This is a genomic window from Amycolatopsis sp. TRM77291 (assembly GCF_054166285.1).
The window spans coordinates 7,170,789-7,338,522 of sequence record NZ_JBSZHF010000001.1; the positions used below are offsets into that span (position 1 = coordinate 7,170,789).

The following is a 167,734-nucleotide window of genomic DNA, read 5'->3' on the forward strand; positions in this document are numbered from 1 at the left end:
AGTGGAACTGTTGCGGCGGGTCGAGCAACAGCCCATCCGCCGAGGACTACCACGGACCGTCGGCCTTCTCCGAGCCCGAGACCAAGGCGGTCGCGGACTTCGTCGACTCCCGCGTGGTCGGCGGCGCGCAGCAGATCAAAACGCACATCGACTTCCACACCTTCTCGGAACTGGTGCTCTGGCCGTACGGCTACACGAAGGCCGACACCGACACGGGCCTGAACGAAGAGGAAGCGAAGCGTTTCGCCGACGTCGGCAAGCAGATGGCCGCCACCAACGGCTACACGCCGGAGCAGTCCAGCGATCTGTACGTCACCGACGGCGACGTCAACGACTGGGCGTGGGGCAAGCACAAGATCCTCAGTTACACCTTCGAGATGTACCCGAAGGACGGCGGGATCGACGGCTTCTACCCGCCCGCTTCGGTGATCCCGGAGCAGACCGCCCGCAACGACAAGGCGGTCGACATCCTGATCAACGAGGCGAAAGCCTGAGATCGGCCACTCGCGACGCCCGGCTCTTCGGCGAATCCAAGCTGAAGCTTCGGGCGTCGCCCAGCTGGTCACGGACGAATTCCTCGGTTCGCGCGATCGTCTCGCGCAGTGCGGCGTCCTCGTCGCCGAAGAACCGGTGGACGATCTTGCCCGTCTCGGTGTCGAACTCCCAAAGGCCGGCGATGCGGCCCCGGTCGACGATGACGTGACTCGGCGGATCCGCCTGCCCACCCAGCGTCTCCCCCGCCCGGCCTCCGGGTACCGGCCGTTCGACGTCGGCGTCGGCGAGCAGCCGCGACATCTCACGGTGCAGCAGGTGGATGCCGTCGATCCCGGCGAACAGCGCGTACGACGGCTCGGACGGCACGGTGAACGCGGCGAACTCGTCGGCGATCTCCTTGGGCAGCAAGAGATCGGTGCCGTCGAGCGACACTAGTTCCAGCTGTTCCGCGATCTTCTTCGCACTGGCCGCGGTGAAACCGGAGAACCAGCGGAAATGCTTCAGCGACGCCGGGGCGGCCCACGAGAAGTACCGCCGGGCGAGTTCGGTCCGCGCGGTGTCCATATCGGACAGTCCGCCGCGCGGGGATGGCGTCCACCGGACGTAGCCGTAGCGCTGCTGGTCCAGCCGTCCGTTGACGGGGACCCGGCGGATTTCACCGCGGGCTTGGAGCAGGCCGAGCGCGAGCGGCAACGTCGTGGTGGTGCCGCGTTTGCGGCCCGCTTCCCCGAGGTTGCGCACCGCGGCTCCGGCGGCGTCCTTGATCGCGGCCGGGGCGAGCGGTTCGCCGGAGCCGTCGAGCAGATCGGCGACGACGACGCACAGCTGCTCGATCTCGGCCTGCGTGACGCCGAGGTACTTCTCCGCGGCCGCGAGCTCACCGGCGGGCGCCGCGGCCCCGACGGTCAGGCCGAGTTCGAAATCCGCCGACGGCAGGACGTACGTGCAGCCGCGCGCCGAAGGCAGTTCATGGATGGCGAGCCGCGCGACGTCCGCGTCGACCGTCTCGCGATCGAGACCGGCTCTGGCGAACAGCCCGAGATAGGGCGCCGATCCGCCGACCGAGCGCATCCAGCCGGTCCGCTCCAGCACCTCGGCCGCCGACGACCCGTGCAGCGTTCCGTCGAGCCCCTGCCGATGTGCCCACCACGCGCGCAGCTTGTCGGTCGCCATGACTCCACGGTAGGCGGCACCCCGCGGCCTGGCAGGATGACCGGATGCTGGTCGAACTGGCCATCGGCGACGCGTACGGAGGCTCCTTCGAGCACGCGTACCCGGGCTTCGTGGCCGAGCACAACACGCTGACCGGTTACGTGCCGCATCACGGGCAGCCCGGCGCCCCGGCCGGTCGCTACACCGACGACACGCAGATGACGATCGCGATCGCCGAAGTGCTCGTGTCGGGACGGCGTTGGACGCCGCTGCTGCTCGCCGAGCAGTTCGTGCGGGCCTACCACCGCGATCCGCACGACGGCTACGCGCCGCGTTTCCATCAGCTGCTCAGCGAGGTCCGCGACGGCGAAGAGCTGCTACGGCGGCTCCAGCCGCAGAGCGACAAGAGCGGGGCGGCCATGCGCGCCGGGCCGATCGGGCTCCTGCCGACCGTCGACGACGTCCTCTACCACGCGAAACTGCAGGCCAGGATCACCCACGACACCCCCGCCGGGATCGCCGCGGCGCAGGCGGCCGCGCTGGCCGTGCACTACTGCCACCATCGGGTGGGCCCGCTCGCCGAGGTCGCGAGGTGGATCGACGGGATCCTTCCGGAGGACGTCGGGCACGGCGGCTGGGCGCTGCCGTGGTCGGGCAAGGTCGGGCCGCAGGGCTGGATGAGCGTGCGCGCCGCGCTGACCACCCTCGTGACCGGCCGGAGCCTGAGCGGGATGCTCCACTCCGCCGTCGCGCTCACCGGTGACGTCGACACCGTCGCGACGATCGCGCTGGCCGCCGCGTCGCGCTCGCCCGAGGTGGCCCAGGATCTGCCGCCGGCACTGTGGCGCGACCTGGAGAACGGCGAATTCGGCCGCGACTATCTGGCCGCGCTCGACGAGCGGCTGCTGCACATCTGACGTAGGCGGACTCCACGCGACGCGGACGCGCGCGCCGTCCGGTTTCGGCAGACTGAGCGGGTGAAGTGGCTGATCAGGAGCGGGGCCGTCGCCGCTTGGCTCGCGGTGAGCGCGCTGCTCGTCGTCGGCACGGCGAACCTGGAGCCCGGCCCCGGGGAACGCCCGGTCGACGCGTTCGGCTTCGCCGTCGTCGCGCTCGCTTGTCTCGCGCTCGCCGCCGCGTGGCGGCTCCCGGCGGCCACGGCCGGGACGGAGGCGTTTGCGCTGCTGCTCTACCTGGGGTTCGGCTATCCCGACGGTCCGGTGTTGTTCGCCGGTCTCGTGCCGCTGTTCGCGCTCGGAACCCTTCGCCCGCGGCGGCTCGCGTACGCCGTCGCGGGCGGTATGGCGGTAATAGTCGTCGGCGCGAACTTGACCACCGGCGGGGCGGGCGTCCTCGATCTGGTCTTCGTCGGCTGGGCAGGCTTCGCGGTCTTCGCGGCCGACGCGCTCCGAGCGCGGCGTGAGCGGGCCGCGGCCGCCGAACGGGCGGAACGCGATCGCGTCCTCGGCGAGCGGCTGCGCATCGCCCAGGATCTGCACGACAGCGTCGGCCACGCGATGGCGGTCATCAACGTCCAGTCGGGAATGGCCGAGCACGTGATCGACGATCACCCGGAAGTGGCGAAGGAAGCGCTTGGTGTCGTCCGCACGGTCAGCGGCACGATTCTTGACGAACTGAACGCGATGGTGCGGCTGCTGCGTGAAGACTCGGCCCCGCTCCGGCCGGCGCCGGGCGTGGCGGACATTCCCGCGCTGGTCGCGTCGGCGAACCAGGCGGGCCTGGCCGTCACGCTGGACCTCGACGCTCCAGGTATCGGGCAGCCGGTCGGCGGCGCGGTGTACCGGATCCTCCAGGAATCCCTCACGAACGCCGCGAAACACGGCGCGCCGTCCGCCGAGGTGACGGTGCGAGCCGACGAGAGCGGCGTGCGGCTCGACGTGTTCAACGAGGTCCGCGCGCCTGGCCCGGATGTTCCCGGTGCCGGAATCAGCGGAATGGGTGAACGCGCCAGGGCGACCGGCGGCACACTGAGCGCGGGCCGCGAGAGCGGGAGGTTCCGGGTGAGCGCGCGATGGCCGTGATCAGGGTGGTGCTCGCCGACGACCAGCTGCTCGTGCGGTCCGGGTTCGCGGCGCTGCTCCGGGCGGAAGCCGGGATCACCGTGGTGGGGGAAGCGGACGACAGCGAGACGGCGGTCGCCGTCGTCGCGGAAACCGTGCCCGACGTCGTGCTGATGGACATCCGGATGCCGGGGACGGACGGGCTGGAGGCCACCCGCCGGATCATGGCGGACGAACGGCTGTCCGGTGTCCGCGTCCTCATGCTGACGACGTTCGACCTCGACGAATACGTCTTCGACGCGCTGCGCGCCGGAGCGAGCGGCTTCCTGCTCAAGCACACCAGGCCCGTCGATCTGATCCAGGCGGTCCGCGTCGTGGCGGTGGGGGACGCACTCCTCTCTCCGAGCGTGACCAGGCGCCTGATCGCGGAATTCGCCACCCGGCCGTCACCGGCGCGTCCCCGTGCCGACGGCTCGGCGTTCACCGAACGAGAGCACGAAGTCGTCCTTCGCGTCGCGCAAGGGATGTCGAACGAGGAGATCGCGCGGGAGTTCGTGATCAGCGCGGCGACCGTGCGGACCCACGTCAGCCGGGCGATGACCAAGGTCCACGCCCGCGACCGGGCCCAGCTGGTGGTTTTCGCCTACCAGAGCGGGATGGTGCGCGCCTGACGTAGCCGCCGATCCCCACACCGGCACGACGACGCGACCCCCGCCCGGGAGTGACGCTTTCGCCATGAAATTCATCGCGAAAGCCGCTCTGCTCACCACGCTCCTTTCCCTGACCGGGATCACGACGGCGACCGCCGCGGAAAGGCCGGCCCGCTGCGCCGAACAACGCTTCGCGGTCCAGGTGAACGGCGAACGCCAGACGATCGCCGGCGAATTCTGTGTCCGGGGGGAACTCACCCCGCGCACGCCGGTGCAGGTCCTGTTGCACGGCGGGACCTACGACCGCGACTACTGGGACTGGCCCTACCAGCCGCGTCGCTATTCCTATGTGGACAGTGCGACCCGCGCGGGCTACGCGACGCTCAACCTCGACAGGCTCGGATACGGCCGCAGCAGCCGCCCGGATCCGGCAACCCTCGACTTCGAAGCCGGCGGCGAGGCCGTCCACCAGGTCGTCCGGCAGCTGCGCCCGCGGTTCCGCACGATCGTCCTCAATGGACACTCCATGGGCGGGCTCGTCGCCGAACGGGCCGCCGGGCGGGGCGGTGTCGACGCCGTGATCGTCAGCGGCATCCCCCGCGACCGGCCGGGCGCACGGGCCGAGGCCGCGTCGCCGTTCCACCCGGCCGAACTGGACCCGAAATTCGCCGGAAAGCCTTGGGCCCGCGGCTATCTCACGACAGTCCCCGGCACTCGCGCGCGGACCTTCCACCACCCCGGCACGTACGATCCGGCGATCATTCCCGTCGAAGAAGCCCTCAAGGACACGCTGGCGTCGGCGGAACTCCGCTCGGTGGGACCCGGCGCGGCGAACCGGTCGGCGCCGAAGGTCCCGACGGCGTACGTACTCGGCGAGCACGACACCCTGGTCTGCGGAAGCGGCGACTGCGGCGCCGACGAGATCGTGCGGGGCAGCGGTCACTCGATCAACACCAGCCTTACCGCGCAGGCCTTCTACCGGTGGACCTTCACCTGGCTGGCTCGAAACACACGGTGAACGCGCACGATGTCGTCACCGGCCCGGGGGGGGGGGGTGGGCGCCNCGGTCACTCGATCAACACCAGCCTTACCGCGCAGGCCTTCTACCGGTGGACCTTCACCTGGCTGGCTCGAAACACACGGTGAACGCGCACGATGTCGTCACCGGCCCGGCGGCGGATGATCTCCGCCGCCGGGCCGGCCTGCACGCCGTACTACCAGGAAGGCCGGTATCGCAGGCCTTGCTCGTAGTACTGATCGTCGGATTCGGCCGGTTCGGGCCCCTCGTCCTCGGCGGGCCCCGCGGGTTCTTCCGAACGGTCCTTGAGCACCACGTTGTCGGCGCCCGCCGCCGGACGGCGAGACACCGGCGCCGACGGCGTGGCGCTTTCCCCTTCCTGCTGGAGCGAAGGGGTGAAGCCGAGCCGCCAGCGGAGCCTGTCGGTGATGTAGCCGGCGTTGCCGATCGGCGCCATCAGTTCCGCACTGCGTTTCGCGGATCCCTGTTGTGCTTCCTGATAGGTCCGCATGACGGTGTCCGCGATCTCGGCGGGCGACATCCGCGACACGGCTTCACTCACCCTGAGCCGCGTCATCACGCCGTCGGTGTTGACCGAAACGGAAACGGCACCGTCCGGCGAGGACGCGTCGACCGAGAGGGCGGCCAGCGCCTCGAGCATCGCTTGCCGGTCGGCTGGTGGCTTCTTGGCCGCCGGTTTGTCAGCCACGATCCTCCGTCAATCGGTCGGCAGCGGGGAAAGTTCCATCGGCGGTTCCTGGAACTTGCCGTCGTTCGAGATGTCGACGTTCTTGTCCCGGACCCGCTTTTCCGTTCCCTTGTCGGTGTTCTCCGTTTCGAAGTTGCCGGGGTCGAACGTCTCACCCGGGCTGACGTCCGGCGGCTCCGGAATGATCGGCAGGTTGTTGATCTCGGTGTGGATCTTCGAGATCAGGGATTCCGACGCGCGGAACATGGCTTCACGGATGTTGACCACACCGTCGTGGAAGCTGTTGTAGATCATTTCGGGGCTGTCCCCGACGATGTCGGCCTGCACGGTGGCCGCCGTGGCGAGCCCGGCCCCGGCCGCGGCGCCGGCGACCTGCACCCCGTTCGCGGTGGTGAAGAACGCCGCCGCGGTGAGACCGCCCGCCGGTGGCACGGCCGCCACGAGCAGTGCGGTGACAGCGGCGGCGAAGGTCGCGGCCAGCGCCTTCTGGAAGGCGGATTCGTCCTGCCGTTCCTTGTCGTCCCGGTACTTTTCCGCCGCGGTCAGGAACGAAGCGGCGAGAGTGCTCAGGTCGGCCCGTGCGGTCGCGATGGCGTCCCGCGCGGCCACGATGTCGGCTTCCAGCACGGTGAGTTTGGTGCCGACCCGGGCGTAGGTGTTCACGAGACCCTGGATGTAGCTCTTGGCGGTCTCGGCGCCTTCACCACGCCACTTGAGCAACAGGACCAAAGACCGGTCGAGCGGCGCTTTCGTGTCCTGGAAAGCGTTCCAGAGACCTTCGTAGGCCTCGATCATGGTCTGCAGGCTGTTCTCGCCGACGAGCTCGGCCTCGGAGAATTCGAGGAAGAAATCGCGGACCTGTTCCTTCCGGCCGCCGGTCATGTCGATGTCGCTGCCGAACGTCCAGTCCAGGAAAAGGAGGTCTAGCGCCGCGAAGGCCTTTTCGGCGCCCGCTTGGAGGTCGTGGGAGATCCCCTCGAGAAGCGCGGCGTTCTTGTCGTCACCCTCGGCGGTGGTTTCCGCGTCCAGCGCGTTGAAATACCCGTCCACGCCGCTACCCCTGGTTCCCGTATGCCGCGCGGTTCACTCGCTGCTTGTTGTCCTCGTCCACGGATTCGTAAAGTTCGGCGACCCGTTCCAACGCCCGGGAAGCGTCCTGCGTGCTGCGGTGCAGCTTCGCGAGCATCTTCTCGACGGCCTGGCGGTGTTCCTCGTATGCCGCCGAAACCCCGCGCATGCCCAGGGATTTCCCGAACGCGGTGTCCGGCGCGAAAAAGCCGGGGAGAAGGCCTCCCGTGACCGGGTCGGGAGCGGGCACGTCCTGCCCTCGCACTCCGGTATGGGCGGTCGTGACTATGTCCGCGGCCTTCTGCAGTTCCTTGCTCGACAACCTGAGATCGTCGAGGTCGGTTTCGAAACTGACCATGTTCACCTCGCTGTCCGGATTCCACCCCCATGTAAGCAGCGTTGACTTGGCTCGGCGCGAGACTTTGTCATCCGCGTACGGTGACGAACGTCACCACTCAGACGCAGACCCAGCAGTAGAGGCGATCACCCCTGGTCCGCGCGTTGCGAGCGAGTTCCGCGAGGCCGGTCAGCATGGTGGCCAGGTCGGCGGGGTCGGCCTGGCCACCGAACTCCTCCGTTCGGGACCAAGGCTCGGCCACCTCGTTCAGGCGCGCCTCGTCGGCGTCGGCCAGCGCGGCGGACAGCTCTGCGGTCAGCGCGACGACGAGACGCGTGCCTTCGCCTGCCATGGTGACGGGGGCGATTTCACGTTCGATGACGACTTCGTAGTCGACACCGGTGAGCAGGGACTCCAGCGTGCCCAATTGCACGAACGGGTCCACGCCTTTGAGCGCGACGGTCGGGAAGGACGCCTCGTCCGGGCCGCCGACGAGGTCGATCGTGGTGGCCGCGGCGTCGTCGTCCGGCGCGGCGAAGTAGTCGAAGAGAACACCCATGCGCGCATTCTGGCAGGAAGCCACGGCGCGGAAACGAAAAAGGCCACCCGCGGTGCGGATGGCCTTCGAGGAGTGGAGCTGAGGGGAATCGAACCCCTGACCCCTGCCTTGCAAAGGCAGTGCTCTACCAATTGAGCTACAGCCCCGGGTCGCAGGCGATCATGATAACCGCCCGCGCCGAAATCAGTTGTTGCGGGACGCGTCCGCGGCCTTGGCCGGAGCGCTTCCGTTCGTGGAAGCGGATCCCAGGGGGCGCTCGGTGGGAGCGGTGGCCTCACGCCAGAGGTCGGCCTCGGCCTTGGCTGCCTTGTTGCGCTTGATCACGAACAGCACGCCGCCCGCGATGACCGCGAGTGCCAACAGCTTCTTCATCAGAAGCCCCCTCTTTCCGCCGAGTTGCTCCGCTTACCCACCGATGCTACTGCACGCCGTTCTCCGGACGCCCGCTGCCCGACGTTCCACGTGGAACCGAAGACCCTGCCGGGAAGAGAAGGCCGGCAGGGTCCACCAGTCTCAACACGGGCACGCCACGGAACACTCCCGCGGCACGCATGACCTCGGCCACCTCGCGCTACCGGAAGGCTGGACCGGCTGGGACATCACACCCGCGCAGAGGTACGCGTCTCCGAACTGCTCTTCGAGTTCCTGGCCGAACGAGAAGCAGCCGGATAACAGAAAAGCCGACCCGCGAGAATCGCGAACCGGCTTTCGGAGTGGGCCCACCAGGACTTGAACCTGGGACCTCTTCGTTATCAGCGAAGCGCTCTAACCGCCTGAGCTATGGGCCCGAACGAGGAGAAGATTACAGGACGCCTTCCGGCGCCCTGCAACCGGGTCACTCTCGTTCGGAAAGGGTCACTTCCAGGCCTCCGGCGAGGTCGGCGGAGACGTTGTAGATGAAGGCGCTGACGGTGGCCAGCGCCGAGATCAGCACGATGTTGATGGCGCCGAGGATGGCCGCGATCCCGAAGACGCGGCCGGCGCTGATCAACGGGTCGGCCGGCGCGTCGGCCCCTTCGCCGCCGACGAGCGACGAGTAGGTCCCGTTGAGTTTGTCCCAGACGCCCATGCCGTCGAGGACGGTGTAGAGGACGCCGACGGCGACGAGCCACACGAAGAACAGCGCGACGCCGAGGACGAGGGACAGCTTCAGCACCGACCAGGGGTCGAAGCGTTTGATCTGCAGGCTGGCGCGACGCGGTCCGCGGCCGGGGCGGCGGAGTGCGGTCGGCGCGGCACGGGTGCGGGAAGCCGACGGGATGGCGGAGGGGGCGGGCTCGCCCTCTCCGCTGTCGCCGAAAAGCCTCTTCGCGGCTGTGCCGCTGACCCCGTGATAGTCGGTCACGGTCGTCGCGTCCCGCTTCGGGTCCGAGTGGGCCACGTCTTCGGTGGCGACCGAAGACACCGAGACCGTCTGCTCGCTGGAGCCTTCGGGTTCCCCGGCGCCGCTGTCACGCTGCCAGGGCGGGCTCGACGAACCCGCCTGTGCGCCGCCTGCTTCGGGCTTCTCGGATGGTGTCACGAGGTGTCAGTCCTTACCCAGTACGTGGGGCGTCGTCTACTCCTGCTCCGACGCCGGGGTTTCTTCTCCTTCAGTACTACCTGCAGTGGCGACGTCCGAGGGCTCGTCCGCGTTGCGTGCGACCGCGAGAAGAGTTGTTCCTTCGTCGAGATTCATCAGCCGCACTCCCTTCGTCTGCCTGCCTGCCTTGCGCACCTGTCCGGCCGAAGTCCGGATCACCCCGCCGCTGGAGGTGATCGCGTACAGCTCGTCTTCGGCGTCGACGATGACCGCGCCCACCAGCCTGCCACGTTTCTGGTCGTACTGAATGGTGAGCACACCCTTGCCGCCGCGGCCCTGCACCGGGTAGTCCTCGGTCGGGGTGCGCTTGGCGTAGCCGCCGGCGGTGGCGACGAGGAGGAACCGGTCCGGCTGGACGACGTTGATGCCGAGCAGTTCGTCGCCGTCGTTGAACCGCATGCCCAGCACACCGGACGTCGCGCGGCCCATGGGACGCAGGGCTTCGTCGGTGGCGTGGAAGCGGATCGACTGGCCTTCCGCGGAGACGAGGAGCAGGTCGTCCTCGGCGGCCGCGAGGACCGCGCCGACCAGTTCGTCGCCTTCGCGCAGGTTGACGGCGATGAGGCCGCCGGCGCGGTTGGAGTCGAAGTCGGTGAGCTTGGTCTTCTTCACCAGGCCGCGGCGGGTCGCGAGCACGAGATACGGGGCGACCTCGTAGTTCGGGATCTCGATGACCTGGGCGATCTGCTCGTCGGGCTGGAAGGCGAGCAGGTTCGCGACGTGCTGGCCGCGCGCGTTGCGGTTGGCCTCGGGCAGGTCGTAGGCCTTGGCCCGGTACACACGGCCCTTGTTCGTGAAGAACAGGATCCAGTCGTGGGTCGAGCAGACGAAGAAGTGCTGGACGATGTCGTCCTGTTTGAGGGTCGCGCCCTGGACACCCTTGCCGCCGCGTTTCTGCGAGCGGTACAGATCGGTTTTCGTCCGCTTGGCGTAACCCGTGCGGGTGATGGTGACGACGACGTCCTCGACCGCGATGAGGTCTTCGACCGACACGTCCCCGTCGAACGGGATGATCTTGGTGCGCCGGTCGTCGCCGTACTTGTCGACGATCTCCTGCAGTTCCTCGGCGATGATCGAGCGCTGCCGCTCGGGCTTCTCGAGGATGTCCTTGAGGTCGGCGATCTCGAGTTCGATCTCGGCGAGGGTGTCGATGATCCGCTGCCGCTCCAGTGCCGCGAGGCGGCGGAGCTGCATGTCGAGGATCGCGGTCGCCTGGATCTCGTCGACGTCGAGCAGGCTCATCAGGGCGGGCCGGGCCTCTTCGGCCGAAGGCGACCGCCGGATGAGGGCGATGACCTCGTCGAGCATGTCCAGCGCCTTGACCAGACCGCGCAGGATGTGGGCGCGTTCCTCGGCCTTGCGCAGCCGGAAGCGGGTCCGGCGGACGATGACGTCGATCTGGTGCTTCACGTAGTGCCGGATCATCTGGTCCAGCCGCAGCGTGCGGGGCACGCCGTCGACAAGGGCCAGCATGTTGACACCGAAGTTCTGCTGCAGCTGGGTGTGCTTGTACAGGTTGTTCAGCACGACCTTCGCGACCGCGTCACGTTTGATCGTGACGACGATCCGCATCCCGCTGCGGCTGTTGGACTCGTCGGCGATGTCGGAGATGCCGGTGAGCTTGCCGTCGCGGACCAGGTTCGCGATGTTCTCGACCAGGTTGTCCGGGTTGACCTGGTACGGCAGCTCGGACACGACCAGGATCGTGCGGCCCTTGGCGTCCTCTTCGACCTCGACGACCGCGCGCATGCGCACGGAGCCGCGGCCGGTGCGGTACGCGTCCTCGATCCCGGAGTTGCCGAGGATCATCGCCCTGGTCGGGAAGTCCGGGCCCTTGATCCGGACCAGCAGCGCGGCGAGCAGCTCGTCGTCGCTGGCCTCGAAGTTCTCCAGCGCCCATTTGACGCCGTCGGCGACCTCGCGCAGGTTGTGCGGCGGAATGTTGGTCGCCATCCCGACCGCGATCCCGGAACCACCGTTGACCAGCAGGTTCGGGAACCGCGACGGCAGGACGTCGGGCTCCTGGGTGCGGCCGTCGTAGTTGTCGGAGAAGTCGACGGTCTCTTCTTCGATGTCCTGCAGCATGTGCATCGCGAGATGCGCCAGCCGGGACTCGGTGTACCGCATGGCGGCGGCGGGGTCGTTGCCCGACGAACCGAAGTTGCCCTGGCCGTCGATCAGCGGGTACCGCAGCGACCACGGCTGCGCGAGCCGCACGAGCGCGTCGTAGATCGCGGAGTCACCGTGCGGGTGGTAGTTGCCCATCACGTCGCCGACGACGCGGGAGCACTTGTTGTACCCGCGATCGGGGCGGAAGCCGGAGTCGAACATCGAGTACAGCACTCGGCGGTGCACCGGCTTGAGGCCGTCCCGCACGTCCGGCAGCGCCCGCGACACGATGACGCTCATCGCGTAGTCGATGTAGGAGCGCTGCATCTCCTGCTGGATGTCGACCGGCTCGATCCGGTCGTGGTCCGGAGCCGGCGGCAAGGTTTCCGTCATGAGGTCCTTCTCGTGGGAGCAGTCCTAGGGGACAAAAGAGCGGGACGTCGCTAGACGTCGAGGAAACGCACGTCCTTGGCGTTACGCGTGATGAAGGAACGGCGCGCTTCGACGTCCTCGCCCATCAGGACGGAGAACAGGTCGTCGGCCTGCGCGGCGTCGTCCAGGGTGACCTGGCCGAGCAGCCGGTTCGCCGGGTCCATCGTGGTCTCCCACAGCTCTTCGGCGTTCATCTCACCGAGACCCTTGTAGCGCTGGATCGCGTCGTCCTTCGGCAGCTTCCGGCCTGCCTCGACACCCGCCTGGATGACGGCGTCGCGTTCCCGGTCGGAGTAGGCGTACTCCGGGTCCTGCCGCGGCCACTTGATCTTGTACAGCGGCGGGCGCGAGAGGAACACGTGTCCGTGCTCGATCAGCGGGGGCATGAACCGGAACAGGAAGGTGAGCAGCAGCGTGGTGATGTGCTGGCCGTCCACGTCGGCGTCGGCCATCAGCACGATCTTGTGGTAGCGCAGCTTCTCGATGTCGAACTCTTCGTGGATACCGGTGCCGAGCGCGGTGATCAGCGACTGGACCTCGGTGTTCTTGAGGACGCGGTCGATACGGGCCTTCTCGACGTTGATGATCTTGCCCCGGATCGGCAGGATCGCCTGGTACATCGAGTCGCGGCCTTCCTTGGCCGAACCGCCCGCCGAGTCACCCTCGACGATGTAGAGCTCGCATTCCGACGGGTTGGTCGAGCGGCAGTCCTTGAGCTTGCCGGGCAGCCCGCCGATCTCCAGCGCGCCCTTGCGGCGGACCAGGTCGCGCGCCTTGCGGGCGGCCATCCGCGCCTGCGCCGAGGAGATCGACTTGTTGATGATCGTCTTCGCCTCGGTGGGGTTGCGCTCGAACCAGTCGGCCAGCCATTCGTTCGAGGTCTGCTGCACGAACGTCTTGGCCTCGCTGTTGCCCAGCTTGGTCTTGGTCTGGCCCTCGAACTGCGGCTCGGAGAGCTTGATCGAGACGATCGCGGCGAGGCCCTCGCGCACGTCGTCACCGGAGAGGTTGGCGTCCTTCTCCTTGAGCAGCTTCTTCTCGCGCGCGTACGCGTTGACGACGCGGGTGAGCGCGGCGCGGAAGCCCTCTTCGTGCGTGCCGCCCTCGTGCGTGTTGATCGTGTTGGCGAAGGTGTACACCGACGGCGTGAAGCCGTTGTTCCACTGCATGGCGACCTCGACCTCGAGGCCGGTGCCCTTGGCCTCGAAGGAGATCACGGACGCGTGGATCGGGTCCTTGCTGCCGTTGATGTGCTTGACGAAGTCTTCGAGACCGCCCGGGTAGCAGTAGGTCTTCTCTTTGACCCGCGCCGCCTGGCCGGAAGCGTCGGCTTCGGTCTCTTCGTCGGCGACGCGCTCGTCGCGCAGCGAAAGGGTCAGGCCCTTGTTGAGGAAGGCCATCTCCTGGAGACGCCGGGAGATCGTCTCGAAGTTGTACGTCGTGGTCTCGAAGATGTCGCCGTCGGCCCAGAAGGTGATCGTGGTGCCGGTGTCCTCGGCGGGGCCGAGGTCCTCCAGCTCACCGGGGATCTGGTCGGTGTACACCTGCCGCCAGCTGTGCCCGCCGCGTTTGACTTCGGCGATCAGCTTGGTCGAGAGCGCGTTCACCACGGAGACGCCGACACCGTGCAGACCACCGGAGACCGCGTAGGAGTCGCTGTCGAACTTGCCGCCCGCGTGGAGCACGGTGAGCACGACCTCGAGGGTCGGCTTCTGCTCCTTGGGGTGCATGTCGACCGGGATGCCGCGGCCGTCGTCCACGACGCGCACCCCGCCGTCGGCCAGCAGGGTAACCTCGACCTTGGTCGCGTAGCCGGCCATCGCCTCGTCGACGGAGTTGTCGACCACCTCCTGGACGAGGTGGTGGAGGCCGCGTTCACCGGTGGAACCGATGTACATACCGGGACGCTTGCGGACGGCTTCGAGGCCTTCGAGCACCGTGATCGACGACGCGTTGTACTCGCTCTTGTTCTCGGTCACAGGCGTTGATTCTCCTCGTCTCGCCCGAGCGGACGCTCGCTCATCCCCAGTGTACTTGGCCGCGTTCGCAGACATGCGGCAAGGACACCCCTGATTTGCTCACAGGCGCGCTAATTCGTCCGAAGAAGAGTCTTGACGTTCGCGAAGCACTCTGGGCGCCTTCTCGGGGCTTTGATGGCACAGTCTTCGAAGGCAAGTCACGCCGAAGCGCAACTCGGATCAGCCGTACGTGTCACGCGGGCCGCGTCCCGGCACATGCCGCGGTCCTTTCCGCCAACTCGGAGCCGTCGGCCCCTGGATCCGCATCTTCTTCACCACGCCGTGCCCGACGCCCTTCGCGATCTTCGCCAGCAGCTGTCCCTGGAGCAGGCGAAGCTGCGTCGCCCACGCCGTCGAGCTCGCGCGGACGGTCAGCTCGCCGTCCTTCAGGGCCACGGGCTGGGCGTGTTCGGCGACCTCTTCACCCACAAGCCGCGTCCAGCTTCCGAAGACCTGACCGTTGGCCAGCCGTGTGTTCCAGCCGCGGTCGACCGCGATCCGGGAGGCGAGCCTGCCGAGCGGCTGCGGGTCGCGGGCGTCGGCACCCGGGCCTGACCAGCGACGACGTCGTGGGCTTTGCCCAGCCGAACCGGCTCCCCCTCCGGTGATACGGCCGCGGCGGACGCCCGGTTCAACTCCACGGGCCTTGGCTTTCGCCTTCGCGGCGTCCAGCGCGGCACGCGCGAGGTCACGCCCCGTGGCCGGTTCCTTGCTTTCGGTATCGGTTGCACCGTTCGATACCGTAGTGAGTTCACGCTGCGTATCGAACAACGCTCCCTCACCCGGGTTACCGCCCGGATGGGGGGTGTCAAGCCGCTTATCAGGCCCCTTGGTCACGCGGGGCGATAACGCTTTCCTGGTGTTATCCACACTGTCCACAGGTTTGTCCCCAGATCGGTGGGCAACTGCTGTGGCGCCGATCACCCCTGGTGTCCGCTGCCCCGCCGATCACCCTCGGTTGATCTCACCATCAGCCACGAGGAACCGGTGTCCGGCCAGTTCGGCGGGCACGTCCTCGTCCACGGCGGCGGTCACCAGCACCTGCTCGGCGCCTGCCGCCACCTCCGCCAGCCGGGCCCGGCGACGCCGGTCCAGCTCGGCGAACACATCATCCAGCAGAAGTACCGGTTCCCCGGCTTCGCCACGCAGGAGCTCGTAGCTTCCCAGACGCAACGCGAGGGCGAACGACCAGGACTCCCCATGGCTCGCGTAGCCCTTGGCCGGCGCTTCGCCGAGGATGAGATCCAGCTCGTCCCGGTGCGGGCCGACCATGCTCACCCCGCGCTCCAGCTCCAGGTTCCGCGCCCGTTTCAGCGCCTCGACCAGCACATCCTTGAGCACCGCCTGGTCGGCGCGAGGGCCGTCCGGATCCCCATAGCCCTCCGGCATCGCTTCGCCGAGGCTCGACTTGTACGCGATCTTCGCCGGGCGGGAGTCGGGCGCGACCCCCATGTACGCGGCGGCCGCGTACGGCGCGAGGTCCGCGATCAGGTTGAGCCGGGCGGCCAGCAGCGCGGCGCCCGCCACCGACAGATGGTCGTCCCAGACGTCGAGCGTCGACAACGCGTACGGGTCTTCGCGTCCCGTACGCCGCTTGCCCGCCGTCTTGAGCAGGGCGTTCCGCTGCTTCAGCACCTTCTCGTAGTCGGCGCGGACCCCGGCGTACCGGGGAGCGCGCAGCACGAGGAGCTCGTCCATGAAACGGCGGCGCTCCCCGGGATCCCCGCGCACCAGCGCCAGGTCCTCCGGGGAGAACAGCACCGTGCGCAGGATCCCGAGCACGTCGCGGGGCTTGCCGACCGCGCCGCGGTTGACCCGCGCACGGTTCGCCTTGCCGGGCGTGATCTCCAGCTCGACCGTCAGCTCGCGGTCCTCGTTGACCACCGCGACCCTGATCAGCGCGCGTTCGCACCCGTGCCGCACCAACGGCGCGTCGGTCGCGACGCGGTGCGAGCCGAGGGTCGCGATGTAGCCGATCGCCTCCAGGAGGTTCGTCTTGCCGCGGCCGTTCTGTCCGACGAGGACGGTCGGGCCGGGTTCGAGCGCGAGATCGGCTTGTGGCCAGGACCGGAAGTCGGTGACCTGGAGGTGTCTGAGGTACAACCGTCCTGCCTAGTCGCCGGCCTTCTTGACCGAGTGCCCGCCGAACTGGTTGCGCAGCGCGGCGACGGCCCGCATGGCCGCGGAGTCCTCCTGGCGCGAGGCGAACCGCGCGAACAGCGCGGCCGAGATGACCGGCGCCGGGACCGCGTTGTTGATCGCCTCTTCGAGGGTCCACCGGCCTTCGCCGGAATCCTCGACGTAGCCCTCGAGGTCGTCCAGCTCCGGGTCCTCGTCGAGCGCGCGCACGAGCAGGTCGAGCAGCCACGAGCGGACGACGGTCCCCCGCTGCCAGCCCTTGATCACCGCGGGCACGTTCTCGACGACCTTCGCGGCTTCGAGCAGCTCGAAACCTTCGGCGAAGGCCTGCATCATGCCGTACTCGATGCCGTTGTGGATCATCTTCGCGTAGTGACCGGAGCCGACGGCGCCGGCGTGCGAGAAGCCTTCGTCACGCGGGCCTTCGGGGCGAAGCGCGTCGAAGATCGGCATGGCCTTCTCGACGTCCGAAGCCGCGCCGCCGACCATCAGGCCGTAGCCGTTGTCCTTGCCCCACACGCCACCGGAAACCCCGCAGTCGAGGTAGCCGATCTTCTTCGTCGCGAGCAGGTCCGCGTTGATCCGGTCGTCGGTGTACTTCGAGTTGCCGCCGTCGATCACGAGGTCGCCCTCGGACAGCAGGTTGCCGAGCTCCGCGACGGTCTGCCGGGTGGGTTCGCCGGCGGGCACCATGATCCAGACGATCCGCGGACCGTCCAGTTTGGACACCATGTCCTCGAGTGAGGTGGAGTCGGTGACGTCGGGGTTGCGGTCGTAACCGACCACCTCGTGACCGGCCGCGCGCAGCCGCTCACGCATGTTGAACCCCATCTTGCCGAGGCCGATGAGTCCAAGCTGAGCCATGAAGATCCCCTTTGGTGCGAACAGAAATGGCGGCCGGTCAGCCCGGGAGGCGAACCGGCATCAGGAGGTACAGGTAGCCGGGGACGACGTTGCCCTCCTCGTCGGCGGGCTTGATCAGCGCCGGCCGGTTCGGGGTGGTGAACGTCAGTTCCGCCCGGTTCGCGTTCAGCGCGCCGAGCCCGTCGACGAGGTAACCCGGGTTGAACGCGATGGTCACCGGCTCACCCTCGTAGTCGACCTGAAGCTCTTCTTCGGCCGAACCCTCGTCGTCGCCGCCGGCGGACAGGCGCAGCGAACCGTCGTTGAACTCCAGCCGCACCTGGGTGCCACGCTCGGCGACCAGCGAAACACGCTTGATGGACTCGGCGAGCGCGGAGACCTCGATGACCGCGCGCGACGTGTGCTGCGCGGGCAGCAGCTGCCGGTACGGCGGGAACTCCGCGTCAAGGAGGCGGGTCGTGGTGTAGCGGCCGGAACCGGAGAGACCGAGAAGGCCTTCGCCGCTGGCGAGCGCGAGCCGGATCTTGGCTCCGCTGGCACCGAGCGTCTTCGCGGCCTCGGCGAGCGTGCGCGCCGGGACGAGCACCGCGGCGTCGGACAGGCCCTCGGCCGGCTCCCAGGTGAACTCGCGCATCGCGAGACGGAAGCGGTCGGTGGCGACCAGGGTCAGCGAGGACCCGGAGATCTCCAGCCGCATCCCGGTCAGCATCGGGAGGGTGTCATCCTTGCCCGCGGCGACGACGACCTGGGTGACGGCCTGGCCGAACGCGTCACCGGTGAGTTCACCGGCGAAGGCGGGCTGGGACGGGAGCTGCGGGTAATCCTCGACCGGCATGGTCGGCAGGGAGAAGCGCGCGGAGCCGCAGGTGATGGTGGCGCGGGCGCCGTCGACGGAGATCTCGACCGGCTGCGCGGGCAGCGACTTGGTGATGTCGGCCAGCAGGCGGCCGGAGACCAGGAGACGGCCGCCGTCGGCGATGGTGGCCGGGACGCCGACCGTGGCGGAGACCTCGTAGTCGAATCCGGAGACGGTGAGGGCGTCACTCGTCCCGTCGGATCCCGCATCGAGCAGGACACCGCCCAGCACCGGGACCGGAGGCCGCGACGGGAGGCTTCTCGCCACCCACGCGACGGCGTCGGCCAGCCCGTCACGCTCGACGCGGATCTTCATGCGCGCTTCCTTTCGACAGCCGAGCCCCTGACGGCTCGAAAGCTCAACGGGTCACCTCGGCCGGAGAGCGCGATGGCCAGGTGCCTCGCAGGTGTTGTTCGGCCCGAGCGAGGACGCGGACGCACGTCGACACGCAGACCAGGTGCAGGGACCCACGTTAGGCCGTCCCCGGGGTCCGCGTCACCTCGGCCTCCCCTTGCTTTTGTCGACAAGACGACACGGCTCTCCGGCTGTCCCCAGATTCGTCCTTCGCCTGTTTTTGTTTTGTTCTCTTCTAGAGAAGAAGAAAAGACAGCAGTAGTAATAGGCGTTGTGGATTGTGTGGACAACGCTCGTTCGCGCAGGTCCGGGCGCCTCTGGGGCTGTGGACTCGGGGTGTGTACGGACGGTGGACAGCTCGGGCCGTCCGTGGATGGATTCGGGCGGCGCTCGATCTGTCCACAGTCATCCACAGTTGTCCCCACGGTTATCCCCAGTTGTGCGCCGGTTCGTCCCCAGGGTTGTGGGCGGCGTTCGTGACCGGAATCGCTCGGGAGAGTGATCCGTGCAGCCTGCGTCACCCTTGTGCACAAGATGTGGGCAACCTGGGGACAGGGTGTGGATCTTGGTGTGGAAATGCTGTGGATTCCCTGTGAGTGCGATGTGGACGGAAACCCGGTCGCCGCAGCTCCTAACCCCACCGAACTTGTGCACAGTCTGCCCACACCCTGTGGATTCCCTTTGTGCACAAGGAAAATCGCGAAGGCAGCGTAGGCGCCTTCGCCCCCTTCGCCGCTTCTCCGCCTACGCGTGCTTCGGGCCTATGTGGACACGAAGAAGGGCTCCCACCTACCGGCGAGAGCCCCGAAACCCTTGTCGGCCAAGGGATTGATACTCAAGCGACCCAACGGTCTCCCCGAAGCGCGCCAGCGCGACGGGAGACTTCACCGTCGAGCGCCCTCCCTTGGGCCGAAGGCCCACGAAAACGCGATGAAGGGGCGCCTTCCCGCTCACCTTGAGGTGGAAGCGGAACGACGCCCCTTCGGCGCGCTTTTCGTCAGCGCTCGACAGATAACTACTGCCTAGCGCGCTGCTTGATCCTCGATGTCAGTTCCTGCACCTGGTCGTAGATGCGGCGCCGTTCGGCCATCTCCTTGCGGATCTTCTTGTCCGCGTGCATGACGGTCGTGTGGTCGCGGCCGCCGAAGGTCTGGCCGATCTTCGGCAGCGACATGTCGGTCAATTCGCGGCACAGGTACATCGCGATCTGGCGCGCGGTCGCGAGCGCCTTCGTCTTGCCGGGGCCGCAGAGGTCGTCGAGGGTCACGTCGAAGAACTCGGACGTGACGCCCATGATGGTCGGCGCGGTGATCTCCGGGGCGTGCGAATCCGGGATGAGGTCGCGGAGGACGATCTCGGCGAGTGCCACGTCGACGGGCTGCTGGTTCAGCGACGCGAAGGCGGTGACGCGGATGAGCGCGCCTTCGAGTTCCCGGATGTTCGCCTCGACGCGCGAAGCGATGAACTCCAGGACCTCGCCGGGAACCGCGAGCCGGTCCTGTGCGGCCTTCTTGCGAAGGATCGCGATCCGGGTTTCGAGTTCCGGCGGCTGGATGTCGGTGATGAGGCCCCACTCGAACCGCGTGCGCAGCCGGTCTTCCAGCGTTTCGAGGCGCTTCGGCGGGCGGTCGGAGGAGACGACGATCTGCTTGTTCGCGTTGTGGAGGGTGTTGAAGGTGTGGAAGAACTCTTCCTGCGTACCTTCTTTGCCTTCCAGGAACTGGATGTCGTCGACGAGCAGGATGTCGATGTCGCGGTAGCGGCGCTGGAACGCGACCTTGCGGTCGTCGCGCAGCGAGTTGATGAAGTCGTTGGTGAACTCTTCGGTCGACACGTACCGCACGCGCATGCCGGGGAACAGCCGCTGGGCGTAGTGCCCGACGGCGTGCAGCAGGTGGGTCTTCCCGAGTCCGGACTCTCCCCAGATGAACAACGGGTTGTACGCGCGCGCCGGTGCTTCGGCGACGGCGACCGCGGCCGCGTGCGCGAAGCGGTTCGACGCGCCGATGACGAACGTGTCGAACGTGTACTTCTCGTTCAGCTTCGTCTTCGACGTCTGCGGCTGCGCCGGCGCGGTGTACGGCTGGCCCGCGATCGGCTGGCCGGAGAAGGTCGGCCAGATCTCGGTCACGGCGGCGAGGGCCTCGCCCTCTTCGTCGACTTCTTCATCGCTGTCATCGCCATCGTTGAGGCTGTTGTCCACCGGCTGCTGCCTCGGCGGCCTCGGCTTCGGAGGCTCGGGCCGGGGCCTGGTCGGGGACAGCATGCCGTCGCCGTCGGGCAGCGGAGGAGTACCCGGCACCGGACCGGAACCGTTTTCCACCCGGCTGGGTGACGTCGGTTCGTAGCGGGGGCCGGGCGAGGGCGGCGGCGGAGGCATCGAGGGCTCGGTGCTGTCGACCTTCACCGCGAGCGAGACCGCGCGGCCGAGCCGGCGCGAAAGGGCTTCGGTGATGGCGCCGCGGAGGGCGCGCTCGATCGCTTCCTTGGCGAAGTCGCTGGGGGCGGCGAGCAACGCGGTGCCGTCGAGCAGGCCGATCGGCCGGGTCACCCGCATCCAGGCGCGCTGCTGCGGGGAGAGGGTGCCATCCGACAGCTCGCGCACGACCTGTTCCCAGATGACGCCAAGATTGTGCTGGTGATCGGACACCTGCCTGACTCCCCTCCCCTCATCGGTGCGCTGCGGCGAGATCACTCAGCGGCCCGAAACGCCGGGTCGAGCGTCATCCTGGCCCGATCGACTCATGCGCACAGCAAATATCCACATAGTTGTCCACAGCTGTGCACTAATGTACGGCGGCCCGCGGTGACGCCACCTGCGGGCTCGACGTATGCCGACGGGACGCCTCCACATCCCCAAGGACACCCGGGCGCCTGCACCGTTCCACCTCGGCGAAAACCCGGGAGGGGCACGCTAACAAGCCCCGCTCGTTGCCACAAGGCGTCCTCGCGCGCAAGCGTTTCACGGTGTACGGCGTGTTGCCATTCGATGCCCTCGCGTCGTCGGTGATCACTCTCCACGTACCGTCGCGGTGCGTGGTCGAGGGGGTGCCTGCCGGGCTCGGGCGGTGGGTGCGTACCCTCGTAAGGTCTCCCGTATACAGCGGGGGCGTTTCGCGTGCCCACGTTGTCGTCGCTCGACGTGACGAGGCCACACGTTGGTAGGAGACACCAGAGACTGCCGTGCGTCAGCACGACACGCCAGGAGCGGGTCGAACCGCTCCCGGCGGCCGAGAAACAGGAGAAGTTAGTCGTGAGCAAGGGTAAGCGCACCTTCCAGCCGAACAACCGCCGACGCGCCCGGGTCCACGGATTCCGGCTGCGGATGCGGACCCGCGCCGGCCGGGCCATCCTGGCGGCTCGCCGTCGCAAGGGCCGCGGCGCGCTGTCCGCCTGATCCGGCCGCCGTCGAGGGACGTCGTGCTGCCGGCCGCCGCGAGGTTGCGGCGCAGTGAGGATTTCCGTGCCGTGATGCGGCGTGGGGCCAAGGCAGGCAGGCGCCGCCTCGTCGTCCATGCGTTGACCACGGACCCGCCCGATGCCGCCGAAGCGGCGCGGGCGGGTTTTGTGGTGAGCAAGGCCGTGGGGAACTCGGTGGTCCGCCACCGCGTCACCCGCCGGTTGAGGCATCTTGTTTCCGCCAGGCTCGGAACACTGCCGCCGGGCAGCTCGTTGGTGATACGGGCACTACCTCCGGCCGCGGACGCGTCCAGCGCGGAACTCGGTTCGGACCTCGACGCGTCGTTGCGGCGCCTCGGGCTGTCCGGGAAGTCCCGCCAGACGCGACCACCCGACAACGGATCAGCGGTGTAACGGCATGCGAGCCACCGAGAACGAGACCACCGAAGACGCCAGGCCCGGACCGGTGGCATGGGTGCTGCTCCTGCCCATCAAGCTGTACCGCAAGGCGATCTCCCCCTTCCTTCCTCCGGCGTGCCGGTTCTACCCGAGCTGTAGCGCGTACGCCGTCGAGGCACTGACCCGGCACGGCGCCGGCCGCGGCACTTATCTCGCGGTCCGGCGCCTGCTGCGCTGTGGCCCGTGGACCATGCCCGGGCGCGACCCGGTACCCGAGACGTTCTCGTGGCGCCACCGCCGACCTGAAACACCGATCGAGGAGTAGCTCAGTGCTCGACTTCATCTACTACCCTGTGTCCTTCATCTTGTGGTGTTGGCACAAGGTCTTCGGGTTCGTGTTCGGCGAGGCGAACGCGTTCTCCTGGGTCCTCGCGATCATCTTCCTCACGTTCACGGTCCGCGGCATCATGTTCAAGCCGTTCGTGAACCAGGTCCGGTCGATGAAGAAGATGCAGGACTTCGCGCCGGAAATGAAGAAGATCCAGAAGAAGTACGCGAACGATCGCCAGCGCCAGGCGATGGAGATGCAGAAGCTTCAGAAGGAGCACGGCGTCAACCCGCTCGGCAGCTGCCTGCCGATGCTGCTTCAGATCCCGGTCTTCATCGGTCTGAACCACGTCCTGCGGATGTTCACGATCAACCCGTACGGCGGCCCGAAGACCGAGAACTACTTCTTCGATCAGGCCGGCGTCGAGTCGTACGTCAACGCGAAGCTGTTCGGCACCAACCTCGGTGAGGCCATCTACACCGGTGTCGACATGGTCAGCGGTGGCAACACGGCCGCCGGTTTCCACTGGCACGTCGCCCCCGTCGCGATCCCGCTGATGATCGTGGCCAGCATCGCCACGCACCTCACCGCGCGTCACTCGGTCCAGCGTCAGAACCCCGAGTCGGCCACGCCGCAGACCGCGATGATGAACAAGCTGACGATGTACATCTTCCCGCTCGGTGTCCTCATCTTCGGTGCGCTCTTCCCGATCGGTCTGCTCTTCTACTGGCTCGCCAACAACGGCTGGACCCTGATGCAGCAGCGCCTCGTCTACACGAAGATCGACAAGGAAGAAGAGGCCCGCAAGGCGGCCGAGAAGGAGAAGCGCTCGAACCTCGGCCCGAAGCCCGGCCAGAAGCCGACCGCGCCGCGCCCCGGTCAGAAGCCGGTCCAGCAGAGGAGGAACAAGCAGTCCTCCGGCGGTCAGGTCAAGAAGGCGGGCTCGCCGCACGGCTTCGCCCAGACCGACTCCTCCCCCGCGGAGAAGAAGGACGCCAAAGACGGAACGGCCGAGCCGGCCACGAACGGCTCGAAGGAGAACGGTGCGGACGTGCCCGGTCTCATCTCGGACTCGACTAAGAAATCGGGCCGGAAGCGTCGCTGACGCCGATCCGGGCCGGAGAGGAGACCAGTAATGGCGGAGACGATCGACACGATCGACGCCGAGGAGAACAGCGCGGCCGAGGTTGAGGGCGCCGCTGAAGAGACCGCTCGCAAGGGAGGTGTCGACGACGACGTCCTCGTGAAGGAGGGCGACATCGCCGGTGACTACCTCGAGCGGTTGCTCGACCTTTTGGACTACGACGGCGACATCGATCTCGATGTCGAAGCGGGCCGCGCGATCGTCAGCATCGACGGCGGCGAAGACCTGGAGAAGCTCGTCGGCGCCCGCGGCACCGTCCTCGAGGCGCTGCAGGAGCTGACGCGCCTGGCGGTGCAGCAGGAGACCGGTTCGCGTAGCCGGCTGATGCTGGACATCGCGGGCTGGCGTGCGGACCGTCGCGAGGAGCTCCGCGAGCTCGGCCGCTCGACCGCCGAGACGGTGCTCTCCTCCGGTGAGCGTGTCCGGCTGCAGCCGATGAGCCCGTTCGAGCGGAAGGTCGTGCACGACGCGGTCGCCGCCGTCGACGGGGTCAAGAGCGAGAGCGAAGGAGAGGACCCGAAGCGCCGGGTCGTCATCTTCCCCGCCTGACGGTTTACTCGAACGAAGCGGCCCGCCGGTCATCCGGCGGGCCGCTTCGTCGTTTCCGGGGTGAATTACACGTATGGCGTTTCACGTGAAACGCGGCGATCGCCGCGACCCGTCTTGAGCGTCACCGGTCGCCAACCTGAAGAAGCCGATCGGTCAGCAGCACNCCGCCGGTCATCCGGCGGGCCGCTTCGTCGTTTCCGGGGTGAATTACACGTATGGCGTTTCACGTGAAACGCGGCGATCGCCGCGACCCGTCTTGAGCGTCACCGGTCGCCAACCTGAAGAAGCCGATCGGTCAGCAGCACGCCATCGTTGGCCGCGAGGCTGTTCAACCCGCTCGTACCCGCCGTCACCGCCCGGAAGGCGAGTGGAGTTGTCCACAACTTCGGTCTGTCTCCCCGCATTGCGGTCGGCGTCATGGACAATCAGTGGAGCGCGTTTCACGTGAAACGGCGTCGAGGTTGAGGAGCGAGAGTGGGCTTGGACGGGGTCGCCGCATCGGTACGGAGTGCGGCGTCGGAAGTATTCGGAGACCGCGTCGAGCAAGCCGTCGGCTACGTCGAACTCCTGGAGCGGCACGGCGTCGAGCGCGGCCTCATCGGCCCCCGGGAGGTCGACCGGCTGTGGGAACGCCACGTCCTCAACTCCGCTGTGATCGGTGAGCGGATCCCCGACGGCGCCCGCGTGGTCGACGTCGGCTCGGGTGCGGGGCTTCCGGGTGTACCGCTCGCGATCAGCCGGTCGGACCTCGATATCGTTCTGCTCGAACCGATGGCTCGCCGGGTCGACTGGCTGGCCGAGGTTGCCGAGAAGCTGGAACTCCCCATCACTGTTGTCCGCGGGCGCGCGGAGGAGCGGCAGATACGTGAGGAGCTCGGTGGCGCGGATGTCGTCACCGCCCGGGCGGTCGCTCCGCTGGCCCGGCTCGCGAACTGGTGCCTCCCGCTCGTGCGTCCCGAAGGTGCTCTGGTCGCCCTCAAAGGAGCGAGCGCTGGAGAGGAAATCGAACGCGATCGCGTCGCCGTCAGGAAGGCCGGCGGTGGCGAAGCGGAGGTCTTCGAGTGCGGCACCAAGGTGCTCGAGGTTCCGAGCACGGTCGTCGTGATCCATCGTCTGCCCCCGAAACCGTCTCGATCGCGCAGGCGTAGCTAGACCGGTTCCACGTGAAACAACGCAGAACGACTCCCACGTCTAATACAGAGGAGGCTCGAGACCGGTGACTCCCCCGCCGTCCGACCCTGCGAGCGCCGACCAGGAACTCGGCTGGACGCCCATCGCCGAAGAAGCCGTCCGCGCCGCCAGCGTGCTGCACCCCAAGGAGGGTGCGCTCCCCCGGCCGAACCGCCGGCGAGTGCTGACGGTCGCCAACCAGAAGGGCGGCGTCGGCAAGACGACGAGCACGGTGAACCTCGCCGCCGCCCTGGCCGTCCACGGGCTCAAGACGCTCGTGATCGACCTCGACCCCCAGGGCAACGCGAGCACCGCGCTCGACATCGACCACCGCTCCGGCACGCCGTCGATCTACGAGGTGCTGATCGGCGAGGTGTCGCTCGCCGAGGCCGCGGCCCAGAGTGAGCAGTCGCCCAACCTCTACTGCGTGCCCGCCACCATCGACCTCGCCGGTGCCGAGATCGAACTCGTCTCCATGGCGTCCCGCGAGATGCGGCTCAAGGAGGCGCTGTCGTCCGAGATCCTCGACGAGATCGGCGTCGACTACGTCTTCATCGACTGCCCGCCGTCGCTCGGCCTGCTGACCGTCAACGCGATGGTCGCCGCGCAGGAGGTGCTGATCCCGATCCAGTGCGAGTACTACGCGCTCGAAGGTCTGGGGCAGCTGCTGAGCAACATTGAGCTCGTCCAGGCGCACCTGAACCGTGAGCTGAGCGTCTCCACGATCCTGCTCACCATGTACGACGGCCGGACGAAGCTGGCCGATCAGGTGACGAACGAGGTCAGGAACCACTTCGGGGACACTGTTCTCAAGACGGTGATCCCGCGCAGCGTGAAGGTCTCCGAGGCCCCCGGATACGGGCAGACGGTCCTCGCGTACGACCCGGGTTCCCGGGGTGCGATGAGCTACGTGGACGCGGCCAAGGAGATCGCGCAACGCGGGGTGGAGATGAAGGAAAGGAGCGGTACGGCATGAGCGAGCGCAGAGGGGGGCTCGGGCGCGGGCTCGCCGCCCTGATCCCCACGGGCCCGCCGCCGGGCTCGGCGGCACCCGTCGAGAACGGCTCGCCCGTCCCGTCCGCGCCCGCGAGTAAGCCTGCGGGCCCGGACGACAAGGGCTGGTTCGCGGCCAACGGCGCGGCCGGATCGCACGGCGGAACGGTCGCCGGCGCGGTCTACCGCGAGGTGCCGGTCAGCCAGATCAAGCCGAACCCGAAGCAGCCGCGGCAGGTCTTCGACGAGGACGCGCTCAACGAGCTGGAGCACTCGATCCGCGAGTTCGGGCTCATGCAGCCCATCGTGGTCCGGGAGCTCGGCACCGACGAGTACGAGCTCGTCATGGGCGAGCGGCGCCTGCGTGCCTCCCAGCTGGCGGAGCTGGAGGCGATCCCGGCGATCGTTCGCCAGACCGCCGACGAGGCGATGCTGCGTGACGCGCTGCTCGAGAACATCCACCGCGTTCAGCTCAACCCGCTCGAAGAGGCCGCCGCGTATCAGCAGCTGCTCGACGAATTCGCGGTGACGCACGAGGAGCTGGCGGGCCGGATCGGGCGCAGCCGGCCGGTCATCACGAACACGATCCGCTTGCTCAAACTCCCCCTCGCGGTCCAGCGCCGGGTCGCGGCCGGGGTGCTTTCGGCGGGCCACGCGCGGGCGCTGCTCTCCCTTGAGGACGCCGACAGTCAGGAAGAGCTGGCCGCCCGGATCGTCGCGGAAGGCATGTCGGTTCGCGCGACCGAGGAAGCCGTCACGCTCAAGAAGAGCGAGAAGCCGGCCAAGCCGAAGCCCGCTCCCCGCAAACCGATCCAGGCTCCCGGTCTCCAGGAACTGGCGAACCGGCTTTCGGACCGGTTCGACACTCGCGTGAAGGTCGACTTGGGTCGCCGCAAGGGGCGGATCACGCTCGAATTCGGGTCGGTTGACGATCTTGAACGCATCGTCGCGCTGATGGATCAAAATCAGGCAAATCAGACACGCGAATCCGATTAGGGATGACCCCGGGTCGTTTTGTCACGGTGACGATTGCTGGGTGTCGACAGAGAAGTGACACTGAGTACTTGGACTGGGGGCAAGTATGAATGCGCTCTTCGACGGTCGAAATCCGCGCGCGGTGATCTTCGACTGCGACGGATTGCTCATGGACACCGAGCCGTGTTGGTCGGTGGCCGAGACCGAGCTGTTCGCTCGGCGAGGTCTGCCCTTCGGGCCGGACGAGAAGGCGTTGGTGATCGGCAAGTCGCTCCCGGCCGCCGCCGGCGCGATGGCGGAGGCGTTCGGCGAACCCGAGGGCGGCGCGGGGATCGCGGCCGAGTTGCTGAGGTTGGTGACCGAAGTCGTCACCGCGAAAGCGGAGGCGATGCCGGGCGCGCGTGAGTTGGTCGAACTGACTGCCGCCGCCGTCCCGGTCGCCGTCGCGAGCAACTCACCCCGGACACTGCTGGATGCCGCGCTCGTCCGCGGCGGTCTGGCGGAAATGTTTCCCGTGAAACTGGCCGCCGATGAGGTGGCCGCGCCGAAGCCCGATCCGGAGATGTACCTGACCGCTTGCGCTCTGCTTGACGTCGATCCCGCCGACGCGTTGGCGTTCGAGGACTCGATGACCGGTCTCCGGTCCGCGCGAGCGGCTGGGGTGACCGTCATCGGGGTGCCCACGTTGAAGCAGCAGGACTTCCCCGCCGATATCGTGATCGGCTCCCTGCGCGATGAAGAACTGCTCGCCTGGATCGGCGGATGGCCACGGCGGTGACCGGTCTCCCCTACGTCCGCTTCCAGAGGCCGACTTCACTGGCGTCTTCGGTCTCGTGAACGGGCTCGCCCGAGCCGGGCGCCTGACCGCCGAGGAGGAGACCTTCCGCCGGTCGATCCCCGGGCCGCGGCATGTTCCAGACACCGCTCGTGTCTTCATCGAGCGGGTCGACGGCTACCTGGCGATTCTCGAGATGCACGAGATCCCGTGCGTGACCGTCCGATCGGCGGATCCGGGACGGATCGTCTACGAAGACGAATACCAGGTAGTCGTCGTCCAGAACTGAAACAGACTCAGCTCTTGCGGGAAATCGCCCGCCCCACGAGGCCGGCGAAGACCGATCCGAGAGTGGCCCCGGACGCCTCGATCGCCACCGGGACGATCGACGTCTCGGTCAGGCCCGGCGACAGGTTCACCGCGAGGAAGTAGACCGTGCCGTCTTCGCCGACCACGGCGTCGGTGCGGGAGATGTCGCGAAGCCCGAGTTGCCGGTGTACGGCGACGGCCAGCTCGCTGACCGCCTTGGCGGCGTCGTCGGGGATCCGCGCGGGGGTGAAGAAGTCGGTCAGCCCGGCGGTGTAGCGGGCGGTGTAGTCGTACACGCCGCTCTCCGGCACGATCTCGACCGCGGGCAGGGCTTCGGGGCCTTCTTCGCCTTCGATGACCGTCACGGCCACCTCGACGCCGGAAACGAACTTCTCCGCGAGAACGGTGTCGCCGTAAGCGAAGCAGCCGACCATCGCTCCGGGCATTTCGGCGGCTTCCTTGACGACCTGGGCGCCGAGCGCCGAACCGCCCTGGTCCGGCTTGAGGATCATGGGCAGGCCCAGCGTGTCGACCATCGAGTCGAGCACGGCCTGCGCGCCGAGTTCGCGGAAGGTGCTGTGCGGCAGTACGACCCAGTCCGGGGTGGTGAAACCCGCGTCGGCGACGAGCGCCTTGGCCGTCGGCTTGTCCCACGCGCGGCGGCAGCCCTGCGAACTGGTGCCGACGTAAGGCACGTCGAGCATCTCCAGCACCGTCTGCACCGCGCCGTTCTCCCCTTCACCACCGTGAAGGGCGACGATGGCCGCGTCCGGCCGCTGGGTGCGAAGGCGTTCGAGCAGGCCAGCGTCGGTGTCCCACTCCTCGACGATGAGACCTTCCGCCCGCAATGCGACCGACAGCCGGCGCCCGGAGCGGAGTGAGACATCGCGTTCGTGGGAAAGTCCGCCTGCGAGTACGGCAACGGTGCGGTCGACCACCGAGGACTCCTTTTTGTGCTTGGGGACGTCCGGCCGATCAGACCGTGTCCGGAGAGGGGTTCTGCGGCCCCGAGATCGAGCGTGGGCTCACGTTACCGAAGGTACGCGCCAAGTCCATTTCGGACTCGAGTACCGCGGCGAGCCGCCGGACGCCTTCGCGGATCCGCTCGGGCGTCGGGTAACAGTAGGAAAGCCGAAGCTGTCTGCTGCCGAAACCGTCGGCGTAGAAACCGGTTCCGGAGGCGTATGCGACGCGGGCCGTGACGGCCCTTGGCAGCATCGCCTTCGTGTCCACGCCTTCGGGGACGGTCATCCAGACGTAGAAACCGCCATCGGGTTTGGTCCAGCTGCAGCCGGCGGGCATGTGCTGATCGAGTGCGGACAGGATCGCGTCCCGGCGCTCCCGGTAGTTTTCGCGGAAGGTCTTGATCTGACCCATCCAGTCATGGGTCGCGAGGTATCGCGACACGATCAACTGGTTAAGCGTCGGCGGACAAAGCGTCGCGGACTCGGCCGCGAGCACGAGTTTCTCCCGGACGGCGTGCGGCGCGAGAACCCAGCCGACCCGCAGGCCGGAAGCGAAGGTCTTCGAGAAGGAGCCCAGGTAAACGACGTTGTCGGGGTCGATCGAGCGGAGCGCGGGATACGTCTGCCCGCTGAAACCGAGCAGCCCGTAGGGATTGTCCTCGACGATGAGGATGTCGTTCTCGCGGCAGATCTCCACGATCTCCGCGCGCCGCTCGACGGCCAGCGTGACGCCGCCGGGATTGTGGAAGTTCGGGATCGTGTAGAGGAACTTGACCCGGCGGCCCGCTTTCCGCGTCTCCGCGAGCGCGGCACGAAGCCCTTCGGGGACCAGGCCGTGGTCGTCCATCGCGACGTGGACGACGTCCGCCTGGTACGCGGCGAAGGAGCCGAGCGCGCCGACGTACGACGGGCCCTCGGCGATGATGACGTCACCCGGATCGCAGAACAGCCGGGTGACCATGTCGAGCCCCATCTGGGAGCCGACCGTCACGACGACGTCGTCCGGGTGGGCCTTGATGCCTTCGAGCGCCATGATTTCGCAGATCTGCTCGCGCAGCGCCGGGACGCCGTGCGCGGAACCGTACTGGAGCGCGACCAGGCCCTCTTTCGTGATGAGCTCGCCGACCTGCGCGGACAGCGTGTCCAACGGGAGCGCGGCGAGGTTCGGCATCCCGCCGGCGAGCGACACCACCTCGGGCCGACTGGCCACCGCGAACAAGGCCCTGATCTCGGAAGCAGTCATCCCGGCCGTACGCGCGGCGTAGCGGTCGAGATGAGGGTCGAGGTTGTGTCGGCCGGGTTCCGGCCGGACAGGGCGGTTCTCGGTCATCAGGCGCTTCACCCGGCTTCGAAGTGGACATAGTCGCTACCGACTGGTAGTTCCATCGAGTGTAACCACCCTCCCTTGAGGGGCCCTGGCCTTTCGGTGTTCATCACATCGGCCTATCCTCGGACCGGACCCCTTCGGTGAGCCCTGCTCGGGACAAGGCCGCGTCGGGTGATCTTCATTCAGGGAGGTTTGTCTGTGTCGCGTCGCGTCGTGGGCGTAACCCTGGACAACCTCGAGCACCTGCCCAAGAGCTGCCGCCGCTGCGTGTACTGGGAGCTGGCGCCGCATATGAAGGCGCAGGCCGAGGAGTACGGCGCGACAGAGGTCGAGAAGGAAGCCTGGGTCTCCAGCGTGCTGCTGGAGTGGGGTTCCTGCGGCCGGATCGTCTACAGCGACACCCTGCCCGTCGGTTTCGTGCTCTACGCGCCGCCGAACGCCGTGCCGCGCTCGCTGGCCTTCCCGACTTCGCCCCCTGGTCCCGACGCGGTCTTGCTGACCGCCTTCCAGGTGCTTCCCGAATTCCAGGGCGGCGGCCTCGGCCGGATGCTGGTGCAGGCCGTCGCGAAGGACCTCACCAAACGCGGGGTCCGCGCGATCGAAGCCTTCGGTGACGCCAAGCCCGATGAGACCGATCCGGACGGTGGGCACAGTTGCGTCCTGCCCGCCGCGTTCCTGCAGAGCGTCGGGTTCAAGACCGTGCGGCCGCATCCGCGGTGGCCGCGGCTGCGGCTGGAACTGCGATCGGCGATCTCGTGGAAGGAAGACGTGGAGGCGGCCCTCGAGCGGCTGCTCGGCCAGGTCTCCATCACGACGGCCGAGCCGAGCATGGGTCGCGCCTGACCTTCTTCACCCTTCACCGCCCGCCCTCTAGCAGAGTTCCAGAGCGCGCGCAGCACCCATCCCCCGGCCTGGGGACAGCTGTGGGTAACCCGCCGAGTTATCCACAGATCGCTGATAGGAGCGGTGGAAAATCTGTGGATGGGTAGGCTGGACCTGGGGACGCCCCCCGGGAAGGGTGGGGGCTGCGCGCCGGGTGGAGCTAGGGGTGGCGTGCCCGGGCGAGGGGGCACACAACCGGTTGTGCCGAGGGTGTCGGCAGTGGGATGTGCGCCCGCGTACGGCTGTGGAGGACTGGCTACTCCGCTTTGGCGAGCTCGTGGGCCAGGACGTCCGCGAAGGTGAACGTGCCGGTCGGCTGGTCCCCTTCGCCAAGGAGGTACAGGCGCTTCACGGCGACCAGGATGCCTTCGGCGACGACGTCGCGGAAAGCCGGGTCCGCCAGTTTGCGGCTGTCTTCCGGGTTGGTCAGGTAGCCGATCTCGATCCGCACCGCCGGGCAGCGGGTGCGGGTGAAGATCTCCCAGGTCTTGTAGTGCGTGCGGCAGTCGAGCATGCCGGTGCGGGCGGCCAGCTCGCGCTGGATGAAACCCGCCAGCAGCTCACCGACGGTCGACGTGGTGCCGTTGCCGGTGCCGAAGTGGAAGCTCGCGACGCCCTGCGCCTTGGGCGAGGGGTTCTTGTCGTTGTGCAGCGAGAGGAACAGGTCGGCGCCCGCTTCGTTCGCGAACTTCGCCCGGTCGCCCTCGCTCGGGCTCTGATTCGGGCCGCGCGAGATCAGCGCCTCCATACCCGTGGCCTGCATCCGGCCTTCGAGCCGCCGCGCCAGATCCCAGGCGATGTCCGCCTCACGCAGGCCACCGGCGACGACCCCGAGGTCCTCGCCGCCGTGGCCCGGGTCGATCACGATGCGCTTGCCGCGCAGCCGGGGGCCCGCCTGCCGCACCTGCTCCTGCTCGCGCAGGAAGACGGGGCGGCCGCCGCGGGCGCGCGGCGAAGAGAGCCGGTGCAGCTCGCGGATGGTGGCCGGGCCGCACATACCGTCGGCGACCAGGCGCATGTCGCGCTGGAAGGTCTTGAGCGCGCGCTCGGTCTGGGGGCCGAAGTGCCCGTCCGGGCGGCCGGCGTCGAAGCCGAGCTCGGTCAGCCGCTCCTGGAGCGCGAAAACATCGTCACCCTGCATGGGCGCGGAGAACATGTAGGTCAGCGGCCGGCTGCCGAGATGGAAGCCGGCGCCGCGAAGCGCCTGATAGGTGGCCGGACCCACCAGACCGTCGGTGATGAGCCCACGGCGCTGCTGGAACGCCCGCACGGCATGTTCCATCGCCGTGTCGAAGACTTCGTACTCCCCGGATTCGGTCACCGGCGGGAGCAGCTCCATCGCCGCCAGCGTGGACCTGATCTCGGCGACGTCCGGTCCGGCGTCACCGCGGCGGAGTACCCGCATGCACTCCTCGCTCTTCCCTTTGGGCACCGATCGAGCTCGATGCACGACTATGAAAATCCTGCGGGGCGAACCCCGGTGCTCTATTGTGCCCTGTGAACTCTCGGTGAGCGCGGAGGCCCGGTCGGTGCGTCAAGTGCCCGTTCGTGGAACTCGTCCAGGCGTTCCCGTAACGGAGAGATCTACCCATTCCCCGTGACGACGAAACCCGGAGCCTGGGCAGGCCCCGGGTTTCGGCAGGTGAAACGCGAGATCAGAGGACGTCGGCGAGGTCCGACAGCAGCGCGGCCTTCGGCTTGGCGCCGACGATCTGCTTCACGGGCTTGCCGCCCTGGAACAGGATCAGCGTCGGGATCGACATCACCTGGTAGTCACGCGCAGTGTTCGGGTTGGCGTCGATGTCGAGCTTCGCGACGGTCAGCTTTTCGCCGTTCTCCGCCGCGATCTCCTCGAGCACCGGGGCGACCATCTTGCACGGACCGCACCAGGTCGCCCAGAAGTCGACCAGGACGGGCTTCTCGCTCGTCAGCACGTCGTCGACGAACGTCTTGTCGGTCACCGTCACGGTGTTGGCCATGGTGTCTCCTTCTGGGTGGTGAAACTCCGGTGATGGGAAAGTCAGTTGGTGGTGGCGCCGTAGCCGCCACCGACCAGCTCAGGGGTCTCCTGGGCGGCCTCGACACCGGCGTGCTCCGCCAGCCATCGTTCCGCGTCGATCGCCGCGGCGCAGCCCGAACCCGCGGCGGTGATCGCCTGCCGGTACGTGCGGTCGACCAGGTCGCCCGCGGCGAAAACGCCGGGAAGGTTCGTGTACGAGGTGCGGCCCTTGGTGAGCACGTAACCGTCCTCGTCGAGGTCCACCTGGCCGCGCACCAGCTCGCTGCGCGGGTCGTGACCGATCGCGACGAAGAACCCGGTCACGTCCAGCTTGGACTCCTCGCCGGTGACCGTGTCCTTGAGCTTCAGGCCCTCGACCTTGCCCTCACCCTCGACTTCGGTGATCTGCTTGTTGAGCGCCCACTTGATCTTCTCGTTCTCGCGGGCGCGCTCCAGCATGATCTTGGAGGCGCGGAACTCCTCGCGGCGGTGGACGATCGTGACGGACTTGGCGAACTTCGTCAGGAAGGTCGCCTCCTCCATCGCCGAGTCGCCGCCGCCGGCGACCACGATGTCGTGGTCGCGGAAGAAGAAACCGTCGCAGGTGGCACAGGCCGAAACACCGCGGCCGAGCAGCTCCTGCTCGCCGGGCACGTTCAGATAGCGGGCCGCGGCGCCCATTGAGAGCACGACGGCGCGGGCCGCGTAGCGCTTGCCGTTCGCGACGACGTACTTGACGTCACCGGTCAGCTCGACGGACTCGACGTCCTCCTGGCGCAGGTCGGCGCCGAACCGCTTGGCCTGCTCGCGCATCTCCTCCATGAGGTCGGGACCCTGGATGCCTTCGCGGAAGCCGGGGAAGTTCTCGACCTCCGTCGTCGTCATCAGCGCACCGCCGAACTGAGTGCCCTCGAACACCAGCGGTTCGAGCTGCGCTCGTGCCGCGTAGACAGCGGCGGTGTAACCCGCAGGACCCGATCCCACAATGATCAGGTTCCTGATCTCCTCGGCAGCCACCCGTGACCTCCGCTCGTAGTGACCTGTTCACCAGGCTCAACACGATCGTAAGGGCCGGTGTTCCCGTGGTGACCGGCGCTACTTTCTCCCGCGCTGCGCCCCGGCGGAGATCCGACCTCTAGCACCGCTAGGAAAGCTAGCGCGGTAGCAAAGGTCCCTCGCTCCCCCCGAAATGGGGCTGGTGGGGAGCGAGGGGCCAGTGAGGTTTCGGCCGACTACTTCTGTCCGATGATTTTGTCGAAGAGGACCGCCGGGTTGCCCGGGCCGCAGTCGGCACCGAAGGCGACGATGCGGAACTGGGCGAGTTTGCCTGTGGTGTAGATCACCATCACGCCGTCCTTGCCCGCGACGTTCACCGGCCGGATGCCTTCCGGTCGCACGTCGGCGTCCATTCCGGCCGCGGCGACGCACGCGTCGAGACGCTCTTCGGTCTTCAGCGAGCCGAAGTCGCGGACGCCGATCGCCTTGCCGACGAGGGCTTCGGCGCCACCGCCGTCTCCGCCGACCGAAGGCCCGGAAGGAGCCGACGGCGCGGGCTGCGCGATACCGCCCGAATCCGGCTCCCGCGTGGTCGGGACGACGATCGCCACGGCGGCGATGGCCGCCGCCGCCACGGTCGCTATCCCGGCGCCCCAGCCGATCCGTTTGTTCCGCCGCCGCCGTGCGGCCGCGAGGTCCACCACCGGGGCGACCTGCTCCTGCGGCCGTTCAGATGCGCCTTGAAACGCAGGCGTCATCCGCATTTCGGCGGCCAGCGCGGCGTCGATCCGTGCCGCGTACTCCGCCGGCATCGGCGCGACCGGCTCGTTCGCGAGTTCCGCGAGGTCGGCCGTGGTCGCTTCGAGTGCTTCGATGATCGCCAGTGCTTCGGGGTCGGCGTTCACCAGCGGCCACAGCTCGGCCGCTTCCCGCTCGTCCAGCACACCTGCGTGCAGGTCGGCGAGCACATCGACAGACCACGGCGGACCGACGGTCCCACCGATCCCCCTGCTCTCGTCTGTCATCGTCCCTCCCCGTCACCCGGCGTGCCCTGAGGACGCCTGGCACCCCGTTGCGGGGTAGCGCGCTCTCGTTTGCTTTCGTGAGTTGGGACGTTCGCAATCGCATCGGGGTTCCGTAGATGTCCGAGAACCTTCGCGAGCTTTCCGCGACCTCGGGCACACCGGCTCTTGACCGTGCCCTCGGCGATACCGAGCATCTTCGCCGTCTCGGCGACGGAGTATCCCTCTACGTCGACCAACACGATCGGGGCACGCTGATCTTCGGGGAGCTGGTCGAGGGCTTCCTTGACGACCAGGCTCGTCTCGCGTTCCGACATCGAGTCACGTGGCGAGGCGGGCTCGTTGAACTGCCCGGTCTCGGGCAGCGGAACGGTCGGTCTTGCCTTGCCCCGCCGGATGCGGTCGAGGCACGCGTTCACGACGATACGGTGCAACCACGTCGTGACCTGCGATTCCGCTCTGAAGTTGCCCGCTGCTCGGAACGCGGAGATGAAGGCGTCCTGCAGGGCGTCCGCGGCTTCTTCCGGATCCCGCAAGGTGCGCAGGGCTACCGCCCACATGCGGTCTCGATGTCGCTGGACCAGTTCACTGAACGCGTGCGGGTCTCCGGCGGCATGCGCCGCTATGAGATCCGCGTCCGTGGGAGCTGCAGCTGTCACCCGGGAGAGCCTACTGACCCGGTGTCCGTCGTCACCCCGCAGGCAGGAAGGTCAGCTCTTTGAGTTCGGTGACGAACTTGCCGCCCTCGTCTTCACCCAGCTGAGTGATCCAGATGATGAAGTACTGACCCTGCTGCGGCTGCTGCAACGCGATGGTCGACTCACCTGCCGCGAGTTCCCCGGCACCGACGACCTTCGTCTCGTCGAGCTTCGGGTTCTTCTTGTCGGCGGAGCGGATTTCGACCTTCGAGCCTGGGCTCGCCGCGTCGAGCTTGACCTGAGTGAGATTGATCGGGTCCTTGAAGGTCACGACCAGCCCGACGCCGTCCTTGAGCACCGGGAACTGCTTGTCGTACTGGTCGGTCTTCCACGAGGTGACCGTGTCGCCGTCGGTGGCGTTCCTGGCCTTGCCGGGGCTGTCGCCCTTGCTGCCCGGGTTGAAGACGGCCACGGCCGACGGCTTCACCGCGGCACCCACGGCGGGGGACGGCTTCTGCTGGGCGGGCGGCGGCTGCTCGCCGGAGGGCGGCGCGACCTGCGAGGACGACGCGGCGACGTTGATCTTCGGGCCGCTGGACTTCGACTCGCCCTGGAACAGGTTGATCAGCATCATCCCGCCCCAGGCGAGGATGACCACGGTCGCGACGACCAGCACGGTCACGCCGAACGCCAGCTTCTTGCGCCGCGCGACGTCCTTGACCGGCTTCTTCGTCGTCCAGACCGTGCCGTCCGATTCGGCGACGGCCTCTTCCTCGCCGACGGCCTTGATCAGCTGGGTGCGCTCTTCGGCTTCGGCGACCTGGTCCAGCACGCGCAGGATGGCCGCGCTGGTGCGGATACCGCCGTGACCGCCGTCCTCGATGGTGCGGACGGCGAGGGAGGACAGCTCGACCGGCACCGTCGGGACCAGCGAACGCGGCGGGATGACGCGGCCGGTCGGCGCGTGCGGCGCCGCCGGGATCGCGGCCGGGCCGCCGGGGAGGGCCCAGCGGCCGGTGAGCAGCAGGTACAGGACGGCGCCGAGTGCCTTGACGTCGTCGCGAAGGGTCGCTTCGGGCAAGGGGCCCGGGAAGGCGAGCTTCAGCGCGCCGTCCGGGGTGAGCCGGAGACGCTGCGGATGATCGAGGCCGAGGACCAGACCGTTCTGATGGGCGTGGTCGACGGCTTCCGCCAGCGCCTGCACCATCCTGGCCGCCGCGGCGGGCGCCACCGGACGCTGCGCCACCAGGTCGACCAGGTCGCTGCCCTTGGTCCATTCCGCGACGACGACACCGAGCAGACCTTCGCTCGAGGTGACGCCGCTGCCGAGACTGAGCACGTCGAGGACGCGCGCGACCCCGCCGTGGCCGAACTTCGAGGCGTGCGCGGCACGCTCCAGCGTCCGGCGCGCCAGCCGGGCGGCTTCCGCGTCCGCGGGGTCGCCGACCAGCAGCGTCAGCGCCACGTCCCGCTTCAGCTGCCCGTCGCGGGCACGCCAAAGATGCGCGGCGGCCCGCTCGTCCACCCCGAACTGTGCGAGCAGGCGATACCGGCCGTCACCGACGACCCGGCCAGGGGCCAGCGACCCGCCTTGGGCCCGGATGCCCATCTGGCTGGCCTCCCCTGCCTGTTCGCTCCGTCTCGTATCCACCGCACTCTCCCGCGTAGCTCCCGCCCCGAGGGTACCCAGAATACGACCCGTGAACGCGCGCCATCCGTACGTGAATCGTTATCCGCGCTTGATCAACCGGGTGATCCTCGCCGTGGCGGGCTTCAATTCCTCGACCTTCAAGGCCATGAGCACGCCGAACGAGACCACGATCCCGACCGCCGTCTGCAGCAGAAGTTTCACCCAGGCATGGAAAGTAGGCCCGAACGAGTCGGGAACGATCTGCCCGGCGAGCCATGCCGCGCCGACCCCGAGCACACTCGCGACGACCGTGAAGAGGATCACCCCGAGAACCCGCTTGCTGCGGAGATTTCCGAGGGTCACCCACAGCCAGACCTGACCGAGGATCGCGCCGACGACGAACGTGAGGCCGTTGACCATCATCACGCCGAGCACGATGTTGTCCGGTGAGAGCAGCGCGGGGCACAGGTACAGCAGCGGCACCTTCACCACGGTCATCACGATCATGATCAGCACCGGCGTCCGCGCGTCCTTCATCGCGTAGAACACCCGCATCTGCAGCATGACCAGCGCGTACGGCAGCAGTGCGAAGGCGGAGATGGCCAGCGCCTCACCCATCCGCGACGCGTCCTCGACGGTGCCCTTGCCCAAGGTGAACAGGGCGATACCGACCGAACCGCCCACCACGGTCATCACGGCGGAAATCGGTACGAGCATCACCGTCGAGATCCGGGACGCATAGGACAGGTCGCCGATCAGCTTCTTGTGGTCGCCGTCCGCGGCCGCGCGGCTCATCCTTGGCATGATCGCGGTCAGCAGCGACACCCCGATGACGCCGTACGGCAGCTGGAACAGCAGCCACGCGTTGCTGTACGCGGTCACACCACCCTGCGAACCGCTGGTCAGCACCCGGGTCGTGATCGTGTAACCGACCTGGCTGACCGCGACGTAACCGACGGTCCACAGCGCCAGCCCGCCGAACTCCTTCATGCGCTTGTCGATGCCCCAGCGCCATTTGAACTTGAACCCGGACCGCAGCAGCGGCGGGATCAGCAGCACCGACTGCGCCACGATGCCCGAGGTCACGCCGATGCCGAGCGTCAGCAGCTTCGGGTCGGTGATCGACACCGGATCGGTGGAGATGTTCCCCGGCATGATCCACACCACGAGGATCGTGAAGATGACGACGAGGTTGTTGATCACCGGTGCCCACGCCGTCGGGCCGAAGATGTTCTTCGCGTTCAGCACCGCGGAGAGCAGCGCGAACACGCCGTAGAAGAAGATCTGCGGCAGCAGCAGGTACGCGAACGCGGTGACCAGCTCGGGATTCGCCTGGCCCTTGTCGTCGACGTAGAGCTTGGTGATCAACGGCGCCGCGAAGACGGCGATCGTCGTCCCGACCACGAGCAGCGTGCCCGCCACCGTGACGAGCCGCTGCGTGTACGCCTCGCCGCCGTCCTTGTCGTCCTGCGACCGCACGAGCAGCGGGACCACGAGGCTCGACAGCACACCGCCCATCAGCAGTTCGAAGATGATGTTCGGCATCGTGTTGGCGACGTTGAACGAGTCGTTCTCCACCTGGGCGCCGATGGCCGCGACCAGCAGCAGCTTCCACGCGAAACCGGTGATGCGGCTGATCAGCGAGGCGATCGCCATCCGGCCGCTGGACTTCGCGATCGACGGCGCCTTCGCCGGAGCGGCGACATCCTGCTCGCCGGTGTCCCCCGGCCGCGGTTTGACCAGCGGCGCGTCCTTGATCGCCGGCATGACCTGCGTGGCGAGCTGGTCGTACGGGCGGAGGACGTCGGGGTCGGCGACCGGCCACCGCGATCCCATCGGGACACCGGGGGTGCGCGGGATGAACCGCGTCGCGTCGGGTTCGTCGCGCCGGTCGACCTGCCACGGGCGGACCGGTGGCGGCTGACGGCGCCCGCGATGCGGCGGCGGCGGTGTCTGGTGAAGCGCCTGAGGCGGCTGGGCCGGAGGTGCCGCCGGACGCCGCGGCGGCGGGTTCTGGGACGGCTGCGGCAGCGGCGGGCCCTGAGGCGGCGGTACCGGCTGACGGCGGGTCGGCGGCGGAGGCGTCCCCTGCACAGGGGGCGTCTTCCGCGGCGGTGCCTGGTTCGGCGGAGGGGTCTGCGGTGGCCTCAGCCGCCGTGTCTCGTCGTCGGGACGGCCTGCCACCCGCTGGCGGCGGCCGTCGACCGGCGGTGGGGGCGGCGGCGTGGCCCGCCGCGGCCGCTCACCGCGTTCGGGCGGGGGCTGCTGCGGGGGCGGCTGACGACGCTCCGGACGGCGTGCTGGTCCATCGGTGCGGCGGGGCGGTGGCGGAGTACCTTCGCGCCGGGGACGGCCTGCACGCTCGGGCGGTACACCCGGCTCTCTTTCCAACGCGTGCCCAATCCTCGGTGCTCGGCTACGTGATGCCCGGCGGCATCGTTCGACCCAGGGTAATCGGCAACGGCCGGAAACACTTAAACCTGTGCGTCCTCGGTCACACGCGGGGCGGTTTCGTTCGCCCGATCGGCTCGCGAGTCCTTGATCCTCCGGTAGATCCGCCGGGACGACAGGAGCAGCAGCGCACCGGCCGCGGTGATGGTGATGATGATGGTGATCGCGCCGTACTCCGTGGACGTCAGCTCGAAGCGCGCGGCCGAACCGAGCGGGGTCCCGTCGGGCGTGGTCAGCGAGACGTCGACGCTGAACCGGCCCGCTCGCAGCGCCTCGACCGGGAGCAGCCGGTTACGGGCGCTGTTGGCCGGGACCATCTGCGCCTGCAACAGGGTGTCGTCGGTCGGGCGAAGGCCGACGTTGTTCTTCAGTGCGACCTGGACGGCGACGCCGACCGGCAGGTTGTTGGTGATGAACACCGGCAGCGGCGCCGCGCCGGATGCCAGCGCGATGGTCTGCTTCGGCCGCTCGACGGTGACCTGGCTGCGGATCGCCTCCAGATCGCCGCGGGCGTTGCCGGTGACGGTCGCGGCGTCCGCGCCACGCCACGACGTCGACGCGGCCCGGATGAGGGCGAGCCGCACCGGGGCGATCACGTCGGCCGGCTTCACCCGTTTGGTGGCGTCCATCGTCATCGCGGCCGACAGGCCCAGGGTCTCGTTGTCCAGCTGGGACATCTTCGCGGTGACGTCGCCGCTGGTCGCGGCCGTCAGATCCCGCGGGTCGTAGTTGACCGACGCCGTCCCGGACGGGCTTTCGCCGAGCAGCTCGGGCAGCGGCGCCGACTTGAGGAGGCCGGCGGCGTAGAAGTCGCCCATCCGCTCCAGGAACGTGGTGAGTTCGGTGCCGGTCGCGGCCCAGTGCCGCGGCGGCGCGATCAGCAGTCGGGAGCGCCCTGGCCCCTCGTTCTGCCCGCCGAGCCCGGCACGGAAGGCGATGGCGCCGAGCCCGTTCTGGGTCGACTCCGAACCGTTCAGCGCGGACGAGATCAGCGCGTCGATCGGCTGGGCGCGCAGGTCCGTCCCCTCGATCGACACCCCGCTCGAAAGCGGCGTACGGGACTGGAGCTTGCCCGAATCGGTCAGCACGGTCTTGACGCCGGCCTTGCCGATCGCTTCGAGGGTCTGCGAGTCGAGGGCGCCGCCGGGCCACAGGACGCCGTCCTGCGGCTGGATGCCGAGCAGGTTCCCGATCGTTCCCGCGCCGCCGAGCGCGGTGGTCATGAGCGCGGTGTCGGTGGCGTCACCGGCGCGGACCTTCGTCAGCGCGGTGAGGTCGGCGTCGGCGAACGGGAGGGTGACCACGCACCGGCCCGCGACCAGCGCCTTCAGCCTGCCGAGCCAGTTCTTCGCGGTCTCGACGCCCTTGCCGGGGGCGCCGCCGGCGATCTGGTAGCCGCGGGTCATCCCGTCGACGGTCGCGACCAGGTCGGGGTCGATGGCCAGGCACAACGACGACGAGACCTTCGTGTCGGCCTCGGCCGCGCGCGCCGCCTCGACCAGCGAATCCAGCCGTCCGCCGACTGCCAGTTCGTCGGCCAGCCGCTCGTCCGCCAGGGTCAGGGGGCCGCCGAGCGGGGCGGAGACGACGTGCACGGCGCTGTTCGCGATGGGCCAGAGCAGGCTGGTGGACGGCGCCGACGGCGGACGCGACCCGGGGGCCTTGCCGGGGACACCGAGCACCGGCATCAGCAGGGTGACCGCCGCCAGCCGTTCCGGACCGCCGAAATCCGGGGTGCCGTTGACGTTGACCAGCAGCGGGTACACGCCGGTCTTCGGGAACTGGAGCTTGGCGGACGGGCCGAGCGGGACCGACAGGTTCAGCGCCGCGCTCTGGCCGGGCTCCAATTCGTCCGGTTCGAGGTCGACGAACTCGGTCGCGGCGAGATCCTTGAACTTGTCGCCGGCGAGGACGTCACCGATCTGCTGCTCGGTCTGGAGCCGGGTGCCCAGTTGCAGCCGGACGCCCAGTTTGCTGATCCGCCGGTCGCCGATGTTGGTGACCCGGCCGGTGACGGCGAGCGAAGCCGAGGTCGAGGTGATCACGCGGGGGTTCGGCTGGTCGAGGTCCACGCGCAGCCGGGGCTGCTCCTGGGCCTGCGCGCCCGCGGCGGGCAACACGGTGAAGACCAGGAACAGGATCGACAGGACAGTGGCGGCAAGCCGCTTCACTCAGGTGCTCCCTCGGCGGTGTGCTGTTGCTGCGCGAAGAGTTCTTTGGCCTTCCGGACCAGCTTGCGCTCGTCGGAGTAGGCGAGTTTGGTCTCCAGGTCGGCGAGCGGGACCCAGGCGACCTCGGTCACCTCGACATCCTCGTCCGAAAGTTCGCCGCCGGTGGATTCCAGGATGAAATGGTGCACCGTCTTGTGCACGCGCCGTCGCTCGGCCACGAACCAGTAGTCGATGGTGCCGAGGGGCCGCAGGACCTGCGCGGAGATGCCGGTCTCCTCCTTCACCTCGCGCACAGCCGTCTGCTCCACCGTTTCACCGTCCTCGATGTGGCCTTTCGGCAGCGACCACAGCAGTCTGCCGTGCCGGTCGAGCCGCCCGATCAGCGCGGCGTTCGCCCGTTCGGCGTCGACGACGAGTCCGCCGGCCGAGGTTTCGTCGACCGTGGTCAGCCGCCTTCCCCGCCTGCGCCTCCGCCGGCGGCCCGGCTTCGAAGCGCCGGAGCGCCCGGCTGATCCAGACATGCTGCGATGCTAGAGCAAACGGCGGTACAGGTACGCTGGCTCTCCGTGCCCATGGTGGGCCGGGTCGTAGTAAGTGTCTCAGTAAGTACATCCAAATCGTGGTGGGATTGTCGTGAACAAGGTGGTCGCCGGGCAGGCGATTGCGGGGAAGAGCACTGCGATGCAGAACGCCGTGACCGAGCTGATGCGCATCTCCCCGCTGGCGGACGAGCTCGCGAAGCTGTTCGCGAAGGCGGGGCACAGCCTGTACCTGGTCGGCGGCAGCGTCCGGGACATGATGCTCCGAAGGCTGTCGAGCGACCTCGACTTCACCACCGACGCCCGTCCGGACCAGGTGCTCAAGATCGTCAGCGCCTGGGGCGACGCGGTGTGGGACGTCGGTATCGCGTTCGGCACCGTCGGCGTGACCAAACAGGGCATGACCCTGGAGATCACCACGTTCCGCGCCGACAGCTACGACCGCGTCGGCCGCAACCCCGAGGTCACCTTCGGCGACAGCATCGAGGGAGACCTGCTCCGCCGCGACTTCACCGTCAACGCGATGGCGATCGACCTCGCGAACAAGACCTTCGTCGACCCGCACGACGGGCTCCAGGCACTGCAGGACAAGGTGCTCGACACGCCCGCGACCCCGCAGGAGTCCTTCGCCGACGACCCGCTGCGCATGCTGCGGGCCGCGCGGTTCTCCGCGCAGCTCGGGTTCACCGCGGCGCCGCGCGTGGTCGACGCGATGTCGTCGATGGCCGAGGAGATCGACCGGATCACCGCCGAGCGCGTGCAGGCCGAGCTGTCGAAGCTGCTGCTGGCGGACGACCCCAGGCCCGGGATCGAGCTGCTCGTGGACACCCGCCTCGCCGACCGAGTACTGCCCGAGGTGCCCGGGATGCGGCTGGCGATCGACGAGCACCACCAGCACAAGGACGTCTACCAGCACTCCCTGACCGTGCTCGCGCAGGCGATCGACCTGGAGAAGACGCACGAACCGACTTCGGAGCCGGATCTGATCCTGCGGCTCGCGGCGCTCCTGCACGACATCGGCAAGCCCGCGACGCGCGAGTTCCAGCCCGGAGGCGGTGTGAGCTTCCACCACCACGAGGTCGTCGGCGCGAAAATGGCACGCAAGCGTTTGCGCGCGCTGAAGTTCTCGAAGGAGATCGTCCAGGACGTCAGCCAGCTCGTGTTCCTTCACCTGCGGTTCCACGGCTACGGCAAGGGCGAGTGGACGGATTCGGCGGTGCGGCGCTACGTCACCGACGCCGGAGACCTGCTGCCCCGGCTGCACAAGCTGGTGCGCGCCGACTGCACCACGCGTAACCGCAAGAAGGCGGCCGCGCTGCAGGCGACCTACGACGACCTCGAGCGGAGGATCGAAGCCATCCAGGCGCAGGAGGACCTCGATCGGGTCCGCCCGGATCTCAACGGCGAGGAGATCATGCGGATCCTCGGCCTCAAGCCCGGTCCGGACGTCGGCAAGGCCTGGAAGCACCTGAAGGAGCTGCGGCTCGACCGCGGTCCGCTGGAGCACGACGAGGCGGTGGCCGAACTGCGGAAATGGGCCGCCGAGAACGGCATAGGCTGAGATAAACCCCGTTGGTCTCTGGATCCACGTGGCGTAACCCGAGATACTCCTGCCGGTGCTCCGGGCAGGGGGAAGATCCATGGCGAAGCGGCCGCCCAGTTTTCTGGTGACGTTGCTGCGTCGGGGCGCGCCCGCGCTGGCGACGGCGACGAGCGAGCTGTCGGACGAGGTCGGCGACCCGACTCCGATGCGCGCGCTCCGGCGGATCCAGCACATGTCGGGTCCCATCGACACGGCCCATCGCGACAACCTGCTGCTCAGAGCCGCCCGCTACGTCGCCCTCGTCCCGCTGGTGTACCGGCTCTTCGCGGTGCCCGGCGCGTTCGGCGTGTACGTCTCCACCCACGGCATGATCGGGATCGGGCCGGTCGGGCTGGTGGCCCTCGGCTCGGCGGCGCTCTCGCTGTACGGCATCCGGTGGATGCTGCGTTCGGCGCCGTTCCGCCCTCAGCACGCCGTCCGGCTGCTGGCCATCGACCTCGTGTTCACGCTGCTCGCGCCGCTCGCGGTCGGGGCGCTGGTGCCGGCTTCGGTGTTCACCGAGGCGATGGCGATACCTGGAAAGCACCTGCTCGGCGAGGTCGCCCTGCTGGCGCTCGCGCTGGGCATGCCCGCCGCGGCGGCGCTCGCCGTCGGCAGCTTCCCGGTGCGGATGCTCGCGTCCCTGCTCGGCACCGGCCAAGCCGCGCCCGGCGACGCCATGGCCACCTTCCCGTCGATCCTCGGTGTCCTCTTCACCGCCAGCGGCGCCCTCGTGCTGATCGGGCTCGGCACGCGGCTCGCCCTCGCGTACGGCATCCGCAACGGCCGCATCGCCGAACGCGCTCGGCAGCACCGGATGCTCCACGACTCCGTGCTGCAGACCCTCGAAGCGATCGCGCTGGCCAACAAGGGCGACCCGGCCACGCGCCTCGACGAGGTACAGCGGCTGGCGCGGGCGCAGTCCCTGGAGCTGCGGCGGACGATCGAGACCGAGGCTTCGGAACGGTCGGAGGCCGGTTCACGGCCGCTGGGCGAGAAGCTCGCGTCGCTGGCGGCGGAGATGGCGAGGGACGGGTTGCGCGCCCAGCTGGTGATCGCCGAACTCGACGACGACACGCTTTCGGAGGTCCGGCAGATCGCCATCCGCGACGCCGTCCGCGAGTCACTGCGCAACACCCTCAAACACGCCGGGACGGACAAGGTCGTCGTCCGGGTCGAGGAGCAGGAAGGCGGCGTCGCGGTGATCACCCGCGATCACGGCGCCGGGTTCAGTCCCGATTCCCGGCCCGCCGGTTTCGGGATCAGCGAGTCCATCACCGCCCGGCTGAACGAAGTCGGCGGGACCGCGCGGGTGGAGTCGGCTCCGGGCAATGGCACCAGAGTCACCCTTTGGGTGCCGTTCTGACGGTAAACAGGAGAACATGAAGAAATCGGACCTCCTGGCCGAAGCGCTCACCGCGTACCGAGACGGTGACCGGGCCACGGCAGCGGACTTCGCCGGGCGTGCGGGATCCACGCTCGGCATCGAACTGCACCGGTACCTGACCGAAGGCGGTGGCGGAGATGTGTACGACCAGCCCGCCGCGTTCACCGCGTTCATCCGCGGCGGCGGGAACGTCAAGCTCTACCGGCAGCTCAGCGCCATGCTCGCCCGGCGCTACGGCGGTGTCGGTTCGCTGCTCGACCTCGGCTGCGGCGACGGGCTCGCCGTCGTCCCCGCCCTCGAACAGGCGGACCGGCAGCCGGGCCGGATCGACCTGGTCGAGCCGTCGAGCGCGCTGCTCGCGGAAACGCGGAAGCATCTCGACGGCACCCACGGCCTGCACACCTGGGACGCCACCGCGCAGGAGTTCCTCGCCCGCGACGACGACCGGCAGTGGCAGCTGACGCAGTCGACCTTCGCGCTCCAGTCGATCCCGACCGCCGAGCGCACCGAGGTCCTGCGGGCGCTCCGGCCGCGCACTTCGTGTCTGGTGCTCGCCGAATTCGATGTGCCCGAGTTCGACGAAGGATCCCGCGAGTACCTGCTTTCCCTGGTCACCCGCTACGAACGCGGGATCGCGGAGTACGGCAAGGAGGCGTCACTGGTGGCGCAGGGGTTCCTGCTGCCGATCCTGCTCGGCCTGGTCAAACCGGGGGCGGACCGCACGAACTGGGAGCAGCCCGCCACCGATTGGGCTTCGCAGCTGAAGGAAGCGGGCTTCACCGGCATCCGGATCGAGCCGCTCGCGGACTACTGGTGGTCGCCCGCGGTGCTGATCACCGCTTCCTGAGCCGGGACACGCCGGATCTCGCGAGTTACGCCTTCAATCACGAGTTCCGGCTTCAGGAATGTGTGTCTCAGGTGCGTGGAACCCCGCCACTACACGTGATCGAAGGCGACACTCGCGTGATTGAAGGCGTAACTCGCGTGATCAGAGCCGGATCACCTTCAAGCACGCGAGTTACGCCTCCGGACACGCGAGTTCCGCCTCGGCGCGGCTACTGGACGCGGGAAAGCGCACCGGTTTCGAGGTGCTGGGCGAGCGGCCGGGGCAGCACGTAGGCCACGGCCCCGCCCGGCGTCCCGTTCCACGGCGCGGTGATGCCGGTGACCACGCGCAGCGGCCGCACGACGCGGTAGAGCCGGCGCTCGCGTTCGCGGTCCGCGGCCAGCGACGTCTCGATGAACCGCGCCGATTCGGCGTGCACGAGGTTGCCGGTCTCGTTGCCGAACCGCTGCACCGTGGTGCCCGACGGCAGGACGACGATCCGCTTGCGGCGGAAGAAGTTCAGCGGCGGCTCGCCGCGCAGCGGCAGGATCGGCCAGTCGGCGGGGTTGTCGGACTCCTCGTTCGCGCCCACCGCGCCCCGCGCCGGGTACAGCAGCAGGGTGCCGAGGAAGAACCGCGCCGCCTCTTCGAGTTTCGCGAACACCACCGGCTCGTCCGTCGGCGGACGCGAGACCTCCCAGCCGCTCTCGGTGCGGCGCAGGGTCCAGAGCCCCGGCTCCGGCACCGCGTTCGCGCCGATCCGGTACGACGTCGGCGCCACCCCGTGCTCGGCCAGCCGCTGGTACAGGACGTCCAGCACCTCGACGGCCCGGATGTCGCGCGTGGGCTCCCCGTCGCGTTCGACGCGGGTGCGGGCACTTTCGTCCGGCAGGTCCGCGGCGGTCTGCGGCGGCCGCGGCTTGCCGACGATCTCCGCCTCCGCGGTCGCCCGCACCAGCTCGCCGATCAGCGGCGGCCGGAATCCGGCGGCCCGGATGTGCTCGATCAGTTCCGGCTCCGGCGGCACCCCGTACTTGCGCAGGTAGTGCGGGACCGCCGCGGGCCAGATCCAGACGCCGTCGGTGTGGAAGGCGTTCGGCACGTCCGGCGGGCCGTTCGGGGTGAAGATGTCGGGCTGCGGACCCGGCCGGGTCAGCGCCACCGGCGAGCGGAAGAGGTAGTCGAGGACGCCGCGCATCAGGTCCGGCGGCACGGGCGGCCGGTTGACGACCGGGCGTTCGCCCTCGTTGTGCGCGTCGACGACCTTCGCGTGCCGGAACACGACGTCCAGCGGCAGTCCCGCCTTGGCCGAAAGCCAGGCCGGGACGTGTTTGGTGTCGCGCGGGAAGATCGCGAGCTCGGTCGCGTACGCGCGCGGCGACGGCTTCCCGCCCTCGTTCGGCGCGAGCCGCCAGGTCGGTTCCTGCTCGGCGTCGAAGTCGAAGTCGAAATGCGATTCCGAGTCGAGCGTGAAGGTGCCCTGGAACCAGGTGCCGGTCTCGGGCTGATGCATCGCCGCACGCAGCCGCGCGAACAGCGAACCGAGCTCCGGCGGGGCCGCGATCGACACCGACACCGGGCCGTTGCCCTCGTCGCCGACCGAGCGGACCTCGAGTTCGGAGTAGTCGCCGACCTGCCGGAACTGGGCGCCGACACGCTGCCAGCCCGGCGGCAGCACCCGCAGCAGGGTCCGGCCGATGGCCCGCAGCAGCGCGCCCTGGTCACCCGTGCCGATCGGCGGCCGGGCGTCCGGTGTCTCGACGAAGTCGTGCCTGGTCTGCCACAACGCTGTCAGCCGCGACGGCGAGACGGTGGTCGAGAAATCCGTCAGGCCCAGTTCGGCCGCGCGGGCCGCGTCCTCGCCTGCCCAGCGCAAGGTCAGGTCACCGCTGCCGGTGTTCGGCGCGATCTGGAAGTGCTCGTCGTCGAACCGGCCGTAAGACTGGAGGCTGAAGGTCAGGCCCACCTCGCCGTTCAGCACGACCCTGGCCGGACGGCCGTTCCAGTCGCGATCGAAGCCCTCGGGCGCCGCTTCCCCCGGCGGCGCGATGAGCAGCAGCGTGCCGTCTTCGGTCGACCGCTGGGCCGCGAAGACGGTGTCCCCCCAGACGGCGTACAGGCCATCCGGCCGCTCCGCCGCTTGAACCCGGTAACGCACTATGTGTCCCCTCCCCAAGTACCCCAAACCGGAGGTAAATCTAGTGGGCCGGATAGCGGGCGTACCACCGGTCGTCACCCGGTGCGCTCCCGCCGAACTCCGCGAGCGCGTCGTCCGCCAGCCGTCCGATCACCTCGGCCATTTCCAGCTTCTCGAGCCAGTCCGTCCGCAAGGCCTGTTCGCCGTACATCGCGCCGACGAGGTTCCCGCAGACCGACCCCGTCGAGTCGCTGTCGCCGCTGTGGTTCACCGACGCGAGCAGGGCGGTGTTCGCGTCCGTGGTGGTCAGGGCGACGTAAACCGACATGGAGAGCGCGGTTTCGCCGACGTTCCCCTGCCCGAGCGATTCGAGCTTCTCCGGCGTCGGGGCGCCTTGTCCGGCCAGCGCGAGCGCCTGGTCCAGCGCGACGCTCTGCTCTTCATGCCCCTGGTACTTCTCCAGCTCGGCGCGAGCGGTCGCGACGGCGTCGAGCAGCGGCTTCCCGGCCAGCAGTTCGCGCACGATCACCGCGAAGGCACCCGACGAGAGATACCCGCTCGGGTGACCGTGCGTCAGGGCCGCGCTCTCGGCACCGAGGCGGAACACCTCGGCCACGTCGTCCGACCACAACGCGACCGGCGCGGCGCGCATGATCCCGCCGCAGCCCTTCGAGTTGTTGACCGGCTTGGCCATGCCGGCGCGTACTCCGGTCTTTCCGTACGCCTCCAGCTCGCTGAAACAGGTGAGGCCGGGCGCGCGACGGCTGAACAGCTCACGGTTCGTGATCAGCCAGCCGTCCGGCTCCGCGCTCGTGTCCTTCGGACCGCGGGCGCGCTCCCACGAGACGCCCTGGGTGTGCAGCCAGCGCTGGTAGGCCAGCTGCAAGGACTGCTCGACGGGCTCGGTTCCGTGGTGGGCCCTGATCAGGCCTTCCAGGGTGAACAGCGTCATCTGGGTGTCGTCGGTGATCCGGCCGACGCCGCCGTACGCGGGGATGAGGTCGGTGATCCCGGCTGGTCCGGCGATCTCCCGGATACGGTCGATCGAGTCGAACTCGGTCTTCGCGCCGAGCGCGTCGCCGATCGCGCCGGCGAACAGGCTGCCGCGCAGCCGCGACCTGGTCGCCGGATCTTGAAGCCACTCGCGCATTTCTCTACTGATCTCCTCGTGGATACCGGTTCGCGTCCCAGCGCCGCCGCTCTTCGGGCTCGCGGGGCAGGCCGAAGCGGTTGAAGTAGTAATACGCGTCGCCCGCCATGGCGTCGACGACGCCGAGGTCGGCGAACGCGGCGAGCCAGGACTCCGGCAGTCCGGGCACGGTGAGCCTGGCGCCCACCATCGCCCCGGTCAGCGCCGCGGTCACCGTGCCGCCGCGTGCGGCCAGCGCCAGCGCGGCTTCGGCGTCGTAACCCCGTTTCGCGGCGGCGAACAGCGCCCGGCCGAGCACCGAAAGCGGCGTCCGGCCGTCGCCGATGCTGTCGAACTGCTCGACGTCAGCGGCGCTGTCCCCGTCGATGGCGTTCCGGAGGTCGAGCACGGTCTTGACCAGCTCACCGACCTCGCCGCTGTACTCGTCGAAGCCTTCGAGGAAGTTCGCGACCGCCGGTTCACCGTTCTGGGCGGCGAGCTGGGCGCGGAAGACGTTCACCAGCAGTTCCGCGCCGTGGACGACCTCGTGACCCGCGGCGGATCCGACCAGCTCGCGGACGACCTTCATCGCGTAGAACGTGCTGTCGGCGGGACCCTGCACGCCGCCGGTCACCGTCGCGGCGAGCGCGGTCGCCAGCATGGCCGAGAACTCCGCGGGGGCCGGTCCGGCGGCCGCGGTGGCCTTGGCGACCCAGCCGTCCGGCCGTCCGCCCGCGGGCAGCGACGCCGGGATCTCGGGCTTGTCCGGGGTCGGGTCCAGGCCGCGGATCACCGATTCGGTGTGGAACAGCAGCTGCCGGGTCAGCCCGCCGAGCGGCAGGCCTTCGGCGGGATCGGCGCCCGAGCCCAGGGCGTCTCCGAGCGCGAAGCCGACGTACGCGCCGAGAAGCCGCGGGTACGCGAAGCTGCCGACGGGGAGCGTCGGGTCGTAGAACTTCCCGAAGGTCCAGGCGCTCGGGCGCGGTTCGCCGTTGTCGTAGAAGTGCGTGACGAGGCCGTTCGCGAACAGGTCCTCGGGCAGTTCCGGCAGGGGGCGGCCGTCGTACTTCGCCCGGGAGCGCTCGAACGACAGCGTCGAGGCGCGGACGAAGCGGGTGAGCTCGTCGCTGCTCAGCGGGTAGCCGTTGTCCCTGGCCTGGTCGACGAGGCTCCGCAGGTTCGCGACGGCGGGCCCGTCGTACTCACCGCTGAAGTACGCGGGACGCTCGACGGACTCGGGGCGTTCGGTGCCCGACGGAAGGCCGAGATCGGCGACCTGCCGCAGCGTCTCCGGATAGACGTTGAAGGTCTCCGGACGCCCGGGGTTGACCAGCAGGCCGACCCCGGGATTGTCCTTGGCCCGGCGCAGGAGCACGCGGGGCTGCACCCGCTGCCACGCCGTGTACTCCGACGGCACCTGCGCTTCGGAGGTGTAGACGACGAACCGCGCGCCCGCGTCACCGAAGTCGCGGGCCTGCAGGTGGCCGTCCTTGATCGGGGCGAGGACGTCGAGGTCGAGCATCCAGTGGACGAACTCCTCCGGCGTGATCCACTCGACGCGCAGGTAGCCGAGCAGCGTCTCGACCGGGCTTTCCGGTGCCGGCCGGCCGGAGAACCGCGGCCCCGGCCGGTGGTCGGGGTTCGCGCGGACCGCGCCGGTCGGCTCGCCGTACAGCGTGTGCTGCTCCCAGCGCAGGATCGCCGCCTTCGGCACGGGCAGGCCGGGTACCGCGTCCGGGTCGAACTCGGGATCGACGATCTCCGCCCACCGGGTGAAGGCGTCGGTGTCTTCGCCCGCCGCCGAAATGGCCATCAGCTCCAGGTCGAGGCGGATCTCACCGCCGTCGTCCGGGACGAAGGCGACCGGGCTGGGGAACAGGCCGGCGCCGGGGTCGGTCCCGTCGAGCCAGCCGACCGTGTTGTACGTGACGTTCCAGCCGTCGGTCGCGCGCACGACGTAGTCGCGGCGCACCCGCAGCGCGCCGGTGCCCTCCCCGCCTCGGCCCGCCAGCCACTCCTCGACGCGGCTGACGGCTTCCTCTTCGTTCATCGTCCCCATTCCGTTCACCAGCGCGGATACCGCTGGGCCCAGCCGTCGACCTCGTGCAGCGCCGAGTGGCGGTCGAAATGCCAGAACGCGTCCGTGGCGATGTTCTCCACCAGGTAGCGGAGTTCCAGCTGCTCGACCCACTTCTGCGGCAGCCCCGGGATACCGGTGCGGGCGCCGAGCAGGGCGCCGGCGATGGCACCGGTGATCGCGCTGCGGCCGGAGTGGTTGACCGCCCGCAGCAGCGCCTGCTCCGGGTAGTTCTCGAAACCGGACAGCGCCGCGAACGCGCGGCCCAGCACCGAAAGCGTGCCCTTGCCGTCGCCGATCAGCTCCGGGACCCGCAGATCGGGCAGGCCGTGCTTGCCGAAGAACGGCACCGATTCCGCGACCATCGCCTTGAGATCCGCCCAGACCGGCCCCCGCTGGTGCGGGTTCTGGTCGCTGAAGATCTCCCGGGAGGTGTTCCAGACCGGGTAGCTGAACGCCTCCGCGGTCAGCGCGGGTTCGAACAGCCACGTCAGGTAGGTGGCCGCTTCGACGTCGACCTCACCCGGATGGGTCACCGCGACGAGGTCGCGCACCGCCTGGCGGACGCCGCCGCTCATCGCGGTCCCCGGCCCGGCCGCGGTCATCGCCGCGGGCAGCGCGGCGACCAGCGCGTCCGGCCCGCTCATCGGCATCGCCGTCGGCGAGATGGTCGCCAGCGCGTGATAGGCGTTCAGTTCGGCGTCGTCGGGAGTGCGGCGGACGCGGAGCTCCGGCACCTTCACGAGCCAGCCGTCGGCGTTGTCCAGCGGCGCGCCCTGGGTGTGCAGCCAGCGCATCAGCGAGTTGCGCGCGACCGTCCCAAGCGCCTTTTCGGCGTCGCGGTTCTCCGGCTGCTCGCGATGCGGGCTGCGGATCACGGCCTCGGTGTAGAACAGCAGCCGCTGGGTGAGCGGCCCGATCCGGCCGGGCAGGTCGAACGCGACCGGCAGATCGGTGACGCCGTCCGGGCCGTAGGTGCTGTGGATCTCGTCGAGCCGCATCCGGTCGACGGCCGCGCCGAGCGCCTCGCCGAGCGCGAAGCCGACGTACGCGCCCGTGACGCGCTGCCAGCCGTAACGCGAGCTGGAGCGGTCTCGCTCGAAGTACTTGCCGAAGGTGTCCAGACGCGGCTGGATCTGGCCTTCGTTGTCGTAGCCCGGCGCCAGCCCGTTGGCCCGCAGGTCGTTCGGACGGCTACGGGGTGGTTCCGGCTGCCGGAGCCGCGCCAGCCACGACTGACCGAGGACAGTCTTCTGGCATTCCTCCGCGCTCAGCTCGAACCCGCGGCGGCGGGCCCGTTCGGCGGCGGCAAGCGGCGGCTTGACCGGCTCGGACAGACCCATCTTCGCGGCGGTGTCGACGGCGAGCGCCTCCAGCTCCGGGTCGGCCTCCGGGCAGCGCTCGTTGACGTCGACGCCGGGGCCCCGGCGCGGGAACCGGAGCGCGGTCTCGGCGAGTTCGGCGCCGCTGACGTCCTCGAACGTCGCGGGACCGCCGTTGATCACCAGGTTCGGCGGGCTCTCGTAACCCGCGAGGGTGGCGATGTCGACCTTCCAGTACCCGTGCTCACGGGACGGGAGGTTCCTGGTCGAGCTGAACACCCTCAGCTCGGCGCGTTCCTCGTTGAAGTAGAAGCGTTCCGTCTTGCCCGACGCCAGGTCGAGCGGGACGTAGACCTCGCAGCGCAGCAGCCCGATGAGCAGCTGTTCCCTGGTCAGCCAGCCGACGCTGGCGAACGACAGCAGCGTTTCGAGCTTGTTCTCCGGCTTCGGGTAACCACGGCGGACCGGACCGGCCTTGTACTCCGGGTTCTCCCGTTCCTCTCCGGTCTGCACGCCTTCCGCGTTGACCTTGACCCAGCCCGCGACGACCGGCGGCGGGACACCGAGGTCACCGAGCCCGGCCTTGGCGTACTCCGGGTCGACGACCTCGCGCCAGGCCTCCTGTCCGGGGAACGCGACCGGGACGCTGAGCCCGCCGGGCTGCGGATGCGCCTGGCGCAGCTCGCCGTCCGGTTCGCGGACGATCACCGACGGCGGCGGGAAGATCTCCTTCTCGGCATGACCCTCGTCGAGGAAGGCGATCGTGTTGTAGGGGACCGACCAGCCCTCGGGGATGCGCAGGACCTTGTCGTGGTCGACGCGCAGGCCGGCGCCGCCCGGTTCGGACACGTCCGGACCGTGGACCGCGCGCAGCCACTCTTCGACCTTGGCTACCGCTTCCGCCGATTCCACCTACTCGATCCTCTCCAGGCTGCCGTCGGACACGTGCTCGGCGATGGTCCTCGGGAGCACGTAGGCCACCGCCCCGCCGGGCATGTTCGCCCAGGGGACGGTGACACCGATGATCACGTGGAGCGGGCGGCGCAGCCGGTAGGTCCCACCGACGCGCTCCCGTTCCAGCGGCAGGGACGTCGTGGCGAACCGTACCCCTCCGTGGTGAACCAGATTGCCGGTCTCCTCGCCGAACCGCAGTACGACCGTACCGGCGACCATCCGGCTCACGCGCTTGTTGCGGAGCAAGGTGAGGGGAGGCTCACCCGGCGCCGCCTGCACCGGCCAGTCGGCGAGTTCCTTCGCCGTCTCCAGTGGTGTCTCGTGTCCGGCGGTCATCCTCGCCGGATGCAGGAGGACCGCGCCGAGAAGCTGATGCGACGCGTCTTCGAGCTTGTCGAAGTACTTCGGCGACACCGGGGCGCCGTCCGAATAGGCGGCGACCTCCCAGCCCTTCTCGGTGAAATTGAGGCACCAGGCGCCGTCCGCGCGGTCACCGATGCGGTAGGCCTCCGGCCAGACGGCGTGCTCGCCGAGCCTGCTCACCAGCACGACCAGAAGTTCTTCGTCGGTCAGCACCGGATTCGGCGACGTCTCCAGCTCCGCGGCGATGTCGCCCTCGGTCTTCTTGACGTCGGAGCGGCCCGGCTTCGGCCGCGGTTTGCCGAGCAGATCCGCTTCCGCGGTCCGCCGCACGAGGTGCTCGACGTACGGCGGCTGGAACCGCTGGCCGCGGATGTGCGCGACCAGGTCCGGCTCCGGCGGGATCCCGTATTTCCGCAGGTAATGCGGCACGGACGCGTGCCAGATCCAGGTGCCGTCGGTGTGGTAGCTCTCCGGGACGTCCCCGTCGGCCTCGGGGTCGAAGATGTCCTTCCCGAGCCCGCTGCCGGAGAGGATCGCCGGCTCGCGCTCCAGGTACTGCGCGATCAGCGGAGCTTCGGACTCGTCGAGCTCCGGTCTCTCCACCACAGGCGGCTCGCCCTCGGTGTACGCGTCGACGATCCGCGCGTGCCGGAACTCGACGCGCAACGGCAGCTGCGCGCGCAGGCGCCACCAGTCGGGGACGTGCTCGTCGTCGCGCGGGAACGCGGCCAGCTCGTCCGGGTACGCCGAAGCCCCCGGAGGCCGGGTCCACGCCGGTTCGTCGTCGAGGGTGAAGTCGAAGTCGAAGGTGCCGTCGGGTTTCAGCGTGAACCGCGACTGGAGCCAGGTCCCCCGGCCGATCGCGTACATGCCGGTGCGCAGCCTGCCGAAGAGTTCGGTCAGCTCGGGCGCGGGCGTGCAGTTGTGGCCCTTGAGTTCGGTGTGGTCCCCGGCCTGCCGGAAATCGGCGACGGCCGGACGCGCCGCGTCGGCGGCACCCGAGCGGATGAGCTTGCCGATCTCGACCAGCAGCCCGCGTTGCTGTTCCGGAGTTAGTTGTTCCACGTGAATCATCGCGCCCGGTTCGGGAAACGTGGTTCCGCCCGGAAGGTCGGCGGCTCCCCGGCGGCGCGGCGGGCCAGCTCGTCCTCCCACATCTTGAAGGTGCGTTTGCGCAGCGACCGGATCAGCGCCGATTCCTGCGGTTCCACGCGGCGGTTCTCCCGCTTCGCCTGCGCGTACAAGCCGTCGATGGTCTCGTAGAGCGCGAAGATAGGCCCGCCGCCCTTGAGCTCGTACGCACGTGCGCGCTCGGTCTCCTGGACGAACTTCTCTTCGGACACCTTGCTGATATCCGAACTCGCCATCGCCCACATGACCTCACGCACGTGCTCCGGCTTTTCGTCGAACTCGCCGGTGCTCAGGTTGAGGAGGAAACCGGTCAGGCCCCCGTCGGGGGTCGGCTCGACGCGGTAGGTCTTCCCGAAGTACGTGTAGAAGGACGGCGTCTGGCTCACGTGTTCTCCTCAGGAGGCAGGCCCTTGCGGAGACCGGCCATGAACTTCTCCCGGACCCGGTCCATCAACGCGGCTTCCAGCAGGGCCTGTTCCGGGGACAACCTCTTCTTGTTGTTCTCGTCCAGTGTCCGGTTGTACGTCGGGAAGTCGCGGCGGACCTCGTACAAGGCGTGCTCGTAGGCCGACACGGTGTCGATGTGCTTCAGGTGGAGCCGCAGTTCGGCGACGTGCCCGTTCGGCAGCCGGACGTTCATCTGCAGATCGCGGTACCCGCTGTCCTGCGGATTCGCGAACCGGTCGTCGAAGCTGACGATCTCCAGGTCCGGATCGTCCATCACCGCGTTCAGCGCGTTGTAGACGTCGGCCAGCGTGTCGAACTGGATCTTCACGCCGACCAGGTCGGTCAGTTTCGACGCGTCACCGTCGTAGCCCGCGATCTTCGCCTTGGCGCGGTCGTCGTCCTTCGGACCGGGCCTGCCCGACGCGTCGCCGTTGTTCTCCTCCGCGATCCGTTCGGCGATCCGGTTCAGGTCGCCCTGGTTCTGGGGCCACGCCTGCCGCTCGGCGTCCAGGAACTCCTGGATCTTCGCGTCATCGCCCTTGTCCGCGCGATCGAAGCCGGCGTGGTACTGATCGCCGGGCTCCACGTCGGCGGCGATGTCCGCCGCCGCGTTCGCGAGGTCCCGCTGCTCCTGCGTCAGCGGAGTGTCGCCGGGACCGTCCTCACGGACGTCGTCGATCATCTGGTAGCCGCGTTCCTCGACGTCGCGCAGGGCGTCTTCGAGGATCGGGATGGCTTCCGGGTGCAGCAGCAGGCTGCCGATGGTCATCGGGTTGTTCAGCAGCGAAGCCCGCAGGTACGCGTTGTCCGGGTGCTCCATCAGCCGGACGAGTTCCGGATGCGCGGGCAGATGTTCGCGGATGAAGTCCCGCATCGGCCCGACGTCGTGCTTGACCCCGTTCTCGTCCTCGTGGACGGCCCGCTTCTTGTCCGGGTCCAGCCCGTCCACCGCGGCCGCGACCTCGGGATCGTTCAGGAACCGCTCGCCGTCGGCCCGGTCGCCCTGGGGTGACTCGTCGTTGGCCATGCCGTAGCCCGCGTCCACGATAGGACGGCCGTCCGGTCCGATCCGCGACGGTGGCACGTCGGGGGTGTCGTCCCTGGCGAACGCGATCCGCGGGTCGACGTGCTGCGCGGTCGGGCCTTCCGGGACGCCGACGTGCATCAGCTTCACGCCCAGCGGCGGATGCGGCAGGTTCATCAGCGCGCCGGACTGCGGGTCGATGAACGCGACGCCGTCACGCGTGTTCGCCACCATCGCGACGTGCCCGCGCTCGACGCCGTTCTCGTCGAGGTACTTCACCGCCACGACCGCGTGGTGATCGGTCGGCATGCCCCGCATCTCGCGGATGACGGTGTCGTAGTCGGCGCGGTCGGAGAACTGCCCGCCGAACCGCCCCTCGACGTGCTCCAGCGTGCCGCGGCTGTCCATCTCGTGCACGAGCAGCGGGCCGGCGGTCGAGTCGATGCCGTTCAGCCGGTCCATGTACGCGCCCGGCGTGCGGGTGCAGTTGGAGCGGTAGCCGTTCGCCAGCGCGTCGGGGTCGTTGAAATGCGGGTTGACCTCGCCGAGCCGCGGATGCCGGTCGGCGATGTACGCGGCCTGCTGCGCGGGGCTCGCCGAACCGGCGTGGATCGCCGGTTCGCTCGGCGGGTTCGTCGCGACCGCCATCGACGAGTAGTCCCGCTCGGGCGTGGGCAGCTCGATCGTGTCGTCGGTGACGGGCTGCTCGCCGTACTCGGGTCCCTTGTCGGCGTCCGCGACGCTGTGCTGCGCCGGGTTCTCCGTGGTGACGTGCGGGGTCTGCGGCTCGTCGAAGCCGCCGAGGCGCGCCATCGACTGCGCCTGGGCGAGACGCGCGAGTTCCGGCGCCTCCGCGGCGTGCCGGGCCCGCCGCTCGTCCATCTTCTGCTTGGCGGTCTCGGGGTCGAGGTAGCGCGGGTCGCCGGGAGTGACCTCTTCGGCGTGGATGACCCACTTCGGCCGGTCGACCAGCGGCGGGGTCTTGAACTCCTTGCTGTGCACGTAAAGCTGGGTGGCCGGCTTGTTGATGGCCTCGTTCTCGCGCGGGTTCTCGGCGAGCGACGAGACGTCCTTGCCCGTCTTCGAGACGATGTGGATCTCGACGTCTTCGCCGAATTTCGACTTCGTGTCCGGCGAGGTCTTGATGGTCGAGCTGGTCATCGTCGGCTCGGGGACGGTCTGGCCGGGTTCGTAGTGCGCCGCCATGATCGCCGCGGCCCGCATGTCACCCTTGGTGTCGATGCCGCGGATGGCCTCGCCGTGGAAGTCCGGCAGCTCGTTGAGCGCGCCGACGATCGCCCGGGTACTGCGCTGGGCGTTTTCGAAGTCGGGGTGCGCCTCACCCTTGCGGTTGGCTTCGTTGATCGCGTACGCGTGTTCGCGCGAGTACGAGTAGATCGCTTCGGCGGCCTCGGGCGAGACGCGGTCCTTCAGCGGGCTGGCTTCGAGCCGCTTGAGCGCCTTCTCGCGAGCCTGCTCGGCGAGTTCGGCGCTGTCGTAGCGGTCCCGGAGGCTCTTGTGATCCTCGGGCGTGCCACGGAATCCGTCGTCGGAGAGGTAGCTCTCGTCGATTCGCGCGGGGGTTTCCTCCGGGCCCTTGAGCCGGTCGGCGATGTCGAGTTCGGTCTTGGGCGCCTGCTCCTGGACCGGGGTTTCGGGTTCGCTGGTCCTGTCGGTGTGCGGCGCTTCCGGCGTGTGCGGAGCGTCGCCGCCGCCCATCGGCATCGCCTTGATCGACGTCGGATCGTCGGGCAGCGTCGCGAGCCGCCCGGTCATCGGGTCGGCGAAGACCACGCCGTGCGGCGTGTTCACCGCGGCGACGATCCGGGTCTCGATCCGGTCCTTTGACCGCGGCGAGCCTTCCGGCGCGTTCGGATCGGCGGCGGCGTGGTGCTCGAACGCCACCGCGGTCCGCGCGCCGACCGGACGTTCGCCCAGCTCACGGGCGATGTCGGCGAAACCGTTGCGATCCGCCCACTGCCCGCCGAGCCGGTCGCTGACGTGCTGCAGCGGTGAACCGCCCGTCGACGGCGCGGCCACCGAGTCTCCGCCGTTCATCCGGTCCTCGAAGGCGACCAGCGCCTCGGCCGAGTTCGTCTGGTAGCCGTCCTTCCACGATTCGGGCGCGTAGTAGTTGCGGGTGTTGGCCTCGCCGATCGCGGGGACCTCGTCCATGAGCAGCCGGACCTGCTGGTGCGGCGTCTCGGTCGAACCGGCGTGGATGACCGGCGTCCCGCCCTCTTCGAGCGGCTTCGCCAGCTCGGACCAGCCACCGTCGGGAACGTGTTCCCTCGGCGGCTTGGGAAGCTCCCGGACCGGGGCGTCGGTGACGTCGACCCAGCCGCCCTTGCCGTCGGCGACCTTGGTTTCGAGCCCCGCGAGACCCTTGTTCTGGAACAGCTCCGGGTGATCGCGGCGCAGCTGGGCTTCCTGGTCGGCGGCTTCCTGCGCCAACCGCTCCTGCACGGCGTTGTTGTAGTCACGCCGTTCCGCGACCTTCTGCTGCACCTGCTCCGCGGTCAGGTGGCCGTCGTCGCCCTTGACGACCTCCTCGCATTCGACGATCCACTTCGGCAGGTCGTTGGGCGATCCGTCGTCGAGGCGCTTCTTGTATTCCGGATGCTCGGGATGCCCCGGGCCCATCTTGACGTCGGTGACGCGCAGCTGCGTCGCCGATTTCATCAAGACCTCGCGTTCTTCCTTCTTCGAAGCGAGGTCTTCGATGTGGCGTCCGGTCTTCGACTGGATGCGCATCTCGACTTCACCCGGGAAGGTGCTGCGCGGATGTTCGGCGGTGACCCGCGACGTGCTCAGCATCTGCGGGTCGACGATGACCTTGCCCTCGGCGTGCGCTTCGAGGAAGGCCCGGATCGCGCTCTCGTTGCCGTTGAAGTTCACCCGCCGCGAGACGAGGCCTTCGTAGGCGGGCATCTCGTTGAGGCCGGAGGTGATCGCCTCGATGTGCGGGCGCAGCGCCTCCAGCTCCGCGCCACCGTGACGCTGGGCGTGCGTGATCCGCTCGGCCATGTCGGTGCGCGTGTAGCTGTGCACCGCGTAGGCCCCCTGATCCGACATTTCCTTGACGCGCGGATCTTCGTGGGCGTCACGTTTGGCGAGACCTTCGCGGCGGACCTGTTCGCTCCGCGCTTCCCCGGTGTCCTTGTCGAAACCGCGCTTGTCGATCTGCGTTTCGGCGAGTGCGCGGTAGGCGGCGGGATCGTCCGTGTGGAAGTCCGGATCCGTCAGGTACGGCTCGTCGACCGTGGTCCGGTCGTCGGGCGTGACGTCCTGGGGCGCCTCGGTGTCCTTCGGGACGTCCGTGTCCTTCGGAGCCTCGGTGTCCTTGGGAGCTTCGGCGTCCTTGGGGCCGTCGGTGTCCTTCGGTGTGTCGGCGTCCTTCGGAGTCTCGGTGTTCTTGGGGGTCTCGACGTCCTTGGGAGCCGCGACGTCCTTGGGAGTCTCGGTGTCCTTCGGGGCCTCGACGTCCTTCGGGAGCTCGGTGTCCTTGGGCAGGTTGCTCTGGCCACGGTCCTGAGGTGCCTGCTGCGGCGCGTGCTCCACCGGCCGCACCGGCGGCTGCTGCTGCGGCGGACGCTGCGGTTGCTGAGGGCCCGCGTTCGGGTCGTGGCCAGGACGCGGCGCCGGGACCTGCGGCGGACGCTGCGGGCCACCGAACCGCGGCGGCTCGGCACCGGGCGGCATCGGCCTGCCGGGCTGTCCCGGATGCCCCGGCTGACCGGGGTGGTGACCGGGCGGCGGCGGCATGGGGCCGCGGTTGCCCGGGAACGGACCGTTGCCCGGGTGCTGGGGCCGCGGCGGATAACCCGCCGGACCGCGGTTGCCCGGAGGCGGACCGGGCGGCGGTGTCTGCGGACGCGGCGGGACCCCGCCGTTCGGACCCGGACCAGGTCCAGGCCTGCCCTGATAGCCCTGAGGCGGCCTCGGCGGACCCTGCGGTCCGGGCGGCTGCGGCGGTTGCTGAGGACGCTGACGCGGCCCGCGGTCCTGCGGATATCCACCCTGACCGGGGTGCTGCTGCGGCGGGCGGGGGCCCATCGGCCCGGGCTGACCCTGCGGTCCTCGCGGTGGCATGGGGCCACCACCACCGGGAGGCGGTGGCGGAGGTGGCGCGAAACCACCCGGAGGCGGCGGCTGCATCGGCTGCTGGCCCTGGAAGGGCATCGGGGCCGGCGGCTGGTCGAACCGCGGCTGCTGGGGCCCGCCGTTGCCCGCGAAACCCGCGGCCTGGACGCTGTCGTTCGGCCGGACCGGCCTGGACGGATCGTGCCCGGGAGGCGGGAAACCACCGCCGGGGGCGGGCCCGTTGCCGCCGGGCGCCATGCCGTAGCCACCCGACGGAGCGGGCGAGCTCGAACCCGGGTTCGACGCCATGCCGTACCCGCCCGAACTCGACGGCGCACCCGTGGAAGCGGCGGGCGGCATCGCGCTGGACTGCGAAGGACTCGGCGAAGGACTGTGCGACGGGCTCGGTGCCGGAGTGGACGCCGGCCCCTGGGACGGGCTCGGCGCGGGGCTCGAAGCGGGCGTCGCCGCGGGAGTCTGCGCCGGACCGCCCGCCGGTGTCTGGGCAGGGCTGGCCGCCGGACTCGCTGCCGGCGTCTGCGACTGCGCGCCGGGTGCCTGCTGCTGATTACCCGCCGCGGCTTGCTGCTGCTGACCGGAACCGTTGTCGGCGGCGGCCGCCGGAGCGTTCTGGTGGGTCTGCGCCGCACGCTGACCGTCCCCGGTGTTCGCCGGGGCATCGGCCGGACGTTCCGGCGCCTGCGTCGACGACTGGTCGACCCGGTCGCTGTCCGCCGTCCGCTGCGGGCCGCTCTCGGAACGCGGCTGCGGATCAGCGGACCCGGACGAACTCCGCGGCGACGAATCACCGTCCGAAGTGGACCGTGGCGCCGGATCCGACGAAGAGTCCGACCGTGCGGAGGAACCGGAACCCGAAGCAGAGCCCGAGTCCGACGAAGAGCCAGAGTCCGAGGACGACCGCGAGTCCGAGGACGACCGCGAGTCCGAAGAAGAGCGCGAGTCCGAAGAAGAGCCGGAATCCGAAGACCCCGGAGTACGCGAAGGCGTCCCCGCATCCCCGGTATCCACATCCGGCGTCGACGGACCGTCTCCCGCCGAGGCACCAGGCGTGTTCGCGGCCTTGATGTCGCCGATCTGGTTCTTCGCCCCGTCGACACCGCCGCCGACGGCCCCGCCGGACGCGCCCATCAGCACGTCCTTGGCCGAAAGCTTGTCCAGATCACCGGTGACGGCGGCCTGCCCGACCGTGCTGGCGACCCCTTCCGCCGCGCCGCGCACGGCACCCCGCGCGGCGCTGTCGACGATCTGGCCGCCGACGCTGTCGGAAAGCCCCTTGGTGGCGCCCTTGCCGATACTGCTGCTGCCCGCGCCGACCACGCCGTCGACGGCGCCGCTGATCGCGGAATCCTTGGTCTTGCTGAAATCCCAGCTCTCGCGGTCGCCCTTGGCCATCTGGAGACCCTGGATACCCGCGTCCATGGCGAGGTTCATCGCCGTGTTCTGCAGGACCTCCTTGCCGATCTTCTTCAGGCCCTCCTTGAGAAGTTTCTCCAGGAGTTCCTTCGCGACCTTCTTGAACCCTTCCTGCGCGAGCTTCTGCATCAGCTGCCGGAAGATCATCTGGACGGTCATCCGGGTGGCGATCTGCGCCGGCGCGATCCCGGCCGTCGACCCGCCGAACGTCACCGCCGCGGCCGCGATCATCGCGACGATCTGCGCGGCAAGGATCACCAGCGAGATGATGATCATGTACTTCGTGTACTCGACGTCCAGCGCGGTCGCGTTGCACGAGTCGCCGAGTGCCTTCGAGGAATCGGCCAGCGACTTGAAGTACGCCTCGTCGCCCTCGACGAACTTCTTCCATGCCTCGGCGAACTTCTCCGCGCCCTGGCCGCTCCAGCCGCCGAGGACCTCGGTGGCGCCCTTGGTCGCGGTGTCGGCGATCGGCTGGATCGCCTTCGAAGCGTTGTGCCAGGCGTCGCGCAGTTCGCGGAGCTTGTCCTCGTCGCCTTCGGGCCAGCTCTCCCCGACGACGATCGGCAAGAGCCACTTGACCGCGTCGGGCATCTCCATACCCACGGCGCTAGACCTTCTTGTCCAGCGTCGACTTGATCTCTTCCTCGGCGTTCGTGAACGCGGTCATCGACCGCTCGACGTTGTGCTGCATGCCCCGCAGCGCCTCGACGACGTTCGCGAACCCTTCGGACGAGCCCTGCGCGCCGGGCTCGTAGTCCTTCGCGAACTCCTTGCCCGCGTCGTCGTTGCCCCAGCACTGGCCGAGCGAGTTCATCGCGGCCAGCAGTTCCTTGCCCGCTTCGTCCAGCTGGTCGGCCGCGATCCCCAGTTTGGCCGCGGCCGTCTTCACCGCTTCCGGGTCCGCGGTGAACCCGGCGCCACCCCCACCGTTCGGCATCAGACTCCCCTGGTCAGCCAGCTCGAGGGCGGCTCTTCCTCATCGTCGTCCTGCTGACGCACCCGTTTCGGTACCGGTTTCGGTGACGGCGGCGCGGGAGGTGCGGGCGGCGGCGGGGCGTCGTCCTTGATCATCAGCGGGGCGTCGAAGTCTTCGTCGGACTTCGCGGGCGCGGCCGTCTCCTCCTGTTCCGCGAGGAAGTCCGGGATCGCCGGCATCAGCCCTTGCAGTGAAGGCGCGCCTTCGATGAGGTCCGACAGGTCCGGCAGCCCTTCGGTGATCGGGGCCATCAGCTCGGCGACCTGCTGCTTGACCTGCAGCGATCCCTGGCGGACCAGCGTCAGCACGGTGTTGGCCAGCTGCGCGGGGTTGGTGCGCTCGAAGGCGTTCGGCTGGATTTCGAGCTTGGCGAGGGTGCCGGTCGCGTCGATGGTGGCGCGGACGAGGCCGTCCTGCGAGACCACTGTCGCCGACGTCTGCGAAGCGGCTTCCTGCGCGTCCCGGAGCTGGGCCGTCTGCCGCTCGAACTGTTCGAGCAGCGTGTCGACCTGGTCCTTCATGGCGGCATTGCGCGCTTCGAGGCGTGCGCTGTCGTCGCCGGCCGTCGTCACTTGAGCCCCCGCGAGTGCTTGATCCCGGGCATACGCCACCCGGTGTCGGTAAGCGTCACCCTAATGCCAACGCCCGCGTCATATCACCGGATCTGGAGTTTTCGCACGGCGAGCAGATGACCGGCCGCTCCCGCCAGGTAGAGGACGGTCGCGGTGACGAGCAGCCCAGGCGAGCGGCCGTCGGGCGGGATCACCGTCGCGGCCAGCGAGACCGCGACGACCTGGGTGACGTTGAAAAGCGTGTCGTAGAGCGCGAAGACCCGTCCCCTCGCTTCGTCGGCGACATCGAGCTGCACCGAGGAATCGACGCAGAGTTTGAGCACCTGCCCGGCCCCGGTCACCAGGAACGCCGCGAGCAACGCGGTGGGGATCGCCATCGGCAGGCCGAGCGCGGACTGCGCGACCGCCGCCAGCACCAGCGCCCCCACCACGACGCGGACCCGGCCGAACAGCTTGATCAGCCGGGCGGTCAGCAGTCCGGCGACGAGGATCCCGGCACCGGCGAACGCGGCCATCTGGCCCAGGCCCGTCATCCCCGCGGCGAAGTGGTTGCGCATCAGCAGCACGGTCACCAGCAGCGAGATGCCGTACGACGCGCGATGGGCGAAGAGCGCCACGAACCCGGCCGTCACGCTGGGCGTCCGCCAGGCCGCCTTCGCGCCGTCCGCCAGGCCTCGGGCGACGGCGAGTGCCGGGTTCGACGGCTCGTCGACCGTCGACGGCCCGAGCAGCCCGCGTGCGAACCCCGAGGCCAGGACGGCGGCGCCGATCCCGCCCAGCGCGGCCACGGCGGTGACCCACGCGGAACCGGCGTCGTCGGCGCCGGTCAGCGCCCGGAGGCCGATCGCGCAGCCGCCGCCGACGACGGCGAGCACCGAACCCCAGGTGGCGGCGAAGGCGTTCGCGGCGACGACGGACTTCTCCTCGACGACGTGCGGAAGCGACGCGGACAGCCCCGAGCCGATGAACCGTGAGATGCCTTCGGACGCCAGAGCCAGGGAGAACAGCCCGATCCCGGCCGCTCCCGTGCCGACGGCGACGGCCGTCGCGAGGATGGTGAAGGACCGCAGAAGGCTCGCGAAGATCAGGACCTTCCGGCGGTCCCAGCGGTCGAGCAGCGCGCCCGCGAACGGGCCGACGATCGAATACGGCAGCAGCAACGCCGCGAACCCGCCGGCCATGGCGAGCGCGTCGGCGGCGCGTTCGGGGTTGAAGAGGACGGCTCCGGCCAGCCCGGCCTGGTACATGCCGTTGCCCCAGTGCGCGGAGAACCGCGTGAACAGCAGTCGGCGGAAGTCACGGTCGCGGACGAACGCCCTGGTGGGCGCCGTGGCGGTGGTCGTCACGGCAGCAGCCTATAAAGGTGGCCGATGCGCTTTGAGGTCGCCTCTCGGCGGCTATGCGCAGTGTGGCTCCAGCCGGACGGTATTCCACAAAGGCGGTTCTTCAGTGAGCCCGGGGGACACGGAAAGCGCACCGACCGTTGTGTCCAACGGTGCTCGTGATGCTGTTGTTCCCAGAGCCGGACGATTTGTCTCCGCTCGAAGTGGGATCATGGCGGACGTGCCAGCGGACGCCGAGGTCGAACCGGGAACGCTCCTGGTCGCCGCCCCCACGATGTTCGATCCCAACTTCAGGCGGACCGTCGTGTTCGTCATCGATCACCGGGACGAGGGAACGCTCGGCGTCGTGCTCAACCGGCCGAGTGACGTCCCGGTGTACGACGTGCTCCCCAACTGGGGCGGGCACGTCGCCGAACCGCAGTCGGTGTTCGTCGGCGGTCCGGTCGAGAAGAAGACCGCGTTGTGCCTGGCCGCGCTGCGGACCGGCGAGACGGCGTCGAGCGTGCCCGGCGTGATCGCCGTCCGCGGCCCGGTCGCGCTGGTCGACCTCGACACCGATCCCGAGATCCTGGTGCCGAAGGTCCGCGGCGTGCGGGTCTTCGCCGGCTACGCGGGCTGGGACTCCGGCCAGCTGGCGAACGAGATCGAACGCGACGACTGGGTGATCGTCCCGGCGCTGCCCAGCGACGTCCTCGCTTCGCCGCACCATGACCTCTGGGGTCAGGTGCTGCGTCGTCAGGGCATCCCGCTGGCGCTGCTGGCCACCCATCCGGGAGACCTCCAGCGCAATTAGGCGGTGGCGGTGTCGGCCTTCTTGAAGACGCCGCAGGTGCCGCAAGCGCAGCCACTGCAGCCGGCGGGCCGCTCCGGCTCGGGCTCCGGCACCGTCGCGGCGGCGCGGTTGCCGAGCACTCCCCCGGCCGCGACCAGCGCGATCATCCCGATCACGCCCACGAACGAGGCCAGCAGCAGCCCGAACGTCGTCGGCATGACCAGCGCGGCGATCCCCGCGAGCACGGCGATCACGCCGCCCGCCAGCGTCGGGACCCCGGCGACCTTGTTGCCGAGCCGGAAGGCGTCCTCACTGCGCATCGTGGCGGCGGTGCGCACGCCGGCGCCGCGGTCACGCGGCAGCTTCTCGCGCAGGCCGAGGAACCCACCCCAGCCGACGAGGACACCCAGCACGATCGGGACCAGCGCTATGACGAACACTCCACGAGGATAAGCGTGACGTCCCGGCAACCTGCCGGATACCCTGATCGACTGTGCTACAGGCCATGTCACGCCGAGTTCTAGCCACTGCCCTGATCGGGGCCGTCCCTCTCACCCTGATGGCCGCACCGGCCGCCGAAGCGGGTCACCGTCCGCTTCGCTTGATCGGGGAACAGATCGTCCCGAACGCCCTGCCCTACGAGGGCACGGTCGTCGGCGGCCTGTCCAGCATCGATTTCGACCCCCGCACCGGCGAATACGCGCTGATTTGCGACGACCGGTCCGCCCTCAACCCGGCGCGGTTCTACACAGCGAAGTTCTCCCTCGACGCCAAGGGACTCGGCCCGGTCACCTTCACCGGCACCAAGCCGCTCCTGCGTCCCGATGGCACGCCGTACCCGCCGCTCGCGAAGAACGACCCCGCGCAGCCGCCGAACATGCAGACCATCGACCCCGAAGAGCTGCGTGTCGACCCGTGGACCGGTCAGTACCTCTGGTCGCAGGAGGGCGAGCGGTCGGCCGCGGCCCGGATCGATCCGTCGATCCGCGAGGCGAAGCGCGACGGCGCCTACGTCCGTGACCTGCCGATTCCCGCCAACGAGAAGATGACCGAGACGACCGGGCCGAGGCAGAACCTCGCCCTCGAAGGCCTCACCTTCGCGGGCTTCGGGTCGCTGGTCGCCAGCTCGGCCGAGGGGCCGCTGCTGCAGGACGGCCCGGAGGCGAACACCGCGTCGGGCGCCCTTTCCCGGATCACCCTCCAGTCGCGGTTCGGGCCGGTCCTCGCGCAGTACGCGTACCCGCAGGAGAAGGTCTTCGCGTCGCCGAACCCGCCCGGCGGGTTCGCGACCACGGGCATCTCGTCGCTGCTGGCCGTCGACCAGGCCGATCCGACGCGCTACCTGGTGATGGAGCGTTCGTTCGTCACCGGCGTCGGCAACAAGGTCCGTATCTACGAGATCGACACCAAGGGCGCCACGACCATCCTGAAAACGCCCTCGCTGGCCGACGCGAAGAAGGTCAAGCCGGTCAAGAAGCGCCTGCTCGCGGACCTCGCGGACTTCAAATTGTCCACTGTGGACAACGTCGAGGGGATGACCTGGGGGCCGCGCCTCCCGAACGGCGAGCGCAGCCTGGTGCTGGTCAGCGACAACAACTTCTCCGCGACGCAGGTGACCCAGTTCATCGCTCTGGCGGTCCCCTCGGAACGCCTTTGACCAGCGGGTTAGACTGGACCCATGAACACGGCTCGGCTGCTCCTTAGCCTGCCGCGCTGAACTCGGCCCCACGGCCGGGACCAGCGCGGCGACCCCTCATGCCCTCCGGGCTGAGGGGTCGAGTTGTTTCTGGAGTGGCTTGACGTGGATGAGCACGGAGGATTTCGGCGATGAACCAGGCGAGCGAAGGCGCCGACTCGGCCCCTCAGCACCGCTACACCGCGGAGCTGGCGGGCCAGATCGAGCAGCGCTGGCAGGACTACTGGTCCGACCACGGCACCTACCACGCACCGAACCCGGTGGGCCCGCTCGCGGACGAGAGCGGAGAGGTCCCGTCGGACAAGCTGTTCGTCCAGGACATGTTCCCGTACCCGTCGGGCGCCGGCCTGCACGTCGGGCACCCGCTGGGCTTCATCGCGACCGACGTCTTCGCGCGGTATCACCGCATGATCGGCCGCAACGTGCTGCACACGATGGGCTTCGACGCCTTCGGTCTGCCGGCGGAGCAGTACGCGGTGCAGACGGGGCAGCACCCGCGCAAGACGACCGAAGAGAACATGGAGACCTATCTGCGCCAGATCCGGCGCCTGGGCCTGGGTCACGACGAGCGTCGCCGGATTTCGACGATCGATCCGGACTACTACAAGTGGACCCAGTGGATCTTCCTGCAGATCTACAACTCCTGGTACGACGAGAAGGCGGGCAAGGCCCGGCCGATCGTCGAGCTGGAGACCGAGTACGCGCAGGACAAGCGTCGCACTCCCGACGGCCGCAACTGGTGCGAGCTGACCCGCGCCGAGCAGCTGAAGATCATCGACTCGCATCGCCTGGTCTACCTGTCCGAGGCGCCGGTGAACTGGTGCCCCGGCCTGGGCACGGTGCTGTCGAACGAAGAGGTCACCTCCGAGGGCCGTAGTGAGCGCGGCAACTTCCCGGTCTTCCGCCGCAATCTGCGGCAGTGGATGATGCGGATCACCGCGTACGCCGACCGGCTGGTCGACGACCTGGACCTGCTGGACTGGCCCGAGAAGGTCAAGTCCATGCAGCGCAACTGGATCGGCCGCTCGCACGGTGCGCGTGTGTCGTTCGAGGCCGGCGAGCAGCGCATCGAGGTCTTCACCACCCGCCCCGACACCCTGTTCGGCGCCACGTACCTGGTGGTCGCGCCCGAGCACCCGCTGGTCGACGAGCTGACCGCCGCCACCTGGCCGGAAGGCGTCGACGCCCGCTGGACCGGTGACGCGGCGACGCCCGCCGAAGCGATCGCCGCCTACCGTGCGGCGGCGGCGCGGAAGTCCGAATTGGACCGTCAGGAGAGCAAGGAGAAGACCGGCGTCTTCACCGGCTCCTACGCGGTGAATCCGGCCGACGGCAAGGAGATCCCGGTCTTCGTCGCCGACTACGTCCTGATGGGCTACGGCACCGGCGCGATCATGGCGGTCCCCGGCCAGGACACCCGTGACTGGGAGTTCGCCGAGAAGTTCGGCCTGGAGATCATCCGTACCGTCCAGCCGTCGGACGGCTTCGACGGCAAGGCGTTCACCGGCGACGGGCCCGCGATCAATTCGGGGTTCCTGGACGGCATGGGCGTCGACGAGGCCAAGAAGACGATGATCGGCTGGCTGGAGGAGCACGGCCACGGCCGCGGCACCGTCCAGTACAAGCTGCGCGATTGGCTGTTCTCGCGCCAGCGCTACTGGGGCGAGCCGTTCCCCGTCGTCTACGACGAGGACGGCCAGGTCCACCCGCTGCCGGACAGCATGCTGCCGGTCGAACTGCCCGACGTCGCCGACTACTCGCCGGTGACGTTCGATCCGGAGGACAAGGACAGCACGCCGTCCTCGCCGCTGGCGCGCGCGACCGACTGGGTCGAGGTCGAACTGGACCTGGGGCAGGGCAAGAAGACCTACCGCCGCGACATCAACACGATGCCGAACTGGGCGGGTTCCTGCTGGTACCAGCTGCGGTACCTGGACCCGACCAACCCGGACGTGTTCGTCGCGCCGGAGAACGAGTCCTATTGGGTCGGCCCGCGTCCCGCCGAACACGGCGTCGACGACCCCGGCGGCACGGACCTGTACGTCGGTGGTGTCGAGCACGCGGTGCTGCACCTGCTGTACTCGCGGTTCTGGCACAAGGTGCTGTTCGACCTGGGCCACGTGTCGTCCCAGGAGCCGTACCGGAAGCTGTTCAACCAGGGCTATGTCCAGGCCTACGCCTACACGGACGCGCGCGGTGTCTATGTCCAGGCCGACCAGGTCGAGGAGCGGGACGGCAAGTTCTTCTTCGGCGGCGAAGAGGTCAAGCAGGAATACGGCAAGATGGGCAAGAGCCTGAAGAATGTCGTGACGCCTGACCAGATGGCCGCCGACTACGGTGCCGACACCTTCCGCTTCTACGAGATGTCGATGGGCCCCCTGGACGTCTCGCGGCCGTGGGCGACCAAGGACGTCGTGGGCGCGCAGCGGTTCCTGCAGCGGCTGTGGCGCCTGGTCGTCGACGAGGAGACCGGTGAGCTGCGAGTGTCCAATGTGGACGTCACGGACGAGGATCGCAAGCAGCTGCACAAGACGGTCGCCGGGGTCCGCGAGGACTACGCGGAGATGCGGTTCAACACCGCCGGCGCGAAGCTGATCGAGCTGAACAACTACGTCACCAAGACCTACGGTTCGGCCGAGGCCACGCCGCGCGAACTGGTGGAGCCGCTGGTGCTGATGCTGGCGCCGCTGGCCCCGCACCTGGCCGAGGAGCTGTGGAAGCGGCTGGGCCACGCGGATTCCCTGGTGCACGGGCCGTTCCCGGTCGTCGACGAGAAGTACCTGGTCGAGGACTCCGTGGAGTATCCGATCCAGGTCAACGGCAAGGTGCGCTCGCGGGTCACCGTGCCCGCCGACGCGGGCAAGGACGCCGTGCAGGCGGCCGCGCTGGCCGACGAGAAGGTCGCCGCGCTGGTCGGCGACGGCACGCCGCGCAAGGTGATCGTCGTGCCCGGACGGTTGGTCAACATCGTGCTGTAACGCCGTGGCCGATAGCCGCCAGCGTCGAGGGTCATGAGGCGATTCGATGGAGTTGTTCAAGGACAACGAAATCGAACGGAGAACACTTTCATGACCCTCGACGGCAAGGTGGCTTTGGTGACCGGCGGCAGCCGCGGGATCGGTGCCGCCACGGCGATCCGGCTCGCCGAGGACGGCGCCGACGTCGCACTCACCTACCAGAACAACGCCGAACTCGCGGCAGGTGTCGTGGACAAGATCAAGGCGCTCGGCCGTCGCGCGCTGGCGATCCAGGCCGACAGCGCCGACGCCGCGGCCGTGGTTTCCGCGGTCGACACGGCGGTCGCCGAGTTCGGCAGGCTCGACGTGCTGGTCAACAACGGGGGTGTCGGCTTCGTCGGCCCGCTGGACCAGACGAGCCTGGAGGACATCGACCGCGTGCTCGCGATCAACGTCCGCGGTGTCTACGTGGCCACGCAGGCCGCGGCCCGGCACCTCGGCGACGGCGGGCGCGTGATCAGCATCGGCAGCTGCGTCTCGGACCGGGTGCCCGGCCCCGGGATGTCGCTGTACGCGGTGAGCAAGACCGCGCTGCTGGGCATGACCAAGGGCCTCGCCAGGGAACTGGGGCCGCGCGGCATCACCGTGAACATCGTCCACCCCGGTCCGACCGACACCGACATGAACCCGGCCGACGGCCCGTACGCCGCCGACCAGCGGAGCCTGACGGCGTTCGACCGCTACGGCTCCCCGTCGGAGGTCGCCGCGACCGTGTCGTTCCTGGCGCGGCCGGAAAGCAAGTACGTGACCGGTTCGACCGTCTCGGTCGATGGCGGGCACGCGGCGTAGCTAGTCGGTGGACAGGCCGATCTCGCGCGCGAGGTCGGCCAGCATCGCCTCGAAGAGGACGTCCGGTTTCGAGAACGGGATCGGATAGTTGCCGAAGACCTCGAGCGTGACGTGCCCGTAGAGCCGGGCCCAGAACTGGATCATCAGGTACGTCACGCCGAGGTCGAGCTTTTCGAGCGGGAACGTCGCCCCGGACTCCTTCAGCACGGCGAGCAGTTCCTCTTGGAAGGACGTGAGATCGTCTCGCAGCTCGGCCGGGACCACGTCGTTCGACGGCGTCACCAGATCGTGTGTCGCGAGCACCTGCCCCGCCGCCGCCAGGAAGATCCGCCCGAACGGCTCGTCCAGCCTGCTCAACGTGTCGTCGCCCGCGGGCGACGCGAAGACCAGCGTGAACTCTTTGGTGTGCGCGAGCGCCCAGCGCCGGAATCCCTTGCAGATGGCGAAAAGCCGCAGCGCGCCCTCGTCCGGCAACTGCGCGATGTCCTCGGCGAGCCCGGCCGCCAGATCCGCGACGACGTCCGCGCGCAGATGCTCGACCAGGTCGTCACGGGAACCGTAGTAGCGGTACAGCGCCGGCGCCGTGATGCCGAGCTCGCGCGCGATCGCCCGCAGGGTCACGGCCTCCGGGCCCTGCTCGACCAGGAGCGCCCGCGCCGTCCGGCGGATGTCCTGATCGGTCGCCGCCCGCTCGCGGCCCCTGCGGCTGGGGTTGGTCATCCGGGCATTCTAGGTGGTCAGTACGGGGATTACGCCAAAAGGCGAGCCTGAAGCCTCGTGAGCGGCCGGAGCGCGAGGAAGATCGGAACGGCCATCCCGGCGGCGATGAGGAAGTGCACGATCCACGCTCCCGCCAGCGTCGGCCCGCCCCAAGTGCCCTCGGGGTCGCTCCCCGTCCAGAAGAGCCCGTAGGTCGCGATGCGCCCGACGAGGTAGAACAGCAGCAACGCGAGCAGGAACGCGACCGCGCTCGGACCGAAGGCCGCCACGAACCGCGGCCGCGCCCCGCCCTCCTGTCCGAGCCAGCGCCGCGCGAGCCCGCGCTGGACCTTCGCGCCACCGAGATACCCCGGCAGCACGAGAAGCGCGTAGATCGCGCGTTTCCAGTCCGAAATCGTCATATCCGACACGCTAGGGTGCCCTGACCTGCGGAAACATGGGGTAAGCCGTCGAATCGGGTAGGGAAAACCGGAGGTCGCTGTGGTGATCCACACGACCGGGCCGTGGATATGCGCCAAACGTTCCCCGATGTCAGACGGGTATGCCACACTCGGTCGCCGAACGGCTACGACGTGAACAGGGGAGGTTCGCGTGTCGAACCCTGAGCAGCTCTTCGCTGATTTCGAGGCCAAGCTGGCCGACGCCCAGCGAAAGGCGAATCAGATGCGCACCGAGATCGAAAGCGTCTCGGTGTCCGAACGCAGCAAGGACGGCCAGATCTCGGTCAAGGTCAACCACGCGGGGAACCTCGTCGGCCTGGAGATCGGCCCGTCCGTACGGGACAACCCCGCGCTCGCGCAGGAGATCCTCCGCGTCGTCCAGAGCGCGCAGAGCAAACTCGCCGGCGCGATGCAGACCGGCGTGCCGTCCATCGCGGGCACCGAGACCATGAACGAGCTGGTCAACCAGCTGCACAACGAATACCCGGAACCCGAACCGACGGGCTACGTCGAGGGCGGCCACCAGGAGGCGGACGAGGACGACCGCTTCGTCGCCGAAGACGAGCTCGACGCGCCTCCTCCCCCTCCCGCTCCGAAGCCGCCCGCCCCTCCAGCTCCACCCACGCCACCGCGCGCCGCGCGCCGGCAGCAGACGGACCACGAGGACGACTACTTCACCGGCGGCGACTTCCTGCGCTGAGCGGGTTCTTGAGGGAGGNCCCTCCCGCTCCGAAGCCGCCCGCCCCTCCAGCTCCACCCACGCCACCGCGCGCCGCGCGCCGGCAGCAGACGGACCACGAGGACGACTACTTCACCGGCGGCGACTTCCTGCGCTGAGCGGGTTCTTGAGGGAGGGAAACCACGATGACCGGTTCGACCGGACCAGGATTCGACGTCGATCCGTCCGCACTCGAGACGCATCGAGGGAAACTCGACGCGCTCACGGGGCGGATCAACACAGCCTTGGACGCCGCCGAGCAGACGATGCATCCCGAGGCGTTCGGAATCATCGGTATGTCGCTCGCCATCTCGTTCTCCATGGCGCAATCCGTCGCGGAAGACGCCGTCAGGACGGCCGCGACGAGCGCTGACGACCACGCCGACCGGGTCAAGGTGTGGCAGCAGCGTAAGGAAATAACCGAGGACGAGTACAAGAAACTTTTCAAGGTATAGGGCCGCCCGATGACTGAAAACCCTGTTGCAGCGAACCCCGCCCCGAAGGCGCCGAATCGGCTGGTCGCCACGGACGGCGCGGCGAAGGAAAGCCCGCTCGAAGGCGCGGGCTTGGTGCAAGACTTCGGCGACGCCTTTCTCAAGGCGAAGGCCGGGAATTGGGGTGAGGGACTGGCCAATCTGGCGATTGGTGGCGTGTCTCTCGCTTCCGATTATTCCGACCCCCTCGGCGCCTTGGCCAAAGCGGGTATCGGCTGGGTGATCGAGCACGTCAGTTTCCTGCGAGAGCCGCTGGACTGGCTGACAGGTGACCAAGTCACGCTGGAAAACCTCGGCGGTACCTGGGGCAACATCGGCGACGAGCTGTCGAAAGTCGCTGATGAACTGCGCCAGGATGTCGCCAGGGACTCTGCGACCTGGACCGGGACCGCCGCTGACGCCTACCGGGCGTTCGCGAACGATCGCGCCGATCTCTACGAATCGGTCGCCACCGGGGCGCAGGGGATCTCGGTCATGATCGCGATGTGCAAGTCGATTCTCGCGGTGGTGCGTAGCCTCGTGCGAGATCTGATCTCCGAATGTGTTTGGAAGCTCATCTGGATCGTCTGTCGGTACCCGGGTCCCGCGATGCCTGCCGGTCTGGCCGCCGAAGGCGTTCCCATGGCGATCCGTTGGGCGACCAAGATCATGGACAAGGTCAAGCAATTGACCAAGGCTTTCGGAAACGCGTCAGGTCTCGTCAAGAAGCTCGGCGAGATGTTCGGAGAGGCGAAGCGGCTTCTTCAGGGTGTGAACGTCAAGGACGTCGCGAAGAATTTCGGAAACGATGTCTCAGGACTCGCTAAGACCTTGGGTGATGACATCGCCAATCTCGCCGCGTACGGCAAGACCGGCGCGAAGGACATCGCCAAGGACGTCGGCGACGCGGTGAAGGAAGAGGTCAAGAAGGTTCCCGGTGCTGTCACCAAGGAAGTGGTGAAGGAGTCAAGTAAGAAAGCCGGTGAAGCCGGCGACAAACTTGTTTCAGGCGATGATGACAAGAAGGACGGCGCAGTCGGTACCCGGCCTGCCGGATCGACCGTACAACCGGTCTTCGACCAGCCCGCCGGACAACGGATTTCAGGATCGTTGGAGGGCTGATCCCGGAGGTCGGCCGACAGAAGGAAAATCATGACGACGGTCGCGAAATCAGTGGCCACTGCTGTCGCCGCGTGGGCCTTGCTGGCTCTATTCGTCATCGGCATGATGACGTTGTTCCGGATCGCCAGCCTTCCGGCCACCGTTTCCGGCTCCGATCTTACGGGGGCAGACGGCACCGCAACTGTGGTCGAGTGTGCGGAGTTCGGCCCGATCTCGGCTCGGGGAGCGGGTTATTACTGGAAGTGTGCCGCCGATGTACAGGCTGGCCCTGACAGACCGTCGAAGAGAGTTCAGTTCGGCCCTGACGAGCTGACCCCAGCCGATCTGGGGCAGCCGGTGTTCGTCGACTACGCCAGCCGTGACTGGCAGCGGAATGTTTCCCATCCCTACGACTTCCTTGCTGTGGCAGGTGTGGTCGCCGCGGGTGGGCTGGGCTTCATCGGGTACGCCAGCGGCCCGGAGAATCTCCTGAGGTTGCTGGTCCCGTCATTGCGTCGCGGCAAGAGCGCGAGCCGGACCCCGGCCGAGCCGGACTCGCTGGACTTGCCGGTCGACCTGAAGCTGCCGGTACCTGACGGAGGAGATCGGACCGGATCCTTCGCGGCATTCGCCTTCTTTGCCGCGACAGGGATCGGATTCCTAGTGGCGGCGGCAACCATGATCGTGGCGACAGCGCGGCTGAGGCCCGATGACATAGCTACCTACCTGGTCGCGCTTCCGTTCGTGGTGCCGGGTGTCGGGTTGCTTGTGGTGATCCCCTCGGCGCGGCGTCGGCTTCGTGTCGCGTCAGGAGCGCCGCTGATTCCGGCACGGTTGACTCAGCGAGGGTTCGAACAGACCGCACGTGACGGGACACCGCGTCGAATCCACTGGTCGAAGATCAAGCGCTTCATCTTCGTGGAACGTCCTGGAGACCTGGTCGAGGTTCATCTCGTCCTCACGGACGAAAAGGCGGAAGAAGGCCTGGCCGAGTCTTCCCGTGCTCGGTCCGACCACGGGTACCTCCTCACGCCCTTGCTGTCGCTTCGGGAAGCCGAGCGTCTGTCAGCCGTGGTCGAGAACTTCAAACCGGGTTTGACTCGTTGGCCGACGAGAGAGGTGAGCCGGGGCGGGCTCGGCCTGCTCAGGCCGAGCAAGAGCACGGTCGTCAGGCTGAAGAACGCCACTTCGGGAGTTTCGGCGGAGCGGCGAATCTCGGCGAGCCGCCCCTCGTTCATCCGGCTGATGGCGTTGCTGCTGGGGACGACGCTGCTGATCTGGTCGATGGTGGTCGCCGCGTCGGGCCGGGTAGCGATGGATCTGTTCGTGATCACGGCCGTCGTGCTCGTCTATCTCGCTGCTTCCTTGTATCGCGGTGACCGCGGGACTTTCGTGCTTCGGAAAGACTCCTTGAGTTGGCAGCAAAGAGATCTACCCGAAGTAAAAGTCGTATACGCGGACATCGACAACATCGTGGTGAAGCCTGTTCCCCGGGGCAACGGCCGCTGGTATTACAGCGTTCACGTCGTGCCGAGCGAAGGCGACGAGTATTTGCTCGCGGAGCGGGTGGGAGCGGCTGCGGCGAAACGCCTCGTGAATCTGGTCCAGCCACGACCGGTGGAGACGGCGGCGTCGGGGAACCGTTCGTGAGTGGACTCGAGGCCGAAGAGAACTCACGCCGGACGATCGGAATGACCGGGTATGAAGCAGCTCCCCCAGTCACCCGCAAATCCCCTTGGAAGGTGGCGGGTGTCGCGGTCGGCGTGTTCCGCTATGCGCTGGTCTGCTGGACTCTGCTCGCCCGCGGGATGGTGTCCCACGGCGAGGAGGGAACGAGCAAGTTCGTCGACATGGCGACGGCGAAGTCCTGCGAGGCGACAGGGCCACTGAGCATCGCCGGGATCGGCTCCTGAGGCGTTCAGCGAGGCCGCGTTCGCCGAGATCCGGGCCGCGATGACGATGATCCGGCCGGACAGGCTGAGCGAGTATCGGGGAATTCCGCGGAACACAGCCGCGGGGCTGAACAAGGGCGCCCGTCGAAGCCGGGGCGCCGCCGGCGCCGATCACTCGGGGGGCTACGTGATCGACGCCGGCGACCCGATGCCCTCTTCCCGGCACCGGCCGGGATCGGGGCAACGTCACCGCTTGGAAGCGGCAACGCATCTCAAGAGCGGGCGTGATCGCCGAAGTGACGCCCGGGGGAAGGTTATCCCCCGAAAGAGTGACGGCGTTCCGCTGCTCGCCTGATTGTCGCACTACCTGCCGAGAAAGTTACAAAGTTCTTCACATCTTCGCCCGGAGAAGGGCCATGACCGGACAACTGCTGGTCATGGCATCGTTTCCTCCATGACTTCTCAGGTGCTGGTCATCGGGTCCGCCAATGCCGATCTCGTCGTCCCGGTCGACCGGCGGCCGGGTGGTGGCGAAACCGTACTGGGCGGCGACACGGCCTTGTCACCGGGTGGCAAAGGCGCCAACACCGCGGTCGCCGCGGCCAGGCTCGGCGCCGACGTCGCGCTGCTCGGGGCGGTCGGCGACGATCCGTACGGCGAGCTGCTCAAGCGGTCGCTGGCCGAGTCCGGGGTGAACACGGACTCACTGCGCACGAGCGAGCGTCCGACGGGGATCGCGTACATCACGGTCACACCCGACGGAGAGAACTCGATCCTCGTCTCGCCCGGCGCGAATTCCAGCCTGCGGCCCGAGGACGTCGACCTTGACGGCGCCGAGGTCGTCGTGTTGTCGCTGGAGATCCCGCTCGAAACCGTCGAGCACGCCGTCGCGAAGGCCGTCGAAAGCGGCGTGAAGACCTTGCTGAACCTGTCGCCGGCGGCCGAGCTTTCCGCGAAGACGCTCCACGGGCTCGACGTGCTGCTGGTCAACGAGCACGAGGCGGCCTTCCTTCTCGGTGGCGAGGCGGACTTCCCGAAGCTGCTCGACCTCGGTCCGAAAGCCGCCGTGGTGACGCTCGGCGCGAAGGGGGCGGCGGTGGTGACCGCGGACGGGGTGACGGAGCTGCCGTCGCCGAAGGTCGAGGCCGTCGACACGACGGGTGCCGGTGACGCCTTCGCCGGGGCGCTCGCCACCTCGCTCGCGAAGGGCGACGAGCTGGCCGACGCGGCGCGCAAGGCGGTGAAGGTGGCGGCGATCACCGTGACCCGCCAGGGCGCTCAGCCCTCGTATCCGACGGCGTCCGAACTGGAATGATGTCCCCTTCTGTGTTCTGCTGGTGGCTATGAGCCAGGTCACGCCGCCTATGAGATATGGTCTAGACCATGCCGTCTGAGTCACTGTCCGGGGTCGCCGTCAGTCCCGGCCGCGCGAGCGGTCCTGTCGTCCGGGTCGCCGAGCCGCTCGGCGAACCCGCGAGCACGCCGGCACCGGCCGACCCCGCCGCCGAGGCCGCCCGGATCGCCCCGGCCGCGCAGATCGTGGCCGGCAGGCTCGAGAAGCTCGCCGAGACGGCTACCGGTGAGGCCGCGACGATCCTCATCACCACCGCGGCGATGGCGGCCGACCCGGCGCTCGTCTCCTCGGCGGAGCAACTCGTCAAGGACCAGAACCTGCCCGCGCCGCGTGCGGTGTACCAGGCGGCGGGCAAGTTCGCCGACGCGCTCGCGGCCGCGGGCGGCTACATGGCCGAGCGGGCCCGCGACGTCCTCGACGTGCGAGACCGGCTCATCGCCGAACTGCTCGGCATCGCGCCTCCCGGCGTTCCGGACCTGGACTCGCCGAGCGTGCTCGTCGCCCGCGACCTCGCGCCCGCCGACACCGCGGGCCTCGACCCGGACAAGGTGCTCGCGCTCGTCACCGAAGAGGGCGGCCCCACCAGCCACACCGCGATCCTCGCCCGCGCGCTCGGCATTCCCGCCGTCGTCGCGGTCCGCGGCCTCCTCGCGCTCGACGCGCAAGCGCTTGCGGTGGACGGTGACACCGGGGTTGTCGAGGTCGCGGACCCGGCCGCCGAGATCATCACGGCCACCAAGACCGGCGCGATCGAATGGGACGGCACCGGCGCGACCTCAGACGGCCACCGGGTGAAGGTGCTCGGCAACGTCGGTTCCGCCACCGACGCCCAGGCCGCCGCCGAGGCGGGCGCGGAAGGCGTCGGTCTCTTCCGCACCGAGTTCTGCTATCTCGACGCCTCCGCCGAGCCTAGCGTCGAAGAGCAGCGCAAGGCCTACACCGCCGTGCTCACGCCGTTCCGAGGCAAGCCGGTCGTCGTCCGCACTCTCGACGCGGGCGCCGACAAGCCGCTCGCGTTCCTGGAGCCCGAGGACGAGCCCAACCCGACACTCGGTGTACGCGGGCTTCGCGTCGCTTTCGACCGGCCGGAGATCCTCGACCGCCAGCTCGAGGCCATCGCGGGTGCCGCGCAGGACTCCGGAGCCGAGGTTTCGGTGATGGCCCCGATGGTCGCCACCGCCGACGAGGCCGCCTGGTTCGCCGAGCGCGCCCGCGCCGCCGGAATCGCCCGCGTGGGCGTGATGATCGAGATCCCGGCCGCCGCGCTGACCGCCCGCGAGATCCTCGACGCGGTCGACTTCGTCTCCGTCGGCACCAACGACCTCGCGCAGTACACCTTCGCCGCGGATCGCCAGCTCGGCGCGGTCGCCAAACTCAACGACCCCTGGCAGCCCGGGCTGCTGCGCCTGCTGAAGGTCATCGGCCAGGCCGCGAAGGACACCGGCAAGCCCGCCGGTGTCTGCGGTGAGGCCGCCGCCGACCCGAGGCTCGCGCTGGTGCTGGCCGGGCTCGGCCTCACCAGCCTGTCGATGAACGCGCCGGCCGTGCGCGCTGTCGGCGCGAGCTTGGCGGCGACGACGCTGGCCGAATGCGAGGCATTGGCCGAGGCCGTCTTGGCCACCGCGGACCCGGTCGCCGCGAGGCAGGCCGCCGCCAAGCGGTAGCAAAGGTCCCCCGCTCCCCGAACCGGGATCGGGGGGCATGTCGAAATCCGGTCCACCGCTTCGACGCCTAGGTGAAGACACCGAAGCGACGAAAGGACCGGACCATGACGACCACCATGACCCCGACGCGGGCTGGACGCCGGGAATGGGTCGGGCTGGCCGTGCTGGCCCTCCCCACCTTCCTGGTCTCCCTCGACGTCTTCGTGTTGATCCTCGCGTTGCCGAAGCTCAGCCAGAGTCTCGGCGCCGACAGCACTCAGCAGCTGTGGATCATGGACGTCTACGGCTTCATGATCGCCGGGTTCATGGTCACCATGGGCACCCTCGGCGACCGCATCGGACGCCGGAAACTGCTGCTCATCGGTGCCACGGCGTTCGGAGCGGCCTCGGTGCTCGCCGCGTTCTCGACGAGCGCGCTGATGCTCATCGCCGCCCGCGCGCTGCTCGGGATCGCCGGTGCGACGCTGGCGCCGTCGACGCTCGCCCTGATCAGCAACCTGTTCACCGACAGCCGCCAGCGTTCCCTCGCGATCGGCATCTGGGCGGGCTGCTTCACCGTGGGCGCGATCGTCGGGCCGATGGTCGGCGGCGTGATGCTGGAGCACTTCTGGTGGGGTTCGGTGTTCCTGCTCGGCGTCCCGGCGATGGTCCTGCTGCTCGTGGTCGGCCCGAAGCTGCTGCCCGAGTACCGCAACGAGAACGCGGGCCGCCTCGACCTCGCGAGCGTCGCGCTTTCGCTGGTCACGATCCTGCCCGCGGTCTACGGCATCAAGGAACTCGCCCGCGAGGGTGTGCACGTGGTCCCGGTGGCCGCGCTCCTGATCGGGCTCGGCTTCGGCGTGGTGTTCGTGCGGCGCCAGCGAATCCTCCAGGACCCGCTGATCGACCTGACGCTGTTCCGCGGCCGTGCGTTCTCCACGGCGTTGGGCGGGATGTGCGCGTTCTCCATGCTCGGCGGCACGACCATGCTCTTCGTCGCGCAGTTCTTCCAGATCGTGCTGGAGCTTTCGCCGGTCGGTGCCGCGCTGGCGTTGCTGCCGGGCATGCTCGCCTCGACCGTCAGCTTCCTCGGCGCGCCGATCCTGGCCCGCCGAATCCGTCCCGCGACGCTGATCGCCACCGGCCTGGCCGGCGCGATCGCCGGATTCCTGCTGCTGACGCAGGTCGAGGCGGGCGCCGGTCCGGTGATCCCGTCGATCGCCTTCGCCATCACCTGCCTGTGCGGCGGCCCGCTGATCACCCTGGGCACGGATCTGGTCGTCGGGTCCGTGCCGCCGGAGAAGGCCGGTTCGGCGGCCTCGCTTTCGCAGACCGGCAACGAGTTCGGCTACGCGCTGGGCATCGCGACCGTCGGGACGCTGGGCAACGCGGTCACGCAGTCACGCCTCGCCGACGCGGTCCCCGCGCACGACGCGTTCGCCAGCGGGATGCACGCGGTGTCCGGGCTGGCCGCGGTGGTGCTGGCCGCGGTCGCGTACTTCGTGCTCCGGCACCTGCGCCAGATCTAGCCGAAGAAACCCCGCCGCGGGTACTTGATGATCAGCGACCCCCCGTGCACGCGCCCGGTGATGACGAACCGGGGCGTGCCGGGGCGGCCGTTCGATCGCGTCCGGTCATCGAGGTTGCCGAACTTGATGTCGGTGATCGAGTTGGTGTCGACGGCGCCGTTCTCGGGGATGGTGATCTCCACCGGACCCCATTTGGCCTGAAGTTCGATGTGCACCACCGGGTGCCGGATCTCGGCCTGGGAGAAGTCCAGTTTCGTGGCGCCGTACTTGTTCCGGATCACCATCGACTCGGGGACCAGCCAGTTCCCGTTGCGCTGCAACGCCGAGTACTTGCCGTTGAGCTCCATGACCTGCCCGGACGCCTGCGCGTACGCGTGCTGAGCGGGCGGCGCCCACGGGTTCTGCTGCTGCCGCGGCACCATCCCCGCCTCGGGGTGCACCAGGCCGGGCAGATCCGTGAGCACCGCGTTCAGCTCACCGCGGGTCTTCGAGGCGAGGGCGCGGTCGGTCCGCTCGGTGAACTCGTCGAGGTTCAGCATCCCGAGGCCGATCGCCTTCTGGAGCACCTCGACGACGTGTTCGCGCTCCGCGTCGGAGACCCGGATGTCCCGCCCGGTCAACGGCTTGGTCTCGGTCGTCGACTGCTCTTCCTCGCCCATGCCAGGAATGGTAGAACCGATTCTCACGCGCGAGATCGGGGAAATACCCTGAACAGACCCGCATTTCTTCCCTGTGCCGCCCTGATGGCGGCCGTCCTCCTGCTGGCCGGATGCACCCTGGAGGAAAGACCTCCGACCTTCCCGCCACCACCGACGACCCCGCCACCGTCGAAACTCGACGGCGTTCCGGTGGACTACAGCGGTTTCCGGCTCGTCATGACGACGTCGCCGCCGTCGGTGCTCGATCCCGCCACCGGCGCCACCACCCCGCTTCCCGGCGCTCCGGGCGGAGACCGGGTCAACGACGTCCTCCGCGTCGGCAAGTTCCCGGTCGTGCTGTCGGCCGCTCGTTGCGGCCCGTCGTGCCTGGAGCCGTCCGAAGTGCTCGTCTACGGCGACCCCAAGAACCAGCCGTGGAAGCTGGGCAAGGCCCGAAGCGTGGCCCCGTCGGCCGACGAGAGCGGGGTCTGGCTGATCCGCGACGAAGGCAACGACCTCTGCCGTCTCCAGTACGTCTCCCTGCTCGGCGCGGAACGCGATCGCGGCCGTCCGGCGAGCTGCACGACAGCCGTGCGCCAGGAGGTGCCGAAGGGGCTGCTGATCACGGTGAACAGCGGGACCGCGAGCGCCGAGGACGTGCTGATCGATCCCGCCACCGGCCGCGCCGTGCACCAGTTCCCCCGGGTGCTGGCGATCACCAAGGAGCGGATGCTGCTGGCCGAGCTGACCGAGTTCTCCGTGCTCGACCTGCGGAACGATCAGCGCACGCCGGTCCGGTGGCCGGTGGCCAACGGCAAACCGGGCCAGGTGGTGCCGAGTCGCGACGGCTACAAGGTCGCCGTGCTGTTCGGCGACCCCGCCTGGGCGGGCACGGCGACGCAGACGGCCGACGTCTGGGTGCTCGCCCTCGACACGCTGACCTGGACGCACGCGCCCGCGATGCCGATCGCGACCGAACTCAAGCGGGTCGCGATCGAGTGGACCGAGAGCGACGACCTGGTGATCGCGGCCGACGTCGTCGCGAACTGGCGCCTCGACCGGCCACAGTGGACGATCGTCAAGACCCCGCTGCCCGCCGAGCGGAACCAGCGGGTGGTGGCGATCGCCCAGGGGTGAGCTACTCCTCGTCCAGCCCGTGCTCGATGGCGTACCTGGCGAGCTCGACGCGGTTGTGCAGCTGGAGTTTCCGCAGCGTCGACTGGACGTGGTTCTCCACCGTCCGATGCGACAGCACGAGCTTCTCGGCGATCTGCCGCGCCGTCATCCCCTTCGCGACCAGGCGCAGGACGTCGGTCTCGCGTTCGGTCAGCCGCGGCGGCGCGGGCCCGTCGTCCGGCGCGTCGGCCATGCGGCGGTACTCGCCGAGCACGAGCCCGGCGAGTCCGGCGGTGAACACCGGGTCACCCGCGGCGGTCCGCTTGACCGCGTCCACCAGTTCGCTCGCCGAAGCCGATTTCACCAGGTACCCGGACGCCCCGGCCTTGACCGCCTCGAGGACGTCGCTGTGCTCGCCGCTCGCGGACAGCACCAGCACCTTGGTCGACGGCAGTTCCGAGGTGATCTCTCGGGTGGCGTCGACACCCGAGGTCTCGCCGAGGTTGAGGTCCATCAGGACGACGTCCGGCCGGACCGTACGCGCGATCCGCACCGCGGCGGGCGCGTCCGGCGCGGTGGCCCGCACGTCGAATCCGTGCTCGGCCAGGTCGCGCGCGACCCCGTCCCGCCACATCGGATGATCGTCGACCACCATCACCGAGACCCGAGCCTCACCGGTCATCGCTTTCCCCTCGCCGCGACTGGAACCTTGACTTCCCATTCCGTGCCCTGGCCGGGCGCGGTGTCCAGGGCGGTACTTCCGCCCAGATCCCGCACGCGTCCCTTGATGGACTCCGCGATACCTAGATGTCCCTCGGCCGCCGCTCGTTCCAAGACGCCGGGCGCGATTCCCGGGCCGTCGTCGCGGACGCTGACGACGACCTCGGTGCCGAGGTCCTCCAGCAGCACCCAGGCGTGCGCGTCTTCGCCCGCGTGCTTCTCGACGTTCGACAGCGCCTCGCGCGCCACGGCAACCAGCTCCGAGGTCACGTGCTCGGGCAGCTGGACCTCGCCCGCGGGCGTCGAGACCTGCACCGACGGCGTCGCGAGCAGCTGCAGCGCGGCACGGAGGTCGGTGGTCCCGTTCTCGCTCGGATGCGTCGGCTCGGTGGTGACCAGCGCGCGCAGCGCGATCTCCTGCTCACCGGCGAGTTTCGCCAGCTCGGCGGCCTCCCCGCCGAATTCGGCGCCGCGTTTGCGCACCCGCGCGAGCACCTGGAGGACGCTGTCGTGGATCGAGCGGGCGAGCCGCTCCCGTTCGGCCGTCGCGGCTTCCATGCGCAACGCCCTGGTCAGCGCGTCGGCCGACCGGCGGGCCATGGTCGCGGCGAGGCCGATCACGAACCCGCTCGCGGTCAGCAGGAAGCCGTCCCGCGCGACGTCGACGTCGAACCGCCAGCGCACCAGCCCGGTGACCACCGAGACCACCAGCCCGGCGAGCACCCCGCCGACCGCGCCGAACCGGGTGCCGGCGGCCGCGGGCGGGACCGCCGCCCACACCGTCGTGATGAGCGGGACGTTGGCGTCGAACTGCGCGGTGGTCAGGATCCACGCCGACGTGAACATGAGGGCGACGGTGAGCACGAGATCGACACCAACCAGCCACGGCCAGCGGCTCGACGGCCGCGCGTAGAACACGCTGCTGACGATCGTCCACACCGTCATCAGGCCGAACGACGTCCACGCCAGCCACTTGTTCGCGTAGCCGTCGTAATGGACGACGAACGAGCCGAGCGCGAAGAGCAGCGTCGTCACGCGGAGCACGATCACGCCGCGCCACAGCGGAGTGGCCGGGTCCCGCGTGCCGAGCGCCGAGACCGCGCGCCAGAGCGGGGTCTCGGTCATGACTTGGCTTCGGACTCTTCCCCGGAATCGTTCGGTTGCGCCGCCTGATCCCGCAGGACGTCGATCTCGGCCGGATCGGGATCGTGTTCGTGCAGCAGCGAGCGGATCCCCGCGTTGAGCACCGCGAGCAGCGGCACCGAGAGCAACGCGCCGGCGATCCCGGCGGCGACGAGACCGGCGGTGATCGCGAGCACCACGGCGAGCGGGTGCAGCTTCACCGCGCGGCCGAGCAGGATCGGCTGCAGCACGTGGCTTTCCAGCTGCATGACGCCGATGACGATGGCCAGCACGATCAGCGCGCCGACGATGCCCTTCGTCACCAGCGCGATCAGCACCGCGACCGCGCCCGCGATCACGGCGCCGATGATCGGGATGAAGGCGCCGAGGAACACCAGCGTCGCCAGCGGGATCACCAGCGGCACGCCGACGATCGCCAGCCCGATGCCGATGCCGACCGCGTCGACCACGGCCACCGCGGCCGTCGCGCGCACGTAGCTGACCAGCGACGCGAAGCCGCGCCGCCCGGCGACGTCGACCCGGTTCCGCACGCGGCCCGGCACGCCGCGGACCAGGAACTTCCAGATCTGGTCGCCGCCGGAGAGGAAGAAGATGAGGATGAACAGCGTCAGGATGAAACCGGTGACGATCTCGCCGACCGTGCCCGCGGTGGTGAGCGCGGTCGTGGTGATCGAGGCCTGGTTGTTCTGCAGGAAGCTGATCGCCTGGTTGATGAACTCCTGGATCTGCTCCTGGCGCAGGTGCAGCGGCCCGTCGATGAGCCAGACCTTGATCTGGTTGAGGCTCTCCGTCAGCTGCTTCTGCAGTTCGGGCAGGCCGGAGGAGAACTGCGCGACGACGAACGTCAGCAGCCCGCCGAGGACCGCGAGCCCGGCGATCAGCACTATCCCGGCCGCGAGCCCGCGCGGGAATCTCAGCATCATCAGCTTGGAGACCGCCGGCGCGAGCAGCGCGGCGAGCAGCAGCGCGATCGACAACGGGATCACGACCACCGACAGATAGCCGATGAGGAACACGATGACGTAGAGCGCGGCGATCACCACGATGAAGCGCCACGACAACGCCGCGCCGATCCGCAGGCCGCGGGGCACGAGGTTGGTGACGTCTTCGGTGGATTCGGAGAGGAACGGGTTCGCCGGGTCGAATTCCGGCTGTTTGCGCTGGGGCTCGCTCACGCGCTCACCGTATCGGTCCGGGGCGACGTTTCCCGAACATTCCGGGCGACGCGCACGGGTCGGATCGCCCGATGCGACGCTTGACACACCGCGGGCCGATGGACTCCGGAGTAACCGGGCTCCGCCAGGCTCGATCACTCATCGTGATTTCGGGCTACACCGTGTGTTCTTCACACGATCGTGCCATCAAGGTGGTTCAAAGTCGCGCGGGCCTTCCGCACTTTGCTTACCTCGGTCCCGCAACCACGAACCGATGCGACAGGAGACCGAGTGACGAACGCGGCGAAGAACGAGGGGCGGGGCGCGGCGCGCTTCGGCCGTCTCGCTTCGCGTGCGCTGTTCGTGCTCGGCGGCGCCGTCGCCGGTTCCGCCGCCGCGTGGGCCGTTTCCGGCGCTTCCGCTTCCGCGGACATCGCCCCGGTGGTCTCCGCTCCCGAAACCAGCGTCACCCCGGTCACCGACGCGACCGCGGCCGGACTGACCGACGTTTCCCACGGCGCTTCGAAGTTCGCGGGTGACGTCGCCGGTGCGATGTGCGGCGACAGCCACCAGGACGCCACCACGTGGTCGATGCCCGGCGAGAACGGGGCCGGTGCCAAGAAGCACCACTGCGGCGACCTCCGTGCCGACCGGCACGAGGTCTCGACGCGCGTCAGCGACGCGGTCACCGACTTCGCGGACGACTCGGTGGTCACCCCGGTCAAGCGCACCCTCGGCGCCGTCGAGCACATCGTGCGCAAGCCGCAGGACACCCGCCAGGTGCTGGACGAGACCATCGCCCCGTCGCCCGACTTCGGCCGCAAGGTCTGGGATCTCCTCGACCCGCGCGGACACGGCGACCTCGTCCCGGAGCTCCCGGTCGGCGGAACCCCGGTCGACCCCGAGTCACCGCTGGACACCGTCGGCGCCGGTGAGCAGGTCACCGACTTCGCGCAGCTGGCGACAACCCAGTTCCCCGCTTCCTTCGAGACCGTCCTCCCGATGCCGGCCCTCGTGCAGCAGCACGGCGCCTTCGATCAGGTCGAGGACGCTCCGGCGCGTGACGGTCACCGTGGTGACCTCCCGCGTCCGATCACCCCGGCGCCGCTTCCCGCCGCGCCTTCCTTCCCGACTGTCCCCGGCGGCTCCGCCCCCGGTGGTCACCTCGACGGCCTGACCCACGGCGTTCCCGCCTGGGTCGCCGCCGCCGTCGAGCGTTCCCTGACCGGCTACGCGCTGGCAGGCACGCGGTACATGCCGCTCACCCCGGGCTCGCAGCCCGGCGTCACTCCCGACTGAACACCTCCCTCCGCGGGGTAGCCGACGCGCCTCACGCCTCCCGATCCCGGGCTTGGCTTCGCGTCCGCTCCTGATCCCCCGCGAAACGGCGGTGCGCTTTTGTGCGCCCGCATTCGCTCCACCCCCTCTGGTGCCGCTTCGAAGGCACCTCCTCGAACCCGAAAGGGAACCCGAAATGAAGGAGAAAAACCCCATGCAATCCTGGGCAAAGCGCGGACTCCAGACCGCGTTGGTCACGGGTGGGTTGTTGATGCTGGGCACCGGCATCGCCTCGGCTGACGAACAGGTCAACCCCGACACCCCGGCCTCCCCGCTCGACGCGAACGTCACCGTTCCCATCGAGATCGACAACAACGCCGTTGGCACGCCCCTCGGCCAGGCCGACCTCCCCGGCTACAAGGGCGAGGTCAGCACCAAGGCCGTCACCAAGCCCGTCTCGGACGCGCTGGACTCGGCTTCCTCGCCGGGCAGCAGCACCGACGGCATCGGCGGAGGCCTCCCGTCCCTCCCGACCACCGGCGCCGTCCCCGCGCCGCTGGCCGCCAAGGACTCGGCCCGTCAGGTCAGCGGTGGGCTGACCCAGGGTGGCTTCACCACCACGGACGACATCCTCAAGGGCAACAAGGTCGTCGGTGACGTCGTCGTCCCGATCCAGATCGTCGACAACGCCATCGGCGTGATCGGCGACGCCGAGGTCGAGGGTGGTACCCACGACCAGACCTGGGCGCACAACCAGGACATCGAGACCACCGGTGAGGACTCCAGCCTCGCCGGGAACGTCGTGTCCCTCGACTGGGCGCTGCCCGTGCAGATCGCCGGCAACGGCGGCGGGCTCGCCGGCGGCACCGGCCGCGTGGTCGGCGGTTCCGCCAGCCAGAGCACCACCGAGACCGGCAACATCACCACCGACGGCGAGGGCTCCGCCCTGTCCGGCAACGTGGTGGCCGGCCAGTTCGCCACCCCGGTCCAGGTCACCGGCAACGCCGCCTCCTGGATCATCGGCAACGCCAACAGCTCCGGTTACGAGGCCGAGACCGAGGCCACCTCCGGCGGCTGGGTCGAGACCGACGGTGACGACTCCGCCCTCGGCGGCAACGTCGGCGCGGTGCCGATCGCCCTCCCGGTGAAGGTCAACGACAACGCGGCCGCCGCGTGGGGTTCGCTCGCGAACTCCAACAGCAGCTCGTCGGCGGACGCCACCGCCGGTGACACCACCCCGGGCTGGGCCGACGTCCCCAGCTACGTGCAGACCTCCGGCGAGGACTCGGCCGTCGCGGGTAACGCGATCGTGCCGCAGACCGCGGACGTCGCGAACGTCGGCGGCGTGGCCGCCAGCTGGATCGGTCTCGCGAACACCGGCACCGAAGGCGGCACCAGCCAGTCGAGCACCGTCGACGCCGGTGGCTTCGTCAGCACCGAGGGCGAAGGCTCCGCCGGTGGCGGCAACATCGTCGACCCGGCCGTGGCCGCTCCCGTCGAGGTGACCTGCATCGCGGGCACGTACATCGGCAGCGCGAACGTCGCGTCGTGCGAGAACACCGTCGACGCGAACGCCGGCAACGGCAGCCACACCACGGGTGACGACTCCACCCTGGCCGGCAACATCGTCAACACCCAGGCCGCGCTGGCCCCCGAGGTGTTCGGCGTCGCCGGCTCGCACATCGGACAGGCGACCGCCGAGGCGTCCGAGACGAAGACCGTGACCGCCGGCGCGTACGACGGCACCACGGGCAACGACTCGTCCGGCTCGGGCAACATCGTCCAGGTCCCGGCCGCGGTTCCGGCCGAGGTCTTCGGCGTGGGCGGCTCGTTCATCGGCCAGAGCACCGCCTCGGCCGAGGAGACCAAGGTCGTCTCCGGCGGCGGCGGTGGCAACACCAACGACGACAACGGCTTCCTCAGCTCCAACCTGGGCACCGTGCCGGTTTCGCTGCCGGTGCAGGCGTTCGGGATCGGTGGCGCGTTCATCGGCCAGGGCCACGGTGCCGCCGACGGTGACACCACCTCCAACGCGGGCGGCGACGTCAACGCGACCGGTGACGGTGGCGCGGGCTCGGGCAACCTGGTCTACGGCCCGGTCTCCCTGCCGGTCCAGGCGCACAACTTCGCCGCCGTGCTCGGCGGCATCGCGTCGGGCGAGGGCACGAACCTCACCGACTCGAACGCGGGCGGCGACGCCACCGCCACCGGTGAAGAAGGCGCCCTGGCGGGCAACATCGTCCAGACGCCGATCGGCGGCGCGGTTCCGCTGACCGGGCACGGCATCGCCGGTGCGGGTATCGCCGAGGGCGACAGCGTCAGCGACGTCCTGTCGGAGGCCGGCGGCGACGCCACCACCAACGGTGACGAAGGCGCGGTCTCGGGCAACATCGTCGGCGTGCAGGCGCTGCCGATCGTGCCGATCACGCACGACGCGGTCGCGGTCGCGGGTCTCGCCGACGCCGAAGGCTCCAACACCGTCGACGCCCTGTCGGGTGGCGACGTGGAGACCTCGGGTCTCGACGGATCGCTCTCGGGCAACATCCTCGACATCCCGGCCGCGGTCGACCCCGAGGTGTTCGGCAACGCCATCGCGGCGGTCGGCGGCGTGTCCGAGACCGAAGCGACCAGCATGATCACCGGCCAGGCCGGTGGCGACAGCATCACCGACGGCAGCGGATCGGCCCTCTCGGGCTTCAACTTCCACCACCCGTTCGTCTTCGTGGTGCCGCTGAACGAGTTCGAGATCCCGATCCTGGCGATCGCGGACGAGAACTCGGAGGACTTCACCGAGATCAACGGTGAAGAGTTCACCCGCGCCTTCACCGACTCGGTCGGTTCGGAGATGCCGATCGACGCGCTGCCCGCGCTGCCGTTCGGTGCCCCCTCGCTCGACGGTGCCGGCGCCCTGCCCACCACCCCGGCGATCGGTGGCGCCCGCGCCGACGGTCCCCAGGTGGCGACCCTGCCCGTGCAGGTGGCCGGCCTGACCGCGCTGAAGCAGCTGCAGAACATCCCGGCGCAGCTGCCGAAGTCGGACCTGCCCGAGCTGCCCGGCACCCCGGCCCTGCCCGGTCTCCCGGCCCTGCCGAAGACCCCGGGTCTGCCCGGTGACGCCGCTCGTGCGGACGCGCCGAAGCTCGCGCAGCTGCCGACCCTCCCGGCGCTGACCAAGGGTCTGCCCACCACGGGCAAGCTGCCGGTGCAGCTCCCGGCCGCGGGCAACCTGCCCACCGCCGGCAACCTGCCGGTGCAGCTGCCCACCACCGGCAACCTGCCCACCGCGGGTGCGCTGCCGGCCGCGGGCGAACTGCCGGTGCAGCTGCCCACCGCGGGCACCCTGCCCGTCGTGAACAGCACCCCGGCGATGCCGACCGCGCAGGTCCCGGCTCTGGCGAACGTCGACTCGTCGCCGCTGAGCATGTTCCAGCGCTTCATCGGCACCCTGACCGGCAAGAAGTTCCACACCATGTGAACCTGCCAGTCGGCTAGCGCCACTGAATGAACCGAAGCGGGCCCGGAGTCACCGACTCCGGGCCCGCTTTGCGCGTGTTCAGCCCCCAGGGGTGAAAAGCGCGTCCTGGGCGGCGCCCATCGCGGTGAGCACCGCGCCCTCCAGTACCGCGCTCCCGCCGACGGTGCCCGCCCGGACCTCGGTCCGCAGCGGTGAGATCTCCGAGAGCCGCCGGCTCACCCTCGCCGCCAGCGCGTCACCGCCGGCGCGGCCGACCTCGCCGCCCAGCACGAGGAAGCCCGGGTCCAGGACCGCGGTGACCGCGGCGGCACCGATCGCGATCCGCTCCGCGACGATCTCCAGAAATTCCTCGGCCTTCGAGTCGATCGCGTACCCGACAGCCGCCTCGGCCGCTTCGGCGTTGTCGGCCGGCGAAGCCGGGATGCCGTGCGCGCGGGCGAGTTCGCAGATCGCGGCGCTTCCCGCGAGGGTGTGGAACCCGCCGTCGCAGTCGGTCGCCGTCGGCAGCCGTCCGGGGCCCAGCATCGGCAGGAACCCGATCTCCCCCGCGCCGCCCGACGCGCCCCGCCGCAGCGAACCGTCGAGGACGACCGCCGCGCCGACGCCGAAACCCAGCCACAGCAGGACGAACGTGTCCCGGTCGCGGGCGGCGCCGAGCCGCTGTTCGGCGGCGGCCGCGAGGTTGACCTCGTTCTCCAGTAGCACCGGGACACCCGGCCGTCGCCTGAGTTCGTCGACGAGTTTCCCGTGCCACGCGGGCAATCCCCCGGCGTTGCGCAGGCCGCCGGTCGCCGGGTCGACGAGACCGGGAGCGCCGACGGCGATCGTGTGCAGCTCGGTCGCACCCGCCTCGGCGGTGGTGGCCTCCAGCAGGGCGATCGCCCGCTCGACGGCGACGTCCGTGTCGACGTCGAGGTCGAACGGCAGTGAGGCCTCCGCCCGGGTCCGGCCCAGGAGGTCCGCGACCGAGACGGCCAGGCCGTGGGTGCGGACGTCGAGGCCGGCGAGGTACGCGCGGTCGGCGACGATCCCGTACAGCTTCGCGTTCGGGCCGCGGCGTTCCGCGCCCGCCTCGCCGACGATCTCGATCAGCCCGGCGTCCCGCAGGCGTTCGACGAGGTCCGCCACCGTCGGCCGGGAAAGCCCGGTCAACGTCTTGAGCTGGGCGGCCGTCAGCGCGCCTTCGCGGTGGAGCAGGTCGAGGGCGAGGCGATCGTTGATGGCACGCGCCGTGCTCGGGGAGGCGGACGGCATCCGGATGACACTCACCGGCAGATCCTCCCAGAATTAATTATCAGGTTCCCTTCCTGATAGTTTACGCTGACGTCCGTCGAGCCGTCTCATGGACCTTGGGGGCCCAGTGACCAAAACAGTGGAAACCGTCGGCGGGCCGCCGCGGCGGGTGCGGCAGGCGCGGATCGCCGTCGCCGGCGTCTTCGCCGTGCACGGCGCGGTGACCGGCAGTTTCGCCACCCGGATCCCGTGGATCCAGGAACACGCGGGGATCAGCGCGGGCCAGCTCGGCCTCGCGCTCGCCTTCCCCGCCATCGGTGCCTCACTCACCATGCCGCTCGCCGCGCGGATCGGGCACCGGCTCGGCGGCAGGCTGGGGCTCCGGCTGCTGCTCGCGTACTGGACGCTGGCGCTGATCCTCCCCGCCCTGGCGGGAAACCTCGTCACCCTGTGCCTCGCGCTGTTCGTCATGGGCACCGCGGCGGGTACTTCCGACGTACTGATGAACGCCCTCGGCGTCGACGTCGAGGAGCGGATGGGCAAGTCGGTCATGTCGGGGCTGCACGGCATGTGGACCACGGGCGCGCTCGTCGGCTCCGCCGCGGGCACGCTCGCCGCGCATGCCGGGATGGACGCCCGGCTCCACTTCGCGATCGCGTCGGCCGTGCTCACCGTCGCCGGCGCGCTCGTCTGCCAGGGGGTCTTCGACGTCCGCAGCGCACCGGACGAGAACCCGCCGCCGAGGTTCGCGCTGCCGCCGAAGTCGGCCGTGATCATCGGTGCCGTCGCGTTCTGCGCCGTCTTCGCCGAAGGGGCGAGCCTCGACTGGTCCGCCGTCTACCTGCGTGACGTCCTCGGCACCTCGCCGGGGATCGCGGCCGCGTCGACCACCGCGTTCACCTGCACGATGGCGATCGCCCGCCTCTCGGGCGACGCGCTGGTGCGGCGCTTCGGCTCCGTCAACACCGTCCGCGCGGGTGGCGCCTTCGCGACGTTGGGCGGGCTGCTGGTGGTCTTCGCCGTTCATCCGGTGATGGCGATGGCCGGTTTCGCGCTGATCGGGCTCGGCGTCTCCGTCGTCGTGCCGCTCGCCTTCGCGGCGGCCGGACGCAGTGGGCCGACGCCGAGCCAGTCGATCGCGGGCGTCGCGACCATCACCTATTCGTCGGGTCTCGTGGCGCCGTCGCTGATCGGCGGGATCGCCGACCTGACGTCGCTGACCGTGTCGTTCGCGGTGGTCACGCTGCTGGCGCTCGGCCTGGTGGCGGGCGCCGGTGTCCTTCGATCCCGTTAGCCGAACTGGAGGGAACGTTTGGCGAGGCCGTACCAGTAGCCGTCGATGACGGTCTCGCCCTTCCCTTCCGAGGAGCTTGCGCCGAGTGACACGAACAGCGGCGCGAAGTGTTCGATCCGGGGATGCGCGATGGCCGCGGCCGGTGCCTTGTGCTGGAAGTCCAGCAACGCGTCGAGGTCGCCCTGGCGCAGGGTTTCCGCACCCCAGTGGTCGAATTCGCTCGACCACGACGGCGGCACCCCGTCGGTTCCGTCGGTCTGGCGCATCGCGCTCAGGTTGTGGGTGAAGAAGCCGCTGCCGATGATCAGCACGCCTTCGTCGCGCAGCGGCGCGAGCTTCCGGCCAAGGTCGAACAGCTCCCGCGGGTCCAGCGACGGCATGGACACCTGCAGCACCGGGATGTCGGCGTCCGGGTACATCTCCACGAGCGGGACGTACGCGCCGTGGTCGAGGCCGCGGTCGGGCGCGTCGTGCACCGGCGTCTGGGACGAGCGCAGGAGTTTCCGCACCTTGTCCGCGAGTTCGGGAGCGCCGGGCGCGGCGTATTCCACCTGGTAGTAGCGATCCGGGAAACCCCAGAAGTCGTAGACCAGCGGCACCGTGGTGGTGGCGCCGAGGGTCAGCGGTGCCTCTTCCCAGTGCGCCGAGACGACGAGGATCGCCTTCGGCTTCTCGAGGTCCGCCGACCAGCCGGCGAGCTGGCGGGTCCAGGTGGCGTCGTCGGCGAGCGGCGGCGCGCCGTGGCTGAGATAGAGCACCGGCGTCATGTCAGCTCCAGGTGTTTGAACTTTCAACTAACAGGATAGATGACGCCGCCCGTTTCCGCGTTATTCCCGGGCGAGGTTCGCCGCCATGCGTTCCAGTACGCCGACCGTCGTCCGGTACTCGTCGTCGCTGATGCCTTCGGTCGCGCGCGAACGGAACGCGTCGACCTCGGCTTTCAGCCGGAGATGCGCCGCCCGGCCGGCTTCGGTCAGGCCGCCCTCGTCGATCCAGCCACGAACGCGCAGGTCGGAGATGGTTTTCTGGAGGTCCCCAAACGGCTTCAGTGCTTCGCTGTCGGCACTGTCGGCGGTATTCAGGACCTGCCAGTGGCGACGGGTCAGTCCTTCGTCGTCGAGGATCCGCTCAAAGGAGGATTCGAGCGCCTGGTGAAGGTGGGCGAACCAGAATCCGATGGGCTTCATGGATACTCCTCAGGTAGACGACAACTACATGTAAAAATACATGCAATTGGTGAGGACGGGTAATGACGGACGCCGTGGCCGACGTGGAGCGCGCGATGATCGCCATCCGGCGTAGCCAGGCGCGGCGATCACTGTCGAAACTCGCCCGCGACCGCGCCGAAACGATGCCGGACCAGGCGATCCAGGGGCTTCTCGACGCCGTCGAGGCGGCCGAGGAGAGCGGCGAACCGGGGACCGTCACCAGCCTCGCGGTGGCGCTGACCATCGACCAGCCGCGCGCGAGCCGTCTCGTCGCCCGCGCGGTCGAGGACGGTTTCCTCCGGCGTGAAGCCGATCAGCGCGACGGCCGCCGCGCCGTCCTCGTGCTCACCGAGGCGGGCCGCGCCGAAGTGACGCGTATGCACGAATTCCGCCGCTCGGTGTTCGCCGAGGCGATGGCGGACTGGACGGACGACGACCGCCGCGAGTTCGCGCGGCTGCTGACCGCGTTCGTCCGGAACTACGGGGCACTCGGCGTGAAGTAGTTGACCAGGTTGCCGTCGGGGTCGCGGAACAGCAGCGACCGGTTCCCCCACGGCATCGTGGTCGGCTCCTGCACGATCTCGGCCAGGCCGGCCAGCCGCTCGTGCTCCCGGTCGACGTCCTCCACGCGGAACTCGAGGATCGCGGTGCGGTTCGACTCGGGCACCGCGGCTCCCGCGCCGAACAGCCGCATCGTCTCGGCGCTGCCGATCGCCAAGGTGCACGACGGGCCGACGAGTTCGGCGAACTGCTCGGAACGCCATCGCGCGGCGAGGCCGGTCGCCTTTTCGTAGAAGCCGGCGAGGCGGGCGACGTCATGGGTGATCACGCGGACGGAAACGAACTGCATGGCTGGTCCTTTCGGTGCCGGAAAGCGGGACACCGGCCACGCTAGGAGCAATACCGGGCGGGATCCGCCCGGTATTCTTTTCGCTGTGACCAGGCCCATCGCCCGTGTGCTCGCGCTGCTGGAGATCCTGCAGAGCGGCGGGACGCGCACCGTCGCGGAGCTCGCGGGGCGGCTCGACGTGGACGAACGCACCGTCCGCCGCTATGCCGAACACCTCGTCGACCTGGACATCCCGGTCCGCTCGGTGCGCGGCCGGTACGGCGGCTACCGGCTGGCCCCCGGCTACCGGATGCCGCCGCTTATGTTCAGCAACGAAGAGGCGCTGGCCGTTCTGCTCGGCCTGGTCGCGGGGCGGCGTGCCGGGCTGATCACCACGTCGGTCGCGGCAGTCGAGAGCGCTGTCGCGAAGGTCCGCCGGGTACTTCCCGAACCCCTGGGCCGGCGGCTCGACGCGCTGCTGGAGACCGCCGATTTCACCGCACCGGCCAGGAAAGCCCTGTCGGCCGAGGCCGAAGTGCTGCTCACCCTCGCGGAGGCGGCCCGTGACCGGCATCCGGTCGGGATCGCGTACCTCGCCGGACACGGCGGCGCCAGCGAACGCGTCGTCCATCCGTATGGCGTCGTGGCGCATTCCGGCCGCTGGTACCTGACCGGATTCGACTCGGCCGGCGGCGAGGTGCGCACCTTTCGCGTCGACCGGATCAAGTCGGCGGAGCCGCGGCACGGGACCTTCGAGGCCCCCGGCGACTTCGACCCGGCCGAGCGATTGCTGACCGCGCTGGCCGAGACGCCGTACCGGCACGACGTCTCCGTGCGGATCCAGGCGTCGCCCGAGGAGATCCGTGCCGTCTTCCCGCCGTCCGTGGCGATCCTCGAACCGGACGGCGACCAGGTCCGCGCCCGGATCCGGGCCGAACGGCTCGACTGGATCCCGGCGCGGCTCGCCGCACTCGACCGGCCGTTCGTGATCGAACGGCCGGCCGAACTCCGCGGCTTGGTCAGCGCGCTGGCGGCCCGGCTGGCCGAGCGGGCGCGCTGACCGGTCTCGTTCACTTGCCGCAGAACACCGTCCGGACGAGCTTGTCCAGCACCGCCGGGAACGACGGCAGCGGGTCCTTCGCGGAGTCGCCCGAGGTGATCGACGCGGTCAGCGTCTTGCTGCCGTCGGGCGAGCTGTACATCAGTGATCCGTAGCCGTTGATGCCGCCGTTGTGGTTGAGCACGGTGCCGCAGCCCGGACCCAGGTCCTGCGTGAACTGCCCGAGACCGTAGAAGCCGTAAAGGCTTTCGCTGCCGGGGTGCGTCTCGCGCATCTCGGCCATCAGCCGGGCCGGGAGCAGCTTTCCGCTCTGCAGCGCGGAAAAGTACGTCTGGAGATCCTTGGTCGTCGAGATCATGTCGCCGGCGCTGGAGATCCAGGTCGGGTTCTGGTGGGTGACGTCGATCGTCTTCCACTGCCCGGCGTCCTCATAGCGGTAGTAGGCGTGGGCGTACGGCTTGGGCATCCCCGCCCACGCGCCCGGCGACAAGGTGTCACGCAGCTTGAGCGGCCGCAGGATCCGGCGGTCCAGCTCGTCGGCGAAGGGACGGCCGGTGAGCTTCTCGACCAGCAGCCTGGCCACCACGGTGTTGGTGTTGGAGTAGCTCCAGCCCGCGCCCGGTTCGAAGACCGGGGGCTTGGACACCGCCAGCCGGACCAGTTCCGCGGGCTGATAGGTGTGGAACCGCTTGTCCACCCATTCCTTGCCCGCCCACGGGATTCCCGGCGTGACCGTCCCGTCCGGGTGGTACTGGCCGGTGTGGTTGAACAGCCCGCTGGTGTGCTGCAGCAGCATCCGCACGGTGATCCGCGAGTCCAGCCCGAACTCGGGAAGGAAACCGGCGACCGGGGTGTCGAGCCCGATCCGGCCCTCGGCCACGAGCTGCAGCACCAGGGTCGTGGTGAAGTTCTTCGACGTGCTGCCGACGCGGAAGTGGCCGTTGGTCGGCGGCTTCGCGGTGCCGCCCAGCTCGCGCGACCCGGCGCTGCCGGTCCATTCGCCTCGCTCGTCGCGGACGCGCAACTGCATCCCGCCGAACCCGGCGTCGACGAATTCCTGGGCGACCTGACGCAATTCCGGGCGGTCCTGCCCGGCGGAGGCCGTCGGCACGGCGACGCCCGTCAGCAGTGCGGCGGCCAGTGCGGTGAGGCCGATGCGGCGGAAGGTCTTCAGTGTCTTGGTCATGGCGATCACGTTCGCGGACCGCGCTGACACGGGACGGTCACGGCGCTGACACGCGGGCTCCGATGCCGTCGAGGAGGAAGTCGAGGCCGACGCGGAAGGTCTCGTCGGCGTCCAGGTGGACCGCGTCGCGCACCACCGTGGCCAGCGCGGGGAGCTTGCCGGTGGCGAAGGTCCGGGTCAGATAGGGGCCGAGCGTGGCCTGCCACGTCTTCTCGTCCATGCCGGTGGCCCGTTCCGCCCGGCGCTCGGCGATCTCCCGGCGCACCGCGCCGATCGTGTAGGCGTTGACCGCCGAGACCACCGGCATCGCGGCGTCGAGGCCGACATCGCCCAGCGCCGCCATCACGGCCTCCGAGGTGGCCAGGGCGTGCGGCCCGAGCTGGGGCCTGCCGCCGAGCAGGTCGGCGAGCCATTCGTGGCGGTGGACCGCGTGCCGCATGGCGTTCGCGAGCGATCGAAGCACCTCCCGCCAGCCTTCGCCGGTCGGCCGGATCTCGGCGTGGACGGCGTCGACCATCAGGTCGAGCAGCTCTTCCTTGCTCTCGATGTAGCCGTACAGCCGCATCGGGCCGGCGTCCAGCGCGGTGGCGACCTTGCGCAGCGACACCGCGTCCAGGCCGTCCGCGTCGGCGAGCCGGATCGCCGCCCGCACGATCAGCTCCCGGCTCAGCGGGGCCAGCGCCGGACGACTCGGCGGCTCGGGCCGCTCCCACACCACCATGCGGTGACAATACATCGCATCGCTCGATACAGTGTATTGATCAATACGGGTGTATCGAAGGAGGGCGATCATGACCATCGCCATCATCGGAGCGGGGTCCCGGCGGCCTGGCTCTCGCCCGCGTCCTGCACGTCAACGGCATCGACGCCGTCGTGTACGAACGCGAAACCTCACGTGACGCCCGTGGCCAAGGCGGCATGCTCGACATCCACGCCGACACCGGCCAGCGGGCGCTGCGCGAAGCCGGACTGTTCGACCGGTTCACCGAGATCGCCCGCGGCGAGGGCCAGGACATGCGGCTCCTCGAACCGGACGGCACCCTGCTGCTACAGGAGGACACCCCCGACGACGCCCCGTTCGAGCGACCCGAGGTCGACCGCGCCGACCTGCGTGATCTGCTGCTGGACTCCCTCCCCGAACACACGGTCCGCTGGGGACACGCCTTCGAATCCGCCGAAGACGGCGTGCTGCATTTTTTCGATGGGCGCACCGCGACGTACGACCTGCTGGTGGGCGCCGACGGGGCGCATTCCCGCGTCCGGCCGCTGCTCACCAACGCCCGCCCGGCGCATCTCGGCCACAACTTCGTCGAGCTCCGCATTCCCGGCATCGACCGCACCCATCCCGACCTCGCCGCGATGGTCGGGCGTGGCACCTACTGGGCGCTCGGCGACGGCAAATCCCTGGCGGCCCAGCGCAACGGCGACGGCACCGTGCGCGTCGGCCTCAGCTTCTACGGCACCGGCGAGGACTGGTTCATCACCGCCGGGATGCCGCTCGAGGACCCGGCCGCCGCCCGGGCGTGGCTGATCGGGCAACTCGACGGCTGGGACGCCCGGTTCACCGCGCTGATCGCGGCCTGCGACGACGTGGTGGTGCCACGGTCGATCGCGGCCCTCCCGGCCGGCCTGACCTGGCCGTCGGCACCGGATGTCACCCTGCTCGGCGACGCCGCGCACCTGATGCCGCCGGTGGGGGAAGGTGCCAACCTGGCGCTGCTCGACGGCGCCCTGCTCGGCCTCGCGCTGGCCGCGCATCCGGACGACTTCCCCGCCGCCGTCGAAGAGTACGAACGCGAGATGTTCGACCGTGCCGGCGCCGCCGCCCGGATGTCCGCGCAGGTCCACGAACTCCTGACCGCGCCGGACGCCGCCCGGAAAATGCTGGCGTTCTTCCAACCGGACTGAGGCCGAGATGCTATGAACGGAAAACCATTTCGTTCATAGTCGAAGAGGAGCAGGCTTGCCGACCCCCGCCGGACGCGACCTCTTCGCCGCACAGGGCCTGCGCCAGACCTCTTTGGACGACCTCGTCGGCCCCGCCGGGATCGCCAAGGAGTGACCATGCGCGAAGGTGTACTGGCGGGTGGCGCCCCGTATCTCGAATTCGGCACGGGGAGCCCGCTCGTGGTCTTCCGGTCGGTGCTGCCGGACTCGGCCAACCCCACCGGGTTCGCCCGCTGGGCGGAGATGCGATCCCTCAAACCGCTGGCCGAACGGTTCACCGTGCTGGCCGTCGGCAGGCGGCCGGGGCTCCGGCCCGGCGTCACCATGGCCGATCTCGCCGCCCACCACGCGGAGGAGTTGCGACAGCGGTTCGACCGCCCGGCGGATGTGCTCGGCGTGTCCACGGCCGGTTGCCTCGCACTGCAGTTCGCCGTCGACCATCCCGGTCTGGTGCGGCGGCTGGTGGTCGGCGCCGCGGGCGCGCGGCTCGGCGAGGAAGGCCGCCGCGTCCAGCGCCGGTACGCGGATCTGCTGGCCGCCGGACGGCACCGGGCCGCGGCCATGGCGCTGGCGCCCACCGTCGCGGATTCCCTGCCCGGGCGGGCTTTGCTGGCCGGGCTGCTGGCGATGGCCTCCGGACGCCCGGCGGATCCGGACGGCATGGTGGCCATGCTGCGGGCCGAGGACGCGTTCGACATCGAAGACCGGCTCGGCGAGATCACCGCGCCCACCTTGGTGATCGCCGGTTCGCAGGACGCCATCTACCCGCTCGAACTCGCCGAGCGACTGGCCGACAAGACCCGCCGCGGTGATCTCAAGGTCTATCCGGGACGACGGCACCACACGGTGATGAGCGACCGCCGCTTCGCCAAGGACGTCTTCGAGTTCCTTCTCTGACTCGCGGTGCTTCCTCGCTAGTCGTGGGACAGGTCGACGAAACGGCTGTAGTGCAGCTGGTGCGCCACGGTGATCGTCGCCGTCGGCCCGGCACGGTGCTTCGCGATGATCAGGTCCGCCTCGCCGGCACGCGGGTCGTCCCGCTCCCAGGCGTCGGGGCGGTTGACCAGGATGACGAGGTCCGCGTCCTGCTCCAGCGAGCCGGACTCACGAAGGTCGGACAGCATCGGCCGTTTGTCCGTCCGCTGCTCGGGACCACGGTTCAGCTGGCTGATCGCGATCACCGGGACCTCGATCTCCTTCGCCAGCAGCTTCATCTGCCGCGAGAACTCCGAGACCTCCTGCTGCCGCGACTCGACGCGTTTGCCCGAGGTCATCAGCTGGAGATAGTCGAGGACGACGAGTTTGAGGTCGTTGCGCTGCTTGAGTCGCCGGGCCTTCGCGCGGATCTCCATCATCGTCATGTTCGGCGAGTCGTCGACGAACAGCGGCGCCTCGGAGACCTCGCTCATGCGGCGCGCGAGCCGCGTCCAGTCGTCGTCGGACATCTTGCCACCGCGCATATCCGCCAGGCGGATCCGAGCCTCGGCCGAGAGCATGCGCATGACGATCTCGGTCCTGCTCATTTCCAGCGAGAAGATCACGCTGGTCAGACCGTGTTTGATGGACGCCGAACGCGCGAAATCCAGTCCCAACGTCGATTTCCCGACTCCGGGCCGCGCCGCGACGATGATCATCTGGCCGGGGTGCAGGCCGTTCGTCAGATCGTCGAAATCGGCGAACCCGGTCGGGATGCCCTGCGACTGCCCGCCGCGCGAAGCGATCGCGTCGATCTCGTCCATGGTCGGCTGGAGCAGCTCTTCCAGCGCGACGTAGTCCTCGCTGGTGCGCCGCTCCGTGACGTCGTAGATCGCGGCCTGCGCGCGGTCGACGACCTCGTCGATGTTCGCGCCGTCGGCCGCGGCCGCGCCGTAGCCGTACTGCACGATCCGCGTGCCCGCCTCGACCAGGCGCCGCAGCACCGCCTTCTCGGAGACGATCTCGGCGTAGTACCCGGCGTTCGCCGCCGTCGGCACCGTCGCGATCAGGGTGTGCAGGTACGGGGCGCCGCCGACGCGGCCCAGCTCGCCTCGACGCTCCAGTTCGGCGGAGACGGTGATCGGGTCGGCCGGTTCGCCGCGGCCGTAGAGGTCGAGGATGACGTCGTAGATCGCCTGGTGCGCGGGACGGTAGAAGTCGTCGGGACCGAGGGCTTCGATGACGTCGGCGACGGCGTCCTTCGACAGCAGCATGCCGCCGAGCACGGACTGCTCGGCCGCGATGTCCTGCGGGGGCTGGCGGTCGTACTCGCCGCCACGCGGACCGGGGTCGCCGGGACCCGGGTCGGACTCCGCGTACATCGGATTGCGGTCGTCGGTCAGCGCCACCGTTGCTGCCACCTCCTCAAGACATCGAACACGCGTTCGATTATGCCAGAATTTCCCCGGTCGGCCCGTCCGCGCCCGCCTGTCCCTCCCGCGGCGTCCGGCGCTCCCCTGTGCTCCCCTTCTCGGCCGGACGGCCACCACGGTGTGTACCGGCCCGGCGGGCACGGTAGGCCCCCCGAAAGGACGAGCGCAATTTCGCCTGGGGACCGCCCTGTGGACAACCTGGGGATGACTGGGGGCAACCCTTCACAGGTGAGCCGAAGCCTGTGTACAACTTGTGGGCAACGATGGGATCGTCTGACAAAAGTGCTGGTCAAGGCCTGTGGAGACACTGTGGAGAACTTTATTCAACTCGCCACGGCGTGTCGGGCAAAACTCGTCGTTCGGCGTGTCGCACGCGGGCGCACAGGGGTGCCCTGTGGATGGATGACACGGAGAGTAGAGGGGTCATCCGCCCGGCTGAACGGAGCCGGATTCAGGACGCGAACAACCTGCCCTGTGCGCTCCGTAGTCGTTCTCCGAGAATCTGCTGGTCGGCGGGTGTGAAAGCGATCCGCGGTTCGCCACTCCCCGGTACCTCTTCGGTCAGCCACCGGCCTTCGGTCGTATCGATGTAGTTCACCGGGCGTTCGATCCGCTGCCGCGCGCCACTCCGGCCGCGGGCCGCGACGTAGAGGCTTCCACTCCCCAAACGGCGTAACGCGAGGATGCGGCGAAGCTCGTCGGCCTCCTGGCTGCCGGCGCTCTGCCTTCCGCTGCGAAGGACCTCGAAGCCCTCCTCCTGCGCGGTCGACGATGAGCGCGGCGCCTCGACCTGGCTCTTCGGGACGGCGACCGGCCGCCCGCGTCCCGGCGCGAGCTTCGGGATCTGGTCGAGGAACTCGGTGAGGAGCTCTTCCGGCCGCACCGAAGCGAGCGCGATGCCATCGTGCTCGCTGTGCCGCGCGAGGACGAAGCCCTCGCCGCCGGCACTCCCCGCGAGCAGGGTGAAGCTCAGCGCCTTGCCCTCGAACCCGCCGTCGATCCAGCCGTAGTACTCCAGCGACGGCCTGGCGATCGCTTCGAGCGTCGCCTTGAAGCCGGGGTGCAGCCCCCGCGCGCCGAAGAGGCCCTGGCTCGTCAGCTCCTCGTTGGTCCGTTCGTCCTCGGCCCGCTGCGCGTCGTCGTCGAACCAGGTCGGCGTTTCCGACAGGATCGTGTGCGGTTCGCCGCCGCGGCGGCGGATCAGCGTGATGAGGGTGCCGGTCGTGATCGTGACCTGCTTGTCCAGCACCGGAACTGCCCCCTAGTCGTTCTTGTTCGTCCAGCCCGGAACAAGACAAGCCGGGCGCGCCCCAATCTTGGCACGCGCCCGGCCCGCTCGTGACGACTACTCGCCGATCACCGGCGGTGCGGTGAGTTCGTCGGTTCCGAAGATCTCGTTGGGGTCGTCGCCGACGAGGAATTTGGAGCTGCGCTCCTCGTCCTCGGCGCCCTTGCCCCTGGCGCCACCGGCTCCCATACCGCCCATGCCGCCCATCATCCCGCCGGCGCCACGGCCCGCTCCGGAACCGGAACCGGCCGCACCGCCGCCCATGCCGGCGCCGCCCATCGCCCCCGCGTTGCCGGGCAGGGCCGCGCCGCTGCCGCCACCGGGACCGAACCCTGGGCCGAAGCCACCGTCCGGGCCGAAGCCGCCCGCACCGGGGATGTCGGTGCCGCCGAAGCCTCCGCCGCCACCGCCTCCGCCGCCACCCGGCCCGAAGCCACCGGCGCCGGGGATCTTCGGCGGGGTGTAGCCGGACGCGTTCGTCCCGTCGTCCCAGGACGGCGGCTTGTAGTTGCTGCCGGGGATGTTCGGGTTGTACTGCCCGCCGGGCAGGTTCGAGCCGGGAAGGTTGGACCCGGGAAGGTTCGACCCCGGCAGGTTGCTGCCCGGAAGGTTCGAGCCGGGCGTGCCGATACCCGGCATGTTCGAACCGGGGATGTTCGGCGTGCCCGAACCGGGGATGCTCGGCATCGAACCGGGCGGGGTCGAGATGCCCGGCATCCCGTTGTGGCCGTTCCGGTCGCCCTGGCCGTTCCCGTTGCCGTCCTTGTCCTTGCCGTTTCCGCCGCCGCCGTTGACGTCGACGTTCGTGTTCTGCCCCTCCATCTTGGAGTAGGTGGGCAGCTTCTTGCCGTTCTCGGAACTGGCCTTGAAGTACTCGTTGAACGCGTCGACGTTCGCTTGACCCTTTTCGTTGTAGTCCCGGATCGCGCGGTCGGTGTCGGTGGTCCACGGCGTGATGGAGTTGAGCAGGTTGTTCTTCGGCGGTTCCTTCGGGACCTGCTGCACCTTCGCCTTCACCGTGGTGAAGGCGGTGTTCTGCTCGCCGAGGTACTTGTCGGAGTCCACCAGCTTCTTGCCGGAGTCCTCCATCCACGCCCGCAGCGGATGCGCGCCGGACTGCTGCGCGGCTTCGGCGCTCTTACCGGTCCAGGCGGCGTCCATCTCCTTCGACAGGTTGTCGATGGTGGTCAGCCGTTCCTGGTAACCGGCCTTGAGTCGCGTCGCCGCGGCCTGGCCCTCCTGGATCGACCCGGTACCCGGACCGGTGACGATCTTCTCCCAGATGTTGTAGCAGTCGATCTTGCGATCGCCGCCGGACGCTTCGAAGTCGCCGGATTTCGTGGTCGCCAGGTTGTAGGCCGAGTACCCGGCGATGATCGGCAGCAGGAACACGCGTCAGCCCTCCTTCAACGTCTCGATCATCGCTTCCCCCACCTTGAGCGCGACCGGGCACGGATCGCTCGCGCCCGGTCCGTTGTCGTACTGCACCAGGATGTTCACGGCCAGCTGGTCGGTCACGCCGACGAAAAGGCCGCATTTGCCCTTGTTCCGGGCGTCGAGCGACGCGGCGTACACCGCCGGGTAGCCGCCGACCTCGGTCGGCTCGAAGTACTCGTTGTTGGCCTTCGTGTCGTAGACGTCGCTCAGGCCGTTCTTGTTCGCGAGCACCGGGCTGATGTCGATCTGGTTCAGCCGGTCGTCGGCGGCGAAGAGCGTGCAGCCTTGGCCCACGCTCGTGGTCCCACGCTCACCTTCGCCGAGCCCGAGCTCGGTTCGCTTCGCCGCGGAAAGCGCGGAACAGGCGTCGCTCTCGATCGCCGAGGTCTTCAGGGGATTCGACACCTTGGGTGCGGAGCCGGACGAGCCGCTCGACGCAGTGGAGGAATCGGCCCCGGTCGTGAAGGACGGCTCGGACGAGGCCGTGCCGTTCTTGGTGCTCGAACAGCCGGCGACCAGCGCGCCCGCGGCGAGGAGGAGAACGAGGGAACGTCGCATCACACGGCCTTGTGCTTGTTGAGCGAAGCCTGGGTCTCGGCCTCGTTCGTGGTGATCTTCTGCTTGGCGGCGGTCAGCTGGTCGATGTAGTTCTTGACGTAGTCCTGCATCTTCTGGTTCTGCTCCAGGAACGCCTTGCCCGACGGGTTCGCCAGCTTCTCCCAGTCACCGCTCGCGAACTCCTTGCCGGGCGCCTTGACGTTCGCCATCAGGTTCGCGTCGCGGTAGTCCTTCTTGAGCTCGGCCTGCAGATCCGTCCACTTCTTGATGATGCCGTCGATCTTGTCCTTGTCGAAGGTGAACCCGCCACCTCCGGCCGCCGCCGGCTTGTCGGGGTTGGCCGGCGCGGACACCGTGACCTTCTGCTGCCGGTTTTCCTCGGCGTTGCTGTCGTAACCCATTGGTTCCAGATCCCCTTTTGAGTCCCCGTGCCTCGACGTCGAGTCAATCCTAAGACGTGACCCGGCCGAGTGGGGTTCCGCGTAAAACAAAGGGCGGGACCTCTCCGAGATGGAGACGTCCCGCCCTTCGCCGAAGCGGTGTTACTTGGCCTTGACCTCGAGCCGCACGTCGACGCGGACGTCGGGGTGCAGACGGGCGCCGACCGAGTGCTTGCCCACGGTCTTGATGTGGTCCTTCAGCTCGATGACGCGCTTGTCGAGCAGCGGGCCACCCGCCGCCTTGATCGCGTCCACGATCTCGGCGGTGGTGATCGAACCGAAGAGCTTCTTCGAGCCCTCGGCCGCCTTGCCGCTCAGCTGGATGGCGCCGAGGCCCTCCAGGGTCGCCTTGATCTCCTTGGCGTGGTCGAGGTCGCGGATGCGACGGCTCTCCTGCGCCCGCTTGATCGTGCGCACGTTCTTCTCCGCGCCCTTGGTGGCCACGATGGCGTAGCCGCGGGGGAGCAGGTAGTTGCGTGCGTAGCCGTCCTTGACCTCGACGATGTCGCCGGGCCCACCGAGGTTGGCGACGTCGGTGGTGAGAATGATCTTCGCCATTGACGTGCCTCCTTAGCGTGCGGTCGAGGTGTAGGGCAGCAGCGCCATCTCGCGGGAGTTCTTGACCGCGATGGCGATGTCACGCTGGTGCTGGCTGCAGTTGCCGGTCACGCGACGGGCACGGATCTTCCCGCGGTCGGAGATGTACTTCCGAAGCAGGTTGGTGTCCTTGTAGTCGATGTTCTCCGGGCGGCCCTTCTTCTCGGCCTTGCAGAACACGCAGACCTTCTTCTTGGGCTTGCGGATGGGTGGCTTGGCCACGGTATTTCTCCTGGATTTCTACGTAGTGGTTGTCTCGCGGCGTCTCGCGGAGCTTTCGCCCGCGGTGGATCGCCTGATCAGAAGGGCGGCTCGTCGGAGAAACCGCCGCCACCGCCGCCACCGGCGGGCGGGGCGGAACCCCACGGGTCGTCGGCGGGCGGGGCGCTCTGGCCACCGCCGCCACCACCGAAGCCGCCGCCACCGCCACCGGTGCCACGGCTGACCTTGTTCACCTTGGCGGTGGCGTAACGCAGCGACGGGCCGATCTCATCGACCTCGAGCTCGACGACGGTGCGCTTCTCGCCTTCCTTGGTCTCGAAAGACCGCTGCTTGAGGCGCCCCTGCACGACGACCCGCGCGCCACGCGTCAGCGACTCGGCGACGTTCTCGGCCGCCTGACGCCAGATGTTGCAGCGCAGGAACAGGGCCTCGCCGTCCTTCCACTCGCCGGACTGACGGTCCAGCGTGCGCGGGGTGGACGCGACGGTGAAGTTCGCGACCGCCGCACCGGAAGGGGTGAAGCGAAGCTCCGGGTCGGACGTGAGGTTGCCGATCACCGTGATGACGGTGTCTCCAGCCATCGGGAAAGTCCTTCGGCTCAGGCCTTGGCGGCGGCGGTCGCGGCGCGCTTGATCTCGCGGCGCATGACCTTGGTGCGGAGCACGGTCTCCTGCAGGGAGAGCTGGCGGTCCAGCTCCTTGACCGCTTCCGAAGTCGAGTTCAGGTCGAGCAGCGCGTAGATGCCCTCGGCGTGCTTCTTGATCTCGTAGGACAGCCGGCGACGGCCCCAGACGTCGACCTTCTCGACGCTTCCGCCCGAAGTACGGATCACGTTGAGGAAGTTGTCCAGGGTCGGGGCCACCGTACGCTCGTCGAGCGTGGGGTCCAGGATGACCATTACCTCGTAATGGCGTGACACAACCACTCACCTCCTATGGGCTCGCGGCCACGGACTGTCCGTGGCAGGAGGGTTTGTCCAGGTAAGCGTACCTGGCGGTCAGGCGACGCGGCGCAGCACCCAGGTGCGGACCAGCGCGGCGGTCACGCCGGCGAGCACGAGCACCGCGAGCAGCATCGGCAGCTGGACGTCGCCGCCGGGCATGCCGTCGGTCGCGAGCGCTTCGGCGTTGCCCGCGTTGCGGACGTCGGGGCCGCCCTGCCCGGCCTGGCCGTCGGTGCCGTACTGCGGGGCACCCTCGCCAGGGAGCGGGCTGTTGGCCGGGTAGCGCACGCCCGGCGCCACCGCGACACCCGGCTGCGCGACCGGCAGGTTGCCGTAGTCGCGCGGCGGCGCGTAGCCCGTGCCGTTGCTGCCGCCGGGGAGCAGGTTCGTGTTCGGCGGGACGCTGCCGTTGGTGCCGCCGCCGGTGCCGCCCTGCTGCGGGGCCGTGGTGCCCGGCGTCGGCAGGGTGGGCGCGACGTAGTTGGTCGCGACCGTCGTCAGGCCGCAGCTGCCTGCGACCTTGTGCTCGATGGAGTTCAGCGTCTTTTCGGGGTTCAGCCCGAGGCCCCAGGACTTGGTGTCCTTGACCGCCTGCCGCACGGCCGCGCCGATCGCCTTGCCGTCGATCGAACCGCCCGCGGCGTTCGGCACCGTGCCGAGGTCGATCCTGTTGACCTTGGCGATGTCGTTGGCGGCGACGTCGTAGAGGGCCAGCGTGCCCGCTTCCCGCGCGCCGGCCCGCACCAGTTCCTTGACCGAGGTGCCGGTGATCGCGACGGTGTCGCCCATCCCACCGCTCACGGTGCCGCCGCAGGCGTTCGCCAGCGTGGTGCCCGCGGCCGACGCGGTACCCGCCGTCAGGAGCGCGCCACCGGTGACCAAGGTCGCGAGTGCGGTGACGGTGAGCGCCTTGCGGGTGGTCTGCCAGATGGTCGTCTTCCGCACGGGCGCGTTCCTCCGGGTCGGTGGGGGCGTGTGGCAGTGCATGAGGAATCACTGCAACGGGGATAACGAGGGAGTGACCAGAAAGATACTAGGCGGTAGGTCTAACTTGTAGCGGCCATTCGGCGGAGCACCCAGGTGCGGACAAGGCCGGCGCTGACTCCGGAGAGTGCCAAAACGGCGATCAGCAGCGGCAGCTTCCCGTCTTGAGTGAATCCGTCGCTCACGCTCGGTAGCGCTTCGGCCTGTCCCGCGGTCTGGACGTCCGGGTTGCCGTTCTGGTTTTCGGCCGTGACGCCGAACTGCGGCGTGTAACCCGGGATCTGGCCGCCGTACCGGAGGCCGGGCGACGGGCTGAAGAGACCGGCCGTCGCCATCGGGATGGAGCTGTAGTCGCGCATCGGGGCGTAACCCGTGCTGATGCCCCACGGCAGGTTGCCGAAGTTCGGCGTGAAGGTGCCGGGCAGCAGCGGGCTGTTCGCGGCCGGGATGCCGCCTTGGGCGGGAGCGCCGCCCTGCGCGGGCGCGCCCGGCCCGCCCGTCTGCGGTCCGCCGCTGCCGGGCGTGCCGGGAGCGGGTTTCCCTGGCTGGGGCTGGGTTCCGGGAGCGGGCTTGGCGCCACCACCGGTCAGGGCTTCGTGGGTGCCGCTGACGGCGCCGTTCAGCGCCTCCGCGGCGGGTGCGCCGACGACCGGGACCGGCGCGACGACGGTGTTCACCACGGTCACCGTCACCCTGCAGAGGGTGCCGAGCAGCGCGTCGATCGTGCCCGTGAGCACCCCGGAGACCGGACCGGCCTGGCCGAGGTTGAGCGGAATGCCGAGCAACGGGGTCTTGCCGAGGATCGTGTCGCCGGTCTTGGCGGTCACCGATCCCCCGCAGGGCGCGGTCTTGGTCTCGGCGGCGGCGGCCGTGCCGGGCATGGCGAGGGCGGCCGAGCCCGCGAGAATGAAGGCCGACGCACCCAGGGCGGTCGCCCTCCGTGTCCGTTCGCGCATGCCTTCGACTCCTCCGTCGTCGGGGTCACCTACCCGGATAACGACGCTAATGGAGACGAGTAACGCCCGCTCACTCGAAGAGGTCAGGCATTCGAGTGGAAGCGGGCGTCACCGACGGTGAAGATCAGGCGGGCTTACCCCGCAGCCAAGCGCGGACCAGGGCCGCGGCGACGACGGCCAGCGCCAGCACCGCGAGCAGCAGCGGCAGCTTGGCGGGGGCGACCGGTGCCTGGATGGCCTGCGCGTTGCCCGCGTCCTTTTCGTCGACGGTCGGCGGCGGCACCTCACCCGGGATGATCTCGGTGATCACCGGCGCCTGGACGAAGCTGCCGGGGAGCAGCGCGGCGTTGCTGATCACGCCGGCGATCGAGTCGCCGCCGATGCCGGTGGAGGAACCCGGGCCGGTCTGCACCGGGAGTTCGCTGCCCGGGCCGCCAGGCTGACCCGGGCCTGGCCCCGGGCCCGGCGTCGGGGGCTTGGGCTCCGGGTTCGGCGGCTGGGGTTCGGGTTCGGGGTCTGGAATCGGCAGCTCGTCCACGGCGCCCTGCGTCAGATTCCCGAGCGCGTTCACCGTGCCCTGCGCGGGTTCGCAGACGCCCTGCGCGGCGAGGTCGCCGACCGCGTTGTCGGTGAGGCCGGTGGTCTTGACCAGATCGCCGACCGGCAGCGAAAGCAGCGGCTTCCGTCCTTCGGCGGTCTTGGCCTTCGAGTCCAGGCCGACCGTCAGCGCCTCGGGCGAATTCAGCGGGGCGCCCGCGTCGAGAACGAGTCCGTCGGCGGACTTCCCGTTCTGCAGCGTGGCGGCGCAGTCGCCGGAAAGGGTCGGATTCGGTTCCCCGGCGGCCGTCGCGGTCATCGGGAACGCGAGTCCGGCCGTGACCGATAGCGCGAATCCCCAAGCCGTGATCCGCCCGGCAGTCTTCCCCATCGAGTTCGTCCTCCGCCCCTCAGGACCCACGCGGTTTAACGGAACGCGCTCACGCTACCCCACGAGCGTGACGACCTGGCCCGCGCCGGGGAGAATTGCCCAAGGGTACTTTTGCCAACATGAAAATCGGTGCCCATGTCCGCGACGACGACCCGCTGACCGCGGTCGCCGAGCGCGAAGCCGAAGTCCTCCAGTTCTTCCTTTCCGACCCGCAGGGCTGGAAAGCTCCCAAACCCCACCCGCACGGTGAGGCGATCAAGGAATCGCCGGTCGAGGTGTTCATCCATTCGCCGTACCTGATCAACGTGGCGTCGATGAACAACCGCATCCGCATCCCGTCGCGGAAGAACGTCACGCAGCACGCGAACGGCGCCGCCGCGATCGGCGCGAAAGGGCTCGTCGTGCACGGCGGCCACGTCGGCGCGGGCGAGGACGTCGAAGAAGGTCTCGCCAACTGGCGCAAGCTTTTCGAGCGTGAACAGGAAAAGGGCGGTTTCGCCGTGCCGATCCTGATCGAGAACACCGCGGGCGGCGACAACGCGATGACCCGCGACCTCGACACGATCGCCCGGCTCTGGGACAAGGTCGGCGAATTCGGCGCGGGTTTCTGCTTCGACACCTGCCACGCGTACGCGGCGGGCTGGGACCTGACCGAGGCCGTCAAGAAGGTCAAGGCCATCACCGGCCGGATCGATCTGGTGCACCTCAACAACTCGCGCGACGAGTTCGGTTCCACCCGTGACCGGCACGCCAACGTCGTCGGCGGTGACGGCACGATCGATCCCGAGGTGCTGGTCGCGGTCGCGGCCGAGGCCGGCGCTCCGGTGGTCGTCGAGACCCCGGCCGACGGGCAGGCCGCGGACATCGCCTACGTCCGGGAGCGCGTCGCCTCCGCCTGAGGCCACGACCACCCGGCGGAAGCGGGACTCAGGCGTTGAGCGCGGGCCGCCGCCCAGGGCGTCGCGAAAGCCACTTTCGCGACGCCTGATGTCCCGAAAGTGGCTTTCGGGACACGGCCGCCAACTCGAACCGCCACTCACGACCGCTCAACCCGGCGCTACTCGGGAGGGAGAGCGTTCCCCCTCCGGCGGGAGGGCGGGGCGCGCCGATCGCGAAAGGCTCGACCCCGACCGGGAAACACCCGGTGCTGGAGGGGAAGCCATGAACATCAGGTCGAAGATCGCCGCGGTCGCCGTGCTCGCCGCCGTGGCGGGAACGCTGGGGGCGACGCAGGCGACGGCGGCTCCGTCGACGGGTTCGGCCGGCTCGGTCGTGCTCGGCTCGGCGGGCGGACCGCTGACGTTCCCCGGTTTCGAGGGCGACCCGGTCCGCTTCGATTTCGCCGCGTTCGGGGAACCCGGGAAGTCGTCGGGCCGGTTCCACGTGAATCATCTGACAAAGGACGGAAAACCGTTCGCCGATTTCGACGGCAAGATCGACTGCGTCTCGCGTGACGGCGACCTCGCCGTGTTGACCGGCGTGATCGAACGCGCCGACATCCCCGGCTTCCCGGTGAACCTGGTCGGCCGCCGCGTCGGTTTCTCGGTGCGGGACGTGCCGCGCGGTCACGACAGGATCGGCTGGAGCTGGGCGTACGGCGGTTTCGAACAGGACGTGCTGCCCTGCACCGGGCCGATCCCGTTCTTCGAAACGAGCACGGGCGGTTATGTCGTGCGCTGAATCGGCTTGACCCTCACGCCACGGGAGGGTCCAACCTGTGCCGCATGAAGAATCGGACCGTGTACCGGGCGGAGGACGGCGAGCACGTCGGCTACGTCGTCCCCGCGCCGGAAACCCGTTGGCAGGCACTGACCGTTTTCGGCTACCCGCTCGGCGGGCCGGCCGCCTTCGACGACTCCGTCGCGTTGCTGGAGGCCGAGGGGCTGGCCATCCTCGCCGAGCGCTGGTCGGTCAAGCAGGGGGACGAGTGGGTCAGCTGCCGTCTGGTCGAGACGTCGCCCGAAGCCGTCATCGTGAGTATCGACGACTTCGGGGCCGAGGACTTCGGCAAGCACGTCAGGCTGGAACGTCCTGGACCTGAGGTGCTGAGGCGCGTTTGACGGTGCGCGAGTCGGGGGCGCCGTCGAGGAAACCGCCGATCGGATCGTCGTCCCCGGCGGCGCGGACGAGGTCTCTGCGCGGCTGGTGGATCTCCCGGATCACCAGCGCGCAGAGGCCGGCCACCGCGAGGTCGCGGACGACGACGGTGCCGAGGAACCAGTCTTCGGGCAGGCCCTTGTTGTCGACGCCGAGGTAGTACATCATCCGCGGCGCCCAGACCAGCGCGTCGAGGATCATCCAGCCGATCAGCAACCGCCAGCGCGGGATCGCGAGCACCGCCAGCGGCACCAGCCACAGCGAATACTGCGGGCTCCACACCTTGTTGGTCAGCAGGAACGCGGCCACCACGAGGAAGGCCAGCTGGCCGAGCCGTGGACGGCGTGGCGCCTTCATCGCGACGTACCCGATGCCGGCGCAGGCGGCGAGGAACAGCACCGCGACGACGGCGTTGAGCACGACCGGCGTCTGGCCCGTCGCGAGTTTCCCGTCGAAACCGGCCCAGCCGGAAAGGTGGGAGATCACGTTGTAGAGCGAGTCGGGATCCATCGGGCGCGCCGTGTTGAGCCGGAAGAACTCCCACCAGCCGGTCGGTGCGGCGAGCGCGAACGGGACGTTGACCACCACGAGCGTCGCCGCGGCGAGCCCGGTGGTCATCGCCCACTGTTTGACCTTGCCCGCGCGCAGGCACAGGAAGAACAACGGGATGAGCAACAACAGCGGATACAGCTTCGCCGCCGCGCCGAGACCGAGCAGGAAACCCGCGACCTCCGGGCGGCGCCGGGCCCACGCGAGCAGCGCGGTCGCGGTGAACGCGGTCGCGATGGCGTCGAAGTTGGTGAAGACGTGCACCATCGCCAGCGGCGAGATCGCGACCAGCGCGGCGTCCCACGGGCGGCGTTTCAGCGATCGGCCGGTCGCCCACACCGTGACGAGCCAGGCCAGCGCGAGCCACAGCGCCGAGATGTTGAAGTACACGGCCACCGGGAGCGCGCCGGGCAGCCAGCCCGATTCCGCGACCGAAAGCCACGCTTCGGTGATCTTCGCGTTGATCCACTGGAACAGCCCGGTCGCGACCGGGTACTCCATGTACCGCGTGGTCTCCTTCGCCGTTCCCGCGTCTTCGGTCCACGAAGTCACGTACGGGAAGGTGTCCGGATCGTTCAGGCGCTCGGAACTGTAGAGCGGGATGATGTCCGAGTAACACATCGCGACGAACGGGCGGCCCGCCCGCCAATCGAGCTGATGGGTCCCGGAATCATCGGTGTACTGCTGGATGCACGACGCCTTGCCGAACCACGCGAGCACCAGCGCGAGGCAGGCCAGCAGCAGCCCGACCCGCTGCGGGGACCAGAACCAATGCCGCCCCACGGCCGCGTGCTCGCCGAGCGGGCCGCCGATCGGGCGGGTGGCCGCGGCCACGAGCGGTTCGTTCCAGCTCGGGATGACCCGCTCGCCGGGGGTGAGGGAGAGCGGAGCCTCGGGCTGGGTCGTCTGGTCGGACACGTGGCGGATGTTAGCGCCTATCCGGGTGACCACCCGGTGATGTCACCGCTGTCGTAGAACCCGGCCAGCACCTCCGCCGCCGCGCCGAACGCGACGACGTCGTCGCCCATCTCGTCGAGATCGACCTGGATCCGTTGCCAGTGCGGCAAAGGCAGCAGCTCCCGCAGCCGCGCCGCGACGGTGTCGCGGTAGACCTCGGGCTCCGCGCGGACCGACCGCCCGGTCAGCACGACCCGTTCGAGGTCGAGGACCTGGACGAGGTCGGCGAGACCGATCCCGAGCAGGCCCGCCGCCTCTTCGGTGGTCGCTGCCGCGTTGTGCAGCACCTCGACGCAGCCGCGACGGCCGCACGCGCAGCGCGGTCCGTCGAAGGCGAGCGTGGTGTGCCCGAACTCGCCCGCGTTGGTCCGCGGCCCGCGGTACAGCCTGCCGTCGATCAGCAGGCCGACGCCGATCCCGGTGCCGACGAGCACGACGGCGGTCGCGGCCTCGGCGCCCTCCGGCCAGTGCTGGGCGAAGGCGGCGGCGTTGGTGTTCTTGTCGAGCCGCACGGGCAGCCCGGTGCGTTTCGCGAGCAGGTCGCGCAGGGGGACGTGGTGCCAGCCCGGCATGTTCGTGGCGTCCCGCACGACGCCTTCGCGGTGGTCGAGGGGGCCGACGGAGCCGACGCCGAGGCCGAGGACGCCTTCGCGTGCGACGCCGTCGAGTAGCGCTTCGGTCGCTTCGCCGAGGGCGGAAACGGCCTGGTCGGGAGTGAATCCGGGAGTCAGCGGCCCGCCGCGGGACGCGATGATCTTCCCGGTCAGGTCGGTCATGAGCACGCGGAACGAGTCCCGGTCGAGCTGGGCGCCGAGCGCGTGCCGGGCGTTCGCGCGGACGCGCAGCAGGGTGCGCGGCTTGCCGACGCCGGAGGCGGCCTGGCGTTCTTCGTCCAGCAGGCCCGCTTCGAGCAGTTCGGGGACGATCTTCGAGACGGCCTGCTGGGTGAGCCGGGTGCGTTCGGCGAGTTCGACGCGGCTGAGGCCGCCCGCGCGCAGGATATGCGTGAGCAGCAGTGTCCGATTGTGCTGGCGCAGGCCGCGCAGATTGACCCCGGTCTCCGGCATAGCGCGCATCCTGCCATGACTGGCTGATTACGCAACACTGTTGTTTAATGGGGTCATGGCTGACTTGCGAGTGGGGATCTTCGGATACGGCACCGGCGGACGCGTCTTCCACGCGCCGCTGGTCGACGCGACACCGGGGCTGACCCCGGCCGCTATCGTCACCTCGAATCCGGACCGGGTCGGGCAGGCGAGCGCCGACTATCCGGCCGCCGACGTGCTGCCCGACGCGGACGCGTTGTTCGCGAAGGCCGGCGAGCTGGACTTGGTCGTCGTCAGCACGCCGAACCGCACGCACGTTCCGCTCGCGCTTCGAGCGATCGAGGCGGGCTTGCCTGTCGTCGTCGACAAGCCCTTCGCGCCGACAGCGGCCGAAGCCGCGAAGGTCGTCGAAGCGGCGAAGGCCAAGGGTGTCGGACTGACGGTGTTCCAGAACCGCCGTTTCGACTCGGACTTCCTCACCGTCTGGAAGGTCCTCGAGTCCGGCCGTCTCGGCGACGTCTTCCGCTTCGAGTCACGCTACGACCGCTGGGTGCCGAAGCCGCGGGACAACTGGCGCGAGTTCGGCGACCCCGCCGAGGCGGGCGGCCTCCTCTACGACCTCGGCGCGCATATCGTCGACCAGGCGATGCAGCTGTTCGGCCCGGTTTCCGAGGTCTACGCGGAGGTCGACAGGCGCCGCGCCGGGGTGTCGGTCGACGACGACGCCTTCGTGGCCCTCCACCACACCAACGGGGTGCGCTCGCATCTGTGGGCGTCCGCGCTCGCGGGCACCCGGAACCCGCGCTTCCGCGTGCTCGGCGACAAGGCGACCTTCACGAAGTACGGCCTCGACGTCCAGGAGCCGCAGATCAAGGACGGACTGCGGCCCGGCGACCCCGGCTGGGGCGTCGAGCCGCCGTCGGACGCGGGCGTGCTCGGCGTGAACGACGACGTCGAAACCGTGCCCACCGAGGTCGGCCGGTACGAGGACTTCTACGCGCGGGTGCGCGACGCGCTGCTCGGCAAGGGCGGCTTCCCGGTCGATCCCGCCTCCGCCGTCGAGGCGCTCCGGGTCATCGAAGCCGCACACCTTTCGGGTGCCGAACGGCGCGTCGTCACCCTCTAGCTATTCGTTGTCGCCTCTGCCGCCGCCACGGCCGGGCCCGTTGCCGCCGCCTTCTTCTTCACCGCCATTGTTCTCGCTCGACGAAGGCGGGTTCCGCGAACTGGAGGTCGGTTCCTCCTCGTTCCGCGAGGAAGAGGACCCGGTGGACGGGCCGGTCGACGGCGTGCCGGTCTCGGTCGAGCCTTCGTCCTCGTCCGGCGGGGTCTGCGTCGACGGGACGGTGTTGTTGTCGTCTCCGCCGATGATCTTGACCTTCTCGAAGCGCTCCCCCGGTTTCCCGTTCAGGTACAGGGAAAGGAACTTCTGCCAGATCGGCCCGGCGATCGTCGAACCGAAGATCGACTTGCCGTTCTTGCCCTTCAGCGCCTTGTCACCGTCGCCGCCGACCCAGACCGCGGCCGAGATCGACGGCGTGTAGCCGACCATCCAGGTCTGCGAGTTGGCGTCCTTCGCCGACGCGGGTTCGCCCGGACGGTAGGTGTGCTGCTGGGTTCCGGTCTTGCCCGCGCATTCGTGGTTGTTGGGGCACTTGAGCTTCGAGAACGGGATGACACCCTTGAGCGACTCGGTGACGTTCCCGGCGATCTGCTTGCTCTTGTCCGCGTCGTCGGAGAACGCCGGCTTCGCCTCTTCGGGAGCCGAGTAGGCGGCCTCGTCCTGCGAGTTGGTCACCTTGACGACGAAATGCTTGGCCCGTCGCTGGCCTTCGCCCGCGAAGGTCGCGTACGCGGCGGCCATGTCCTCCGGGCTGACGGCCGTCTTGCCGCCGCCGAGCGCGATGTTATTGTCGGCGTACAGCTCGGAGACGCCCTCGGGGGCGGGCTTGATCCCGGCGTCCTTGGCGGCCTGTGCCACCGGCCCCGGCTTGGTCACGTTCACGACCATGTCGTAGAACACCGTGTTCGCGGAGCGCTGCATCGCTTCGGACACCGTGCACTGCGCCGAACACGAGCTGCCGGGACCGGCGTTCCGGATCGTCTGCTTCCCGAACTGCCGGTTGTTGGAGCCGTCGAACGTCGAGTTGATGCCGCCCTTGCCCAGCTGCATGTACGCGGTGAGGTCGAACGGCTTCATCGACGACCCGGGGTTCTGCGGGGTGTTCGCCCAGTCACGGCCCTTCTGGTCCTTGCCGTCGGGCCCCTTCACGATGGACGGGCCACCGTAGTACGCCTTCACGCCACCGGTCTTCGGGTCGATCGCGACGAGCGCGTTGAGCAGGTTCTCGTCGGTCTGGCCCTTCATGCCGTCGGCCACCGCCTGCTCGGCCGCGGCCTGCGCCTTCGGGTCGATGGTCGTGTAGACCTTGTAGCCGCCCCGGTAGTAGACGTCGTCGGTGATGCCGTTCGCGGCGAGCTCTTCCTTGACCTTGTCGCGGATGAACGGGTTGACCACCCCGGCCTGCTGCTTGTCCTCCTGCGGGATCGGCGTCGGGAACTGCAGGTTCGCGCGGTCGGCGGCGGAGAGGAAACCGTTCTGCACCATCCGGTTCAGCGCGACGTTCCAGCGATCGTTCGCGACCTTCGGGTTCTCCGAGCGGCCCGGCTGCTGGATGAGCCCGGCGAGGAGCGCCGCCTCGGAGGCGTTGAGCTGTCCGGCGGGCTTGCCGAAGAACGCTTGCGCGGCCGACTCGATCCCGTACGCGCCACGCCCGAAGTAGATGATGTTCAGGTACGCCGAGATGATGTCCTTCTTCTCGTACGTCTGGTTCATCTTGAAGGACTTGGCGAGCTCGGTCCATTTACGGGCGAGCGACGATTCGTCGTCCCCGCTGGCGACCTTGATGTACTGCTGGGAGATGGTCGAGCCACCGCCCTTGCCCGCGGTCACCTGGTTGTAGACCGCGCGCAGGATGCCGCCGATGTCGAAGCCGGAGTTCGTCTCGAAGGAGGCGTCCTCGGTGGCGATCACGGCCTTCTTGACGACGTCCGGGATCTGCTCCGGCGTCAGGATCTGCCGGTTGCCGCCCTTGGGGACGTCCTTGCCCATCTCGGTGTTGTCGGCGTAGTAGTACGTCACCGCCTGGCCCTGGGTGGCCGCGACGGACTGCGGCGACGGCACGTCGACGGCGAAGTAGGTGATCACGAACGCGATCGCCGGGATGACGACGAAGAGGCAGAACAGCGCGAGCAGCACTCGCCGGATTCGTCTCCACCTGCGCTTCTTGCGCTGCGCGGGAGTGAGGATCGGCTTCCCGTTCTCGTCGGTCTCCTGGCCGTACGGCTCATCGTCGTACGGCTCGTCGTAGCCGCGGTCGGCGTCGTACCGGTGTTCGGTGCCGTTGTGCTCGTGATGCGTGATGAGGTCCGGCTCGTGCTGCGGCGCGACCGGTGGCCGCTGCGGGCGGCGCGGTGGTGGCTGCTGCTGGGACGGGCCCTGGCGTTGCCAGGGCGCCTGTCCCGGGGGACCCTGCCGCTGCCCGGGTCCAGGAGGCGGTCCGGCGGGTCGGCGGGGCGGTCCGGCCGGGCGTTGCGGACGACGTGCGGGGTCAGGGTCCTGACCTGGCCATCCGCCGTGGGGATCGTCGTTCACTGGGACGTCCTCCGAACCTTCCGTGGTGAGCGCGGTCCTGCGGTCGCAGGTCTCCTTCTAGTTAAGACGTATCGGATCGGTTCAGGTTCACCGATGCCACGAAAAAAAGGTGTGCCGGGCACTCGCCCGGCACACCCCCTTCGTCAGGTGCTCAGCCCGATCGTCACGGATCTTCGGCGTTCGGGAACAACGGATCCGTGGTCCCGGGCCCCGGCCTCGTCGGCTTCGTGGGTTTGGTCGGCTTCGTCGGCCAGCCACCCGTTTCGGTCGTCTCGGTCGGCGACGTGGGTGTCGACGGCGTCGGGGTGGTCGTCGGCGTCTCGGGCGGCGTCGACGTCTCCGGCGGCTTCTGGGCCGTCGTCGTCGGCACGGAACGCGCGTCCTTGCCGATCGGCTTGACGTTGTCGAACTTCTCCGACGGCTTGCCGGTCATGTACCGGGACATGAAGTCTTCCCAGATCGGACCGGCGATGGTGCGGCCGTAGATCGGCTTGTTGTTCTTGTCGTGCAGCGGCTTGTTGCCGTCGCCGCCGACCCACACCGACGTCGAGATGCTCGGCGTGTAGCCCACCATCCAGGTCTGCGCGTTGCGGTCGCGATAGCTCGGCGGGTCGCTGTCCTTGAAGTCGTACTGCTGCGTCCCGGTCTTGCCCGCGCACTCGTGGTTCTTCGGGCACTTGAGCTTCGAGTACGGGATGACCTCTTCGAGCGCGTCGGTGACGTTGCCCGCGATCTGCTTGCTCTTGTCGGCGTCGTCGCTGAAGGCCGGGGTTCCCTTGGGGGCCGTCTCGTCGAACTCGACCTCGTCCTGGGAGTTGGTCAGCTTGGCGACGAAGTGCTGCTTCTGCCGGACGCCTTCGCCTGCGAAGGTGGCGAAACCGGCCGCCATGTCCTCCGCGGTGGTGACCGTGCCACCACCGCCGAGCGCGATGTTGATGTCGGGGCTCAGCTTCGCCTTACCGCCTTCGGCCTCCACCATCACGCCGGCTTCCTTCGCGGCCTTCGCCACCGGGTCGACCTTCGTCTCGTTGCGGACCATGTCGTAGAACACCGTGTTCGCGGAGACCTTCATCGCCTCGGCGACCGTGCACTGCGTGCCGCAGTTGGAGCTCTCGCCCGCGTTCCGGATCGTGCGGCCGTCGAACTTCCGGTTGTTGGAGCCGTCGAAGGTCTCGCCGAGACCGCGGCCCATCTTCAGGAACGCGGTCAGGTCGAAGGCCTTGAACGCCGAACCGGGGTTGTGCGGCACGTTCGCCCAGTCCATGGCCTGGACGTCCTGGCCCTGCGCGTTCTTGGTCCAGTCCGGGCCGCCCCAGTAGGCGACGACGCCGCCGGTCTTGGGGTCGATCGCGACCAGCGCGTTCAGGATGTTCTCGTCCGTCTGGCCCTTCATCCCCTCGGCGACGGATTCCTCGGCCATCTTCTGCGCCTTGGGATCGATCGTCGTGGTGATCTTGTAGCCACCCTGGTGGAGCCGGTCCTGGTCGTAACCGCGGGCTTCGAGCTCGTCGATCACGCGGTTGCGGATGTGCAGGCTCAGCGTCCCGGCGTCGTCGGCCTTCGCCTGCGCCTTCGGGATCGGCTTCGGGAACTGCGCGGCGGCGCGCTCACCCGGGTCGAGCCACTTGTTCGACACCATCTGGTCCATCACGAAGTTCCAGCGTCGCTGCGCGTACGCGTCGTTCTCGGACCGGCTCGGACCCTGGATCAGGCCGGCGAGCAGCGCGGCCTCGGAGGCGCCGAGCTCCTTGGCCGGCTTCTTGAAGTAGGCCTGCGCGGCCGCTTCGATACCGTTCGCGCCGCGACCGAAGTAGATGGTGTTGAGGTAGGCGGTGATGATCTCCTCTTTGGACATCTGGTTGTTCATCTTGAAGGATTTGGCCAGCTCGGTCCATTTACGGGTGAGCGTCGGCGCCTCGTTGGCCGTCGCCTTCTTGATGTACTGCTGGGAGATCGTCGAACCGCCGCCCTGGCCGCCGGTGACGTTGTTGTAGACCGCGCGCAGGATGCCGCCGACGTCGAAACCGGAGTTGGTCTCGAACGACGAGTCTTCGGCCGCGTACACGGCCTTCTTGACCACTTCCGGGACTTCGCCGGGCTTCAGCAGGTACCGGCTTCCGCCGCTGGCGGGCGCGATCTTGCCCATCGGGCTGCCATCGGCGTACATCAGCGTGATCGGCTGGCTCTGCAGGCTCGCGACGCTTTCCTGCGACGGGACGTCCACCAGGAAGTAGGTGATGACGAACGCGATCGCGGGCACCACGACGAACAGGCCGAACATCGCGTAGAGGACCCGGCGGACGATCCGCCAGCGCCGCTTCTTGCGCTGCTTCGGCGTGAGGACCTTCTTCTTGCCGTCCTCGTCGTCTTCGGCGGGCTCGTCGTACGCGTCTTCGCCCTCGGCGCCGAGGGCGGTGCTTTCGTGACGATCGTCATAGCGGTCGTCGTACGGGTCGTAGCCGTACGGGTCTTCGGTGCCGTTGTGCGCGTGGTGCGTGATGAGTTCCGGCTCGCGCTCGTACGGTTCCGGCTCGACCGGCCGGACCATCGCGGTCGCCTGGTCGGCCGGGGCGGGAGGACGGCGGTCGCCGGGCGGAGGCGGCGGCGGACGGTGCCCGGCGGGACGGCCACCGGGCGGCGGCGGGGGTCCCTGCCTGCGCGGGGGCATGCCGTTGGGACGGCGCGGCGGCGCGGGACGGCGCGGTTCGTTGTCGGAGGGCCACTCGGGGCCACCGGCGTCGCCGGCCGGCCACTGCGGGTCGNCGGCCTCCTCACACCAGCACAAGCACTCGACAAAGCACTACTTGCAACAACCAGTTGAACCCGCCTGGCTTTCGCAACACCCCGTCGGCCCGGAATCAGCCCTCCAGCAGCGCCGCCGGTAGATCCGTGATCACCGGCACCACCGTCGTCTCCGCCAGCACCGCCGGATCCGGCGGGAAATGCGGATTCGGCACCGCGTACACCGTCATCCCCGCGGCCAGCGCCGCGCGCAGCCCGTTGGTGGTGTCCTCCACGGCCGCGCAGTTCTTCGGCTCCGCGCCCAGCAGCTCCGCCGCCTTCAGATACACATCGGGCGCCGGCTTCCCCGCGCCGACCTGCTCCGACGAAACCGCCGTCGGCACCGGCAGCCGCGTGATGTCGAGGAACGCCTTGATCAGCAGCGGCGGCGACGAGCTCGCGATCGCCACCGGCCAGTGCTTCGCGACCTCGCGCACGACCCCCGGCGCGCCCGGGATGATCGGCGGTTTCTCCGCGTACCGCCGCGCCATCCGGTCGATCACCACCTGCGCGACGTCCTCGGGCCGCAGCTGGACGCCGAGGTCGTGCGCCAGGTAGGCGGCCCATTCCGGGGTGCTCATCCCCTGCATCGCCCTGGTCGATTCCTCCCGCCAGGTGCCGTGGAACTCGTGGACGACCGCCCGGCGGACCTCGTCCCACATCTTTTCCGAATCCACCAGGACACCGTCGAGATCGAAGATCACCGCTTCCACGCCCCCAACCCTAGGCGCTATCCGGCGAACCTGTGCGGCAGATTACTTAGCCATGCTCAGTAATTTTAGTTAGCATGGCTAAGTGACCACGAAAGTCGCCGGCCTCGCCCACCGGCTCCGCCCGCTGGTGTTCCGGCTGTACTACCTCGTCCGCCGGGAGACGCCGCAGGTGCGGCTCACCCTCACGCAGGGCTCGGTGCTGTCGGAGCTGCTCAACGGCGGTCCACGCCGGATGAGCACGCTCGCCGACCTCGAACGGGTCCGGATGCCGACGATGACCGACGTCGTCCGCCGTCTCGAACGGCTGGGCCTGGTCAGCCGCCGCCGCGATCCCGCCGACGGCCGGGCGGTGCTCGTCGAGGTCACCGAGGTGGGGCAGCGCTTCCATCGCCGGCTGATCGTCGCGCGGGAGGAGTTCCTCCGCGAACGCCTCCTCGAACTCGACGAGACCGACCGCGTCGCGATCGAAGCCGCGCTCCCCGCCTTCACCCGATTGCTGAACGAAGACAAGAAGGAGGAACTGATCCGCGATGAGCGCTGAGCACCACTCGAGCCTGTTGGACGCCGTCAAGGGGCAGCCGAAACAGGTATGGATCACCGCGTTCGCCGCGGTCATCGCGTTCATGGGCATCGGGCTCGTCGACCCGATCCTGCTGTCGATCGCGGAGGGCCTGAAAGCGACGCCCTCCGAGGTGACCCTGCTGTTCTCCAGCTACCTCGGCGTCCAGGCGGTCGCCATGCTGGTGACCGGCGCGATGAGTGCCCGGTTCGGGGCCAAGCGGACCGTGGTCGTCGGGCTGACGCTGGTCGTCGTCGCCACCGCGCTGTGCGCCGCGTCCGGGTCGATCGAGCAGCTCATCGGGCTGCGCGCGGTCTGGGGGCTCGGCAACGCCTTCTTCATCGCGACCGCGCTTTCGGTGATCGTCGGCGCCGCGACCGGTGGCCAGGCGGGCGCGATCCTGCTGTACGAGGCCGCGCTCGGCGTCGGTCTCGCGGTCGGCCCGCTGCTGGGCGCCCTGCTCGGCAGCATCTCTTGGCGCGGCCCGTTCCTCGGCACTTCGCTGCTGATGCTGTGCGGTCTCGTGCTCTGCTCGATCTTCCTGATCGGCGACGCGAAGGAGAAGCGGCCGAAGATCCGCCTGCTCGACCCGTTCCGCGCGCTCAAGCACGGCGGGCTGCTGCGCACGTCGATCGGTTCCGCGCTCTACACCGCCGCGTTCTTCGTGGTGCTGGCGTGGTCGCCGTTCGTGCTGGAGTGGAGCGCCGTCGCCGTCGGCCTCATCTTCTGCGGCTGGGGCCTTTCGGTCGCCGTCGCGGGCGTGGTGCTGGCGCCGAAGCTCGCCGCGAAGCTCGGCGAGCGGCACGCGACCGTGGTCGCCGTCTTCGGTTACGCGGTCCTGCTGCTGGTCATGGCGATCCCGAGCAAGCCCGTGCTGGTGGTCGGCATCATCCTGTCCGGTCTGGTGTCCGGCCTGCTCAACACGCTCTTCACCGGTACGGCGATGTCGATCAGCGGCGCCCCGCGCCCGGTCGCGAGCGCCGGGTACAACTTCTGCCGCTGGCTCGGCGGCGCGGTCGCCGCGACCGTCGTCGGTCACCTGGCCGAGTGGTTCGGTGCCAAGCAGGCGCCGTTCGTGATCGCCGCGATCCTGTGCGTGCTGGCCGGCGCCCTGCTGACGATCCGCGAGAAGTCCGCCGACCCGCACACGATTCCGGCCGAGGCCGCCCTCGTGGGCGAGGAGATGTAAAGCGGAACAAAGGGTGAACACCGGACCAACGAGGGGTTTCCTCTCGTCGGTCCGGTGCCTTAGCGTCGACCTCCCGAACTGCAGATGCGAGGTCCGCGTGAAATTCCTTCCGTTGCTGGCCGGCCACTCACCAAGCCGGGCATCAGTGACCTGTACCTACCGCTGTGGCGACGCGTGCTTCCACGACGCGCCGAACACGTCGGACAACCCCACCTTCGCCGACGTGCTCGGCGCGGTGAGCCGCCGCGGCGCGTTGAAGGCGACCGCCGTCGTCGCGCTGGCCGCCGGCACGCCGCTCGCGCTCGCCGCACCCGCGGCCGCCGCCCCCGAGGGACGGCCGAAACCGCCACCCGGCACGGATTACAAGCGGGTCCAGCCGAACACGCTCGACGCCGTCGTGGTGCCCGAGGGCTACGAGCAGGGCATCGTGATCCGCTGGGGTGACGCGGTGCTGCCCGGCGCGCCGGAGTTCGACTTCGACCACCAGACCGCCGAGGCGCAGGCGAAGCAGTTCGGCTACAACTGCGACTTCGCCGCGCTGCTGCCGCTCGACCACTGGGGCCTCTCCGCGCTCCTGGTCACGAACCACGAGTACACCTCGGAAGAGTTCATGTTCCGCGGTTACGACCGGAACAACCCGACCGAGGAACAGGTCAAGATCGCGTGGGCGGCCCACGGGCTGACCGTCGTCCAGGTGTCGCGCGGACGCGACACCGGGCACCTGCGGCCGAAGATGTCCCGCTACAACCGGCGGATCACGCTGCACACGCCGTTCAAGGTCACGGGCCCGGCCGCGGGCAGCGACCTCCTGAAGACCGCCGCCGATCCCACCGGCACGGTGGTGCTGGGCACGATGAACAACTGCGCGGGCGGCGTCACGCCGTGGGGCACGATCCTGTCCGGCGAGGAGAACATCAACCAGTACTTCGGGAACGCGGACACCGTGGCCGATCCGGTGAAACGCAAGCGGTACGCGCGCTACGGCATCAGGGGCACCGCGACCACCCGCAAGTGGGAGCGGTTCGACGCGCGCTGGGATATCGCCAGGGAGCCGAACGAGGCCCACCGCTTCGGCTGGGTGATCGAGCTGGACCCGAACGACCCGGACAGCACCCCGGTCAAGCACACGCATCTGGGCCGGTTCAAGCACGAGACGGCGAACATCCGCGTCGCCAAGGACGGCCGCGTGGTCGCCTACTCCGGCGACGACGAGCGCTTCGAGTACATCTACAAGTTCATCTCGAAGGGCCGGATGAAGCCGGGGAACAGCGCGCACGCCCGGCGCCACAACATGACCCTGCTCGACGACGGCACGCTGTACGTCGGCCGCTTCACCGGCGACAGCCCGCCCGCCGAGATCGACGGCACCGGGAAACTGCCCAGTGACGGTGAATTCGACGGCGGTGGCGAGTGGATCCCGCTGGCCTCGGGCAACAAGTCCTTTGTGGACGGAATGACCGCCGAAGAGGTGTACGTCTTCACCCGCGAGGCGGCCGACCGGGTGGGTGCCACCAAGATGGACCGTCCCGAGGACATCCAGGCCCATCCGTACACCGGCCGGATCTACTGCGCGCTGAGCAACAACGTCGAGCGCGGCAACCCCGGCAAGGAAGGCGCCACCGAGCCCAACCCGCGGCTGAACAACAAGCACGGCCAGGTGCTGGAGCTCGAAGAGCGTCGCGGGGACGCGCTCGCGCTCACCTTCAACTGGCGGTTGTTCCTGGTGTGCGGCGACCCGGCCTCGCCGGACACCTATTTCGCCGGCTTCCCCAAGGACCAGGTCTCACCGATCTCCAGCCCGGACAACGTGGCCTTCGACCGACACGGCAACCTCTGGATCTCCACCGACTCGGCGGGCGCGCTCGGCATCAACGACGGCCTCTACTCCGTGCCGCTGGAGGGCCGCAACCGCGGCGAGCTGAAGCTGTTCCTCACCGTGCCCCGCGGCGCGGAGACCTGCGGGCCGATCGTCGATCGGAAGATCGTCACGGTGTGTGTCCAGCATCCGGGTGAAGTGGACGGCGCGAACGCCGACAAACCGGCCTCCCATTGGCCGGACGGCGGGGAAACCCAGCCTCGTCCCTCCGTGGTGGCGGTGTGGAAACCGGGCAGGCATGGCCTGGAAGACATCGGTTCCTAGTCGAAAAGCAACGATCTAGCAGTACTTTTGGTCGATGGCGCGCTGCCGGGTCCGGCAGCGCGCCATCGCTCGTTCGCGCGCTGTTCATCTTCTGGCCAGAGCTGGATCGTTTTGGTCGCTTAACGTCACGGCGTTCCCCCGACTGGACTACGTGTACCCACCGCGACCATGGAGGCCCTGTGTCCTTCGAGCCTCAGCGGCTCCTGCCGTTGATCACCTCCCACCCCGGTGGCCGCTCCGCGGTCACCTGCGAGTACCGCTGCGGCAACGCGTGCGCCCACCCCGAGCCGAACACGTCGGACAACGAGTACTTCGGCGACGTCGTCAAGAACATGCTTTCCCGTCGTGGCGCGCTGAAGGCCGGTGCCGTGATGGCCGCCACCGCGGGCGGTTTCGCCGCGCTGTCCGGCACGGCCGCCGCCGAGACCCCGGCCGACGTCGCCGCCGCCGGTCACGGCAAGCCGGGCCGCCCCGGGCGTCCGGTGCCCGGCACCGACTTCGAAGCGGTGCCGCCGAACACCCTCGACGCGATCACCATCCCCGAGGGTTACGAGCAGCGTGTCGTCATCCGCTGGGGTGACGCCGTCGAGTGGGGCGCGCCGAAGTTCGACTTCCACAAGCAGACCGCGGCCGCGCAGGCGAAGCAGTTCGGCTACAACTGCGACTTCGTCGGCCTGATCCCGCAGGATCCGCTGGGCATCCGCAACCTGCTGGTGGTGAACCACGAGTACACCACCGAGGTCCACATGTTCCCGGCCGACCAGTACGACCCGAAGAACCCGACCGAGGAGCAGGTCAAGATCGCGTGGGCCGCGCACGGCCTTTCGGTCGTCCAGGCCTTCCGTGACCCGGTCGGTGGCGCCCTGCGCGTGACGCCGAGCCCGTTCAACCGCCGCATCACGCTGAACACCGCCTTCGAGGTGCGCGGCCCGGCCGCCGGTTCGAAGTACCTCAAGACGTCCGCGGACCCGACCGGCCGCAAGGTCTTCGGCACGCAGAACAACTGCGCCGGCGGCGTGACCCCTTGGGGCACCGTGCTTTCCGGCGAGGAGAACGTCAACCAGTACTTCGCCAACGCGGCGAGCGTCACCGACCCGGTCGCGGCGGCCCGCCTGAAGCGGTACGGCTTCTCGGGCACCGAGAGCACCCGCAAGTGGGAGCGGTTCGACAAGCGCTGGGACCTCGCGCAGGAGCCCAACGAGGCCAACCGCTTCGGCTGGGTCGTCGAGATCGACCCGAACGACCCGAACTCGACGCCGATCAAGCACACCGCGCTCGGCCGGTTCAAGCACGAGGCCGCGAACATCAAGATCACCAAGGACGGCCGCGTCGCCGTCTACTCGGGTGACGACGAGCGCTTCGAGTACATCTACAAGTTCGTCTCCAAGGGCAAGTACAAGCCGGGCAAGAGCGCGCACGCGCGCCGCCACAACTCGGCGCTGCTCGACGACGGCACGCTGTACGTCGGCCGCTTCACCGGCGACAGCCCGGCCGCCGAGATCGACGGCACCGGAAAGCTCCCGTCGGACGGCGAATTCGACGGTGTCGGCGAGTGGATCCCGTTGGCGTCGGGCGACAAGTCCTTTGTGGACGGCTTCACCGCCGAAGAGGTCTACGTCTTCACCCGCGAAGCGGCGGACAAGGTCAAGCCGACCAAGATGGACCGCCCCGAGGACATCGAGGCGAACCCGGTCAACGGCCGGATCTACGCGGCGCTGACCAACAACAGCCAGCGCGGCCCCGCCGGCAAGGCGAACGTCGACGAGGCGAACCCGCGCCCGAACAACCGCAACGGCCACGTCCTGGAGTGGGAGGAGGACCGAGGCGACGCCGCGTCGACGAAGTTCTCCTGGCGGCTCCTCCTGGTCTGCGGTGACCCGAAGACGGCGGACACCTACTTCGGTGGCTTCCCGAAGGAGCAGGTCAGCCCGATCTCCTGCCCGGACAACGTCGCGTTCGACCGGCACGGCAACCTGTGGATCTCCACCGACGGCAACGCGCTGGGCTCGCACGACGGCCTGTTCTCGGTGCCGGTCGACGGCCCGGAACGCGGGCACGTCAAGCAGTTCCTGTCGGTCCCGGTCGGCGCGGAATGCTGCGGCCCGGTGGTGACCGACCACCTGGTGCTCGTCGCCGTGCAGCACCCGGGTGAGGACGCGGCCAGCTCCGCGAACCCGACGTCGCACTGGCCGGACGGCGGCACGTCGCAGCCGCGGCCGTCGATCGTGTCGGTGTGGAAGAAGGGCCGCTGGGGCCAGGTCGGCCGCATCGGCGTCAAGTAGTGGCTTCCGGCGCCCCGATCACTCTCGGCGAGACTTGTTCTGCCTGATCGGGGCGCCGGACGACACCGTTCGGTGATTACGGAACCCTGCCGCGCTCATTAGCTTCAGCCCTGTGAAACGGGCAATGGTGGTGATGGTGGCGGGCGCGCTCGTCTCCGGCTTCGTCCCTTCGTACGCGCAGGCGGCGACCGTCCCGTCCGGCTGCACCGGCGGCGTCGCGCCGAATCCGAGCGTCGAGCAGGGCAGCCCACCCGCCGGGTACACGTTCAACCCGGCCGCCCCGGTGCCTCCCGGCACGCCGAGGAGCAAGCAGCCCCGGCTGTCGACGGCCAGCGGGTACCAGTCCGACGGGGGCAAATACGCCCTGATCTCGACCCCGGACAAGATGATCAGCACCGCCTACGCGGCCATGAAGTTCGTGCCCGGTGGCGTCTACACCCTGACCGATTGGACCGGCACGAACGTTCAGCGCGCGGACGCCGTGCAGGAGACGGGGCTGCGGTTCTACAACGGATCCGGCAAGGTCGTCCTGGAGAACAAACTCAAGGTCGTGCACGCCGTCGAGGCCGACGGCAAACTGGCCCGGCAGGATTTCCCGCCGTCGATCGCCCCGCCGTCGGCCGGTTCGGTGAAGTTCTTCGCCGCCACCGACCGCAACTGGGTCATGTGGGACTGCGTCCACCTGCGGGTCGACTCGTTTTCGGCGAAGGCGGAAGTGCGTGATCCGGCGAGCGGCGCCTGGGGCGCCACGGCCACCCTGGAGGCGGGCACCACCGCGAACTACCGGTTCACGGTCACCAACGACGGCACCACGACGCTGACCGCCGTCAAGGTCGAAGACCCGTACTGCGACGCGAACCCCGCCCCGATCACGACTCTCGAAGCCGGCAAGTCGGCGACCGTCACCTGCGACCACAAGAACGTCACCGAGGCGGACAACGGCCACGTCAGCACCGTGACCGTGTCCAGCGGGACCCTGCCGAAGAAGACCGCGACCACGACCATCAAGGTCACCCCGCCGCCCGCGATCGACGAGATCGGCGAGTTCGTCTGGAACGACCTCGACCGGAACGGGTTGCAGGACGCCGGGGAGCCGGGCGTTCAGGGCGTGAAGGCGACTTTGAAGGACGCGTCCGGCAAAGCGCTCGGGACGCTCACCACCGACGCCGGCGGCAAGTACCGCTTCACCAAGCTGAAGGACGGCATCTACCAGGTCTGCTTCGACCTCGCCGGGCTTCCCTTCACGTACACGGCGAAGGACGCGGGCGACGACGCGAAGGATTCGGACGCCGACCCGGCGACCGGCTGCACCGCGACCACCACCGTCGGCCCTCGCAAGCGGCAGGACCTGACGCTCTCCGCGGGTCTCGTCGCGCCGCTGAGCAGGCTGGGCGACTTCGTGTGGCTGGACAAGGACAAGGACGGTCTCCAGAGCCGCGACGAACTCGGCGTCCCGGACGTGAAGGTGATCCTGAAGGACGCTTCGGGCAAAGAGGTCGGCTCCACCGTGACCGGCCCGGACGGGCGATACGCCTTCGAACGGGTGATCCCGGGCTCGTACCAGGTGTGCTTCGACGCCGGTTCACGTCAGCTCACCCGTTCCGGTGTCGCGCACTACAACGGCACCGACTCGGCGGCGGACCCCGCGACCGGCTGCACGCCCGTGGCCACCCCCGGCTCGCCGGAAGACCTGACCAGGGACGCAGGCCTGCTCGACCCGTGATCGCCGCCCGATCACGCGAGTTACGCCTCCAATCACGCGAGTTACGTCTTCAATCACGCGTGTTACGCCTTGGCCACAAACTGTCGGTGGGTGCCGCTAACGTCGCCGACCGTGACTCCCCATCTCGACGCCACCCGCGAGTCCTACGACACCGTCGCCGAGGACTACGCGGCGCGGATCAGGCCGCTTTTCGACCAGGAGCCGATCAGCCGCGCGATGCTCGCCGCGTTCGCCGAGCAGGTGCGCGGCCCGGTCGTCGACGTCGGCTGCGGTCCCGGCCACGTCACCGCTCACCTGGCGGCGCTCGGTCTCGACGTCATCGGTGTCGACTTGTCGCCGAAAATGGTCGAGATCGCCCGCCGTCAGTACCCTGACCAGCGATTTTCCATCGGTTCGATGACCGCCATGGACTTTCCGGACGGGTCGTTGGGCGGTCTCGTCGCCTGGTGGTCGATCTTCCACCTGCCGCCGGAGGAGCTCCCGGCGCTGTTCGCGGAGTTCCGCCGCACGCTCGCGCCCGGTGGCCGTCTGTTGCTCGGGTTCCATGTCGGTGACGAGCGGCTGAGCCCGGAGACGGCGTATGGCCACCCGGTCACCTATGACGCCTACCTGCTGGATCCCGGCCGGGTCGCGGACCTGCTCGGGCAGGCGGGCTTCGAGGTCACCGCGCGGCTGACCATGGAAGGGAGGAAATGGCCACAGTCCTGCCTGTCCGGCCGTGCGGTTTGACTCGTGGGCCGCGGGCCTGATCTGCTGCGCACGCAAACCGAGCGGGCGGGGCCATGACGCAGACGAACACCACCACGGGTGAGAACACGCCCGACTGGCCTTCGCGCGCCTGGTACCTGAGGCCGTCGACCTGGACTTGGTTCGGGTTCGGCCTGGTGCTGATGGTCTACGCCGATCTGGCCTGGCGCCGCCGCTGGATGAGCGACGACGGGATGATCGTGCTGCGGACGGTCCGCCAGATCCTCGCGGGCAACGGGCCGGTGTTCAACGTCGGCGAGCGGGTCGAGACCAACACCAGTCCTTTGTGGACGGCCGTTCTGAGCGTCCTCGGGCTGATCCCGGGGGTGCCGCTGGAATGGGTCTCCGTGGTGACCGGGCTGGTCTTCTCGGTCGCGGGGTTGTTCTTCGGCCTGGACGGCGCGCGGCGGCTCTACCAGCCGCTGGCGTTCCACGGCCTCGCGCCCGCCGGGGCGCTGGTGGTCTGCGCGCTGCCGCCGTTCCGCGACTTCGCGACGTCCGGGCTCGAAACCGGGCTGATCACCTTGTGGCTGGGCGGTACCTGGTGGCTGCTCGTCCGCCGGGTGTCCACAATGGACGATCTGTGCACCTGGCCGGTCGCGCTGGTCGCCGGGCTGGGGCCGTTGGTGCGGCCCGATCTCGCGCTCTTCAGCGCGGTCGCCTTGGTGGCGTTGCTCGTCCTCGCGCGGCCGGGACGTCGCCGGGCGGTGGGCCTGATGGCCGTGGCAGTCGCGCTACCGTTGGCGTATCAGGTGTTCCGGATGGGCTACTACGGTCTGCTGACGCCGAACACGGCCCTGGTCAAGGAGGCGTCGGAGGCGAACTGGGCTCGCGGATGGGCGTACCTGACCGATCTCGTCGAGCCGTACTGGCTGTGGCTCCCGCTGCTGCTGCTCGCCGCCGCGGTCGTCACGGTCTCGTCCACTATGGACAGAACCTTCGCGGTGCTCACCGCCGTACCGGTGGCCGGAGCGGTGCTGCTCGCGTTGTACGTGATCCGGGTCGGCGGGGATTTCATGCACGGGCGCATGCTGCTCCCGGCGTTGTTCTGCCTGCTCTTGCCGGTGCTGGCCCTGCCGGTGACGAGGGTGACCGTGGCGCTTCTGGTCGCCGTCGGGATCTGGGCGTTCGTGGCCGCCGCGTCGCTCCGTCCGGCGTACTCCGCTTCTCCTCGCGCTGTGGGCGTCACGGACGAGCGGGCGTTCTGGTCGCGGTCGACAGGGCACGAACATCCGGTCTTGGCGGAGGACTACGCCGACCATCCGCTGATGCCGTCGGCGCTGGCCGCCATCCGCGGCGTGACAGGTCCGGCGGTGCTGATCCAGGACTACACGACCCGGCGCTGGTACGCGTACCCCACGGACCGGCCGTACGTGACCGTCGCGGCGGACAGCATGGGCGCGCTCGGCCTGCTGATCCCGCTCGACATGCGGCTGCGCGACGGTTACGGCCTCGCGAACCCGTTCGCCGCGCATTCGACGTCTCTCCCCAACGGCCGCCCCGGCCACCAGAAATGGCTGCCGCCGGTATGGGAACTGGCGAATTCGGCGCGGCTCCCCATCGCCGAGGGCGGCCCGGTCCGCTCCGCGGACGTCGCCGCCGCCCGAGCGGCGCTGGACTGCCCGGCTCTCGTGGCGATCGACGCGTCGGTGCGGGATCCGCTGACGGCCGGCCGCTTCGCGGACAACCTCGCCGGTTCCTTCACCCGCGGTTCCATCCGGTTCCCGCGCGTGGCGACCCCTCCCGTCGTGTGCGCCCCCTGATCACGCGAGTTACGCCTTCAATCACGCGAGTTACGCCTCTGATCACGAGAGTTGGCCGTCTGATCACGTGTGTCGGCCGTCTGATCACGCGAGTTCGCCTTCTGGACACGCGCCGGCGTTCCAGAACCGAACCACTAGCGTGGCGGTATGGCTGATCTTCCCCTCGCTCTCGTCACCGGGGCCACTCGCGGCATCGGCGCCGCGACCGCCCGCGCGCTCGCCCCGACCCACCGGTTGCTGCTCGGCGGCCGCGACGCCAACGCGCTCGGCGAACTGGCGGGCACCCTGCCCGAGGCGAAGCCGTGGCCGATCGACCTGACCGACACGGAGGCGCTGGAGACGGCGGCCGCCGAAATCGGCGAGCTGGACGTGCTGGTGCATTCGGCGGGCGTGGCGCGGCTCGGCACGGTCGAGACCGCGACCGACGCCGACTGGCGGGCGAATTTCGAGGTCAACGTCCTGGGCGTCGTCACGCTGACCAGGCAGTTGCTGCCCGCGCTGCGTGCTTCGAAGGGGCACGTCGTCGTGATCAACTCGGGCGCCGGGCAGAACGCGCGGCCGGGTTGGGGCCCGTACGCGGCGAGCAAGTTCGCCGTCCGGGCCTTCGCCGACTCGCTGCGCGAGGAGGAGTCCGCGCTTCGGGTGACGTCGATCTACCCCGGCCGCACGGACACCGAGATGCAGCAGGCGATCGTCGCCGACGAGGGCCGCGAGTACGAGCCCGAACGCTTCCTGCGCCCCGAATCCGTCGCGGCCGCGGTCCTCGCCGCGGTCTCCGCGACCGGTGACGCGCACCCGACCGACGTGACCCTCCGGCCGCGCGGCCTGGTCTGATTTCCCGGGTTCCCAATGTCGCATTAGGGACGCTCAGCGCCTCAAATGCGACATTGGGAACCTCGGGTCTCGGCTCGCTCGGTCGCGACTTGCGCCCAATGCGGCACTGGGGCCACTCAGCGTTCCCCATGCCTCAGTGGCGCGCAGCCCAGTTGTCCACACCCCATCACTGTTGTGGATAACTCCGCCTGACCAGCGCTTTTCCGGCGTCCCCAGCCCCCACCCCCGATAGACTGGCCTCGGGGCCGCCCCCTGGGACGGGTGGGGGGCTGCGTAGGTGAGTTAAGAGCGAAGGCGTGCGGCGGTGTGGGCGACTTCGGCTTGGACCTTGGCGCGGTCCACCCGCAGGGGTTCGCCGTCGCCGACGACCTGTTCGCCCGCCACCCACACGTCGCGGACGCGGCGCGAGCCCGCGGCCCACACCAGGTTCGCGAGCAGTTGCGTGTCGGGCACGTCGATGCCGGTCGCGAAGGCCGGGTCGTCGAGGTCGATGTGCACCATGTCCGCCCACCGGCCGGTTTCCAGCGCGCCGATGTCGGTCCGGCCCAGCGCGTCCGCGCCGCCGCGGGTGCCGAGCAGGAACGCGTCGGCCGCGGTCAGCACGGTCGAGTCACCGGTCGCGAGCCGCGCGAACATCGCCGAGAGCTGCAGTTCCTCCCACAGGTCGATGTCGTCGTTCGACGCCGGGCCGTCCGTGCCGAGCCCGATCGCGACGCCCGCCTTCCGCAGCTCCGTCACGCGCGCAATGCCTGAGGCGAGCTTCGCGTTCGACCCGGGGCAGTGCGCCATCCCGACGCCGCGCGCGGCGAACAGCGCGATGTCCTCGTCGGACAGGTGGATGGCGTGCGCGGCCAGCGTCCGGCCCCGCAGCATCCCGACCTTCTCCAGCAACGCGGGCACCGAACCGTGCGCTTCCCGCTGCTTGACGTCTTCGAGCGCCGCCTCGGCCACGTGGATCTGCACCAGCGCGCCACGCTCGGCCGCCGACTCCGCGGTCGCCCGCAGCGCTTCCTCGTTCAGCATGTACGCCGAGTGCGGCCCGTAGCCGACCTCGATCCGATCGCCGGGCCCGAACCGGAGACCGTCGGTGTCGATCCAGCGTTCGACGCTCTTCAGCATCGCGCGCCAATCCATCCCCGGCAGTTCCATGATCGGCGGGCCCAGCACCACCCGGCCACCGGTGGTGAGCACCGCGTCGGCGAGCTGCTCGCCTTCGAAGTACATCTCCGCGCTGGTCGTGACACCGTGCCGCAGCATCTCGATCGAGCCCAGCATCATGCCGGTGCGGATGTCGGCAGGCTCCAGCTTCGCCTCGGTGGGCCAGATGATCTCGGTCAGCCACGGCAGCAGCGGCAGGTCGCCGCCCATCCCGCGCAGCAGCGTCATCGGGCTGTGCGCGTGCGCGTTGACCAGACCGGGCAGGAGGATGCCACTCAACCGGGTCACGGGAGCGGACGATTCGGGGGCCCCGGACAGGGGACCGACATGGGTGACGCGGCCCGTCTCGTCCACGTCGACCACGGCGTCACGCAGCAACGAGCAAGCGGGGTCGGCGGGGAGAACGACGGGAGCGTGGAAACGGCGTTGCATGAACCGAGCTTACGGTCAGTCCACGACGCCGCTACGCCACGCCCACGCCGCGATCTCCACCCGGTTCCGCGCGCCGACCTTGCCCTGCACCGACGCCAGATGCGTCTTCACCGTGGACAGCGACAGGAACAGCTCGGCCCCGATCTCGGTGTTCGTCAGCCCCTTCGCGGCGGCCTTGACCACGTCCAGCTCCCGCGCCGTGAGCGGCTCCGAAGGCGGGGTGACGTCGCGTTTCACCGCCCCGCCGTCGAAATGCTTCAGCAGCCGGACGGTGATCTGCGGCGACACCAGCGCGTCCCCGCGCGCCGCCGCGCGCACGGCTTCGATCAGCAGCGCGGGCCCGGCGTCCTTCAGCAGGAACCCGCTCGCGCCGTTCCGCAGCGCGGTGTGCACGTACTCGTCGAGGTCGAACGTCGTGACCACCACGACCTTCAGCGGATCGGCGACGTCCGGGCCCGCCAGCTGCTTGGTGACCTCGAGCCCGTCGATCCCCGGCATGCGGATGTCCAGCAGGCAGACGTCCGGCCGCAGTTCGCGCGCCTTGGCGACCGCCGAGACGCCGTCCGGCACGTCTGCGACCACCTCGATGTCGTCCTGTGCGTCCAGGATCATCCGGAAGCCGATCCGCACCATGTCCTGGTCGTCGGCGATCAGTACCCGGATCACTCTTCTCCTTCAAGTGGTAGCCACGCTTCGACGCGCCATCCGCCACCCGGCGCCCGTCCGGCGGAGAGCCGGCCGTGCAGCAGGGCGACCCGTTCGCGCATGCCGATCAGACCGTAGCCGCCCGACCCGCCGGCCGGACGGCCCTGTGGCTCGCGTCCGTCGTCGGTCACCTGGAGGTGCAGTTCGTTCTCCTCCACCTCGGCGATGACCAGCGCCTCCTTCGCGCCGGACGCGTGCTTGCCGATGTTCGTCAGCGACTCCTGCACCAGCCGCAACGCCGACCGCCCGACCTCGTGCGGCACGTTCGGCGGCAGTTCGAGCTTCATCGACGTCTTCACGCCGTGGTTCGACCGTTCGATCAGCGTCCGCAGGTCGGCGGCGAGATCGGTGGTGGCCTGTTCGCTGAACTCGCTGCTGCCGGCCGGGGCGTCACCGCGCATACTCCGCACGAGCCGCCGCATCGCCGCGAGCGCCTCCACCCCGGCGTCCTCGATCCGGCCCATCGCCTCGACCGCGACCTGCGGATTCTTCTCGCCCATCATCTTCGCCGCCTGCGCCTGCACGACGATCCCGGTGACGTGGTGGGCGACCACGTCGTGCAGTTCCCGCGCCAGCGCCATCCGCTCCGACGTCTGCGCGTCGGTGATCGCCGACTGGATGACCTGCGTGCGTTCCGAATCCCGTGACCGCAACGCGAGGCCGACCGCCACCGAGATACCGAGCAGCAGCACCGCGGCCACGGCGAGTCCGGCGATGTCGTCCGGATCGGTCATCAGCGTCGGGGTCGGCCGTTTGGTGTTGAGCACGCAGGCCACGGCGACCACCACCGACAGCCCGGCGATCCTCGGCACGGCCTTGCTCAGCCCGACCGCCCGGACCAGCGTGACGACCAGGCCCATCCCCGCCACCACCTGCGTGCCCGGCACGCCGCCGGGTGTCGGGTAGTCGTAGCGGAGCCGGAGGAACGGCGTCACCAAAGCCGAAAGCAGCATGACCGCGGTGAGCGCGACCATCGCGTCGGCGGGCCGTCGCGGCGCCGCGACCGCGATGATCGCCGCGACGATCGAGCAGACCAGGATCGGGAAGCCGTGCGCCCCGCTCTCGTAGGTGAAGCCGAACTCCAGGATCAGCGCGATGCCCAGCATGCCGATGAGCGGCCATTGGCCCATCACCAGCTTGTTGAGCTTCTGCAGCTTCTCGTAGTTCTTCGGATGCGCCGTCCGGTCGCGCCCGGGGATCGCGAAGAGCAGCGTGCCGCCCAGCAGGACACCGCCGAACAGCATCGCCTGCGCCATGGTGCCGTTCGACTCGCTGCCGTAGTAGTAACGGCCGGACACGGCGGTCAGCGTGGCCAGCACCAGGCCGGTGATGACGGCGAACGCGACGCCCGGCCGTGTCCGGCGCGCGGCGTAGAACAGGACCTCGACCCCCGCGACCACCTCGGTGATGGACAGGTGGGCGAGCACGCTCGAGTAGGTCGGGATGTTGAAGTACCGGACGACCAGCGTGTACGCCACCAGCACGACCGAGGCCGCGACGGCGGCGACGGCGGCCCGCTTCTGCGCCCAGAGCGCGCAGAACACCATCGCGAAGATGCCGGGGAAGAGCAGGAGATCGATCCCGCGCGGGCCCGTGTCGTCGAAGGCGGCGTCGGTCACGAAAACCAGGTCGAAAGCGAGCGCGGCCAGCAGGACGACGGCGGGCATGCCGATACGTCGCGCGAGCGCACTCACCCGCGCGGGGAACTTGTTCTGGGCCGGGCCTGCTGTCACACCGTGACGGTAGAGGATCGGCGGGCGTCCGCACCTTGGCCGACCGGCCCGAGCCGGGTCGGCCGATCGGCCGATGCGCGGGTGATCAGCACTGGCCGTCTGCCCGAAGTGGACACACGTGGTCCACCGCGAAGCTCTTTCCCGAAGCAGAACACAAGTGACTGACTAGGGAGAATCACGGTGGTAGATCCACAGTGGACAGGGCAGCCGGTGCTTTCGGGCCGCGGGCTGGTGAAGCGGTACGGCACGCAGCACGCGCTGGCCGGGATCGACATCGACATCCAGGCGGGTGACGCGGTCGCCATCGTCGGGCCCTCCGGCTCGGGCAAGACCTCCCTGCTGCACGTGCTCGCCGGGATCCTCCGCGCCGACTCCGGGCAGATCTTCCTGGCCGGGCAGCGCGTCGACCAGCTCAACGAGCGCAAGCGCAGCGAGCTGCGTCGCACCGAGTTCGGCTTCGTGTTCCAGTCCGGGATGCTCGTCGCGGAACTGAGCGCCGAGGAGAACGTGGCGCTGCCGTCGCTGCTGGGTGGCAAGGGCCGCAAGGAATCCATCGAGGCCGGCCGCGAATGGCTGGCGAAGCTCGGCCTCGCGGGCAAGGAGAAGCGCCGCCCCGGTGAGCTCTCCGGCGGCGAGGCGCAACGCGTCGCGATCGCACGGGCGCTGACCCACCGGCCGAAGGTGATCTTCGCCGACGAGCCGACCGGCGCGCTCGACACCCGCACCGGCCGCGCCACCATGGACGCGCTGCTCGCCGCGGCCGCCGACAGCGGTGCCGCGGTGATCGTGGTGACCCACGACCGCGAGCTCGCCGAAGCCATGCCGCGCACCGTCTCCATCCGGGACGGCCTGATCGCGACGAGGCTGGCCGCCTGATGAACAGCTTCCAGCTGGCCATGCGGGTGCTCCGGGTCGACCGCCGGACCCGCACGTCGGCCATCCTCACCGCGGTCGGGGTCGCCGTCGCGACCAGCCTGGTGCTCCTGCTGGCCTCCCTTCCCGGTGCCACGCAGGCCCGCTCCCAGCGGGCGATCTGGCAGGACATCGGCAGCTACTACTCCCAGTCCGGGGAGAGCCAGGGCCCGGCGCCGCTGTTGATGGCGGCCAACAAGGACTACTCGGGCGACCGCGAGATCACCCGCGTCGACATCGCCCAGACCGGCGCTTCGCCGATGCTCAGCCTGCCGCCGGGCATCCCGCGGCTGCCCGCTCCCGGCGAGTCGATCGTCTCCCCCGCCCTCGGGAAACTGATCCAGTCGACACCGCAGGCGCAGCTCGGGGACCGGTTCGGCAAACTCGTCGACGCGCTCGGGCCCGAATCGCTGATGTATCCGGAGCAGCTGGTCGCCGTCGTCGGCCACACCCCGGAGTCGATGCCGCAGACGGCGATGGCCGCGGACGGCTTCCCGAACAAGGAGGCGAAGCCGGACCCGCTGCTCGAACTGCTCGCCTGGGTCGGGGTGATCGTCCTGCTCGTGCCGAGCCTGGTGCTCGTCGCGTCCTCGGCCAGGCTCACCGCCGCCCGGCGTGAGCTGCGGATGGCGGCGCTCCGGCTGGCCGGGGCGACTCCCGGCCAGGTGACGAAGATCGTCGCCGCCGAGACGGCGTTGTCCGCCACGGTCGGCGCGCTGCTCGGCATCCTCGTGGCACCGGCGCTCCAAGGCCTCTCGACGTTCGTCCCGTGGGGCGGCGGAACCTGGCTCGCCTCGGACTTCAGCCTGTCGGTCGGCTCGACCATCGCGGTCGCCGTGGCGATCCCGCTGCTGGTCGTCCTCGCCGGGGTCCTCGGCATCCGCCGCGTGCTGAAGACGCCGCTGTTCGCGGCTTCGGCACACGCTCGCAAGCCGCTGCACTGGTGGCGGCTGCTCGCGGTCCCCGTGGCCGGCGCCTTCTTCCTCTTCGCGGTCACCCAGGACAACGCCAGCCTGCCGATGGTGATGCTCGGGCTGTTCCTGCTGGTCGGATCGGCCGCGATCATCGGGCCGTGGGTCACCTCGGCGGTCGGCGGCACGTTCGTCCGGATCTGGCGCAAACCGGCGTCGCTGCTGGCCGGACGCCGGCTCCGCGACGACCCGAAGAGCGCCTACCGCGCCACCGCGGGTGTCGTGCTGGCCGTCTTCACCGGTTCGATGGCGCTCACCCTGCTGCCCTCGTTCGAGTCGATGGCGGGCGGCGGCCGGACCTTCAAGGACAACGTCCTCTACGCCCAGGCCGACGCGGCCCAGGCCCAGCAGGTCGCCGACCAGACCAACGCCTCCCTCGCCCGCTACGGGATCACCGAGAAGGCCGTCTCGGTCGGGCAGGTCTACCTGTCCACCGGCGAGCCGGGCACCCGCTCCCAGAGCTTGAACCGGGCCTTCGTGATGACCTGCGAGGACGCCACGAAACTCCTGCGGGTGAACCTCGGCGGCTCCTGCCGGCCGGGCCCCGCGATCTACAGCAGGTATCAGATCAACCCGGCGGAGTACCGCGTGCTGTCGGAGTACGACAAGGCCGGTCCTCAGCTGGATCCGAAGACCCCCGTGCACCTCTTCCCGCAAGGCGACGAGGACACCTCCAGCACGGTCGTCATCGACCCGGCCCTGGTCCCCGCGGGGGTCACGCCGGAGCGCTTCGACGTGATCGTGCCGACCACCGCGGAGAACGCCGAGGTCGTGCGGACCGCGCTGGTCGGGGCGGCACCCGGCCAGGAGGTCGGCAGCCGCGGCCTGCACCTGATCGGCCAGCAGCAGGAGCTCGGCGACCTGCGCCGGGTCACCGTGATCGGCCTGATCGCCGCCGGCGTGCTCGCCGGGTGCAGCGCGGCCGTGGCGACCGCGGGCTCGGTGATGGACCGCCGCCGCACCTTCGGGGCACTCATCGCGGCCGGGACACCGGTCCGGGTGCTGGCGAGGGCGCTGCGGATGGAAGCGGCCCTGCCCGCGATGGTGGCCACCCTCGGCGCGGGGGCGGTCGGGATCGGCGTCGGCATGGGGCTCTACAGCCTGGTCGAGAAGGACGCGGTCGTGCTGAGCCCGTGGCTGCTGGCGCCCGTGGTGCTGGGAATCGGGGTGGCGTTGCTCGGGGCGTCCGTCTCGACCCCGGCGCTCAAGCGGGTGCAGTCGGAGCCTCTGGCCGACGAATAAAAAGATTCGCCCGAATGGCGTCATGGCGCCCGGGCGGGCAGGTCTCGTGGGTGGAGTCGGTGGTGATCCACCCACGGGCCGGGTGCCCGGTCGTCTCTCTGTCGGGGGAGGGACGAACGGGCACCGGGGACGCGCAGGGGGCGTTCCGAGGCGCGGGGTGTGAAGGAAGGGCCGGTCAGGGACGTGGGGACGTCCTGACCGGCCCTTTCCGTCCGCGGGGTTCTGGAGGTGGTGTCGCGGAAAACCCNCGCCACTCCCCCTCGATGGCGCCCCGGATCCGTGGTGCACCGGCCGCGTCCCGCATGAAGCGAATTGGCGGGGGCCCGTTTGCCGGTCCCGTCTGCGTGATGTCGCGAAAGCCACTTTCGGGACATCAGACGTCTCGAAAGTGGCTTTCGCGACACGGTCGCCAGGACGGTGTCGGGCCCGGATGAGCGAAGGGGCACCGCGAGTCGTCCGTCCGGTCACGCGAAAGCGCCATCCATGCTCAAGGCACCCTTCACGAGACCGTTCAGACCCGCTCGAAGATCAGGTCGTGCGAGATCCGGCCTTCGACGTCGGCGCGGTTCTCGAACTTCGTGATCGGCCGCCACTCCGGCCGCGGCGCCCAGCCGCCGGGCTCGCCGGCGTACCGGTTGCGCAGGAGCGGCTCGGCCGAGCAGACCTCCATCATCTGCTCGGCGTAGTTCTCCCAGTCGGTCGCCATGTGGAAGGTGCCGCCCGGCGCGAGCCGCGAGGCCACCAGCGAGACGAACTCCGGCTGCACGATCCGCCGCTTGTGGTGCCGCTTCTTCGGCCACGGGTCCGGGAAGAACAGCCGGACACCGGCCAGCGAGCCCGGCTCCACGTGCGAGGTCAGCAGCACGACGGCGTCACCGTGCATCAGCCGCAGGTTCTTCACCCCGAGCTTCTCGGCGCGCAACATCAGCTGGCCGAGCCCCGGGTCGTAGACCTCGACCGCGACGTAGTTGAGTTCCGGCGCGGCGGCGGCGAGCTGGGACGTGGTCTCGCCCATGCCCGAACCGATCTCCACCAGCACCGGCGCCTGCCTGCCGAACCAGTCGTCGAAGTCCACCGGTCCTTCGGGCAGTTCGCCGACGGTGCGGCCGAGCGACGGCCAGAGTTCGTTCCAGGCTCGCTGCTGCCCGACGGTCATCCGGCCGCCGCGTTTGACATAGCTGACCACGCTGCGCATCCGTGGCTGGTCCTCGTTTTCCACCAGCCCATTAAACGCGGGGGTTACCGGACCGCTTCGAACTCCCCCAGCCGCGAACGCAGCCCGGCGAATCCGGCGACCGCGATCGGCGACGGCGTCGTACCGGAATGAGCGGGGAGAACGTCGATCCAGCCGTCGTGGCGGCTGGTGTTCAGCACCGTGGTCGGGATCGAATGCCCGGACGCTCCGCGTTCAGAGGGCATGAACTCCCAGTAACCGGATTCTCCGTCCGCGGCCCACGGGACGAATTCCCAGCCGGGCCGCCTGCCGAGCAGGCCGGCGATCCGATCTTCGATGCGGAAACCGAGTTCCCGCGATTCGAGCCTGCCTTCCACGACGGCGCGAAGCCACCACGGCGCCGGGATTTCGCCGTGCATTCCACTGGACGCGCGGTACAACGCGACAACGAGATCTTCGGGCGCGCGGTGTACCCAGGCGCGGCGGATATCGGATGGCCGGGTCGCGGACGCGACCGTGCGGGGCAGTTCGATCGCCTGTGACCATTCGAGGTCGAGCATGGGCTCGAGGCGGGGCTGCGTACTTTCCGTGCGGGCTTGCGGGATCATGCGTTCTACTCCCTGACCGGAATCCACCGTCAAGGATCACCTCCGGGGCCGAGAGCCGAAAATAGGCTCATCCCGAGCATCGCCCGGGCTGGAACAGTATGTCCGCTCCGTGTGAGAGAAGCCACAGGCTCTTAACGTGGACTTAACTCCTTTGGCCGCGGTAAAAGCTCACGCATCCCTTCGATGGGTGATCATCAGCCCGGCCGCATAGACAATCACGCAGATGCCGCCGAAATAAGCCAAATAACCCCACGGCCCCAGCGGCGGTTCGAGTTTCAACATCGACACCGTGAGATCCGGCCCGGAAAACTGATTCGCCGCGAAGAACGGCATCCACTGGTAGATGTCGTCGCCCACTTTCGGAATCAGCACGATGAGCCCCTCGAGCACCTGCGTCCACGCCAGCGCGAACCCGAGTGCGAACGCGGGGCTGCGGAACAGCAGCCCGAGGCCGACGCCGAGCAGACCGGTCAGGAAGAAGGTCAGGCCCTGGCCCGCCACCGCACGCCAGTCGGCGCCCGAAGCCAGGCCCAGGTCGGCGGCCGGTTTGATCAGGTACGCGATCGCCCACGAGCCGAAGCCCACCAGCAGCCCGATCAGCCCGGAGAACACCCCGACGACGGCGCCCTTCGCCAGCAGGGCCGGCACGCGCGACGGCACCGCCTGGAAGGTGAGCTTCATCGTGCCCCAGTTGAACTCCGTCGCCGCCGCGAGGATGGCGAGGACCAGCACGACGGTGCGGCCGAGCGCGCTCGCGACCTGCGTCGAGTTGACGCCCGTCTGGCCTTCGAGCGGCACGAAGCCGAAGAAGAGCGCGGTGTAGCCCAGCGCGACCACCACCGCGATGGCCGCGCACCACCAGGGCGCGCGCGTGCTCAGCAGCTTGATCCGCTCCGCGCGGAGCATGTTCGCCGCGGTCATCGGGCCACCTCCGGTACACCGGCGCCGTACTCGACGGCCTCGGCGGTGAGTTGCATGTACGCCTGTTCGAGCGAGCCGGCGAGCGGCTTCAGCTCGTGGAGGGTCGCGCCGGCGGCGAACGCGAGTTCGCCGATGGTGTCACTGTCCATTTCGGACACGACGAGCGCACCGTCCTCCTCGCGGAACGCGGCCCCCTTGTCGGTGAGCGCGGTCCGCAGTTCGGTCAGATGCGGGCTGCGGACCCGCACGCCGAGGCCCTTCGCCCGGCCGACGAACTCCTCCATCGTGCCCTGGTAGATCAGCTTCCCCCGGCCGATCACGACGAGGTCCTGCGCGGTCTGCGCCATCTCCGGCAGCAGGTGGCTGGACACGAACACGGTGCGCCCCTCGGCGGCGAGCGCGTGCATCAGCTTCCTGATCCACACGATGCCTTCGGGGTCGAGCCCGTTGACCGGCTCGTCGAACAGCAGCACCCGGGGGTCACCCAGCAGCGCCGTGGCGATCCCGAGCCGCTGCGACATCCCGAGCGAGAACTGCCCGGCCCGTTTGCGGGCGACCGAGTCGAGCCCGACCAGCCGGAGCACCTCGTCGACGCGCTTGTCCGGGAGGCCGTTCGTCGCGGCGATCCACCGGAGGTGCTCGCGGGCGGTGCGGCCGGGATGCCGCCAGGTGGCGTCGATCATGCCGCCGACCGTCCGAAGTGGATCACGCAGCTCGCGGTAGGCCTTGCCGTCGATGGTCACCGAGCCCGACGTGGGGTTGTCGAGCCCGAGCATCATCCGCATGGTGGTGGACTTCCCCGCCCCGTTGGGGCCGAGGAATCCCGTCACCCGGCCGGCTTCGGCGGTGAAGGAAAGCGCGTCGACGGCGAGCTTGTCGCCGTAGCGTTTCGTGAGTCCGGTGGCCTCGATCATCAAACCCTCCCTCCAGTGGATTCCGACATTACGCGGGAAAGGACCGGGCTGCCCCCCGATAGGCGGCCCGGTCCTTCTTCCCCTTTTTCTCCCCGGCCGGACGCTTCGCTCCCCCGAGTTCGGCGTCCGGCTTTCCCCTGTGGAAGTCCTTACGCGTCGCGCTTGTCGGCGACGACGAGCGAGATGACCAGCAGCACCAGCGCGAAACCGGCGAAGTAGGCGAGCGACCCGGCCTGGCTCAGCGGCGCGTTCGCCGCGGCGGGACCCGAGCCGTTGAGGAACCGGTCCGCGACGTGGAACGGCATCCAGTCGTAGATGTCCTTGCCGATCTTCGGGATGAGCTGGATCAGGTTCTCGACCGCGAGCGTGTAGATCAGCAGGAGCGAGATGGCGCCGGCGCTCTGCCGGATCAGGATGCCGACGGCGACCGCGATCACCGAGGCGAGGGCGAACACCAGGCCGACCCCGGCGACGCTGATCCACTCGGCGGTGGTGTTCAGCGCGAGGTCCTCCGGCCGCATGATCGAGGCGAGGGCCCAGGCACCGAAGGCGGCGATCTCGCCGATCACCAGCGAGAGCGTCGCGACGACGCCGGTCTTCGCCAGCAGCGCGGCGCGGCGGTTCGGCACGGCCTGGAACGTGGTGCGGATGGTGCCAAAGCGGTACTCGGTGGTCACCGACAGTGCGGCGAGCACCATGACCACGGTCATCCCGAAGACGTAGCCGAACTGGGACATGCCGACGTCGGTGAATTCCCCCGACGGCGCGGCGCCGGCGAAGATGGCGGCGAAGCCGACCACGACCGCGAGGGTGATCAGCGCGCACCACCAGGGTGAGCGTGTGGTGAACAGCTTGATGCGTTCCACGGCGAGCAGAGTCATGGCTTTTCTTTCCTCAACAAGAGTGAGCGGCTACTGGGCGGCGGTGACCACTTCGGCGGCTTCCGCTTCGAGACCGGTGTGGTACTCGACCGAATCGCCGGTGATCTGCATGAAGGCCTGCTCCAGGGAGCCGGTCTGCGGGCTGAGCTCGTGCAGCACGATCTGGTTGGCCGCGGCGATCTCGCCGATCTTCTCACTGTCCAAACCGGACACGATGATCGCTCGTTCGGCGTCGGTGACCTGAGCGCTCGCCTGCGTCAGCGCGGCGCGCAGCGCGGGCAGTTGCGGCGACCGGACCTTGACCGTGTTCTCGGCGGCCCGGGCCACGAAATCCTCGGTGGAGGACTGGGAGATCAGCTGCCCCTTGCCGATCACGACCAGGTGGCTCGCGGTCAGCGCCATCTCCGAGAGGAGGTGCGAGGAAACGAACACCGTGCGGCCTTCGTCGGCCAGCCGGTGCATGAACTTCCGGATCCAGAGGATGCCCTCGGGGTCGAGCCCGTTGACCGGCTCGTCGAAGAGGAGTACCTCCGGGTCGCCCAGCAGGGCCGCCGCGATCCCCAGTCGCTGCGACATGCCGAGGGAGAACCCGCCGGCGCGCTTCCCGGCGACGCTGGTGAGCCCGACGATCTCGAGCACCTCGTCGACCCGGCTCTCCGCGATCTTGTTGGACTTCGCCATCCATCGCAGATGCGCCCGGGCCGACCGGTTGGGGTGGACCCATTTGGCGTCCAGCAGTGCGCCGACCGTCCGCAGTGGATCTTTCAGCTCACGGTAGAGCTTGCCCCCGATGCGCACCTGGCCCGCGGTCGGATTGTCCAGGCCGAGGATCATCCGCATGGTCGTCGACTTGCCGGCCCCGTTCGGGCCGAGGAAACCGGTGACCTCCCCCGGCGCGACGGAGAAGGACAGGTCGTTCACCGCCAGTGTCTTGCCGTACCGCTTGGTGAGGCCCGCTGCCTCGATCATGTCTGCTCCCCTCGGCGACTGCGAGAACAATCGTCGTCCATGTGGGTGGCCGAGCGCGTCATCCTGAGGTGCCAACCTGGTACCCGACCTGAGACGTAGCTTGCCGTCTTCCGGCGGCGTACGCGATCGGTGATACCCCTGAGAGTGACCCTGATTCGCCGGGGTTAATGAACCGTGGTTCAATAATCGTATGGCGAGGCCCCGGAGCATCACCGACGAACGGCTGCTGACCGCGGCGGGAACCGTGATCGGCATGGTCGGCCCCGGTTTCACACTGGCCCAGGTGGCGGCGGAGGCCGGCGTCGCGGTCGGCACCGTGGCCCAGCGGTTCGGCTCGAAGAACGGTCTTCTGCTGGCGTTGAGCCGGGCGAACACGCGATCCGTCGTGGAACGGATGCGGGAATGCGGCGAGCTGGCCGATCCGGTGGAGGCGCTGCGCGCGGCGGTCGTCGTGGTCTACGAGGGGTTGGGCGACGCGGAGACGGCGGCGAACCATCTCGGGCAGCTGGGCGTGGACATCGGGGATCCGGAGCTGCGCGCCCTGCTCGGTGAGCATTTCACCGCCGTCGAAGCGGAATTGCGACGGCTGACGCGCGTCGCGGCGCGTGACCTCCCGGGTGCGCCGGGTGTCGTCCGCGCGGCGCGGGTGTTGCTGGGGGTGGCGAACGGGGCCGCGCTGGACTGGTCGATCCGGCCGAAGGGCCGGATCACCGAACGGATGGGGCAAGACGTGGACGCGGTGCTGACCGCGTGGAAGGGAGTGTCCTGAATGGATCAGAAGGTGGCCGTGGTCGCGGGGGCGACGCGGGGATGCGGCCGGGCGATCGCGGTGGAACTGGGCAGGCTCGGCTGGACGGTGTTCGTCACCGGCCGTACGACGCGTGAGCACCAGTCGCCGATGAAGCGTTCGGAGACGATCGAAGACACGGCGGAACTCGTCGACGCGGCGGGTGGGTGGGGCATCCCCATCCGGACCGACTTCACCGTGGTGTCCGATGTGGACGCGTTGAAGCGGCGGATCGAGTCCGAAGTGGACGGCCGGATCGACGTACTGGTCGACGACGTCTGGGGCGGCGACCAGTACGCGGACTTCGAGGGGGCGTACTGGGACTCCAGCCTCGACGACGCGCTCACGCTGGTGCACAACGCGATCGACACGCACCTGATCGCGCTGCACCGGCTTCTCCCGCTGGTCGTGCGGCGGGAAGGCGGTCTCGTCATCGAGGTCACCGACGGCGACCACGACGAGTACGTCGGCGCGGGGATCCCGTACTTCCTCGCGAAATGCGGGATCCGCGCGATCGGCAGGGCGCTCGGCGCCGAACTGAAGAAGTACGGCTGCGTCGGCATGACCGTCACGCCGGGCTTCCTGCGTTCGGAAGCCATGCTCGACCACTTCGGGGTCACCGAGGAGACGTGGCGGGACGCGGTCGGCAAGTCCGCTCCGGTCGACTTCGCCATCTCGGAGACACCGGCGCTGCTCGGGCGGGGTGTCGCGAAGCTGGCGACCGATCCGGAGGTCGCGCGGTTCGCGGGCAAGACGCTCGCTTCGTGGACGCTGATGAACGAGTACGGCTTGACCGACGTCGACGGCTCACGCCCCGACTTCGGCAAGTGGATGGCCGAAGTGCGGGACGCGGGCAAGGACGAGGCGACCGCGGATCACTCGCTGTACCGTTGAGGCACCGGCCGCCGGCTCGTGTCGCGAAAGCCACTTTCGGGACGTCAGACGTCGCGAAAGTGGCTTTCGCGACGCGCCTCGACCTCCGCTGGCCGGGGAGCTACTTCTTCCCGGCCAGCACGTCCAGGTAGTGCTGGTTGAACATGACGCCGAGGACGTTGCCGAACGGGTCGACGNGTCGCGAAAGCCACTTTCGGGACGTCAGACGTCGCGAAAGTGGCTTTCGCGACGCGCCTCGACCTCCGCTGGCCGGGGAGCTACTTCTTCCCGGCCAGCACGTCCAGGTAGTGCTGGTTGAACATGACGCCGAGGACGTTGCCGAACGGGTCGACGACGGCCGCGGTCACGAAGCCCGGCCCGCGCTCGATGACCGGCTCGTACTCCTTCGCGCCTTTCGCGAGCAGCTGAGCGAAGGCGTCCTCGACGTTGTCGACGGCCCAGTTCGCGATGGCCCCACCGGGACCGGGCTGGGCCATCGGCGGCCGGAAGTCGCCGCGGACCAGGCCGAACTCGTGCTGGTAGTCGCCGATCCGGTACTCGGCGTACGCCGGTCTCCCGTCGGGGCCGTTGCGGACGAAGTACGGCTCGATGCCGAAGAGCTCGGAGTACCACTCGATCGCGGCGGCCATGTCGTCGGCGTAGAACGTGGTGGTGGTGAGACCTCGCAGCATTTCCTTCTCCTCAGGTAGTGGCTCTGAGGACAAGCATCCGCCGCAAAGTGCTCACCGAATGACCACTTTCCGACGAGATCTCAGCTGACCCCGGGACGTGCCAGCCCGGTCTCGTAGGCGAGCACCACGGCCTGCACCCGGTCGCGCAGATCCAGCTTCGACAGGATCCGCCCGACGTGCGTCTTCACCGTCGCCTCGGACAGGAACAGCGTCTCGGCGATCTCCAGGTTCGAAAGGCCCTTCGCGATCAGCACGAGCACCTCCCGCTCCCGTTCGGTGAGGACGTCCAGCTCGGCCGCGTCCCGCATCGGCTTCCCGCCGCCGCCGACGAACCGGTCGAGCAGCCGCCGGGTGACCGACGGCGAGACCACGGCGTCGCCCGAAGCGACCGCCCGCAGCGCCGACACCAGGTGATCCGGCTGCGTGTCCTTCAGCAGGAACCCGCTCGCCCCGCCCTGCAACGCCGAATAGACGTACTCGTCCAGGTCGAACGTCGTCATCACGAGCACCCGCGCCGTCCCGGCCTCGACGATCCGCTTCGTCGCCTCGACCCCGTCCAGTACCGGCATCCGGACGTCCATCAGCACGACGTCGGGCCGCAGTTCCTCGGCCAGCCGGATGGCCTGCGCGCCGTCACCCGCCTCGCCGACGACGTCGATGTCGGCCTGCGCGCCCAGGACCATCCGGAACCCGACGCGCATCAATTCCTGGTCGTCGACGACCACCACCCGTATCACGTCGCCAACCTAACCGGGAGCCTCGCGTGCACCTGCCACCCTCCACCGGGGGCGGGCCCGACCTCCAGCGTGCCGCCGAAGACGTTCGCCCGTTCCCTCATTCCGATCAATCCGTTCCCACCGGGGACGGTGAGTTTCCGCGGCGGCGCGGCGTGCTTCGCCGCCATGGGCACCAGCTGTTTCGCGCGACCGGCGCCGTCGTCGGTGACCTTGACGTCGATCACGTCCGCCTCCCGCCGCACCACCACCTCGGCCTGTGCGCCCTGGCCGGCGTGTTTCAGCGTGTTCGTCAGCGACTCCTGCACGATCCGGTACACGCCGAGGGACACCCCCGCGGGCAGCCCGGCCAGCGCGTCCGGCCCGATCGCCAGCGTCACCGGCACCCCCGCCTGCCGGATCCGGTCCGCGAGGTCGGTCAGCGCACTGGCGTCGGGCTGCGGCACGCGCGGCTCGTCGTCGCCGTCGCTGCGGAGCACGTCCAGCAGCCGCCGCAGCTCGGCGAGCGCGCCGCGGCCGGTCTCCGAAATCGTCTGCAGGGCCCTTTTCGCCATCTCGGGATTCCCGTCGACCGCGTAGGACGCGCCGTCGGCCTGCACGACCATGACGCTCACCGCGTGCGCGACGACGTCGTGCAGCTCGCGGGCGATACGTCCGCGTTCCTCGCCGACGGCGATCCTGGTCGCCTGGTCCCGTTCCGTCTCAAGTAGATGCAACCGGGCTTCCACCTCCTCGTGATAGGCGCGCCTCGCGCCGGCGAATTCGCCGAGCGTCCAGCACAGTGCGCTGGAGAAGACGCCGATGATCGCCAGCACCCACACGTCCTCCGGCGGGTCGGCCCACAGCTGGATCGCCGAGGTGACCAGCGTGATCACCAGGTACAACAGGCCCTGTTTGCGGCCGACGTAGACCAGCACCGAGTAGATGCTGATCATCATCGCCAGCCCGCTCGCCGCGCCGAGTTCCAGCGCGCTGTGCGGGATGCCGATCAGCAGCACCAGGTACGCCGACCACAGCGTCGCCCTCCGCCGGAAGACCAGCGGGGCGACCATCACCACGTCCAGCGGCAGGACCACGTACCAGGGCGGCATCGGGACTTCCGGCGTCTCGACCGCCGCCACGAAGAACAGCAGGTCGGTCAGCAGCAGGACGACGGCGATGAAACTGTCCCCGGCCATGGGGTGGGCACGCATCCAGAGGCTCAACCGTCGCACCTGGTAACACTATGTCGGCCGGGGCCGCCCGCGCGTCGGTCGCCGGTACCACCTTCGGTGCGACCCGAGGATGAGCGGCATGGCACGATTCCCCTCGGTGTGCTCGACGACTGGGAGGGGTGGGCACCGTGACCTCAGCGACGGAGCAGGGCCGTCTCGCCGGCCCGCTGTCGATGTCGGTGGCGAACCTCTGCCACCGCCTCCAGCCCCAGGTGTCCGCGCGGACCGCGGCCGGTTTCGCCGAGGTGCTGCGACGGCTGGGCGGCCCGCTGCAGGTCGCCGTCGCGGGCCGGATCAAATCGGGGAAGTCCACCCTGGTCAACGCCCTGATCGGGCGCCGGGTCGCGCCGACCGACGTCGGCGAGTGCACCCGGCTGGTGACCAGGTTCCAGTACGGCACGGTCGACCGCGTCGAGATCGTCTTCAACGACGGCCGCAAACAGGTGCTGCCCTTCTCCGCCGACGGGATGATCCCGGCCGAACTGGGCATCGACATCGACAAGGTCTCGCATATCGAGGCGTACCTCACCAACGCGGTCCTGCAGGGTATGACCGTGATCGACACCCCGGGCCTCGGCTCGCTCGACGCGGCTTCGGTGTCGCGGACCGAGGAGCTGCTGGGCGCGGCGAAGCACCGCAAGCCCGAAGACGGTGCCGAGGACGAAGAAGGCTCCGACGAGCTGGACGACACCTCGCGCAACGCCGTCGCGGGCGCCGAAGCCGTCCTCTACGTGGTCACCCAGGGCGTGCGCGCCGACGACCAGCAGGCGCTCGCCGCGTTCACCGCCGCGACGGCGAGCCGCGAGGCGGGCCCGGTCAACGCGATCGCGGTGCTCAACAAGGCGGACACCATCGCGCCGGAGTCGGTCGAAGGCTCGGGCGGCGACGTGTGGAAGGCCGCGACGCTGTTGTCGGAGAAGCAGGCCGCGACGCTGAAGCCCCGCGTCGCGGACGTGCTGCCGGTGATCGGGCTGATCGCGGAGTCGGCCGAGTCCGGCGGGTTCACCTCGCCCGACGCCGAAGCGCTGCGCCAGCTGGCCGAGATGGACGACGACATCCTCGAGACCATGCTGATCTCGGCGGACATCTTCACCAGCTGGGAATGCGACGTCGCCGCGGGCACCCGGCTGCGGCTGCTGGAGAAGCTGGACCTGTTCGGCGTGCGGTACGCCGTCGAGGCGATCCGCAAGGAACCGGAGATCACCGCGGGCTCGCTGCGGCGGAAGCTGCTCGACGCCTCCGGGCTCGAAGCCGTCCGCCAGCGGCTGAGCATCGTCTTCGCCGCCCGCGCCGACGGCATCAAGGCGGCGGCCGCGCTGGCCTCGGTCACGGCGCTGGCCCACGCGTCCGGCGACCCGGCCGAACGGCAGCGCGTCCACGACGCGATCGAGGTCCTGCTCGCCAAGCCCGAGGCACACCAGCTGCGGCTGCTCGAAGCGCTCACGCTGGTCGCGTCCGGCGCCGTCGACATGCCCGAGGACCTGTCCGAGGAGGTCCTGCGGGTCGGCAGCAACGCGGACATCGGCGCCCAGCTGGGCAAGCCGGGCGCTCCGCGCGCCGAGCTGGCGGCCCACGCCCTGGAGCGCGCCGGCTGGTGGCGTTCCTTCGCGTCCTTCGGCGCGACACCCGCCCAAAGCCGCGTCGCGCACGTCGTGCACCGGGCGTACTTCCTCATCTGGCAGCAGATCCGGGACTGACCTCCCGCGATCCGCGCATTTAGTCGACTACTTGCCCCGACCGCGGTCAGGCGCCGGAAGGCCGCCAGGCAAGTAGTCGACTAAATGCGCGGTTTGATAAACCGAGCGCTCGGTCTAATAATGAGCGCATGGAAACGATCGTCGACGAGCCCCAGTGGCTGCGCACGGCCTCCTGGATCGGCTGCCCGTTGGCCGGGGCCGCGCTCGGCTGGTTCCTCCACTCGATCTCGGGCTGGGTGGCGTCCCTGAGCTGGGTCCCGTTCAAGGGCCCCTTCAAGCTCGTCTCGGAGATCCCCCAGCCCTGGGGCACGGTCACCGGGATCGGCGCCGGCCTCGCCCTCGGGCTGTTCTTCGCCGCGGTCTGGGCGCACGAGCGGCTGATCGTCAAGGTGACGCCGACGCGCATCACGCTGACCACCAAGGGCCGCAGCCGCGCGTACGAAGCGGAGCTGGAGGCCGTCTTCCTCGACGGCAAGGAGCTCGTCCTGCTCGCCGCGGACGGCCGGGAGCTGGTGCGGCAGAAGGGCGACGTCGACCGCAAGGCCGTCGCCAAGGCCTTCCTCGACCACGGCTACCCGTGGCACGACGAGCCGCCGGCGGTGAAATGAGGACGGTCGACCCGGCCAAGCACGAGGCGAAACGCCGCGCCATCCTCGACGCCGCCGCGGGCTGTTTCGCGATGAAGGGCTTCGAGAAGACGACGACGGCGGAGATCTGCCGCGCCGCGGGGATCAGCACAGGCAGCCTGTTCCACTACTTCCCGAACAAGCGCGCGGTGTTCGTCGGCATCTTCGAGCAGGACGCCGACGAGACCGCCGCCCTGCTCGCGGCCGCCGAGGAGATCGAGGATCCGGGGGAAGCGATCCTCCACGTCATCGCCCACGTGTCGGAACAGCTTCTGCATCCGGTCATCGCCAAGCTCGTCCTCGAGGTCGCCGCGCAGTGTTCCCGCGACGCCGAACTGGCCAGGCTCATCCAGGGCAACGACCGCGCGCTGCGTGACGGTCTCGTCGGCCTGGTGACACGGGCGATGGAAGCGGGCCGGATCGATCCCGGTTTCGATCCGAAGACGGTGGCCAGCTGGCTCGTCGCCTTGGTCGACGCGCCGCTTTCCCGCGTGATTCTTGAGCCGGACCTCGATCCGGCGGCGGAACTCGCGGTGATGAAGGAGCTGATCGCCAGATTCCTTCGTCCCGTTCTGCCGATTTCGCCCCCGGCTGGCGGGCCCGTGCCCGACACTGGTGAAATCTCCCCGGGCTGATCGGTAGGCCCGGGACACCAGTTACGGGGGTCGATTCGGGTGGGTGCCTGGCTGCGCAAGAAGGCGGTCGAAGACGTGAATCCGGACGACGTGCCGACCGGCCAGATCTCCGCGGCGATCATCGCCGAAGCGGACGGAGAGACTTCGCCGTCGGAGGGAACCGAGGCCGTCGAAGCCGCGTCGAACACCGATGTGGAGTCCACGACCACGGGTCCGGCCGACCTCGAACAGGCTCTCGCCGACAGGCAGGCGCTGATCCAGCTGTGCCTGTACGCCCTCGATCGCGCGCGCAGCGGCGGCGTCGTCGAGCGGCTCGAACACGGTCTCGCCGGGATCGGCGTCCGTGCCCTGCGCCCGGACGGCGAGCGGTTCGACCCCGCCGTGCACGAGGCCGGCGGCGCGGTCGCGACCGAGGACCCGGCGCTCGAAGGGCTCGTCGCGGAGACCGAGGTGGTCGGTTTCGCCGACCACGAGCGGGTCCTGCGCGCGCCGATCGTCATCGTCTACGCGAAGAAGGCCCAGTGACCGCTCCGAGCGCGGCGGCCAACCTTCCGGCGGTCGTGAAGAGCACCCGCGAACAGCTGCTCACCGTCGTCCGCGAAGCCGACCCCCAGGCCGCGAAATGGGTCGAGGACATCCGGAAGGCGCGGCCGAAGAAGCCGTCGGTCGTGGTGGTCGGCGAGACCAACCGCGGCAAGAGCTCGCTCGTGAACGCGCTCCTGTCCATGCCGGGACTGTCCCCTGTGGACGCCGACGTCGCCACCGCGACGTATCTCGTCTTCGAGCACGCCGAACAGTGGTCCGCGCAGGCCTGCTACCCGGGCCAGCTGGCGCCGGTGCCGATCAACCTGAACGACCTGATCCACTGGGTCTCGGCCGCGCACGAGCTGCCGGAGGGGCAGATCCCGCCGCGCTACGTCGAGGTCTCCGGCCCGGTCCCGCTGCTCGAACGAGTGTCCATTGTGGACACGCCGGGCGTCGGCGGGCTCGACTCGATGCACGGTGAGCTGGCGAAGGAGGCCGCCGCCGGCGCCACCGCGCTGCTGTTCGTCGTGGACTCGTCGTCGCCGTTCACCGCGCAGGAGCTGCAGTTCCTGCACGACATGGGCGAACGCGTCGAGACCGTGCTGTTCGCGCTGACCAAGACCGACCAGTTCCGCGGCTGGCGCGAGGTCCTCGAAGCCGACCGGCGGCTGCTCGCCGAGCACGCCCCCCGGTTCGCCGACGCGGTGTTCCACCCGGTTTCGGCGCGCATGTTCGAGACGGCGGCCAAGGCCCCGAACGAGCAGATGGCCACGATGCTGCGCGAGAAGGCCGGGATCGCCGCGTTGCAGGGCGCGCTGCAGGAGATGCTGGTCGGCCGCTCGGCGATGCTGGGCGAGGCCAACACCCTGCGCGCGTTGTCGAGCGCGCTCGGCGAGCTCAAGGCGAAGCTGCAGGCGGAAAGCCGCGCGCTGTCCGCCGGTGAGGCCGAGGCCGAACAGCTGCGCCAGCGCCGTGACGACCTGACCACCGAGCGCCGGTCTTCGACGCGGGGCTGGCAGCTGAAACTGCGCGCGGAGATCCAGCGGACCCGCGTCGAGGTCGGGCACGAGACCAGCAGGCAGATGCGCGACGCGTCGACGCATTTCCGTCAGCTGATCGACGGCGCCAAACGGGACGCCCTCGCCGCGCTGCCCCAGCAGGTCGACATCGCGTTGCAGACGACGTCTCAGCGGATCTCGATGCTGCTCTCCCAGCGGCTCAACCAGGTCACCAACGTCGCGCTTTCGGAGCTGTTCTCGCCCGAAGAGCTCGAAATCATCCGCGGCCAGTTCGCCAGGGCGGGCGGCCCGCCGGTCGTGCTGCGGCCGCCGGACAAGAAACCGCCGACGGCCGAGGACAAACTGCTCATCTTCATGGGGGTTTCCGGTGGCCTCGGCGCCGGGAAGGTCGCGGCCCTGCCGCTGGCGGGCGTCGCGATCCTGAACCCGGTGATCCTGCCCGCCACGATCATCATCGGCCTCGGTGCCGGCTGGTGGATGGCGCGCACCCGCAAACACGCCTCCGACAAGCAGCATATGAAGCAGTGGCTGGTCGAGGCGATCGCCGACGCGCGGTCCACGCTGGACCAGCTCGTCGCGGAGCAGCTGATCGAGGCCGAACAGCAGCTTTCGATGGCGCTCGACGAAGCCCTCGGCCGCCGCATCGACGCGATCGAGGCGGAGCTGAAGGAAGTCGACAAGACGATCAAGATGGGCGCGCAGGAACGGGCGAAGAAGATCTCGGTCGTCGCGAAGCGCCTGAAGGACGTCTCGGACGGCCGGGACCGCGCCGAGGCACTGCTCGGTCGCATTCGGTCACTGCGCGACGCCTGACCCGGGTGGGTCCTGTTGTGGACCGGAACCGAACCGGCCTACGGTGAGTCATAAGCTTCGACACACCAGCAGGTCAACGAGGGGGTTATCCCATGTGGGTCGACGAGAGCGGCGGCACGGACACCGAGTCGGGCTCCACCGAAGCGGTCACCGTCCACGTTGACGGCGAGGAGTACCAGGCCGAGCTCAACTACGACCTCGACAAGGACGGCGTCAACGACGCCGCGGTCATCCAGCACGAGGACGGCACCGGCCAGGCGTTCGTCGACACCGACGGCGACGGCGAAGCCGACCAGTACGCGGTGCTCGACGAGAACGGCAAGGTCGTCCAGGAGGCGATCTACGACGAGGCCTCCGGCTCCTGGGTCGAGGCCGGTGGCGGCGGCAACGACGACGGTTCCGACGCGGGCACCAGCGGCACCATGCACGCCGACATGCCCAGCGGCGACGTCGAGGTCGGCCCGCCCACCATCGACACGGACGGTGACGGGACCCCCGACACCGCCGTCGTCCAGACGGAGGACGGCCGCACGATCGCCTTCACCGACAAGGACGGCGACGGCAGCGCCGACATCGCGGTGGAAACCGACGCCTCCGGCAACTCCAAGACCTACGAGCACACCGGGCCCGGCCAGTGGACCGAGGTCGGCAGCGGCGTGGTCAACAACGACATCGGCGCGGCCTTCGCGAACGTCCCGGCGGCCGGAGGTGACCCGGCGGGCGACGCGGCGTGGGGTGGCGCGGGCACGGAAACACTCGAAGGTGTGGCGAAGATCGATTCCGCCACCGGTCAGTGGATCAGCCCCAACTGATTCCCGAAATGGCCTGGACCAATACAAGAATGGTCCAGGCCAATTCGAAGAGATCATTCCTGTAATCCTGGTCACAGAACAGCCCGGTACGAGTCCTCGTGCCGGGCTTTCTCATGTCCGATTCGTCCGGCCGCTGTGCCATCGGTCACCGGAAGAATTTCTGCGTATGGCCCATTCCGGTGATACTGAATCGATTCCCTTATCGTTCTTGTGAGAGAACCGACAGGTCAGCTCTCGGTTACCTGCCGGTCATCCGGCTACTCTCGGGGAATCCCAAAACCTGCACACCGGCCTTCCCGCCGGTGTGCGAAGCCATTCGGTCGCCGGCATCGAAGCCCGCATCGGAACAGCGTCGTTCCCGGTGTGGGCTTCTGCCGTCGGAAGTCAGGAGTAGAGATGACCGCAGTCGCCATCCCTGGACTGGAAAATGCGCCGACGACGCACAGTGGCGTGCTGTCCTGGGTCCGGGAGGTCGCCGAACTGACCACTCCGGACCGCGTGGTGTGGGTCGACGGGTCCGACGAAGAGGCCGCCCGGATCAACGCCGAGCTGGTCTCCGCCGGCACGTTCGTGCAGCTCGACGCGAAGCCCAACTCGTACTGGGCCGCTTCCGACCCGAATGACGTCGCCCGCGTCGAAGAGCGCACCTTCATCTGTTCCGAGAACGAAGACGACGCCGGTCCCACCAACAACTGGATGGACCCGGCCGAGATGAAGGCCACGATGACCGAGCTGTACCGCGGATGCATGCGCGGTCGCACGATGTACGTGATCCCCTTCTGCATGGGCCCCCTCGGAGCCGAGGACCCCAAGCTCGGCATCGAAATCACCGACTTCGCCTACGTCGTCGCCTCCATGCGCGTGATGACCCGCGCCGGCAAGGCCGCGCTGGACAAATTCGTCACCGAGGACGGCACCGAGCGCGAGTTCGTCCCCGCCCTGCACTCCGTCGGCGCGCCGCTGGAGCCGGGCCAGGAGGACGTCTCGTGGCCGTGCAACACCACCAAGTACATCTCGCACTTCCCCGAGACCCGCGAGATCTGGAGCTACGGCTCCGGCTACGGCGGCAACTCGCTGCTCGGCAAGAAGTGCTACTCGCTGCGCATCGGCTCGGTCATCGCCCGCGACGAGGGCTGGCTGGCCGAGCACATGCTGATCCTCAAGCTGATCTCGCCCGAGGACAAGGTCCACTACGTCGCGGCGGCGTTCCCGAGCGCCTGCGGCAAGACCAACCTCGCCATGCTGCAGCCGACCATCCCCGGCTGGCGCGCCGAGACCCTCGGTGACGACATCGCGTGGATGCGGTTCGGCGAGGACGGCCGCCTCTACGCGGTGAACCCCGAGTTCGGCTTCTTCGGCGTCGCGCCGGGCACCGACTGGCACACCAACCCCAACGCGATGCGCACCATCGAAAAGGGCAACACGGTCTACACGAACGTCGCGCTCACCGACGACGGCGACGTCTGGTGGGAGGGCATGGGCGAGAAGCCCGCGCACGCCACCTCCTGGAAGAAGCAGGACTGGACGCCGGAGTCGGAAGAGAAGGCCGCGCACCCGAACTCGCGCTACTGCACGCCGATGTCGCAGTGCCCGATCCTCGCGCCCGAATGGGACGACCCGCAGGGCGTGCCGATCTCGGCGATCCTGTTCGGCGGCCGCCGCAAGACCACGGTCCCGCTGGTGAACGAGGCCCGCGACTGGCAGCACGGCGTGTTCATGGGCGCCACCATGTCGTCGGAGACCACCGCGGCCGCCGCCGGCGCGGTCGGCAACGTGCGCCGCGACCCGATGGCCATGCTGCCGTTCCTCGGCTACCACGCCGGTGACTACTTCAAGCACTGGCTGGACCTCGGCAAGAACGCCGACGCGGACAAGCTGCCGAAGATCTTCTACGTCAACTGGTTCCGCCGCGGCGACGACGGCCGTTTCCTGTGGCCGGGCTTCGGCGAGAACTCGCGGATCCTGAAGTGGGTCATCGACCGCGTCGAAGGCAAGGGCAACGCGAAGGAGACCCCGGTCGGTTTCGTGCCGAACGCCGAGGACCTCGACACCGACGGCCTCAAGGAGCCGCTGGCCGACATCCAGGCCGCGCTCGACGTCTCCGCCGAAGAGTGGCGTCAGGAACTGCCGCTCATCGAGGAGTGGTTCGAGAAGATCGGCGACAAGGTCCCGGCTTCCCTGCGTGACGAGCTCGACGCGTTGAAGCAGCGCCTCGGCTGATCGCCCGAACGTAGGAGATAGGCCTCATCCTCGGAGTCATTCCCGAGGATGAGGCCTTCTTCTTTCTCGCTCGGTACCGTGGCGGCATGGTCAAATTCGGCGTCAACATGGTCGTCCCGGAGACCCGTGCGGCGTGGGTCGAGAAGTGCCGCAAGGCCGAGGACCTCGGATTCGACGTGATCGGCGCGGCCGACCATCTCGGAATGGCGCCGCCGTTCCCGGCCCTCGTGCTCGCCGCCGAGGTGACGACTCGCCCGCGGCTCAACACCTTCGTCATCAACACCGCCTTCTACAACCCGGTGCTGCTCGCCCGCGACGTCACCGGCACGGACCAGTTCACCGAGGGCAGGCTGGAGCTCGGCCTGGGGGCCGGTTACGTGAAAGCCGAATTCGAAGCGGCGGGAATGGAGTTCCCCCGCGCCGGAAAGCGCGTCGACCATCTCGAAAACACCATCAAAGAGCTCAAACGGCTCTATGCCGACGTGAACCACAAACCACCGACGGTGCAGAAGCCGGGCCCGCCGCTGATGATCGCCGGCCGCGGCGACAGGCTGCTCACCCTCGCCGCCGAACACGCCGACATCATCGGATTCACCGGCACGGCGGCCGTTCCCGACGGCGGAGCGCTCGCCGTCGAGGACGCTGCCGGAATCGAAGAGCGGGTGGATTTCGTCCGCGGAAAACTGAACGGACGCGAGGCCGAACTCAATATCCTCTCGCATTTCGTCGCCGTGGTCGAAGATCGGCGAAAGGGTTTGGAGAGTCTGCGGGAGCTGCTCGACGGCAAGTTCACCGTCGACCAGCTCGCCGAACTTCCGACGGCTCTGGTCGGTACTCACGAGGAGATCGCCGAACAGATCCTGGCGCACCGCGAGCGGTTCGGTTTCACCTATTTCACCGTGCTGGAGCACAACATGGACGCGCTCGCACCGGTGATCGAGGCGTTGCGCGGCAAATGATCGACGTACGAGGGCTCGGCGTGCAGGCCGGGGAGCATTGGCTGTTCGACGGACTCGACTTCGAGGTGGAGGCGGGCGAATGCGCGGTCATCGTCGGCCCCAACGGAGTCGGGAAATCGACCCTGCTGCGATGCCTGTACGGGACGCAGGCCCCGCAGAGGGGCCGTGTCGTCGTCGCGGGCGGTAAACCCGACGAACGCGACGTTTCCTTCCGCCGCAAGGTTTCCGTGCTATTCGACGATTCCGACTTCTTCGCCGAGCTGACCCCGCTCCAGCATCTCGAACTGCTGGAGGGCTCGTTCGGGGCCGATCTCGGCGATTTCGACGCGCTTCTGGCGGATGCGGGGCTTTCGGAACGCGCGAAGGTCACGGCGGGCAAGTTCTCTGCCGGGCAACGCCGCCGTCTGCTGCTCCTCGGCGCGACCGCGCGGCCGCACGACGTCCTGCTGCTCGACGAGCCCGAACGGGCGCTCGATGCCGCCGGGAAGGAATGGCTGACGTCGTTGATCAAGCGGTCGACCGACGCCGGGGCGGCCGTCGTCGTGGCCACGCACCATCCCCCGCTGCTCGAAGCGGCCGACTCCACCCTTGAGCTGTGGTGACCACGAAAGCCCCCACACACGTCCCGGGACGACAGCGATTCGGCGGCCTGTTCAACGGCGACTACCAGACCTTCCTGGCACTGTTCGGTTTCGGCGCGCTGTTCACCGCGTTCCAGAACCTGCCGAAGCTCCGGGAATTCCTTTTTGGACAGTCCGTTGTGGACTTCCCGGCGGTGTTCGGGCTGCTGATCGTGCTGTGCGCGATGTTCTGGCGCGGCCTGCTGCGCCGGGGTTTCGTCTGGGCCGAGCCTGCGGTACTGACGTGGATGGACTTCGCCCGCGTCGACAGGCGCCGTGTCGTCGTCAAGCGGATGTGGACGCTTTGGGCCGGGCTGGTCCTCGTGGTCGGCTACACCGGGGCGCTGGTCACCGCGATCGGCGGCGGCTCGAAGGACGTGTGGATCGCGATGTCGGCGTTGACCGCCTCCGGCGCGATCCTGGCGGCGGTCACCGCACGGCGGACGGCGATCCGCGGGGAAACGCTCGCGCCGGTCGTGCTCGCCGTGGCCGGTCTGGCGTTCGCCGCCGCGGGATGGGGCCCGATCGCCGTCGAGGTACTGGCCGGCGCGCTGTTCGTGGTGGCGGTCGCGATGGCCTTCGGCGGCGAGCCGATGTCCGGGGTCGGCCGTCAGGAACTCGTCGACGGCTGGAACGCGCGGCTCCTGCGGGCGATGGCGGCCGTCTTCATGGACCCCATGCTGCTGATCCCGGAGTCGAAGCCGGTGCCGTGGTTGTCGTTGCGGCGTCCGACGACGCCGCGGCTCGCGTGGGCCGGGGTGCTCGGCCGGATGCGCTACGCGGCGGCCAGTGTGGTGATCGCGTGCCTGGTCGGCGTCGCGCACCTGGCCTTTCCGGCCATCCCGGCCGCACCGCTGTTCGCGCTCGGCGCGTACGCGGCGCTCGTGCCGTTCGTCGGCGGGCTCGGCGAACTGTGGCGCAACCCTGGCCGCAGGCGCTGGCTCGGCGCGTCCGACTGGGAGTTGCGGCTGGTCAACGGCCTGGTGATCGCCCTGCTCGGCCTCGTCTGGGGGCTCCTGCTCGGCCTGGTGACGCTGACGCTCGGCGTCTCCCCGGCCTGGCCGGTGTGGCTCGCCATCCCGCTCGCCGTCGTCGCCGCGGCGCGGACGGCGACCAGGCCGCCGATGAACTACGACGTCAGCGGTGGGGCCGCCGGGTTCCAGGCCCTGCGGGGAGTCGACGTGCTCGCGGTCGGCGCCGTCTTGCTCAGCGTGTTCGCCTGAGGTCACCCGTTCCCGCGTTCGGATCATCCGAATACTCCGAACGCGGGTTACCCTCGATGCGACGAAAGGAGCACGAGTGGGCGGCGGGCACGCACCGGGAAAGGGACGGCGGGCGACCAGCGAGTTCCCCGCGGGCTGGACCGACGAGCAGATCATCGCGGTGATCAAGGACGTCGCCAACGATCCGAGCGAACCCCGCCGCAGAATGCACAACGGCCGCTGGCGGTGCGCCGGCGAACGGTACGGCGTGCACCTGATCGTGCTGGTGGAGGACAACGGCAACGTCAAGACGGGCTATCCCGTGGCGGGGCCAGGCGTGGTCCGCAACCCCGACACCGCCGCCGACCCGGCGAACCCGACCGTCGCCGACCTCGCCGCCGGCCGGATCAGCTTCTTCGGCGACAGCCTCCTCGACCAGATCGGCGACCGGATCGCGCCGGACGTCCTGGCCTTCTACCGCACCTTGCACTGGTCGGGTGAGTGGGAAGAGCTGGCCGACGTTCTCGTCGCGCACGCGCTGAACGAGAACCTGCGGCTGGGCGTGGACGAATATGCCACGCTGGAAAGCCTGCTGAACAGCTTCGACCTGCCGATCGACGGCTTCCTCTACCTGAACGACCGGGCACACGCCCTGGCCGTCCTGCGCCCCTAGCTCGCTTCCGCGACTTGTTCGCCGCCGCCCTCGGCGGCCGCCCGCAGCGCGTCCAGCGGCAGCCCGACGGCGTCCGCGATCGCCATCACCGTGAAGAAGGCGGGCGTCGGGATCCGTCCGGTCTCGATCTTCCGGAGCGTCTCGACCGAGATCCCGGCCTCCGCCGCGACCTCGACCATGCTCCGCGACGACGCCGCGCGCGCGTCCCGGAGCGCCAGGCCCAGCCGCTCGCCGCGTTCACGTTCCTCGTCCGTCAACGGCACTCGCACCATGGTGCCAATACTAATACCGGTCCAGCCGGATTCCCGAGTTACGCCTCCGATCACGCGAGTTACGCCTTCAAGCACGCGAGTTCCGAGTTTGTCCCCACCGAGTTACCCCCAGCCTGTGGACAACTCTGTGCACAGGTCGTGGACAACCCCAAAGAAAGGGCCCCGCCGAGCCGGAACTCGACGGGGCCACAATCCCTAGTGGCTTCAGGCGCCCGCGGGCACCGGAAGTGGGAGTCCGGGGAGGCTCTGGTCGTTCGGCACCTTGCCGTCGACGAGGTAGTCCTCCACGACCTTGTCCACACCAGCGTTGCCGCCGGCGTAGATGCCGTGGTCACCCTCACCGGTCACGGTGATCATCCGCGAGCCGGCGAACGCGCGGTGCGCACGGGTCGCACCCTCGAGCGGGGTCGCGGGGTCGTTCACCGACTGGACGATCAGCACCGGCGGGACGCCGCGGCCGTCGAGCCTCGGCAGGTCGACCGGCTTGTTCTTCCAGAAGATGCACGGCTGGATCAGCCAGCCCGCGCCCAGCAGCGGCAGATCGCGGTCGATCAGCTTCTGCGACTGCCGGATCACGCTGTTCCGGTTGCCGTACCACGGGCCCTCGTTGCAGGGGATGGACCAGAAGCTGGCGTTGTAGGAGTCGCCGTCGGTCGGGACGAACAGCGGCTGCGGGCCGATGACGCCGTCACCGTCCACCGTCTCCGCCTTGACCTTCTGCGCGGCCGAGGCCTTCTGCTGCTGCGTCGAGGTGCCCTCGGTCAGCGTCTTCAGGTTGACCAGGTAGTCGGCCAGCGCCGTGAAGTTGCGCTTCGAGTAGAGGTACGACGCGATGGTCGAGTCGAGGGCGTTGGCCGAAACCGGGACGCCGTCCACCTCGACCGGGTTCTGGGTCAGCGCGAAGCGGACCTTCTCGTAGGTCTGGCGCGCGGCTTCACCGGTCTTGCCGAAGCCGTAGACCTTGTCGTACTTGCCGATCCACGGCAGGAAGTCCTGACGCCAGCGGCGCTCGAAGCCGAGCGGCTGCCAGTCGAACGAGTTCTGCCAGGTGGTGGTGAACTCGGTCGCGGAGTCGAGCAGGAAGCGGCCCGTCCGGGTGGGGAACTGCTGCGCGTAGTGCGCGCCCATCCAGGTGCCCGCCGAGTAGCCGACCCAGTTGATCTTGTCGCGGCCGAGCAGGACACGCAGCAGGTCGATGTCGCGGATGGTCTGCGCGGTGTTGATGAGCGGGCCCAGCTCACCGGACTTCACCTGGCAGGAGTCCGCCGCGTACTTGGTGGCGTCCAGGATCAGGTTGAGGTTCGCCCGGCTGCGGTCGCGCGGGTCGAGGTCCGAACCGGTGCCGATCGCGTTGCCGCAGGTGATGTTCGTGCTCTTGCCGGTGCCGCGCGGGTCGAGACCGATGATCTCCTGGTGCGCGCGGAGCTTCGTCTGGTTACGCAGGCGAGCCGGGAAGTTACGGCCCGGAGCACCGGGGCCACCCGGGTTCGTGATGACGCTGGCCGTCGCCTTGCCGCTGGTGGCGGCGAGGCGGCTGACGGCGATCGTCAGGTCGATGTTCTCGTTCGTCTTGTACCAGTTACGCGGCGCGCGGTAGGTCGCACACTCGATGTTCTCGGCCCCCGGAGGCGGCGCGGACGGCAGCTCGCTCGCGGTGCACTTGTGCCAATCGAGCTTCTGGTCCGCGTACTTCGCCGGAATGTTGGTGGAGTTCAGCGGCTGCTGCCCGGCAGCCTCCGGCCCTGCGAACGCAGGCGTGAACCCGGCCAGCATGGTGCCGGCGACAGCCGGGATCACCACCGCATAGCGGAGTTTCTTCATCCGATGCCCCTTTGATCATGCGTGCGAAGTTCCTGTTCGCGACTGCGGCTATTGATATCCGCCGGGGCCCGGGACGGCAACCGCCCTTCGTCGGATGAGGCGTCGCTGATCAAATCGATATCGGGCGCGCGTGACCCGGACGGGGGAGAGGTTCTAGGGTCATCGGGACCATCCGGGGGTACGGGAACGTTAGGTGAGGTCCGATGGTGTCAGGTAAGGCAGACGGGAAGGTGAGGGGTTTTCAGTTCAGCCCCTGGAACCTCCTGTTGATCATCCCGTTGCTGGTGCTGATCACGTCCTTGTTCAATTCGGACGGTCCCCGGCTGTTCGGGATGCCGTTCTTCTACTGGTTCCAGTTCGTGTTCGTCGCGGTCGGTGTCCTGTGCACCTGGATCGTCTTCGTGATGACCAAGGACAAGCCGACCAGTGAGCGTCCCGACCGGCTGTCCGTGGACGAGCTCGACGAGGGGGACGTCAAGTGACCAACATCCAATGGCCAGAGCTGATCATCTTCACGATCCTCTTCGCGGTGGTCACCGTGCTCGGCTTCGTCGCGTCGCGCTGGAAGGCCGGCAACACCCTCGACCATCTGGACGAATGGGGTCTCGGCGGCCGCAAGTTCGGCTCGTGGATCACCTGGTTCCTGCTCGGTGGTGACCTCTACACGGCCTACACGTTCGTCGCGGTCCCCGCGCTGATGTTCAGCGCCGGCGCGATGGGCCTCTTCGCGCTGCCGTACACGATCATCGTCTACCCGATCGTGTTGATGCCGGCGCTGCGCATGTGGTCGGTCTCGCGCGTCCGCGGCTACGTCACGCCCGCCGACTTCGTCCGCGGCCGGTTCGGTTCGCCGACGCTGGCGCTGCTCATCGCGATCACCGGCATCATCGCGACCATGCCGTACATCGCGCTGCAGCTTGTCGGCCTCGAAGCCGTGCTGCGGACGATGGGCATCAACGGCTCCGGCATCGTCGGCCACCTGCCGCTGCTGGTCGCCTTCATCATCCTGGCGGTCTACACCTACCAGTCGGGCCTTCGCGCGCCCGCACTGATCGCGTTCGTCAAGGACATCCTGATCTACCTCGTGATCATCGTCGCGATCATCTACCTGCCCTCGAAGCTCGGCGGCTGGTCGGAGATCTTCGACGCGGCCGACGCGAAGTTCGACAAGACGCCGTCGCAGGCGGACGGCATCCTGCTCAACGCGAACAACCAGTTGCAGTACGCCACGCTGGCGCTCGGTTCGGCGCTCGCGCTGTTCCTGTACCCGCACTCGCTCACCAGCGTGCTCGCTTCGCGCGGCCGCAGCGTGATCAAGCGGAACATGGTCGCGCTGCCGGCGTACTCGCTGGTGCTGGGTCTGCTGGCGCTGCTCGGCTACGTCGCGATCAGCGCGTCGGTCTCGCCGATCACCAACAACGCGACCGGCAAGCCCGACACGAACACCGTCGTCCCGGTGCTGTTCGACACGCAGTTCTCATCGTGGTTCGCCGGGATCGCGTTCGCCGCGATCGGCATCGGCGCGCTGGTGCCCGCGGCGATCATGTCGATCGCGGCGGCCAACCTGTGGACCCGCAACATCTACAAGGAGTACATCAAGAAGAACGCGACGCCGGGCGAGGAAGCGAAGCAGGCCAAGCTCGCTTCGCTGATCGTGAAGTTCGGCGCGGTGGCGTTCATCCTGTTCATCGACCCACAGTTCTCGATCGATCTGCAGCTCATCGGCGGTGTGCTGATCCTGCAGACGCTGCCCGCGGTCGCGATCTCGCTCTACACGCGGTGGTTCCACCGCTGGGGCCTGATCGCCGGCTGGGTGGTCGGCATCGGCTGGGGCCTGGTCATGCTCTACAACATCCCCAACCCGGCGACCGGCAAGGCGCATTTCGGTGGCTCGGCGCTGAAGCTCGGCGATCTGTCGATCTTCGGCTGGCATCCGCTCAGCGGCTCGCAACTGCAGATCTACGTCGGGTTCGTCGCGCTGATCGCGAACCTGCTGATCGCCGTGATCTTCACGGTGATCGCGCGGCGGCTGAAGGTCTTCAACGGCACGGACGACACCGAGGCCGCGGACTACCACGCCGACGAGCACGACAAGGATCTCCGCGAAATCGGCGTCCACTGAGTCAGCTGTGGGAAGGGGCCGCGTCCTGCCGGGACGCGGCCCTTTTCGTCGCGGCGTTCGCGGCGAGATAGAGCACGAGCCCGTTCAGCAGGTGCCAGAGGAAATGCGTCCCGGCGGGGAAGTTGCCGCAGACGGTGTGGTCGGCCGTGCGGAACGAGAGGGACACGCCGAAAACGCCCGCGGCGAGCGCGAACCTGCGACGGTCTTCACCCTTGAGGATGACCGCGAAGATCGCGAGCCCGATCAGCGCCGAGAGGTACAGCCCGCCGCCCAGTGACGCGACGACGGCGGTGAAGGCGAGGAACACGGGGATGCCGAGCCAGGCCAGCCGTCGGCGGACGCCGAAGAACACGTGCGGGAACACGGCGGCGTAGTACAGAACGAACACCAGGATGAAGCCGGTGTCCGCGGCCGCGGACCAGCGGGTGGCGAGCAGATGGAACGCCGTGCTGCCGAGGAACACCAGCCCGATGAGGGCGCCGAACACGCGGCCCTTCGGCTGCCGCCAGATCGCGATCGCCGCGATCAGGAACGCGAGATTGCTGAGGCTGTTGAGCGGCTCGCCCCAGAGCCCGGGGGCGAGGCGTTCGCAGTAGCCGTCGACGTACGCCGTCCAGTTCACTCCCACAGCCAACCCTGCCCGCGTGAACTGCGGATGTCTTCGACGTCGCTGGCCGACAGGTCGCGAAAGCCACTTTCGGGACATCAGGCGTCGCGAAAGTGGCTTTCGCGACGCCCCCGTCCGCCGTCGTCGCCCCTCACCCACTTGTCCACACCCACCCACCGTTGTGGACAACTCGCCCCCGAACCCCTCCGCTCCCGC

General features: G+C 69.1%; 148 protein-coding genes, 2 tRNA genes and 1 pseudogene (1 of these 151 running past the window's edge). 68 read left to right on the forward strand and 83 right to left on the reverse strand.

The annotated features are described in order from the left end of the window. Positions 1-494, forward strand: the 3' portion of a protein-coding gene (locus ACXIZN_RS33450) for a M14 family metallopeptidase (protein ID WP_457958977.1). Its footprint begins 754 nt before the window's first position; 494 of the gene's 1,248 nt are visible here — the last part of the coding sequence; its start codon lies off the left edge, out of view; the stop codon is at positions 492-494. Here the strand turns inward: ACXIZN_RS33450 and ACXIZN_RS33455 are convergent. Next, positions 475-1,668, reverse strand: coding sequence for a DNA glycosylase AlkZ-like family protein (locus ACXIZN_RS33455; RefSeq protein WP_457958978.1), 1,194 nt, complete (start codon positions 1,666-1,668; stop codon positions 475-477). The two genes, ACXIZN_RS33450 and ACXIZN_RS33455, sit on opposite strands and share 20 nt — an antisense overlap. A gap of 44 nt (positions 1,669-1,712) precedes the next feature. On the opposite strand from ACXIZN_RS33455, the gene ACXIZN_RS33460 reads away from it, so the two are divergent. The 4 genes from ACXIZN_RS33460 (at position 1,713) to ACXIZN_RS33475 (ending at position 5,336) form a co-directional block, all read left to right on the forward strand. Next, entirely contained in the window at positions 1,713-2,564 is an 852-nt protein-coding gene (locus tag ACXIZN_RS33460) for an ADP-ribosylglycohydrolase family protein (protein ID WP_457958979.1), read from the forward strand. Between the two features lie 60 nt (positions 2,565-2,624). Then, positions 2,625-3,689, forward strand: coding sequence for a sensor histidine kinase (locus tag ACXIZN_RS33465; protein ID WP_457958980.1), 1,065 nt, complete (start codon positions 2,625-2,627; stop codon positions 3,687-3,689). After that, a complete protein-coding gene (locus ACXIZN_RS33470) occupies positions 3,680-4,339 on the forward strand; it encodes a response regulator (RefSeq protein ID WP_457958981.1) in 660 nt (219 codons plus the stop codon). The genes ACXIZN_RS33465 and ACXIZN_RS33470 overlap by 10 nt, the downstream gene beginning before the upstream one ends. Before the next feature lie 64 nt (positions 4,340-4,403). Continuing rightward, positions 4,404-5,336: an alpha/beta hydrolase gene (locus tag ACXIZN_RS33475; RefSeq protein ID WP_457958982.1), complete on the forward strand. Its 933-nt coding sequence runs from the start codon at positions 4,404-4,406 to the stop codon at positions 5,334-5,336. Between the two features lie 196 nt (positions 5,337-5,532). Here ACXIZN_RS33475 and ACXIZN_RS33480 read toward each other — a convergent pair whose 3' ends face one another. The 15 genes from ACXIZN_RS33480 to dnaA form a co-directional block, all read right to left on the reverse strand. Beyond that, positions 5,533-6,045, reverse strand: coding sequence for a YbaB/EbfC family nucleoid-associated protein (locus ACXIZN_RS33480; RefSeq protein ID WP_457958983.1), 513 nt, complete (start codon positions 6,043-6,045; stop codon positions 5,533-5,535). Positions 6,046-6,054: 9 nt separating this feature from the next. Further along, on the reverse strand, positions 6,055-7,095 hold the full coding sequence (locus ACXIZN_RS33485) for a hypothetical protein (RefSeq protein ID WP_457958984.1): 1,041 nt from the start codon (positions 7,093-7,095) through the stop codon (positions 6,055-6,057). A 4-nt stretch (positions 7,096-7,099) separates the two neighbouring features. After that, positions 7,100-7,471 (reverse strand): hypothetical protein, encoded by a 372-nt coding sequence (locus ACXIZN_RS33490; protein ID WP_457958985.1) that lies wholly within the window; start codon positions 7,469-7,471, stop codon positions 7,100-7,102. A gap of 97 nt (positions 7,472-7,568) precedes the next feature. Then, positions 7,569-8,009, reverse strand: coding sequence for a hypothetical protein (locus ACXIZN_RS33495; protein WP_457958986.1), 441 nt, complete (start codon positions 8,007-8,009; stop codon positions 7,569-7,571). A 73-nt stretch (positions 8,010-8,082) separates the two neighbouring features. After that, positions 8,083-8,155 (reverse strand) — tRNA-Ala (locus ACXIZN_RS33500). Between the two features lie 37 nt (positions 8,156-8,192). Beyond that, complete coding sequence (locus ACXIZN_RS33505) at positions 8,193-8,381, reverse strand: DLW-39 family protein (protein WP_034321928.1); 189 nt, start codon at positions 8,379-8,381, stop codon at positions 8,193-8,195. 342 nt (positions 8,382-8,723) lie between these two features. Then, positions 8,724-8,797: transfer RNA gene (locus tag ACXIZN_RS33510), tRNA-Ile, on the reverse strand. Positions 8,798-8,844: 47 nt separating this feature from the next. Continuing rightward, on the reverse strand, positions 8,845-9,531 hold the full coding sequence (locus ACXIZN_RS33515) for a DUF3566 domain-containing protein (protein ID WP_037333971.1): 687 nt from the start codon (positions 9,529-9,531) through the stop codon (positions 8,845-8,847). Positions 9,532-9,567: 36 nt separating this feature from the next. Further along, positions 9,568-12,093 carry a DNA gyrase subunit A gene (gene gyrA, locus ACXIZN_RS33520; RefSeq protein WP_219146846.1) on the reverse strand — a complete coding sequence of 842 codons (2,526 nt, stop codon included), beginning with the start codon at positions 12,091-12,093 and terminating at the stop codon, positions 9,568-9,570. A gap of 50 nt (positions 12,094-12,143) precedes the next feature. Further along, complete coding sequence (gene gyrB, locus ACXIZN_RS33525; RefSeq protein WP_457958987.1) at positions 12,144-14,111, reverse strand: DNA topoisomerase (ATP-hydrolyzing) subunit B; 1,968 nt, start codon at positions 14,109-14,111, stop codon at positions 12,144-12,146. A 219-nt stretch (positions 14,112-14,330) separates the two neighbouring features. Then, complete coding sequence (locus ACXIZN_RS33530) at positions 14,331-14,822, reverse strand: DciA family protein (protein ID WP_192747980.1); 492 nt, start codon at positions 14,820-14,822, stop codon at positions 14,331-14,333. 276 nt (positions 14,823-15,098) lie between these two features. Continuing rightward, positions 15,099-16,253 (reverse strand): DNA replication/repair protein RecF, encoded by a 1,155-nt coding sequence (gene recF, locus ACXIZN_RS33535; RefSeq protein WP_457958988.1) that lies wholly within the window; start codon positions 16,251-16,253, stop codon positions 15,099-15,101. 9 nt (positions 16,254-16,262) lie between these two features. Beyond that, positions 16,263-17,153 (reverse strand): phosphogluconate dehydrogenase (NAD(+)-dependent, decarboxylating), encoded by an 891-nt coding sequence (gnd, locus tag ACXIZN_RS33540; RefSeq protein ID WP_034321914.1) that lies wholly within the window; start codon positions 17,151-17,153, stop codon positions 16,263-16,265. 37 nt (positions 17,154-17,190) lie between these two features. After that, entirely contained in the window at positions 17,191-18,324 is a 1,134-nt protein-coding gene (dnaN, locus tag ACXIZN_RS33545; RefSeq protein WP_020632653.1) for a DNA polymerase III subunit beta, read from the reverse strand. A 1,054-nt stretch (positions 18,325-19,378) separates the two neighbouring features. Then, the gene (dnaA, locus tag ACXIZN_RS33550; RefSeq protein WP_126734760.1) at positions 19,379-21,013 is read right to left on the reverse strand and encodes a chromosomal replication initiator protein DnaA; all 1,635 of its coding nucleotides are present in this window, start codon (positions 21,011-21,013) and stop codon (positions 19,379-19,381) included. A 603-nt stretch (positions 21,014-21,616) separates the two neighbouring features. Between dnaA and rpmH the strand changes: the two genes are divergently transcribed. The 10 genes from rpmH (at position 21,617) to ACXIZN_RS33600 (ending at position 28,384) form a co-directional block, all read left to right on the forward strand. Beyond that, positions 21,617-21,760, forward strand: a complete 144-nt coding sequence (gene rpmH / locus ACXIZN_RS33555; protein ID WP_005154511.1) for a 50S ribosomal protein L34 — start codon at positions 21,617-21,619, stop codon at positions 21,758-21,760. A 23-nt stretch (positions 21,761-21,783) separates the two neighbouring features. Further along, complete coding sequence (gene rnpA / locus ACXIZN_RS33560) at positions 21,784-22,176, forward strand: ribonuclease P protein component (RefSeq protein ID WP_126734759.1); 393 nt, start codon at positions 21,784-21,786, stop codon at positions 22,174-22,176. Between the two features lie 4 nt (positions 22,177-22,180). Continuing rightward, positions 22,181-22,486, forward strand: a complete 306-nt coding sequence (gene yidD / locus ACXIZN_RS33565) for a membrane protein insertion efficiency factor YidD (RefSeq protein WP_016338357.1) — start codon at positions 22,181-22,183, stop codon at positions 22,484-22,486. A gap of 4 nt (positions 22,487-22,490) precedes the next feature. Then, on the forward strand, positions 22,491-23,594 hold the full coding sequence (yidC, locus tag ACXIZN_RS33570; protein ID WP_457958989.1) for a membrane protein insertase YidC: 1,104 nt from the start codon (positions 22,491-22,493) through the stop codon (positions 23,592-23,594). A 30-nt stretch (positions 23,595-23,624) separates the two neighbouring features. Further along, entirely contained in the window at positions 23,625-24,182 is a 558-nt protein-coding gene (locus ACXIZN_RS33575) for a Jag family protein (protein ID WP_126734757.1), read from the forward strand. A 474-nt stretch (positions 24,183-24,656) separates the two neighbouring features. Next, positions 24,657-25,334 (forward strand): 16S rRNA (guanine(527)-N(7))-methyltransferase RsmG, encoded by a 678-nt coding sequence (gene rsmG / locus ACXIZN_RS33580; RefSeq protein WP_457958990.1) that lies wholly within the window; start codon positions 24,657-24,659, stop codon positions 25,332-25,334. Between the two features lie 64 nt (positions 25,335-25,398). Then, positions 25,399-26,328, forward strand: coding sequence for a ParA family protein (locus ACXIZN_RS33585; protein WP_457958991.1), 930 nt, complete (start codon positions 25,399-25,401; stop codon positions 26,326-26,328). Next, the gene (locus tag ACXIZN_RS33590) at positions 26,325-27,341 is read left to right on the forward strand and encodes a ParB/RepB/Spo0J family partition protein (protein WP_457958992.1); all 1,017 of its coding nucleotides are present in this window, start codon (positions 26,325-26,327) and stop codon (positions 27,339-27,341) included. Before ACXIZN_RS33585 ends, ACXIZN_RS33590 begins: the two co-directional genes overlap by 4 nt. Positions 27,342-27,426: 85 nt before the next feature. Continuing rightward, positions 27,427-28,098: an HAD family hydrolase gene (locus ACXIZN_RS33595; protein ID WP_457958993.1), complete on the forward strand. Its 672-nt coding sequence runs from the start codon at positions 27,427-27,429 to the stop codon at positions 28,096-28,098. Positions 28,099-28,153: 55 nt separating this feature from the next. Next, a complete protein-coding gene (locus ACXIZN_RS33600) occupies positions 28,154-28,384 on the forward strand; it encodes a hypothetical protein (RefSeq protein WP_457958994.1) in 231 nt (76 codons plus the stop codon). A 7-nt stretch (positions 28,385-28,391) separates the two neighbouring features. Here the strand turns inward: ACXIZN_RS33600 and ACXIZN_RS33605 are convergent, their stop codons facing one another. Next, on the reverse strand, positions 28,392-29,342 hold the full coding sequence (locus tag ACXIZN_RS33605) for a D-alanine--D-alanine ligase family protein (RefSeq protein ID WP_457958995.1): 951 nt from the start codon (positions 29,340-29,342) through the stop codon (positions 28,392-28,394). Between the two features lie 37 nt (positions 29,343-29,379). Beyond that, a complete protein-coding gene (locus ACXIZN_RS33610; RefSeq protein ID WP_126734751.1) occupies positions 29,380-30,699 on the reverse strand; it encodes an aminotransferase-like domain-containing protein in 1,320 nt (439 codons plus the stop codon). 195 nt (positions 30,700-30,894) lie between these two features. On the opposite strand from ACXIZN_RS33610, the gene ACXIZN_RS33615 reads away from it, so the two are divergent. Further along, positions 30,895-31,539, forward strand: a complete 645-nt coding sequence (locus ACXIZN_RS33615) for a GNAT family N-acetyltransferase (protein ID WP_125679353.1) — start codon at positions 30,895-30,897, stop codon at positions 31,537-31,539. 295 nt (positions 31,540-31,834) lie between these two features. On the opposite strand, the gene ACXIZN_RS33620 is transcribed toward ACXIZN_RS33615, so the two are convergent. The 10 genes from ACXIZN_RS33620 to ACXIZN_RS33665 form a co-directional block, all read right to left on the reverse strand. Beyond that, a complete protein-coding gene (locus ACXIZN_RS33620; protein WP_007032252.1) occupies positions 31,835-32,983 on the reverse strand; it encodes an N-acetylmuramoyl-L-alanine amidase in 1,149 nt (382 codons plus the stop codon). 250 nt (positions 32,984-33,233) lie between these two features. After that, complete coding sequence (trxA, locus tag ACXIZN_RS33625) at positions 33,234-33,557, reverse strand: thioredoxin (protein WP_101611569.1); 324 nt, start codon at positions 33,555-33,557, stop codon at positions 33,234-33,236. A gap of 41 nt (positions 33,558-33,598) precedes the next feature. Beyond that, on the reverse strand, positions 33,599-34,594 hold the full coding sequence (trxB, locus tag ACXIZN_RS33630) for a thioredoxin-disulfide reductase (RefSeq protein ID WP_192747296.1): 996 nt from the start codon (positions 34,592-34,594) through the stop codon (positions 33,599-33,601). Between the two features lie 215 nt (positions 34,595-34,809). Continuing rightward, complete coding sequence (locus ACXIZN_RS33635; protein WP_457958996.1) at positions 34,810-35,598, reverse strand: hypothetical protein; 789 nt, start codon at positions 35,596-35,598, stop codon at positions 34,810-34,812. Beyond that, a complete protein-coding gene (gene sigM / locus ACXIZN_RS33640) occupies positions 35,595-36,254 on the reverse strand; it encodes an RNA polymerase sigma factor SigM (protein WP_126734747.1) in 660 nt (219 codons plus the stop codon). The genes ACXIZN_RS33635 and sigM overlap by 4 nt, the downstream gene beginning before the upstream one ends. 31 nt (positions 36,255-36,285) lie before the next feature. Continuing rightward, entirely contained in the window at positions 36,286-37,842 is a 1,557-nt protein-coding gene (locus ACXIZN_RS33645; RefSeq protein WP_457960666.1) for a protein kinase family protein, read from the reverse strand. Positions 37,843-37,962: 120 nt separating this feature from the next. After that, a complete protein-coding gene (gene murJ / locus ACXIZN_RS33650) occupies positions 37,963-39,699 on the reverse strand; it encodes a murein biosynthesis integral membrane protein MurJ (RefSeq protein ID WP_257489844.1) in 1,737 nt (578 codons plus the stop codon). Between the two features lie 311 nt (positions 39,700-40,010). After that, positions 40,011-40,238 (reverse strand): hypothetical protein, encoded by a 228-nt coding sequence (locus tag ACXIZN_RS33655; RefSeq protein ID WP_457958998.1) that lies wholly within the window; start codon positions 40,236-40,238, stop codon positions 40,011-40,013. A 99-nt stretch (positions 40,239-40,337) separates the two neighbouring features. After that, a complete protein-coding gene (locus ACXIZN_RS33660) occupies positions 40,338-42,485 on the reverse strand; it encodes a DUF6049 family protein (protein WP_457958999.1) in 2,148 nt (715 codons plus the stop codon). After that, positions 42,482-43,006: an NUDIX hydrolase gene (locus ACXIZN_RS33665; protein ID WP_125679360.1), complete on the reverse strand. Its 525-nt coding sequence runs from the start codon at positions 43,004-43,006 to the stop codon at positions 42,482-42,484. The genes ACXIZN_RS33660 and ACXIZN_RS33665 overlap by 4 nt, the downstream gene beginning before the upstream one ends. Before the next feature lie 160 nt (positions 43,007-43,166). Between ACXIZN_RS33665 and ACXIZN_RS33670 the strand changes: the two genes are divergently transcribed. The 3 genes from ACXIZN_RS33670 (at position 43,167) to ACXIZN_RS33680 (ending at position 46,840) form a co-directional block, all read left to right on the forward strand. After that, entirely contained in the window at positions 43,167-44,585 is a 1,419-nt protein-coding gene (locus ACXIZN_RS33670; protein ID WP_457959000.1) for a CCA tRNA nucleotidyltransferase, read from the forward strand. A gap of 79 nt (positions 44,586-44,664) precedes the next feature. Then, entirely contained in the window at positions 44,665-45,972 is a 1,308-nt protein-coding gene (locus ACXIZN_RS33675) for a sensor histidine kinase (RefSeq protein WP_192747292.1), read from the forward strand. Positions 45,973-45,988: 16 nt separating this feature from the next. Further along, positions 45,989-46,840 (forward strand): class I SAM-dependent methyltransferase, encoded by an 852-nt coding sequence (locus ACXIZN_RS33680; protein ID WP_457959001.1) that lies wholly within the window; start codon positions 45,989-45,991, stop codon positions 46,838-46,840. A gap of 208 nt (positions 46,841-47,048) precedes the next feature. Here ACXIZN_RS33680 and ACXIZN_RS33685 read toward each other — a convergent pair whose 3' ends face one another. The 10 genes from ACXIZN_RS33685 to ACXIZN_RS33730 form a co-directional block, all read right to left on the reverse strand. Then, on the reverse strand, positions 47,049-48,977 hold the full coding sequence (locus ACXIZN_RS33685) for a TNT domain-containing protein (RefSeq protein ID WP_457959002.1): 1,929 nt from the start codon (positions 48,975-48,977) through the stop codon (positions 47,049-47,051). A gap of 40 nt (positions 48,978-49,017) precedes the next feature. Further along, positions 49,018-50,106 (reverse strand): ADP-ribosylglycohydrolase family protein, encoded by a 1,089-nt coding sequence (locus ACXIZN_RS33690; protein WP_457959003.1) that lies wholly within the window; start codon positions 50,104-50,106, stop codon positions 49,018-49,020. A gap of 4 nt (positions 50,107-50,110) precedes the next feature. Next, positions 50,111-52,135, reverse strand: coding sequence for a YrhB domain-containing protein (locus ACXIZN_RS33695; RefSeq protein WP_457959004.1), 2,025 nt, complete (start codon positions 52,133-52,135; stop codon positions 50,111-50,113). 14 nt (positions 52,136-52,149) lie between these two features. Further along, positions 52,150-54,396: an ADP-ribosylglycohydrolase family protein gene (locus ACXIZN_RS33700; RefSeq protein WP_457959006.1), complete on the reverse strand. Its 2,247-nt coding sequence runs from the start codon at positions 54,394-54,396 to the stop codon at positions 52,150-52,152. Beyond that, positions 54,397-55,866, reverse strand: coding sequence for a TNT domain-containing protein (locus ACXIZN_RS33705; protein ID WP_457959007.1), 1,470 nt, complete (start codon positions 55,864-55,866; stop codon positions 54,397-54,399). Between the two features lie 5 nt (positions 55,867-55,871). Beyond that, the gene (locus tag ACXIZN_RS33710) at positions 55,872-56,318 is read right to left on the reverse strand and encodes a hypothetical protein (RefSeq protein ID WP_126734734.1); all 447 of its coding nucleotides are present in this window, start codon (positions 56,316-56,318) and stop codon (positions 55,872-55,874) included. Beyond that, a complete protein-coding gene (locus ACXIZN_RS33715) occupies positions 56,315-63,520 on the reverse strand; it encodes a WXG100-like domain-containing protein (RefSeq protein ID WP_457960667.1) in 7,206 nt (2,401 codons plus the stop codon). Before ACXIZN_RS33715 ends, ACXIZN_RS33710 begins: the two co-directional genes overlap by 4 nt. 10 nt (positions 63,521-63,530) lie before the next feature. After that, on the reverse strand, positions 63,531-63,860 hold the full coding sequence (locus ACXIZN_RS33720) for a WXG100 family type VII secretion target (RefSeq protein WP_340685748.1): 330 nt from the start codon (positions 63,858-63,860) through the stop codon (positions 63,531-63,533). Beyond that, positions 63,860-64,471: a YbaB/EbfC family nucleoid-associated protein gene (locus ACXIZN_RS33725; RefSeq protein WP_457959008.1), complete on the reverse strand. Its 612-nt coding sequence runs from the start codon at positions 64,469-64,471 to the stop codon at positions 63,860-63,862. Before ACXIZN_RS33725 ends, ACXIZN_RS33720 begins: the two co-directional genes overlap by 1 nt. Before the next feature lie 83 nt (positions 64,472-64,554). Continuing rightward, entirely contained in the window at positions 64,555-65,817 is a 1,263-nt protein-coding gene (locus ACXIZN_RS33730) for an MFS transporter (RefSeq protein WP_457959010.1), read from the reverse strand. 208 nt (positions 65,818-66,025) lie between these two features. Here ACXIZN_RS33730 and ACXIZN_RS33735 point away from each other — a divergent pair, with 208 nt between their 5' ends. Continuing rightward, positions 66,026-66,607, forward strand: a complete 582-nt coding sequence (locus ACXIZN_RS33735; protein WP_007032276.1) for a YqgE/AlgH family protein — start codon at positions 66,026-66,028, stop codon at positions 66,605-66,607. On the opposite strand, the gene ACXIZN_RS33740 is transcribed toward ACXIZN_RS33735, so the two are convergent. Further along, on the reverse strand, positions 66,604-67,026 hold the full coding sequence (locus ACXIZN_RS33740) for an SdpI family protein (protein ID WP_126734731.1): 423 nt from the start codon (positions 67,024-67,026) through the stop codon (positions 66,604-66,606). The genes ACXIZN_RS33735 and ACXIZN_RS33740 overlap by 4 nt on opposite strands. A gap of 65 nt (positions 67,027-67,091) precedes the next feature. On the opposite strand from ACXIZN_RS33740, the gene ACXIZN_RS33745 reads away from it, so the two are divergent. The 3 genes from ACXIZN_RS33745 to ACXIZN_RS33755 all read left to right on the forward strand — a co-directional run bounded on the left by ACXIZN_RS33745 (position 67,092) and on the right by ACXIZN_RS33755 (position 72,088). Beyond that, entirely contained in the window at positions 67,092-68,243 is a 1,152-nt protein-coding gene (locus ACXIZN_RS33745) for an esterase-like activity of phytase family protein (protein WP_457959011.1), read from the forward strand. 170 nt (positions 68,244-68,413) lie between these two features. Beyond that, positions 68,414-71,260, forward strand: a complete 2,847-nt coding sequence (leuS, locus tag ACXIZN_RS33750) for a leucine--tRNA ligase (RefSeq protein ID WP_457959012.1) — start codon at positions 68,414-68,416, stop codon at positions 71,258-71,260. 90 nt (positions 71,261-71,350) lie between these two features. After that, a complete protein-coding gene (locus tag ACXIZN_RS33755; protein WP_457959013.1) occupies positions 71,351-72,088 on the forward strand; it encodes an SDR family oxidoreductase in 738 nt (245 codons plus the stop codon). On the opposite strand, the gene ACXIZN_RS33760 is transcribed toward ACXIZN_RS33755, so the two are convergent. Together ACXIZN_RS33760 and ACXIZN_RS33765 are read right to left on the reverse strand one after the other, a co-directional pair. After that, positions 72,089-72,808, reverse strand: a complete 720-nt coding sequence (locus tag ACXIZN_RS33760) for a TetR/AcrR family transcriptional regulator (protein ID WP_457959014.1) — start codon at positions 72,806-72,808, stop codon at positions 72,089-72,091. A gap of 29 nt (positions 72,809-72,837) precedes the next feature. Beyond that, a complete protein-coding gene (locus ACXIZN_RS33765; protein WP_457959015.1) occupies positions 72,838-73,209 on the reverse strand; it encodes a hypothetical protein in 372 nt (123 codons plus the stop codon). 190 nt (positions 73,210-73,399) lie between these two features. Between ACXIZN_RS33765 and ACXIZN_RS33770 the strand changes: the two genes are divergently transcribed. The 8 genes from ACXIZN_RS33770 (at position 73,400) to ACXIZN_RS33805 (ending at position 81,958) form a co-directional block, all read left to right on the forward strand. Next, entirely contained in the window at positions 73,400-73,948 is a 549-nt protein-coding gene (locus ACXIZN_RS33770; RefSeq protein WP_457959016.1) for a YbaB/EbfC family nucleoid-associated protein, read from the forward strand. 164 nt (positions 73,949-74,112) lie between these two features. After that, positions 74,113-74,421 carry a type VII secretion target gene (locus ACXIZN_RS33775; protein WP_457959017.1) on the forward strand — a complete coding sequence of 103 codons (309 nt, stop codon included), beginning with the start codon at positions 74,113-74,115 and terminating at the stop codon, positions 74,419-74,421. A 9-nt stretch (positions 74,422-74,430) separates the two neighbouring features. Continuing rightward, positions 74,431-75,561 carry a WXG100 family type VII secretion target gene (locus tag ACXIZN_RS33780; RefSeq protein WP_457959019.1) on the forward strand — a complete coding sequence of 377 codons (1,131 nt, stop codon included), beginning with the start codon at positions 74,431-74,433 and terminating at the stop codon, positions 75,559-75,561. Between the two features lie 30 nt (positions 75,562-75,591). Beyond that, a complete protein-coding gene (locus ACXIZN_RS33785; protein ID WP_457959020.1) occupies positions 75,592-77,190 on the forward strand; it encodes a DUF6346 domain-containing protein in 1,599 nt (532 codons plus the stop codon). Further along, positions 77,187-77,453 carry a hypothetical protein gene (locus tag ACXIZN_RS33790; RefSeq protein WP_457959021.1) on the forward strand — a complete coding sequence of 89 codons (267 nt, stop codon included), beginning with the start codon at positions 77,187-77,189 and terminating at the stop codon, positions 77,451-77,453. Before ACXIZN_RS33785 ends, ACXIZN_RS33790 begins: the two co-directional genes overlap by 4 nt. Positions 77,454-77,886: 433 nt before the next feature. Beyond that, positions 77,887-78,747: a ribokinase gene (locus tag ACXIZN_RS33795; RefSeq protein ID WP_457959022.1), complete on the forward strand. Its 861-nt coding sequence runs from the start codon at positions 77,887-77,889 to the stop codon at positions 78,745-78,747. 68 nt (positions 78,748-78,815) lie between these two features. After that, positions 78,816-80,450, forward strand: a complete 1,635-nt coding sequence (ptsP, locus tag ACXIZN_RS33800; RefSeq protein ID WP_457959023.1) for a phosphoenolpyruvate--protein phosphotransferase — start codon at positions 78,816-78,818, stop codon at positions 80,448-80,450. A gap of 104 nt (positions 80,451-80,554) precedes the next feature. Continuing rightward, positions 80,555-81,958 carry an MFS transporter gene (locus ACXIZN_RS33805; protein WP_457959024.1) on the forward strand — a complete coding sequence of 468 codons (1,404 nt, stop codon included), beginning with the start codon at positions 80,555-80,557 and terminating at the stop codon, positions 81,956-81,958. On the opposite strand, the gene ACXIZN_RS33810 is transcribed toward ACXIZN_RS33805, so the two are convergent. Continuing rightward, on the reverse strand, positions 81,955-82,617 hold the full coding sequence (locus tag ACXIZN_RS33810; protein WP_457959025.1) for a DUF1707 SHOCT-like domain-containing protein: 663 nt from the start codon (positions 82,615-82,617) through the stop codon (positions 81,955-81,957). The genes ACXIZN_RS33805 and ACXIZN_RS33810 overlap by 4 nt on opposite strands. A gap of 84 nt (positions 82,618-82,701) precedes the next feature. On the opposite strand from ACXIZN_RS33810, the gene ACXIZN_RS33815 reads away from it, so the two are divergent. Continuing rightward, positions 82,702-83,733 carry a hypothetical protein gene (locus ACXIZN_RS33815; RefSeq protein ID WP_457959026.1) on the forward strand — a complete coding sequence of 344 codons (1,032 nt, stop codon included), beginning with the start codon at positions 82,702-82,704 and terminating at the stop codon, positions 83,731-83,733. Between the two features lies 1 nt (position 83,734). Here the strand turns inward: ACXIZN_RS33815 and ACXIZN_RS33820 are convergent, their stop codons facing one another. Genes ACXIZN_RS33820 through ACXIZN_RS33830 form a run of 3 tightly spaced genes read right to left on the reverse strand, consistent with a single transcriptional unit; the run spans position 83,735 to position 86,750 of the window. Continuing rightward, positions 83,735-84,394, reverse strand: coding sequence for a response regulator (locus ACXIZN_RS33820; RefSeq protein ID WP_126734717.1), 660 nt, complete (start codon positions 84,392-84,394; stop codon positions 83,735-83,737). After that, positions 84,391-85,557, reverse strand: coding sequence for a MacS family sensor histidine kinase (macS, locus tag ACXIZN_RS33825; RefSeq protein WP_457959027.1), 1,167 nt, complete (start codon positions 85,555-85,557; stop codon positions 84,391-84,393). Before macS ends, ACXIZN_RS33820 begins: the two co-directional genes overlap by 4 nt. Continuing rightward, complete coding sequence (locus ACXIZN_RS33830) at positions 85,554-86,750, reverse strand: AI-2E family transporter (RefSeq protein ID WP_457959028.1); 1,197 nt, start codon at positions 86,748-86,750, stop codon at positions 85,554-85,556. Before ACXIZN_RS33830 ends, macS begins: the two co-directional genes overlap by 4 nt. A gap of 270 nt (positions 86,751-87,020) precedes the next feature. Between ACXIZN_RS33830 and ACXIZN_RS33835 the strand changes: the two genes are divergently transcribed. Continuing rightward, positions 87,021-88,028 carry a hypothetical protein gene (locus tag ACXIZN_RS33835; RefSeq protein ID WP_457959030.1) on the forward strand — a complete coding sequence of 336 codons (1,008 nt, stop codon included), beginning with the start codon at positions 87,021-87,023 and terminating at the stop codon, positions 88,026-88,028. 193 nt (positions 88,029-88,221) lie between these two features. Continuing rightward, on the forward strand, positions 88,222-91,482 hold the full coding sequence (locus tag ACXIZN_RS33840; protein WP_457959031.1) for a PE-PGRS family protein: 3,261 nt from the start codon (positions 88,222-88,224) through the stop codon (positions 91,480-91,482). A gap of 78 nt (positions 91,483-91,560) precedes the next feature. On the opposite strand, the gene ACXIZN_RS33845 is transcribed toward ACXIZN_RS33840, so the two are convergent. Next, a complete protein-coding gene (locus tag ACXIZN_RS33845) occupies positions 91,561-92,751 on the reverse strand; it encodes an ROK family transcriptional regulator (protein WP_457959032.1) in 1,191 nt (396 codons plus the stop codon). Positions 92,752-92,842: 91 nt separating this feature from the next. Between ACXIZN_RS33845 and ACXIZN_RS33850 the strand changes: the two genes are divergently transcribed. After that, positions 92,843-94,009 (forward strand): MFS transporter, encoded by a 1,167-nt coding sequence (locus tag ACXIZN_RS33850; RefSeq protein ID WP_457959033.1) that lies wholly within the window; start codon positions 92,843-92,845, stop codon positions 94,007-94,009. On the opposite strand, the gene ACXIZN_RS33855 is transcribed toward ACXIZN_RS33850, so the two are convergent. Both ACXIZN_RS33855 and ACXIZN_RS33860 read right to left on the reverse strand, forming a co-directional pair. Further along, a complete protein-coding gene (locus ACXIZN_RS33855) occupies positions 94,006-94,776 on the reverse strand; it encodes a dioxygenase family protein (protein WP_457959034.1) in 771 nt (256 codons plus the stop codon). The two genes, ACXIZN_RS33850 and ACXIZN_RS33855, sit on opposite strands and share 4 nt — an antisense overlap. Positions 94,777-94,836: 60 nt before the next feature. Further along, positions 94,837-95,196: a helix-turn-helix domain-containing protein gene (locus tag ACXIZN_RS33860; RefSeq protein WP_457959035.1), complete on the reverse strand. Its 360-nt coding sequence runs from the start codon at positions 95,194-95,196 to the stop codon at positions 94,837-94,839. Between the two features lie 62 nt (positions 95,197-95,258). Here ACXIZN_RS33860 and ACXIZN_RS33865 point away from each other — a divergent pair, with 62 nt between their 5' ends. Next, positions 95,259-95,720, forward strand: coding sequence for a MarR family winged helix-turn-helix transcriptional regulator (locus ACXIZN_RS33865; RefSeq protein WP_257483509.1), 462 nt, complete (start codon positions 95,259-95,261; stop codon positions 95,718-95,720). Here ACXIZN_RS33865 and ACXIZN_RS33870 read toward each other — a convergent pair. Next, positions 95,696-96,067, reverse strand: coding sequence for a VOC family protein (locus tag ACXIZN_RS33870; protein ID WP_457959036.1), 372 nt, complete (start codon positions 96,065-96,067; stop codon positions 95,696-95,698). The two genes, ACXIZN_RS33865 and ACXIZN_RS33870, sit on opposite strands and share 25 nt — an antisense overlap. An 85-nt stretch (positions 96,068-96,152) precedes the next feature. On the opposite strand from ACXIZN_RS33870, the gene ACXIZN_RS33875 reads away from it, so the two are divergent. After that, entirely contained in the window at positions 96,153-97,106 is a 954-nt protein-coding gene (locus tag ACXIZN_RS33875) for a helix-turn-helix transcriptional regulator (protein ID WP_457959037.1), read from the forward strand. Between the two features lie 10 nt (positions 97,107-97,116). Here ACXIZN_RS33875 and ACXIZN_RS33880 read toward each other — a convergent pair whose 3' ends face one another. Beyond that, a complete protein-coding gene (locus ACXIZN_RS33880; RefSeq protein WP_457959038.1) occupies positions 97,117-98,292 on the reverse strand; it encodes a serine hydrolase domain-containing protein in 1,176 nt (391 codons plus the stop codon). A gap of 37 nt (positions 98,293-98,329) precedes the next feature. Then, complete coding sequence (locus tag ACXIZN_RS33885) at positions 98,330-99,013, reverse strand: TetR/AcrR family transcriptional regulator (RefSeq protein ID WP_457959039.1); 684 nt, start codon at positions 99,011-99,013, stop codon at positions 98,330-98,332. A gap of 70 nt (positions 99,014-99,083) precedes the next feature. Here ACXIZN_RS33885 and ACXIZN_RS33890 point away from each other — a divergent pair. Together ACXIZN_RS33890 and ACXIZN_RS33895 are read left to right on the forward strand one after the other, a co-directional pair. After that, positions 99,084-100,200: pseudogene (locus ACXIZN_RS33890) on the forward strand (FAD-dependent oxidoreductase). A gap of 156 nt (positions 100,201-100,356) precedes the next feature. Then, positions 100,357-101,136: an alpha/beta fold hydrolase gene (locus ACXIZN_RS33895; RefSeq protein WP_457959040.1), complete on the forward strand. Its 780-nt coding sequence runs from the start codon at positions 100,357-100,359 to the stop codon at positions 101,134-101,136. Between the two features lie 17 nt (positions 101,137-101,153). Here the strand turns inward: ACXIZN_RS33895 and dnaB are convergent, their stop codons facing one another. The 12 genes from dnaB to ACXIZN_RS33955 all read right to left on the reverse strand — a co-directional run bounded on the left by dnaB (position 101,154) and on the right by ACXIZN_RS33955 (position 110,940). Further along, entirely contained in the window at positions 101,154-102,563 is a 1,410-nt protein-coding gene (gene dnaB, locus ACXIZN_RS33900) for a replicative DNA helicase (protein ID WP_007032313.1), read from the reverse strand. Positions 102,564-103,038: 475 nt separating this feature from the next. Continuing rightward, positions 103,039-103,836, reverse strand: coding sequence for an ESX secretion-associated protein EspG (locus ACXIZN_RS33905; protein WP_457959041.1), 798 nt, complete (start codon positions 103,834-103,836; stop codon positions 103,039-103,041). Between the two features lie 96 nt (positions 103,837-103,932). After that, positions 103,933-105,267 (reverse strand): PPE domain-containing protein, encoded by a 1,335-nt coding sequence (locus ACXIZN_RS33910; protein WP_457959042.1) that lies wholly within the window; start codon positions 105,265-105,267, stop codon positions 103,933-103,935. Between the two features lie 3 nt (positions 105,268-105,270). Then, the gene (locus ACXIZN_RS33915; RefSeq protein ID WP_457959044.1) at positions 105,271-105,870 is read right to left on the reverse strand and encodes a DUF3558 domain-containing protein; all 600 of its coding nucleotides are present in this window, start codon (positions 105,868-105,870) and stop codon (positions 105,271-105,273) included. After that, on the reverse strand, positions 105,870-106,271 hold the full coding sequence (locus ACXIZN_RS33920) for a hypothetical protein (protein ID WP_034314333.1): 402 nt from the start codon (positions 106,269-106,271) through the stop codon (positions 105,870-105,872). Before ACXIZN_RS33920 ends, ACXIZN_RS33915 begins: the two co-directional genes overlap by 1 nt. Before the next feature lie 141 nt (positions 106,272-106,412). Further along, complete coding sequence (rplI, locus tag ACXIZN_RS33925; protein WP_005168124.1) at positions 106,413-106,868, reverse strand: 50S ribosomal protein L9; 456 nt, start codon at positions 106,866-106,868, stop codon at positions 106,413-106,415. A gap of 12 nt (positions 106,869-106,880) precedes the next feature. After that, on the reverse strand, positions 106,881-107,129 hold the full coding sequence (gene rpsR, locus ACXIZN_RS33930) for a 30S ribosomal protein S18 (RefSeq protein WP_005168122.1): 249 nt from the start codon (positions 107,127-107,129) through the stop codon (positions 106,881-106,883). A 77-nt stretch (positions 107,130-107,206) separates the two neighbouring features. Continuing rightward, positions 107,207-107,710, reverse strand: coding sequence for a single-stranded DNA-binding protein (locus ACXIZN_RS33935; RefSeq protein WP_126734698.1), 504 nt, complete (start codon positions 107,708-107,710; stop codon positions 107,207-107,209). Positions 107,711-107,727: 17 nt separating this feature from the next. Then, positions 107,728-108,048, reverse strand: coding sequence for a 30S ribosomal protein S6 (gene rpsF / locus ACXIZN_RS33940; protein WP_016338288.1), 321 nt, complete (start codon positions 108,046-108,048; stop codon positions 107,728-107,730). A gap of 78 nt (positions 108,049-108,126) precedes the next feature. Then, entirely contained in the window at positions 108,127-109,017 is an 891-nt protein-coding gene (locus tag ACXIZN_RS33945) for a hypothetical protein (RefSeq protein WP_457959045.1), read from the reverse strand. A gap of 101 nt (positions 109,018-109,118) precedes the next feature. Then, on the reverse strand, positions 109,119-110,012 hold the full coding sequence (locus tag ACXIZN_RS33950; RefSeq protein WP_457959046.1) for a hypothetical protein: 894 nt from the start codon (positions 110,010-110,012) through the stop codon (positions 109,119-109,121). Positions 110,013-110,136: 124 nt separating this feature from the next. Further along, complete coding sequence (locus ACXIZN_RS33955; RefSeq protein WP_457959047.1) at positions 110,137-110,940, reverse strand: hypothetical protein; 804 nt, start codon at positions 110,938-110,940, stop codon at positions 110,137-110,139. A gap of 119 nt (positions 110,941-111,059) precedes the next feature. Between ACXIZN_RS33955 and ACXIZN_RS33960 the strand changes: the two genes are divergently transcribed. The 3 genes from ACXIZN_RS33960 (at position 111,060) to ACXIZN_RS33970 (ending at position 113,000) form a co-directional block, all read left to right on the forward strand. Beyond that, on the forward strand, positions 111,060-111,839 hold the full coding sequence (locus ACXIZN_RS33960) for a deoxyribonuclease IV (RefSeq protein ID WP_457959048.1): 780 nt from the start codon (positions 111,060-111,062) through the stop codon (positions 111,837-111,839). Between the two features lie 262 nt (positions 111,840-112,101). After that, entirely contained in the window at positions 112,102-112,620 is a 519-nt protein-coding gene (locus ACXIZN_RS33965; RefSeq protein ID WP_457959049.1) for a hypothetical protein, read from the forward strand. Positions 112,621-112,664: 44 nt separating this feature from the next. Beyond that, the gene (locus ACXIZN_RS33970) at positions 112,665-113,000 is read left to right on the forward strand and encodes a hypothetical protein (RefSeq protein ID WP_457959050.1); all 336 of its coding nucleotides are present in this window, start codon (positions 112,665-112,667) and stop codon (positions 112,998-113,000) included. On the opposite strand, the gene ACXIZN_RS33975 is transcribed toward ACXIZN_RS33970, so the two are convergent. Both ACXIZN_RS33975 and ACXIZN_RS33980 read right to left on the reverse strand, forming a co-directional pair. Then, positions 112,957-114,504, reverse strand: a complete 1,548-nt coding sequence (locus ACXIZN_RS33975) for a glycosyltransferase family 87 protein (protein ID WP_457959051.1) — start codon at positions 114,502-114,504, stop codon at positions 112,957-112,959. The two genes, ACXIZN_RS33970 and ACXIZN_RS33975, sit on opposite strands and share 44 nt — an antisense overlap. Positions 114,505-114,521: 17 nt before the next feature. Next, a complete protein-coding gene (locus ACXIZN_RS33980) occupies positions 114,522-115,610 on the reverse strand; it encodes an ROK family transcriptional regulator (protein WP_457959052.1) in 1,089 nt (362 codons plus the stop codon). Positions 115,611-115,680: 70 nt separating this feature from the next. Between ACXIZN_RS33980 and ACXIZN_RS33985 the strand changes: the two genes are divergently transcribed. Beyond that, entirely contained in the window at positions 115,681-116,715 is a 1,035-nt protein-coding gene (locus tag ACXIZN_RS33985; RefSeq protein ID WP_457960668.1) for a Gfo/Idh/MocA family oxidoreductase, read from the forward strand. On the opposite strand, the gene ACXIZN_RS33990 is transcribed toward ACXIZN_RS33985, so the two are convergent. From ACXIZN_RS33990 to ACXIZN_RS34000, 3 genes are all read right to left on the reverse strand, one after another. After that, positions 116,716-119,244, reverse strand: coding sequence for a transglycosylase domain-containing protein (locus ACXIZN_RS33990; RefSeq protein ID WP_457959053.1), 2,529 nt, complete (start codon positions 119,242-119,244; stop codon positions 116,716-116,718). Positions 119,245-119,407: 163 nt separating this feature from the next. Continuing rightward, the gene (locus ACXIZN_RS33995; RefSeq protein WP_457960669.1) at positions 119,408-121,792 is read right to left on the reverse strand and encodes a transglycosylase domain-containing protein; all 2,385 of its coding nucleotides are present in this window, start codon (positions 121,790-121,792) and stop codon (positions 119,408-119,410) included. Positions 121,793-122,102: 310 nt separating this feature from the next. Beyond that, a complete protein-coding gene (locus ACXIZN_RS34000) occupies positions 122,103-122,738 on the reverse strand; it encodes an HAD family hydrolase (RefSeq protein ID WP_457959054.1) in 636 nt (211 codons plus the stop codon). Positions 122,739-122,820: 82 nt separating this feature from the next. On the opposite strand from ACXIZN_RS34000, the gene ACXIZN_RS34005 reads away from it, so the two are divergent. The 8 genes from ACXIZN_RS34005 (at position 122,821) to ACXIZN_RS34040 (ending at position 133,975) form a co-directional block, all read left to right on the forward strand. Next, positions 122,821-123,279 (forward strand): MarR family winged helix-turn-helix transcriptional regulator, encoded by a 459-nt coding sequence (locus ACXIZN_RS34005; RefSeq protein WP_457959055.1) that lies wholly within the window; start codon positions 122,821-122,823, stop codon positions 123,277-123,279. Then, the gene (locus tag ACXIZN_RS34010) at positions 123,269-124,486 is read left to right on the forward strand and encodes an MFS transporter (RefSeq protein WP_457959056.1); all 1,218 of its coding nucleotides are present in this window, start codon (positions 123,269-123,271) and stop codon (positions 124,484-124,486) included. Before ACXIZN_RS34005 ends, ACXIZN_RS34010 begins: the two co-directional genes overlap by 11 nt. Positions 124,487-124,583: 97 nt before the next feature. Next, the gene (locus ACXIZN_RS34015) at positions 124,584-126,626 is read left to right on the forward strand and encodes a PhoX family protein (protein WP_457959057.1); all 2,043 of its coding nucleotides are present in this window, start codon (positions 124,584-124,586) and stop codon (positions 126,624-126,626) included. Between the two features lie 179 nt (positions 126,627-126,805). Further along, entirely contained in the window at positions 126,806-128,908 is a 2,103-nt protein-coding gene (locus ACXIZN_RS34020) for a PhoX family protein (RefSeq protein ID WP_457959058.1), read from the forward strand. Positions 128,909-129,032: 124 nt separating this feature from the next. Then, the gene (locus ACXIZN_RS34025) at positions 129,033-130,631 is read left to right on the forward strand and encodes a DUF7850 domain-containing protein (protein ID WP_457960670.1); all 1,599 of its coding nucleotides are present in this window, start codon (positions 129,033-129,035) and stop codon (positions 130,629-130,631) included. A 111-nt stretch (positions 130,632-130,742) separates the two neighbouring features. After that, complete coding sequence (locus tag ACXIZN_RS34030; protein ID WP_457959060.1) at positions 130,743-131,360, forward strand: class I SAM-dependent DNA methyltransferase; 618 nt, start codon at positions 130,743-130,745, stop codon at positions 131,358-131,360. A gap of 53 nt (positions 131,361-131,413) precedes the next feature. Further along, positions 131,414-133,141 carry a hypothetical protein gene (locus ACXIZN_RS34035; RefSeq protein WP_457959062.1) on the forward strand — a complete coding sequence of 576 codons (1,728 nt, stop codon included), beginning with the start codon at positions 131,414-131,416 and terminating at the stop codon, positions 133,139-133,141. Positions 133,142-133,288: 147 nt separating this feature from the next. Next, positions 133,289-133,975 carry an SDR family oxidoreductase gene (locus ACXIZN_RS34040; RefSeq protein WP_457959063.1) on the forward strand — a complete coding sequence of 229 codons (687 nt, stop codon included), beginning with the start codon at positions 133,289-133,291 and terminating at the stop codon, positions 133,973-133,975. 282 nt (positions 133,976-134,257) lie between these two features. Here ACXIZN_RS34040 and ACXIZN_RS34045 read toward each other — a convergent pair whose 3' ends face one another. From ACXIZN_RS34045 to ACXIZN_RS34055, 3 genes are read right to left on the reverse strand one after another with little or no spacing between them, the layout of a single operon-like run. Next, positions 134,258-135,565, reverse strand: a complete 1,308-nt coding sequence (locus tag ACXIZN_RS34045) for an amidohydrolase family protein (RefSeq protein WP_457959065.1) — start codon at positions 135,563-135,565, stop codon at positions 134,258-134,260. Positions 135,566-135,580: 15 nt separating this feature from the next. Next, the gene (locus ACXIZN_RS34050) at positions 135,581-136,231 is read right to left on the reverse strand and encodes a response regulator (RefSeq protein WP_034314268.1); all 651 of its coding nucleotides are present in this window, start codon (positions 136,229-136,231) and stop codon (positions 135,581-135,583) included. Next, complete coding sequence (locus ACXIZN_RS34055; RefSeq protein ID WP_457959066.1) at positions 136,228-138,003, reverse strand: sensor histidine kinase; 1,776 nt, start codon at positions 138,001-138,003, stop codon at positions 136,228-136,230. The genes ACXIZN_RS34050 and ACXIZN_RS34055 overlap by 4 nt, the downstream gene beginning before the upstream one ends. Positions 138,004-138,183: 180 nt before the next feature. Between ACXIZN_RS34055 and ACXIZN_RS34060 the strand changes: the two genes are divergently transcribed. Both ACXIZN_RS34060 and ACXIZN_RS34065 read left to right on the forward strand, forming a co-directional pair. Next, complete coding sequence (locus tag ACXIZN_RS34060; protein WP_016338261.1) at positions 138,184-138,879, forward strand: ABC transporter ATP-binding protein; 696 nt, start codon at positions 138,184-138,186, stop codon at positions 138,877-138,879. After that, the gene (locus tag ACXIZN_RS34065) at positions 138,879-141,128 is read left to right on the forward strand and encodes an FtsX-like permease family protein (protein ID WP_457959067.1); all 2,250 of its coding nucleotides are present in this window, start codon (positions 138,879-138,881) and stop codon (positions 141,126-141,128) included. Before ACXIZN_RS34060 ends, ACXIZN_RS34065 begins: the two co-directional genes overlap by 1 nt. 511 nt (positions 141,129-141,639) lie before the next feature. Here ACXIZN_RS34065 and trmB read toward each other — a convergent pair. The 6 genes from trmB to ACXIZN_RS34095 all read right to left on the reverse strand — a co-directional run bounded on the left by trmB (position 141,640) and on the right by ACXIZN_RS34095 (position 146,595). Beyond that, positions 141,640-142,323: a tRNA (guanosine(46)-N7)-methyltransferase TrmB gene (gene trmB, locus ACXIZN_RS34070; protein WP_457960671.1), complete on the reverse strand. Its 684-nt coding sequence runs from the start codon at positions 142,321-142,323 to the stop codon at positions 141,640-141,642. A 44-nt stretch (positions 142,324-142,367) separates the two neighbouring features. Further along, positions 142,368-142,910, reverse strand: coding sequence for a hypothetical protein (locus ACXIZN_RS34075; RefSeq protein ID WP_457959068.1), 543 nt, complete (start codon positions 142,908-142,910; stop codon positions 142,368-142,370). A 168-nt stretch (positions 142,911-143,078) separates the two neighbouring features. After that, positions 143,079-143,831 (reverse strand): hypothetical protein, encoded by a 753-nt coding sequence (locus ACXIZN_RS34080; protein WP_457959069.1) that lies wholly within the window; start codon positions 143,829-143,831, stop codon positions 143,079-143,081. Beyond that, on the reverse strand, positions 143,828-144,745 hold the full coding sequence (locus ACXIZN_RS34085) for an ABC transporter ATP-binding protein (RefSeq protein ID WP_457959070.1): 918 nt from the start codon (positions 144,743-144,745) through the stop codon (positions 143,828-143,830). Before ACXIZN_RS34085 ends, ACXIZN_RS34080 begins: the two co-directional genes overlap by 4 nt. A gap of 149 nt (positions 144,746-144,894) precedes the next feature. Further along, positions 144,895-145,626, reverse strand: a complete 732-nt coding sequence (locus ACXIZN_RS34090; RefSeq protein WP_457959071.1) for an ABC transporter permease — start codon at positions 145,624-145,626, stop codon at positions 144,895-144,897. Positions 145,627-145,656: 30 nt separating this feature from the next. Then, positions 145,657-146,595 (reverse strand): ABC transporter ATP-binding protein, encoded by a 939-nt coding sequence (locus ACXIZN_RS34095; RefSeq protein WP_457959072.1) that lies wholly within the window; start codon positions 146,593-146,595, stop codon positions 145,657-145,659. 190 nt (positions 146,596-146,785) lie between these two features. On the opposite strand from ACXIZN_RS34095, the gene ACXIZN_RS34100 reads away from it, so the two are divergent. Both ACXIZN_RS34100 and ACXIZN_RS34105 read left to right on the forward strand, forming a co-directional pair. Continuing rightward, the gene (locus tag ACXIZN_RS34100; protein ID WP_126737421.1) at positions 146,786-147,364 is read left to right on the forward strand and encodes a TetR/AcrR family transcriptional regulator; all 579 of its coding nucleotides are present in this window, start codon (positions 146,786-146,788) and stop codon (positions 147,362-147,364) included. Beyond that, positions 147,365-148,276, forward strand: a complete 912-nt coding sequence (locus tag ACXIZN_RS34105; protein ID WP_457959073.1) for an SDR family NAD(P)-dependent oxidoreductase — start codon at positions 147,365-147,367, stop codon at positions 148,274-148,276. A 257-nt stretch (positions 148,277-148,533) separates the two neighbouring features. Here the strand turns inward: ACXIZN_RS34105 and ACXIZN_RS34110 are convergent, their stop codons facing one another. The 3 genes from ACXIZN_RS34110 to ACXIZN_RS34120 all read right to left on the reverse strand — a co-directional run bounded on the left by ACXIZN_RS34110 (position 148,534) and on the right by ACXIZN_RS34120 (position 150,874). Beyond that, positions 148,534-148,947 carry a VOC family protein gene (locus ACXIZN_RS34110; RefSeq protein WP_457959074.1) on the reverse strand — a complete coding sequence of 138 codons (414 nt, stop codon included), beginning with the start codon at positions 148,945-148,947 and terminating at the stop codon, positions 148,534-148,536. 80 nt (positions 148,948-149,027) lie between these two features. Further along, positions 149,028-149,684, reverse strand: coding sequence for a response regulator (locus ACXIZN_RS34115; RefSeq protein ID WP_037307422.1), 657 nt, complete (start codon positions 149,682-149,684; stop codon positions 149,028-149,030). Then, positions 149,681-150,874, reverse strand: coding sequence for a sensor histidine kinase (locus ACXIZN_RS34120; protein ID WP_457960672.1), 1,194 nt, complete (start codon positions 150,872-150,874; stop codon positions 149,681-149,683). The genes ACXIZN_RS34115 and ACXIZN_RS34120 overlap by 4 nt, the downstream gene beginning before the upstream one ends. 194 nt (positions 150,875-151,068) lie before the next feature. Here ACXIZN_RS34120 and ACXIZN_RS34125 point away from each other — a divergent pair, with 194 nt between their 5' ends. From ACXIZN_RS34125 to ACXIZN_RS34175, 11 genes are all read left to right on the forward strand, one after another. Further along, on the forward strand, positions 151,069-152,592 hold the full coding sequence (locus tag ACXIZN_RS34125; protein ID WP_457960673.1) for a dynamin family protein: 1,524 nt from the start codon (positions 151,069-151,071) through the stop codon (positions 152,590-152,592). Positions 152,593-152,720: 128 nt separating this feature from the next. After that, positions 152,721-153,200 (forward strand): YqeB family protein, encoded by a 480-nt coding sequence (locus tag ACXIZN_RS34130; RefSeq protein ID WP_457959075.1) that lies wholly within the window; start codon positions 152,721-152,723, stop codon positions 153,198-153,200. Then, on the forward strand, positions 153,197-153,853 hold the full coding sequence (locus ACXIZN_RS34135) for a TetR/AcrR family transcriptional regulator (RefSeq protein WP_457959076.1): 657 nt from the start codon (positions 153,197-153,199) through the stop codon (positions 153,851-153,853). The genes ACXIZN_RS34130 and ACXIZN_RS34135 overlap by 4 nt, the downstream gene beginning before the upstream one ends. Before the next feature lie 39 nt (positions 153,854-153,892). Further along, on the forward strand, positions 153,893-154,378 hold the full coding sequence (gene grpE, locus ACXIZN_RS34140; RefSeq protein WP_192747223.1) for a nucleotide exchange factor GrpE: 486 nt from the start codon (positions 153,893-153,895) through the stop codon (positions 154,376-154,378). Continuing rightward, complete coding sequence (locus tag ACXIZN_RS34145; RefSeq protein ID WP_257483474.1) at positions 154,375-156,210, forward strand: dynamin family protein; 1,836 nt, start codon at positions 154,375-154,377, stop codon at positions 156,208-156,210. Before grpE ends, ACXIZN_RS34145 begins: the two co-directional genes overlap by 4 nt. 92 nt (positions 156,211-156,302) lie before the next feature. After that, positions 156,303-157,022 carry a DUF6802 family protein gene (locus tag ACXIZN_RS34150; RefSeq protein ID WP_457959077.1) on the forward strand — a complete coding sequence of 240 codons (720 nt, stop codon included), beginning with the start codon at positions 156,303-156,305 and terminating at the stop codon, positions 157,020-157,022. 396 nt (positions 157,023-157,418) lie between these two features. Beyond that, positions 157,419-159,242, forward strand: a complete 1,824-nt coding sequence (locus tag ACXIZN_RS34155) for a phosphoenolpyruvate carboxykinase (GTP) (protein ID WP_457959078.1) — start codon at positions 157,419-157,421, stop codon at positions 159,240-159,242. An 86-nt stretch (positions 159,243-159,328) separates the two neighbouring features. Further along, complete coding sequence (locus tag ACXIZN_RS34160) at positions 159,329-160,201, forward strand: LLM class F420-dependent oxidoreductase (RefSeq protein ID WP_457959079.1); 873 nt, start codon at positions 159,329-159,331, stop codon at positions 160,199-160,201. Beyond that, a complete protein-coding gene (locus ACXIZN_RS34165; RefSeq protein WP_257483471.1) occupies positions 160,198-160,803 on the forward strand; it encodes an ABC transporter ATP-binding protein in 606 nt (201 codons plus the stop codon). Before ACXIZN_RS34160 ends, ACXIZN_RS34165 begins: the two co-directional genes overlap by 4 nt. Next, on the forward strand, positions 160,797-162,044 hold the full coding sequence (locus ACXIZN_RS34170) for a DUF6297 family protein (protein ID WP_457959080.1): 1,248 nt from the start codon (positions 160,797-160,799) through the stop codon (positions 162,042-162,044). The genes ACXIZN_RS34165 and ACXIZN_RS34170 overlap by 7 nt, the downstream gene beginning before the upstream one ends. Before the next feature lie 76 nt (positions 162,045-162,120). Beyond that, positions 162,121-162,696, forward strand: coding sequence for an EndoU domain-containing protein (locus ACXIZN_RS34175; RefSeq protein ID WP_457959081.1), 576 nt, complete (start codon positions 162,121-162,123; stop codon positions 162,694-162,696). Here the strand turns inward: ACXIZN_RS34175 and ACXIZN_RS34180 are convergent. Both ACXIZN_RS34180 and ACXIZN_RS34185 read right to left on the reverse strand, forming a co-directional pair. After that, positions 162,693-162,968 carry a helix-turn-helix domain-containing protein gene (locus ACXIZN_RS34180; protein WP_126737409.1) on the reverse strand — a complete coding sequence of 92 codons (276 nt, stop codon included), beginning with the start codon at positions 162,966-162,968 and terminating at the stop codon, positions 162,693-162,695. The two genes, ACXIZN_RS34175 and ACXIZN_RS34180, sit on opposite strands and share 4 nt — an antisense overlap. A 204-nt stretch (positions 162,969-163,172) precedes the next feature. After that, positions 163,173-164,789 (reverse strand): alpha/beta hydrolase, encoded by a 1,617-nt coding sequence (locus ACXIZN_RS34185; protein WP_126737408.1) that lies wholly within the window; start codon positions 164,787-164,789, stop codon positions 163,173-163,175. Between the two features lie 203 nt (positions 164,790-164,992). On the opposite strand from ACXIZN_RS34185, the gene ACXIZN_RS34190 reads away from it, so the two are divergent. Together ACXIZN_RS34190 and mctP are read left to right on the forward strand one after the other, a co-directional pair. After that, positions 164,993-165,271, forward strand: coding sequence for a DUF3311 domain-containing protein (locus ACXIZN_RS34190; protein ID WP_185927414.1), 279 nt, complete (start codon positions 164,993-164,995; stop codon positions 165,269-165,271). Next, positions 165,268-166,911, forward strand: a complete 1,644-nt coding sequence (mctP, locus tag ACXIZN_RS34195) for a monocarboxylate uptake permease MctP (protein ID WP_457959082.1) — start codon at positions 165,268-165,270, stop codon at positions 166,909-166,911. Before ACXIZN_RS34190 ends, mctP begins: the two co-directional genes overlap by 4 nt. A 1-nt stretch (position 166,912) precedes the next feature. Here the strand turns inward: mctP and ACXIZN_RS34200 are convergent, their stop codons facing one another. Then, positions 166,913-167,533 carry a hypothetical protein gene (locus ACXIZN_RS34200; RefSeq protein WP_457959083.1) on the reverse strand — a complete coding sequence of 207 codons (621 nt, stop codon included), beginning with the start codon at positions 167,531-167,533 and terminating at the stop codon, positions 166,913-166,915. Between the last annotated feature and the right edge of the window lie 201 nt (positions 167,534-167,734).

What these genes read in the sequence shown, in the direction of transcription:
- ACXIZN_RS33455 (WP_457958978.1), bottom strand. Translation starts at nt 1,668, where the DNA reads ATGGCGACCGACAAGCTGCGCGCGTGGTGGGCACATCGGCAGGGGCTC.
- ACXIZN_RS33460 (WP_457958979.1), top strand. Translation starts at nt 1,713, where the DNA reads ATGCTGGTCGAACTGGCCATCGGCGACGCGTACGGAGGCTCCTTCGAG.
- ACXIZN_RS33470 (WP_457958981.1), top strand. Translation starts at nt 3,680, where the DNA reads ATGGCCGTGATCAGGGTGGTGCTCGCCGACGACCAGCTGCTCGTGCGG.
- ACXIZN_RS33475 (WP_457958982.1), top strand. Translation starts at nt 4,404, where the DNA reads ATGAAATTCATCGCGAAAGCCGCTCTGCTCACCACGCTCCTTTCCCTG.
- ACXIZN_RS33490 (WP_457958985.1), bottom strand. Translation starts at nt 7,471, where the DNA reads ATGGTCAGTTTCGAAACCGACCTCGACGATCTCAGGTTGTCGAGCAAG.
- ACXIZN_RS33495 (WP_457958986.1), bottom strand. Translation starts at nt 8,009, where the DNA reads ATGGGTGTTCTCTTCGACTACTTCGCCGCGCCGGACGACGACGCCGCG.
- ACXIZN_RS33505 (WP_034321928.1), bottom strand. Translation starts at nt 8,381, where the DNA reads ATGAAGAAGCTGTTGGCACTCGCGGTCATCGCGGGCGGCGTGCTGTTC.
- gyrA (WP_219146846.1), bottom strand. Translation starts at nt 12,093, where the DNA reads ATGACGGAAACCTTGCCGCCGGCTCCGGACCACGACCGGATCGAGCCG.
- gnd (WP_034321914.1), bottom strand. Translation starts at nt 17,153, where the DNA reads ATGGCTCAGCTTGGACTCATCGGCCTCGGCAAGATGGGGTTCAACATG.
- dnaN (WP_020632653.1), bottom strand. Translation starts at nt 18,324, where the DNA reads ATGAAGATCCGCGTCGAGCGTGACGGGCTGGCCGACGCCGTCGCGTGG.
- yidD (WP_016338357.1), top strand. Translation starts at nt 22,181, where the DNA reads ATGCGAGCCACCGAGAACGAGACCACCGAAGACGCCAGGCCCGGACCG.
- ACXIZN_RS33575 (WP_126734757.1), top strand. Translation starts at nt 23,625, where the DNA reads ATGGCGGAGACGATCGACACGATCGACGCCGAGGAGAACAGCGCGGCC.
- ACXIZN_RS33590 (WP_457958992.1), top strand. Translation starts at nt 26,325, where the DNA reads ATGAGCGAGCGCAGAGGGGGGCTCGGGCGCGGGCTCGCCGCCCTGATC.
- ACXIZN_RS33595 (WP_457958993.1), top strand. Translation starts at nt 27,427, where the DNA reads ATGAATGCGCTCTTCGACGGTCGAAATCCGCGCGCGGTGATCTTCGAC.
- ACXIZN_RS33610 (WP_126734751.1), bottom strand. Translation starts at nt 30,699, where the DNA reads ATGACCGAGAACCGCCCTGTCCGGCCGGAACCCGGCCGACACAACCTC.
- ACXIZN_RS33620 (WP_007032252.1), bottom strand. Translation starts at nt 32,983, where the DNA reads ATGCGGGTACTCCGCCGCGGTGACGCCGGACCGGACGTCGCCGAGATC.
- trxA (WP_101611569.1), bottom strand. Translation starts at nt 33,557, where the DNA reads ATGGCCAACACCGTGACGGTGACCGACAAGACGTTCGTCGACGACGTG.
- ACXIZN_RS33635 (WP_457958996.1), bottom strand. Translation starts at nt 35,598, where the DNA reads ATGACAGACGAGAGCAGGGGGATCGGTGGGACCGTCGGTCCGCCGTGG.
- ACXIZN_RS33645 (WP_457960666.1), bottom strand. Translation starts at nt 37,842, where the DNA reads ATGGGCATCCGGGCCCAAGGCGGGTCGCTGGCCCCTGGCCGGGTCGTC.
- murJ (WP_257489844.1), bottom strand. Translation starts at nt 39,699, where the DNA reads ATGGGATCGCGGTGGCCGGTCGCCGACCCCGACGTCCTCCGCCCGTAC.
- ACXIZN_RS33665 (WP_125679360.1), bottom strand. Translation starts at nt 43,006, where the DNA reads ATGTCTGGATCAGCCGGGCGCTCCGGCGCTTCGAAGCCGGGCCGCCGG.
- ACXIZN_RS33670 (WP_457959000.1), top strand. Translation starts at nt 43,167, where the DNA reads ATGCAGAACGCCGTGACCGAGCTGATGCGCATCTCCCCGCTGGCGGAC.
- ACXIZN_RS33675 (WP_192747292.1), top strand. Translation starts at nt 44,665, where the DNA reads ATGGCGAAGCGGCCGCCCAGTTTTCTGGTGACGTTGCTGCGTCGGGGC.
- ACXIZN_RS33680 (WP_457959001.1), top strand. Translation starts at nt 45,989, where the DNA reads ATGAAGAAATCGGACCTCCTGGCCGAAGCGCTCACCGCGTACCGAGAC.
- ACXIZN_RS33690 (WP_457959003.1), bottom strand. Translation starts at nt 50,106, where the DNA reads ATGCGCGAGTGGCTTCAAGATCCGGCGACCAGGTCGCGGCTGCGCGGC.
- ACXIZN_RS33695 (WP_457959004.1), bottom strand. Translation starts at nt 52,135, where the DNA reads ATGAACGAAGAGGAAGCCGTCAGCCGCGTCGAGGAGTGGCTGGCGGGC.
- ACXIZN_RS33715 (WP_457960667.1), bottom strand. Translation starts at nt 63,520, where the DNA reads ATGGAGATGCCCGACGCGGTCAAGTGGCTCTTGCCGATCGTCGTCGGG.
- ACXIZN_RS33720 (WP_340685748.1), bottom strand. Translation starts at nt 63,860, where the DNA reads ATGCCGAACGGTGGGGGTGGCGCCGGGTTCACCGCGGACCCGGAAGCG.
- ACXIZN_RS33735 (WP_007032276.1), top strand. Translation starts at nt 66,026, where the DNA reads ATGGCGGACGTGCCAGCGGACGCCGAGGTCGAACCGGGAACGCTCCTG.
- ACXIZN_RS33745 (WP_457959011.1), top strand. Translation starts at nt 67,092, where the DNA reads ATGTCACGCCGAGTTCTAGCCACTGCCCTGATCGGGGCCGTCCCTCTC.
- leuS (WP_457959012.1), top strand. Translation starts at nt 68,414, where the DNA reads ATGAACCAGGCGAGCGAAGGCGCCGACTCGGCCCCTCAGCACCGCTAC.
- ACXIZN_RS33755 (WP_457959013.1), top strand. Translation starts at nt 71,351, where the DNA reads ATGACCCTCGACGGCAAGGTGGCTTTGGTGACCGGCGGCAGCCGCGGG.
- ACXIZN_RS33760 (WP_457959014.1), bottom strand. Translation starts at nt 72,808, where the DNA reads ATGACCAACCCCAGCCGCAGGGGCCGCGAGCGGGCGGCGACCGATCAG.
- ACXIZN_RS33765 (WP_457959015.1), bottom strand. Translation starts at nt 73,209, where the DNA reads ATGACGATTTCGGACTGGAAACGCGCGATCTACGCGCTTCTCGTGCTG.
- ACXIZN_RS33775 (WP_457959017.1), top strand. Translation starts at nt 74,113, where the DNA reads ATGACCGGTTCGACCGGACCAGGATTCGACGTCGATCCGTCCGCACTC.
- ACXIZN_RS33780 (WP_457959019.1), top strand. Translation starts at nt 74,431, where the DNA reads ATGACTGAAAACCCTGTTGCAGCGAACCCCGCCCCGAAGGCGCCGAAT.
- ACXIZN_RS33785 (WP_457959020.1), top strand. Translation starts at nt 75,592, where the DNA reads ATGACGACGGTCGCGAAATCAGTGGCCACTGCTGTCGCCGCGTGGGCC.
- ACXIZN_RS33795 (WP_457959022.1), top strand. Translation starts at nt 77,887, where the DNA reads ATGACTTCTCAGGTGCTGGTCATCGGGTCCGCCAATGCCGATCTCGTC.
- ptsP (WP_457959023.1), top strand. Translation starts at nt 78,816, where the DNA reads ATGCCGTCTGAGTCACTGTCCGGGGTCGCCGTCAGTCCCGGCCGCGCG.
- ACXIZN_RS33805 (WP_457959024.1), top strand. Translation starts at nt 80,555, where the DNA reads ATGACGACCACCATGACCCCGACGCGGGCTGGACGCCGGGAATGGGTC.
- ACXIZN_RS33810 (WP_457959025.1), bottom strand. Translation starts at nt 82,617, where the DNA reads ATGGGCGAGGAAGAGCAGTCGACGACCGAGACCAAGCCGTTGACCGGG.
- ACXIZN_RS33815 (WP_457959026.1), top strand. Translation starts at nt 82,702, where the DNA reads ATGGCGGCCGTCCTCCTGCTGGCCGGATGCACCCTGGAGGAAAGACCT.
- ACXIZN_RS33820 (WP_126734717.1), bottom strand. Translation starts at nt 84,394, where the DNA reads ATGACCGGTGAGGCTCGGGTCTCGGTGATGGTGGTCGACGATCATCCG.
- macS (WP_457959027.1), bottom strand. Translation starts at nt 85,557, where the DNA reads ATGACCGAGACCCCGCTCTGGCGCGCGGTCTCGGCGCTCGGCACGCGG.
- ACXIZN_RS33840 (WP_457959031.1), top strand. Translation starts at nt 88,222, where the DNA reads ATGCAATCCTGGGCAAAGCGCGGACTCCAGACCGCGTTGGTCACGGGT.
- ACXIZN_RS33855 (WP_457959034.1), bottom strand. Translation starts at nt 94,776, where the DNA reads ATGACGCCGGTGCTCTATCTCAGCCACGGCGCGCCGCCGCTCGCCGAC.
- ACXIZN_RS33860 (WP_457959035.1), bottom strand. Translation starts at nt 95,196, where the DNA reads ATGAAGCCCATCGGATTCTGGTTCGCCCACCTTCACCAGGCGCTCGAA.
- ACXIZN_RS33865 (WP_257483509.1), top strand. Translation starts at nt 95,259, where the DNA reads ATGACGGACGCCGTGGCCGACGTGGAGCGCGCGATGATCGCCATCCGG.
- ACXIZN_RS33870 (WP_457959036.1), bottom strand. Translation starts at nt 96,067, where the DNA reads ATGCAGTTCGTTTCCGTCCGCGTGATCACCCATGACGTCGCCCGCCTC.
- ACXIZN_RS33880 (WP_457959038.1), bottom strand. Translation starts at nt 98,292, where the DNA reads ATGACCAAGACACTGAAGACCTTCCGCCGCATCGGCCTCACCGCACTG.
- ACXIZN_RS33885 (WP_457959039.1), bottom strand. Translation starts at nt 99,013, where the DNA reads ATGGTGGTGTGGGAGCGGCCCGAGCCGCCGAGTCGTCCGGCGCTGGCC.
- ACXIZN_RS33895 (WP_457959040.1), top strand. Translation starts at nt 100,357, where the DNA reads ATGCGCGAAGGTGTACTGGCGGGTGGCGCCCCGTATCTCGAATTCGGC.
- ACXIZN_RS33915 (WP_457959044.1), bottom strand. Translation starts at nt 105,870, where the DNA reads ATGCGACGTTCCCTCGTTCTCCTCCTCGCCGCGGGCGCGCTGGTCGCC.
- ACXIZN_RS33920 (WP_034314333.1), bottom strand. Translation starts at nt 106,271, where the DNA reads ATGGGTTACGACAGCAACGCCGAGGAAAACCGGCAGCAGAAGGTCACG.
- rplI (WP_005168124.1), bottom strand. Translation starts at nt 106,868, where the DNA reads ATGGCGAAGATCATTCTCACCACCGACGTCGCCAACCTCGGTGGGCCC.
- ACXIZN_RS33935 (WP_126734698.1), bottom strand. Translation starts at nt 107,710, where the DNA reads ATGGCTGGAGACACCGTCATCACGGTGATCGGCAACCTCACGTCCGAC.
- ACXIZN_RS33950 (WP_457959046.1), bottom strand. Translation starts at nt 110,012, where the DNA reads ATGCGCGAACGGACACGGAGGGCGACCGCCCTGGGTGCGTCGGCCTTC.
- ACXIZN_RS33955 (WP_457959047.1), bottom strand. Translation starts at nt 110,940, where the DNA reads ATGGGGAAGACTGCCGGGCGGATCACGGCTTGGGGATTCGCGCTATCG.
- ACXIZN_RS33960 (WP_457959048.1), top strand. Translation starts at nt 111,060, where the DNA reads ATGAAAATCGGTGCCCATGTCCGCGACGACGACCCGCTGACCGCGGTC.
- ACXIZN_RS33965 (WP_457959049.1), top strand. Translation starts at nt 112,102, where the DNA reads ATGAACATCAGGTCGAAGATCGCCGCGGTCGCCGTGCTCGCCGCCGTG.
- ACXIZN_RS33970 (WP_457959050.1), top strand. Translation starts at nt 112,665, where the DNA reads ATGAAGAATCGGACCGTGTACCGGGCGGAGGACGGCGAGCACGTCGGC.
- ACXIZN_RS33980 (WP_457959052.1), bottom strand. Translation starts at nt 115,610, where the DNA reads ATGCCGGAGACCGGGGTCAATCTGCGCGGCCTGCGCCAGCACAATCGG.
- ACXIZN_RS33995 (WP_457960669.1), bottom strand. Translation starts at nt 121,792, where the DNA reads ATGGTCCGGCCGGTCGAGCCGGAACCGTACGAGCGCGAGCCGGAACTC.
- ACXIZN_RS34010 (WP_457959056.1), top strand. Translation starts at nt 123,269, where the DNA reads ATGAGCGCTGAGCACCACTCGAGCCTGTTGGACGCCGTCAAGGGGCAG.
- ACXIZN_RS34025 (WP_457960670.1), top strand. Translation starts at nt 129,033, where the DNA reads ATGGTGGTGATGGTGGCGGGCGCGCTCGTCTCCGGCTTCGTCCCTTCG.
- ACXIZN_RS34035 (WP_457959062.1), top strand. Translation starts at nt 131,414, where the DNA reads ATGACGCAGACGAACACCACCACGGGTGAGAACACGCCCGACTGGCCT.
- ACXIZN_RS34040 (WP_457959063.1), top strand. Translation starts at nt 133,289, where the DNA reads ATGGCTGATCTTCCCCTCGCTCTCGTCACCGGGGCCACTCGCGGCATC.
- ACXIZN_RS34045 (WP_457959065.1), bottom strand. Translation starts at nt 135,565, where the DNA reads ATGCAACGCCGTTTCCACGCTCCCGTCGTTCTCCCCGCCGACCCCGCT.
- ACXIZN_RS34065 (WP_457959067.1), top strand. Translation starts at nt 138,879, where the DNA reads ATGAACAGCTTCCAGCTGGCCATGCGGGTGCTCCGGGTCGACCGCCGG.
- trmB (WP_457960671.1), bottom strand. Translation starts at nt 142,323, where the DNA reads ATGCGCAGCGTGGTCAGCTATGTCAAACGCGGCGGCCGGATGACCGTC.
- ACXIZN_RS34075 (WP_457959068.1), bottom strand. Translation starts at nt 142,910, where the DNA reads ATGATCCCGCAAGCCCGCACGGAAAGTACGCAGCCCCGCCTCGAGCCC.
- ACXIZN_RS34080 (WP_457959069.1), bottom strand. Translation starts at nt 143,831, where the DNA reads ATGACCGCGGCGAACATGCTCCGCGCGGAGCGGATCAAGCTGCTGAGC.
- ACXIZN_RS34085 (WP_457959070.1), bottom strand. Translation starts at nt 144,745, where the DNA reads ATGATCGAGGCCACCGGACTCACGAAACGCTACGGCGACAAGCTCGCC.
- ACXIZN_RS34090 (WP_457959071.1), bottom strand. Translation starts at nt 145,626, where the DNA reads ATGACTCTGCTCGCCGTGGAACGCATCAAGCTGTTCACCACACGCTCA.
- ACXIZN_RS34095 (WP_457959072.1), bottom strand. Translation starts at nt 146,595, where the DNA reads ATGATCGAGGCAGCGGGCCTCACCAAGCGGTACGGCAAGACACTGGCG.
- ACXIZN_RS34100 (WP_126737421.1), top strand. Translation starts at nt 146,786, where the DNA reads ATGGCGAGGCCCCGGAGCATCACCGACGAACGGCTGCTGACCGCGGCG.
- ACXIZN_RS34105 (WP_457959073.1), top strand. Translation starts at nt 147,365, where the DNA reads ATGGATCAGAAGGTGGCCGTGGTCGCGGGGGCGACGCGGGGATGCGGC.
- ACXIZN_RS34110 (WP_457959074.1), bottom strand. Translation starts at nt 148,947, where the DNA reads ATGCTGCGAGGTCTCACCACCACCACGTTCTACGCCGACGACATGGCC.
- ACXIZN_RS34120 (WP_457960672.1), bottom strand. Translation starts at nt 150,874, where the DNA reads ATGCGTGCCCACCCCATGGCCGGGGACAGTTTCATCGCCGTCGTCCTG.
- ACXIZN_RS34125 (WP_457960673.1), top strand. Translation starts at nt 151,069, where the DNA reads ATGTCGGTGGCGAACCTCTGCCACCGCCTCCAGCCCCAGGTGTCCGCG.
- ACXIZN_RS34130 (WP_457959075.1), top strand. Translation starts at nt 152,721, where the DNA reads ATGGAAACGATCGTCGACGAGCCCCAGTGGCTGCGCACGGCCTCCTGG.
- ACXIZN_RS34135 (WP_457959076.1), top strand. Translation starts at nt 153,197, where the DNA reads ATGAGGACGGTCGACCCGGCCAAGCACGAGGCGAAACGCCGCGCCATC.
- ACXIZN_RS34150 (WP_457959077.1), top strand. Translation starts at nt 156,303, where the DNA reads ATGTGGGTCGACGAGAGCGGCGGCACGGACACCGAGTCGGGCTCCACC.
- ACXIZN_RS34155 (WP_457959078.1), top strand. Translation starts at nt 157,419, where the DNA reads ATGACCGCAGTCGCCATCCCTGGACTGGAAAATGCGCCGACGACGCAC.
- ACXIZN_RS34160 (WP_457959079.1), top strand. Translation starts at nt 159,329, where the DNA reads ATGGTCAAATTCGGCGTCAACATGGTCGTCCCGGAGACCCGTGCGGCG.
- ACXIZN_RS34165 (WP_257483471.1), top strand. Translation starts at nt 160,198, where the DNA reads ATGATCGACGTACGAGGGCTCGGCGTGCAGGCCGGGGAGCATTGGCTG.
- ACXIZN_RS34180 (WP_126737409.1), bottom strand. Translation starts at nt 162,968, where the DNA reads ATGGTGCGAGTGCCGTTGACGGACGAGGAACGTGAACGCGGCGAGCGG.
- ACXIZN_RS34185 (WP_126737408.1), bottom strand. Translation starts at nt 164,789, where the DNA reads ATGAAGAAACTCCGCTATGCGGTGGTGATCCCGGCTGTCGCCGGCACC.
- ACXIZN_RS34190 (WP_185927414.1), top strand. Translation starts at nt 164,993, where the DNA reads ATGGTGTCAGGTAAGGCAGACGGGAAGGTGAGGGGTTTTCAGTTCAGC.